The 223123-nt window shown below is 63.0% G+C and carries 224 protein-coding genes, 7 tRNA genes and 7 pseudogenes (2 of these 238 running past the window's edge); 87 read left to right on the forward strand and 151 right to left on the reverse strand.

The genetic code is table 11. From position 1 onward, the window contains the following. Positions 1-69: transfer RNA gene (locus ACD578_RS11865), tRNA-Met, on the forward strand; it begins 8 nt to the left of the window's first position. Positions 70-286: 217 nt separating this feature from the next. Here the strand turns inward: ACD578_RS11865 and ACD578_RS11870 are convergent. After that, complete coding sequence (locus ACD578_RS11870; RefSeq protein ID WP_404293265.1) at positions 287-703, reverse strand: hypothetical protein; 417 nt, start codon at positions 701-703, stop codon at positions 287-289. A 651-nt stretch (positions 704-1354) separates the two neighbouring features. On the opposite strand from ACD578_RS11870, the gene ACD578_RS11875 reads away from it, so the two are divergent. The 3 genes from ACD578_RS11875 to ACD578_RS11885 all read left to right on the forward strand — a co-directional run bounded on the left by ACD578_RS11875 (position 1355) and on the right by ACD578_RS11885 (position 5118). Then, the gene (locus ACD578_RS11875; RefSeq protein WP_404293267.1) at positions 1355-2728 is read left to right on the forward strand and encodes a hypothetical protein; all 1374 of its coding nucleotides are present in this window, start codon (positions 1355-1357) and stop codon (positions 2726-2728) included. A 217-nt stretch (positions 2729-2945) separates the two neighbouring features. After that, on the forward strand, positions 2946-3899 hold the full coding sequence (locus ACD578_RS11880; RefSeq protein WP_404293269.1) for an aldo/keto reductase: 954 nt from the start codon (positions 2946-2948) through the stop codon (positions 3897-3899). Positions 3900-4026: 127 nt separating this feature from the next. Further along, positions 4027-5118, forward strand: a complete 1092-nt coding sequence (locus ACD578_RS11885; protein WP_404293271.1) for an alkene reductase — start codon at positions 4027-4029, stop codon at positions 5116-5118. A 575-nt stretch (positions 5119-5693) separates the two neighbouring features. Here ACD578_RS11885 and ACD578_RS11890 read toward each other — a convergent pair. Both ACD578_RS11890 and ACD578_RS11895 read right to left on the reverse strand, forming a co-directional pair. After that, complete coding sequence (locus ACD578_RS11890) at positions 5694-6257, reverse strand: hypothetical protein (protein WP_404293272.1); 564 nt, start codon at positions 6255-6257, stop codon at positions 5694-5696. Then, positions 6244-6936, reverse strand: coding sequence for a ceramidase domain-containing protein (locus ACD578_RS11895; RefSeq protein ID WP_404293274.1), 693 nt, complete (start codon positions 6934-6936; stop codon positions 6244-6246). Before ACD578_RS11895 ends, ACD578_RS11890 begins: the two co-directional genes overlap by 14 nt. A gap of 329 nt (positions 6937-7265) precedes the next feature. Between ACD578_RS11895 and ACD578_RS11900 the strand changes: the two genes are divergently transcribed. Beyond that, a complete protein-coding gene (locus ACD578_RS11900; protein WP_404293275.1) occupies positions 7266-7796 on the forward strand; it encodes a hypothetical protein in 531 nt (176 codons plus the stop codon). Positions 7797-7810: 14 nt separating this feature from the next. Here ACD578_RS11900 and ACD578_RS11905 read toward each other — a convergent pair whose 3' ends face one another. Further along, on the reverse strand, positions 7811-8173 hold the full coding sequence (locus ACD578_RS11905; RefSeq protein ID WP_404293277.1) for a Gp49 family protein: 363 nt from the start codon (positions 8171-8173) through the stop codon (positions 7811-7813). Positions 8174-8438: 265 nt separating this feature from the next. Between ACD578_RS11905 and xth the strand changes: the two genes are divergently transcribed. Then, entirely contained in the window at positions 8439-9224 is a 786-nt protein-coding gene (xth, locus tag ACD578_RS11910; protein WP_404293278.1) for an exodeoxyribonuclease III, read from the forward strand. A gap of 32 nt (positions 9225-9256) precedes the next feature. Here the strand turns inward: xth and ACD578_RS11915 are convergent, their stop codons facing one another. From ACD578_RS11915 to lipB, 6 genes are all read right to left on the reverse strand, one after another. Next, complete coding sequence (locus tag ACD578_RS11915) at positions 9257-10099, reverse strand: tetratricopeptide repeat protein (RefSeq protein WP_404293279.1); 843 nt, start codon at positions 10097-10099, stop codon at positions 9257-9259. Next, positions 10086-11816 carry a dihydroxy-acid dehydratase gene (gene ilvD / locus ACD578_RS11920; protein WP_404293281.1) on the reverse strand — a complete coding sequence of 577 codons (1731 nt, stop codon included), beginning with the start codon at positions 11814-11816 and terminating at the stop codon, positions 10086-10088. Before ilvD ends, ACD578_RS11915 begins: the two co-directional genes overlap by 14 nt. Positions 11817-12173: 357 nt before the next feature. Next, positions 12174-13004, reverse strand: coding sequence for a protein-L-isoaspartate O-methyltransferase (locus ACD578_RS11925; protein ID WP_404293284.1), 831 nt, complete (start codon positions 13002-13004; stop codon positions 12174-12176). A 55-nt stretch (positions 13005-13059) separates the two neighbouring features. Beyond that, complete coding sequence (locus ACD578_RS11930; protein WP_404293287.1) at positions 13060-14667, reverse strand: carboxyl transferase domain-containing protein; 1608 nt, start codon at positions 14665-14667, stop codon at positions 13060-13062. 230 nt (positions 14668-14897) lie between these two features. Then, positions 14898-15275 carry a hypothetical protein gene (locus tag ACD578_RS11935; protein WP_152714028.1) on the reverse strand — a complete coding sequence of 126 codons (378 nt, stop codon included), beginning with the start codon at positions 15273-15275 and terminating at the stop codon, positions 14898-14900. An 89-nt stretch (positions 15276-15364) separates the two neighbouring features. Further along, on the reverse strand, positions 15365-16039 hold the full coding sequence (lipB, locus tag ACD578_RS11940; protein WP_404293815.1) for a lipoyl(octanoyl) transferase LipB: 675 nt from the start codon (positions 16037-16039) through the stop codon (positions 15365-15367). A gap of 313 nt (positions 16040-16352) precedes the next feature. Between lipB and ACD578_RS11945 the strand changes: the two genes are divergently transcribed. From ACD578_RS11945 to ACD578_RS11980, 8 genes and pseudogenes are all read left to right on the forward strand, one after another. Continuing rightward, positions 16353-16437, forward strand: a tRNA-Leu gene (locus ACD578_RS11945). A gap of 222 nt (positions 16438-16659) precedes the next feature. Next, positions 16660-18084, forward strand: coding sequence for a magnesium transporter (mgtE, locus tag ACD578_RS11950; protein WP_404293289.1), 1425 nt, complete (start codon positions 16660-16662; stop codon positions 18082-18084). 90 nt (positions 18085-18174) lie between these two features. Beyond that, a pseudogene (locus tag ACD578_RS11955) lies at positions 18175-19070 on the forward strand (GH25 family lysozyme). A 449-nt stretch (positions 19071-19519) separates the two neighbouring features. After that, positions 19520-20596: a calcium-binding protein gene (locus tag ACD578_RS11960; RefSeq protein WP_404293292.1), complete on the forward strand. Its 1077-nt coding sequence runs from the start codon at positions 19520-19522 to the stop codon at positions 20594-20596. A gap of 189 nt (positions 20597-20785) precedes the next feature. After that, on the forward strand, positions 20786-21958 hold the full coding sequence (locus tag ACD578_RS11965) for an isovaleryl-CoA dehydrogenase (protein ID WP_404293295.1): 1173 nt from the start codon (positions 20786-20788) through the stop codon (positions 21956-21958). 124 nt (positions 21959-22082) lie between these two features. Continuing rightward, positions 22083-22736: a glutathione S-transferase family protein gene (locus tag ACD578_RS11970; protein ID WP_404293297.1), complete on the forward strand. Its 654-nt coding sequence runs from the start codon at positions 22083-22085 to the stop codon at positions 22734-22736. Between the two features lie 94 nt (positions 22737-22830). Further along, positions 22831-23535: a ribonuclease activity regulator RraA gene (locus ACD578_RS11975; protein ID WP_152714033.1), complete on the forward strand. Its 705-nt coding sequence runs from the start codon at positions 22831-22833 to the stop codon at positions 23533-23535. Between the two features lie 180 nt (positions 23536-23715). Then, positions 23716-24546, forward strand: coding sequence for a YdcF family protein (locus ACD578_RS11980; protein WP_404293300.1), 831 nt, complete (start codon positions 23716-23718; stop codon positions 24544-24546). Here ACD578_RS11980 and ACD578_RS11985 read toward each other — a convergent pair. Continuing rightward, on the reverse strand, positions 24510-24788 hold the full coding sequence (locus ACD578_RS11985) for a DUF3253 domain-containing protein (RefSeq protein ID WP_404293302.1): 279 nt from the start codon (positions 24786-24788) through the stop codon (positions 24510-24512). The two genes, ACD578_RS11980 and ACD578_RS11985, sit on opposite strands and share 37 nt — an antisense overlap. Continuing rightward, positions 24781-25473 (reverse strand): DUF599 domain-containing protein, encoded by a 693-nt coding sequence (locus tag ACD578_RS11990; protein ID WP_404293305.1) that lies wholly within the window; start codon positions 25471-25473, stop codon positions 24781-24783. Before ACD578_RS11990 ends, ACD578_RS11985 begins: the two co-directional genes overlap by 8 nt. Before the next feature lie 72 nt (positions 25474-25545). Here ACD578_RS11990 and ACD578_RS11995 point away from each other — a divergent pair, with 72 nt between their 5' ends. Continuing rightward, positions 25546-25956 (forward strand): rhodanese-like domain-containing protein, encoded by a 411-nt coding sequence (locus ACD578_RS11995; protein WP_404293308.1) that lies wholly within the window; start codon positions 25546-25548, stop codon positions 25954-25956. Here ACD578_RS11995 and ACD578_RS12000 read toward each other — a convergent pair. From ACD578_RS12000 to ACD578_RS12015, 4 genes and pseudogenes are all read right to left on the reverse strand, one after another. Further along, a complete protein-coding gene (locus tag ACD578_RS12000; RefSeq protein ID WP_404293310.1) occupies positions 25953-26246 on the reverse strand; it encodes an acylphosphatase in 294 nt (97 codons plus the stop codon). The genes ACD578_RS11995 and ACD578_RS12000 overlap by 4 nt on opposite strands. Before the next feature lie 246 nt (positions 26247-26492). Next, positions 26493-26903, reverse strand: a pseudogene (locus ACD578_RS12005) (gamma-glutamylcyclotransferase family protein); the annotation flags it as partial. A 272-nt stretch (positions 26904-27175) separates the two neighbouring features. Then, on the reverse strand, positions 27176-29176 hold the full coding sequence (locus tag ACD578_RS12010) for an acetyl-CoA carboxylase biotin carboxylase subunit (RefSeq protein WP_404293312.1): 2001 nt from the start codon (positions 29174-29176) through the stop codon (positions 27176-27178). 113 nt (positions 29177-29289) lie between these two features. Then, complete coding sequence (locus ACD578_RS12015; protein WP_404293314.1) at positions 29290-29703, reverse strand: hypothetical protein; 414 nt, start codon at positions 29701-29703, stop codon at positions 29290-29292. A 319-nt stretch (positions 29704-30022) separates the two neighbouring features. Here ACD578_RS12015 and ACD578_RS12020 point away from each other — a divergent pair, with 319 nt between their 5' ends. Then, complete coding sequence (locus tag ACD578_RS12020; protein WP_404293316.1) at positions 30023-30952, forward strand: ring-cleaving dioxygenase; 930 nt, start codon at positions 30023-30025, stop codon at positions 30950-30952. Between the two features lie 289 nt (positions 30953-31241). Continuing rightward, entirely contained in the window at positions 31242-31850 is a 609-nt protein-coding gene (locus ACD578_RS12025) for an alpha/beta hydrolase (RefSeq protein ID WP_404293319.1), read from the forward strand. Between the two features lie 198 nt (positions 31851-32048). Here ACD578_RS12025 and ACD578_RS12030 read toward each other — a convergent pair whose 3' ends face one another. Next, positions 32049-33128 carry a PLP-dependent cysteine synthase family protein gene (locus tag ACD578_RS12030; RefSeq protein ID WP_404293322.1) on the reverse strand — a complete coding sequence of 360 codons (1080 nt, stop codon included), beginning with the start codon at positions 33126-33128 and terminating at the stop codon, positions 32049-32051. A gap of 157 nt (positions 33129-33285) precedes the next feature. Between ACD578_RS12030 and ACD578_RS12035 the strand changes: the two genes are divergently transcribed. Further along, positions 33286-34164 (forward strand): alpha/beta hydrolase, encoded by an 879-nt coding sequence (locus ACD578_RS12035; protein ID WP_404293325.1) that lies wholly within the window; start codon positions 33286-33288, stop codon positions 34162-34164. A gap of 60 nt (positions 34165-34224) precedes the next feature. On the opposite strand, the gene ACD578_RS12040 is transcribed toward ACD578_RS12035, so the two are convergent. The 4 genes from ACD578_RS12040 to ACD578_RS12055 form a co-directional block, all read right to left on the reverse strand. After that, positions 34225-35757 (reverse strand): acyl-CoA carboxylase subunit beta, encoded by a 1533-nt coding sequence (locus ACD578_RS12040; RefSeq protein WP_404293328.1) that lies wholly within the window; start codon positions 35755-35757, stop codon positions 34225-34227. Between the two features lie 138 nt (positions 35758-35895). Further along, positions 35896-36678 carry an ATP12 family chaperone protein gene (locus ACD578_RS12045; RefSeq protein WP_404293330.1) on the reverse strand — a complete coding sequence of 261 codons (783 nt, stop codon included), beginning with the start codon at positions 36676-36678 and terminating at the stop codon, positions 35896-35898. Between the two features lie 17 nt (positions 36679-36695). After that, complete coding sequence (locus ACD578_RS12050; protein ID WP_404293332.1) at positions 36696-37373, reverse strand: HAD-IA family hydrolase; 678 nt, start codon at positions 37371-37373, stop codon at positions 36696-36698. Positions 37374-37407: 34 nt separating this feature from the next. After that, the gene (locus tag ACD578_RS12055; protein WP_404293334.1) at positions 37408-37533 is read right to left on the reverse strand and encodes a hypothetical protein; all 126 of its coding nucleotides are present in this window, start codon (positions 37531-37533) and stop codon (positions 37408-37410) included. 170 nt (positions 37534-37703) lie between these two features. Here ACD578_RS12055 and ACD578_RS12060 point away from each other — a divergent pair, with 170 nt between their 5' ends. Then, entirely contained in the window at positions 37704-39209 is a 1506-nt protein-coding gene (locus tag ACD578_RS12060; protein ID WP_404293336.1) for a sensor histidine kinase, read from the forward strand. Between the two features lie 35 nt (positions 39210-39244). On the opposite strand, the gene ftsH is transcribed toward ACD578_RS12060, so the two are convergent. Both ftsH and ACD578_RS12070 read right to left on the reverse strand, forming a co-directional pair. Continuing rightward, positions 39245-40969: an ATP-dependent zinc metalloprotease FtsH gene (gene ftsH, locus ACD578_RS12065; protein ID WP_404293339.1), complete on the reverse strand. Its 1725-nt coding sequence runs from the start codon at positions 40967-40969 to the stop codon at positions 39245-39247. Positions 40970-41132: 163 nt separating this feature from the next. Continuing rightward, on the reverse strand, positions 41133-41408 hold the full coding sequence (locus ACD578_RS12070) for a GNAT family N-acetyltransferase (RefSeq protein ID WP_152712947.1): 276 nt from the start codon (positions 41406-41408) through the stop codon (positions 41133-41135). A gap of 143 nt (positions 41409-41551) precedes the next feature. On the opposite strand from ACD578_RS12070, the gene ACD578_RS12075 reads away from it, so the two are divergent. Next, a complete protein-coding gene (locus ACD578_RS12075; RefSeq protein ID WP_404293341.1) occupies positions 41552-42019 on the forward strand; it encodes a hypothetical protein in 468 nt (155 codons plus the stop codon). Between the two features lie 11 nt (positions 42020-42030). Here the strand turns inward: ACD578_RS12075 and ACD578_RS12080 are convergent, their stop codons facing one another. From ACD578_RS12080 to ACD578_RS12345, 54 genes and pseudogenes are all read right to left on the reverse strand, one after another. Next, a complete protein-coding gene (locus tag ACD578_RS12080; RefSeq protein ID WP_404293343.1) occupies positions 42031-42621 on the reverse strand; it encodes a GNAT family N-acetyltransferase in 591 nt (196 codons plus the stop codon). 121 nt (positions 42622-42742) lie between these two features. Next, positions 42743-43204 (reverse strand): hypothetical protein, encoded by a 462-nt coding sequence (locus ACD578_RS12085; RefSeq protein WP_152712950.1) that lies wholly within the window; start codon positions 43202-43204, stop codon positions 42743-42745. A 123-nt stretch (positions 43205-43327) separates the two neighbouring features. Further along, positions 43328-44620: an RluA family pseudouridine synthase gene (locus ACD578_RS12090; protein WP_404293346.1), complete on the reverse strand. Its 1293-nt coding sequence runs from the start codon at positions 44618-44620 to the stop codon at positions 43328-43330. A gap of 43 nt (positions 44621-44663) precedes the next feature. Then, a complete protein-coding gene (crcB, locus tag ACD578_RS12095) occupies positions 44664-45050 on the reverse strand; it encodes a fluoride efflux transporter CrcB (RefSeq protein ID WP_404293348.1) in 387 nt (128 codons plus the stop codon). A gap of 3 nt (positions 45051-45053) precedes the next feature. After that, complete coding sequence (locus ACD578_RS12100; protein WP_404293351.1) at positions 45054-46376, reverse strand: replication-associated recombination protein A; 1323 nt, start codon at positions 46374-46376, stop codon at positions 45054-45056. Further along, positions 46373-46819: a GNAT family N-acetyltransferase gene (locus ACD578_RS12105; RefSeq protein ID WP_404293354.1), complete on the reverse strand. Its 447-nt coding sequence runs from the start codon at positions 46817-46819 to the stop codon at positions 46373-46375. The genes ACD578_RS12100 and ACD578_RS12105 overlap by 4 nt, the downstream gene beginning before the upstream one ends. Then, positions 46816-48222 carry a Do family serine endopeptidase gene (locus ACD578_RS12110; RefSeq protein ID WP_404293356.1) on the reverse strand — a complete coding sequence of 469 codons (1407 nt, stop codon included), beginning with the start codon at positions 48220-48222 and terminating at the stop codon, positions 46816-46818. Before ACD578_RS12110 ends, ACD578_RS12105 begins: the two co-directional genes overlap by 4 nt. Before the next feature lie 208 nt (positions 48223-48430). Continuing rightward, positions 48431-48853, reverse strand: coding sequence for a 50S ribosomal protein L17 (rplQ, locus tag ACD578_RS12115; protein ID WP_404293359.1), 423 nt, complete (start codon positions 48851-48853; stop codon positions 48431-48433). A 123-nt stretch (positions 48854-48976) separates the two neighbouring features. Then, positions 48977-49999, reverse strand: coding sequence for a DNA-directed RNA polymerase subunit alpha (locus ACD578_RS12120; RefSeq protein ID WP_338105373.1), 1023 nt, complete (start codon positions 49997-49999; stop codon positions 48977-48979). Between the two features lie 88 nt (positions 50000-50087). Beyond that, positions 50088-50477, reverse strand: a complete 390-nt coding sequence (rpsK, locus tag ACD578_RS12125) for a 30S ribosomal protein S11 (protein WP_036353018.1) — start codon at positions 50475-50477, stop codon at positions 50088-50090. Positions 50478-50643: 166 nt separating this feature from the next. Continuing rightward, a complete protein-coding gene (rpsM, locus tag ACD578_RS12130; protein ID WP_036353015.1) occupies positions 50644-51012 on the reverse strand; it encodes a 30S ribosomal protein S13 in 369 nt (122 codons plus the stop codon). Positions 51013-51205: 193 nt separating this feature from the next. Further along, entirely contained in the window at positions 51206-51787 is a 582-nt protein-coding gene (locus ACD578_RS12135; protein WP_404293362.1) for an adenylate kinase, read from the reverse strand. A 55-nt stretch (positions 51788-51842) separates the two neighbouring features. Further along, positions 51843-53180: a preprotein translocase subunit SecY gene (gene secY / locus ACD578_RS12140; RefSeq protein ID WP_152712956.1), complete on the reverse strand. Its 1338-nt coding sequence runs from the start codon at positions 53178-53180 to the stop codon at positions 51843-51845. Positions 53181-53285: 105 nt separating this feature from the next. Continuing rightward, positions 53286-53759 (reverse strand): 50S ribosomal protein L15, encoded by a 474-nt coding sequence (rplO, locus tag ACD578_RS12145; RefSeq protein ID WP_152712957.1) that lies wholly within the window; start codon positions 53757-53759, stop codon positions 53286-53288. A 10-nt stretch (positions 53760-53769) separates the two neighbouring features. Then, entirely contained in the window at positions 53770-53976 is a 207-nt protein-coding gene (gene rpmD / locus ACD578_RS12150) for a 50S ribosomal protein L30 (protein ID WP_152712958.1), read from the reverse strand. A 14-nt stretch (positions 53977-53990) separates the two neighbouring features. Next, positions 53991-54560: a 30S ribosomal protein S5 gene (gene rpsE / locus ACD578_RS12155; protein ID WP_009764316.1), complete on the reverse strand. Its 570-nt coding sequence runs from the start codon at positions 54558-54560 to the stop codon at positions 53991-53993. Positions 54561-54623: 63 nt separating this feature from the next. Continuing rightward, positions 54624-54986, reverse strand: a complete 363-nt coding sequence (gene rplR / locus ACD578_RS12160) for a 50S ribosomal protein L18 (RefSeq protein WP_152712959.1) — start codon at positions 54984-54986, stop codon at positions 54624-54626. Positions 54987-54998: 12 nt separating this feature from the next. After that, positions 54999-55532, reverse strand: coding sequence for a 50S ribosomal protein L6 (gene rplF / locus ACD578_RS12165; RefSeq protein ID WP_404293364.1), 534 nt, complete (start codon positions 55530-55532; stop codon positions 54999-55001). 36 nt (positions 55533-55568) lie between these two features. Next, entirely contained in the window at positions 55569-55964 is a 396-nt protein-coding gene (gene rpsH / locus ACD578_RS12170; protein WP_152712961.1) for a 30S ribosomal protein S8, read from the reverse strand. A 15-nt stretch (positions 55965-55979) separates the two neighbouring features. Next, positions 55980-56285, reverse strand: coding sequence for a 30S ribosomal protein S14 (rpsN, locus tag ACD578_RS12175; protein ID WP_036358373.1), 306 nt, complete (start codon positions 56283-56285; stop codon positions 55980-55982). 39 nt (positions 56286-56324) lie between these two features. Further along, complete coding sequence (gene rplE, locus ACD578_RS12180) at positions 56325-56891, reverse strand: 50S ribosomal protein L5 (protein WP_152712963.1); 567 nt, start codon at positions 56889-56891, stop codon at positions 56325-56327. Continuing rightward, on the reverse strand, positions 56884-57201 hold the full coding sequence (rplX, locus tag ACD578_RS12185; protein WP_404293367.1) for a 50S ribosomal protein L24: 318 nt from the start codon (positions 57199-57201) through the stop codon (positions 56884-56886). Before rplX ends, rplE begins: the two co-directional genes overlap by 8 nt. Beyond that, positions 57201-57569: a 50S ribosomal protein L14 gene (rplN, locus tag ACD578_RS12190; RefSeq protein ID WP_009764309.1), complete on the reverse strand. Its 369-nt coding sequence runs from the start codon at positions 57567-57569 to the stop codon at positions 57201-57203. The genes rplX and rplN overlap by 1 nt, the downstream gene beginning before the upstream one ends. Positions 57570-57732: 163 nt before the next feature. Next, entirely contained in the window at positions 57733-57972 is a 240-nt protein-coding gene (gene rpsQ / locus ACD578_RS12195) for a 30S ribosomal protein S17 (RefSeq protein WP_099511396.1), read from the reverse strand. Between the two features lie 11 nt (positions 57973-57983). Beyond that, a complete protein-coding gene (gene rpmC / locus ACD578_RS12200; protein WP_404293370.1) occupies positions 57984-58196 on the reverse strand; it encodes a 50S ribosomal protein L29 in 213 nt (70 codons plus the stop codon). Between the two features lie 10 nt (positions 58197-58206). Then, positions 58207-58620: a 50S ribosomal protein L16 gene (gene rplP / locus ACD578_RS12205; protein WP_036352973.1), complete on the reverse strand. Its 414-nt coding sequence runs from the start codon at positions 58618-58620 to the stop codon at positions 58207-58209. Between the two features lie 24 nt (positions 58621-58644). After that, a complete protein-coding gene (gene rpsC / locus ACD578_RS12210) occupies positions 58645-59349 on the reverse strand; it encodes a 30S ribosomal protein S3 (RefSeq protein ID WP_152712966.1) in 705 nt (234 codons plus the stop codon). Between the two features lie 11 nt (positions 59350-59360). After that, on the reverse strand, positions 59361-59741 hold the full coding sequence (gene rplV / locus ACD578_RS12215) for a 50S ribosomal protein L22 (protein WP_152712967.1): 381 nt from the start codon (positions 59739-59741) through the stop codon (positions 59361-59363). Between the two features lies 1 nt (position 59742). Next, positions 59743-60021, reverse strand: coding sequence for a 30S ribosomal protein S19 (rpsS, locus tag ACD578_RS12220; protein ID WP_036352963.1), 279 nt, complete (start codon positions 60019-60021; stop codon positions 59743-59745). Between the two features lie 15 nt (positions 60022-60036). Then, on the reverse strand, positions 60037-60873 hold the full coding sequence (gene rplB, locus ACD578_RS12225) for a 50S ribosomal protein L2 (protein ID WP_404293372.1): 837 nt from the start codon (positions 60871-60873) through the stop codon (positions 60037-60039). A gap of 20 nt (positions 60874-60893) precedes the next feature. After that, a complete protein-coding gene (locus ACD578_RS12230; protein ID WP_036358344.1) occupies positions 60894-61190 on the reverse strand; it encodes a 50S ribosomal protein L23 in 297 nt (98 codons plus the stop codon). Next, positions 61187-61807: a 50S ribosomal protein L4 gene (gene rplD, locus ACD578_RS12235; RefSeq protein ID WP_152712969.1), complete on the reverse strand. Its 621-nt coding sequence runs from the start codon at positions 61805-61807 to the stop codon at positions 61187-61189. The genes ACD578_RS12230 and rplD overlap by 4 nt, the downstream gene beginning before the upstream one ends. Continuing rightward, positions 61807-62535, reverse strand: a complete 729-nt coding sequence (gene rplC, locus ACD578_RS12240; RefSeq protein ID WP_152712970.1) for a 50S ribosomal protein L3 — start codon at positions 62533-62535, stop codon at positions 61807-61809. The genes rplD and rplC overlap by 1 nt, the downstream gene beginning before the upstream one ends. Positions 62536-62583: 48 nt before the next feature. After that, entirely contained in the window at positions 62584-62892 is a 309-nt protein-coding gene (gene rpsJ, locus ACD578_RS12245; RefSeq protein ID WP_009764298.1) for a 30S ribosomal protein S10, read from the reverse strand. A gap of 68 nt (positions 62893-62960) precedes the next feature. After that, the gene (gene tuf, locus ACD578_RS12250; protein WP_152718694.1) at positions 62961-64151 is read right to left on the reverse strand and encodes an elongation factor Tu; all 1191 of its coding nucleotides are present in this window, start codon (positions 64149-64151) and stop codon (positions 62961-62963) included. A 45-nt stretch (positions 64152-64196) separates the two neighbouring features. After that, positions 64197-66272, reverse strand: coding sequence for an elongation factor G (gene fusA / locus ACD578_RS12255; protein WP_404293376.1), 2076 nt, complete (start codon positions 66270-66272; stop codon positions 64197-64199). 21 nt (positions 66273-66293) lie between these two features. Beyond that, positions 66294-66764 carry a 30S ribosomal protein S7 gene (rpsG, locus tag ACD578_RS12260; RefSeq protein WP_404293377.1) on the reverse strand — a complete coding sequence of 157 codons (471 nt, stop codon included), beginning with the start codon at positions 66762-66764 and terminating at the stop codon, positions 66294-66296. 33 nt (positions 66765-66797) lie between these two features. Continuing rightward, a complete protein-coding gene (rpsL, locus tag ACD578_RS12265; RefSeq protein ID WP_009764294.1) occupies positions 66798-67169 on the reverse strand; it encodes a 30S ribosomal protein S12 in 372 nt (123 codons plus the stop codon). Positions 67170-67749: 580 nt separating this feature from the next. After that, entirely contained in the window at positions 67750-71925 is a 4176-nt protein-coding gene (gene rpoC, locus ACD578_RS12270) for a DNA-directed RNA polymerase subunit beta' (RefSeq protein ID WP_404293381.1), read from the reverse strand. 109 nt (positions 71926-72034) lie between these two features. Next, on the reverse strand, positions 72035-76165 hold the full coding sequence (gene rpoB, locus ACD578_RS12275) for a DNA-directed RNA polymerase subunit beta (RefSeq protein WP_152714771.1): 4131 nt from the start codon (positions 76163-76165) through the stop codon (positions 72035-72037). Positions 76166-76421: 256 nt separating this feature from the next. Beyond that, the gene (gene rplL / locus ACD578_RS12280; protein ID WP_213566646.1) at positions 76422-76799 is read right to left on the reverse strand and encodes a 50S ribosomal protein L7/L12; all 378 of its coding nucleotides are present in this window, start codon (positions 76797-76799) and stop codon (positions 76422-76424) included. 52 nt (positions 76800-76851) lie between these two features. Next, positions 76852-77371: pseudogene (rplJ, locus tag ACD578_RS12285) on the reverse strand (50S ribosomal protein L10). Positions 77372-78180: 809 nt separating this feature from the next. Next, positions 78181-79455, reverse strand: a complete 1275-nt coding sequence (locus ACD578_RS12290; RefSeq protein ID WP_404293384.1) for an RNA polymerase sigma factor — start codon at positions 79453-79455, stop codon at positions 78181-78183. A gap of 49 nt (positions 79456-79504) precedes the next feature. Then, positions 79505-79927, reverse strand: coding sequence for a YciI family protein (locus ACD578_RS12295; RefSeq protein ID WP_404293385.1), 423 nt, complete (start codon positions 79925-79927; stop codon positions 79505-79507). A 207-nt stretch (positions 79928-80134) separates the two neighbouring features. Continuing rightward, positions 80135-80563: a group II intron maturase-specific domain-containing protein gene (locus tag ACD578_RS12300; protein ID WP_404293818.1), complete on the reverse strand. Its 429-nt coding sequence runs from the start codon at positions 80561-80563 to the stop codon at positions 80135-80137. Positions 80564-80626: 63 nt separating this feature from the next. Further along, positions 80627-81378 (reverse strand): annotated as a pseudogene (ltrA, locus tag ACD578_RS12305) (group II intron reverse transcriptase/maturase); the annotation flags it as partial. A 601-nt stretch (positions 81379-81979) separates the two neighbouring features. Then, a complete protein-coding gene (gene rplA, locus ACD578_RS12310; protein WP_404293820.1) occupies positions 81980-82681 on the reverse strand; it encodes a 50S ribosomal protein L1 in 702 nt (233 codons plus the stop codon). Between the two features lie 10 nt (positions 82682-82691). Next, positions 82692-83120 carry a 50S ribosomal protein L11 gene (gene rplK / locus ACD578_RS12315; protein ID WP_152718393.1) on the reverse strand — a complete coding sequence of 143 codons (429 nt, stop codon included), beginning with the start codon at positions 83118-83120 and terminating at the stop codon, positions 82692-82694. Positions 83121-83291: 171 nt separating this feature from the next. Further along, positions 83292-83825: a transcription termination/antitermination protein NusG gene (gene nusG / locus ACD578_RS12320; RefSeq protein WP_009764284.1), complete on the reverse strand. Its 534-nt coding sequence runs from the start codon at positions 83823-83825 to the stop codon at positions 83292-83294. A gap of 12 nt (positions 83826-83837) precedes the next feature. Further along, on the reverse strand, positions 83838-84038 hold the full coding sequence (secE, locus tag ACD578_RS12325; RefSeq protein ID WP_047192276.1) for a preprotein translocase subunit SecE: 201 nt from the start codon (positions 84036-84038) through the stop codon (positions 83838-83840). Between the two features lie 163 nt (positions 84039-84201). Next, positions 84202-84278: transfer RNA gene (locus tag ACD578_RS12330), tRNA-Trp, on the reverse strand. A 43-nt stretch (positions 84279-84321) separates the two neighbouring features. Next, positions 84322-85512 (reverse strand): elongation factor Tu, encoded by a 1191-nt coding sequence (gene tuf / locus ACD578_RS12335; RefSeq protein WP_152718694.1) that lies wholly within the window; start codon positions 85510-85512, stop codon positions 84322-84324. Between the two features lie 661 nt (positions 85513-86173). Beyond that, positions 86174-86247 (reverse strand) — tRNA-Gly (locus ACD578_RS12340). Positions 86248-86264: 17 nt separating this feature from the next. Further along, positions 86265-86349, reverse strand: a tRNA-Tyr gene (locus tag ACD578_RS12345). 191 nt (positions 86350-86540) lie between these two features. Between ACD578_RS12345 and ACD578_RS12350 the strand changes: the two genes are divergently transcribed. Together ACD578_RS12350 and ACD578_RS12355 are read left to right on the forward strand one after the other, a co-directional pair. Continuing rightward, positions 86541-87365, forward strand: a complete 825-nt coding sequence (locus ACD578_RS12350; RefSeq protein WP_404293386.1) for a TrmH family RNA methyltransferase — start codon at positions 86541-86543, stop codon at positions 87363-87365. Between the two features lie 236 nt (positions 87366-87601). After that, the gene (locus ACD578_RS12355) at positions 87602-89323 is read left to right on the forward strand and encodes an MFS transporter (RefSeq protein WP_404293387.1); all 1722 of its coding nucleotides are present in this window, start codon (positions 87602-87604) and stop codon (positions 89321-89323) included. 75 nt (positions 89324-89398) lie between these two features. Here the strand turns inward: ACD578_RS12355 and ACD578_RS12360 are convergent, their stop codons facing one another. Then, positions 89399-89710, reverse strand: coding sequence for a hypothetical protein (locus ACD578_RS12360; protein ID WP_404293388.1), 312 nt, complete (start codon positions 89708-89710; stop codon positions 89399-89401). A 139-nt stretch (positions 89711-89849) separates the two neighbouring features. Between ACD578_RS12360 and ACD578_RS12365 the strand changes: the two genes are divergently transcribed. Next, a tRNA-Thr gene (locus ACD578_RS12365) sits at positions 89850-89924 on the forward strand. Positions 89925-90010: 86 nt separating this feature from the next. Here the strand turns inward: ACD578_RS12365 and ACD578_RS12370 are convergent. From ACD578_RS12370 to ACD578_RS12380, 3 genes are all read right to left on the reverse strand, one after another. After that, positions 90011-90319: a hypothetical protein gene (locus tag ACD578_RS12370; RefSeq protein WP_404293389.1), complete on the reverse strand. Its 309-nt coding sequence runs from the start codon at positions 90317-90319 to the stop codon at positions 90011-90013. Positions 90320-90447: 128 nt separating this feature from the next. After that, positions 90448-90747, reverse strand: coding sequence for a hypothetical protein (locus ACD578_RS12375; protein ID WP_404293391.1), 300 nt, complete (start codon positions 90745-90747; stop codon positions 90448-90450). Positions 90748-90800: 53 nt separating this feature from the next. Next, positions 90801-90977: a hypothetical protein gene (locus ACD578_RS12380; protein WP_404293392.1), complete on the reverse strand. Its 177-nt coding sequence runs from the start codon at positions 90975-90977 to the stop codon at positions 90801-90803. Between the two features lie 164 nt (positions 90978-91141). Between ACD578_RS12380 and ACD578_RS12385 the strand changes: the two genes are divergently transcribed. Both ACD578_RS12385 and ACD578_RS12390 read left to right on the forward strand, forming a co-directional pair. After that, positions 91142-91939, forward strand: coding sequence for a TrmH family RNA methyltransferase (locus tag ACD578_RS12385; protein ID WP_404293393.1), 798 nt, complete (start codon positions 91142-91144; stop codon positions 91937-91939). A gap of 161 nt (positions 91940-92100) precedes the next feature. Further along, positions 92101-93018 (forward strand): MBL fold metallo-hydrolase, encoded by a 918-nt coding sequence (locus ACD578_RS12390; protein WP_404293394.1) that lies wholly within the window; start codon positions 92101-92103, stop codon positions 93016-93018. On the opposite strand, the gene cutA is transcribed toward ACD578_RS12390, so the two are convergent. Beyond that, on the reverse strand, positions 93015-93350 hold the full coding sequence (gene cutA, locus ACD578_RS12395) for a divalent-cation tolerance protein CutA (protein ID WP_404293395.1): 336 nt from the start codon (positions 93348-93350) through the stop codon (positions 93015-93017). The two genes, ACD578_RS12390 and cutA, sit on opposite strands and share 4 nt — an antisense overlap. Before the next feature lie 49 nt (positions 93351-93399). Between cutA and ACD578_RS12400 the strand changes: the two are divergent. From ACD578_RS12400 to ACD578_RS12410, 3 genes and pseudogenes are all read left to right on the forward strand, one after another. Continuing rightward, a pseudogene (locus ACD578_RS12400) lies at positions 93400-94172 on the forward strand (NAD kinase). Positions 94173-94225: 53 nt separating this feature from the next. Beyond that, positions 94226-94705 carry a MaoC family dehydratase gene (locus ACD578_RS12405; RefSeq protein ID WP_404293396.1) on the forward strand — a complete coding sequence of 160 codons (480 nt, stop codon included), beginning with the start codon at positions 94226-94228 and terminating at the stop codon, positions 94703-94705. Next, positions 94705-95577, forward strand: coding sequence for an HpcH/HpaI aldolase/citrate lyase family protein (locus ACD578_RS12410; protein ID WP_404293398.1), 873 nt, complete (start codon positions 94705-94707; stop codon positions 95575-95577). Before ACD578_RS12405 ends, ACD578_RS12410 begins: the two co-directional genes overlap by 1 nt. Positions 95578-95611: 34 nt before the next feature. Here the strand turns inward: ACD578_RS12410 and ACD578_RS12415 are convergent, their stop codons facing one another. Together ACD578_RS12415 and ACD578_RS12420 are read right to left on the reverse strand one after the other, a co-directional pair. Then, the gene (locus tag ACD578_RS12415) at positions 95612-96220 is read right to left on the reverse strand and encodes a flavin reductase family protein (RefSeq protein WP_404293399.1); all 609 of its coding nucleotides are present in this window, start codon (positions 96218-96220) and stop codon (positions 95612-95614) included. Between the two features lie 64 nt (positions 96221-96284). Then, a complete protein-coding gene (locus ACD578_RS12420; protein WP_404293400.1) occupies positions 96285-96848 on the reverse strand; it encodes a nitroreductase in 564 nt (187 codons plus the stop codon). 293 nt (positions 96849-97141) lie between these two features. Between ACD578_RS12420 and ACD578_RS12425 the strand changes: the two genes are divergently transcribed. The 3 genes from ACD578_RS12425 to ACD578_RS12435 all read left to right on the forward strand — a co-directional run bounded on the left by ACD578_RS12425 (position 97142) and on the right by ACD578_RS12435 (position 101966). Further along, a complete protein-coding gene (locus ACD578_RS12425) occupies positions 97142-99586 on the forward strand; it encodes a YfhO family protein (RefSeq protein ID WP_404293401.1) in 2445 nt (814 codons plus the stop codon). A 17-nt stretch (positions 99587-99603) separates the two neighbouring features. Further along, positions 99604-100485 (forward strand): hypothetical protein, encoded by an 882-nt coding sequence (locus ACD578_RS12430; RefSeq protein ID WP_404293404.1) that lies wholly within the window; start codon positions 99604-99606, stop codon positions 100483-100485. A gap of 107 nt (positions 100486-100592) precedes the next feature. Further along, on the forward strand, positions 100593-101966 hold the full coding sequence (locus ACD578_RS12435; RefSeq protein WP_404293407.1) for a CBS domain-containing protein: 1374 nt from the start codon (positions 100593-100595) through the stop codon (positions 101964-101966). 233 nt (positions 101967-102199) lie between these two features. Here ACD578_RS12435 and thrS read toward each other — a convergent pair whose 3' ends face one another. Beyond that, positions 102200-104212 (reverse strand): threonine--tRNA ligase, encoded by a 2013-nt coding sequence (thrS, locus tag ACD578_RS12440; protein ID WP_404293409.1) that lies wholly within the window; start codon positions 104210-104212, stop codon positions 102200-102202. Between the two features lie 77 nt (positions 104213-104289). Next, the gene (gene yidD, locus ACD578_RS12445) at positions 104290-104646 is read right to left on the reverse strand and encodes a membrane protein insertion efficiency factor YidD (protein WP_274597175.1); all 357 of its coding nucleotides are present in this window, start codon (positions 104644-104646) and stop codon (positions 104290-104292) included. A gap of 228 nt (positions 104647-104874) precedes the next feature. Between yidD and ACD578_RS12450 the strand changes: the two genes are divergently transcribed. Then, positions 104875-105885: a radical SAM protein gene (locus ACD578_RS12450; RefSeq protein ID WP_404293411.1), complete on the forward strand. Its 1011-nt coding sequence runs from the start codon at positions 104875-104877 to the stop codon at positions 105883-105885. A 128-nt stretch (positions 105886-106013) separates the two neighbouring features. Here the strand turns inward: ACD578_RS12450 and ACD578_RS12455 are convergent, their stop codons facing one another. Beyond that, positions 106014-106460, reverse strand: coding sequence for an iron-sulfur cluster assembly scaffold protein (locus tag ACD578_RS12455; protein ID WP_404293413.1), 447 nt, complete (start codon positions 106458-106460; stop codon positions 106014-106016). A gap of 159 nt (positions 106461-106619) precedes the next feature. On the opposite strand from ACD578_RS12455, the gene folE reads away from it, so the two are divergent. The 4 genes from folE (at position 106620) to ACD578_RS12475 (ending at position 110017) form a co-directional block, all read left to right on the forward strand. Further along, on the forward strand, positions 106620-107255 hold the full coding sequence (gene folE, locus ACD578_RS12460; protein ID WP_404293416.1) for a GTP cyclohydrolase I FolE: 636 nt from the start codon (positions 106620-106622) through the stop codon (positions 107253-107255). 8 nt (positions 107256-107263) lie between these two features. Next, positions 107264-107680 (forward strand): phosphoribosyl-AMP cyclohydrolase, encoded by a 417-nt coding sequence (gene hisI / locus ACD578_RS12465; protein ID WP_404293418.1) that lies wholly within the window; start codon positions 107264-107266, stop codon positions 107678-107680. Between the two features lie 83 nt (positions 107681-107763). Further along, on the forward strand, positions 107764-108918 hold the full coding sequence (locus ACD578_RS12470; RefSeq protein ID WP_404293421.1) for an MFS transporter: 1155 nt from the start codon (positions 107764-107766) through the stop codon (positions 108916-108918). A gap of 88 nt (positions 108919-109006) precedes the next feature. Continuing rightward, positions 109007-110017 (forward strand): patatin-like phospholipase family protein, encoded by a 1011-nt coding sequence (locus ACD578_RS12475; protein ID WP_404293423.1) that lies wholly within the window; start codon positions 109007-109009, stop codon positions 110015-110017. A 114-nt stretch (positions 110018-110131) separates the two neighbouring features. Here the strand turns inward: ACD578_RS12475 and ACD578_RS12480 are convergent, their stop codons facing one another. Both ACD578_RS12480 and ACD578_RS12485 read right to left on the reverse strand, forming a co-directional pair. Continuing rightward, positions 110132-110563 carry a CBS domain-containing protein gene (locus tag ACD578_RS12480; protein WP_404293426.1) on the reverse strand — a complete coding sequence of 144 codons (432 nt, stop codon included), beginning with the start codon at positions 110561-110563 and terminating at the stop codon, positions 110132-110134. Positions 110564-110702: 139 nt separating this feature from the next. Continuing rightward, positions 110703-111518, reverse strand: a complete 816-nt coding sequence (locus tag ACD578_RS12485; RefSeq protein WP_404293428.1) for a rhomboid family intramembrane serine protease — start codon at positions 111516-111518, stop codon at positions 110703-110705. Between the two features lie 291 nt (positions 111519-111809). On the opposite strand from ACD578_RS12485, the gene ACD578_RS12490 reads away from it, so the two are divergent. Then, complete coding sequence (locus tag ACD578_RS12490) at positions 111810-112493, forward strand: transglutaminase-like cysteine peptidase (protein WP_404293431.1); 684 nt, start codon at positions 111810-111812, stop codon at positions 112491-112493. A 113-nt stretch (positions 112494-112606) separates the two neighbouring features. On the opposite strand, the gene ACD578_RS12495 is transcribed toward ACD578_RS12490, so the two are convergent. The 3 genes from ACD578_RS12495 to cysE all read right to left on the reverse strand — a co-directional run bounded on the left by ACD578_RS12495 (position 112607) and on the right by cysE (position 114337). Next, positions 112607-113137 carry a gamma carbonic anhydrase family protein gene (locus ACD578_RS12495; RefSeq protein ID WP_152712652.1) on the reverse strand — a complete coding sequence of 177 codons (531 nt, stop codon included), beginning with the start codon at positions 113135-113137 and terminating at the stop codon, positions 112607-112609. 59 nt (positions 113138-113196) lie between these two features. Then, a complete protein-coding gene (locus ACD578_RS12500) occupies positions 113197-113394 on the reverse strand; it encodes a DUF3126 family protein (RefSeq protein WP_152712679.1) in 198 nt (65 codons plus the stop codon). A 106-nt stretch (positions 113395-113500) separates the two neighbouring features. Continuing rightward, entirely contained in the window at positions 113501-114337 is an 837-nt protein-coding gene (cysE, locus tag ACD578_RS12505; RefSeq protein WP_404293435.1) for a serine O-acetyltransferase, read from the reverse strand. A gap of 79 nt (positions 114338-114416) precedes the next feature. On the opposite strand from cysE, the gene ACD578_RS12510 reads away from it, so the two are divergent. Beyond that, positions 114417-115217, forward strand: coding sequence for an enoyl-CoA hydratase (locus ACD578_RS12510; RefSeq protein ID WP_404293437.1), 801 nt, complete (start codon positions 114417-114419; stop codon positions 115215-115217). Between the two features lie 163 nt (positions 115218-115380). Here ACD578_RS12510 and ACD578_RS12515 read toward each other — a convergent pair whose 3' ends face one another. The 3 genes from ACD578_RS12515 to ACD578_RS12525 form a co-directional block, all read right to left on the reverse strand. After that, positions 115381-115872, reverse strand: coding sequence for a class I SAM-dependent methyltransferase (locus ACD578_RS12515; protein WP_404293439.1), 492 nt, complete (start codon positions 115870-115872; stop codon positions 115381-115383). Between the two features lie 22 nt (positions 115873-115894). After that, the gene (locus ACD578_RS12520; RefSeq protein ID WP_404293441.1) at positions 115895-116659 is read right to left on the reverse strand and encodes an alpha/beta fold hydrolase; all 765 of its coding nucleotides are present in this window, start codon (positions 116657-116659) and stop codon (positions 115895-115897) included. A gap of 221 nt (positions 116660-116880) precedes the next feature. Next, positions 116881-117174, reverse strand: a complete 294-nt coding sequence (locus ACD578_RS12525; protein WP_404293444.1) for a hypothetical protein — start codon at positions 117172-117174, stop codon at positions 116881-116883. A 156-nt stretch (positions 117175-117330) separates the two neighbouring features. Between ACD578_RS12525 and ACD578_RS12530 the strand changes: the two genes are divergently transcribed. The 3 genes from ACD578_RS12530 to ACD578_RS12540 all read left to right on the forward strand — a co-directional run bounded on the left by ACD578_RS12530 (position 117331) and on the right by ACD578_RS12540 (position 119101). After that, positions 117331-117594, forward strand: a complete 264-nt coding sequence (locus ACD578_RS12530) for a zinc-finger domain-containing protein (RefSeq protein WP_009489367.1) — start codon at positions 117331-117333, stop codon at positions 117592-117594. A 114-nt stretch (positions 117595-117708) separates the two neighbouring features. After that, on the forward strand, positions 117709-118950 hold the full coding sequence (locus ACD578_RS12535; RefSeq protein WP_404293447.1) for an FAD-dependent oxidoreductase: 1242 nt from the start codon (positions 117709-117711) through the stop codon (positions 118948-118950). Positions 118951-119015: 65 nt separating this feature from the next. Next, positions 119016-119101, forward strand: a tRNA-Leu gene (locus tag ACD578_RS12540). Positions 119102-119291: 190 nt separating this feature from the next. Here the strand turns inward: ACD578_RS12540 and ACD578_RS12545 are convergent. Next, the gene (locus ACD578_RS12545; protein WP_404293450.1) at positions 119292-120068 is read right to left on the reverse strand and encodes a hypothetical protein; all 777 of its coding nucleotides are present in this window, start codon (positions 120066-120068) and stop codon (positions 119292-119294) included. Positions 120069-121206: 1138 nt separating this feature from the next. Between ACD578_RS12545 and ACD578_RS12550 the strand changes: the two genes are divergently transcribed. After that, positions 121207-121347, forward strand: coding sequence for a hypothetical protein (locus tag ACD578_RS12550; protein WP_153885385.1), 141 nt, complete (start codon positions 121207-121209; stop codon positions 121345-121347). A gap of 218 nt (positions 121348-121565) precedes the next feature. On the opposite strand, the gene ACD578_RS12555 is transcribed toward ACD578_RS12550, so the two are convergent. Further along, positions 121566-122243, reverse strand: a complete 678-nt coding sequence (locus ACD578_RS12555; protein ID WP_404293452.1) for a LuxR C-terminal-related transcriptional regulator — start codon at positions 122241-122243, stop codon at positions 121566-121568. A 471-nt stretch (positions 122244-122714) separates the two neighbouring features. On the opposite strand from ACD578_RS12555, the gene ACD578_RS12560 reads away from it, so the two are divergent. Beyond that, positions 122715-122978, forward strand: coding sequence for a hypothetical protein (locus ACD578_RS12560; RefSeq protein WP_404293455.1), 264 nt, complete (start codon positions 122715-122717; stop codon positions 122976-122978). A gap of 132 nt (positions 122979-123110) precedes the next feature. Here the strand turns inward: ACD578_RS12560 and ACD578_RS12565 are convergent, their stop codons facing one another. The 3 genes from ACD578_RS12565 to ACD578_RS12575 all read right to left on the reverse strand — a co-directional run bounded on the left by ACD578_RS12565 (position 123111) and on the right by ACD578_RS12575 (position 124545). Continuing rightward, entirely contained in the window at positions 123111-123431 is a 321-nt protein-coding gene (locus ACD578_RS12565) for a hypothetical protein (protein WP_404293457.1), read from the reverse strand. A 455-nt stretch (positions 123432-123886) separates the two neighbouring features. Further along, positions 123887-124282 (reverse strand): hypothetical protein, encoded by a 396-nt coding sequence (locus ACD578_RS12570; RefSeq protein ID WP_404293459.1) that lies wholly within the window; start codon positions 124280-124282, stop codon positions 123887-123889. A 95-nt stretch (positions 124283-124377) separates the two neighbouring features. After that, complete coding sequence (locus ACD578_RS12575; RefSeq protein ID WP_404293461.1) at positions 124378-124545, reverse strand: hypothetical protein; 168 nt, start codon at positions 124543-124545, stop codon at positions 124378-124380. Positions 124546-124796: 251 nt separating this feature from the next. On the opposite strand from ACD578_RS12575, the gene ACD578_RS12580 reads away from it, so the two are divergent. Continuing rightward, positions 124797-125021 (forward strand): NepR family anti-sigma factor, encoded by a 225-nt coding sequence (locus ACD578_RS12580; RefSeq protein ID WP_404293463.1) that lies wholly within the window; start codon positions 124797-124799, stop codon positions 125019-125021. Between the two features lie 48 nt (positions 125022-125069). Here ACD578_RS12580 and ACD578_RS12585 read toward each other — a convergent pair whose 3' ends face one another. Together ACD578_RS12585 and ACD578_RS12590 are read right to left on the reverse strand one after the other, a co-directional pair. Then, positions 125070-125429, reverse strand: a complete 360-nt coding sequence (locus ACD578_RS12585; RefSeq protein ID WP_404293465.1) for a hypothetical protein — start codon at positions 125427-125429, stop codon at positions 125070-125072. 111 nt (positions 125430-125540) lie between these two features. Then, the gene (locus ACD578_RS12590) at positions 125541-125936 is read right to left on the reverse strand and encodes a response regulator (protein WP_152712774.1); all 396 of its coding nucleotides are present in this window, start codon (positions 125934-125936) and stop codon (positions 125541-125543) included. A gap of 431 nt (positions 125937-126367) precedes the next feature. Between ACD578_RS12590 and ACD578_RS12595 the strand changes: the two genes are divergently transcribed. Both ACD578_RS12595 and ACD578_RS12600 read left to right on the forward strand, forming a co-directional pair. Next, positions 126368-126556 carry a hypothetical protein gene (locus ACD578_RS12595; RefSeq protein ID WP_404293468.1) on the forward strand — a complete coding sequence of 63 codons (189 nt, stop codon included), beginning with the start codon at positions 126368-126370 and terminating at the stop codon, positions 126554-126556. Between the two features lie 111 nt (positions 126557-126667). After that, positions 126668-126817: a hypothetical protein gene (locus ACD578_RS12600; RefSeq protein WP_404293471.1), complete on the forward strand. Its 150-nt coding sequence runs from the start codon at positions 126668-126670 to the stop codon at positions 126815-126817. Positions 126818-127076: 259 nt separating this feature from the next. Here ACD578_RS12600 and ACD578_RS12605 read toward each other — a convergent pair whose 3' ends face one another. The 6 genes from ACD578_RS12605 to ACD578_RS12630 all read right to left on the reverse strand — a co-directional run bounded on the left by ACD578_RS12605 (position 127077) and on the right by ACD578_RS12630 (position 132382). Continuing rightward, complete coding sequence (locus tag ACD578_RS12605; protein ID WP_404293474.1) at positions 127077-127337, reverse strand: hypothetical protein; 261 nt, start codon at positions 127335-127337, stop codon at positions 127077-127079. Positions 127338-127591: 254 nt separating this feature from the next. Then, positions 127592-128788 (reverse strand): porin, encoded by a 1197-nt coding sequence (locus ACD578_RS12610; protein ID WP_404293476.1) that lies wholly within the window; start codon positions 128786-128788, stop codon positions 127592-127594. Positions 128789-129102: 314 nt separating this feature from the next. Beyond that, positions 129103-129393, reverse strand: a complete 291-nt coding sequence (locus ACD578_RS12615; RefSeq protein WP_404293479.1) for a hypothetical protein — start codon at positions 129391-129393, stop codon at positions 129103-129105. 121 nt (positions 129394-129514) lie between these two features. Continuing rightward, positions 129515-131071, reverse strand: a complete 1557-nt coding sequence (locus ACD578_RS12620; RefSeq protein WP_404293482.1) for an AMP-binding protein — start codon at positions 131069-131071, stop codon at positions 129515-129517. Between the two features lie 18 nt (positions 131072-131089). Beyond that, on the reverse strand, positions 131090-131596 hold the full coding sequence (gene gpt, locus ACD578_RS12625; protein ID WP_099511328.1) for a xanthine phosphoribosyltransferase: 507 nt from the start codon (positions 131594-131596) through the stop codon (positions 131090-131092). A gap of 39 nt (positions 131597-131635) precedes the next feature. After that, the gene (locus tag ACD578_RS12630; protein ID WP_404293486.1) at positions 131636-132382 is read right to left on the reverse strand and encodes a competence/damage-inducible protein A; all 747 of its coding nucleotides are present in this window, start codon (positions 132380-132382) and stop codon (positions 131636-131638) included. A 120-nt stretch (positions 132383-132502) separates the two neighbouring features. Between ACD578_RS12630 and sfsA the strand changes: the two genes are divergently transcribed. Next, positions 132503-133222 (forward strand): DNA/RNA nuclease SfsA, encoded by a 720-nt coding sequence (gene sfsA / locus ACD578_RS12635; RefSeq protein WP_404293489.1) that lies wholly within the window; start codon positions 132503-132505, stop codon positions 133220-133222. Between the two features lie 200 nt (positions 133223-133422). Here sfsA and ACD578_RS12640 read toward each other — a convergent pair whose 3' ends face one another. Next, on the reverse strand, positions 133423-134250 hold the full coding sequence (locus ACD578_RS12640) for an FkbM family methyltransferase (protein WP_404293492.1): 828 nt from the start codon (positions 134248-134250) through the stop codon (positions 133423-133425). Between the two features lie 143 nt (positions 134251-134393). On the opposite strand from ACD578_RS12640, the gene map reads away from it, so the two are divergent. The 3 genes from map to ACD578_RS12655 all read left to right on the forward strand — a co-directional run bounded on the left by map (position 134394) and on the right by ACD578_RS12655 (position 136907). Further along, entirely contained in the window at positions 134394-135215 is an 822-nt protein-coding gene (gene map / locus ACD578_RS12645) for a type I methionyl aminopeptidase (protein WP_404293494.1), read from the forward strand. Between the two features lie 93 nt (positions 135216-135308). Next, the gene (gene radC, locus ACD578_RS12650; protein WP_404293497.1) at positions 135309-135995 is read left to right on the forward strand and encodes a DNA repair protein RadC; all 687 of its coding nucleotides are present in this window, start codon (positions 135309-135311) and stop codon (positions 135993-135995) included. Positions 135996-136445: 450 nt separating this feature from the next. Continuing rightward, positions 136446-136907 carry a PRC-barrel domain-containing protein gene (locus tag ACD578_RS12655; protein WP_404293500.1) on the forward strand — a complete coding sequence of 154 codons (462 nt, stop codon included), beginning with the start codon at positions 136446-136448 and terminating at the stop codon, positions 136905-136907. A gap of 79 nt (positions 136908-136986) precedes the next feature. On the opposite strand, the gene ACD578_RS12660 is transcribed toward ACD578_RS12655, so the two are convergent. Together ACD578_RS12660 and ACD578_RS12665 are read right to left on the reverse strand one after the other, a co-directional pair. Then, a complete protein-coding gene (locus tag ACD578_RS12660; RefSeq protein ID WP_404293502.1) occupies positions 136987-137583 on the reverse strand; it encodes an exopolysaccharide biosynthesis protein in 597 nt (198 codons plus the stop codon). 84 nt (positions 137584-137667) lie between these two features. Continuing rightward, positions 137668-137937, reverse strand: a complete 270-nt coding sequence (locus ACD578_RS12665) for an usg protein (protein ID WP_152712761.1) — start codon at positions 137935-137937, stop codon at positions 137668-137670. Between the two features lie 342 nt (positions 137938-138279). Here ACD578_RS12665 and ACD578_RS12670 point away from each other — a divergent pair, with 342 nt between their 5' ends. After that, positions 138280-139128, forward strand: coding sequence for a methionyl-tRNA formyltransferase (locus ACD578_RS12670; protein WP_404293505.1), 849 nt, complete (start codon positions 138280-138282; stop codon positions 139126-139128). 189 nt (positions 139129-139317) lie between these two features. On the opposite strand, the gene ACD578_RS12675 is transcribed toward ACD578_RS12670, so the two are convergent. Then, the gene (locus tag ACD578_RS12675) at positions 139318-141582 is read right to left on the reverse strand and encodes a PAS domain S-box protein (protein ID WP_404293508.1); all 2265 of its coding nucleotides are present in this window, start codon (positions 141580-141582) and stop codon (positions 139318-139320) included. Between the two features lie 824 nt (positions 141583-142406). Next, complete coding sequence (locus ACD578_RS12680) at positions 142407-142934, reverse strand: flavin reductase (RefSeq protein WP_404293510.1); 528 nt, start codon at positions 142932-142934, stop codon at positions 142407-142409. A 302-nt stretch (positions 142935-143236) separates the two neighbouring features. Between ACD578_RS12680 and ACD578_RS12685 the strand changes: the two genes are divergently transcribed. The 7 genes from ACD578_RS12685 to ACD578_RS12715 all read left to right on the forward strand — a co-directional run bounded on the left by ACD578_RS12685 (position 143237) and on the right by ACD578_RS12715 (position 149453). Continuing rightward, positions 143237-144157: a branched-chain amino acid ABC transporter permease gene (locus tag ACD578_RS12685; protein WP_404293513.1), complete on the forward strand. Its 921-nt coding sequence runs from the start codon at positions 143237-143239 to the stop codon at positions 144155-144157. 12 nt (positions 144158-144169) lie between these two features. Continuing rightward, positions 144170-145582, forward strand: coding sequence for a high-affinity branched-chain amino acid ABC transporter permease LivM (livM, locus tag ACD578_RS12690; RefSeq protein ID WP_274597177.1), 1413 nt, complete (start codon positions 144170-144172; stop codon positions 145580-145582). Next, positions 145582-146424, forward strand: coding sequence for an ABC transporter ATP-binding protein (locus ACD578_RS12695; RefSeq protein ID WP_404293517.1), 843 nt, complete (start codon positions 145582-145584; stop codon positions 146422-146424). Before livM ends, ACD578_RS12695 begins: the two co-directional genes overlap by 1 nt. Next, positions 146421-147197 carry an ABC transporter ATP-binding protein gene (locus tag ACD578_RS12700; protein ID WP_404293519.1) on the forward strand — a complete coding sequence of 259 codons (777 nt, stop codon included), beginning with the start codon at positions 146421-146423 and terminating at the stop codon, positions 147195-147197. The genes ACD578_RS12695 and ACD578_RS12700 overlap by 4 nt, the downstream gene beginning before the upstream one ends. Beyond that, on the forward strand, positions 147197-147559 hold the full coding sequence (locus tag ACD578_RS12705) for a DUF6867 family protein (RefSeq protein ID WP_152712754.1): 363 nt from the start codon (positions 147197-147199) through the stop codon (positions 147557-147559). The genes ACD578_RS12700 and ACD578_RS12705 overlap by 1 nt, the downstream gene beginning before the upstream one ends. A gap of 127 nt (positions 147560-147686) precedes the next feature. Further along, positions 147687-148814, forward strand: coding sequence for a branched-chain amino acid ABC transporter substrate-binding protein (locus tag ACD578_RS12710; RefSeq protein WP_162866282.1), 1128 nt, complete (start codon positions 147687-147689; stop codon positions 148812-148814). Between the two features lie 252 nt (positions 148815-149066). Then, positions 149067-149453 (forward strand): ACT domain-containing protein, encoded by a 387-nt coding sequence (locus ACD578_RS12715; RefSeq protein WP_404293523.1) that lies wholly within the window; start codon positions 149067-149069, stop codon positions 149451-149453. Here ACD578_RS12715 and ACD578_RS12720 read toward each other — a convergent pair whose 3' ends face one another. Next, on the reverse strand, positions 149454-149921 hold the full coding sequence (locus ACD578_RS12720; RefSeq protein ID WP_404293526.1) for a DUF1203 domain-containing protein: 468 nt from the start codon (positions 149919-149921) through the stop codon (positions 149454-149456). It lies immediately after the preceding gene. Positions 149922-149992: 71 nt separating this feature from the next. After that, positions 149993-150721, reverse strand: coding sequence for a cytochrome c biogenesis CcdA family protein (locus tag ACD578_RS12725; RefSeq protein ID WP_404293529.1), 729 nt, complete (start codon positions 150719-150721; stop codon positions 149993-149995). A 96-nt stretch (positions 150722-150817) separates the two neighbouring features. Between ACD578_RS12725 and ACD578_RS12730 the strand changes: the two genes are divergently transcribed. Continuing rightward, positions 150818-151819: a P1 family peptidase gene (locus ACD578_RS12730; protein ID WP_404293532.1), complete on the forward strand. Its 1002-nt coding sequence runs from the start codon at positions 150818-150820 to the stop codon at positions 151817-151819. Here ACD578_RS12730 and ACD578_RS12735 read toward each other — a convergent pair. Further along, positions 151816-153057, reverse strand: coding sequence for an NAD(P)/FAD-dependent oxidoreductase (locus ACD578_RS12735; protein ID WP_404293534.1), 1242 nt, complete (start codon positions 153055-153057; stop codon positions 151816-151818). The two genes, ACD578_RS12730 and ACD578_RS12735, sit on opposite strands and share 4 nt — an antisense overlap. Positions 153058-153275: 218 nt before the next feature. Here ACD578_RS12735 and rpe point away from each other — a divergent pair, with 218 nt between their 5' ends. Then, entirely contained in the window at positions 153276-153947 is a 672-nt protein-coding gene (gene rpe, locus ACD578_RS12740) for a ribulose-phosphate 3-epimerase (protein WP_404293823.1), read from the forward strand. A gap of 15 nt (positions 153948-153962) precedes the next feature. Here rpe and ACD578_RS12745 read toward each other — a convergent pair whose 3' ends face one another. From ACD578_RS12745 to ACD578_RS12755, 3 genes are read right to left on the reverse strand one after another with little or no spacing between them, the layout of a single operon-like run. Continuing rightward, positions 153963-154589, reverse strand: coding sequence for a TetR/AcrR family transcriptional regulator (locus ACD578_RS12745; RefSeq protein ID WP_404293536.1), 627 nt, complete (start codon positions 154587-154589; stop codon positions 153963-153965). Next, positions 154586-155209 carry a hypothetical protein gene (locus ACD578_RS12750; protein WP_404293539.1) on the reverse strand — a complete coding sequence of 208 codons (624 nt, stop codon included), beginning with the start codon at positions 155207-155209 and terminating at the stop codon, positions 154586-154588. Before ACD578_RS12750 ends, ACD578_RS12745 begins: the two co-directional genes overlap by 4 nt. Positions 155210-155247: 38 nt before the next feature. Then, complete coding sequence (locus ACD578_RS12755) at positions 155248-155427, reverse strand: hypothetical protein (protein WP_404293541.1); 180 nt, start codon at positions 155425-155427, stop codon at positions 155248-155250. Between the two features lie 53 nt (positions 155428-155480). On the opposite strand from ACD578_RS12755, the gene purB reads away from it, so the two are divergent. From purB to ACD578_RS12775, 4 genes are all read left to right on the forward strand, one after another. Continuing rightward, positions 155481-156794: an adenylosuccinate lyase gene (purB, locus tag ACD578_RS12760; RefSeq protein ID WP_404293544.1), complete on the forward strand. Its 1314-nt coding sequence runs from the start codon at positions 155481-155483 to the stop codon at positions 156792-156794. Positions 156795-156979: 185 nt separating this feature from the next. After that, positions 156980-158233: a class I SAM-dependent methyltransferase gene (locus ACD578_RS12765; RefSeq protein WP_404293826.1), complete on the forward strand. Its 1254-nt coding sequence runs from the start codon at positions 156980-156982 to the stop codon at positions 158231-158233. A gap of 31 nt (positions 158234-158264) precedes the next feature. After that, the gene (locus ACD578_RS12770) at positions 158265-158816 is read left to right on the forward strand and encodes an RBBP9/YdeN family alpha/beta hydrolase (protein ID WP_404293547.1); all 552 of its coding nucleotides are present in this window, start codon (positions 158265-158267) and stop codon (positions 158814-158816) included. Between the two features lie 188 nt (positions 158817-159004). Then, complete coding sequence (locus tag ACD578_RS12775; RefSeq protein ID WP_404293550.1) at positions 159005-159586, forward strand: Spy/CpxP family protein refolding chaperone; 582 nt, start codon at positions 159005-159007, stop codon at positions 159584-159586. Positions 159587-159655: 69 nt separating this feature from the next. On the opposite strand, the gene rpsD is transcribed toward ACD578_RS12775, so the two are convergent. From rpsD to ACD578_RS12800, 5 genes are all read right to left on the reverse strand, one after another. Next, the gene (rpsD, locus tag ACD578_RS12780; RefSeq protein ID WP_152717863.1) at positions 159656-160273 is read right to left on the reverse strand and encodes a 30S ribosomal protein S4; all 618 of its coding nucleotides are present in this window, start codon (positions 160271-160273) and stop codon (positions 159656-159658) included. A gap of 218 nt (positions 160274-160491) precedes the next feature. Then, on the reverse strand, positions 160492-161364 hold the full coding sequence (murI, locus tag ACD578_RS12785; protein WP_404293552.1) for a glutamate racemase: 873 nt from the start codon (positions 161362-161364) through the stop codon (positions 160492-160494). A 9-nt stretch (positions 161365-161373) separates the two neighbouring features. After that, positions 161374-162576, reverse strand: coding sequence for an alpha/beta hydrolase family protein (locus tag ACD578_RS12790; protein WP_404293555.1), 1203 nt, complete (start codon positions 162574-162576; stop codon positions 161374-161376). Positions 162577-162641: 65 nt separating this feature from the next. Further along, positions 162642-163376 (reverse strand): RNA methyltransferase, encoded by a 735-nt coding sequence (locus ACD578_RS12795; RefSeq protein ID WP_404293558.1) that lies wholly within the window; start codon positions 163374-163376, stop codon positions 162642-162644. A 166-nt stretch (positions 163377-163542) separates the two neighbouring features. After that, positions 163543-163827, reverse strand: coding sequence for a hypothetical protein (locus tag ACD578_RS12800; protein ID WP_152718677.1), 285 nt, complete (start codon positions 163825-163827; stop codon positions 163543-163545). Positions 163828-164170: 343 nt separating this feature from the next. Between ACD578_RS12800 and ACD578_RS12805 the strand changes: the two genes are divergently transcribed. Both ACD578_RS12805 and ACD578_RS12810 read left to right on the forward strand, forming a co-directional pair. Continuing rightward, a complete protein-coding gene (locus ACD578_RS12805; RefSeq protein WP_404293560.1) occupies positions 164171-164317 on the forward strand; it encodes a hypothetical protein in 147 nt (48 codons plus the stop codon). Between the two features lie 255 nt (positions 164318-164572). Further along, positions 164573-165787, forward strand: coding sequence for an NADP-dependent isocitrate dehydrogenase (locus ACD578_RS12810; RefSeq protein ID WP_404293563.1), 1215 nt, complete (start codon positions 164573-164575; stop codon positions 165785-165787). A gap of 67 nt (positions 165788-165854) precedes the next feature. Here the strand turns inward: ACD578_RS12810 and ACD578_RS12815 are convergent, their stop codons facing one another. Beyond that, positions 165855-166784, reverse strand: a complete 930-nt coding sequence (locus ACD578_RS12815; protein ID WP_404293566.1) for a diacylglycerol/lipid kinase family protein — start codon at positions 166782-166784, stop codon at positions 165855-165857. 168 nt (positions 166785-166952) lie between these two features. Between ACD578_RS12815 and ACD578_RS12820 the strand changes: the two genes are divergently transcribed. Beyond that, positions 166953-167393: a GFA family protein gene (locus ACD578_RS12820; RefSeq protein WP_404293569.1), complete on the forward strand. Its 441-nt coding sequence runs from the start codon at positions 166953-166955 to the stop codon at positions 167391-167393. Positions 167394-167616: 223 nt separating this feature from the next. Here ACD578_RS12820 and alaS read toward each other — a convergent pair whose 3' ends face one another. The 3 genes from alaS to cckA all read right to left on the reverse strand — a co-directional run bounded on the left by alaS (position 167617) and on the right by cckA (position 174376). Continuing rightward, complete coding sequence (gene alaS, locus ACD578_RS12825) at positions 167617-170265, reverse strand: alanine--tRNA ligase (protein WP_404293572.1); 2649 nt, start codon at positions 170263-170265, stop codon at positions 167617-167619. Between the two features lie 312 nt (positions 170266-170577). Continuing rightward, the gene (gene recA, locus ACD578_RS12830; protein ID WP_152713641.1) at positions 170578-171672 is read right to left on the reverse strand and encodes a recombinase RecA; all 1095 of its coding nucleotides are present in this window, start codon (positions 171670-171672) and stop codon (positions 170578-170580) included. Positions 171673-171844: 172 nt separating this feature from the next. After that, positions 171845-174376 carry a cell cycle histidine kinase CckA gene (gene cckA, locus ACD578_RS12835; RefSeq protein ID WP_404293576.1) on the reverse strand — a complete coding sequence of 844 codons (2532 nt, stop codon included), beginning with the start codon at positions 174374-174376 and terminating at the stop codon, positions 171845-171847. Between the two features lie 389 nt (positions 174377-174765). Between cckA and ACD578_RS12840 the strand changes: the two genes are divergently transcribed. Beyond that, complete coding sequence (locus tag ACD578_RS12840; protein WP_404293579.1) at positions 174766-176025, forward strand: hypothetical protein; 1260 nt, start codon at positions 174766-174768, stop codon at positions 176023-176025. Between the two features lie 78 nt (positions 176026-176103). Here ACD578_RS12840 and dksA read toward each other — a convergent pair whose 3' ends face one another. The 4 genes from dksA to ACD578_RS12860 all read right to left on the reverse strand — a co-directional run bounded on the left by dksA (position 176104) and on the right by ACD578_RS12860 (position 180249). Continuing rightward, positions 176104-176523 carry an RNA polymerase-binding protein DksA gene (gene dksA / locus ACD578_RS12845; protein WP_009489488.1) on the reverse strand — a complete coding sequence of 140 codons (420 nt, stop codon included), beginning with the start codon at positions 176521-176523 and terminating at the stop codon, positions 176104-176106. 151 nt (positions 176524-176674) lie between these two features. After that, positions 176675-177661, reverse strand: a complete 987-nt coding sequence (locus ACD578_RS12850) for a YcjF family protein (protein ID WP_404293582.1) — start codon at positions 177659-177661, stop codon at positions 176675-176677. Continuing rightward, a complete protein-coding gene (locus tag ACD578_RS12855) occupies positions 177658-179106 on the reverse strand; it encodes a YcjX family protein (protein ID WP_404293585.1) in 1449 nt (482 codons plus the stop codon). The genes ACD578_RS12850 and ACD578_RS12855 overlap by 4 nt, the downstream gene beginning before the upstream one ends. A gap of 69 nt (positions 179107-179175) precedes the next feature. Next, complete coding sequence (locus ACD578_RS12860) at positions 179176-180249, reverse strand: hypothetical protein (RefSeq protein WP_404293586.1); 1074 nt, start codon at positions 180247-180249, stop codon at positions 179176-179178. A 164-nt stretch (positions 180250-180413) separates the two neighbouring features. Here ACD578_RS12860 and ACD578_RS12865 point away from each other — a divergent pair, with 164 nt between their 5' ends. Continuing rightward, positions 180414-180938 (forward strand): GNAT family N-acetyltransferase, encoded by a 525-nt coding sequence (locus tag ACD578_RS12865; RefSeq protein ID WP_404293587.1) that lies wholly within the window; start codon positions 180414-180416, stop codon positions 180936-180938. Here the strand turns inward: ACD578_RS12865 and ACD578_RS12870 are convergent. Both ACD578_RS12870 and ACD578_RS12875 read right to left on the reverse strand, forming a co-directional pair. Continuing rightward, the gene (locus tag ACD578_RS12870) at positions 180935-181459 is read right to left on the reverse strand and encodes a SixA phosphatase family protein (protein ID WP_404293590.1); all 525 of its coding nucleotides are present in this window, start codon (positions 181457-181459) and stop codon (positions 180935-180937) included. The two genes, ACD578_RS12865 and ACD578_RS12870, sit on opposite strands and share 4 nt — an antisense overlap. Further along, entirely contained in the window at positions 181459-182307 is an 849-nt protein-coding gene (locus tag ACD578_RS12875) for an AAA family ATPase (RefSeq protein WP_404293592.1), read from the reverse strand. Before ACD578_RS12875 ends, ACD578_RS12870 begins: the two co-directional genes overlap by 1 nt. Before the next feature lie 165 nt (positions 182308-182472). Between ACD578_RS12875 and ACD578_RS12880 the strand changes: the two genes are divergently transcribed. The 4 genes and pseudogenes from ACD578_RS12880 (at position 182473) to ACD578_RS12895 (ending at position 187802) form a co-directional block, all read left to right on the forward strand. Continuing rightward, a complete protein-coding gene (locus ACD578_RS12880; RefSeq protein WP_404293594.1) occupies positions 182473-183759 on the forward strand; it encodes a cystathionine gamma-synthase family protein in 1287 nt (428 codons plus the stop codon). A 326-nt stretch (positions 183760-184085) separates the two neighbouring features. Then, positions 184086-185934 (forward strand): annotated as a pseudogene (locus tag ACD578_RS12885) (cation:proton antiporter). A gap of 63 nt (positions 185935-185997) precedes the next feature. Beyond that, complete coding sequence (locus ACD578_RS12890) at positions 185998-187173, forward strand: VWA domain-containing protein (protein WP_404293596.1); 1176 nt, start codon at positions 185998-186000, stop codon at positions 187171-187173. A 59-nt stretch (positions 187174-187232) separates the two neighbouring features. Further along, on the forward strand, positions 187233-187802 hold the full coding sequence (locus ACD578_RS12895; RefSeq protein WP_404293598.1) for a hypothetical protein: 570 nt from the start codon (positions 187233-187235) through the stop codon (positions 187800-187802). A 181-nt stretch (positions 187803-187983) separates the two neighbouring features. Here the strand turns inward: ACD578_RS12895 and ACD578_RS12900 are convergent, their stop codons facing one another. Continuing rightward, complete coding sequence (locus tag ACD578_RS12900; RefSeq protein WP_404293600.1) at positions 187984-188409, reverse strand: universal stress protein; 426 nt, start codon at positions 188407-188409, stop codon at positions 187984-187986. A 102-nt stretch (positions 188410-188511) separates the two neighbouring features. Continuing rightward, a complete protein-coding gene (locus tag ACD578_RS12905; RefSeq protein ID WP_262296430.1) occupies positions 188512-188832 on the reverse strand; it encodes a 2Fe-2S iron-sulfur cluster-binding protein in 321 nt (106 codons plus the stop codon). Between the two features lie 316 nt (positions 188833-189148). Between ACD578_RS12905 and ACD578_RS12910 the strand changes: the two genes are divergently transcribed. Then, the gene (locus tag ACD578_RS12910; RefSeq protein WP_404293601.1) at positions 189149-193798 is read left to right on the forward strand and encodes a hypothetical protein; all 4650 of its coding nucleotides are present in this window, start codon (positions 189149-189151) and stop codon (positions 193796-193798) included. Positions 193799-194100: 302 nt separating this feature from the next. Here ACD578_RS12910 and ACD578_RS12915 read toward each other — a convergent pair whose 3' ends face one another. The 5 genes from ACD578_RS12915 to ACD578_RS12935 all read right to left on the reverse strand — a co-directional run bounded on the left by ACD578_RS12915 (position 194101) and on the right by ACD578_RS12935 (position 200642). Next, positions 194101-194859 (reverse strand): outer membrane protein, encoded by a 759-nt coding sequence (locus tag ACD578_RS12915; protein ID WP_404293604.1) that lies wholly within the window; start codon positions 194857-194859, stop codon positions 194101-194103. 1544 nt (positions 194860-196403) lie between these two features. Then, complete coding sequence (locus ACD578_RS12920) at positions 196404-197078, reverse strand: ABC-type transport auxiliary lipoprotein family protein (protein WP_404293606.1); 675 nt, start codon at positions 197076-197078, stop codon at positions 196404-196406. A gap of 24 nt (positions 197079-197102) precedes the next feature. Beyond that, the gene (locus ACD578_RS12925; RefSeq protein WP_404293608.1) at positions 197103-198680 is read right to left on the reverse strand and encodes an MlaD family protein; all 1578 of its coding nucleotides are present in this window, start codon (positions 198678-198680) and stop codon (positions 197103-197105) included. 2 nt (positions 198681-198682) lie between these two features. Beyond that, positions 198683-199489 carry an ABC transporter ATP-binding protein gene (locus ACD578_RS12930; protein ID WP_404293828.1) on the reverse strand — a complete coding sequence of 269 codons (807 nt, stop codon included), beginning with the start codon at positions 199487-199489 and terminating at the stop codon, positions 198683-198685. Positions 199490-199493: 4 nt separating this feature from the next. Next, positions 199494-200642 carry an MlaE family lipid ABC transporter permease subunit gene (locus tag ACD578_RS12935; RefSeq protein WP_404293611.1) on the reverse strand — a complete coding sequence of 383 codons (1149 nt, stop codon included), beginning with the start codon at positions 200640-200642 and terminating at the stop codon, positions 199494-199496. Between the two features lie 81 nt (positions 200643-200723). On the opposite strand from ACD578_RS12935, the gene dgcA reads away from it, so the two are divergent. Further along, positions 200724-201707: an N-acetyl-D-Glu racemase DgcA gene (gene dgcA, locus ACD578_RS12940; RefSeq protein WP_404293613.1), complete on the forward strand. Its 984-nt coding sequence runs from the start codon at positions 200724-200726 to the stop codon at positions 201705-201707. Here dgcA and ACD578_RS12945 read toward each other — a convergent pair. Next, positions 201677-202858 carry an MFS transporter gene (locus tag ACD578_RS12945; protein ID WP_404293615.1) on the reverse strand — a complete coding sequence of 394 codons (1182 nt, stop codon included), beginning with the start codon at positions 202856-202858 and terminating at the stop codon, positions 201677-201679. The two genes, dgcA and ACD578_RS12945, sit on opposite strands and share 31 nt — an antisense overlap. Before the next feature lie 157 nt (positions 202859-203015). Between ACD578_RS12945 and ACD578_RS12950 the strand changes: the two genes are divergently transcribed. Continuing rightward, a complete protein-coding gene (locus ACD578_RS12950) occupies positions 203016-203516 on the forward strand; it encodes a hypothetical protein (protein ID WP_152714449.1) in 501 nt (166 codons plus the stop codon). Positions 203517-203523: 7 nt separating this feature from the next. On the opposite strand, the pseudogene ACD578_RS12955 reads toward ACD578_RS12950, so the two are convergent. Together ACD578_RS12955 and ACD578_RS12960 are read right to left on the reverse strand one after the other, a co-directional pair. Continuing rightward, positions 203524-204530, reverse strand: a pseudogene (locus tag ACD578_RS12955) (glycosyltransferase family 4 protein). After that, positions 204530-205342, reverse strand: coding sequence for a UDP-2,3-diacylglucosamine diphosphatase (locus ACD578_RS12960; protein WP_404293617.1), 813 nt, complete (start codon positions 205340-205342; stop codon positions 204530-204532). The pseudogene ACD578_RS12955 and the gene ACD578_RS12960 overlap by 1 nt, the downstream one beginning before the upstream one ends. Before the next feature lie 913 nt (positions 205343-206255). Here ACD578_RS12960 and ACD578_RS12965 point away from each other — a divergent pair. From ACD578_RS12965 to ACD578_RS12975, 3 genes are all read left to right on the forward strand, one after another. Then, entirely contained in the window at positions 206256-206513 is a 258-nt protein-coding gene (locus ACD578_RS12965) for a cyclic nucleotide-binding protein (protein WP_404293620.1), read from the forward strand. Positions 206514-206623: 110 nt separating this feature from the next. Then, positions 206624-207556, forward strand: a complete 933-nt coding sequence (locus ACD578_RS12970; RefSeq protein ID WP_404285516.1) for a DMT family transporter — start codon at positions 206624-206626, stop codon at positions 207554-207556. Positions 207557-207661: 105 nt separating this feature from the next. Then, complete coding sequence (locus ACD578_RS12975; RefSeq protein ID WP_404285518.1) at positions 207662-208279, forward strand: helix-turn-helix domain-containing protein; 618 nt, start codon at positions 207662-207664, stop codon at positions 208277-208279. A gap of 191 nt (positions 208280-208470) precedes the next feature. Here ACD578_RS12975 and ACD578_RS12980 read toward each other — a convergent pair whose 3' ends face one another. From ACD578_RS12980 to uraH, 6 genes are all read right to left on the reverse strand, one after another. Then, positions 208471-209418, reverse strand: a complete 948-nt coding sequence (locus ACD578_RS12980; RefSeq protein ID WP_404285520.1) for a c-type cytochrome — start codon at positions 209416-209418, stop codon at positions 208471-208473. 60 nt (positions 209419-209478) lie between these two features. Then, the gene (locus ACD578_RS12985) at positions 209479-209916 is read right to left on the reverse strand and encodes a c-type cytochrome (protein WP_404285522.1); all 438 of its coding nucleotides are present in this window, start codon (positions 209914-209916) and stop codon (positions 209479-209481) included. 136 nt (positions 209917-210052) lie between these two features. Beyond that, positions 210053-210370 (reverse strand): rhodanese-like domain-containing protein, encoded by a 318-nt coding sequence (locus ACD578_RS12990; protein ID WP_404285524.1) that lies wholly within the window; start codon positions 210368-210370, stop codon positions 210053-210055. A gap of 67 nt (positions 210371-210437) precedes the next feature. After that, positions 210438-210884, reverse strand: a complete 447-nt coding sequence (gene lysM, locus ACD578_RS12995) for a peptidoglycan-binding protein LysM (protein ID WP_152714440.1) — start codon at positions 210882-210884, stop codon at positions 210438-210440. A 72-nt stretch (positions 210885-210956) separates the two neighbouring features. Then, positions 210957-212399: an allantoinase PuuE gene (gene puuE / locus ACD578_RS13000; RefSeq protein WP_404285526.1), complete on the reverse strand. Its 1443-nt coding sequence runs from the start codon at positions 212397-212399 to the stop codon at positions 210957-210959. Positions 212400-212401: 2 nt separating this feature from the next. Next, entirely contained in the window at positions 212402-212755 is a 354-nt protein-coding gene (gene uraH, locus ACD578_RS13005) for a hydroxyisourate hydrolase (protein ID WP_404285528.1), read from the reverse strand. Between the two features lie 202 nt (positions 212756-212957). Here uraH and ACD578_RS13010 point away from each other — a divergent pair, with 202 nt between their 5' ends. The 7 genes from ACD578_RS13010 to ligD all read left to right on the forward strand — a co-directional run bounded on the left by ACD578_RS13010 (position 212958) and on the right by ligD (position 222022). Beyond that, on the forward strand, positions 212958-214184 hold the full coding sequence (locus ACD578_RS13010) for a urate hydroxylase PuuD (RefSeq protein WP_404285530.1): 1227 nt from the start codon (positions 212958-212960) through the stop codon (positions 214182-214184). 45 nt (positions 214185-214229) lie between these two features. Next, on the forward strand, positions 214230-214664 hold the full coding sequence (locus ACD578_RS13015) for a heme-binding protein (protein ID WP_404285532.1): 435 nt from the start codon (positions 214230-214232) through the stop codon (positions 214662-214664). A gap of 172 nt (positions 214665-214836) precedes the next feature. After that, positions 214837-216423 (forward strand): peptide ABC transporter substrate-binding protein, encoded by a 1587-nt coding sequence (locus ACD578_RS13020; RefSeq protein WP_404285534.1) that lies wholly within the window; start codon positions 214837-214839, stop codon positions 216421-216423. 85 nt (positions 216424-216508) lie between these two features. After that, on the forward strand, positions 216509-217429 hold the full coding sequence (locus ACD578_RS13025) for an ABC transporter permease subunit (RefSeq protein WP_404285536.1): 921 nt from the start codon (positions 216509-216511) through the stop codon (positions 217427-217429). Positions 217430-217437: 8 nt separating this feature from the next. Next, positions 217438-218580 carry an ABC transporter permease subunit gene (locus ACD578_RS13030; protein ID WP_404285538.1) on the forward strand — a complete coding sequence of 381 codons (1143 nt, stop codon included), beginning with the start codon at positions 217438-217440 and terminating at the stop codon, positions 218578-218580. Between the two features lies 1 nt (position 218581). Further along, positions 218582-220231, forward strand: coding sequence for an ABC transporter ATP-binding protein (locus ACD578_RS13035; protein ID WP_404285540.1), 1650 nt, complete (start codon positions 218582-218584; stop codon positions 220229-220231). Between the two features lie 210 nt (positions 220232-220441). Further along, positions 220442-222022: a non-homologous end-joining DNA ligase gene (gene ligD, locus ACD578_RS13040; RefSeq protein ID WP_404285542.1), complete on the forward strand. Its 1581-nt coding sequence runs from the start codon at positions 220442-220444 to the stop codon at positions 222020-222022. 2 nt (positions 222023-222024) lie between these two features. On the opposite strand, the gene ACD578_RS13045 is transcribed toward ligD, so the two are convergent. Next, on the reverse strand, positions 222025-222660 hold the full coding sequence (locus ACD578_RS13045; protein WP_404285544.1) for a glutathione S-transferase family protein: 636 nt from the start codon (positions 222658-222660) through the stop codon (positions 222025-222027). Between the two features lie 187 nt (positions 222661-222847). Between ACD578_RS13045 and ACD578_RS13050 the strand changes: the two genes are divergently transcribed. Next, positions 222848-223123, forward strand: the start of a protein-coding gene (locus ACD578_RS13050; protein WP_404285546.1) for a polyphosphate kinase 2 family protein. Its footprint extends 549 nt past the window's final position; the window shows 276 of its 825 coding nt (coding positions 1-276); it begins with the start codon at positions 222848-222850; its stop codon lies off the right edge, out of view.

The following is a 223123-nucleotide window of genomic DNA, read 5'->3' on the forward strand; positions in this document are numbered from 1 at the left end:
GGAGCAGCCCGGTAGCTCGTCAGGCTCATAACCTGAAGGTCACAGGTTCAAATCCTGTCCCCGCAACCACCGACACTGAAAACCCCTGACAGCGAATAGCGTCAGGGGTTTTTGCTTGTCCGGGAGCCGACGGCAGCTCCTTGCTCTCGAAATCACATGAGAGATCATCTCGGCATCCATGAGCGTGAGCCGATCAAACAGAAAAGCCCTCGATGCTGCATGCAAAGAGGGCCGTATCGACGGATGATATTGAACGGTTACGAGAAAGGCGCCTGCCTCGAGCGCGTCAAGCGACCTGACCGATCGGATCCAGATCGGCGTTCAGGGAGAACCGCTCGAGCTGCACGGCATAAGCCGCTTCCAATCCTTTGAGACGGACTTCGGGTTCGGGAACGATCCGGTCCACAGCCGTGGTGAGGCGGCTGCAGAAGCGGTCCGAGGCGGAGAGCAGGAGGCGGAGCGACCTTGCATTGGGAGGCGTGCCGGATGAAGCATCCTGCACGAGGGACGCGGCCGATGCATAAAGATCGTCCACCGCAGCCTCGATGCCCGGGTCGCGCTTGAGCAGACTCATGGTGTTGATCAGGAGGACCCGCAGATCATGCAGGTCGTCTTCCCTGCCCGCTTGAGCGATCAGATTCACGACCTTCTTTACGGCTTCGATTCTCTCATTGATCGTTTGCGTAATGGTGCTGTCGGCCATGAGCCTTCCCCTGTCAGGCATGCGTGAAATCCCCAGGGACTCACAGGATCGACAATGCACTTTCATGGTTAACCAATTGTTACACGCCTGTCGAAAAGATTGCTGGAAGCCTTGTTCCACAAGGCTCTCCGGCTTTGCGAGGAAACTTTCCGTTACGGACATCTCAAGCATTGAGATTTGATCGGAAGCCGACTACATCTCGCAGCGCATCGTGCGGAAAGGTGGATCCGGTTTTCCCGCCCGAACGACGCGCCAGTTAAGGGATTGAGCATCGGATCGATCCCGAAGGTGATGTCCACTTTCGGGTCCGGTGCTCTAGCATTCTTGATTTGAAATCTTCGTCATGCACCTGCAGCTCGATCTCAAGCGACCGCAATGGTCCTCGTCACGAAGCATACGCTTCGTGAGAGGCTGCTGCATCATGCGCGATCATGAGCTGCGACCCGATCCGGGGCCCGCCTTGCGGTCCCCAACGGCGAGTTCCGCCAGAACCGGCACCGCCGATCAGGTGCCTTTCCACTGCATGTCGGTCTAACGGTTATCCCGTCGCCGGCACGATCCGGCGAATTTACTTTCCTCAGCATCCGCTCTTCTTCTCGCGATGCAGGTTCGCCGGATCCCAGCCTTGCTGAGAAAAGGAGAAGCCCTGCAATGAACAGGGTCTGGACCGAAGAAGAACTTGAAATTCTGCGCCGCGACAGGGAAGCCAAGATCCCGGTTCCCGTCACCGCTGCGAAACTGGGAAGGCCCGTGCCGGCAACCTATGCCAGAGCGCGGCTGATCGGGACCCTTGTTCAACCCCATCAATCCTGGGATGAGGCCACCGTCGCGCGCTTGCGCGAACTCGTCTCGGCCGACCCGCCGATGACGGACAAGCGCATTGCCGCCGAGCTTGGAAGAACCGTGACCCAGATCCGATGGAAGATGCAGGATCTTGGCCTGATCGGCGTGCGCGATCTCTCCAAACTGGCGAAAATCACCGCCGCAGGAACGGCTCGCCCGAAAGTGGTGCAGGCGCAATCGTCAAAGCCCGCGGCGGCAAAGCCCGCAACTCAAAACCCACCTCGGCAATCTCCTCTGGAGCGCAGCGCATCTGTGGGCCGAGCCGAGATGTCTGCGCGATCTGCTGTGCCGGTACAGCGAATCGCGCTGCCGACCATCGACATCGAGGCGGCGCTCGCTCAAGCACTCAAGGCCCTCGAAACGGCCATGGCGGAGCAGCTGAAGACTTTCGTCGCGGGCACGGAAGCGGGGATGATCCGAGCCGCCAGGGCGGCCATCGCCGAGAAGGCGCGCATCGACCAACGCCTCCTGGTCCGTGTCAAGCGCTCGGCCGAGGCCGCTGCCCGTCGCGAAGCGGAGGCATGGAAAGCCGAGGAGAAAGCAAAGCGTCAGACTATGGAGGCGAGGAAAGTCGACGCTGAGGCCGAGCGGAAGGCGACAGATGCGGCACGCCAAGCGCAAGAGGAGAAGGCGCTTCAGGAGAAGGTTCGGCCTGCAGCTCCGAAGCCTGCGGCGAAACCCAAGGCGGACGTGAAAAAAGCTGTCCTTCCCGCAGTGCGGGGCGTCTCTCAGGTTGCGGCTCCCCGCCCTGCCCCGCAGGCCGTTGCTCCTTCCGTACCGAGGATCGTCGTCAGCGAGGCTCCCGCCGCCACTCGGGCGACAGAGCCGGACACCGCCAACGCCCAGACATCTGGGCGCGGCGGCTGGAAATCCGTTCGCCGGGATCCTGCCCGCGTTCTGGCTCAGGCCAAGGCAAAGGCCAAGCCGGCAAACCGTGCTGATGCGATCGATCTCGCTCAGGCCGCACAGGCCGCCATCGAGCGCTTCATTGCAGAGCGCGGCGTCACGAAAAACGAGTCGAGCGGCATTCAGGCGGTGGTCTCCCGGCTTCAGGCACGGGGCTACATCGTGGTGCGCGACGAGAGCGGCTGGACCATCGACCAGCGTCATCGCGTCGGCAGCGAATCTGAGCTTTTTGCATTTGCGGAAGCACGCGGCATTACATTGAGCGCTGCCGCCTGATCGGCAGCGGAAACGGCGTCCGATGACACGGGATCGGACGCCGCATCCTGAGCACTGGATCCAAAAGTGGATTTGCACTCTTGGGGTTCATCCGATGGTCCTTCTCGGATGATAGCATTGTCGGGTGCGAACCTCTGATTCCGCACGATGCGCTTGACCCGCCATCTTGCCAGTGCCCTTATCCGCCCCAAATCGGCAGCGGATCATGGAGATGAAGATGGAAAAGCGTCGGCTCGGCCGCTCGGACTTGATGGTTTCTCCCCTGTGCCTCGGCGGCAATGTCTTCGGCTGGACGGCTGACGAGGCAGCGTCGTTCAAGGTGCTCGACGCCTACGCAGATGCCGGCCTCAACTTCATCGACACGGCGGACGTCTATTCCACCTGGGTGCCTGGCCACAAAGGCGGCGAGTCGGAAGTCATCATCGGCAAGTGGATGAAGGCACGCGGCAATCGCGACAAGCTCGTGATCGCCACCAAGGTCGGCTCGGAGATGGGCCCAAACCAGAAGGGATTGTCGAAGAGCTATATCCGCTCTGCCGTGGAGGCCTCTCTCCAACGTCTCCAGACCGACTACATCGATCTCTATCAATCCCATCGGGACGATCTCGATACTCCACAGCAGGAGACGCTCGGCGCCTATGAAGAGTTGATCCGGGATGGAAAGGTGCGAGCTATCGGCGCATCGAACTTCACGGCGGCCCGGCTGAAGGAAGCATTGGACATCAGCGCCGAACTCGGGCTGCCGCGCTACGAAAGCCTGCAGCCCAAATACAATCTTTCCGACCGTGCGGAATACGAGGCCGAACTCGAGCCGCTCTGCCGTCGGGAAGAGATCGGGGTCATTCCTTATTACGGTCTCGCCAGCGGGTTCCTGACGGGCAAATACCGGTCGGACGCGGATTTCGGCAAAAGCGTGCGTGGCGGGCGCATGGCCGCTTATCTCGATGATCGCGGCCGGCGCATTCTAGCGGCGCTGGACGCGGTGGCTGCTCGGAAGAATGCGACGCCGGCCCAGATCGCGCTGGCGTGGCTCATGGCGCGTCCGGGGATCACGGCACCGATCGCCAGCGCCACGAGCGTGGAGCAGATCCGCGACCTCGTGCAGGCGACGAAGGTGCTCCTCGACAATGATGACATCGCGCAACTCGATCGAGCCAGCAATCCGGCCTGAACCGGCCGTTTCGAGCTGAGACATCGAATTTTTGCATGGCAGCCCTCCGTTGCATCGAACGGAGGGTCGATTATCTCGTATCGACCTGTGCTTCCAATAATTCCACAGGGCAAAACGAGGTTTTACGATGAGCGTTGATGCCAATGCGTTGTTCCAGCCCTTCAAACTAGGTGACTTGACCCTGCCCAACCGCTTGGTCATGGCTCCCCTCACCCGGAATCGGGCGGCAGAAGGAGATGTGGCCCGTGACATCACGGCGACCTATTACGCCCAGCGCGCCAGCGCCGGCCTCCTGATCTCGGAAGGTTCGCAGATCTCGCATCAGGGCCAGGGCTATCTGCGGACCCCCGGCATCTATTCGCCCGCGCAGATCGCGCATTGGCGCAAGGTGACCGATGCGGTCCACAAGGCCGGCGGGCGGATCTTCATCCAGCTCTGGCACGTGGGCCGTGTGTCCCACACCTCGCTTCAGCCGGGTGGCGGCGCGCCCGTTGGCCCCTCGGCTCTTCGCGCTCAAACGAAGACGTTCCTTGAGGAGGGTTTCGCCGACGTGTCCGAACCTCGTGCGCTCGACCTCTCGGAGATACCGGGCATTCTGCGCGACTACGAGCATGCCGCCCGCAACGCCAAGGAGGCCGGCTTCGATGGCGTCGAGATCCATGCTGCCAACGGCTATCTGCTCGACCAGTTCATGAAGGACGGCTCCAACCACCGCACGGACACTTATGGCGGCTCCATCGAGAACCGGGCCCGCCTGACCGTCGAAGCGACCGAGGCCGTGCTCAAGATCTGGGACAAGGGACGGGTCGGCATCCGCCTGTCGCCGGCCAAGGTCAACGACACCGCCGATTCCAACCCGCAGGCTTTGTTCAGCCATGTAGTGGAAAAGCTCGACGGACTGGGGCTCGGCTACATCCACATGATCGAAGGCGCCACCCAGGGCGACCGGAACGCCGTCGACGTGGATTACGAGGACCTGCGCCGCTCCTTCCGAGGAGCCTACATCGCCAATAACGGCTATAGCCGCGACATGGCCGCCGAGGCGTTGTCCAGCGGACGTACCGATCTCGTCGCGTTCGGCCGCCTCTTCATTGCCAATCCGGATCTCGTCGAGCGCTTCCGTCTCAATGCGCCTCTCAACGAGCCCGACCGTGCCACCTTCTATGGCGGCGGTGTCAAGGGCTACACGGACTATCCGGGTCTGGACGAAGCGGCCTAGGCCCTCAGCAACCCTGGCAGATCCCGCGCTTAACCCTCTTGTCGGCTTCTTCGAGGAGTTTCTCCTCTCGTGAGCTGGGGCTGACGGTGGAGCGCTCACCCGGTTGCAGGCGGCCGTCTCCGGATACCGTCCCCGTAGTGGCGGGACCGGTCTGGGTGGCGCCTCCTGCTCCGGCAGCGGTCCCTCCCGTACTGCCTTCAGTACCGGGAGGCGGGATCTGGCCAGTGGTGGTTTCCCGACTGCCCGTCCCCGTGTTTCCCGTGGTGCCGCCGACGCGGCTACCCCTATTTCCAGGATCGGCGCTTCCCTGAGCACCCTGTGCAGGCGGCCGCATGGTCGATCCCCTGGGCTGTGTCGCGCTGCTGGGAGAGGCGGTTGAACCGCTGGAGGGGGAAGCCGACGAGGACGAGCCGCCGCCGGCACCACCTGTGCCTCCTCCACCGGAGCCGCCCGAAGATCCCTGTGCCCAGGCCGATCCGGCGATCAGAACGCCCGCGAGCAGTGCGGTCGTTGTTGTAAAGTGGCGCATCGGCTCCTCCTCTCGGGTCGCTGTTGCACGTCAACTCCAAGCAAACTCACGAGTCTTGGTGACCGTTCCGCCAAATTGTCAGGCTCACCGGACCTTTCGGGTCCAGGATCTGGCGGGGCTCCGGTCTCAGTGCATGTTCAGACAGGATCGTTTCAGCCCTCTTATCGTCCTCGCAATCCGAGAACACAGGCACGCCGTGCGGGATGTACGTTTCTTCCGCCCGGGTCAGGTGGAAGGCGTCGTATCCGATCCCGAGAAAGAGGTCGAACACCTGACGCCCTCCGGGCACGGCCACACGTCCTCCATCCGGCAACACGGTCCGGATCGCCTCGATCCAGGGCTGTCTTTCCGGGTTCCACCACCAGCCATCCGCGCGCCGTTCCAACCCGGTCGAGGACGAGGACAGGATCATCCGCAGGCGGCCTTTTGGATTCGAATTGGCCTCGTGCCCCAAGCGGCCGAGCACCGTCACGGCCGACTTGTTGAGTTCGGCCTGGAAATAGGCCCAGTCGGAATCGTTGCGGAGCACATCGGGCGTCTGCCCGGAGGCATCGGCAATGCAGTCGTTGTCGGAGACGATGGCGTAACCGTGGATTTCAACCTTGGACATGAGTCGGGCTTTTCCGAGAGGAGTGAACGATGGCGGCCTTCATGAGAAGGCCGAGCACCAGCGCGTTGAGCACATGCCACAGAAAATGGGTGCCTGCAGGCATTCTCGCGCAGACCGTGTCGTCGATTGAGCGGAAAAGCAGGGATAAGGCAAACACGCATGCCGCCGTCAGAAGCGCCCTGCCCGCATCCCTCATACCCGACACCCCACAGACGATCCCGACTGCAAACAGCGCCAAGGCCGCCGGGACATACCCGACCGATCCGTTCAGGGTCATGCCCGGGAGAATGCCGAGCCAGAGACGGTCGAACGACATGTTGAAGGCGGCAAACAGCACCGTCACGGCAATGGCGGCGACCAGCCCAAGGCTGAGATAGCGGCGCATGGCGAGCAGGAAATAGCTGTAGATGAAGACGGCGATGGGCAGCACATCCGCCAGAAGCGACCATTGGTTGGCGAAGGTGTGAAACAGGAAGCTGCCCGTTCCGACCATGAAGGTCACGGCAATCAACCACAGAGCCGGCCAGTCCCTGGCTCCCGCCCGCCGCCAGAGCACCAGGGCATAGAGGGCGGCCGCGATGAAGGCGGCGTTGGTCACGGCATTCAGCGGCTCGGCCCAGAACCCGGGTCCCGGGCGTTCGCAATAGCTGTCGATGGGTGTGAGCCAGGATTCGGGCATGGGGCGCTACCGTGGGGATGGTGACCAGTTCCAGCTTGCCAGCCGAGGACGAACATCCGATGAAGCATGGAGGACGGAAAAGCGAGAGTGCCGGGATGCGAATTGCGACGTGAAGTATGCACTGTCATATTGTCCTATCATGACAGTTCATCCGACGTCATCCTAAGTCAATGTAAAAACAACGCTTTTCGGCGTTTTGCAGGTCAAAACCCTTACTGCACAAAGGCTTTGTACCAGCAGGTTTTGGGGGTATTCCTGGGGGTATCGAAACCATATGTGATACCCCTTCCCCAATGCCTAATCCGATAGACGATAACGACAAACTTGCGATGGCTGTTGGCCGCGCCGTCAGCCACTGGGCACATGCCGAGGTTCACTTAGCCAACGTGTTCGGGAATTTGACCGGCATGGACCACACGATGGCAGCTACTGTGTTCAGGATGTTCAGGTCAGTCCCGAACCAAAAGGAAGTTCTGCTGTCTGTGGCCAAGGTTTCCACGCGGTGCGATGAGAGCGACCTTGCCACGCTGTCCGCGATCCTGATTGAGTACAGCAGTCTGGCGGTAAAGCGCAACGATATTGCGCACAACCCACTTGGCTGGCAGCAAGGCGAGGAACAAAAGATATACCGCATGAAGCGGGAGAAGGTCAGCAAGCCAGGGATGTTTCCATATAGCCGCGATATGATCGAGGTGGAGGATATCGAGGCGCTAACGTCTGACATCAAGGCGCTGGTAACTCGCATTGGGCAGTTCGACCGCGACCTGTTCGAGAAGCGGATTAAGGAAATGCCGCTGCCAAGTTCTCTCCCTGAATTATTCGGGGAAAGCCCGCAGCCACGCGGGCTGCTGGATACTTAGATAAAAACCCCGATTCAGGCCGACTGCGAAAGTCGTTCACGCAACTGATAGCCCATCAGCGGCCAGACTTTGTTGATGGCGTTCTCGCGCGCGATCCTGCGGCCGATCTCGGAGTTGAAATTCTCCGGGCTGGCGCAGGCGCTTTCACCGGTCACGGTGAAGCCGTTCTGCAGGGTGAGCACGCAGAAGGTCAGCAGGTTCAGAGACACTTCGTTGGTGTACGGGGTGCCGCAGGCGGCGACTTCGCGGCCAAACACGCCGTCTCCAGCCGTGAAGTAGTGCTCGCTCTTGATGTTCGCCTCGATGTCAGCCGGGGTCACGCGCGGTGCGGTCAGGCCCTTGGCTTGGATTTCCTGCTCGATTTCTTTGTCGTTCATACGTCCCTTCCGTTATGCGCTTCACCCAATGCGACGCGCTGAAAGGAATACTATCACATCAGAGTTCCCAAATGGAACTTTGTTGCTTGGATGCACATTCCACTTTGCGATTCAGGAACTCGTGGGCATCGTGTCGGTAGGGCGCGCGCTAAGGCGCTGATATTGAAGGCGTAAAAGTTATCAACAGGAATGCTGGGGGTATTATTGGGGGTATCGACCAGCGAATGATAAATAAAATCAAATGGTTACAAGGAATTAGGAAAAGATGCTTATAGCGACGTGGAATGTGAACTCCATCAAGCAGAGGCTGGACCACCTCGCCACATTCGTGAAGAGCGCTGATCCGGACGTGGTCTGCCTTCAGGAATTGAAATGTGTGGACGAGGCCTTTCCTCGCGCGGAGGTCGAGGCGCTCGGCTACAACGTCGTCACCCATGGCCAGAAGGCCTATAACGGCGTCGCCATCCTGTCCAAGCGCCCGCTTGAGGATGTGCGCCGCGGGCTGCCAGGGGACGAGAGCGACGAGCAGGCGCGGTATCTGGAAGGAGTGATCTCAACCTCCACCGGCGCCGTGCGGGTGGCCTCCATCTATCTGCCGAACGGCAATCCCATCGGCACCCCGAAATTCGACTACAAGCTCGCCTGGATGGAACGCCTCCGCAACCATGCAAAGAGCCTTCTCGTGCTCGAGGAGCCTCTGGTCCTGTGCGGCGACTACAATGTCATCCCTGAGTCCGAGGATGCCTTCGACCCGGCCGCCTGGACCAATGACGCCCTGTTTCAGCCGGAGAGCCGGGCCAAGTTCCGGGAACTTCTCAATCTCGGCCTCCTGGACGCGGTGCGCGCCTGCAATGACCAGCCGGGACTCTACTCGTTCTGGGATTATCAGGCCGGCGCCTTCCAGCGGAACAATGGCATCCGCATCGACCACCTGCTGCTCTCGGCTCAGGCCCAGGACAGGCTCAGGACGACCTCGATCCGGAAGGAAGTGCGCGGCTGGGACAAGCCGTCCGATCATGTGCCGGTGATCGCCGATCTCGACATCGATTAGCTGGTGACCGGCGGTGCTGGATCGCCGGTCACTTATCGGCGCGACTGGATGTACTGCTCCAAGAGAGCAAGCGCGAGCTTGCGATCGCTTTCGTCTGCCGCTGCGAAGGCCTGATCATAGAGCGATACGATCCATTGATCCTTGGGTCCATCGGTCGAAGCTTCGCGCGCGAGGGTCAGCCACATGAGCCCCTTGGACCGCTGCCGCGGAACGCCCTGCCCCGTCATCAAGAGATGCCCCAGGAGCGCCTGCGAGGCGGTGTGCCCCTTCTCGGCGGCCAGGTTGAACCAGCGCGCAGCGTGACGGGCGTCCTTCTGGACTCCGGTTCCCTCGAGATAGAGGCGGGCGAGATTGTACTGCGCGTTGGAGTCGCTGAAATAGGACGCCGCGTAGCTGAACATCTCGACGGCGCGCTCCGGATTGGCGCCGACATAGGTGTCCTTGATGCCATCCAGAAAATAGCTCCCGAGCGCCACGAAGGCGCTGGAGACGACCGCCGCGTTCGGAGAATCGGGGCTTTCGTCCGCGTGCTGGTCGGCGAGCCGGGAGAAATACTCGAAGGCCTTCAGGTCGTCGTGCTGGACGCCGTCGCCATCGGCATACATGCGGCCGAGCTTCCAGAGGGCAAGCGAATGCCCCTGGCCTGCCGCATATTCGAGCGCATGCACGGCCCCGATCTTGTCGCCGGCATTGTAGTCGCGCATGCCGCTGCGCAGCGCATCGCGCACCGAGCCGTACTTGGTGGCAGGAGCCAGGACGGGAGCAAGGGCAGGCGTGAGCGGTTGCGGACGCGGCGCAGCATCGAGTGCAAAGGCTGCACCGGCGCCGAAAGTGGCCACCCACAACGTGGCTGCAACGAGTTTAAACGTCCGCATAGGTTTCTTTTTCTGCGGCTCCGCCCGGATGGGTGATAGCCCCATCCCGCGCAGGACCCACGGTTTGTGCGTATTTCCAGAGATAACCCGAGGTGGCGCTCGTCTCGCGCGGCTTCCACTCGGCGCGGCGCTTGGCCAGTTCCTCGCCTGAGAGCTCCACGTCGATGATGCCCTTGACGGCATCGATCGCGATGATGTCGCCGTCCTCGATCAGGCCGATGGGGCCGCCCACCGCCGCTTCCGGCCCCACATGGCCGATGCAGAAGCCGCGGGTCGCGCCCGAGAAGCGACCATCGGTGATGAGAGCGACCTTGTCGCCCATGCCCTGGCCGTAGAGCGCCGCCGTCGTAGAGAGCATCTCGCGCATACCGGGACCGCCACGCGGCCCCTCGTAGCGGATCACCAGGACCTCGCCTTCCTTGTACTGGCGCGTGGAGACAGCCTCGAAGCAGGCCTCCTCGCCGTCGAAGCAGCGGGCCGGACCCCGGAACACCTGCTTGTCGCTCGCCATGCCGGCCACCTTCACGATGGCGCCTTCGGGAGCGAGATTGCCCTTCAGCCCGACGACGCCGCCGGTGGGCGTGATCGGCTTGTTCGCCGGGTAGACCACGTCCTGATCGTCGTTCCACTTCACGGAAGCGAGGTTCTCAGCCATGGTGCGGCCGGTCACGGTCATGCAGTCGCCGTGCATGTAGCCGTGATCGAGAAGCGTCTTCATGAGCAGCGGAATGCCGCCGACCTCGAACAGGTCCTTGGCGACATATCGCCCACCGGGCTTCAGATCCGCGATGTAGGGCGTGCGCTTGAAGATCTCGGCGACATCGAACAGGTCAAACTTGATTCCCGCCTCGTGCGCGATAGCCGGAAGGTGCAAAGCCGCATTGGTCGAGCCGCCGGAGGCCGCGACCACGGTTGCGGCGTTCTCCAAGGCTCTGCGGGTCACGATATCGCGCGGACGGATGTTTTTGGCGATCAGATCCATGATCTGCTCACCGGCCGCGGCGCAGAACCGGTCGCGGATCTCGTAAGGCGCCGGAGCGCCCGCCGAATACGGCAAGGCGAGACCCATGGCCTCGGAGACGGTCGCCATGGTGTTGGCGGTGAACTGTGCGCCGCAGGCACCGGCCGAGGGACAGGCGACCTGTTCGAGTTCGGTCAAATCCTCGTCCGACATTTCGCCGACCGAGTACTTGCCGACCGCCTCGAAGAGATCTTGCACGGTTACCTGACGCCCGCGGAAGGAGCCTGGGAGAATCGAACCGCCATAGATGAAGATCGACGGCACGTTGAGGCGCACCATCGCCATCATCATGCCCGGAAGAGACTTGTCGCAACCGGCCATGCCCACGAGCGCATCGTAGGAATGGCCGCGCATGGTCAGCTCGACCGAATCCGCGATCACCTCACGGGATGGGAGCGATGCTTTCATGCCCTGGTGGCCCATGGCGATGCCGTCGGTCACCGTGATGGTGCAGAACTCGCGCGGGGTCCCGCGGGCGGCGGCCACGCCCTTCTTCACGGCCTGGGCCTGGCGCATGAGGGAGATGTTGCAGGGAGCGGCCTCGTTCCAGCAGGTAGCGACTCCGACGAGTGGCTGGGCGATCTGCTCCTTGGTCAGTCCCATGGCATAAAGATAGGAGCGATGCGGCGCGCGAGCGGGCCCCTCCGTCACGTGACGGCTCGGCAGCTTCGACTTGTCGATTAACCGCGCATCCATGGTCTACACTCTTTCCCACCCGGCCCTCACAAGGAGATCCAAGCCCTTTGGAACTCCCGTGATCTGCCATGTGCTACGCCACCGATGCAACGATCCTTACGAAGGATCACCCAACAGCCTTAATCCAGGTTTTGCCCCGGGTTTTGTGCCGTAAAGCTTTGGTTTTGAAGCACTTTAACCTGCCTCAGGAGTAGCGCTTCGTTTATGGCGGCATCGCGGCGGAGCTTGGGCCAAGAGGGGCAAGATGTTGAAGGTTTGAGGGTGTTGCTTCACCGCAACATTTTTGGGATAGGATTCCGCTCACTCGAGAACCCTCTGACCCTATCGATGGAATTTCCTGCGTCCGATCACGCTCTTTCAGTCGCCAATTTCTTCGGACGAGAACCAGACGTCGTCGTAGACCGCGACCGCACTGGAATCGGGAGACCGGTCGCTCCTGATCCAGATCGAACGAACAGCAGCAAGATCGGCTTCGGTCGGTAGGCGAGCCACCGAGATTCGCTCCGTTGTGCCGCTGCAGGAGATGAACCCGACGGTCATGAGCGATTGCGCGCTAAGCCCTCCTGCCCGCCGCGTCACCAGAAGTGCCGGTCCCCAGCCTTTGTACGGCTGCCAGGGGAAGATCAAACGTCCTCCCGGATCGAGCGCCCGCAGCCATTGCACATCCGGAGCGACGACCCCCGCATTGACGTAGATGACATCGGCGGTCGGCAAGACCCGCCCGAAGGCGGAGGCTGCATGAACCTTCACGTTGGAACAGGCGGTCAAGTTCTGCGCCGCCTGAGCAGCCAGATCCGCCTCGTACTCGAAGGCCTCGACACGCCCGTTCGGCTGAACGAGCAGCGCCAGGATGGCCGTGTAGTAGCCCGTGCCCGCACCCACATGGATCACGGTCTCGCCCGGCTGCGGGCCGACCTCATCGATCCAGGCGGCATGGAGCGCGGGCTCGCCATTGTTGATGCCACGCTCGGGATCGATGGCGACGAGGACGTTGTCGTAGATGTCGGCGAGTTCACGCGTCACCAGGGCCGCACCCATGCTGATGGCGGTCCAGGGCGGCGGCGGCAGAAAAGCTTCCCGCGGGACGGTCGCGAAGGCCCGCTCGATGCGTTCATCGCGAACATTCGCCAACCGGGCAATCTGCCCGGCATAGGCGCGACGATAACTGTCAGACCCTTTCTGGGACATGCCTTGAAAGCGCCTTCAGGCCGCTCTGGTTCCACAGCACGAGGAGCCGGTTTCACTACATCCTGAACACGCCGAACTTCGTCTCCGGAACGGGCGTGTTCAGGGCTGCCGAGAAGGCCAAAGCCAGCACACGCCGGGTCTCCGAGGGCAGGATGATGCCGTCGTCCCAGAGGCGTGCGGTGGCGTAGTAGGGTGAACCCTCCTGCTCGTACCTGTCGCGGATCGGCGCCTTGAAGGTCTCTTCCTCTTCTGCGGTCCAGGCCTTGCCCTCGGCTTCGATATTGTCGCGCCGCACGGTGGCGAGCACGCTCGCCGCCTGCTCGCCGCCCATCACCGAGATGCGGGAGTTCGGCCAAGTGAAGAGGAAACGCGGAGAATAGGCGCGGCCGCACATGCCGTAATTGCCGGCGCCGAACGAGCCGCCGACGAGGAGCGTGACCTTCGGCACCTGGGCGCAGGCGACCGCCGTCACGAGCTTCGCGCCATCCTTGGCGATGCCGCCCGCCTCGTACTGACGCCCGACCATGAAGCCGGAGATGTTCTGAAGGAAGAGGAGCGGAATGCGCCGCTGACAGCACAGTTCGATGAAATGCGCGCCCTTCTGCGCGCTCTCCGAGAACAGGATGCCGTTGTTGGCGATGATGCCGACCGGCATGCCCCAGATCCGGGCAAAGCCCGTGACCAGCGTCGTGCCGTAAAGCCGCTTGAACTCGTCGAACTCGGACCCGTCGACCAGGCGCGCGATCACCTCGCGGATGTCGTACTGCTTCTTGAGGTCTGTGGGCACGATCGCGTCGAGATCCTCGATCGCATATTTCGGCTCCACCGGCTCGGCGATGTCGATCTCGATGCTCTTACGCGTGTTCAGAGTGCCGACGATACGGCGCACGATGGCAAGCGCATGCACGTCGTCCGTGGCGTAATGATCCGCCACGCCGGATTGACGGGCATGGACATCCGCGCCGCCGAGGTCCTCGGCCGAAACCACTTCGCCGGTCGCCGCCTTCACCAGGGGCGGTCCGCCGAGGAAGATGGTGCCCTGACGGCGCACGATGATCGTCTCGTCCGACATGGCCGGCACATAGGCGCCGCCGGCCGTGCACGAGCCCATGACGCAGGCGATCTGTGGAATCCCCAACGAGGACAGGGTGGCCTGATTGTAGAAGATGCGTCCGAAATGCTCGCGGTCCGGGAACACCTCCGTCTGATGCGGCAGGTTCGCGCCTCCGGAATCGACGAGATAGATGCAGGGCAGACGGTTCTCGCGCGCCACTTCCTGGGCCCGCAAATGCTTCTTCACCGTCATCGGGTAATAGGTGCCGCCTTTGATCGTCGAGTCGTTGCAGACGATCATCACCTCGCGGCCTTCGACGCGTCCGATGCCGGTGATGATGCCGGCGCCGTGGATCGCGTCCTCATACATGCCGTGAGCGGCGAGCGAGCCGAGTTCCAGAAACGGAGTGCCCGGATCGAGGAGCCGCATCACCCGCTCGCGTGGCAGGAGCTTGCCGCGGGCAAGATGCCGTTCACGCGCCTTGGCAGGGCCACCCTCTGCCACGGCCTGCCGCTTGGCCTGGAGATCCTGGGCGAGTTCGGCCCAGGCGGCACGGTTCGCCCGCGCGGTGTCCGAGGTCAGATCGGCAGAGGTGGCGATGACGGGCACGGCGCATGACTCCCTGTATTCTTGGTTTTGGCCCCTGCGGCGGCGGTAAGCCGTGGGCCCAAACGTCAGTACTAGCGCATCGTGCGGAAAAGTGGGTCCGGTTTTCCGCTTTCTACGATGCGCCGATCAAGAAAAGGAGCATCGGATTGATCCCAAAAGTGCCGTCCACTTTTGGGGCCGATGCTCTGGAACCGGGGAGTCCGCGCAACTGGCTTCATCAGGCCGTCACGTCAGCCTTTCGCACGAATGACGGTTTCCTGGCGCACGACACCCGGTCCGCAGCGATAGGCGATGCCGCGCACGAGCGACCAGTCCTGGGAGACCTGCTGCAGGTAGAGATGCGTGCCGCCGAGCGCGACGGTCGCCTGGAGCATCTCCTCGGTGGCGTAGCCGAAGGTGGAACGGCCGAGGGTCACGCCGAAGCCCACATTGACGGGCGTGTGGGTTCCAGGCGTCGTCGGTGTCACGGGGCTCACCTCGCCGAGGCGCGTGCAGACCCGCACATCCGCCGGCGAATCGACGATCTTGACGAGCTCCGTCGGCTCGGGCCGGTAGGCACAGGCCGAGGCGGCCAGGGCGACGAGGGAAGCTAAGAGGACACGTTGCATGGAAGTTCCGCCAATGATCAGCCGTTTGCTCCAGCTTAGAGCATGAAGCGGCCTTGGGGAGAAGCCTTGCCGTATCCTGTGTGAAAATCCTAGACGCCGTGGCTCAAGAGCAACGGTATCTCCACCCGCACGGTCGGCCCGAAAATCTCCTCGAAGGCCTTCCGCATCGCTCCATCGACCTCCGGCATGGTGACGGGAATGCCGAGATCGACCAGACTCGTGACCCCATGCTCGGTGACGCCACACGGAACGATGCCGGAGAAGTGCGAAAGATCCGGCTCCACGTTCAGGCTGATGCCGTGGAAGGTGGCCCAGCGGCGGACGCGTATGCCGATGGCTGCGATCTTGTCCTCGACGATCTCGCCTTTGTCCGGTCGCCGCACCCACACGCCGACCCGGTCCTCCCGCCGCTCTCCACGGATATTGAAAGCATCCAGCGTCGCGATGAGCCAGGCCTCCAGGGCCGTCACGTAGCGGCGCAGATCGGGAGCGCGGCGCTTGAGGTCGAGCATCACGTAGGCCACCCGCTGGCCGGGACCGTGATAGGTGTACTGCCCTCCCCGTCCCGTCTGGTGAACCGGAAAACGGTCCGGCTCCACAAGGTCCGCCGTCTTGGCCGAGGTTCCCGCTGTATAGAGCGGCGGATGCTCCACCAGCCACACCAGCTCCCGCGCCTCGCCCGCTGCGATCGCCTCGGCCCGCGCCTCCATGAAGGCAACGGCCTCCTCGTAGCCGATAAGACCCTCCGTGATGGTCCACTCCACCGGAGCGGAGCCGCTTTCGGCATGGAACTGAACGGTCAAGCTGTCTCGCAGGTTCGACACCGATTCACCTTAAGTGTAGCGGAAACGGAGCAGGAATGCTCCGGTCCCTTGAAGGAGTACGGGTCAACCTCGCACTCTTCGAAAAACTCCCGCTTATATAGTCGTTACAGGCGCTTATCGCCTATACCGTCTTCGGCAAGCGAGGCATTCGCTCCGTTCAATCGCCGCAAGCTCCACGGAGGGGGTTGCGGCGGCCCAATCGATCTGCTAGAGCGGCGACCTCTTCAGGAAAACCAGTCCTGAAACCGAGTTCGCGGTCATGGCGGAATTGGTAGACGCACTACCTTGAGGTGGTAGCGGGGAGACCCGTGGAGGTTCGAGTCCTCTTGACCGCACCAACTTTCGGCACTCTCGTGCCGAAGACGAAAAAGGCCCCTTTCCGGGGCCTTTTTTGTTGGCCATATCTGCCCGCGCAGGCGACTTGAATCGCTCCCTCACGCATTTGCATCGATGTGGCAGAAACAGCCACCAACCGATTCTCCCAGAAAGTCTTTTGGGCGCATTGCGTGAGCCGGCGCACGCACCTAAAAGGCGGGCAACCCACCTTCAGAGGACGGCTGATGCTGGAAGTCGAAGACAAGACGCCGCTTCCGAAGCCCGATGGGCCTGAAACCGAATCCCTGGCCTTCAGGGATGAGGAGGGCGAGCTCAATCCGGAATTCCTGGCCGCCGCCGCCGATGCCATTGAGGCCTCGGAAGTCGAGCGCCTGCAGAAGCTCGTCGAAGACTTCCACGAGTCCGAACTCGGCGATCTCCTCGAAGCCCTTGAGCCGGATCAGCGCCCTCGCCTCATCGAACTTCTCGGCGCATCCTTCGACTTTGCCGCGCTGACCGAAGTGGACGAAGCGGTCCGCGAGGAGATCCTTGAGGAGCTCGAGACCGCGACCGTCGCCGAAGGTGTGCGCGAGCTCGATTCCGACGACGCCGTCACCATCCTCGAGAGCATGCGCGAGGAAGAGCAGGCGGAGGTTCTCGACCAGCTGCCGGCCATCGAGCGCGTAGCGCTCCAGCGCTCCCTCGACTATCCCGAGGACAGCGCCGGACGGCGCATGCAGTCCGAGTTCATTGCCGTGCCGCCGTTCTGGACGGTGGGGCAGACCATCGACTTCATGCGCGAGACGGCGGATCTGCCGGAAACCTTCTACGAGATCTTCGTGATCGATCCGGCAGGCCATCTGCTGGGAGCTGTTGCCCTGGACCGGCTCCTGCGCTCGAAACGTCCGGTCACCATCCAGGAGATCATGGACGACGAGCCCGACCGGGTGGAGGCGACCGAGCATCAGGAGGAGGTGGCGCGCCTGTTCGAGCGCTACAACCTCGTCTCCTCCGCCGTAGTGGACGACGCGGGCCGTCTCGTCGGCGTGATCCTCGTCGACGACATCGTGGATGTGCTCGAGGAAGAGGCCGATGCGGACATCAAGCAGCTCGGCGGCGTGAAATCGGACGAAGAGCTCTCGGACACGATCCTCTACATCCAGAGAAGCCGCTTCCCCTGGCTCTTCGCCAACATGTGCACCGCCTTCCTGGCCGCGGGCGTGATCCGGCTTTTCTCGGATTCCCTGGAACGGATGGTGGCGCTCGCCATCCTGATGCCCATCGTCGCCTCCATGGGCGGTAATGCCGGCACCCAGACCATGACGGTAGCCGTCCGTGCCCTCGCCACTCGCGAACTCGGCCGCGCCAACGCCTGGCGCATCATTCGCCGCGAGGCGGCGGTCGGACTGCTCAACGGGCTGGTCTTCGCCATCATCCTGGGCACCCTGGCGGGTCTGTGGTTCCAGTCTCCCCAGCTCGGCTTCGTGATCGGGCTTGCGCTCGTCACGGTGCTGGTCTTCGCGGCGCTCGGGGGAATTTTCGTACCCCTGACGCTCAACCGGCTCGGCGTCGACCCTGCCGTATCGTCAGGCCCCTTCGTCACGAGCATCACGGATATCGTCGGCTTCTTCGCCTTTTTAGGTATCGCAACCGCCTGGTTTCATCTGTAAGCTTGTTTCGCGCCGCGCTCGTAAGAGCCTGTTAACGCTCTTCGGGCATCTCTGGTGCGATCCCGTCCTGCGTACAATACAGTTGAACCGATGAAGACTCGCCGCCGCTCCTCCAGCCGCTCCAAGAGTTCCGGCCTGACGACGTTCGTTCGGGCTGTCCGGTTCAGCGCGCTCGCTGCAATCGCCCTTGGGCTCGCCTCCTGCGCCATTGCTCCTTCGAGCCGCTATCCGGCCAAGGGCGATGCCCGGCCCCATGAGGGTGTCGCGACGGCTCACCGGCTGCCGATCCATGGGGTCGACATCTCCAAGTGGCAGGGCGACGTCGACTGGGCGTCGCTGCGCCAGGCCGGCACCAAGTTCGCCTTCATCAAGGCGACCGAGGGCGGCGACCATATCGACAGCAAGTTCCATGAGAATTGGTGGGAGGCCAAGAAGGCGGGCGTGCCGCGCGGCGCCTACCACTTCGTGTACTGGTGCCGTCCGGCCCACGAGCAGGCGGCCTGGTTCAAGCGGAACGTGCCGCAGGATCCGGATGCCCTCCCCCGGTTCTCGACGTGGAGTGGAACGGGCAATCGGTGAACTGCCCGAAAAAGGTTCCGCGCGAGCAGGCTCTCGCCATGATCGACGTGATGCTGCGCGAGATGGAAGCCCATACGGGCAAGCGGCCGATCATCTATACCGACATCACCTTCCATAAGGAGATCCTGGAAGGCGAGTTCAACGATTACCCCTACTGGATCCGCAGCACGGCCGCCGAGCCCCATGTGCGCTACAACGACCGCCGCTGGACCTTCTGGCAGTTCACGACGACGGGCCGCGTGCCCGGCGTGAGGGGCGACGTGGACCGCAACACGTTCTACGGCACGGAAAACCAGTGGCGCATGTTCGTCCAGAGTGCCTGCGACCCCCGCGACCACAGCCGCCTCAGCCAGCAGGGTGTCTGCCGCGACATGGATGCGGTGCAGACGGCGAGCATCGGCGAATAAGTAGACTAGAGAATCGGTGGATAAGGACGGCTGGACCCTTTCAGTAACGTGAGGATTCGAGCGCACTATCTCAGCGAGACTGGCCTGCAACCGGCGCGAACCTAAACACTTGAGGCCCTTTTTCCAGCGGGAGAAGGGCTTTTATTTTCATGGAAACTGCGAATGGGACCAACAGGACCCTAGCACGCCATTGTGGATACCAACTCAGAGATTACCCGGCGTTTTCCATGTAAAATGGGCGGTTTGCTATCTAAATTAATAGAACCAATTGGCTCTCCACCGACAAACCAGCAGAGCTGAACCTAGAGCTGAAGCGGGCTCCTGTAACACTGCACAGCACGAAACCCTTTGGACACCAGGATCCAAGTTAGGATTGACAACCTAATAGTTCGTGTAACAATATATCATTCCTTAACCTATTTCGACGCAGACCACCGGAGGATAAGGGAGTGCCAATTGTAATTGTAGAGAGAGAGGGCCGTATCATCATCGGCACGGACGCCATAGGCACCGGCACCGATGGAAGCGACAGGATTCTCGAAGCAGGGGACATCGAATGGGATGAGGTGAACTCTCGGTGGATTACCTACTCTTCAGATGACTTCATTGATGGCCTCTCTGGCAACGACTTTATCTGGGGTAACTACGGAAACGATACCATCATCGGTGGTCTTGGCGACGATTATCTCGACGGCGGGATGGGCAATGACATCGTCCGCGGCGGCGCCGGAAATGATCGCCTCTTGGCGAACGGAAACGCAACGCTTGAAGGCGGCACCGGCAACGATCTCTACGAGTACATGATCGACGGGAACAAAGTCATTGACGACGCTAGTGGCGACGACACTGTAGGCGTCAACGTCTTTCGCTATCTGAGCGGTATCTTCCGGAACGGAAACGACCTCACCCTCACCCAAGTCACCGGTCTCTCCCTCGTCATAAAGAATTACTTCGTCACAGGAGAGAATGGAGGCCATGTCGAGAACATCGCGTTCATGGATGGTCCGGTATGGCACATGGCCGATGTCTTAGCCGTGCTTCAGCAAAGCTCGGAAACAACGACACCGCCGCAAGACACTCCCCCTCAATCCACAGATAGCAACGGTTCTCAAACGAACATACCTGAGGAACCTGAGATCGCCGGTCCCTGCCCGCCTGCACGGACTATCGTGGCAGGCAAGGCCGGAAAGGAGCTGTTCACTGGCAACACGGCAGCGGATGTGTTCCAGTTCGCTAGCGCCAAAATGGCAGGCCTTCGCAAGAGCGCAGATGTGATCCTGAACTTCGAGCATGGCGTCGACACCATCGACTTGAGCGGCATCGACGCCAATACAAAGGCCGCCGGCAACAACGCCTTCAATGCCCTCCTGACCGGCAGGAAGCCTTTCACGAAGGCCGGCCAGCTTCATTATGACAGCAAGACGGGTGTTCTCTCCGGCAACACGGACAAGGATGCGGCAGCAGAGTTCCAGATCCAGCTCAAGAACAAGCCGAACATGCTTGATCTGAGTGACTTCGTTCTCTGACCGAAATCTCAAAACAAGGCTTCCAAACTCCCCTGCCCCGCAGGGGGGTTTTTCGTTTGTGCTCCCTTCGACAAAATTTCTCCAGCCTCCCCGCTTGATAAGGGCAGCAATGCTGACCAAAATGATCGGAGAGAAAAAGCGATCCATCGCGTACTCTTTCGGGTCGATGAATGGAATTGGGAGGACACCATGCTGCCGAACGCCGCCAAGGGCTTCAATTTCGATCTCGGCGAGACCGCCGACGCGATCCGCGAAACCGTGCGCGATTTCTCGCAGGAGAAGATCGCCCCTCGGGCGGAGGAGATCGACCGCACTAACCAGTTCCCGCGCGATCTCTGGCCCCAAATGGGCGATCTCGGCCTGCATGGCATCACGGTCGAGGAGGAGTATGGCGGCGCGGGCCTCGGCTATCTCGAGCACGTGATCGCCATGGAGGAGATCTCCCGCGCCTCCGCGTCGGTCGGCCTGTCCTACGGGGCCCATTCGAACCTCTGCGTCAACCAGATCCGCCGCAACGGCAATAAGGATCAGAAGCGCCGCTACCTGCCTAAGCTGATCTCCGGCGAGCATCTCGGAGCGCTCGCCATGTCCGAGCCGGGTTCCGGCTCCGACGTGGTCTCCATGCGCACCCGGGCCGAGAAGCGCGGCGACCGCTACGTGCTCAACGGCAACAAGATGTGGATCACCAACGGTCCCACCGCCGACACCCTGGTCGTCTATGCCAAGACCGACCCGGAGGCAGGACCGCGCGGCATGACCGCCTTCCTGATCGAGAAGGATTTCAAGGGCTTCTCCACCCACCAGAAACTCGACAAGCTCGGCATGCGCGGCTCCGACACCTGCGAATTGTTGTTCGAGGATTGCGAGGTGCCGGAGGAGAACGTGCTCGGACAGGTGGGCCGGGGGGTGAACGTGCTCATGTCCGGTCTCGACTACGAGCGCGCCGTGCTGGCTGCGGGCTCAACGGGCATCATGCAGGCCTGCATGGACGTGGTGCTGCCCTACATCCACGAGCGCAAGCAGTTCGGGCAGGCCATCGGCGAGTTCCAGCTCGTGCAGGGCAAGGTCGCCGACATGTACGTGACCATGAATGCGGCCAAGGCCTATGTCTACGCGGTCGCCAAGGCCTGCGACCGGGGCGAGACGACCCGCGAGGACGCCGCCGGCGCCATCCTCTACGCGGCGGAGAACGCCACCAGGATGGCCCTCGACGCGATCCAGCTGCTCGGCGGCAACGGCTACATCAACGATTACCCGACCGGCCGCCTGCTGCGCGATGCGAAGCTCTACGAGATCGGCGCGGGCACCAGCGAGATCCGCCGCATGCTGATCGGGCGCGAGCTGTTCGCCAAGTCGGCGTGAAAACGCCCCGGCGGGAAGCGGTCGGGGATTGCCCTTGACCGCCTCGCCATGCCCCTACGGTGGTGATTTTCATTCCGGCAGAAGCGGTTACAGTGAGGAACTCATTGACAGTCGCGAGACCCGAATGACCCTAACGCTGTATGCCCATCCGTTCTCCTCGTACTGCCAGAAGGTCCTGATCGCGCTTTACGAGAACGGCACGCCGTTCGCGTATCGTGTGCTTGGCGATGAGCAAAGCGGCGCTGAATTGGAGGCGCTCTGGCCCATCAAGCGCTTCCCCGTGCTCGTGGACGATGGCCGCACCACCATGGAGGCGACGATCATCATCGAGCATCTCGGACTCCATCACCCCGGACCCGTGCGGCTGATCCCGGAAGACCCGCAGGAGGCGCTCGACGTGCGGCTGATGGACCGCTTCTTCGACAATTACGTCATGACCCCGATGCAGAAGATCGTGTTCGATAGAATCCGCTCGGAAACAGATCGTGACCCCTACGGCGTCGCCGAGGCGAGGACCATGCTCGACAGAGCCTATGGCTGGCTCGACAAGACACTCGCCGGGCGCGAATGGGCCGCCGGCAGCACGTTCAGCCTCGCCGATTGTGCGGCAGCGCCATCGCTGTTCTATGCCGATTGGGCCCATCCCATCCCCGGGGCCTTCGCGCGTGTCCGGGATTATCGCCGTAGGCTCCTCGCCCGGCTATCCTTTGCCCGTGCCGTCGATGAGGCCCGACCCTACCGCCGGTTCTTTCCGCTCGGCGCCCCGGACCGCGACTGATGCACGACAGGATTGCGTTCGAAGGGTCTTCGCTGCGGTAGCGTGCAAGGACGTGGCCCGCTATGAAAGCCTACCTCAACGTCAGGAAACAGCCATGACCCTCGACAAGACCATCGCCGATGCCCTGCGCGCCGCCTCCACGGCCACAATCACCACCGTGCTGCTGAAGAAGGGCGTCCGCCGCTGCTGGATGAAGGGGCCGATGCCGGCCTTCAATGCCACGGAAAAGATGGTCGGGCGCGCGTTCACCCTGCGCTTCGTGCCCGCCCGCGAGGACCTGGCGACGCCGGAATCCTGGGCTTCCCCCACGTCCACCCGCGCCGCCATCGAGGACATGCCGGAAGGCTGCATCGCGGTGGTCGATTCCATGGGCGTCGTCGATGCCGGCATCTTCGGCGACATCCTCACCGCTCGCATGAAGAAGCGTGGCGTGGCCGCGCTGATCACGGATGGCGTGGTGCGCGATGCGGTCGGCGTCGAGGGCACGAACCTGCCGGTCTGGTGCGCGGGCGTCGCCGCTCCGCCCTCGGTGGCGGGCCTCACCTTCGTCGGCTGGCAGGAGCCCATCGGCTGCGGCGGCGTCGCCATCTTCCCGGATGACGTGATCGTCGCCGACCGCGACGGCGTCGTGGTGATCCCCGCCGCCATGGTGGAAGAGGTTGCCAAAGCCGCAGTGGCTCAGGAGCATTATGAGCTCTGGGTCATGCGCGAGGTCGAGAAGGGTGTCCCCCTCCCCGGTCTGTATCCGCCCAACGCCGAGACCAAGGCCCGCTACGAGGCCGAGTTGAACAAGTCTTGAATTAACAACGCTTGTTGATAGCCCTCATCCTGAGGGCCGCCGAAGGCGGTGTCTCGAAGGATCAGGGTGCCTCCAGCGCACACTGGATCCTCCTTAGAGACGCCTGCTGCGCAGGCTCCTCAGGATGAGGGTGATGGGTTGTAAGATGTTGCGTTGAAGCGCCAAGAATAAGGATGGCGGGTGTTCTACACCATCTCGAAAGTCGCGTGGTTCTTCGCCACTCCGTCCAATCTCCTGATCAGCCTCATTCTGCTGGGGCTGATTCTCGCTCTGTTCAAGCGGCTGAGATCCTTCGGGATTGGGATGAGCCTCGTCGTCACGCTGGCGACCATCGCACTCGGCCTCCTGCCCATCGCCAGCTACATCCTGCTGCCGCTGGAAGAGCGGTTTTTACCCTTCCGCGACGATGGCAAGCCGGTGGACGGGGTCGTCCTTCTCGGCGGCTCCGTGGAGGCAGCGGATTCTGCTTCGCGCGGCATGATCGTCTCCAATGAATCGGCGGAGCGTGTGCTCGACACGATTGAGCTCGCCCACCGCTATCCGAAGGCCCTCATCCTGATTTCGGGCGGAGGCGGCACGGTCTTCGGTGACGGCGCGGCCGAGGCTCCCATCATCGCCGCTTATCTCGGAAGTGTCGGCATCGATCCGAGCCGCATCCTCGTGGAGGAGCGCTCGCGCACCACATCCGAGAACGCGGTCTTTTCGCGTGATCTCGCCAAGCCTCGGGAAGGCGAGCGCTGGCTCCTCGTGACATCGGCCTGGCACATGCCGCGTGCGGTCGGCGTTTTCGAGAAGGCGGGCTTCCCCGTCACACCCTATCCGGTGGATTTCCGGACCGGCGGCGGGGGCAACAATCACCGCCCCTTCGCCTTCGTCTCGGAAGGCTTGCGTCGCCTTGATCTGGGCGCGAAGGAATGGGCGGGCCTAATCGGTTATTATGCGACGAACCGCACGCCGAGGCTCTTCCCCGGCCCTCAGGCTTCCGCTTCCGGCGGCAGCGCCAACCGATAGGTCCCCCGAAAATCGTCTGGATCGACCGGACGGCCCTTGCGCAGGATGACGATGCGCCCGTCCTTCATGAGGCGCACGGCCACTTTCCGGACCGGCTGCATCAAAGGACCCCACCCATCCGGCTGATTGCCGCCGATGGCCTGGGCCACATCGGCCGGGCCGATTGTTTTGCCAGGGCCACGCTCTTTGAGGAGAGCCAGCACGGCAGCTTCCAGTTCCTCGGGACTCGCGCTTTTAGACATCGGTTTGCCTCAAGACTGCATCGTGGGCATCTGACAGGAACTGGCGCCGCCACATCACGAGCAACACGCCGGCCGTCGCCCCGATGAAGAGATAGGCGCTGACGAACCAGCCGAGATAGGCAAGCGAGAAGAAGAACGCCCGCTGTCCCCGGTTAAAATGCTTGCCGGCCACCGCGTTCATCGCGCCGGCCTGACGGGCGACGGCCAGCGCCTCCTCGCGGCTGCTCTCCTTCAGCACGGGTACCGCTCCGACGAGGATCGCCATGTAGTTGAACAGCCGGTAGGACCAGGCGAACTTGAAGAAGGCATAGACGAAGATGACCGCCAGCCCCACCACCTTCACATCCCAGGCCAGTCGTGTCGGAGGCTCCCCGAAGGGCAGATCGGCGAAGACAGGAAGCACCGAGTCGGTGGATTGCAGAAGGGCCAGCACACCGCCGATGGCGATCAGCGAGGTCGAGGCGAAGAACGCGGTGCCGTTCATGAGCGAGGCCATGATCGTGGTGTCGACGATCCGGTTCTCGCGCACCACCATCTGCTCCATCCAGCGATAGCGGTACTGGTTCATGAGCTTGTTCAAGCTCTTCTGCCCGGCAGGCGAGAGTTCGACCGCCGCGTGATAGCCGAACCAGGCGATGATGAAGAATGCCAGCGCCACATAATCGAGATCGGTGAAACCCAGCACCCGTCGCCTCCGGTTGACTCCGCCGCTATCTTGCCCAGTTTGTTGAAGAGCTCATAGGGAAGAATGGCCTTCATGCCTCAATCCATCACACGCGGCTACAAGACATTGCTCGACGAGGCCAATGCAAAGATCAGGACGCTGCCCGTCGCCGAGGCTTTGGCTCTGCATGGCCGCGAGAATGTCGTCTTCGTGGATCTGCGCGACCCAAGAGAGCTCGAGCGTGAGGGCCGCGTTCCCGGCGCCGTCCACTGTCCGCGCGGCATGCTGGAATTCTGGATCGATCCGGAAAGCCCCTATCACAAGCCGGTCTTTGCTCAGGACAGGACCTACGTGTTCTTCTGCGCCGCCGGCTGGCGCTCCGCCCTTTCGACCGCGACGGCACAGGACATGGGGTTGAAGCCCGTTGCTCATGTGGAGGGCGGCTTTACCGCCTGGAAGAATGCGGGCGGTCCTGTCGAGACCGCCGAGCCGTCGAAGGGCTAAGCCGTTCTCCGAATCTCGAAGCGGCCGGAAGCATCGAAGTCGGGTTCGCCATGAGCCAGGATTTCGACCTTTTCCACCCGCGAGCCGGTGGGTCCCGCATGGCAGGCCTTCAGCATCACGTCGACGAGGTTTTCGGGACCCGAGAACACCGCTTCGACCGTACCGTCGCGCCGGTTGCGCACCCAGCCCTTGAGCCCATGCAATTCAGCCTGATGCTGCGTCCAGGCGCGAAAGCTCACGCCCTGGACGCGTCCATGGATCAGAACGTGTGAAGTTCGGTTCTCGGCCATCGTACCTTACCGGTGTGCATGGCGGGCATCGGTGTGACGCCCGGCGTAATCCTCATCGAGCGTCTGGATAATGCGTTCTCCCTTCTCAGGGTCCGGCTTACCCGAAAATCCGATCGATCTTGGCTTTCATGCCGGGAACCTCTCCTTCGTTCAGCGACCCCGGCGAACCGTTCCGGAAGGGGCATTCCAGAGCGGTCGAACCTTGGGGCTCTGCTGAATCGGGGCCGAACTCTGCGCCTTGGGCAGCCAGATTCCGAGGCTTCGGATGTAGTCCTCCGGCAGGCCCGCATGCCCGGCCGCCTCTACCACCCCTTCCATGTAACCCGGAAGCGGCGTGCCCGCCTTGGCGCTCCGCCCGATATAGACGACGGCCCGACGCGGCCCTTTCTCGGTCACGACAGGCTGGACCACCTTGGTATAGAGGCCCGTCGAGAGGCTCTCATATCGATCGAGGGCGGGCACGTCGGCCAGGGCCAGGTCCCAGACCATGCCCCAGACCGCGCGCTGCGGATCGCGCACCACGGAGGCATAGCCTTCGTCGAAAATGATGAAGCGGTGCCGCATGAGCCGCCCGATGCCGACCGGCTTCGAAGCCGGGCAGCGCTGAAGCATGGCGGCTTGGTCCATGTTGGACCCATAGGCGAAATAGAGGGGCATGATCTAAGCGCTTCCTCGAGTGCTGATGCGTCTCATGCTGAGAGGCTGGCCGGACACGTCCCTCCCTCGTCATCACCGGCCTTGTGCCGGTGATCCCGATTGTCTGAAGCGCGGCGCTCTTCGTATCGGGATGGCTGGGACAAGCCCGGCCATGACGTCCAGTCTCTGCCTTACAGAAGGCTAGCCGACCTTTTCCGATTCCTGGCCGGTTTTTCAGGATGAGGACGGCGGTTATGAACCGGTCTTCAGGACAACGACCGAATATGACCGCCTTACGCGAATTCCATGATCACGGCATCGACCGCCAGGCTGTCGCCTTCCTTGGCGTGGATCTTGGAAATGGTGGCGTCCCGCTCGGCACGCAACACGTTTTCCATCTTCATCGCCTCGACAATGCACAAAGGCTCCCCTGCCTTGATCTCCTGGCCCACGCTCACGCTGATCGCCTTCACCAGCCCTGGCATCGGACAGAGCAATTGCTTGCCCGTGTCGGCCTCCAGCCGCTCCGGCATGAGGGCCGTCAGCTCCGCCTCGCGCTTGGTGTAAACCCTCACCTCGGCCGCCGCCCCTGCATGGGAAAGTACAACGCCGTTAAGGATCGGCCGCACCTGGACGGCAATGGACTCGCCGCCCACCGTGCCGGTCCAGACCGGCTGGCCGGGCACCCAGCCCGAGACGATGGGCCAGGCTTGGTCGTTGATCACGACCGCAAAACCGTCCTCGATGTCCTCGATCACCACCTCATGCCGCTCTCTGCCCAGCAGCACCACCCGCTCGCGGTCGAACTGCACGCTGGAGGCCTGGCGCATCTGGCCCGAGATGTGGCGCTTGCGCTCGTTGAGCAGGTGATCGATGGCAGCGCCCACCGCCGCCATGCGCAAAGCCACGTCGCCCTCCGGCGCCGGAGCCTTGAACCCCTGCGGGAACTCCTCGGCGATGAAACCCGTGGAGAGCTTGCCTGAGCGCCAGCGCGGATGCTGCATCAGGGCCGAGAGGAACGGGATGTTGTGGCGGATGCCGTCGATGGCGAAGGCGTCGAGCGCCGTCGCCTGGGCCTCGATGGCCTGGAGGCGCGTCGGAGCATGGGTGACCAGCTTGGCGATCATGGGATCATAGTAGATCGAGATCTCGCCGCCCTCGTACACGCCGGTATCGTTGCGCACCGTGACGCCGTGGCGTTCGCCCTCCTGCGGCGGGCGGTAGGTGACGAGGCGACCGGTCGAGGGCAGGAAGTTGCGCACCGGGTCTTCCGCATAGATGCGGCTTTCCACCGACCAGCCCTTGAGCTTCACATCGCTCTGGCCCAGCCTTAAGCGCTCGCCGGCGGCGACGCGGATCATCTCTTCCACCAGATCGATGCCGGTGATCATCTCGGTCACCGGATGCTCCACCTGCAGGCGGGTGTTCATCTCGAGGAAGTAGAACGACTTGTCCTGACCGGCGACGAACTCCACCGTTCCGGCCGAGTCGTAGCCGACGGCCTTGGCCAGCGCGACCGCCTGCTCGCCCATGAGGCGGCGGGTGGCCTCGTCGAGGAGCGGCGACGGCGCCTCCTCGATGACCTTCTGGTTACGGCGTTGGATCGAGCACTCGCGCTCGCCGAGATAGATCACGTTGCCATGCTTGTCGCCGAGCACCTGGATCTCGATGTGGCGCGGATCGGTGATGAACTTCTCGACGAAAACACGGTCATCGCCGAAGGACGAAGCCGCCTCGGACTTGGCGCGCGCGAACCCCTCGGCCACCTCGTCGGCGGAAAAGGCGATGCGCATGCCCTTGCCTCCTCCGCCGGCGGAGGCCTTGATCATGACCGGATAGCCGATCTCGTTGGCGATGGTCACTGCCTGCTCCGGCCCCTCGATCACGCCGAGATAGCCTGGAACCGTGGATACCTTCGCGGCGGCTGCCGCCTTCTTCGACTCGATCTTGTCGCCCATGGCGGCGATGGCGCCGGGGTTGGGGCCGATGAAGACGATGCCGGCCTCAGCCAAAGCCTTTGCGAAGGCCTCGCGCTCGGAGAGGAAGCCGTAGCCGGGATGCACGGCCTGGGCGCCAGTCTGCTTGCAGGCCTCGATGATTCTCTCGATCACGAGGTAGGATTGGGCGGCCGCGGCCGGTCCGATATGGACGGCCTCGTCGGCCATCTCCACGTGGAGGGCGTCCCGGTCGGCATCGGAATAGACGGCAACGGTCTTGATGCCCATGCGCCGGGCGGTCTTGATGACCCGGCACGCGATCTCGCCCCGGTTCGCAATCAGGATCTTGTCGAACATGAACCCTCGAACGCTCCACCCAAACAAAACTAAACCCCACCTCCGTTACTGCACATCCGTGCCTTGGGGAAGCGGGGCTTCGTCAGCATTTAGCGTTAGATAGAGCGCTCTCCTCAGGCGGCCATCTGGGAGAGCCTCGCCTGCTGGCGGCCGCGCATGATGAAATCGAGAAGCGCCACATCGACGTAGCCGGCCTCGTCGAGGATGGCGTAGGCGATACTCATGGCATTCGGAGACGGACCGCTGATCTCGAGCAGGGTTGCGAGCCAGAAGGCGTCGTCATTGCTGACCACGCCGTGGGGCGCCCGGTTCCAGACGACGAAATCGACCACGAGCTTGGTCAGGACCGGGCCCCAGCTCTCCGCGGCATCGACGACGCGGTCGAGCGCCAGCAGGGATTCGACCTCGAGACGGCTCGTGATGCCAGTGTCCAGGATCTCGCCCTGAAGCATCTTCACGTCATCATCCGAAACATGGTTCGCCTCGGTGATCCTGTCGATGAAATCGCGAAGTTGATCCTTCATCATCCGTTTGACTCCCGCCGGCTTTTCATTGGCTGGCTGCCGGTTGATCGCTTGTCCGAGGATGACTCTCACACGGATGGCAGGCTCAAACCGTTAACACGACATACTGAATCGCCGTTGAGGTTAAGCGTTGTTGAGAGACTTTGGTTGCTGGAATCTTGCCGAACCGAATTCTCCAGGAATCACGCGCAGTTGCATGCCGGGGACCTGTAGCTTTGCAATGCCGCAAGGTCACCCTTTCCGCACTTCAGCGGTCTTCGATGATACCTATGTTCTCGACAACGCAGCGCAAATCCGCGCTCGCCCGTTAAGGAATAGTCCCATGCGGCACCACGGTATTCATCACGTCACTGCCATTGCCGGTCCCGCCCGTCGCAACCTCGACTTCTACACCCGCGTGCTCGGCCTGCGCCTCGTCAAGAAGACCGTCAACTTCGACGATCCCGGCACCTATCATCTCTATTTCGGTGACGGCCTTGGGCAGCCGGGCTCGATTCTGACATTCTTCCCGTGGGAGCATGTCGCACCCGGACGCAACGGGATCGGCTCGACCCAGGAGACTTCGTTCCGGGTGCCTGAGGCGTCTCTCGGCTACTGGGCGCATCGCTTCATCGAGCAGGGCGTCGAGCACGGCACCGTGGAGAAGCGCTTCGGTCAGAGCGTGCTGACCTTCAAGGATCCGCACGGCACCAGCCTCGCGCTCGTCGGCACTCCCAACGCGGAGAGCGAGCCCGCCTGGACGGTCGAAGGCATCCCAGCGGAGCATGCCGTTCGTGGCCTCGAGGGTGTCACGCTCCTCGTCGAAAACGGCGAGCGGACGGGTGCGATCCTCACCGATGTGTTCGGCTTCCGCGAGACTGCTCGCGACGGCTCCCTCGTGCGCTACAAGACCGACGCCCTGATGGGCAGCACGGTTGACATCCGCAGCGCCGGCGGCTTCCTGCCGGGCCGGATGGGCGGCGGCTCCGTCCATCACGTAGCGTTCCGTGCCAAGGACGATGCCGAGGAGGCCGAGATGGTACGCAAGCTCGCCGAGATCCACGGCCTGCAGCCTACGGAGCAGAAGGACCGCAACTACTTCCGGTCCGTCTATTTCCGCGAGCCGGGCGGCATTCTGTTCGAGATCGCCACCGAGGAGCCCGGTTTTGCAGTGGACGAGCCGCAGGACAGCTTGGGCGCCGAGCTGAAGCTGCCGGCGTTCCTGGAGCCTCGGCGCAGCGAGATCGAGTCTCGCCTGCCTGAGCTGGCTTGAACTGACGCCAACCTTCTTCCCCTCCCCTTGCGGGGAGGGATTGAGGGCGGGGGTCGGAAAGCCGGAGCTCATACGTGATCGACAGGCCCCAAGCCTCTTCCTCCCTCGTCATCACCGGTCTTGTGCCGGTGATCCCGATACGGAAAAGCGCCGCGCCCCACCGATCGAGATGGCCGGGACAGGCCCGGCCATGACGTGTGGAAGGTGGCGCACTCAGCCTGACTCCCTGCCCTCCCCGCAAGGGGAGGGAACAAGCGCACACGTGTCTGCCTGACAGAAAGACAAAACCATGACCGAGCTGTCCTTCATCCACCGCTATGAACCCGCCACGGATCCGAAACGTCCGCCGCTCCTGCTGCTCCACGGCACCGGCGGCGACGAGAACGATCTTCAGGACCTCGGCCGCATGATCTCTCCCGGCTCGGCCCTGCTCTCCCCGCGCGGCAAGATCCTCGAGAACGGCATGCCGCGTTTCTTCCGTCGTCTCGCGGAAGGCGTGTTCGACGAGGAGGATGTGAGATTCCGCGCGAACGAGTTGGCGGATTTCGTCGCCGAGGCCCGCAAGGCCTATGGGCTCGAGGCACCCGTTGCCGTGGGCTTCTCCAACGGCGCCAACATCGCCGCCGCCATGCTGATGCTTCGGCCTGAGGCGCTTGCCGGCGCAGCGCTGCTGCGGGCCATGGTGCCGCTGTCGAGCGCACCGCAGGTGGACCTTGCGGGCAAGCGCGTGCTGATGATTTCCGGCGCCATGGATCCGATCATTCCGGCGGATAACTCCAACCGGCTCGCCGCATCGTTATCGGGATCCGGTGCAGAGGTTCAGCACCAGATGCTGCCCACGGGCCACAACCTGTCGCAGTCGGACTTGAGCCTGCTGGTGAAGTGGTTTGCCGAATAGGTGTTTTCAAAGCCTCTGATGGATCCCCGCGAAGGCGGGGATCCATCAACATCCACGGTTCAGGAAGAGGCTCTCGGCGTCACACACTTCCCTGCGCCGTTGCGGTTATGGATTCCGGGCTCCGCTGCGCGGCCCCGGAATGACAGAGAGAGTATGACTTGACCCGCCAGGGCCGGGCTCGTCCCGGCCATCCGCGTCTTACTTAGTGCCAAGAACCCCGGTCTCGAAGAATCGCTCCATGGCATCCTTGGCCGGCCCGATATCGATGCTCCGGCTCGCAAGCCACGCATCGTCGAAATGCGTGCTGCGGTAGCGCTCGCCGGAATCGCAGAGCAGCGTCACGACGGAGCCCTGCTCGCCGTTCTGCACCATCTCGCCGACGATCCGAGCGACCGCCCACAGGTTCGTTCCGGTGGAGCCGCCGCAGGACCGGCCGATGCGGCGCGACAGCACCCGCGCGGCGGCGATGCTCGCGGCATCCGGCACCGCGAATGCGCGGTCGATGAGGTCCGGCACGAAGGACGGCTCGCAGCGCGGGCGGCCGATACCTTCGATCACCGATGGCGGCCCGGAGACACTGCACACGGACCGGTCCGCGAGGTGTCGGTGAAATACGGACGCCTCCGGATCGGCAAGGCACAGCCGCGTCGGCAGGCGGCGGTAACGGATATAGCGACCGAGTGTCGCCGAGGTGCCGCCGGTCCCTGCCCCCACGACGATCCAGCTTGGAACCGGGTGCTCCTCGTGGGACATCTGGCTGAAGATGGATTCAGCGATGTTGTTGTTGCCGCGCCAGTCCGTGGCCCGCTCGGCATAGGTGAACTGGTCCATGTAATGACCGCCGAGTTCCTCGGCGAGACGCGCGCTCTCCGCATACATCTCGGCGGGGCTGTCCACGAAATGGCTCTCGCCGCCATAGAAGGCGATCTGCGCGATCTTTTCGGCCGACGTGGAACGGGGCATCACCGCGATGAAGTGCAGGCCGAGCATCCGGGCAAAATAGGCCTCCGACACGGCCGTGGACCCGCTCGATGCCTCGATGATCGTGGTCTCAGGCCCGATCCAGCCGTTGCAGAGCCCATAGAGAAATAGCGATCGTGCCAGCCGATGCTTCAGGCTTCCCGAGGGATGGGTCGACTCGTCTTTGAGGTACAACTCGATGCCCGGCGCCGCCGGCAGCGGCACTCGCAGCAGATGCGTGTCCGACGAGCGGTTGAAATCCGCCTCGATGATCTGGATGGCGGTGGAGACCCAGGAGCGGGGACAGGGCGTGTTCATAGGACATCTTGGTAAGTGCGCATGGGACGGGACGCAAGGTGCCCATGCCCGAACGGGGTCCCGCTTCTCGGGACATGGTCCCTTCGAACGAAGGCGATTGCCGTAAGGGCATCAAATGCTAGGCTTCCCCCTCAATCAGATGAATCGGGAGGAAGCCATGAGATTTACACGAGCCCTGAGCAGGATTGTCGCCGCACTGGCCGTCACGATGGCGGCCTGGTCCGCCGACGCGGGCACGGTCGTGTCGCAGAAGTTCCAGTCACCGACGTTGAAGCGGGACTGGGTCTACAACGTCTATCTTCCCGACGGCTATGACACGGGCAAGCTGCGATATCCCGTGATGTATCTGCTGCACGGCAATGGCGGCGACGAGAATGAATGGGTCGCCAAGGGCGAGGCCCAGAAGACCATTGACAAGCTCATCGCCGATGGCCTGATGCCTCCTGCTGTCATCGTCCTCCCCTCCGCAACCACCACGTGGTACGTGGATCGCAAGGAGCCGATGGAAACGGCCTTCCTCAAGGATCTGATGCCGGAGGTCGAAGGCAAGTTCCGCATCATGAACGACCGCATGGGACGGGTGATCGGCGGCGTCTCGATGGGTGGCTATGGCTCTCTGCGCTTCGCCCTCAAGAACCCTGAGATGTTTGCGGCCGTGGCTCTTGTCAGCCCCGCGATCTATGTCCCCGAGCCGCCGGAAACCTCATCGGCCCGCCGTGTCGGTGTCTTTGGCGCTGAGCAATACGATCCTGAGGTCTGGAAGTCGCTGAACTATCCGACCCTGCTCGATGCCTTCCTGGCGAAGAAGATCAGCATGCCGGTCCATTTCAGCTCTGGGGACCACGACGATTTCCAGATCGAATACCACGCCACCAACCTGTACAAGGTTTGGCGCGACAACAAGATTCCGGCGGAACTGCGCATCATCGACGGCGCCCACAATTGGGATGCGTTCAAGCAGCTGCTGCCGGATGCCATGCGCTACGTGTTCCAGACGGTTCGGCGGCCGGAGCTCGTAAACGGAGCGTCGCAGTAAGTACCTGTTTTTCCAGCAGCAAGGAAAAGCCCCGGCTGCCTGACCGGGGCTTTTTGATGCCTATAGAGGAATGTTGTCGTGTTTCTTCCAGGGCCGCTCGCTCTCCTTGTGGCGCAGCATGGCGAGCGCCCGGGCGATCCGCCGTCTTGTCGAATGCGGCATGATCACCTCGTCGATGTAGCCGCGCTCGGCCGCCACGAAGGGCGACATGAAGCGGTCCTCGTATTCCTTGGTGCGCGCCGCGATCTTGTCCACGTCGCCGATGTCCTGGCGGAAGATGATCTCCACCGCGCCCTTGGCGCCCATCACGGCGATTTGGGCGGTGGGCCAGGCGTAGTTGATGTCGCCGCCGATATGCTTGGACGCCATCACGTCGTAGGCGCCGCCGAAGGCCTTTCGCGTGATGACGGTGACGAGCGGCACGGTCGCTTCCGAATAGGCGAACAGCAACTTGGCGCCGTGTTTGATCAAGCCGCCATATTCCTGCGCCGTGCCCGGCAGGAAGCCCGGCACGTCCTCGAAGGTGACGATCGGGATGTTGAAGGCATCACAGAAGCGCACGAAGCGCGCGGCCTTACGCGAGGCGTCCGAGTCGAGCACGCCGGCCAGCACCATCGGCTGGTTGGCGACGAACCCCACCGTGCGGCCCTCGACCCGCCCGAACCCGGTGATGATGTTTTTCGCGTAGGATTCCTGGATCTCGAAGAAGTCACCCTCGTCCACGACCTTCAGGATCAGTTCCTTCATGTCATAGGGCTTGTTCGGGTTGTCCGGGATCAGGGTGTCGAGGCTGTCGTCCGTGCGGTTCGGATCGTCGAAGCTCGGGATTTCCGGTACGCCGTCCTGGTTGTTGGCGGGCAGGAAATCGATGAGACGGCGCACCTGCAGCAGCGCCTCGACGTCGTTGTCATAGGCGCCGTCGGCCACCGACGACTTGCTGGTATGGACCTTGGCGCCGCCGAGTTCCTCCGAGGTCACGGACTCGTTGGTGACGGTCTTCACCACGTCGGGGCCGGTGACGAACATGTAGGAGCGGTCGCGCACCATGAAGATGAAGTCGGTCATGGCGGGCGAATAGACGTCGCCGCCGGCGCACGGGCCCATGATCACTGAGATCTGCGGGATCACGCCGGAGGCGATCACGTTGCGCTTGAACACCTCGCCATAGCCGCCGAGCGCCGCTACGCCCTCCTGGATGCGGGCGCCGCCCGCATCGAACAGACCGACGATGGGCGCGCGCATCTTGAGCGCCATGTCCTGGATCTTGATGATCTTCTGGGCATGCGCCTCGGAGAGCGAGCCGCCGAAGACGGTGAAATCCTTGGCGAAGACGAAGATTGTGCGGCCGTTGACCGTGCCCCAGCCGGTGACGACGCCGTCGCCGGGGATCTTGACCTTCTCCATGCCGAAATCGGTGGAGCGGTGCTCGACGAACATGTCGAACTCCTCGAAGGAGCCTTTGTCGAGCAGGAGCTCGATGCGCTCGCGGGCGGTGAGCTTGCCCCGGCCGTGCTGCGCCTCGATGCGCTTTTCGCCACCGCCCAGGCGAGCCTGTGCACGCCGCTCCTCAAGCCGTTCAAGCATGTCTTTCATTGGGAATCCCTGGATGCCGGGGGAATGTTTCCCCTCGCTTAGCACAGCCGTGCGAGGCTCAAAATCCCACTATCGGCTTGGGCCCGGCGTCATTTCACAGGATTGCCCGAAAAAGGCGGAGCCGGGGCTCACGTCGACTTATTGCTGAGCCAAGCGATAAACGGCCGAGGCCGCCTTGAAATCGGCCTCGCGCCGGCGGCGGCGCTCCATGGCCTCGTGATCCTGGCCCCAGACGCTCTCCTGGTAGAGTTCGTCCACATGGGCGGCGGCCCAGGCCTGGTCTACGTCCATCTGCTGCGCCGCGTGGGCGAGCGCGATCAGGACCGAGCCGGAGAGCGTAGTCATCACGTGCAGGGCGGCGAGAGCGACGGGAGACCTGACCTTCTCGATGGCGCCGCGAATGGCCGCGACGGCCTCGTCGGGCTGGGTCACATGCATGACGCCCTCGCCCAGAGTGAAGCGGGCGCCGTGGGCATCCTTCGCCCAGTCGAGAACCGGGCTCCAGGCATCCTCCTGGGACTTGGCCAGGCGCTCGGGCTCGCCGGCGCGGTAATAGACCAGATCGGACCCGGCATAGCGGACGAGATCGTCCACGACCTCCGCCTTCCGGGGCGCGACGCCGTCGATGGCGGAATTGACGATGCGGGTAATCGGCATGGTCGAAGGATCGATCTCGGCCCCCTGCCCCTGCCACTCCTCGGCCAGCGCCTCGGCCAGGACTCGCGTAGGCACGGCCAAGGCTTGCTTGCTCGGCGTCTTGGCGGTGCGCCCGTCCAGGGTCAGAAAGAACAGGCCGTCCCGCTCCTCGACGCCGGCTTCCTTGTAGAAGCGCTTGGGCAACGTGGGCTTCATGCCGGCCTGGGCCGCGCGCATGGGGTTCGCTTCCTCTTCCGACGGAAACCAGTCGCGTGAATCTGTCATGGGCGTGACATAGGAGTTCAAGCGGAAATCTTCGAGGGTGGGTCCAGGAATTCCTGCAGCACAGCCTCGAGCTCCGCATAGGAATGCACGATAGGGCCCGCTCCCGCCTCGGTCAGAGCGGCTACGGGCTGGAACCCCCAGGAGACGCCCACCGGCAGCACCCCGGCCGCACGGGCCATGGCCATGTCGAAACTCGAATCGCCCACCATGACGGTGCCATGGGGGCCGGCCCCGGTCTCCCGCATCGCCTGCAGGATCATGCCGGGATGGGGTTTGGAGGGCGCATCGTCGGCGGTCTGGATCACGGAAAAGACGTCATGCCAGCCGTGCCGGTCAAGCAGGTGGGCAACGCCGCGCCGGGATTTGCCGGTCGCAATCCCGAGCAGCACATCCTCGCGGCCATCAAGCCATTCGAGGCAACGCTCGACACCAGGAAAAAGAGGCTCCGCATTCGTCGGATCCTGGCGCAGGGTGAGGAACGCGTCCTTGTAGGCCTCGACCAAACTGTCGATAGGGCCTTTCGGCCCCACCAGAACCGTAAAAGCCTCCGCCAGGGACAGACCGACGATGGAAAGCGAACGCTCCCGACTCGGCGGCTCCAGCCCATGGGCAGCGAACGCCATCTGCTGCGCGGCGACGATGATGTTCTGGCTGTCGACCAGCGTGCCGTCGACATCGAAGAGAACGAGCTTCAAGGGTCTTTCCCAGTCGGATGGAGATGCCAGCGGCTTAGCTCTGCGGCTTGTCGGCGTGGCAGAACTGCGGCGTGTTCATATTCCAATTGCCGCACTTGTCGCAGGCCGTTGCGAGCAGGCCGAGACCGATGACGGCGGTGACACGAATGATGCGCTTCATGTGGGAGCCCCCTTATGGGCGGGCACCTTATTCAATATTTCATGCCGCTGCCAGAAGGCGTCTCCAGGAAACAATCCTCTGCACCCGGTTTTTTCCTGCTGGCGTTCTATATCCATGCCTAGACCAAGAGCGGGATAGGGTTTGTCCGGAAAATGGGCCAAGAAGAATAAATGATGACGACCGAGCCCATGGACAGGGACGCTCTGCTGCACAGACTTGCGGACTTGGAACGCGAGAACCGAGAGCTGCGAGCACGGCTCCATGAGCAAGGCTCCGACCGCATCGCCGGCCGTTCATCCGATTACGCCAGCGAGTTACAGCTCAAACAAATCGCCGATCATCTGCCGGCTCTCATTGCCTATGTGGATGCAGATCAGCGCTACCGCTTCAACAACATGGCCTATGAGCACTGGATCGGGCAGACGCCGGAAAGCCTGTACGGGGTTCATCTGAGGGATGCCGTCGGCGCACCGACTTATGAACGGGTAAGGCCCTATATCGAGGCCGCCCTGGCCGGCGAACGTACAGGCCATGAATGGTGGGCGCCCTTTCCCTCGGGCATTCGCTACGTGAAATCGGAGTACATTCCAGACCGCAGGAGCGATGGCCGCGTCGCGGGATTCTACGTGCTGGCAGCCGATCTCACCGAAACCAAGCGGTCGCAGGCGGCCTTGTCCGAAAGTGAGGCTCGTCTGCGCCTCGCCATCGATGCCGGGCGCATGGCCGTCTGGGAGGTCGGAACGGCCACGGACACATTGACGGTTTCACCGGAGTTGAAACGGCTGCTCGGTCTTCCCCCGGATGCAACCCTGTCTACGGAGGACATCAGGGCTCGCTACTATCCCGGCGAACGTGAGCGCCTTCGAGCCACTGTCGCGGAGGCCCTCTCTCGCGGGGATCGACATGTGGAGACCGAGTTGCGGGTGGTCTGGCCTGACGGCTCCCAGCACTGGCTCCTGCTTCGGGCGGAGATGCAGGACGTCAAGGACGGCATACCGACCAGAACCTTGGGCGTGGCGCTCGACATTACGGAGATGAAGAGGGCCGAGGAGCACCAGCAGCTTCTCATCAACGAGCTCAATCATCGTGTGAAGAACACCCTTGCGACCGTTCAATCCATTGCCTCCCAGAGCCTGCGCAACGCAGGGACAGCGAGCGAGGCCCGCGATGCAGTCGAGGGCCGTCTGTTTGCCCTCTCCCGCGCTCACGACGTGCTGACCCGCGAGAACTGGGACGGGGCCTATCTGCGCGAAGTCATCCAGGAAGCCATCGCACCCTTCCAAGGCCATGGGCACAGCCGTTTCGATCTTCACGGTCAGGATGTGCGCCTGCCGCCTCGCATCGCCCTTGCCGTCGCCATGGCGCTCCAGGAACTCGGCACCAATGCGGTCAAATACGGTGCCCTGTCCAACCAGACGGGACGCATCGCGATCAGCTGGTCGATGACGAAGCAAGCCGGCGGGATGAGGCTGGAACTGGCCTGGAAGGAGAAGGGTGGTCCTCCTGTCGCCGAACCGAGCCGCAGGGGATTCGGCACGCGCCTGATCGAGCGCAGCCTTGCTCAGGAGCTCAACGGAGATGTCACCATCACCTTCGCGCCGACCGGCGTCGTCTGTACGATCCATGCGCCGCTCAACGACGATGATGACATGAACCGGGAAGCTGCCAGCATCTGAAGGTCGAAGCGAATATCTGACGTCTTGCCGCCGGTTCAGGCAGCCAGTCTCGTCTCCTGCTTCGCGACGATCTGGCGGACTTCATCGCCTTCGATGGTCTCATGCTCCAGAAGCGCCTTGGTCAAGGCATCGAGCGCATCGCGGTTGTCCTCGATGCAGGTCTTGGCCGCCGCATACATCTCGTCGATGATGCGGCGGATTTCCTGCTCGACCTCACGCGGGAGGCTATCGCCCGAGCGCGCCACGCGGACCATGCCGATGGCCGGACTCATGCCCCATTCAGTGACCATCTTGGTGACGATGTTGGTGGCGTGAGCGATGTCGCTGGCGGCCCCGGTCGTGACCTTCTTGGGGCCGAACACGACCTCCTCGGCCGCGCGGCCGCCCATGGCGACGATCAGGTCCGCCTCGAGCTTCTCCACCGGAATGCAGAACCGGTCGTGATCGGGCAGCCGCATCACGAGGCCGAGCGCCTGGCCATGGGGGATGATGGTGGCGCTGTGCACCTTGTCGGAGGCCGGCAGCAGGCAGGCGCAGAGCGCGTGGCCCGCCTCGTGGACGGCCACCAGCCTGCGCTCCTCGTCCGAGATCACGAGGGAGCGCCGCTCGAGACCCATGATGATCTTGTTGCGGGCTGCCTCGAGATGGTCACGCGTGACCGCTTCGCCACCCTCGCGAGCCGCAAAGATCGCAGCCTCGTTCAGGAGATTGCCGAGATCGGCTCCCGAGAAGCCGGGCGTGCCCTTGGCGATGGAAGCGAGACTCACACCTTCCGCGAGCTTAACGTTGCGGGCATGAACGTTGAGGATCGCCTCACGGCCGCCGATATCGGGCAACCCGATATGGACCTGACGGTCGAAGCGGCCGGGGCGCAGGAGAGCCGGATCGAGCACGTCGACGCGGTTCGTGGCGCCGATGACGATCACGCCGGCGGTGGTGTTGAAGCCATCCATCTCGACCAGGAGCTGGTTCAGCGTCGACTCGAACTCACGATCGGCTGCCGATCCGCCGCCCCCGCGTTTGCGACCGATGGCGTCGATCTCGTCGATGAAGATCAGGCAAGGCGCCTTCTTCCGGGCCTGCTCGAAGAGCTTGGACACACGACCCTTGGCAATGCCAATCAGAGGCGCCGAGAAGTCGCTGCCTGACACGGCCATGAAGGAGACCCCCGCCTCACCGGCCAGCGCCTTGGCGATGAGCGTCTTGCCCGTTCCGGGTGGTCCGACCATCAGGAGGCCGCGGGGGATGCGGGCTCCCACCTTCTTGAAGGCATCGGAATCGCGCAGGAATGCGATGACCTCCTGCAGCTCGGCCTTGGCCTCTTCCTGGCCGGCGACATCGTCGAAGCGGTTGGGAATGCTCCGGATCACACGAGGCCAGCGCGAGGTCGGCTTGAAATCGGTCTGGATCGCCAGCATCACGAGCACGGCCCCCACGAGGACGAGCGGCACCAGAATGCTGGCCAGATGGGCTGCATCGAAGCCGGGCTTCTTGAAATCGACCTCTGCCCCGGATGCCGTGATCCGCTCGATGTAATCGGCACTCACGAGACCATTGGGCATGCGCACTAGAACGTTCCTGTCCGCCATCGAGACGGAGAGGCCGCCGCTCTCGATCAGGACCTTCTGGACCTTTTTTTCAGCCAATTGCCGGGTGAACTCGGAATAGGTGATCTCGACAGCAGGCTCTGCGAGCAGGCGGGGACCGATGAACACGGCGGCCGCAATGACTAGGGCAAGGATGGCGGCTGAAACAGCCACGCTCTTCTTGGTCAGAACCCTTCTAGCTTTTTCGAGAACGTTGGTCACAGGCGGCGCCCCCATAGCGCAGTATGAAGTTTTTTGGAGGAGCCGCTGTTTAGTCTATTTTGACGCAGATCGCAGTACGGCGAATGGGCACACCCACCGAACGGGGAGGTTCCGCTCAGTTCAGAAGATCGCTGTATTCCTTGTGACGGCGGATCCAGGCCCAGGCATAACCGCAAAGTGGCGTGATCGACCGCCCTTCCGATCGTGCGATCTCGGCCACGCCGCGCATCAGGTCGCCTGCGGCGCCAGTGCCGCGCAGGGGGATGGCAGCCTCCACATGCCGGATCACGAGATCGGACCCGCGCCGTTCATAATTGGCGAAAGCGATCTGCCCGTCTCGTTCCAGTTCGAATCGATGGCGGGCGACGTTGTCGCGAACAGTGCTGCTCATGCTTCAACTCACCTTATGGAACCTGTCAGAGACCAACGTGATTCGGCCGACGGCGTTCCGGGAGCGGCGAAGCTTGGGGTACAGGCAGGAACAATGCCGAACGATGGCTGGTTTCGGACTGGGATGATCGAGAGAGGTTGGGCATGCCGGCTGTGTTCCTGGACTGCGACGGTGTCCTGGCCGACTTCGACAAAGGCGCGGCCCAAATCTTCGGCATGCCTCCGGCCGTATACGAACGCCGGTTCGGCCTGAAACGCTTCTGGTCGGAGATTGCTGCCACCCCGGACTTCTTCAACACCCTTGAGCCGCTCCCCGATGCCATGGATTTGTTCGAGGCCGTTCGCCACCTCAACCCTGTCATTCTGACGGGTCTGCCCCGCGGGAATTGGGCTGAGCCGCAGAAGCGACGCTGGGCCGAGCGGCATTTTCCCGGCGTCGAGGTGATCACCACCACGGCCGCCCTGAAGCGCGAACATTGCCGTCCCGGAGATGCCTTGGTCGACGATCGCGAGAAGTATCGCCATCTCTGGGAAGGAGCAGGCGGCATCTTCATCCACCATCGCAATGCAGCCGCCTCGATCGAGCGGCTGCGGGAACACGGCTTTATCTGAGCCTCACATCCTCAAGCCGAAGCCAGCCGGGGCTCGAGTCTCGCCTTCATCGCAGGCCATTCCTCCCGGACAATGCTGTAGACCGCTGTGTCGCGGATATGCCCGTCGGGCATGATCATGTGCTGACGCAGGATGCCGTCGAGCTTGGCGCCCAGGCGCTCGATGGCGGCACGGGATTGGTCGTTGCGGGCATGCGTGCGGATTTCGACGGCAAGGCAGCCCAGAACCTCGAAGGCATGCCGCAGCATGAGGAACTTCGCGTGCGTGTTGACGAAAGTCCGCTGCCAGGACGTTGCGATCCAGGTGGTGCCGATCTCGACCCGGCGATTGGCGACATCGATATTCATGTAGCGTGTCGAGCCGACAACCCGATTGCCGTCGTTGACCACCGTTGCGAAAGGGAGAGCGAGACCTGCAGCCTGAAGCTCCAGGGCCTTCTGCACGTAAGCCTCGAACTCTTCGGGCCGGGGCACCGTCGTGGTCTTCTTCTCCCACAACTCGCCATCGCTGGCGGCGACGCCCAGAGCCGGCACATCGGCGAGGCTCAACGGACGCAAGGTCAATCGGTCGGTGGAGAGGGTGACGGGCTCGATGTGCAGCATGGAGAAAGTGCCTTTTGCGGTCTGCCGCTTTGTCCCCGATTCAGGGACGGCCTGCAATGGCCAAGGCACCGTCAGGAGGCTTCGAAGCCTCCTGACGTGGTTGTTTTTCGTTCGATAGCGCTCAGCTCAGCAGGTAGACGAGGCCCGGCAGACTCACGGCCAGTGCCGCCAGAACCCAGGCGCCGACGGCCGATTGCCAGGCGACGTTGCCTGTCGCGTTCCGCAATCTCTGAGCACAGGTCACGGCTTCCATCGTGCGTCCGCTCAGGCATGAGCAGAGGGCATAATGGGCCTGACCGTCCGACAGCGCGAAGTACCGCATGGCATCACCGAGCCGGTCGCTCGCCAGTCCGTCCGCACGCAGGACGGGGTCGTCATACGCGACCGTGAGCGGCGAGTTGTCCTCGCGGACCAGGGCGCGCTCTGCCGGCGGCTTGTACTCGATTTCACCAAGGGAGTTCAGGCGGCGTTTGGGATCCCGTTCGAGCAGGTCGATCCAACGCTGAAGTCGTTCCTCGCGAGACAGGGGTCTCGGCTGAACGTCGGCTACGCTACGGAGCTGATCAAGAGGCTTGTGTTCCATCGATCTCCTCCTTGCCTGGAGCATCGGACCCAAAAGTGGACATCACTTCTGAGATCCGTCCGATGCTGCTCGCCATGCGCGGCGAAAGTGCGACAGGGAGAAGGATCGAAGGAGGTATGAAAGCTACTCTTCAGGGGCCTCCACAATGGGATCGTAGCGGCTTGTATCGAGCCCGAGCAGATTGAAGCTCTGCTGCATGTGAGGCGGCAGCGGCGCGGTGACGTCGATGGGCTTCCCAGTCCGCGGATGGGCGATGACGATGCGGCGCGCCAGGAGATGCAGCTTGTTTTGGATGCCGCCGGGCAGCTCCCAGTTCTCGATGTCGAAATATTTCGGATCGCCGACGATGGGATGACCGATATGGGCCGCGTGGGCGCGCAGCTGGTGCGTCCGTCCGGTGACGGGTTTCAGCGACAGCCAGGCAAGCTTCTGCGCCGCCGTATCGACGACCGCGTAATAGGTCAGCGCATGGCTTGCACCCTCGTCGCCATGCTGGGCGACGCGCATGCGGGAATCGCCTTCGTCGCCTTCCTTGGCGAGGTAAGTCGACACCCTGCCCTGCCGGACACGCGGCACGCCGGCGACGAGCGCCCAATAGATCTTGCGCGTGGTGCGCGCGCGGAAGGATTTCGCCATGGTGGACGCGGCAAAGCGCGTCTTGGCGATGACGAGGCAGCCCGCCGTGTCCTTGTCGAGGCGGTGCACGAGGCGCGGCTTCTGTCCCTCGTCGTCCTTGAGCGCCTCGAGCAATCCGTCGACATGCCGCTTGGTGCCCGATCCGCCCTGGACGGCGAGCCCCATCGGCTTGTTGATGATGAGAACGTCCTTGTCTTCATAGAGCGTGATCGACTTCAGGAACTCGCGGTCGTCCTGGTCCTTGGCCGCATTGCGGGAAATCGGCCGCTGCTGATCGAGCTTCAAGGGCGGAATGCGAACCTTCTGGCCGGCCGCCAGCCGGTCATTCGGCTGCGCCCGCTTGCCATCGATGCGCAGCTCGCCTTTACGGACGATGCGCTGAATGTGGGTGAAGGCGAGCTGCGGGAAACGGGCGACCAGGAAACGGTCGACGCGCATGTCGGCCTCGTCGGGCTCGACCACGAGGGTCTGCACGCCCGTTGCCAGGACTTCCTGGGCGGCCGCCTTGGCCTGAGCCCGTGTCGGCTGGCGTGGAGCCTCCGCAGTCGCGGGCTTTGCCTGGTTCGGCCGCGCAGCCGGCTTCTCGCGCAAAGCCGACGCCGCGCGCGTTTTGCCCGCAGCCGATTTCAACCCGCCCTGCTTCGCCGACGGAGCCTTGGTCGACGGAGCCTTGGTCGATGAAGCCTTGCGTGCCGGCTTGTCCTCGCGCGAGCGAAAACCCTGCCGGGCACCCGAGCGCCCGCCGCGGGCACCATTCTGTCCTGAACCGCTTTTTCTCATGAATCTGTGGGTACCAGAGCGCCGCGCAGGCGGCAATCGAGGTTTAGGCCGTGATCGTCCGGACAAGGCCGAGACCGGCGACCAATCCGACGATGGAGAGAAGGACCGAAGCGGCCACATAGGTCGCGGCAAGCCCGTTCTGCCCTCGCTCCCAGATCAGCACTGCATCGAGGGAAAAGGCCGAGAAGGTGGTGAACCCGCCGAGAATTCCGGTGGTGAGGAAGAGCCGTAAGGGCTGGCTCCATCCCTCGTTCGCCTTGAAGGCAAGCCATCCGGCAAGAGCTCCAATGAGGAAGGAGCCGAGGACATTCACCGTGAGCGTCCCCCACGGAAACGCCATTCCGCACACCCGGGCGCAGCCGACATTCACCCCATGCCGGAGCGCGCCGCCGATTCCGGCGCCCAGGAAGACGAGGAGATAGGATTTCATGGATTATTCCTGCTCGTCCTCGCCCTGCCGATCACGCCGTAGTCTCTCCCACCAGTCGAGCCGCTTCTTGATCTCCCGCTCGAAGCCGCGATCCACCGGATCGTAGAATTCCCGCCGCCCCAGCTTCTCGGGCCAGTAATCCTGACCGGAAAAGGCGTCCGGTTCGTCGTGGTCGTAGCGATAGCTCTCGCCGTAGCCGATCTGCTTCATGAGCTTGGTCGGGGCGTTCAGGATGGTCTTGGGCGGCATGAGGGAGCCGTGCTCCTTCGCCACCCGCGTGGCGGCCTTGTAGGCGGTGTAGAGCGCGTTGGATTTCGGCGCGGTGGCGAGATAGACCGCGGCCTGCGCCAGCGCCAGTTCCCCTTCCGGCGACCCGAGAAAATCGAAGGCGTCCTTCGCCGCATTGGCGATGACCAGCGCCTGCGGATCGGCCATGCCGATATCCTCCACCGCCGCCCGCACCAGCCGGCGGGCGATGAAGAGCCGGTCCTCGCCCGCGTCGAGCATGCGGGCGAGGTAATAGAGCGCCGCATCCGGATCGGACCCGCGGATGGTTTTATGCAGGGCGGAGATGAGGTTGTAATGCCCCTCTTGCCCCTTGTCGTAGATCGGCGCGCGGCGCTGGATGATCTCCTGCAGCTGCTCCGCGTCAAAAACCTCACCGGGCTTCGCTGAGCGCCAGACCTCTTCGGCGAGCGTCAGCACCGCACGTCCATCGCCGTCCGCCATGCGCACGAGGGACGCCCTCGCCTCCTCGTCGAGCGGCAGGCTTTTTCCCGTGACCTCCTCGGCGCGAGCCAGGATCTGCCCGATGGCCGGCTCGTCGAGTGACTTGAAGAGCAGCACGCGGGCACGTGAGAGAAGCGCAGCGTTCAACTCGAAGGACGGATTCTCTGTGGTCGCGCCTACGAGAGTGATGGTGCCGTCTTCCATGACCGGCAGGAAGGCGTCGAGCTGGGCGCGATTGAAGCGATGGATCTCGTCGACGAAAAGCAGCGTGCCCTTGCCGATCGAGCGGCGTTGGCGGGCCGCCTCGAAGACCTTCTTGAGATCCGCCACGCCTGAGAAGATCGCCGAGATCTGCTCGAAGTGAAGATCCGTCTCATGGGCGAGCAGGCGCGCGACCGTGGTCTTGCCGGTGCCGGGCGGCCCCCAGAAGATCAGGGACCCTAAGGTCTTGGATGCGATGAGCCGGCTCAGGATGCCATCCGTCCCGACGAGGTGATCCTGGCCGACCACTTCCGGCAGTTTGGTCGGCCGCATCCTGTCCGCCAGCGGACGAGGCGCATTCTGGTCGAGGCCGGCGGATGAAAACAGGTCGCTCATCGTCCTTCAGAGCTTAAGCGGGCATAGACGTCAGGGTCCAGCCGAACCATCAATCTCTCAGGATTTTCCAGGGCTTTGAAGCCGAACGGTTCATAAAGGCTGTGGGCATCCCGGGTCATCAGCATCCAGCGCCGGAGGAGCTGGAGGTCCGGATGCTCCACGACCGCCTGGATCAGGGCTTTTCCGGCCCCTTGCCCCCTCACTGACGGGCAGACGAAGACATCGCACAGGTACGCGAAGGTCGCACGGTCGGTCACGGCCCGGGCAAAGCCGCGGAGATCACCGGCGGCATCGCGCAGGCCGAAACACAGAGAATTCCCGACGGATCGTTCGAAAATGTCCCGCGGCAACCCCTTCGCCCAGTAGCTCTCAGCGGAAATCCAGCGATAGGCGGTCTCGATATCCCTCGGTGACAGCTCGTTCGAGATGGTCCAGGCACTCACCGGCCGAGCACCGTTGTGAAGACCCGTCCGCCCCGGCTAACGGTGATCTCCCAATAGCCGCTGTTCCGGTCGATGACGCGTTCCGCGTCCTTGGTGGACGCCAGGCGCTCGCCATTGATGGCCACGATCTGATCGCCCTTCTCGAAGCCGACATTGGCCGCAACGCTGCGCTCGTCGAGGTCCGCAACCACCACCCCGTCATCCGCAATCTCGATCTGCAGCTCGTCGGCGACGGCAGGCGACATGTTCACGAGCGTCGCGCCGGCGAACGGCGTCCGGGTCCGGCCCCGCACCGGCTCTCGCGAGGGATTCTCCGGCGGGGGCATCAGCTTGACCTGGATGGTCGTCTGCTTGCCGCCCCGGAGCACGGTGAGAGGAGCCTGTCCCTGCGTTCCCTTCAGGGTAAAGCGATAGCCGAAGGAATCCGGATTATCGACCGACTGTCCGTCGACCGACAGGATCGCATCGCCCCGCTTGAGTCCGGCTTCTGCGGCCGGTCCCTTGTCGTAGACGGAGGTCACCAGAACGCCGGTCGGGCGCTCCAGGCCCAGGCCGTTGGCGATATCGCCATCCACGGGCTGGAGGCGCGCGCCAAGCCAGGGCCGGACCACATTCTTTGCACCGCCCCTGGCCGAGTTCAGCACCACCCGGACCATGCTCGAGGGAACGGCAAAGCCGATGCCGATGCTGCCTCCGGAGCGTGAATAGATCGCCGTGTTGATGCCGATCACGCGGCCGTTCATGTCGATGAGCGCGCCGCCCGAATTGCCCGGATTGATGGCGGCATCGGTCTGGATGAAGAACTGATAGTCGGAGATGCCCACCTGGGTGCGGGCCAGGGCCGAAACGATGCCTTGGGTCACCGTCTGCCCGACACCGAAGGGATTGCCGATGGCAAGCACGAGGTCGCCGACCTGCAGAGCCTCGGAATCGCCCAGTTCGACGGCCTGAAGGTTCGTGGCGTCCTTGAGCTTCAGCACGGCGATGTCGGTGCGTGGATCGCGCAGCAGGATGTCAGCCGCGAACTCGCGCCGATCGGCGAGTGCGACCTTCACCTCGTTCATGTTCTCGATGACGTGGTTGTTCGTGATCACGAGGCCGGACGGGTCGACGATGACGCCGGAGCCGAGGGAGCTCTGGGAACGTCCCCGGGGAACGCCCGGCGCATTGTCGCCGAAGAAGCGCCGGAAATACTCTTCCATGCCGGTGTTCTGCCGACGCTCCGAGCGGGTGGCATAGACGTTCACGACGGATCCCGCCGTCTGGCGCACGACGGGCGCGAAGGAGAGCTGGACCTGCGCCTTGCTGTCTGGGACGACGCGCTGGGTCTGAGCCTGCCCCCCCGCCACTCCGAGAGCCAACAGGACAGCGGACAATGACAGGCGAAACGGCGAAAAGCGCATAGCGGGCGAATCCTTTGTTCAGCGACGTCTTTCGATAAAACGCAGAACCCGAAATACCAAGTTCCGCAGCGTTAGCGCGTCGCTCGGAAATGTGGATCCGGTTTTCCGCGAAGGACGATGCGTCCCACAGGAAAAGGAGCATCGGACCGTTGCAAACAAAAAGGGCGGCCCGAAGACCGCCCTGAATGACATTCCTGGAGCCGAGAGCTTACTCGGCTGCCTCGACGAGCTCGTCCTTCATGGTCGGGCCCGAATCCCGGCCGCGCGCATCCACGTCGCGATCCACGAATTCGATCACGGCCAGCGGGGCGTTGTCGCCATAGCGGAAGCCGGCCTTGAGGACGCGGGTATAGCCACCCTGGCGGTCCTGGTAGCGGGCACCGAGCACCTCGAAGAGCTTCTTGACCATGGCTTCGTCGCGAAGCTTGGACATGGCCTGGCGGCGGGCATGCAGGTCACCGCGCTTGCCGAGGGTGATCAGCTTCTCGACGACGGGACGCAGGTCCTTCGCCTTCGGCAGAGTCGTGACGATCTGCTCGTGCTTGATCAGCGCAGCCGCCATGTTGGCGAACATTGCTTTGCGGTGCTCGGTCGTGCGGTTGAAGCGACGACCACTGAATCCGTGACGCATTGGCTTTCTCCTTGATTTTACGGCCGCCGTGCCAAGGTACGGCCGTCTCTCTTATGATCCCCGCCCTGTTGACGGGGGGCAGAATAGAAGCCGCCTTCCGAATGAAAGGCGGCTTCTACAAACTCAGTAGTGCTCTTCGAAGCGCTTCGCGAGGTCCTCGATGTTCTCCGGCGGCCAGCCCGGCACGTCCATGCCGAGATGCAGGCCCATGCCGGCGAGAACTTCCTTGATCTCGTTGAGCGACTTGCGGCCGAAGTTCGGGGTGCGGAGCATTTCCGCCTCGGACTTCTGGATGAGGTCGCCGATATAGACGATGTTGTCGTTCTTCAGGCAGTTGGCCGAGCGGACCGACAGCTCGAGCTCGTCCACCTTCTTGAGGAGCGCCGGATTGAACGGCAGCTGCGGTGCGGCAGCGGCAGCCTCTTCCTTGCGCGGCTCTTCGAAGTTCACGAAGACCTGGAGCTGATCCTGCAGAATGCGGGCGGCATAAGCCACGGCATCCTCAGGCGTCACGGCGCCGTTGGTCTCGACCGTCATGATCAGCTTGTCGTAGTCGAGAATCTGGCCCTCACGGGTGTTCTCGATGCGATAGGAGACCTTCTTCACCGGGCTGTAGAGCGAGTCGACCGGGATGAGGCCGATCGGGGCGTCCTCGGTACGGTTGCGCTCGGCGGGAACGTAGCCCTTGCCGGTGTCGACCGTGAACTCCATGCGGATCTCGGCGCCCTCGTCCAGGGTGCAGAGCACGAGCTCGGGGTTCAGGATCTGCACGTCGCCGACCGTGTTGATGTCGCCGGCAGTCACGGCGCCGGGGCCTGTCTTGCGGAGCGTCATGCGCTTCGCGCCCTCGCCCTGCATCTTGATGGCGATCGTCTTCACGTTGAGGACGATGTCGGTCACGTCCTCGCGGACGCCCGGGATGGACGAGAACTCGTGCAGCACGCCGTCGATATGGACCGCCGTCACTGCCGCGCCCTGGAGCGACGACAGGAGGACCCGGCGCAGCGAGTTGCCGAGCGTCGTACCGAAGCCACGCTCAAGCGGCTCCGCAACGACCGTCGCAATGCGCTTCGGATCGTCGCCGGGGGCGACTTCAAGCTTGTTCGGCTTAATCAGCTCTTGCCAGTTCTTTTGGATCACAACCACACCTCATGAGGTACGGCTTGAAGGGAGGTTTTGGGCCAGCCCTTTAAACCGGAACGCGCGTGGGTGGAGACCCACGCGCAGGATAACCTTAGACGCGGCGACGCTTGCGCGGGCGGCAGCCATTGTGCGGGATCGGCGTCACGTCACGGATCGAGGTGACGGTGAAGCCGGCCGACTGGAGGGCGCGCAGAGCCGACTCACGACCGGAGCCGGGACCGGACACCTCGACCTCGAGGGTACGCATGCCGTGCTCGGAAGCCTTGCGGGCCGCATCTTCAGCGGCGATCTGCGCCGCATACGGGGTCGACTTACGCGAACCCTTGAAACCCATGGCGCCGGCCGAGGACCAGGAGATCGTGTTGCCCTGGGCGTCGGTGATGGTGATCATGGTGTTATTGAACGAGGCGTTCACATGCGCCACGCCGGAAACGATGTTCTTGCGTTCGCGGCGGCGGACGCGGGTAGCTTCTTTAGCCATTCCAAAGATCCTTCAAGCGCGCCCGTCGTTCCAGGCGCTCGGGAGTTTCAACTTTCGTCATGGCCGGGTTTGACCCGGCCATCGCATTCAAATTCTGGCGCCTGACTCGGCACGAGATTCCCGGGTCAGGCCCGGGAATGATCCTGGGCGGCAGGCCGCCCTACGATCACTTCTTCTTGCCGGCAATCGGCTTCGACTTGCCCTTGCGGGTGCGGGCGTTCGTGTGGGTGCGCTGGCCCCGGACCGGGAGGCTGCGGCGGTGGCGCAGGCCACGGTAAGCGGCGAGATCCATGAGGCGCTTGATGTTCATGGACACTTCGCGGCGCAGATCGCCTTCCACGATGTAGTCGCGGTCGATCGTCTCGCGGATGGCCAGAACCTCGGCGTCGGTCAGCTGGTTCACGCGGCGCTCGGCCGGGATGTTGACCTTCTCGACGATCTCCTGAGCCTTCTTGGGCCCAATGCCGTGAATATACTGAAGCGCGATCACAACGCGCTTGGCAGTCGGAATGTTGACGCCTGCAATACGGGCCATCGTCCATCTCCATGTAGGAAGCAAATGCTTCGGGTTTTGGTTATCGCGCGTCCGGTGGAGGCCGGCCCCTGCGCGGGCTTATGCGAAACACAACAATCCAGAGCGGCCCCTCACGAAGCCCTCTGGATATGCAGGTTCTTGTGCAAGAGCTTGCCCCTAACGGAAATTAACCCCTTAGTCAAGCCCTTCTCCTTCAGCGACCCAGGATTCCCTTGACCGCGTCAGTCACCTCGTCGATGGGCTTCATGCCATCGACGGTCCTCAACATGCCCTTGCTGTCGTAATAGGCCGAAAGCGGGGCCGTCTGCTTCCTGTAGGCCTCGAGCCGGGTCTTGAACACGTCGGGATTGTCGTCCTTACGGACCGGCTCTCCGCGGGCCTCGGTGTCCTTGGCCCGCTTGACGATCCGGTCGACCAGCTCGGCCTCGTTCACCTTGAACTCGATGACGGCATCGAGCTTGAGGCCCTTGGCGGCCAGCATGGCGTCGAAGGCTTCGGCCTGGGCCACCGTCCGCGGAAAACCGTCGAGGATGAAGCCGCTCCTGGCGTCCGGCTCCTCGATTCGGTCGGCGATGATGCCGACGACGATATCGTCGGACACCAAGTCGCCCCGGTCCATGACAGCCTTGGCCTTGAGGCCGACCGGCGTGCCGGCAGCCACGGCTGCGCGGAGCATGTCGCCTGTTGAAAGCTGGGGAATCCCCAGCCGCTCGACCAGACGAACAGCCTGAGTGCCTTTTCCGGCTCCCGGCGGCCCCAGCAGAATGATCCTCATCGACGCCCCCCTGACTTCGTCGAGTGTGCCCGCCTTTTGGCGAGATGCTTCAATCTTAGCGTCTGCGTGCGCCCTTGAGCTTCGCCTTCTTGACGAGGCCCTCATACTGGTGAGCCAAGAGATGGCCGTGCACCTGGGCGACCGTGTCCATGGTAACAGACACCACGATCAGAAGCGAAGTGCCGCCAAAGTAGAATGGCAAAGCCGCATAAGACACCAGCAGTTCGGGAATCAGGCAGATGATCACCAGGTAAGCGGCACCCAGCACCGTGATGCGGGTCAGAACCTGATCGATGAAATCCGCCGTGCGCTCGCCGGGGCGAATGCCCGGGATGAAACCGCCCTGCTTCTTCAGGTTGTCCGCCGTCTCCGTCGGATTGAAAACGATTGCCGTGTAGAAGAAGGCGAAGAACACGATCAGAGCGGCATACATGAACATGTAGGCCGGACGCCCATGGCCCAGATAAGTCGTGAGCATGGAGATGATGCCGGTGCCGTCCGTGCTGGTCTGGAAGCTGGCGATGGTCGCCGGCAGCAGCAGCAGCGAGGACGCGAAGATCGGCGGAATCACGCCCGAGGTGTTCAGCTTGAGCGGCAGGAAGGACGTCTGGCCCTCATACATCCGGTTGCCGACCTGGCGCTTCGGATAATTGATGAGCAGACGGCGCTGGGCGCGCTCCATGAACACCACGAAGTAGATGATGGCGACGGCCATCACGATCACGCCGATGATCAGACCCGTCGAGATCGCGCCCTGGCGGCCGAGCTCGAGCGTGCCGGCGATGGCGGTCGGGAGATTGGCCACGATGCCCGCGAAGATGATCAGCGAGGTGCCGTTGCCGATGCCGCGCGACGTGATCTGCTCGCCGAGCCACATGAGGAACATGGTCCCGCCCGTGAGCGTGATCACGGTCGAGATGAGGAAGAACGGTCCGGGCGCCTGCACGATGGTGCCGGAGCTCTGTAGGCCGACCGCGATACCCCAGGACTGGAACAGGGCGAGGAGCACTGTGAGATAGCGGGTGTATTGGTTCAGGATCTTGCGGCCGGCCTCGCCTTCCTTCTTGAGCGCCTCGAGGGACGGCAGAACGGAGGTGAGGAGCTGGACGATGATCGACGCCGAGATGTACGGCATGATGTTCAGGGCGAAGATCGCCATGCGCTCCACGGCACCGCCCGAGAACATGTTGAAGAGGCCGAGCACGCCGCCGCTGGCGCCCTGGAAGCTCTGCCGGAGAGCCTCCGGATCGATGCCGGGCAGCGGAATGTAGGTTCCGAGACGGTAGATGATGAGTGCGCCCAGAGTGAACCAGATGCGCTTTTTCAGCTCATCGGCCTTGGCGATGGCGCCGAAATTGATGTTTGCCGCAAGTTGTTCGGCTGCTGAGGCCATAGTGGTGTCCCCGAAATACCTGATACGTGATGGTCATCACGCAAACGGCGGCCACGCGATCAGACGCGGGCCGCCGCTTGGATCTTAGTCAATGTGGGCGCGGGCTCACGCCTGCGCAACGGCACCCAGCAGGGTGACCGAGCCACCAGCCTTCTCGATCGCGTCGACGGCCGACTTGGACGCGCCATGGACCTGGAAGGAAAGCTTCGCCTTGAGCTCGCCGACACCGAGGATCTTCACGCCGTCGCGCGGCTTGGAGACCACACCGGCAGCGACCAGCGTCTCGACCGTGACGGCAGCGCCCGTGTCGAGCTTGCCGGCTTCCACGGCCTGCTGAATGCGGCCGACATTGACCTCGTTCAGCACGATCGCGTTCGGCTTGTTGAAGCCGCGCTTCGGCAGACGACGGTGCAGAGGCATCTGACCGCCTTCGAAGCCCTTGATCGACACGCCGGTACGGGCCTTCTGACCCTTCACGCCGCGACCACCGGTCTTGCCCTTGCCGGAGCCGATACCACGGCCCACGCGCATGCGGTTCTTGGTGGAACCTTCGTTGTCACGAATTTCGTTGAGTTTCATGACGCTCTCCTCACTGCCCGTCGACAACGCGCACGAGGTGCTTGACCTTTTCGATCATGCCGCGAACTGCCGGCGTGTCTTCCAAGGTCGAAGTACGGTGAAGCTTGTTGAGCTTGAGACCGATCAGCGTCTGGCGCTGCTTGGCCTCGCGGCGGATCGGCGAGCCGATCTGCTCAACGGTGACGGTGCTGCCAGAAGCGGCTGGATTCTTTGCCATTGTCAAAGCCTCCCTTAAGCTTCTGCGCCAGCGGCTTCGCTGACATCCGCATCGCGGCGGCGAGCCTGCAGCGTCGAGACCTTCAGGCCACGGCGAGCAGCGACCGAACGCGGGCTGTCCTCGTTCTTGAGCGCGTCGAAAGTCGCGCGGACGAGGTTGTACGGGTTCGACGACCCGAGCGACTTGGCGACCACGTCCTGCATGCCCACCACTTCGAAGACGGCGCGCATCGGGCCGCCGGCGATGATGCCGGTACCCTGGGGAGCGGCACGCAGCACGACCTTGCCGGCGCCGTGGCGGCCATTCACGTCGTGGTGGAGCGTGCGGCCCTCGCGGAGGGCAACGCGGATCATCGAACGCTTGGCAGCGTCGGTCGCCTTGCGGATCGCCTCCGGCACCTCACGGGCCTTGCCGTGGCCGAAGCCGACGCGGCCCTTCTGGTCGCCGACGACGACGAGAGCAGCGAAGCCGAAGCGACGGCCGCCCTTCACGACTTTCGCGACGCGGTTGATGTGGACCAAGCGGTCCACGAATTCGCTGTCGCGCTCTTCGCGATCAGCACGTTCTCTTGGTTCTCTAGCCATGAGACCTCTCACTTGCGCGGGCGGCGGGCCCGCTCGCTAAGGGTTGTTTGGATAAACCCGCCGTTAGAAATCCAGACCGCCTTCACGGGCAGCGTCGGCCAGAGCCTTGACGCGACCGTGATAGAGGTAGCCCGAGCGGTCGAAGATGACCTGCTTCACGCCGGCCTGAACCGCGCGCTCGGCCACGAGCTTGCCCACTTCCTTCGCCGCATCGACAGTGGCGCCGGTCTTGAGCTTGCCCTTCAGGTCAACCTCGAGGGTCGAAGCCGAAGCGACCGTGTGGCCGCGCACGTCATCGATGACCTGGGCATAGATCTGCTTGGACGAACGGAAGACCGACAAACGCGGACGGCCATTCGATGCCTTCTTGATCGCACGGCGCACACGAGCCTTGCGGCGATCTTCAGCGCCTTTCTTCTCAGCCATGATACGTCGTCCTTACTTCTTCTTGCCTTCCTTGCGGAAGATGAATTCGTCGGAGTACTTCACGCCCTTGCCTTTGTAAGGCTCCGGACCGCGATAGCCGCGGATCTCGGCGGCGGTCTGGCCGACGACCTGCTTGTCGATGCCGACAACGACGACTTCGGTCGGCCTCGGCGTCGTGATCGTGACACCAGCCGGGATCGCGTAGTCGATGTCGTGGCTGTAGCCCAGCGACAGCTTCAGCACCTTGCCGGCAACGGCGGCCTTGTAGCCGACGCCGTTGATTTCGAGGCGCTTCTCGAAGCCCTTGGACACGCCCTCGACCAGGTTCGACACCTGAGCGCGGGACATGCCCCACTTCGCACGGGCCGTCTTGGACTCGTCGCGCGGGTTCACCGACACGGCGCCGTCTTCAAGAGCAACCGACACTTCTTCGGGAACGACGAACGAAAGCTCGCCCTTCGCGCCCTTAACCCTTACCATCTGACCGTCAACGGTGGCCGTCACACCTGACGGAACCGGAACGGGTTTCTTGCCTACTCGGGACATTTTCGAATCTCCGTGGTTCTGTGCGGGTGCTTGGCCTTAGAAGACCTTGCAGAGCACTTCGCCGCCCACGTTCTTCTCGCGAGCCTCGTGATCAGACATCACGCCCTGGGGCGTCGAGAGAATGGTGACGCCGAGGCCGTCAGCCACGCGAGGCATGGTGTCGACAGAGGCATACACGCGGCGGCCGGGCTTGGAGACACGCTCGATGGAGCGGATCACCGGCTGACCGTCATAGTACTTCAGCTCGATCGAGAACTCGGTCCGGCCGTTGCCGAACTCGGTCTGCGAGTAGTCGCGGATGTAGCCCTCGGACTTGAGAACCTCGAGGACGCGAGCGCGGAGCTTCGAGCCAGGGGTGGAAACGGACCCGCGACGGCGCATCTGCGCGTTGCGGATACGGGTGAGCATATCGCCCAACGGATCGTTGATCATATGATGCCCTCCCCCTTACCAGCTGGACTTCACGAGGCCTGGAATCAGGCCCTTGTTGCCGAGCTCGCGCAGAGCGATACGCGACATGCCGAGCTTGCGGTAGTAAGCGCGCGGGCGGCCCGTGATCTCGCAGCGGTTGCGGATGCGGGTCTTGCTCGCGTTGCGCGGCAGCTCAGCCAGTTTGAGGCGCGCCTCGAAGCGCTCCTCCATGGACTTCGACTCGTCGTTGGCGACCGCCAGGAGGCGCTCGCGGCGGCCGGCGAACTTCTTCACCAGCTCACGACGATGCTTGTTCTTCTCAATAGCGCTTTTCTTAGCCATGCTTTTATCTCCAGTGTCCGCGTTTGAGGACAGCTATCCTCACTGCCGGAACGGGAAGTTGAAGTGACGAAGCAGGGCGCGGGCTTCTTCGTCGGTCTTCGCCGTGGTGGCGATGATGACGTCCATACCCCAAACCTGCTCGACCCTGTCGTAATTGATCTCAGGGAACACCAGGTGCTCCTTGATACCCATTGCGTAGTTGCCGCGGCCGTCGAACGACTTGGGGTTCAGACCCCGGAAGTCGCGGACGCGCGGGAGAGCGATGGTCACGAGGCGATCAAGGAACTCGTACATACGAGCCTTGCGCAGCGTAACCTTGGCACCGATCGGCATGTTCTCGCGGACCTTGAACTGCGAGATAGCCTTGCGGGCTTTCGTGATCACCGGCTTCTGGCCGGCGATGAGTGCGAGATCGCCAGCAGCGACCGTAGCCTTCTTCGAGTCCGCGGTCGATTCGCCAACGCCCATGTTGAGGACGATCTTCTCGATCGTCGGCACTTCCATGGGGTTCTTGTAGCCGAATTCTTCAATGAGCTTCGGACGCACCACTTCCTCGTAGTGCTTCTTCATCCGCGGCGTATAGCCGTCCACCTGAGCCTTAGCCATCGATCAGGTCTCCCGAACGCTTCGCGAAACGGACCTTGCGACCGTCTTCGAGAACTTTGAAACCAACCCGGGTCGGCTTGCCGTCCTTCGGGTCCGCGTAGGCCAGGTTCGACAGATGGATGGCCGCCTCTTTCGAGATGATGCCGCCCTCTGAGTTTGCCGACTGGCGCTGGTGGCGCTTCACGAGGTTCACGCCACGGACGACCGCGCGCTCTTCCTTCGGGAGCACCTGCACGACTTCACCGGTCTTGCCCTTGTCGCGACCGGTCAGGACGACGACCTTATCGCCCTTCTTGATCTTCGCGGCCATTAGAGCACCTCCGGCGCAAGCGAAATAATCTTCATGTGGTTCTTGGCACGCAGTTCACGCGGAACGGGGCCGAAGATACGGGTGCCGACCGGCTCTTTCTGATTGTTGATCAGAACGGCGGCATTGCGGTCGAATCGGATGACCGAGCCGTCAGCGCGGCGGATGTCCTTCGCGGTGCGAACGACGACTGCCTTCATGACATCGCCCTTCTTCACGCGACCGCGCGGAATAGCCTCTTTTACGGATACGACGATGATATCGCCCACGGAAGCGTACTTACGCTTCGAACCGCCGAGAACCTTGATGCACATCACGCGACGGGCGCCGGAATTATCGGCGACGTCAAGATTCGTCTGCATCTGGATCATGGCTTTGATCCTTTCCTTTGTTTCAGACAGGTTTCCGGGCCAAGGCAGGATTGCCCCCCGGACTACGCCTGACGGGGATCTCACGTCCCCTGCCCTTCAAATGTCGAGAGAGGCGGCCGTATACACGAACCGCCCCCGTTAGACAACCCCTAGGGAAAGCTTTTTAGGCCTTCGCTTGGTCGACGAGCACCCAGGTCTTGAGTTTGGAGAGCGGCTTGGTCTCTTCGATGAAGACCGTGTCGCCCACCTTGGCTGTGTTGTTTTCGTCATGAGCATGGTAGTTCTTCGTCTTACGCACGGTCTTCTTCATGACCGGGTGCGTGAAACGGCGTTCCACCTTCACAACGACCGTCTTGTCCTGCTTGTCGCTGACAACGACGCCCTGCAAAACGCGCTTCGGCATCTTGATCCCCTTTAAGCCTTCGCCGCAGCCGACTTCTGGCGCTGCAGCGTCTTGACGCGGGCGATGTCCCTGCGGACCTCACGGACGCGTCCGGTGTTCTCGAGTTGGCCGGTAGCGCGCTGGAAGCGGAGGTTGAACTGCTCCTTCTTCAGGTTCAGCAGCTCATCCGACAGCTGGTCCTTCGACATCGCGTTGAGGTCGGAGGCTCTCTGGTTAGACTTCATGATCCCCTCCTTACTCGGCAATGCGCTGGATGAAGCGCGTCTTGATCGGGAGCTTCGCGGCGCCGAGGCGCAGAGCCTCGCGAGCGATGTCCTCCGGCACGCCGTCGATCTCGAACATGATACGGCCAGGCTTTACCTTGGCCGCCCAGAATTCGGGAGCGCCCTTACCCTTACCCATACGCACTTCGGTCGGCTTCGACGACACCGGCACGTCCGGGAAGATGCGGATCCACACCCGGCCCGCGCGCTTCATGGCGCGGGTGATGGCGCGGCGAGCCGCTTCGATCTGACGAGCGTTGACACGCTCGGGTTCCATCGCCTTCAGGCCGAACTGGCCGAAGTTGAGGTCCGTGCCGCCCTTCGCGGTGCCGGAGATGCGGCCCTTGAACTGCTTACGGAACTTGGTTTTCTTCGGTTGCAACATGGCAAACCTCTCCTGACCTCTCGGTTACGCCGCCTGCTCGCGGCGGCCACCGGAGCGGCCTCCTTCGTCGTTCATCCGCCTGTCCTGGGCCATCGGATCGTGCTCAAGGATTTCGCCCTTGAAGATCCAGACCTTGATGCCGCAGGTGCCATAGGTCGTGAAGGCCGTGGACGTGCCGTAATCCACATCCGCACGCAGGGTGTGCAGCGGAACGCGGCCCTCGCGGTACCATTCGAGGCGGGCGATTTCAGCGCCACCCAGACGGCCCGAGCAGTTGATACGGATGCCCTCGGCGCCCAGACGCATCGCCGACTGAACGGCGCGCTTCATGGCGCGGCGGAAGGCGACACGGCGCTCGAGCTGCTGAGCGATCGAGTCGGCCACCAGCGTTGCGTCGACTTCCGGCTTGCGGACTTCGACGATGTTGATCGTCACATCCGCGTCCGTCATCTTGGCGACGAGCTTGCGCAGCTTCTCGATGTCGGCACCCTTCTTGCCGATCACCACGCCCGGGCGACCCGAGTGAATGGTGACGCGGCACTTCTTGTGCGGACGTTCAATGACGATCTTCGAGACGGCGGCCTGCTTCAGCTGCTTCATGAGAGCTTCGCGGATCGCCATGTCCTCGTGCATCAGCTTGGCGTACTCGCCCTTGCCGGCGAACCAGCGCGAGTCCCAGGTCCGGTTGATGCCGAGCCGAAGACCGATCGGGTTAACTTTCTGACCCATCTGGTTCTCCTTTATGCCTGTTCGGCAACTTCCCGAACCACAATGGTGAGGTTCGAGAACGGCTTCATGATACGAGCACCCCGGCCACGGGCCCGGGCGTGGAAGCGCTTCATGACGAGCGCCTTGCCGACGAAAGCCTGGCTGACGACGAGATCGTCCACATCGAGATTGTGGTTGTTCTCGGCGTTGGCAATGGCGCTCTCGAGGCACTTCTTCACGTCGCGAGCGATGCGCTTGCGGGAGAACTCGAGATCGGCGAGAGCCGCAGAAACCTTCTTGCCGCGGATAAGGGCCGCAACAAGGTTGAGCTTCTGGGGGCTGACGCGCAGCATGCGAGCGACGGCTTGAGCCTCTGTGTCGCTCAGTGCGCGAGGAGTCGCGGCCTTACCCATCTTACTTCCTCTTCGCCTTCTTGTCCGCCGCGTGGCCGTGGAAAGTGCGGGTCGGCGAGAACTCGCCGAACTTGTGACCCACCATTTCCTCGCTCACGTTGACGGGAATGTGCTTCTGACCGTTGTAGACCCCGAAAGTGAGGCCCACGAACTGCGGGAGGATCGTGGAGCGGCGGCTCCAGATCTTGATAACCTCGTTGCGGCCCGAGGAACGGGCAGCCTCGGCCTTCTTGAGGAGGTAGCCGTCGACGAACGGACCCTTCCAAAGCGAACGTGCCATGACGTGCCTCTATCCTTACTTCTTCCGAGCGTGACGGCTCGACACGATAAACTTGTCGGTCCGCTTGTTCGAACGGGTTTTCTTGCCCTTGGTCGGTACGCCCCACGGGGACACCGGATGGCGACCACCGGAGGTGCGGCCCTCACCACCACCGTGCGGGTGGTCGATCGGGTTCATGGAAACGCCGCGGTTATGCGGACGCTTGCCGAGCCAGCGGTTACGACCAGCCTTACCGATCGAGGTGTTCATGTGGTCCGGGTTCGACACCGCGCCGACGCTGGCGAAGCACTGGCCATGGACCAGGCGCTGCTCACCGGAGTTCAGACGGATCGTCACGTAGCCCTGGTCACGACCCACGATCTGAGCGTAGGTGCCGGCGGAGCGGGCGAGAGCGCCGCCCTTGCCGATCTTCAGCTCGACGTTGTGGATGATCGTTCCCACCGGCATGTTGCCGACCGGCATCGCGTTGCCCGGCTTGATGTCGACCTGCTCGCCAGCCGACACCTGGTCGCCGACAGCCATACGCTGCGGAGCCAGGATGTAGGACTGCTCGCCGTCGGCGTAGCGGATCAGAGCGATGAAGGCGGTGCGGTTCGGATCGTACTCGATCCGCTCCACGGCGGCCACATCGCCCAGACGGGCGCGACGCTTGAAGTCGACCAGGCGCAGGGTGCGCTTGTGACCACCGCCACGGAAGCGGACGGTCACGCGACCCATGTTGTTACGGCCGCCGGAGGAGCTCTTGCCCTCCGTCAGCTTCTTGACCGGCTTGCCCTTGTAGAGCTCGCTGCGGTCGACGATCACCAGCTGGCGCAGGCCGGGGGTGATTGGTTTGAAGGTTTTCAAAGCCATCGGATCACTCTCTCAACCGATCAGAGGCCCGTCGTGACGTCGATGGTCTGGCCCTCAGCGAGGGTTACAACCGCCTTCTTCACGTCCGACCGCTGGCCGCGGGTGCCGCGGAACATCTTCACTTTGCCCTTGGTGACGAGCGTGTTGACGCTCTTCACCTTGACATCGAACAGCTTCTCAACCGCTTCCTTGATCTGCGGCTTCGTCGCATCCAGCCGCACCTTGAAGACGACCTTGTTCTGTTCGGACAGGGTCGTGGCCTTCTCGGTGATGACCGGGCTTACGATCACATCGTAATGGCGCGGGTCCAGGCTCATTTGAAGCGCGCCTCCAGCGCATCGACAGCCGACTTCGTGAGAACGAGCTTCTCTCGACGCAGGATGTCATAGACGTTGATGCCCTGCACCGGCAGGACGTCGATGTTCGGGATGTTGCGAGCAGCCCGCTGGAAGTTCGTCTCGATCTCAGCGCCGCCGATGATCAGGGCGTTGCCGAGGCCGAGCTTGCCGAAGCGCTCGACGAGAGCCTTTGTCTTGGGCTCGGAGAGCTTCACGTCGTCGATCACGACGAGCGAGGCATCCTTGGCCTTGGACGAGAGCGCGTGCTTCAGAGCAAGGACGCGAACCTTCTTGGGCAGATCGTGAGCATGGCTGCGGACCTGCGGGCCGAAGGCACGACCGCCACCCCGGAACTGGGGAGCGCTCGCGGCGCCGTGACGGGCGCTGCCGGTGCCCTTCTGCTTGTAGACCTTCTTCGTCGTCCGGTCGATGGCCGAACGATTCTTGACGGCGTGCGTGCCGGCTTGGCGCTTCGCGAGCTGCCAGCGGACGCAACGGGCGAGCAGGTCGGCGCGCGGCTCGAGACCGAAAATGGCCTCGTTCAGGTCGACCGAACCAGCGGTGTTGCCCTCGAGCGTGGTGACATCAAGTTTCATCACGCATTCTCCTCTTGGGCCTGCTCAGCCTGGGCGGCCGGCGCAGCGTCGTTGGCCGTACGGAACGAGCCGGGCATCGGCACTTCCTTCGGCAGCTTGCGCTTCACCGCATCGCGGACGAAGATCCAGCCGCCAGCCACGCCGGGGACGGCGCCTTCGACGAGGATCAGACCGCGCTCGACGTCGGTCGACACGACACGCAGGTTCTGCGTGGTGACGCGCTCGACACCCAGGTGACCCGGCATCTTCTTGTTCTTGAACGTCTTGCCTGGATCCTGGCGGCCGCCGGTCGAACCGATCGAGCGGTGGGAGACCGACACGCCGTGCGTGGCGCGCAGTCCGCCGAAGTTCCAGCGCTTCATGCCGCCAGCGAAGCCCTTGCCGGTCGTGATGCCCGTGACATCCACGAACTGACCAGCAATGAAGTGATCAGCGGTGATCTCGGCGCCGACCGGGATGACAGCATCCTCGGAGACGCGGAATTCCGCGAGCTTGCGCTTCGGCTCAACCTGCGCAACGGCGAACCGTCCGCGCTCGGCCTTCGAAACGTTCTTTACCTTGGCCTTGCCGACGCCGACCTGCAGCGCGGTGTAGCCGTTCTTTTCCATGGTCCGGTGGGCGACGACCTGACAGCTGTCGACCTTTAGAACCGTGACCGGGATATGTTCGCCGGCATCCGTGAAGATGCGGGTCATCCCGACTTTCTGTGCAATGACGCCTGAGCGCATGTGCGTATCCTCTCGGCGTGTCTACCGAAAGCTCCGAGCCCGGCGGGCTTAGAGCTTGATTTCCACGTCCACACCAGCAGCGAGATCGAGCTTCATCAGAGCATCAACCGTCTGCGGGGTGGGGTCCACGATATCGAGAACACGCTTGTGAGTGCGCATCTCGAACTGCTCGCGCGACTTCTTGTCGATGTGCGGCGAGCGAAGCACCGTAAAGCGCTCGATGCGCGTCGGCAGCGGGATGGGCCCGCGCACCTGAGCGCCGGTCCGCTTCGCAGTCGACACGATTTCGCGTGTCGAAGCGTCGAGGATCCTGTGGTCGAACGCCTTAAGGCGAATACGAATGTTTTGACCGTTCATGGCTTATCCATTCAACAAGGGAAGCGACCGAGCCGAAACCCGGCCGCTGTCCTTTGATCCTCTAAAAATTAGTCCATCACGGCGGCGACGACGCCGGCGCCGACGGTGCGGCCGCCTTCGCGGATGGCGAAGCGCAGCTTCTCTTCCATGGCGATCGGCGCAATCAGCGTCACCTCCATGGTGATGTTGTCGCCCGGCATCACCATCTCGGTGCCCTCAGGCAGCGTCACCACGCCGGTCACGTCCGTCGTGCGGAAGTAGAACTGCGGGCGGTAGTTGCCGAAGAACGGCGTATGACGCCCGCCCTCTTCCTTGGTCAGGATGTAGGCCTCGGCCTTGAACTTCGTGTGCGGCTTGATCGAGCCCGGCTTGCACAGCACCTGGCCGCGCTCCACGTCCTCGCGCTTCGTGCCGCGCAGCAGCACGCCCACGTTGTCGCCCGCCTGGCCCTGATCGAGCAGCTTGCGGAACATCTCGACGCCGGTCACCGTGGTCTTCTGCGTGTCGCGCAGACCCACGATCTCCACTTCCTCGCCGACCTTCACGATGCCGCGCTCGACGCGACCCGTCACCACCGTGCCGCGGCCCGAGATCGAGAACACGTCCTCGATCGGCATCAGGAACGGCAGGTCCACCGGACGCTCCGGCTGCGGGATGTAGCGGTCAACCTCGGCCATCAGCTCGAGCACGCGCTCGCGCCCGATCTCCGGCGACCGGTCCTCCAGAGCGCACAGGGCCGAGCCCTTCACGATCGGAATGTCGTCGCCCGGGAAGTCGTACTTCGACAGAAGCTCGCGCACCTCCAGCTCAACCAGGTCGAGCAGCTCGGCGTCGTCGACCATGTCGACCTTGTTCATGAACACCACCAGGGCCGGAACGCCCACCTGACGCGCCAGCAGGATGTGCTCGCGGGTCTGCGGCATCGGGCCGTCGGCCGACGACACCACCAGGATCGCGCCGTCCATCTGCGCCGCACCCGTGATCATGTTCTTCACGTAGTCGGCGTGGCCCGGGCAGTCCACGTGGGCGTAGTGCCGGTTCGAGGTCTCGTATTCCACGTGCGCGGTCGAGATCGTGATGCCGCGCGCCTTCTCTTCCGGCGCCTTGTCGATCTGGTCGTACGCCGTGAACGTCGCGCCCCCGGACTCCGCCAGAACCTTCGTGATCGCCGCCGTCAGAGACGTCTTGCCATGGTCCACGTGACCAATCGTCCCAATGTTGCAGTGCGGCTTATTGCGCTGAAACTTTTCCTTCGCCATCGTGGCACCCGTTCCTTTGATCGTTCAAATATTCGCTTAGTGGGTTCAGGCGTATTTCGCCTGAACCTCGGCAGCCACGTTCGACGGCACTTGCTCGTAGTGGTCGAACTGCATGGTGTAGTTGGCCCGGCCCTGGCTCATGGAGCGCAGGGTGTTCACGTAGCCGAACATGTTGGCGAGCGGGACCATCGCGTTGATGACCACAGCGTTGCCGCGCATGTCCTGACCCTGGATCTGGCCACGACGGGAGTTCAGGTCACCGATGACCGAACCCGTGTAGTCTTCAGGGGTCACGACCTCGACCTTCATCACCGGCTCGAGCAGAACCGATCCGCCCTTCTGGAGGGCTTCACGGAGAGCGGCGCGAGAAGCGATTTCGAAGGCCAGGGCCGACGAGTCGACTTCGTGGAAGGCACCGTCGATGAGTTCGACCTTGAGATCGACCACCGGGAAGCCGGCAACGACGCCAGCGCCCACGACCGACTGGAGGCCCTTTTCGACGCCGGGGATGTATTCCTTCGGAACCGAACCGCCGACGATCTTCGAGTCGAAGGAGAAGCCTGCACCCTGCTCGTTCGGCTGGACGACCAGCTTCACGCGAGCGAACTGGCCGGTACCGCCGGTCTGCTTCTTGTGGGTGTAGTCGATCTCGGCCTTCTTCGTGATCGTCTCGCGATAGGCGACCTGCGGGGCGCCGACATTCGCATCGACCTTGTAGGTACGACGGAGAATGTCGACCTTGATGTCGAGGTGAAGCTCGCCCATGCCCTTCAGGATCGTCTGTCCCGACTCCTGGTCGGTCGAGACGCGGAAGGACGGGTCCTCAGCAGCCAGCTTCGAGAGAGCCAGACCGAGCTTTTCCTGGTCGGCCTTCGACTTCGGCTCGATCGCGATCTCGATGACCGGCTCCGGGAATTCCATGCGCTCGAGGATCACGGCCTTGATCGGATCGCAGAGCGTGTCGCCGGTGCGGACGTCCTTGAGACCAGCCAGGGCAACGATGTCGCCGGCAAAAGCCTCCTTGATGTCCTCGCGGTTGTTCGAATGCATGAGAAGCATGCGACCGACACGCTCTTTCTTGTCGCGGGTCGAGTTCAGGATCGATGAACCTGCATCGACCTTGCCCGAATAGACGCGGCAGAACGTGATGGTGCCGACGAAGGGATCGTCCATGATCTTAAAGGCGAGCATGGCGAAGGGCTCTTCGTCCAACGGACGGCGAACGGTCTCTTCTTCGGTCTTGTAGTCGATGCCCTTGATCTCGCCGCGATCCACGGGAGACGGCAGGAAGTCGACGACTGCGTCGAGAAGGGGCTGAACGCCCTTGTTCTTGAAGGCCGAGCCGCAGAAAACCGGATGGAAGGCGCGACGCTGCACGGCCGTGCGGACGAGACGGCGCAACGTCGCGTCGTCGGGCTCCTGGCCGTCGAGGTAGGCGCCCATGGCGTCGTCGTCCATTTCGACGGCAGCCTCGACGAGCTTCGTGCGGTATTCCTTGGCCTGGTCGAGAAGATCGGCCGGAATGTCGGTTTCCTCGAAATTCGCGCCGAGCGCTTCGCCGGACCAGACGATCGCCTTCATCTTGACGAGGTCGATCACGCCCTGGAAGTTGCTCTCAGCGCCGATCGGCAGCTGAAGGCAGACGGGCTTGCCGGCCACGCGGTCGATGATGTCGGCGACGCACTTGAAGAAGTCGGCGCCAGTCTTGTCCATCTTATTGACGAACACGATACGCGGAACGTCGTACTTGTCGGCCTGACGCCACACGGTCTCGGTCTGGGGCTCAACACCCTGGTTACCGTCGAGAACGCAGACGGCGCCGTCGAGCACACGCAGCGAACGCTCGACTTCGATGGTGAAGTCGACGTGGCCGGGAGTGTCGATGATATTCAGGCGCTTGTCGTTCCAGAAGCAGGTAGTGGCAGCGGAAGTGATCGTGATGCCACGCTCCTGCTCCTGCTCCATCCAGTCCATTGTCGCGGCGCCGTCGTGCACTTCACCGATCTTGTGGGACTTACCGGTGTAGTACAGGATGCGCTCAGTCGTCGTGGTCTTGCCGGCATCGATGTGGGCCATGATGCCGAAATTGCGGTAGTCCTCAATCGCGTGCGTGCGGGGCATCGCTAAGCTCCTTAAGGGCCGTTACCAGCGGTAATGCGAGAACGCACGGTTGGCTTCCGCCATACGGTGGGTGTCTTCGCGCTTCTTGACGGCATTGCCGCGGTTGTTCGAGGCATCGAGCAGCTCAGCTGAGAGACGCTCGACCATCGTCTTGTCATTGCGGCCGCGAGCAGCCTGGATGATCCAACGGATGGCGAGGGCCTGACGGCGCTCGGTGCGAACCTCGACCGGGACCTGGTAGGTCGCACCGCCGACGCGGCGGGAACGAACCTCGATCGCCGGAGCGACGTTGTCGAGGGCCTGCTTGAAGACCTCGAGCGGGTTCGCCTTGGCGCGGTTCTCGATGCTGTCGAAGGCACCGTAGACGATGCTCTCTGCAGCGGACTTCTTGCCGTCGTACATGATGGAATTCATGAACTTCGTGACGATGATATCCCCGAACTTCGGATCCGGGATGATCTCACGCTTTTCGGCGCTATGGCGGCGGGACATGAGCTAGCTCCGACCTGAATTGATGTTAACGGCTTACTTCGGCCGCTTCGCGCCGTACTTCGAACGACGCTGCTTACGGTTCTTCACGCCCTGGGTGTCGAGGACACCGCGGAGGATGTGGTAACGGACACCCGGAAGGTCCTTCACGCGACCGCCGCGGATCATGACCACGGAGTGCTCCTGAAGGTTGTGACCCTCACCCGGGATGTACCCGATGACTTCAAACCCGTTCGTCAGACGAACCTTGGCGACCTTACGCAGAGCCGAGTTCGGCTTCTTCGGGGTCGTCGTGTAAACGCGCGTGCACACGCCGCGCTTCTGCGGGCAGGCCTCAAGCGCGGGAACCTTATTCCGGCTCTTTTGCGCCGTCCGCGGCTTGCGGATCAGCTGAGAGATCGTTGGCATCCTGTGCCCTCTTTCACCAGCCACCGACCCGGTGGCCTTTGAGTGTCTTCAACGGTTGAACGCTGCGCTTCGCCTCTGCGGACCTTTTTAGGTTGCACAAAACGAAGCCACGCCATTGACTTGGATAAGCCCCTGGCGCGGTGCGGTTGCAGAGGACCACGATATCGAGACCGCGGTCGTGCCCTAAATCTGACATGTGTCAGTCAAGGTTGAGTTCGGCAGCGTTTAGGTGGCATCGGTCGAAGCTAGGCGCTTCGACTGGCGAAAACCTACGGCCAGCCGGAAAGTCCGGTTTCTCTAGCCTCCGAGTCGCGGAAAGTCAACAGGTTTCCGCTAACCAATCGGAAAGGTTCCGACTTTGAGGACCTCGGCGCCGGGCTCGGGTCTTATTTGGGATGGCTTATGGCCCGTGCAAGAGGACGATGAGCGCTTTCCCTGCCCTTTGCTGCCCACGGGGTCCGACGCTCTCCAAGGTAAGGCAAAGCGAGCCCAGGCTGCGGTCAAGCGCCCTACCCCACGCCATGAAAACGAAAAGGCCGCCCAGAGGCGGCCTTTCCAATCTCAATAGAGCCCAGCCAGGTTATTCTGCCGCCGGAGGCAGCTCGCTGACCTGAGCCTTGGACTCGGAACGCTTCTGCTGCAGGATCAGCTCGTCGCGATGCGTAGCGACGGCCTTGACCTGAGCGGTCAGCGCACCCGTACCGGCCGGGATGAGGCTGCCGACGATGACGTTCTCCTTGAGGCCCTCGAGGGTGTCGACCTTGCCGTTGACCGCCGCCTCGGTGAGGACGCGGGTGGTCTCCTGGAAGGACGCCGCCGAGATGAAGGAGCGGGTCTGCAGCGAGGCCTTGGTGATACCGAGCAGAACCGGCACGCCTTCGGCGGGCTTCTTCTTCTCGGCCACGAGACGCTCGTTGATCTCCTCGAGTTCGAGACGATCGACCTGCTCGCCGTTGAGAAGCTCGGAATCGCCGCCATCGGTGATCTCGACCTTCTGCAGCATCTGGCGAACGATCACCTCGATGTGCTTGTCGTTGATGAGCACGCCCTGGAGGCGGTAGACCTCCTGGATCTCGTTCACGAGGTAGGCGGCAAGCTCCTCGACGCCCTTGATCGCAAGGATGTCGTGCGGAGCCGGGTTGCCGTCGACGATGAAGTCGCCGACTTCGACCACGTCGTTATCCTGCAGGTGGATGTGCTTGCCCTTCGGGATCAGGTACTCCACCGGCTCGGAGCCGTCGTGCGGGTTCAACGTCAGGCGACGCTTGCTCTTGTAGTCACGGCCGAACTGGATCGTGCCGGACTTCTCCGCAATGATCGCCGCGTCCTTCGGACGACGGGCCTCGAACAGCTCCGCCACGCGCGGCAGACCGCCCGTGATGTCGCGGGTCTTGGCGCTCTCGGTCGAGACGCGGGCGAGGATGTCGCCGGCCTTGACCTTCGAGCCTGGATCGGCCGCGAGGATCGCATCCACCGGCAGCAGGTAGCGGGCATCGCCACCACGGGCGACCTTGGCAACCTTGCCGCCGGCGCCCTGGATGACCACCGCCGGACGCAGATCGGCCGTACGCGGAGAACCGCGCCAGTCGATGACCACGCGCTTGGCGATGCCGGTCGACTCGTCCATCGACTCGATCATCGATGCACCGTCGACCAGGTCCTCGTAGCCCACCGTACCGTCGATCTCCGTGAGGATCGGACGGGAGTACGGATCCCACTCGGCGATACGCTGGCCGCGCTTGATCGTGTCACCCTCGTCCACCTTCAGACGGGAGCCGTATTGCAGGCGGTGGACCGCCCGCTCGGTGCCGTCGGAGCCGATGACCACAACAGCCACGTTGCGGCCCATGACGACGAGGTCGCCGTCGGAGTTGCGCGCAATGTTCTTGTTGCGGAACCCGATCGTGCCTTCGAAGCTCGACTCGATGAAGGACGAGTCCGCGATCTGGGCCGCGCCGCCGATGTGGAAGGTACGCATGGTCAGCTGCGTGCCCGGCTCGCCGATGGACTGCGCTGCGATGACGCCCACTGCCTCGCCGTGGTTGACCGGGGTACCCCGGGCCAGGTCGCGGCCGTAGCAGGTGGCGCAGACGCCGTTCTTCGACTCGCAGACGAGCACGGAGCGGATCTTCACCTCTTGGATACCGGCAGCGCCGATGGCCTCGAGATGATGCTCCTCGATCATCGTGCCCGTTGGGACAATGACGGTGCCGTCCTGGGCCAGCAGGTCCTCCGCCGTCGAGCGGCCGAGGATGCGGGAAGCCAGCGACGCGACCACTTGGCCGGCGTCGATGATGGCCCGCATCTTGATGCCCCTCTCGGTGCCGCAATCCGGCTCACGGATAACCGCGTCCTGCGCCACGTCGACGAGGCGGCGGGTCAGGTAACCTGAGTTCGCCGTCTTGAGCGCGGTGTCGGCCAGGCCCTTACGGGCGCCGTGGGTCGAGTTGAAGTACTCGAGAACGTCGAGGCCTTCCTTGAAGTTCGAGATGATCGGCGTCTCGATGATCTCGCCGGACGGCTTGGCCATGAGGCCGCGCATCGCCGCGAGCTGCTTCATCTGGGCCGGCGAACCACGGGCGCCCGAGTGGGACATCATGTAGATCGAGTTGACCGGCTTGTCGCGGCCGTGCTCGTCCTTCTGCACCGTGGAGATGCGGTTCATCATCTCGGCAGCGAGACGGTCGGAGCACTTCGCCCAGGCGTCGACAACCTTGTTGTACTTCTCGCCCTGGGTGATGAGGCCGTCCTGGTACTGCTGCTCGTAGTCCTTCGCGAGGGCACGGGTCTCCTCGACGATCTCCCACTTGTTCTCCGGGATCACCATGTCGTCCTTGCCGAACGAGATGCCGGCGCGGAACGCATTGTAGAACCCGAGGCCCATGATGCGATCGCAGAAGATGACCGATTCCTTCTGACCGCAATGCCGGTAGACGGCATCGATCATGTTGGAGATCTCCTTCTTCGTCATGAGCTTGTTCACGACTTCGAAGGGGAGCATCGGGTGCTTCGGCAGGAGGCGCGAGAGCATCACGCGGCCGGCCGTGGTGTCGACGATCTTCGAGACCGGCTTGCCGTCCTCGTCGAGGCCTTCCCAGCGGTAGCGGATCTTCGTGTGGAGCGTGATAACCTTCTCGTTCAGGGCATGCTCGATCTCGCCCATGTCGGCGAAGGCCTTGCCCTGGCCGGGCTGACCGTCGGAGACGATGGACAGATAGTAGAGGCCGAGAACGATGTCCTGCGACGGCACGATGATCGGCTGACCGTTGGCCGGGTGCAGGATGTTGTTCGTCGACATCATCAGCACGCGGGCTTCAAGCTGAGCCTCGAGCGAGAGCGGCACGTGGACGGCCATCTGGTCACCGTCGAAGTCCGCGTTGAACGCGGCGCAGACGAGCGGGTGCAGCTGGATCGCCTTGCCCTCGATGAGGGTGGGCTCGAAGGCCTGGATGCCGAGGCGGTGGAGCGTCGGGGCGCGGTTGAGCAGCACCGGATGCTCGCGGATGACCTCGTCCAGGATGTCCCAGACCTCGGGCTTTTCCTTCTCGACTAGCTTCTTCGCCTGCTTGACGGTGGCGGACAGGCCGCGGGCGTCGAGCTTGGCGTAGATGAACGGCTTGAACAGCTCGAGCGCCATCTTCTTCGGCAGGCCGCACTGGTGCAGCTTGAGCTCCGGACCGACCACGATGACCGAACGGCCCGAGTAGTCGACGCGCTTGCCGAGCAGGTTCTGACGGAAGCGGCCCTGCTTGCCCTTCAGCATGTCGGCGAGCGACTTCAGCGGACGCTTGTTGGCGCCGGTGATGACGCGTCCGCGGCGGCCGTTGTCGAACAGGGCGTCGACAGCCTCCTGGAGCATGCGCTTCTCGTTGCGGACGATGATGTCCGGCGCACGCAGCTCCATCAGGCGCTTCAGGCGGTTGTTGCGGTTGATGACGCGGCGGTAGAGATCGTTCAGGTCCGAGGTCGCGAAGCGGCCGCCGTCGAGCGGCACGAGCGGGCGCAGATCCGGCGGGATCACCGGAACGACCGTCATGATCATCCATTCGGGCTTGTTGCCCGACTGGACGAAGGCCTCGATGATCTTGAGCCGCTTCATGAGCTTCTTGGGCTTCAGCTCGGACGTGGTGACCGCAATCTCCTCGCGGATCTCCTGCGCGGTCTTCTCGAGGTCGAGTTCCTGCAGGATCCGGCGGATGGCCTCCGCGCCGATCATGGCCGTGAAGGAATCCTCACCGTACTCGTCCTGAGCACGGATGTACTCCTCCTCGGTGAGAAGCTGACGATCCTTGAGGGGCGTCAGGCCTCCATCGACGACGATGTAGGATTCGAAATAGAGGATGCGCTCCAGATCCTTCAGGGTCATGTCGAGCAGCAGACCGATGCGGCTCGGCAGGGACTTCAGGAACCAGATGTGAGCGACGGGCGCGGCGAGCTCGATATGGCCCATGCGGTCGCGACGGACGCGGGCCAGCGTCACCTCGACGCCGCACTTCTCGCAGATCACGCCCTTGTACTTCATGCGCTTGTACTTACCGCACAGGCACTCGTAGTCCTTGATGGGACCGAAGATGCGCGCGCAGAACAAGCCGTCGCGCTCGGGCTTGAACGTACGGTAGTTGATGGTCTCAGGCTTCTTGATCTCGCCGTAGGACCAGGACAGAATCTTCTCAGGGCTCGCGATCGAGATCTTGATCTGATCGAAGCTCTGCGGCTGGGCCGTCTGGTTGAAGAGATTCATGACCTCTTGATTCATCGCCGTCTCCTGGGCTGAAGGGCGCTAGATAAGCACCCGCACCGGCAATTGCATGGGGCCGCGGCTTCGAAGCCGCGGCCAAACGTCGAACTTGAAGCGCTCAGGGCGCTTACTCGGCCGCCTCGGACGGAGGCAGCTGCCCCGGCTCGTTGGCGGCCTTCTTGGAGTTGGTCAGCTCCACGTTGAGGCCGAGCGAACGCATTTCCTTCACGAGAACGTTGAAGCTCTCCGGAATGCCCGACTCGAAGGTGTCGTCGCCGCGAACGATGGCCTCGTAGACCTTCGTACGGCCGGCCACGTCGTCCGACTTGACCGTGAGCATTTCCTGCAGGGTGTAGGCTGCGCCGTAAGCTTCCAGAGCCCAGACCTCCATTTCGCCGAAGCGCTGGCCGCCGAACTGGGCCTTGCCGCCCAGCGGCTGCTGGGTGACGAGGCTGTAGGGGCCGATGGAACGGGCGTGGATCTTGTCGTCCACGAGGTGGTGGAGCTTCAGCATGTAGATGTAGCCCACTGTCACCTTGCGGTCGAAAGCTTCGCCCGTGCGTCCGTCATAGAGCGTCACCTGGCCCGAAGGGTTCAGACCGGCCTTCTCGAGCATGGCCTCGATGTCCGCCTCCTTCGCACCGTCGAAGACGGGCGTGGCGAACGGAACGCCGCGACGCAGCTTGTTGCCGAGCTCGACGAGTTCCTCGTCCGAAGCCTCCTCGATCTCGGGCATATTGCCGTAGATCGAGACGAGCTGATCGCGCAGCGCGTTGGACTTGCCCGACTTCATGTAGGCATCGACCGCCTGAGCGACCTGCTTACCGAGACCGGCAGCAGCCCAGCCGAGGTGCGTCTCGAGGATCTGACCCACGTTCATGCGGCTCGGCACGCCGAGCGGGTTGAGCACGATATCCGCGTGGGTTCCGTCCTCGAGGAACGGCATGTCCTCGATCGGCACGATGCGCGACACGACACCCTTGTTGCCGTGACGGCCGGCCATCTTGTCGCCCGGCTGGATCTTGCGCTTCACGGCCACGAAGACCTTGACCATCTTCATGACGCCCGGAGGAAGCTCGTCGCCGCGCTGCAGCTTCTCGACCTTGTCGAGGAAGCGCTGCTCGAGACGCTTCTTCGACTCGTCGTACTGCTTCTGCATGGCCTCGATCTCGGTCATCAGAGCATCGTCTTCGACCGCGAACTGCCACCACTGCGACCGCGGATACTCGTTGAGGAGCTCGCGGGTGATCGTTGCGTCCTTCTTGTAGCCCTTCGGGCCCGCAACGCCGCTCCTGCCGGACAGGATCTCGGCAAGGCGCGCATAGGTGTTGCGATCGAGGATCGCCTGCTCGTCGTCGCGGTCCTTCGCGAGACGCTCGATCTCCTCGCGCTCGATGGCCTGGGCGCGTTCGTCCTTGTCGACGCCGTGACGGTTGAAGACACGGACTTCGACGATGGTGCCGGTCACGCCCGGGGGCACGCGCAGCGAGGTATCGCGAACGTCGGAGGCCTTCTCGCCGAAGATGGCGCGCAGAAGCTTCTCTTCCGGCGTCATCGGGCTTTCGCCCTTCGGCGTGATCTTGCCGACGAGAATGTCGCCCGCATGGACCTCGGCGCCGATATAGACGATGCCGGCCTCGTCGAGGTTCTTCAGCGCCTCTTCCGACACGTTCGGAATGTCGCGCGTGATTTCCTCGGGACCCAGCTTCGTGTCGCGGGCCATCACTTCGAATTCCTCGATGTGGATCGAGGTGAAGACGTCTTCCTTCACGATCCGCTCGGAGAGCAGGATCGAGTCTTCGAAGTTGTAGCCGTTCCACGGCATGAACGCGACGAGCACGTTCCGGCCGAGGGCCAGCTCGCCGTATTCGGTCGAGGGACCGTCGGCGATGATGTCACCCTTGCGCACCATGTCGCCGGCGCGCACCAGCGGCTTCTGCGTGATGCAGGTCGACTGGTTGGAGCGCTGGAACTTCTGGAGGCGATAGATGTCGACGCCGGGACGGGTCGGATCCGTGTTCTCCGTGGCGCGGATGACGATACGGGTCGCATCCACCTGGTCGACCACGCCGGTGCGGCGGGCCGCGATGGCGGCACCCGAGTCGCGGGCCACGACCGCTTCCATGCCGGTGCCGACGAACGGAGCGTCCGCCTGGACCAGGGGAACGGCCTGACGCTGCATGTTCGAGCCCATGAGGGCGCGGTTCGCGTCGTCGTTCTCGAGGAACGGAATGAGCGCGGCCGCGACCGACACGAGCTGCTTCGGCGACACTTCCATCAGGTCGACGCGATCGGGAGCCACGACGATGTTTTCACCGGCGCGGCGGCAGATCACGAGATCTTCCGTGAGGGTGCCGTTGGCATCGAGCGTCGAGTTGGCCTGGGCGATGTTGTACTTCGCCTCCTCCATGGCGGAGAGGTAGATCACCTCGTCCGTCACCCGGCTCTCACGCACGCGGCGGAACGGCGTCTCGATGAAGCCGTACTTGTTGACACGGGCGAAAGTCGCCAGAGAGTTGATCAGACCGATGTTCGGGCCTTCCGGCGTTTCGATCGGGCAGATGCGGCCGTAATGGGTCGGGTGCACGTCGCGCACCTCGAAGCCGGCGCGCTCGCGGGTCAGACCGCCCGGGCCGAGGGCCGAGAGGCGACGCTTGTGCGTGACTTCCGAGAGCGGGTTCGTCTGGTCCATGAACTGCGACAGCTGCGAGGAGCCGAAGAACTCGCGCACGGCGGCAGCGGCAGGCTTCGCGTTGATCAGGTCCTGCGGCATGACGGTGTCGATATCGACCGACGACATACGCTCCTTGATCGCGCGCTCCATGCGCAGGAGGCCCAGACGGTACTGGTTCTCCATGAGTTCGCCGACCGAACGCACACGGCGGTTGCCGAGGTGGTCGATGTCGTCGATCTCGCCCTTGCCGTCGCGCAGGTCCACGAGCGCCTTCGTCACCGCGAGGATGTCCTCGCGGCGAAGGGTGCGCACGGTGTCCTCGGCGTCGAGGTCGAGGCGCATGTTCATCTTCACGCGGCCCACGGCCGAGAGGTCGTAGCGCTCGGCGTCGAAGAACAGCGAGTTGAACATGGCCTCCGCCGTCTCGAGGATCGGCGGCTCGCCCGGACGCATGACGCGGTAGATGTCGAACAGGGCGTCCTCGCGGGACGAAGCCTTATCGACGGCCAGCGTGTTGCGGATATACGGGCCGACCGTGACGTGGTCGATGTCGAGAACCGGGATCTCGGCGAAGCCGGAATCGAGCAGCCCCTTCAGCAGCTTCTCGGTGATCTCGTCACCCGCTTCGGCGTAGACTTCGCCGGTGGACGGATTCACGAGGTCTTCCGCGATGTACTGGCCGTAGAGGTCTTCATCGGTCGCGCGCAGGTTCTTGAGGCCCTTCTCGGCGAGCTGGCGGGACGTGCGGGCGGTCAGCTTCTTGCCCGACTCGAGCACGACCTCGCCGGACTTGGCGTCGATCAGGTCTACGGCGGCCTTGAAGCCCTTCATGCGCTCCGCGTCGAACGGCACGGACCAGGCATCGCCGTCACGCGTGTAGATGATGTGGTTGTAGAAGGTGTTGAGGATCTCTTCCCCGTCGAGGCCCAAAGCGTAAAGCAGCGACGTCGCCGGAAGCTTACGCTTACGGTCGATACGCGCATACACGATGTCCTTGGCGTCGAACTCGATGTCGAGCCAGGAGCCGCGATACGGGATGATGCGGGCCGCGAACAGCAGCTTGCCCGACGAGTGCGTCTTGCCCTTGTCGTGGTCGAAGAACACGCCCGGCGAACGGTGCATCTGGGAGACGATGACGCGCTCGGTACCGTTCACGATGAAGGTGCCGTTGTCCGTCATGAGCGGCATGTCGCCCATGTAGACGTCCTGCTCCTTGATGTCCTTCACCGAGCGGGCGCCGGTATCCGGATCCACATCGAACACGATGAGGCGCAGCGTGACCTTGAGCGGCGCAGCGAAGGTCATGCCCCGCTGACGGCACTCGTCGACGTCGTATTTCGGCGGCTCGAACGTGTACTTCACGAACTCGAGCAGGGCAGTATTAGAAAAGTCCGAAATCGGGAAAACCGATTTGAAAACGGCTTGCAAGCCCTCTTCCGGCCGGCCACCCTTTGGCTCTTCGACCATCAGGAACTGGTCGTAGGATGCCTTTTGAACCTCGATCAGGTTCGGCATCTCCGCCACTTCCTTGATTTTCCCGAAGAACTTGCGAATGCGCTTCCGGCCGATCAGTGTGTTGGCCATCTGGACCTCGTTCCTCATACACGGCTAATCGAGAACCCCGAGAGACTAGGCTCCTCGATTAGCCGCCCGGCGGCTCAATCCGCCCGCTAACCGCAAGAATTCAGGTCCGCTTTCGGACCTCCTGACGTGCCGCCAAGGCGACTGCAGGAAGCCGGACCTCTTTGACGACACAACGGCCCCAGGCAAAAACGCCCGGGACCGTGTGTTTTTGAACCCGATCGCTCGGGGGTAACCCTGCAGCCTTACGGCCGCAAAATTACTTAAGCTCGACCTTGGCGCCGACCTTCTCGAGGGTCGCCTTGATCTTCTCGGCTTCGTCCTTGGAAACGCCTTCCTTAACCGGCTTCGGCGCGCCTTCGACGAGGTCCTTAGCTTCCTTCAGGCCCAGGCCCGTGATGGCACGGACTTCCTTGATGACCTCGATCTTCTTGTCGCCGGCACCAGCCAGGACGACCGTGAACTCGGTCTGCTCTTCAGCGGCAGGAGCGCCAGCGCCGGCGCCAGGAGCAGCGGCAACGGCAACGGCCGCAGCAGCGGAAACGCCCCACTTTTCTTCGAGCATCTTCGAGAGCTCAGCAGCCTCGAGAACGGTCAGCGACGAAAGATCGTCAACGAGCTTGGCAAGATCAGCCATTTTTTAGATCCTTAAGTTCAGTTCGAACAGTTTGATGGTTGAGGTTACGGCCTCACGCCGCTTCGCCTGTCTTGGCATAGGCCCCGAATACGCGGGCGAGCTTCGCCGCCGGCGCAGTGCTGAGCTGAGCGATCTTGGTAGCCGGGGCCTGGATGAGGCCGACCAGCTTGCCGCGCAGTTCATCGAGGGACGGCAGAGTGGCAAGCGCCCTCACTCCGTCCACGTTCAGGGCGGTCGTGCCCATTGCGCCGCCGAGGATCACGAGCTTGTCGTTACCCTTGGCGAAATCGACAGCGACCTTGGGCGCCGCGACCGGATCGCTCGAATAAGCGATCAGGGTCGGACCTTTCATAAGGTCCGAGATGGACGCGACGTCCTTGCCTTCGAGAGCGATTTTGGCGAGGCTGTTTTTTGCGACCTTCACGGTGGCGCCGGCCTGCTTCATCTGCGCGCGCAGCTTTCTGCATATCGGCGACCGTGAGACCAGCATAGTGGGCAACGACGACAACGCTCGTGGTGTTAAACACGTCGTTGAGAGTCGAGACGAGCTCGCGCTTTGCTGCTCTTTCCACAGGGCTCTCTCCGGTTGGCGGGAATATCCGCCGGTTGCATTTGCCGCTCAAGGCCCGGACTTGCATCCGAGGCATCTTGAACGACGCTCTCGCAAGCCCTGTCCCCCAAATGACGCCTGGCGGCGCACCGGGTGAGATGGTTCGAACCGATCCTTGTCGCCTGCGTTAACAGGCGTAAAACTCGGCTTCCCCGTCTATGCAGGATCTTTCGAATTAAACTGGCAAGCCAGCACCTGCAGTCTCGGACAGGACATAGCCGGAACGCGCCAAAGGTTGCCCTTTGGCTCGCCGGCTTGTCACCGCCCCGTCTCCGGGACGGATTCGCAGCCAAAAGCCCACGCACGAGCGGAGCCTCGGCCTATATTGAAACTCAACGCGTTCTATTAAGCCTTTCTGAAGCATTTGCCAAGAGGCTTTTCGGCGGCCTATCGCGTTAATTTACGATACGTAATTTCATATGCGGGCGATCCGGCTCTATTCGCTCAGCTCTCTGCGGAATGCTGGAGCCGGCTCTTCTTCTTTCTCGGGTCGCGGATCGTCAGGTCGCCCGGACGGATCAAACCGACAGCGATACAAGCGCCCGATCAAACGGCCGACCTCGCCACCTGATCCGACCGCTTTGAGAATGCTACAGATTTCCGAAAGTGCCCTCTTGCAACAATGTGATGGCTGGAAGCTTCACATTCAAGAGGCACCAGAACGAAAAGCCCGGCACGAATGCCGCGCCTCGACGCGAAACTCGACGGCGCCGCGGACGTCCATGATGACCGTTCCGGCCTTCGGGTCCGGCCTCAGGTCGTTTGTCTGCGCTACACCATGTCAGTTCGAGCGGCGCAGGCTGCTGCCCTTCCGAGAAGAAAGACTTTCTCAGGCCCATTGCGGCTAAGCTTGGCCGCATGCTCGAACTGGACCTTGGCTTCAGGCAGCCGGCCCGCCCGGAACAGGAAATCTCCCCTCGCCGCCGGCAGCGGAGCATAGTGGCGCAAGGTGGCCTGGTCGATGTCGTCGAGGAGCGTCAAGCCGGCTTCCGGGCCGAAGGCCCAGCTGTGGGCAACGGCTCGGTTGAGATCGACCACGGGGGAAGGCATGACCAAGCGGAGGATGTCGTAAAGGCCAGAGATCCTGCGCCAATCCGTCTCCTCGGTCCGGTGGGCCCGTGCATGGCAGGCGGCGAGCGCAGCCTGGAGGGCGTAGGGCCCGGCGGCACCGCCCAGGGCCTCGGCGCGCTTCAGGGCCGCGAGGCCCCGGCGGATCAGAAGCTGGTCCCAGCGAGCCCGGTTCTGCTCGGTCAAGGGAATCGGCACTCCATCCGGGCCGACGCGGGCCGCCAGGCGGGAGGCCTGGAGTTCCATCAACGCGAGGAGGCCGAAGACCTCGGAATCGTCGGGCGCCAGACCGGCAAGGATGCGGCCCAGCCGCTGAGCCTCGGCACACAGAGCCGGGCGGATCAGATCCTGGCCGGCGGTGGCCGAGTAGCCCTCGTTGAAGATGAGATAGATCACCTCCAGCACCGAGGAGAGGCGTTCCTGCCGCTCCTGTCCGCGCGGCACCTCAAAGGACAGACCTGCCCTCCCGAGCGTCTTCTTGGCCCGGACGATGCGTTGGGCGACGGTCGGCTCGCTGGAGAGGTAGGCACGAGCGATCTCCTCCGTCGTCAGCCCGCCGATCAGCCGCAGGGTCAGGGCGACCCTCGCCTCGGGGGAAAGAATCGGGTGGCAGGCCGCGAAGATCAGGCCCAGCAACTCGTCGCCCAGATCGTCGTCCATCGCCGCCTCGATCACTTCGATGCCGGTGTCGTCCCTATCCGTGAGGTCGCGACCGATCTCGGCGTGCTTGCGCGCAAGCATCCGGTCGCGCCTCAGGAGGTCGATGGCCCGGCGCTTGGCGGTGGCGGTCAGCCAGGCGCCGGGATTGGCCGGAACGCCGGCTCTCGGCCATTCGGACAGGGCCGTGACGAAGGCGTCCTGCGCCAGCTCTTCGGCCAAGCCTACATCCCGCACCATCCGGGCCAGGCGTGCAATGAGCCTGGCCCGCTCGATCCGAAAGATCGCCTCGATCGCCCGGTGAGGTTCGGTTGCGGCCACGATCTCGCTCAAGGGGGCGCCGGACGCCCGGGCCCCCGACAGGCGAGGCTCATTGGCCTGAGGTCCTCTCGCGGCGCTGCCTTTCCCGCTCGGCGATTTCCGGTGTCACGACATCGCCGAAATCGGACATCTCGTAAAACGGCCGGATCTCGATCTCGCTCGGGCCGAACATCGGGTTGGGGCAACGCTTCACCCATTCGACCGCCTCGTCCATGTCCTTGACTTCCCAGAGCCAGAAGCCGGCGACGAGTTCGCGGGTCTCGGCGAAAGGCCCGTCGATGACGGTGCGGCTGGGGCCGTCGAAGGCGACCCGTTTGCCCTGTGAGGACGGCTTGAGCCCGTCCGCAGTCAGGAGGACGCCGGCCTTGATCAGCTCGTCGTTAAACCGGCCCATGGCCTCGAAAAGCTCGGCCGTGGGCATGACACCCGCTTCGCTGTCCTCGGTCGCCTTGACCATCACCATCACACGCATCGTCTCATCTCCTCTGAACCACGGAGGCTCTCCAGGCTCTCCTGTCTGTATGACGAACGAGCCTCGGCGGGATCGACATCCCGTCGAAAGATTTTTGCACCAGGACGGTTCGAAAAGGGACTCGGAAAATCGGGATAGGGGGAACCTCGCGGTTCCTCCCCTCCCACACCACCGTACATACGGGTCCGTATACGGCGGTTCGTCGGATTACTCGACCGGCTTGACGTAGACAGAGGCGAGGCCGAGGCGTTTGAAGAAGGCATTCGGGAAAGCCGTAGCCAGTGCTGGGCTGATACTGATCCGCCAAGGGCCGTGAGGGCTCCCGGCGGTTTGCGCCGCCAGATCCTTTCCGATACCAAGACGGCGCAGTTCCGCGAAGCGGTGACGCCCATACTTCCACTGCTTCCAGACGATGGCACGGAGCCGTCGCCTGACCCATTTGTCCAGCCCACGCAAGATCCCTGGTGTCTCGCAGAAGCCGAAGTACCCGCGCCACCCAATCAGGTAGCGTGATAGCGCCAGAGCAATCTGCGCGAGGCTGCGCCCACCTGTCCGTGGCGTGAGTTCTCGGACTCGCTTCTTGAATCGGGCGAGCGCCTGCGGCGCGATGCTCCGCCTGAGCCGGCCCTGGTTCATGAAGCTAAAACCGAGGAACTTCCGTTCGGTCGGAGAGGCCACAGCGCTCTTGGCCGTGTTCACCCTCAGCTTGAGACGCCGTTCGAGGAACCGGGTGACGCTGGCCATGACCCGTTCGCCTGCGCGAGGACTGCGAACATAAATGTTGCAATCATCGGCGTATCTTGCGAATCGGTGGCCGCGCCGTTCCAGTTCCTTGTCGAGCACATCGAGCATGAGGTTTGACAACAGCGGCGAGAGCGGCCCCCTTGCGGGACTCCCTCATCCATCGGATCGACCATCCCACCCACGAGCACACCGGCCGTCAGATAACGGCGGATGAGCCGGAGCAGGTGTCGGTCCTGCACCCGTTTGGCCACCAGACCCATCAGGATGTCGTGGTTCACTCGATCGAAGAATTTCTCCAAATCGAGATCGACGACGGTGTGGCAACCGTCAGCGATGAACTGCTGAGCGGCGGCCACCGCCTGATGCGCCGAGCGTCCGGGCCGGAACCCATAGCTCGACGGCGAGAAGGTCGGGTCCCAATCCTCTTGCAGCACCTGCATCACTGCCTGCTGGAGGAAGCGGTCGAGCACCGACGGAATGCCGAGGCCGCGAGTGCCTCCCGATGCCTTCGGAATGTCGACGCGCCGCACCGGCTGCGGCTGGTAGGTGCCGTTGAGAAGTTGAGCCCTGATCTCGGGCCAGTGGTCTTTCAGGTGGGCGGCCAGATCGTCGACGGTCATGCCGTCAACGCCGGGCGCGCCTTTGTTGCGTCTGACCTGGGCCAGCGCCTTCTTCAGATTGTCGCGGGCGACAATCCTCTCCATCATTGATCCCACCGGGATCGCTGGGCTTTCGGGGGCAGGTGCCGCCGACAGGACTTCGGCTCCTCCGGCGAGTGGGCTCGGGGTTTCACCCTCTGCCCCACCACCGAAAGCCAACTCAAGTTGGTGTTTCTGCCGCTTGGTCCGTCGAGACACCCGTTCTACTCGCCCTCTCTGACGTTCGGGCCTTCGATCTTGCGACCTACTATGCCGTCTGCTGACTTCTCCGCCACGATCACGGGCCTTGCAGCCCGCTCAGTCCGGAAGACCGGACATGGTGGAGATCTCCCGAGGTAAGTTCGACCGCCTTCCCCGCACACCTGCCGGATTTACCGCCCCGGTCTTTGATGACTCTGGACTTCGCAGTCATCTGCCTGCTCGTCCGGCCGCGGCGGCCTCATATCCGGTTCTTGTCCATCAGGTCGCGGTTTTGCTCCACGCTTCCTTCAGACCCCACCTCACGATGACGCCCTTGCGCTTTGCTAACCCTTCGCCATCATCAGGCTGGGTAGAGGACTTACACCTCCGAGCTGTCGAACATGCTCGGCACACAGAAAAAGCCCGGCACGAGGGCCGGGCTTTTCCGATTTTCTGGCAATGGGCTTGATCAGCCGCCGATCACCGAGGCGGGATCGACCTTCACACCCGGGCCCATCGTCGAGGAAACGGCGACGCGCTGAATGTAGGTGCCCTTGGCGCCGCTGGGCTTCGCCCTGGAGACGGCGTCGGCGAAAGCCTTGATGTTCTCCACCAGCTTGCCCTCGTCGAAGGAAGCCTTGCCGATGCCGGCGTGGACGATACCGGCCTTCTCGACGCGGAACTCGACGGAGCCGCCTTTGGCGCCTTCCACGGCACCCTTCACGTCCATGGTGACCGTTCCGACCTTCGGGTTCGGCATCAGGCCGCGCGGGCCGAGAACCTTACCGAGACGGCCGACGAGCGGCATCATGTCAGGAGTGGCGATGCAGCGATCGAACTCGATCGTGCCGCCGTTGACGACCTCGAACAGCTCCTCGGCGCCGACGATGTCGGCACCGGCAGCCTTGGCCTCGTCGGCCTTGGCGCCGCGGGCGAACACGGCAACGCGGACCGTACGGCCGGAGCCGTTCGGCAGGTTGCAGACGCCGCGGACCATCTGGTCGGCGTGGCGGGGATCGACGCCGAGATTCATCGAGATCTCGATGGTCTCGTCGAACTTCGCCTTGGCGCGTTCCCTGATCAGCTTCACCGCGTCCTGGATCGGGTAGAGCTTGGTGACTTCGATGCCCTCGCGGGCGGCGCGGATGCGCTTACCTTCCTTAACAGCCATCATGCCCTCCTTACGCCACTTCCATGCCCATCGAGCGCGCGGAGCCCTCGATCATGGCCATGGCGGATTCAACGGTGTCGCAGTTGAGATCGACCATCTTCTTCTCGGCGATCTCGCGGATCTGGTCGCGGGTCACGCGGCCGACATTGCCGCCCTTGCCGGGAGTCTGCGACCCCTTGTCGATCTTCGCGGCCTTCTTGAGCCAGTACGAGACCGGAGGCTGCTTCATCTCGAAGGTGAAGGAACGATCCTGATACGCGGTGATGATCACCGGGATCGGGGTGCCCTTCTCCATCTGCGAGGTCTTCGCATTGAAGGCCTTGCAGAATTCCATGATGTTCAGGCCGCGCTGACCGAGCGCCGGACCGATCGGCGGCGACGGGTTGGCTGCGCCTGCGGGCACTTGAAGCTTAACGTAGCCCGAGATTTTCTTTGCCATAGGACTGCTCCCAATGGACCAACCGCCCGGCGCCAACCGAGCGGAATGGCAGTTGCAGATCGCGGTGCAGTCTGAGGACCCCGGCTGGCGACCGGGCAGACCTCCCGCGGATGAAGGCCCCTATCAAGGGACCTGGAAAGTGTTACCGGAAAGGTACCACTTCCCTTCCGGTCAGATTTTTTCGACCTGACCGTATTCGAGTTCGACCGGCGTCGCGCGGCCGAAGATGGAAACCGCCACCTTGAGGCGGGCCCGGGCGTCGTCGACTTCCTCGACGACACCGTTGAACGAGGCGAACGGACCGTCGGAAACGCGGACCTGCTCGCCGACCTCGAAGCTGACGGACGGCTTCGGATGATCGACACCCTCGGCCACCTGGCCCTTGATCCGCTCGGCTTCCCGATCCGGGATCGGAACCGGCTTGGACTTGTCGGCCCCGAGGAAGCCCGTCACCTTGGGCGTATTCTTGATGAGGTGATAGACCTCGTCGGTCAGGTCGCACTTCACCAGGACATAGCCCGGGAAGAACTTGCGCTCGGTGTCGACCTTACGGCCGCGGCGCACCTCGACGACCTTCTCGGTCGGGACCATCACTTCGTCGAACTTGTCTTCCAGGCCGCGCTGCGCCGCCTGATCCTTGATCGACTGAGCGACCTTGTTCTCGAAATTCGAATAGGCGTGGACGATGTACCAACGCTTCGTCATTGCATCCACCCCTTAACCGCCAAGCCCAAGGATCACTGAGCGAACGCCCCAGCCGATCGCCTGATCGACGACCAGGAAGAATACGCTAGCGACCACCACCATCACGAACACCATGGCGGTCGTGATCATGGTCTCCTTGCGCGTCGGCCAGGTCACCTTCGCGGCTTCCGAGCGGACCTGCTGTATGAAATCGAACGGGTTCGTCTTCGCCATTTCCTTACGTCCACATCACCTTGAGAGCGGCTGCGAACGTCCTCTGAGGGCACGCTTGAGCCCAAATTGAAGGGGCGCGAGGCTGCTTTCCAAGCCTCGCGCCACCTGTTCAAACCATCTATGGGGCGCTTCTCTAACGCAAAACGCCCGCTTTGTCGACCGCTGGCAGGAGTGGAGGGACTCGAACCCCCAACCCCCGGTTTTGGAGACCGGTGCTCTAGCCGATTGAGCTACACTCCTCCGGCGGTCAACAGGTGGCGGAAACCCGCCACCTGGATCGGTATTAGTCCATCACGGCGGCGACGACGCCGGCGCCGACGGTGCGGCCGCCTTCGCGGATGGCGAAGCGCAGCTTCTCTTCCATGGCGATCGGCGCAATCAGCGTCACCTCCATGGTGATGTTGTCGCCCGGCATCACCATCTCGGTGCCCTCAGGCAGCGTCACCACGCCGGTCACGTCCGTCGTGCGGAAGTAGAACTGCGGGCGGTAGTTGCCGAAGAACGGCGTATGACGCCCGCCCTCTTCCTTGGTCAGGATGTAGGCCTCGGCCTTGAACTTCGTGTGCGGCTTGATCGAGCCCGGCTTGCACAGCACCTGGCCGCGCTCCACGTCCTCGCGCTTCGTGCCGCGCAGCAGCACGCCCACGTTGTCGCCCGCCTGGCCCTGATCGAGCAGCTTGCGGAACATCTCGACGCCGGTCACCGTGGTCTTCTGCGTGTCGCGCAGACCCACGATCTCCACTTCCTCGCCGACCTTCACGATGCCGCGCTCGACGCGACCCGTCACCACCGTGCCGCGGCCCGAGATCGAGAACACGTCCTCGATCGGCATCAGGAACGGCAGGTCCACCGGACGCTCCGGCTGCGGGATGTAGCGGTCAACCTCGGCCATCAGCTCGAGCACGCGCTCGCGCCCGATCTCCGGCGACCGGTCCTCCAGAGCGCACAGGGCCGAGCCCTTCACGATCGGAATGTCGTCGCCCGGGAAGTCGTACTTCGACAGAAGCTCGCGCACCTCCAGCTCAACCAGGTCGAGCAGCTCGGCGTCGTCGACCATGTCGACCTTGTTCATGAACACCACCAGGGCCGGAACGCCCACCTGACGCGCCAGCAGGATGTGCTCGCGGGTCTGCGGCATCGGGCCGTCGGCCGACGACACCACCAGGATCGCGCCGTCCATCTGCGCCGCACCCGTGATCATGTTCTTCACGTAGTCGGCGTGGCCCGGGCAGTCCACGTGGGCGTAGTGCCGGTTCGAGGTCTCGTATTCCACGTGCGCGGTCGAGATCGTGATGCCGCGCGCCTTCTCTTCCGGCGCCTTGTCGATCTGGTCGTACGCCGTGAACGTCGCGCCCCCGGACTCCGCCAGAACCTTCGTGATCGCCGCCGTCAGAGACGTCTTGCCATGGTCCACGTGACCAATCGTCCCAATGTTGCAGTGCGGCTTATTGCGCTGAAACTTTTCCTTCGCCATGTCCTTAGATCCTCGACACGCTTTGATACCTGAACGGCAAACTCGTGCCGCCCAATAGGGCTCTTTGCTCAGTTACGCAAGAGCCAGTTTCGATAGGCGGACAGATAATCTGTGATCATCGAATTACCAGGATCCCGCCTTTCGAAAGCCAGCACGATCCCGGTCGCCACGCCACGATCACCAGTTTCGCCTCCAAGCGTCCATTCTGACCCCAGAATAAGTTAACCCGTCGCCTTGTCGACGAGGACCCAACGGGACATCGAACGTTTTCAGACGAACTGCGGCCGAGGCCGGCTGATTTCCAGCGCGATCAAGCTGACGAATTCATCCGTCGCCCGGGCCGTCAGAACTTGCACGAAATGCGCCATCAGCTGCGAAAATTCGCGGCAGGCTCGATCCTGATCCGGTCGGCGGTTGCGGTATCGGCAGCCCTGGGCTGAATGAGCCCTTCCTCCTCCATCGACCAGGACCGAATGATCTCGACCCCTTCCACGGCAACCTCGACGATCCTGTACCGACTGAGATCTTGAACAGCCAAGTCATGGAGCGGAAAAGGCATCCGCTCAGAAACGCACACAAGAGTGCTACAACGACGCTTCTCAGAACGAAAAAACCGGCGGCGGCGGCAAAGAATTACAGGAGATTTATCGGATTGAAGGGTTGGAGCGGGTGAAGGGAATCGAACCCTCGTATTCAGCTTGGAAGGCTGCTGCTCTACCATTGAGCTACACCCGCATGCCCTTCTGATTGGGTGGTGGGGGAAGTAGGACTCGAACCTACGAAGGCATAGCCAGCGGATTTACAGTCCGCCCCCTTTGCCGCTCGGGACATTCCCCCATAGAGCCCAACCCGAACGCAAAACGCCGAGGCTGTTCTGCAGAGCGCTCGCCGTGGCTGAGCGTTCCGTGGCGCTCTTATGGTGACCTGCATGGCCGGTGTCAACCTCAAAGCGCAACGAAATCGGCGGGTCGTGAATGGACTCACTCTGTGCTATGGCCCCTTCCGTCAACACACGAGATCCAACGATCATGAGCGACCGTCCTTTCCAGTCCCGCAAGCCGAGATTCCAGCGCCCACACGGGAAACCCGGTCGCCGCGACCCTCAGGCGAGACGGCCGAATTTCGAGATCGACACCACCATTCTCTATGGCTGGCATCCCGTTGCGGAAGCCTTGCGCAATGGCAAAAGAACGATTCGTCGGCTCCTGGCCACGGAGAACTCTGCCAGACGCCTGAGCGAAGAGTTGGATGCTCCCTTGCCTATCGAACCTGAGATCGTCCGCCCGGATGAGATCAACCGCCTCCTGGAGCCGGATGCGGTGCATCAAGGCCTCTATGCCGAGGCCGATCCCCTGCCCTCCCCGTCCGTCGACACCCTGAGCGGCAAGCGTGTGGTCCTGGCCCTCGACCAGATCACCGATCCCCACAATGTCGGCGCCATCGTCCGCACGGCCGCCGCCTTCGATGTCGAGGCCATCATCACCACCGCCCGGCACAGCCCGGCCGCCACGGGCGTTCTCGCCAAATCGGCGTCCGGCGGCCTCGAGCATGTACCCTTCATGATCGTGCGCAACCTCGGCGATACGCTGACCGCGCTCGGCAAGCTCGGCTTCCAGCGGATCGGGCTCGACTCCTCGGGCGAGGTCAGTCTGGACGAGATCGAGATCAGTCTGCCGGTGGTTCTCGTGCTGGGATCGGAGGGCAAGGGCCTGAGACAGCGGACCCGGGACTGCTGCGACGTCATCGGCCGCCTCGACATGCCCGGAGCCATCAAGAGCCTGAATGTCTCCAACGCCGCCGCGGTCTGCCTTTATGCTGTGGTCAAGGGGGCTTCCAGAAGCGCTCGGAAGTAAAGCCGGAATGACGGCTAACCATCTGCCGCTATTCAGTAATTTATTTGGTTGTACGGCTTCTTAGACGGAAGTCGCAAATACCAATTGTGAATTGTGGAAAGGAAGCCCGGAGGTAGCCTCCCATTCGTTGGATTCTTGGCTGCCATGCGCAGTCACGATGCCGCGGCCCAGGCCTGCACTGCATGGCTTGCGGCTCAGAACCCGGATCACCGGGCATACGAATGGAAGGGAACCCTATGGCAACAGCAGCTACCACGCCTCATTCGGCTGCCGCAACGCGGCGGCCGATGACGCGGGAGGAAAAGAAGGTCATTCTGGCCTCCTCTCTCGGTACCGTCTTCGAATGGTACGATTTCTATCTCTACGGCTCTCTCGCCACGATCATCGGCGCGCAGTTCTTCTCCGCCTTCGACGTGACAACCCGTAACGTCTTCGCGCTGCTCGCCTTCGCGGCGGGCTTCCTCGTCCGCCCCTTCGGCGCAATTTTCTTCGGCCGCATCGGCGATCTCGTCGGCCGGAAATATACCTTCCTGGTCACGATCCTGATCATGGGCTTTTCGACCTTCCTCGTGGGTCTGCTGCCCAGCTATGCTCAGATCGGCTGGGTCGCTCCCGTCGTCCTGATCGCCCTGCGCATGCTCCAGGGTCTCGCGCTCGGCGGCGAATACGGCGGCGCTGCGGTCTATGTGGCGGAACATGCACCAGTGGGACGTCGCGGCTTCTACACCAGCTTCATCCAGATCACGGCAACTGTCGGTCTCCTGCTCTCCCTCGTCGTCATCCTCGTGCTTCGCACCTGGATGGGCGAGCAGGGCTTCCAGACCGGCGAGGGCTGGCCGATCGCCGGCTGGCGTATTCCGTTCCTGCTTTCCGTCGTGCTTCTCGGCGTCTCGGTCTGGATTCGTCTCCAGATGCAGGAATCGCCGGCGTTCAAGAAGATGAAGGAAGAGGGCACGCAGTCGAAGGCTCCGCTGAAGGAGGCATTCGGCCAGTGGAGCAACCTCAAGATGGTGCTCATCGCCCTGATCGGTCTCGCGATCGGCCAAGCCGTGGTGTGGTACACGGGCCAGTTCTATGCCCTGTTCTTCATCCAGAGCATTCTGAAGGTCGATCTGCTCACGTCGAACGTGTTGATCGCCTGGTCGCTGATCCTTGGAACCGGTGGCTTTGTCTTCTTTGGTGCGCTGTCGGACAAGATTGGCCGCAAGCCGGTGATCCTCGGTGGCTGCCTGATCGCGGCGATCACCTACTTCCCGCTCTTCGGCGCCCTCACGAGCGTGGTCAGCCCTCGCCTCAACCAAGCTCTTGAGACCGCGAAGGTCCAGGTCGTAGCCGATCCCGCCACCTGTGGCTCGGTGTTCGATCCGGTCGGCATCCGCACCTTCACTGCGAAGTGCGACATCGCCCGCGTGGCCCTGGCTCGCTCTGCGGTCAAGTACGAGCTCGTTCCGGCTGCTGCCGGCAGCGCCCCGAAGGTGACCTTCAACGGCAAGGAAACTCCGATTGCCGATGCCATTCCGGCCAACATCACGGCCTTCACGGCAGCAGCTGCAGAAGCGGGTTACCCAAAGGCAGGCGATCCGACCATCCTGAAGGTCGGCGGCTTCTTTGACGCCCTTGGCAACACGCAAGCCCTTAAGGCTATCGGCATCCTGACGATCCTCGTGATCTACGTCACGATGGTCTACGGCCCGATCGCGGCGGCTCTGGTGGAATTCTTCCCCACCCGTATCCGCTACACTGCGATGTCCCTGCCCTACCACATCGCCAACGGCTGGTTCGGCGGCCTCCTGCCTCCGACAGCTTTCGCGATGGTGGCAGCCACCGGCGACATCTACTACGGCCTCTGGTACCCGATCGTGATCGCCCTCGTGACCTTCGTGGTCGGTCTCCTCTTCGTACCGGAGACCAAGGACCGGGATATCCTGACCTTCGATGGCCTCGGCGCGAAGCGCTAAGCTTTCGAAAGGCCCTGACAGGAAAGCCCCGCCTCACGGCGGGGCTTTTCATTTCGCGTCAGGCGAAGTCGCCGCTCAGTAGCAGGTCGTCACACGGCGGACGATCCAACCCTCGCCCTCCACGAAGAGGCGCTTGCGAGAAATGTCGCAAGGAACGTCGTTCACGGATTTTGTCTCGATCGAGGACGTGGTCTCCACATCCTTCGCCGCGACGGATGTCGCCGTCTGCTTGTCAGGCTTGGCCTCCACGGCGTGGCCCGCATAAGCGGCATCCGTACGCTCCGCGGCAAGACCGAAGCCGATGGCAACCGCCAGAACGGCCATAACTTTGAGGCCGCCGCTGAGCGGCGAGATCCTTTTCCGAGCAGAAGCCCCTAAAGCCTTCATAACACCAACTCCATGATCAGGTTTTCCTGACAATTCCAGAAATCAGGGTTGGTTTCGGTGTGCTGGGACACTTAATATTTACGTTTGTGTGGAACTTGCGTCCCGCCTCGCGGACTGCTACCTGAGCACCGTGACGTCAGCCGGTGTAGCACAGCGGTAGTGCAGCGGTTTTGTAAACCGAAGGTCGGGAGTTCGATCCTCTCCACCGGCACCATTCCTCCGCTGGGAGGAACCTCCTCCCGCCGGACCATTCGTGAAAACTCCATTGGTACCCGCTTCATGCCCCCGTGTGGGAAGCGTTCACTGACCGTCGCCAGTGCCTCCGCTCCCGCTGGATCCGCCGTTGCCCTGCCCTCCGGAACCGCCCGAATTCTGTCCGCCCTGCGAGCTGCCGCCACTGGTGCTGCCAGTGCTGCCGGGATTTCCTGAATCCATACCACTGCTGCTCGACCGACCGGGCGATCTGGTCAGCGGCTGGCAGGTTCCTCCGATTTCCTGCTCGCCCTGCATGCAGGCTCGCGTCGCGGGATCCCCCTGAGCCATCGCGGCACCCTGCGAGGCCGCCAGGAACAGCACGGTGAGCAATGGCGCCGTAATCGCTTTCATCATTCTGTCCTCGTTTCTCCAGGTTTCCTGTCGACGGATGAGCCGCTCGAATGTTTCCGCGCCGCCGCCTGCCCAGGGGCACATTCGACGAAAGACGGGTCACATCATCGAGAGCGAACAGGATCGGCGCCCTACCCAATCGTCGACGGCAGATTGCCCGCCGAGGTAGTCCCGCTGCCCATGCAGAGTTTCCAGGCACGAGGCTTAGGCTGCACGCTCCATGTCGTGGTGGAGGCACATGTGGATGTTCTCTTATTGAATGTGATGGGTTCAGCCGCCATAGCCTCCGCCGTCGTGGCCGCGGTCATGGCGACCCGGCTGTCGAGAGAGCTTGCCGGATTGTCGCGTGACGAGCCGGCCTCCGGCTCATGGCCCGGCCATTGAGCCTTCATCACCGACAGGCGTAGGGCCTGCTTATCGTGAACCGACATTCAAGCGGTTCTCATCTCCGCTGCGGCGCCATCCGCGTCAGATCCGCGTCTTCCTAACGAATGCGCTCCTTGCCCCAGTTTTCGTGAGCGGCCTGATCGGACAGCTTCTGCTCGGTTCGCGTCAATCTGCGGCGCCGGCTGCTGTAAACGGCCATGAAGATGCCGATCAGCAAAGGCCCGCCGATAATCACGAGGGCCCAAACCCAACCGTCGGCTATATCCCAATCCATCGATCGTCTCCCTGCGAAGGACCGCACCCGGCGATCCCAGCGTTCTCAAGGGGCTAACCGGAATGCCAAGTCGTTGTTCCCGGCGATGCGATGCATAGGCAAAGGCGCTTTCCGGCATTAGACAGACGAGAATATCCAGGCCGCCTCCAGCTCGTAGAGACCCTATGCCCGTCGCCATCTCAGACCCCGACGACCCTCGGATTGAGCCGTACCGTGCCGTCCGGGAGCGCGATCTCGTTGGGCGACAGCATCGCTTCGTCGCGGAAGGCGAAGTGGTCCTGAGGCTTCTCCTGAAGCAGTCCCGCTTCAGGATCGAATCTCTCTTGCTGGCGGAAAGCCGGCTGGGGACCTTGGGCGATGCACTGGATCTGCTGTCTCCCGAGGTTCCGGTCTACACGGCGAACCGGACAGTGATGGATGCCATCGTCGGCTTTCCGATCCACAGGGGCATCCTGGCCATCGCCCATCGGGCTCCCCTGCAGCCGGTCGAGGAATTGCTCTCGCAGATGCCCGGGAATGCGCTGGTGGTCGGCCTGATTGGCTTGGCAAACCATGACAATGTCGGTGGGATTTTCCGCAATGCGGCGGCCTTCGGCGTTGGGACGGTTCTGCTTGACCAGGAGACCTGCGACCCGCTCTACCGCAAGGCCGTCCGTGTGTCGGTCGGAGGGGCTCTGGTAGTGCCTTTCACCAGGGTCGCCTCGGCGGAGGCCATGGTGCAGGCCCTGCAGGCGGCGTCCTTCGACGTGATTGCCTTGTCCCCGTCTGGCAAAGAGATCCTCTCGCGAGTCAAACCTTTCCCGCGAACTGCTCTGCTCCTCGGAGCCGAAGGACCCGGGCTGCCTCCGGAACTGCTGGCACGAACCAGAACCGTATCCATCCCGATGAGCGGCGGCTTCGATTCCCTGAATGTTGCAACCACGAGCGGAATTGCCTTGCATCATCTCTCCCGAGATGACTGACATGGCAATTCCGCTCGCTGACTTGTGAAAAGCGGCTCTCTTGTCTCCAAGCGTAGCCGTTCTAGGCTTCTGCTCCCACGCCTGGAGACTCTCATGACAATCACACGCCGCACCGTTCTTGCCAGCACCGCCCTCGCTGCCGCACCCTCGGAGGTCCCGCCTTGGCCCAATCCGCCACCTCGAATCCGGCTCCGACGCAGGGATCCGGCACCCGCCAAGCGCCCGGCTTCTATCGCTACAGGGTCGGCGATATCGAGGTGACGGCCATCAATGACGGCTCTGCGCCGCGTGCTCTCGAGGGCTTCATCCGCAACGCGGAACTCTCGGCCGTCCAGCAGGCAGCCCGCGAGGCATTTATGCCCCAGGACACCATTCAAAACTCCTTCACCACGCTCGTTCTCAATCAAGGTGGCCGAGTGACATTGATCGACACGGGAAATGGAGATTCGGGCGCTCCCACGACGGGCCGTTGGCTCGACAACTTCCGCGCGGCCGGCTTCGACCCGTCACAGGTCAATACCGTGGTCATCAGCCACTTCCATGGCGACCACATCAACGGCCTTCGCCGCAAGGATGGCACGGCCGTGTTTCCGAATGCCGAGGTCCTGGTGCCGGCGGCCGAATGGGCCTTCTGGATGGACGACGCCCGCATGAACCAAGCTCCGGAAGGCGCCAGGGGCGGTTTTCAGGGCGCCCGCCGCGTGTTCGGCCCCATCGCGAAGGATGTGAAGCACTACGAGATGGACAAGGAGGTCGTGCCGGGTCTGACGAGCATCGCCGCGCCGGGCCATACGCCAGGACACACGGCCTACATGCTCTCGTCGGGCTCGGGCCGGCTGCTGATTCTCTCGGATACGGCGAACCATCCTGCCCTTTTCGTCCGCAATCCTGACTGGTCGGCCGTTTTCGACATGGATGCCGACCAGGCCCGGGCCACCCGCTACAAGATGCTGGACATGGCCGCCTCCGAGCGGGCACAGGTCGCCTTCTATCATGCGCCCTTCCCGGCGACCGGCCATATTGCGAAGGACGGCAGCGGGTTCCGCTTCGTGCCGGTGCAGTGGAGCCCGGCTGTCTAGGGTGTCGGCTGGCTTCCAGCCGTTTCCGTGAGAAGCCACTCCAGGGTGGCCGCATCTGCGCCGGTCGGCTCGATGAAGAGAATGACCGGCGTCTCATAAGGATGCCTCTCCTTGAGCGCCCGGTGCACCTGATCCTGAAGGCCCGTGCGGGTCTTCAGGATGGCAACCGCCTCCTGCCCCTGCTCGATGCTGCCCTTCCAGGCATAGACGGACCGCATGCCCGGCAGCACGTTGATGCAGGCGATCAGCTGGTCCCGGACAAGTCCCTCCCCGAGCGACAGGGCGATGTCCACATCGGGAAAGGTCGTATAGACGAGAAGCGGGCGATCCATGCTATGCCTTTCCTCCGCATCCGGTCGGACGCAACGAGGGTAACTGGGCATGGCCCGCCGTTTCAACAATGTCGCATTCGTCGCCAGCGCCGCGCCCGACGCCCAGGGCGCCCTGAAGACCTTGCAGAGCCGCTATCCCCACGTTGTTCCCGAGGAGGCCGATGCCATCGTGGCGCTCGGCGGCGACGGTCTGATGCTGCAGAGCCTCCACAGGTTCATGGGCACGGCCAAGCCCATTTACGGCATGAACAAGGGCACGGTCGGCTTCCTGATGAACGATTACCGGGAAGAAGACCTGTTCGAGCGGCTGGAAGCGGCCGAGCGCGGCGTCGTTCACCCCCTGCTGATGGTGGCCTGGGACGTGCACGGCGTGGCCCATACGGCGCGGGCGATCAATGAAGTCTCCATGCTGCGGCAGACTTACCAGGCCGGAAAGCTGCGCGTGAGCGTCGATTCACACGTGCGAATCCCCGAGCTCATCGCCGACGGCATCCTGGTTTCGACGCCGGCCGGATCGACCGCCTACAATCTCTCCGTCGGCGGGACGATCCTGCCGCTCAATGCGCCCCTGCTCGCCCTGACGCCGATCTCCGCCTTCCGCCCCCGGCGCTGGCGCGGGGCGCTTCTGCCGGATTACGCCAAGATCCAGATCGAGGTCTTGAAGCCGAGAACCGCCCGGTCAGCGCGGTGGCCGACCACACGGAATTCCGCAACGTCTCCCACGTGCATGTCTCCATGGATCGCAGCGTCGATCTCGTGATGCTGCACGATCCCGGCCACAGCCTGGACGAACGAATCTTACGGGAACAATTCGGCTATTGATGGCAGCAAAGGCATGGGCTCCAACATGCCGGTCCAAACGATGAGGCAACGTCATGAACGATGAGAACAGGCACCCGAGGGGCGGCCTCTATTTCGAGGATTTCGTCGTCGGCACGACCATCGAGCACCGCCTGACCCGGACGGTGACGCAGATGGACAACATGCTGTTCTCCAACATGACGCTGAACCCGCAGCCGCTCCACATCGATGCGCATTTCTGCGCCACCGAAACGGAATGGGGCAAGCCGCTCATGAATTCCCTGTTCACGCTCGGCCTCATGATCGGCATCTCCGTCAACGACACCACGGTGGGCACGACCATCGCGAATCTCGGCATGACGGACGTGAAGTTTCCCGCGCCGCTCTTCGAAGGCGACACGATCAATGCGACGACGGAGATCGTCGCCAAGCGCGAGTCCAAGTCCCGACCCGATGCCGGCATCGTCGACTTCATCCACCGCGCCTACAAGCAGGACGGCACGCTCGTGGCCGAATGCCGTCGGCAGGCCTTCATGCGCAAGAGGAGCGCCTGATGCGGTCATTGCTTTTCGTGCCGGGCGACAGCCCGAAGAAGCTCGAGAAAGGCATGAAATCGGGAGCCGACGTGCTCCTCATTGATCTCGAGGACTCGGTCGCACTCGACGCCAAGGAAGAGGCCCGACGCATCACGGCCGCGTTTCTCTCCGAGCAGAGCAAGGACGCTGAACGTCCCCGTCTCTTCGTTCGCATCAACGGACTGACGACAGGCCTCATCGATGCGGATCTCGACGTCGTGATGCGATCCGCTCCGGACGGGATCGTGCTGCCCAAGACCGTCGGCGGAGCGGACGTGGCCCATCTTGGCGCCAAGCTGGCGGTGCGCGAGGCGGAATTCGGCTTGGCGGATGGCGCTACCCGGATCCTCGCCATCGGAACGGAGAATGCCGCCGGCGTATTCGCGCTGGGTACGTTCGCAGGCGCGAGCCACCGTCTCATGGGCCTGACCTGGGGTGGCGAGGACCTGTCCGCCGATCTCGGCGCCGAGGCCAATCGTGGAGAGGACGGCGCCTATACGGATCCGTACCGGCTCGCCCGCTCCCTCGCCCTTCTGGGTGCCGCGGCGGCGAGCGTCGATGCAATCGATTCCGTCTTCACGAACTTCCGCGACATGGCCGGCCTCGAAGCCGAGTGCCGGGCGGCGCGGCGCGATGGTTTCGTCGCCAAGATGGCGATCCATCCGGCTCAGGTGCCGGTGATCAACGAGGCCTTCACCCCGTCCCCCGAGGCCGTCGAGCGGGCACAGGCCGTGATCGAGGCGTTCAAGGCCAATCCGGGAGCAGGCGTCGTCGGCGTCAACGGCGAAATGCTTGATCGCCCTCACCTTCTGCGGGCCGAGCGACTCCTGAGGCGCGCTGGCCGGCTCTAGAGCGGCAAATTCCTCGCGCCATACCGGAAGTGCCTCAGCCGCCAGGACGTGTGATCGAGAACTTGGTCTCGGGCGTCGCCACGAAGTAATCCCGGTAGCCTGAGCGAGCGATGGGGCGCATGGCGGCGGTGTCGACGAGGCCGTTCACGATGTAGCGGTCGTCGATGTGGATGCCGACCACCTGTCCGATCACGAGGTAATAGGACGGATCGCCTCCGCCCAAAGAGTTGAGCGGCACGGTCTGCAGCCATTTGCATTCGAGCGCGGCGAGGGCATCCGCTACCCGGGGCGGCTTCACGAGGCGAGAGGGCGCGGGTGTCAGCCCAGCATGCGCCATCTCGTTCTCGCCGCGCGGCAGAACGGCCGATGTGGCGTTCATCTGCTCGCGCAAGTCATAGGTCGCCAGGTTGCAGACGAACTCCCCCGTCTCCTCGATGAAGGTCACCGCATCCTTCTTGCCCGCCGAGGAAAACGCCACCATGGGCGGACGCTCGGAGATGGCGTTGAAGAAGGAATAAGGGGAAAGGTTCACCTCCCCTTTCGCACTCATGGCGGTGATCCAGCCGATGGGCCGAGGCGTGACGATGGCCTTGAACGGGTCGTGCGGGAGGCCGTGGGCGTTGGTCGAGGTTTCGTAGAACATGATGGGGCAATTATCCGGCGAAGGGGTACCGGTTCGCCGCGAGACAATGCGACGAACGAACGTATCAGAACCGCGTCACGATATCTGCGAAATCAGGCCTGTCCCGATCGGCAGGCACTTCCTTGGCCGTACCGATATGTACGAAGCCGGCCACTCTTTCCTCGGGCTTCAGCCCCAGAGCATCGAGCACCCGACGGTCGAAAGCGGCCCAGCCCGAGAGCCAGGACGCTCCGTAGCCGAGAGCGGTCGCCCCGGTGAGAAGGTTCATGCAGACCGCGCCTGCCGAGAGAACCTGCTCCCAGTCCGGGATCTTCACATGAGGGACCACACGGGACACCACCGCGATCACGAGAGGCGCCTGCGTGAAGCGCTCCCGCTCGACGGCGACCTTCTCCGCATCGGCGCCAGGGTTGTCTGCCTGGAAAGCAGCAGCCAGCACATCGCCGAGGCGGCGGCGTCCCTCGCCCTGGATCAGGATGAAACGCCAGGGAACCAGCTTGCCATGATCCGGCACCCGGGACGCGATCTTCAGGAGATTTTCGACCTCCTGGTCGCTCGGGCCCGGCTCGCCCAGCCAGCGCGGAGGAACGGAGCGGCGCTGCAGAAGGCGGGAGAGGCACTCATTCATGGGATCTTCATCCGGCTCGAATAATGTGAAACAATATAGATGGATGCTCTCGAAGGCTGCGAGCCAAGCAAGCCCCGGCTTGCCATTGTCTCGCCGTCTTGCTGCGCTTGAGGGAGCACGGGCATCCCAAAGACGCGCCGCTGCACAAAAGAAACAGCAGCGGATGTATAGGGGGAGTGCGGTCAGACGCCAAGCAGGTTTCAACCCGTGGCAGACCCGGCGGCATGCTTAAGGCAGGCCGAACGGTGGTCCCGTGGGAAGAGGTTAAGTTGGCGAGACGCCGCTTGAGAGCAATGCAGACATCGATTTCCGGACTGGACAGTCCCCCTTCCCTGACAGCCTGGCCTCAGCGCCAGGCGCTGATGGCCTTTGCCCTCATCCTTGCGGCCTGGGCTTTGGCCGTTTCCATATGGCCCCTGACCGGAACCGTCGTTCCCTGGGACTCGAAGAACCAGTTCTATCCGACCCTGCGCTACCTGGGCAGCGCCCTCGCCCATGGCGAGCTCCCCCTATGGAACCCCTACCATTTCGGCGGACACCCTTCGGCGGCAGATCCCCAGTCCCTGCTGTTCACGCCCACCATGCTGCTGTTCGGTTGGCTCGTCCCCGAGCCGTCCATGCAGCTCTTCGACGGGGTCGTGTTCGCCCATTTTCTCCCCGGAGCGCTCGCTTTCGTGCCCCTGTTCCGCCGGAGAGGATGGCATCCGGCGGGCGCCGTGGTGGCCGCGCTCATCTTCATGCTCGGCGGCTCGGCCACGGCCCGGCTCCAGCACACGGGCATGATCCTCAGCTACGGCTTCTTCCCGCTCGCCTTCTGGCTTCTGGAGGAGGCTCTGGACCGCCGCTCGTACCTTTACGGACTGCTGTTCGCCGTCAGCGCCGCCATGATGGTCGTCGGGCGGGATCAGGTCGCCTTTCTCTGCGCCCTGACGCTCATCGCGCTGGCCGTGCAGCGGATCTGGATGGCACCCCAGTCCTTCGCCTATCTCAAGTCCCGCCTCGGGCTCCTGGTCTTCATGGGGCTGGTCGGCGGCGCACTTCTCGCCGTGCCGATCGTGCTGACGATGCAGTTCCTCGCCACCTCGACGCGCCCCTCCTTCGGCTTCGGAGTGGCCGCCATGGGGTCCCTGCCCCCGGAGAGCCTGGCGACGATCCTGTTCGGCAATGTCTTCGGCTCCCTGCGCTGGACATACGATTACTGGGGACCTGACTGGCACAGCCTGTCCGAGGGAACATGGACCGACCGGGCGACCAACTACCTGTTCATCGGCACGATCCCGGCTGTCCTCCTCCTGTGGCACGGCATCGCAGGCGGGCGCCTGTTCGCGCGCGAGTTCCGGTTCTTCCTCGTCGTCGGCATAGTCGCCCTGCTTTATGCCCTTGGGCGCTATACGCCCGGCTTCGAAGTCATCTTCGATCATATCCCGGGCGTGAATCTCTACCGCAGGCCGGCCGACGCGACCTTCCTCATCAACATCGCCCTGGCCTTTGCCGCAGGCTACCTTGTCCATCGCTATGCGACGGAAGGGCTGCCAAAGTGGAACAGGGCCTCGCTCGGGCGGCTCTGGGCCGCTCTGCCCCTGCTGGCGCTGGGCCTCTTGGTCGCGGCCATTGCCAGCGCCCTCGCCTTCGCCATCAAGGGAGGGCATGTCACCCCCGCCCTGATTGAGATCGGCATAAGCCTCGCCGTGGCAACCCTGGCCATCGCCGTGATCACCAGGACGAGCGGCGCATCGCGCTGGCGCGAGGCTATGGCCCTCGTGCTCGTGACCCTGACAGGTGCGGAGCTGATCGGTCGCCATGCGGCTTCCGCGTTGAATGCGGAACCTGCCGAGCGTTACACCGTCTTCACGAAACTGCCGCCCGAGCAGCTGCAGGGCCTGCAGATCCTGAAGAGGGAGCTCGCCGAACGCAATGCGCGCGGCGAGTATCCCCGCGTCGAGATCCTTGGCCTGAAGGGCGCCTGGCAGAATGCGTCGATGGTCCTCGGGATCGAGGACATCATCGGCTACAACCCCCTGCGTCTGGCCGATTACGAACGTGCCATCGGCCCCGGCGAGAACGCGGAAGATCCCAATCTGCGCCGGTTCCCGACGAGTTTCCGGGGCTATAAGTGCGAGCTCGCGAGCCTGCTCGGGCTCGACTACATCGTGCTCGACCGTCCGGTAGAGAAGCTGCCGCGCCATTTCCCGCGCCTGACCGATGCCGAGATCGTCTATGGGACCGGGCGGATGTGGATCTACCGCCTGAATACCTCCGTCCCGCGCGCCTACGTGGCGCATCATGTGACGCCCGTGGATTCCGAAGCCGTGCTGGGTCTCGAGGAATTGCCGGAGTTCAACCGTGAGACGGAAGCTCTCATCGATGATGAAAGCATGTCGCAGCTCAAGGCTTCCTACACGCCGGCGGGCTCCGCCCGCGACAAGGCCAAGGGAGAAGCGCGCATCGTCAGCTATCAGCGGAACTCGGTCACGCTGGAGGTCGAGAACAGCGAGAACGGGGTGCTGGTGCTGCACGACATCCATTATCCCGGCTGGGAGGCATGGGTCGACGGCGAGCGCCGGCCGATCCTGCGCGCCAATCTCCTGTTCCGCGGCGTCGAAATCGGCCCCGGACGCCACCGGGTCGAGTTCCATTTCCGCCCGATGTCGCTCGAGAATCTGGTTGCGGCCGCCTCCGATCTCGTGAAAAGCGAGGAGAGGCCGATTCAGACCGCGATTGCCTCCCCGCTCCAATGAGAGCCGATTTTCAATCGATGACCTTATTTGTGAAACATCCCTTTCCCATTCTCTGCCTGCTCGGCCTCGTCGCAGCCAGCCCCGCCTCGGCTCAGTCGCCGGCCATGCCGTCCTTGTCGCAGAGCCCTCCCCCGATCTCGATCGGGCAGGTGACGCTGAATGCCGGTGCGAACTTTGCCGGAAGCAACGAGCCGATCCGCTCGGGGCTGGTCTGGCGGATCTATGAGGATCGGGGCGACGCATCCCAGCCCAATATCGTGGCCCGCTCCACGAGCCCCATGCCGAGCTTCACCCTCTCCCCGGGCAACTACATCATCCACGTGGCTTATGGCTTTGCGAGCGCCTCGAAACGCATCAGCATGCAGCGGGGCAATCTCAACGAGCGGCTCGCCATCAATGCCGGTGCCCTCCAGCTCAAGGGTGCCGTGGGCGGAACCCCGATCGCCGTCAACCGCCTTTCCTTTTCCGTCTACGTGCCGGAGGCGCAGAATTCCGAAGGCCGGCTCGTGATCGCCGATGCTAAGGCGAACGATATGATCCGCCTGCCCGAGGGCACCTATCACGTGGTCTCCACCTATGGCGACGCCAACGCCATCATGCGCAGCGACCTGAAGGTGGAATCGGGGCGCGTCACCGAAGCGACCCTCAATCACCGCGCGGCAACCGTGACCCTCAAGCTGGTCGGTTCGGCCGGCGGCGAGGCCTTTGCCGGCACGGCCTTCAGCGTGCTCACCCCTGGCGGCGACGTGATCCGCGAAGCCATCGGGGCCTTTCCGTCCGTCACGTTGGCCGAGGGTGAATACGTCCTGATCGCGCGCCACGAGGGCAAGGTCTATACCCGCGAGTTCAAGATCGAGAGCGGACTCGACCGGGACATCGAGATCATCGCCACCCCGTAAAACCGCTGAACCTTTCCGTCTCGGCGGCATTGACCGATGGCCAATCACCGGTCGCGCCGCGCATGAGCCTGAACTCCCAAGGCGTGACCTTGCTGGAGAGGAAGCTCATGAAAATCGCAGAGATCATGACCCGCAACGTGCGCGTGGTGAGTCCGGACCGGACCATCCAGGAAGCGGCGCGTCTCATGGACGAAATGAATGTCGGCGTCCTGCCCGTCTGCGACGGACGCCGCCTGCGCGGCATGGTGACCGACCGGGACATTACCGTCCGGGCGACGGCGGCAGGCCTCCCTCCCGATACGACCCGCGTGCGTGATATCATGTCCGACAATGTGTGGTGGTGCTTCGATGACGACGACGTCGGCCACATTGTCGAGTTGATGAGCGATCATCAGATCCGGCGCCTGCCGGTGGTCGATCACGACAAGCACCTGGTCGGCATCGTGGCGCTCGGCGATCTCGCAACCGACAGCGAGGGTGAAGCGTCCCGCGCGCTGCACCGCATCTCCACGCCTTCGGAACCCGACCGCACGGGTACGCCGACGTCATCTCGGGCCGACCAGACCCGGGGCGGTGGACAAGCCCGCCTGACCGGTGACGAGCGCCGTGAGCTCGATCGGCGATTGAGGAGCGACGATGACGACTGGCGCCATCGCCCGCACGACTATCACGACGATCGGCGCGGCCAGGACGACCGCTCGCGCAATCATGGCCGCGAGCAATTCCGTTTCCGCGATGAGGATGACGTGCGCGCGGCCTTCGGCAGCTTCGGCTATCCCGGCGAGGAGGGAGCGCGCAATGCGCGCATGCGCGGCGGCTTCGGCGGCGACGGCTACCAGAGCTACGGAGACGAATATGCCGGCCGCGGCTCCGCAGGCAGAGGCTATCATCCGAAGCGCTATGGCGCCTCCACCATCACCGGTGAGCGCGCGCGTCCCGGCGATGACAGCAACGAGAACGATCGCCGCATGCAGGATCGCGAGCGCACCTGGAGCCTCGTGAACGAGCGCCGGGACCACAGCAATTACGGCATGGGTCCCGGGAACACCCGCTTCGGCAACGACGCGACCGCCAGCCGCGGCGAGGTGCGCCGGAGCGAGCATCAGGGGCGCGGGCCGAAGGGCTACCAGCGCTCGGACGACCGCATCCGCGAGGACATCAACGAGCGGCTGACCGACGATGCCATGATCGACGCATCGGAGATCGAGGTCCAGGTCCAGAATCGGGAAGTGACCCTCACGGGCACGGTTCGCGACCGCAACGAGAAGCGGCGCGCAGAGGATGTGGCGGAATCCGTGTCAGGCGTAAGTCACGTGCAGAACAATCTGCGCGTCGGGCAGAGCCAGGGAACTCATGCGACCGGCACGGAGGCGGGCGACGCAGGTGCTGCCACAGGCAATCCCGGAGTCGGCACTGCTGGAACGACTGCCGGCACTGCCCCCGGTGGCCGCACCACAGGTCGCCAGCGGCAGACGACCTGAGCCAGCTTGTCGATCTGACTTGCAAACCTGCGACGTCGTCACCGGCCTCGTGCCGGTGATCTCGATTGCGAAAAGCGCCGCGCTTCACACAATCGAGATGGCCGGGACAAACCCGGCCATGGCGTGGGTGATTAACATCTGCCGGGCCGGCCCCTCAGGACGAGGTCGAGCGACCGCAACAAAAAGGCGGCGCTTCATTTCGTAAGCGCCGCCTTCATTCGTGCAGACAGGTATTACGCGATCGTCCGCTCGACCACGTGATGTCCGTCGAGCGTCACGTGCCCTTCCGGCTCCGACACCGCCTTCGCCGCGCGCCTGCGGTCAGGGGTGACGGCCTCGGCGGCAAGAACTTTCAGGGCCTCATCGAGGGTCATGCTCTGCTGGTTCGGGCTTCCCAGGCGGCGGATGGACACGGTCCGCTCGGCGGCCTCCTTCCGACCCACCACGAGAAGCACCGGCACCTTCACGAGCGAGTGCTCGCGGACCTTGTAGTTGATCTTCTCGTTTCGCAGGTCCGCCTCGACGCGAAGCCCAGCGGCTTCGGCGGCGCGCACCACCTCCATGGCGTATTCATCGCCTTCGGACGTGATGGTGGCGACCACCGCCTGCACCGGCGCGAGCCAGAGCGGGAAGTGCCCGGCGAAGTGCTCAATCAGAATGCCGGTGAAGCGCTCCATGGAGCCGCAGATGGCGCGGTGCACCATGACGGGTGTCTTCTTCTGGCCGTCCTGGTCGACATAGAACGCGCCGAAACGCTCCGGCAGATTGAAGTCCACCTGCGTGGTGCCGCATTGCCAGTCACGGCCGATGGCATCGCGCAGCACGTATTCGAACTTCGGCCCGTAGAACGCGCCCTCGCCCGGGTTGATCGCCGTCTTGATGCGCCCGCCGGACTGATCCTCGATCTGCTTCAAGACGCGGGTCATCACGTCTTCCGCATGATCCCACATCTCGTCCGTGCCGACGCGCTTCTCGGGACGGGTGGAGAGCTTCACGACGATCTCGTCGAAGCCGAAATCGGCGTAGGTCGAGAGGATCAGATCGTTGATCTTCAGGCACTCGGCCGCCAGCTGATCTTCCGTGCAGAAGATGTGCGCGTCGTCCTGCGTAAAGCCGCGCACGCGCATGAGGCCATGCAGCGCGCCCGAGGGCTCGTAGCGATGCACATTGCCGAATTCGGCAAGACGCAGCGGCAGATCGCGGTAGGACTTCAGACCGTGCTTGAAGATCTGCACATGGCCTGGGCAGTTCATCGGCTTGATGGCGAAGATGCGATCGTCCTCGGTCTGCGTCGCGAACATGTTCTCGCGATACCAGCCCCAGTGGCCGGAGGTCTCCCACAGGGCCTTGTCGAGGATCTGCGGCGCGTTGACCTCCTGATAGGTGCCCTTCAGGCGCCGGCGCATGTAGGAGATCAGTTCCTGGAACACCGTCCAGCCCTTCGGATGCCAGAAGACGACGCCCGGCCCTTCCTCCTGGAAGTGGAACAGGTCCATCTCGCGGCCCAGGCGGCGGTGATCGCGCTTCTCGGCTTCCTCGAGCAGGCGGATGTAGTTGTCGAGGTCTTCCTGGTTCGCCCAGGCGGTAGCGTAGATGCGGGTGAGCATCGCGTTCTTCGAGTCGCCGCGCCAATAAGCCCCCGCCACCTTCATGAGCTTGAAGGCGTTGCCGATCTTGCCCGTCGAGGTCATGTGCGGGCCGCGGCAGAGGTCGAACCAGTCGCCCTGCGAGTAGATCTTGAGATCCTGTCCTTCCGGGATCGCGTCCACGAGCTCGACCTTGTAGGCCTCGCCCTTCTCCTTGAAGACCTGCTTGGCCTTGTCGCGGCTCCAGACCTCCTTGGTGAAGGGTTTGTCCCGCGCGACGATCTCGCGCATCTTCGCCTCGATGGCCGGGAAGTCTTCGGGCGTGAAGGGCTCGTTGCGGGCGAAGTCGTAGTAGAAGCCGTTCTCGATGACCGGACCGATGGTGACCTGCGTTCCGGGGAACAGCTCCTGGACCGCTTCCGCGAGCACGTGCGCGGCATCGTGCCGGATCAATTCCAGTGCGCGCGGATCCTCGCGGTTCAGGAATTCGATCTTGGCGTCCTTGGTGATCGGATCGGCGAGATCGGCGACCGTGCCGTCGAGAGCCATGGCGACGGTGCGCTTGGCCAGCGACTTGGCAATGCCTTCCACGATCTCGCGGCCGGTGATGCCGGATTCGTACTGGCGCTGGGCGCCATCGGGGAATGTCAGGGTAATCATCAAATGTTTCTCCTGGCTCACTCCTGCCAACGGAGCAGGTAAGCGGGGGCCGACGGTTCGTTGAGATGTGAGCGAACTCAGTCGCCGTCAGGTTCGACTGCCTCGCAGGTGATCGGGGGAGCGTTGACGCCCCGCCAGCGACCATAGGCCCAGGGCTTATACCAGGCCGAGCCGTCGGGCAATGTTTCAGGCACCCAATCGATGCCGTGAGTGCCGAAGGGGCCGCAGCGGCAGATGCGGGCGAGCCCCATCCACCCTCCTGGCCAGAAGCCGTGCCGCTGGATCGCCTCGTCCGTGTATTCGGAGCAGGACGGCAGATGGCGGCACTGGCGACCGACTAGGCCGGAGAGGCTCAGCTGGTAGCCGCGGATCGCCATGTGGGCGATCCGACGGGGGAAATGCCTCGTTGTTGTCCCCTGGGGTCTGTTTCTCAGTTTCAATCCTCGATCGATCGGCGTGTCACGTAAGGTTGCGACAGGATGAAAGCACCCACGACTCTACGGCATTCCCCTGGTGACACAACCTGAGATGTATTCGTTATATCGTATATAACTGTGCAAGACTCAACCACCACATAGTGGCGCGCTTAGATTTTTACACGATACTTCATTTCATTGTTGTTTCGCCCGCCGAGTCGCGAAGCGGCATTTGGAGCAAGAATAATGACCGTAAAAATCAGCAAATTCATCTGGGATATTACCTACTCCTGTCCTTTGAGGTGCGGGCATTGCTATTCGGAATCGGGACGCCGGTCCGCTCGCACGTTGGACCGGGCCACAGCGATGCGTGTCGTCGACGTGATGCTCGCGGCGCAGGCGAAAAACGTGATGTTCAGCGGTGGCGAACCGATGTCGGTCCGTTGGGCCGTCGAGGCCATGAAGCGTCTGCATGACGCAGGCATCGAGGTCACGGTGTTCACGACCGGCTGGTCGATCCAGGACAGGATGGCCGCCGCCCTCGCGGATGCGGTCTCGGGCGTGGCTGTCAGCATCGATGGCGCCGACGCGGATATCCACGATGCCGTCCGCGGGCGCGCCGGCGCATTCGAGCGCGGGATGAGAGCGTTGGACGCCCTGCACCGGGTGAAAGACGAGCGCCGGGCCGCCGGACAGACATGCTTCACGTTGGGGATCGATTACACGCTGACTCGTCCGGGTGCGAAGGAAGCGGACTTGGAGCGATTCGTGGAGGCCGCCATCGAACGGTTCCCGAGGCTCGATTTCATCCGCTTCGGCGCAGTCGTTCCGTCCGGCCTCGGGGCCGAGCGGGAGTTCGAGACAACCGGACTTCTCACGATCGAGGAATTGGTCGATCTGATCGATGTCGGTCGGCGCATTGCCTCTCGCCACGAAAACGGTCCCAAGATCACCGTGACCGATGTCCGGTATTTCCTGCCTCGACCAGGGGCGAGCCTGGTCGATCTCGATATCCTGCAGATCGAGCCCGATGGAGCGCTTCGCGCGTTTCCGATCTACGAAGCGAAGGTTGGGAATGTTCTCCATGAGCCGCTGGACGTTCTGTGGCCACGGGCGCAGGCTTGGCGCTCCGATCCCTTCGTCGCCGAGCAGATGGAAACAGTTCGGACCATGTCCGACTGGGCGAACACGACCCGCATCCTGGACCGGCGCTACGGCTCCCCTGACGATCAAGAGCGATCGCGCGTCGCGGCCTAGGGGTGCAGGTTCCTGCCTGAAGAGCGGCCCGCGCGGAACGCCAGGGCTTCATGCCTCGCAAGCCCTGACAGGCTCAGCTGATTGCCCCGGATGGCCCATTGGGCCATCCGCTGGACTGGGCTAGGCATTTATCCAACGCTCTCGATCCGGCGAGCCTCGACCTGGTCGAGTGCATCCACGACGGCATCGAAGGTGAGAAGGATCGAGGCATGGCGCGCCTTGTAATCCCTTAATGGTTCCAAGACCTTAAGGTCTCCCCATTTCCCCTGAGGGGGCTCTCCATCGGCTCTGAGCAGACGACTTGCCGCATCGCGGACCTCGCGAAGCTCAGCTATGGTCGCGCCGATTATATTCCGCCCCATGATCGACGATGAGGCTTGTCCCAGAGCGCACGCCTTCACCTCATGAGCAAATGCCGTCACGACGTTGCCTTCGAGCTTCACATAGACTGTAACGGTCGAGCCGCAGAGCTTGGACCGAGCCGTCGCGGACGCATCGGGTTCGGACAGCTGTCCTAAGTGCGGAATGTCGGCGGCAAGCTCGAGAATGCGCCGGCTATAGATGTCGTTCAGCATATCGGCCTATGACATGACGGTTGGGAATGTGCTCATATACCTATATAAGCGCTGTGACAGAGTTCCGCGACAGCAGTCTTCGGAACTCTGTCCGGAAAGAAAATGAAACTGCCGGGCGGCCAAGCTTCCACGGTTCAAAAGTTGAGAAAGAGGCTCCACGTGAGTGATGTGGTTAAGTCCCTGTCCACGCGTCTGACTACAGCCGCCGACAAGCCAGTTGCATCCCCCACCCGGGAAGAGGCCGAGGCGGCAGTTCGCACCCTGATCCGATGGGCAGGCGACGATCCGACCCGCGAAGGTCTGCTGGACACGCCCAAGCGTGTCGCCAAGGCCTTCAGGGAGTTCTACTCCGGCTATGGCGAGGATCCATCGGAAATCCTCGACAAGATCTTCGCAGAGGTCGAAGGCTACGACGACATCGTGCTCGTGCGCGATATTCCCTTCCACTCCCATTGCGAACATCACATGGTGCCGTTCTTTGGCGTGGCGCATGTGGCTTATTACCCCACCAGGGGCGTCGTCGGCCTGTCCAAGCTCGCTCGCCTCGTAGATGCCTATGCCCGCCGATTGCAGACGCAGGAGTCCATGACTTCTCAGATTGCCAGAGCCATGGTCAAAGCGCTCGATCCACGCGGCGTGGCGGTCATGATCGAGGCCGAGCATATGTGCATGTCCATGCGCGGCATCCAGAAGGCAGGCGCCCTGACGCTGACCACCCAGTTCACCGGCATCTTCAAGGAAGAGCCGGCCGAGCAGGTGCGCTTTCTTACGCTCGTGCGGAACAGCAGAGGCTGAGGCCGTCCATGAGCGCGACAAGCTTCAATTCTTTTCCCGCGCCCGGCTCCAAGGCCGAGCTCGAGGAGGGAACCGTCCTGTCGCCTCGCTTCGGGGCAGACGGGCTGATCACCTGCATCACGACGGATTTCGCGACCGGCGAGATCCTCATGGTCGCACACATGAATGCCGAATCTTTGGCCAGGACGATCGAAACCGGCGAAGCCTGGTACTGGTCCCGCTCGCGCGGCGAACTCTGGCACAAGGGTGCGACGAGCGGGCAGATCCAGACCGTCAAGGAGATGCGGGTCGATTGCGATCAGGACGCCCTGCTGCTGAAGGTCCAGGTGGCAGGCGATGGCGGCTGCTGCCACACCGGGCGCCGCTCCTGCTTCTACCGGAAGGTCGAGACCTCCGGCAGCGAACCTCGCCTCGTGATCGATTGAGACCGGCAGCCCTCTCGGAATGCAGGGCTGCCATCGTCCAGGAAACGGGTGCAGTTTTCGGAGGTCCGGGTTAGGAAGACCCGATGACACGACGTGACCTTCTCCCCGCGCGGGTGGCCGCCAGCGCCATCTTCTTCGGCAACGGCTTCGGCATCGGCACCTGGGCAGCCCAGCTTCCCCGGTTCAAGGAGTCGCTCGGCCTGTCCGACGGTCAGCTCAGCCTCGGTCTTCTGGCCTTCTCTCTCGGCGCGGTGGCGCTGATGCCGATCATCGGCTGGGCCGTGGCGGTGGTCGGCAGCCGCACCATGACCCTGATCGCCGCCTTCTCCTTCGCGCCGACCCTGCTTCTCCCGGGCCTCGCGCCGAACCTCAGCCTTTTCGTCGTGGCCGCCCTCCTGGCGGGGGCCTGCAACGGCACCATGGACATCGCCATGAACACCAACGCCACGGTGGTCGAGAAGGCCTGGGGCTCGGCCATCATGTCGTCCTTCCACGCCTTCTTCAGCTTGGGTGGCTTGGCGGGAGCCGGAGCCTCCGGCCTCCTCATCGCCCTCGACGTGGGAATTGTCGCGACGCTGCTGATCTCCTGCCTCGGGATGGGCCTTCTCTTCCTGCTGGCAGCCTTCTGGATGCTCGGAGAAAAGGAGCGGGCAATCGACGGACATGGCTTCGCCTGGCCGCGGGGGAGCGTCATTATCCTGGCCGTGCTTGCCATGTTCTGCTTCATCGTCGAGGGGGCCATTGTCGACTGGTCGGCGATCTATCTCCAGACCGTCGCCGGGGCGAGCCTCGAGGCTGCCGTGACGGGCTTTGCCGCCTTTTCCCTCACCATGACGGTCTGCCGCTTCATGGGCGACTTCGTCGTCCGGCATCTCGGCCGCGTGCGCACCCTGCAGCTCGGAGGGCTGCTCTCGGCCTTCGGCCTTGCCCTGGCGATGCTCCTCCCACACCCCCTGCCCGCCTCCATCGGCTTCGCCCTCGTTGGGATCGGCCTAGCCAATACGGTGCCGGTCCTGTTCAGCACGGCGGGGCAGATGAAGGATTTTCCGCCGAGCATGGGCGTCGCCATGGTGGCAACTTTGGGCTATGGCGGCTTGCTTCTCGGTCCCCCGCTGATCGGATTCGGCGGAGAAATCTTCAGCCTTCGCGCGATGCTGGGCCTGCTCATCGTCTTCGCCTTCGTCATCATCATTTTGTCGCAGCGGGCTCTGCAGCGCTCCACTGTTCAGTTTTCCTGAACCAGTCCTAATTGAAACTTGAGGGCATCGTTCACGCGGCTTTCACGGAACGCCGGCATGAATGGGACAGGATGCCTTGGAGTTCGCCATGTTGTGGGACAATATCGCCCGGCGCAACGCCGGATCGGGGGGCGGTGGGGGAGTGACGGAGATCAAGGCACCTGTCGAGCGTACACCTCGCACGAGGGCGCGCATCGGCTTGGCATTGGGCGGCGGCGCTGCCCGCGGCTGGTCCCATATCGGCGTGCTCCGCGTCCTCACGGAAGCCGGCATCGTTCCGGATGTGATTGCCGGCTCCTCCATCGGCGCCGTGGTCGGCGGCTGCTACGCGGCCGGCAAGCTCGACGCACTGGAGGCCTTCGCCCTGTCCCTGACCAAGCGGCGCGTCATGGGGCTTCTCGATTTCCATTTCAGCGGCGCGGGCCTCATCGCCGGCGGGCGCCTGCAGCGCCTGCTCGATCAGGACCTGACTGACCAACGGGTAGAAACGCTCCCCGTCAAATTCTGCACCATCGCGACCGAACTCGTGAGCGGCCATGAGATCTGGCTCACGCGCGGCCCCCTCGTCCAGGCCATGCGAGCGTCCTACGCCCTTCCTGGCGTGTTCGATCCCGTCATGATCGGTGGGCGCTGGCTCATGGACGGCGCTCTCGTCAATCCGATCCCGATCACCGCCGCCCGGGCGCTCGGCGCCGACATCGTCATCTGCGTGAACCTCAACGGCGAGGTCCGGGTGCGCGGCACCGTCATCCAATCCTACGATGCCGGGACGAGCGACGAGCAGGAGATCGAAGAGGCCATCGACGATGCCCCCCGGCGTTGGGGCATCTTCCCAGGCTCCCGAGCGGACAAGCCGCGCAAGCCGAATGCGCCAGGGCTTGCCACGGTGATGGTGGATGCCTTCAACATCACCCAGGATCGCATCGCCCGCTCGAGGCTTGCCGGAGACCCGCCCGACATCATGGTGGCGCCAAAGCTCGCCAAGATGGGCCTGTTCGAGTTCCACAGGGCTCAGGAATGCATCACCTTGGGCCGGCAGGCCACAGAACGCGCCCTGCCGGATATTCTCGAATTGCTGCAGGAAACGCAGACGAATTGACGAGCGCATCGTGCGAAAAGTGGACCCAGTTTTGCGCTCCGGACGATGCGCCAGCCAAAAGAAGGAGCATCGGATGGATCCTAAAACGTGGTTTCCACTTTGGGGGCCGATGTTCTAGGCCGTCGCGATATATTCCTTGATCGCCTGAGTTTCCGCCTCGACCTCCTCGAGGCGCAGCTTCACCACGTCTCCGATGGAGACGATGCCGGACAGACGCCCGCTTTCGACGACGGGGATGTGGCGGAATTTCTGCTGGGTCATGAGCTCCATCACATCGTTGATGGATGTCTCGCCCGTGCAGGTGACCACTTTCTCTGTCATGAAACGGGAGACCGGCTCATCCAGCGCTTTGGCACCGTGCATGGCAACGGCGCGCACGATGTCGCGCTCCGAGATGATCCCGGTGACCGGCCGGTCACCGTCCACGATGAGAAGGGCACCTATTCTGCGCTCTGCGAGAAACCTGGCGGCTTCGCTCAAAGATCGGCCCGGCTCGATGGTGGCGACCTCGCGGCCTTTGAGCGAAAGGATTCGATTGACGATCATTTATTCCCTCCCGTTGTGCGAACGGCGAGGACCGTCAGTGCCTCCCGCCCGCAAGGCCGAAGCTGGGTATCGCTCCCCATGACATTGGGGTGAGAACCCTACGTCAGCCTAAGGATGATTGAGGCAAACCGTGTCGGTTTCAAGCCGAGATGCGGCTTGGCCTTGCGGGAAGCGGGTCCAGCAGCGGGAAAATGACAAGACCGGCCAGGAAGCCGCCGATATGGGCCTCCCAGGCGATGCTCGCATCCATGAGCCCCAGGGGCTGGATGAAGGCGAACACGTAGTTTGCGGCAAACCAGATCCCGAGGAAGATCAGAACCTGCCGGTTGCGCACCATGTGTCCCAGGGTTTCACGAGGCCTCTCGTGCGGCTGGGTCAGGCGCCCTTCCCAATGCCACGAGGCCGGAGCGAACATGAACCAGGAGGCTGCCGCCATCAGGCCAGAGACGGCCCCGGACGCGCCGATCATGGGGAGGATCTGGAAGGGGTTCATGAATGCGTATAAAACGGCTCCGCACACGGCGGAGGTCGCCGACAGGATGACGAATCGCCCGGCGCCGCAGCGCCTGACGATGGGCGTGCCGAAAGCGGCCAGCCAGACGCTGTTGATCAGCACATGCGCCCAGGAGCCATGGAGAAAGGCATAGGTCAGCACGGTCCAGGGCCGCCCCTCCTCGGGGGCCAGCACGTATTGCGCCAACGCCATCATCGGCGTGATCGTGTCCTCCGGCACGCCCTCTCGCAGGGACCTCATGATCTCATCGACCTGAACGCCCCCGAAGGCCACGGCCCAACGCGCGGGAATCACGGCCCAGTCGATGATCAGCGTAAAATCCGTTTCATCGGACAGGAACATCCGAAAGGCGTGGATGCCGATCAGCACGGCCAGGCACACACTGATGGCCGCCGGCAGGTTGAGAATCGGCTCTCGAAGGCGGGGTGCTTGTGGAGACATGAATAACTTTTTGTCTGGAAGCCGGCTTAAATCGTTACGCCGGCTGCGTTTGGTTCATTCTCTCAGCTAGCCTCAATCAGGGCCCGCAGTCGAGAAAAACCAACAGGTTAGCAACGGCCAAGCTTGCCCTGGAGGAAAACTTTCCATTCTCCTTTTGGGCGCCCGAACTTTTTGTTAACCATAATGGAACCGGTCGAGGCGCGACGCGTTAACTCACCTTTTACTTTCCTCTTGAGCCTAAAATGCAACCATGTCAGTTTGGTTAAAAGAACGTTAACCGGCTGGTGGGGCATGCGGCAGGATTATTTCAAGAACGGCCTTTTCTGTGGCGCAAATGAGAAGCCTGCCATTTTCGGCAAGTTCATCAAAACAGCTCTTCTCGGCCTGTCTCTCCTGTTTTTCGGCACAGCCGCTCAGGCTCAAACCCTGGCCGCCCTGCCCGTTTCCACCGCTCCGATCACGAGCGTCGGCACGGCCAAGCCGCTTCAGGGCTGGTCGCAGTTCTGCGAGAACTATCGGTCCGAATGCACCGTGAATGTGGCGGAGCCCGATACGATCGACCTGACCGCCCAGGTCTGGAAGACGATCGTCTCGGTGAATCAGCGCGTGAATTCCAACATCAAGGCCGTGACGGATGCCGATCACTGGGGCGTCGTCGATGTCTGGGGCTTCCCCGAGGACGGCCGCGGCGATTGCGAGGATTTTCAGCTCCTGAAGCGCAAGCTCCTTGCCGAAGCTGGCCTGCCCCGCCGCGCCATGCGCATGACGGTCGTGATCGACGAGCTTGGCGAAGGTCACGCCGTCCTGATGGTCCGCACCAACCGGGGCGATTTCGTCCTCGACAACAAGACCTCTTCGGTTCTCCCCTGGCACCGCACCGGCTACGTCTACATCAAGCGCGAGAGCCAGGACACGGTCGGCTGGGTGTCGCTCGGCGGCATCGTCTCGTCGCCGACCACTACCGCGAACCGCTAGAAACCAAACCGGCGCCGGCGCATCGGGCGGAACCGGAGGTTCGCGTCAGCGAAAAGTGGCCCCGGTTTTCTGCTCTCGACGATGCGCTGATTCAGGAATGAGCATCGGGCGGATCAGTCGATCCGCCTCATTCCTTTTGCGAAACGCTGCCAATTGTCCACATAGTTCCTGGCAGACCAGCGAAGCCGCTCGATCGTATCCTCATCGAGCACGCGGATGGCCTTGGCCGGCGCGCCGACGATCAGCGAATTGTCCGGAAATGCCTTGCCCTCGGTGACCAGCGCGTTGGCCCCCACCAAGCAGTTCGCACCGATGCGCGCATAGTTGAGGACGGTGGCTCCCATGCCGATCAGGGAGTTCTCGCCGATCGTGCAGCCATGCAGGATAGCCTTGTGCCCGATGGTGCACCCTGCTCCGACGGTGAGCGGCGCGCCCATATCCGTGTGGAGCAAAGCCCCTTCCTGGATATTGGTGGCCTCACCGATATCGATCAGTTCGTTGTCGCCGCGCAACACGGCCCCGAACCAGATTCCCACATCCAGCCCCAAGCGCACCCTGCCGATCACATGGGCGTCCGGAGCGATCCAGAAGCGGCCGGGTTCGGGAAGGATCGGAGCGGTGTCGTCGAGGCGGTAGATCGGCATCGATGATCCCAAAGGAAAAAGCAGCAGAACCCGGGACAGGTCCTGCTGCGAAAAACCGCCTAATCCTCGAGATCCGTATCGAGGATGGCCATGGTGAAGTTGAACGAGCGGTCACCGTCCTCATCATCGAGGAACAGGACGCCGACGAATTCCTCACCGATGTAAACTTCCGCCGAATCAGCCTTTTTCGGGCGACCGACGACGCGGATCGAGTGGTTCGCAAAGGTCTGGCGCAGGTAGCGCTCGACTTTAGCCATCTCGGGTTTGTCCACTACAGGTCCTTTCTTGATTTCACGGATGCTGCACTTGCCATGCCCGGCAAACGCGAGCAAGCGGGGTTAGGTCCCGAAGGGAGCCCTCCCCTCAGATTCCGTCCATCTCCGAGAAGCAATGGTCCATGGAGCGGGCAGGCTCCTCGCATCCGGCCGTGCCGATGACCTTCGCCGGGACGCCGGCCACCGTGGCATTATGGGGCACGGGCTTGAGAACCACGGATCCGGCGGCGATCCTGGCGCAATGGCCGACCTCGATATTGCCGAGAATCTTGGCGCCGGCTCCGATGAGAACGCCGTGACGGATCTTGGGATGCCGATCTCCGCGCTCCTTGCCGGTCCCGCCGAGGGTCACGTCCTGAAGCATGGAGACGTTGTCCTCGATGACGGCGGTCGCGCCCACAACGAGGCCCGTGGCATGATCGAGGAAGATGCCCCGGCCGATGCGGGCAGCCGGGTGGATGTCGGTCTGGAAAGTGTCGGAGGAGCGGCTCTGAAGATAGAGCGCGAAATCCTGCCGTCCCCTCTTCCAGAGCCAGTGGGCCAGGCGGTGGGTCTGAATGGCGTGGAAGCCCTTGAAGTAGAGCACGGGTTCGATGGCCCGGGTCACGACCGGGTCCCGGTCGATCACGGCGCTGATATCCGCCCGCATGGCTGCCCCGATGGCGGGATCGTGCTCCACTGCTTCGAGGAAGATCTGTTCGATGATGTCGGCCGGAACCGCCGCATGGCCGAGGCGGGAGGCGACCCGATGGATGACCGCGGCTTCCAGGCTCGGCTGATGCAGGACCGCGCTGAGCACGAAGCCGGCGATAGACGGTTCCGCCTGAACGATGGCTTCGGCCTCCGAGCGCAGGCGGTTCCAGACCGGATCGACCTTTCCGGCCACGGCATCTGGGGCTCCCGCCTTCAGGCGCGTCTGTGTCATGATAGTCTCCTTGCCGGCTTCACTATCGCCTCAGCATAGATAAGAAGCGCGAGCCCCTTACCATAGATCCAAGCGACCCATGACCTACTCTTTTTCACCGTCGACGTCCAAGCTTGTCGTTTCGCTTTCCGACGGCGTTGCGACGCTGGCGATCGACAATCCATCCAAGCACAACGCGCTCGACCTGGAGATGTGGCAAGCCTTTCCCGACATCATGGCGGCCCTCGATCGGGACCCGCAGGTGCGCGTGATTGTCCTAAGGGGTGCCGGGCGGGAATCCTTCGCCTCCGGGGCCGATATCGGCGAGTTCGCGACGTTGCGCGCCGATGCCGAAGGCGGGAGGCTGTATGAGGCCACCAACGAGGCCGCCTTCTGGGCGGTCGCCCATTGCTCCAAGCCGGTGATCGCCATGATCCGCGGCTTCTGCCTGGGAGGCGGATTCGGCCTGGCTCTCTCCTGCGACCTGCGCGTGGCCTCCGAGAGCGCCGTCTTCGGCATTCCGGCGGCGCGGCTCGGGATCGGTTATCCCCCCGGAGCCATGAAGCTCGTGACGGCAGCCGTCGGTGCCCCGGCCGCGAAGGATTTGTTCTTCACCGCAAGGCGGATCGACGCGCAGGAAGCCGCACGCCTGGGCGTCGTGCGGCAGGTGGTGGCCGAGGAGCAGCTGGAACCGGCCGTCCTGGCTCTGGCCGAGACGATCGCACAGAACGCGCCCCTGACGATCAAGGCCGCCAAGGCGGCCATCGACGAAGCGGCCGGCGTCATGCATCCCGATGTCGATCCGGTCACCCTCGCCGACCGGTGCTTCGACAGCGCCGATGCCATCGAGGGACGCAATGCCTTCCTGGAGAAGCGCAATCCGGTCTTCGCCGGCCGTTAGGCCAGATCCGACCTTTCCGTCATGGCCGGCCTCGTGCCGGCCATCCCGATTGTTTGAGGCGCGGCGCTTTTGATCATCGGGATCACCGGCACGAGGCCGGTGATGACGTGTGAGGGCGCGATTTATCGCATGATCGACCGCGCCATGTCGACTTTGCGCCCCTTCACCCCTCCCGGCGGTACACGAAATAGCGCCCTTCCGGCACCTTCGTCTCGGCCGAAATATCCCGGCTCGACGGCATGTCGAAGGCGCGGTCCCCCAGCAGGATTCCGCCCGGCTGGAGCAGGGCTTCGAGCAAGGGGGACAGGTGCCGGGCGAGGCTGCGGTTCGCCTCCTCGTCGCCCGATCCGATATCGATATGGATCAGGGCGGCCGAGCCCCGTCCGTGCCGTTCGATGAACGGCGGCAGGGTGTCGAAGAGGTCGCCGACGATCAGGTAGCCTTGCGGCGGATAGCAATCGGGATGGGCGGCGGGCGAGCGCTCGAACACATGGATCTCGCGTCCCGGCAGCTTGGCGCGCAGGTGATCGTAGGTCCGACCGTTGCCGAGGCCGATTTCCAGCACGAGTCCGGCGGGGCCGACGTTCTGCGCGGCCCAGTCGAGAAGATCGCGCTGGGCCGTCAGCCGGCGGATGGCACTGTCGAGCCGGGTCATGCGCGTCTCCTGCTCGGATCCGTCATCGCCGTCCGGCCAGGAAGTCCAGCACGCCCTGCTTGTGCACCTTGTCGCCGACCGCAAGGTTGTGGTCGCGCCCGGGAATGTCGAGCGCGGTCGCATGGGGCATCAGAGCGGCCAGTTCGGGACCCGAGCCCGACACGTCGTCGGCGGTGCCGACGGAGATCAGGGTGGGAAGCGTGATGGACGCGACCTCGGCCCGCGACAGCACCTGCCGCGAGCCGCGGATGCAGGCGGCGAGCGCTTTCAGATCGCTCCCGTTCTGCTCCGCAAAGGCGCGGAACATGCGCTGCATGGGATCGGTCAGCTCGTCGAGCGAGCGCACCTCCATGGCATCGGCGATGCCGAGCGGCAGGCCGACGCCCTCGACGAGATGGATGCCCAAGCCCCCGAGCAGCATGGAGCGCATGCGGTCCGGCGTGGCGAGCGCCATATGGGCGGCAATCCGCGCCCCCATGGAATAGCCCATCACGTCGGCGCGCTCGATGCCGAGATGATCGAGGAGCCGGCGCCCGTCCTCGGCCATGCGGTAGGAATCGTAAGCCACGGGGTCATAGAGCTTCTCGCTCTGCCCGTGGCCGCGATTGTCGAACGCGATCACCCGGTATCCGGCCCGCGTCAGGGTCTTGACCCACAGCGTGTTGACCCAGTTCACCGCGTGGGTCGACGCGAAGCCGTGGATGAGGAGGATCGGGTCGCCCTGACCCTCGTGGGGCGGGACATCGATATAGGCGATGCTCACGCCGTCGGAATTGAAATAGCGCATGGGACCAAACGGAGGTTGCCGGATGCGGCGCACCCTAGCGCATCGTGCGGAAAAGGGGACCCGGTTTTTCCGCGCCCCACGATGCGTTGCGTGCGGAACCGGGCATTTTTCGGCGAAGGGGACCCCGGTTCGTCGTCAGAAATGCGGCGAACCGGAAAGAGAGCTGTTTCTGCAAGTGGGGGCCCTGCTCAACGCACCATCGGTCATGACACCATCTCCCGTCATGGCCGGGCCTGTGCCGGCCATCCCGATGCTGAGAGGCGCTGCGCTTGACGGATCGGGATCACCGGCAAAGGGCCGGTGATGAGCCGGAGGGTGCAGTCGGAGGGTACAAGGGCCGAACGGCGCAAGCCGTCCGGGATCGTGAGAACCGGTCCGGCACCGTCGTCCCGGCGAAGCCCGAGATCATGGCCGCTGACGGCGCAGACGGAGGCGTCACGCGGCTCGCCCTTTCCCGAGACGTCGCGATTCTGGATCCCGCCTGCGCGGGGATGACAGCGTCGCGGATCCCGCATCCCGTTCTGCCGCCGATCCGGGATCGGTTGCTTCGTCCAGGATGACGAGCGGAGATGGCGGACCGGGTCCCTTCCCCGTCGCCGAAAAAGGCTCTAGGCGCATGGCCGATCGGCCATTATGGTGCGCGCAAATTTCATCGCTCAAGAGCAACGGCCATGGCTGACAAAGGCACACCCCACTTCCACAACGATCCGGGCGTTCCCGTCATTCACGTGGGCTCGAAGGAGTTCATGTGCATCGGAGCGACTCCGCCCTTCGATCACCCCCACATCTTCATCGACATGGGCTATGACAGCGAGACCGTCTGCTCCTATTGCTCGACCCTGTTCAAGTACGATCCGTCCCTGAAGGCCGACGAGGCCCGCCCGGCCGAGTGCGTCTGGGAGCCCGATTTCGCGACCGATCCCGCCTCGCGCTAACGCACCATGCGGACAGACGGCCCCGGTTATTCCGATCCAGCGATGCGCTCCTCGAGAAAGCGGGCGCCCGATGGATCCCGGAAACGGGCTCCGCTTTTGGCCCCGAGGCTCTGAGTGACCGGCCTCTCGATTGCGGTCGTCGGCGCCGGCATCGGCGGCCTGACGGCGGCCCTGGCGCTGGCGCGGCAGGGCCATGCGGTCACCCTCGTCGAGCGCCGAACCGGCTTCAGCGAGGTCGGCGCCGGTCTCCAGCTTTCGCCCAATGCCAGCCGGATCCTGATCGGGCTCGGGCTCGGCCCTGCCCTGCGCCGGGTCGTGACGGAGCCGCAGCGGGTCGTCGTGCGCGCCATTAGCTCGGGCAAGCCCATCGGACAGGTGGCCCTCGGGCCCTTCATGCGCGAGCGCTTCGAAGCGCCCTATTGGGTCGTGCATAGGGCCGATCTCCAGACGATTCTCCTCGACGCCGTCCGCTCCGAACCGGCGATCCGACTCGTCATGGGCCGGTCCGTCGAGGAGGTGGAGAACGGGCCTCAGAAAGCCAGACTCACCTGGATATCCGCCGGCGGCGCACGGGAGACGATCGAGGCCGACATGATCGTCGGAGCCGACGGAATCTGGTCGAAGGTCCGGCAGGCCCTCGGCAGCGGGAAGCCGCCTGCCTTTCGCGGCACCATCGCTTGGCGCTCCACCTTCGAGCGGAACGCGGCGCCTCCGGAACTTGCAGGCAATGAGACCGGCCTGTGGCTCGGCTCGCAGGGGCACGTGGTGCATTATCCGATCGCCGGCGGCAGGCTCGTCAATGTGGTGGCGATCGAGAGAAGCCCGACGCCCGTCGAAGGCTGGGCCGCACCGGGCAACCGGGACGAGCTGCTCGCCCGTTATGCCTCGGCCGCCCCTGCCCTGCGCACGCTCCTGTCGCAACCGCGGGAATGGCTGCGCTGGTCGCTGTTCGACCACCCGGCCGAGCGCCTCGCCAAGGGTCGTGTCGCCCTTCTCGGTGACGCCGCCCATCCCATTCTGCCCTTCCTGGCGCAAGGTGCGGCTCTTGCCATCGAGGATGCGGCGACGCTTGCGTTTCTCCTGGGCCAAGAGCGCCTCCTGGGCCAAGAGCGCCTCCTGGACCAAGTGCGCCTCCTGGACCAAGTGCGGCAGGACATTCCTCAAACTCTTTCGGCCTATGAGAAGCTGCGTCTCGGGCGCGCAAGCCGCGTGCAGAATGAAGCCCGCAAGAACGGGCGCATCTATCATGCTGGGGGCCTGGTGGGCTTCGGGCGCAATCAGGTCATGCGCCATCTCGGACCCGAGGGCATGACCCGGCGTTACGACTGGCTCTACGGTTTCCGCACCCCTGAGTGACGGCGGGAGAGAATAACTCTTGGCCCTTGCACACTTGGCCTTGGCCCGATAACCCTCATTCCAACGCGGACGTGGCGAAACTGGTAGACGCAAGGGACTTAAAATCCCTCGGGCTTTGCCCGTGCGGGTTCGACCCCCGCCGTCCGCACCACTGCGACCGAAAACGCGCGGCTCCCCGAAGGTTGGCTTGGAAAAGCAGGGAGCGCTCAGAAGCCCAAACAAGAGTCCGGGCCGCATCCTACGCCAAAGGGAACCGCACGCTCTCGCTGTCCCAAAGCCAGCGACCCGATCCGGAAGCCCTCGCGAGCAACCGGAAGGGTCACCATCGTCAATCCTTCTCGCTAGACCGACGCGAAGTCGAGGTCACGGGTCACCACGTTGAAGGTGAGTTGATATTCACTCACTCCGCTCATGGGAAAACCCGTATCGAGGGGAACATCGTCCGCCTCACCAAAATCAATGGCGTCGTTCAACGCATTCAATGCGACGAACTCGATGAACTCCTGTTTGAGAGACGTGGTCGTAACCTCGAAGTCGAACGCGAACTCGCCTTGTTGGGAGGTTGGCTCGAACAGGATACCGAGTGCTGTCACGAGTTCCTGCTGAGGCAGGTTCTCGAGGGCATATTCGAGGTCGCCAACAGCATCCTGCGTTGCAGCGACCAATGCCTCCGGGGGAAGGGCGTCAAGTTGGTCGTTAAGAGCAAGCCGGCCGATCATCCCGAAGGTTGCGCCAGCAGCATATAAACTGGCTTCAGGGTCATAGCTCGCGTCCAGGTCGATCAACTGATCGATCAGGGCCGCGTCAGCTTTCGCCTGTTCCGAGTCATAGGCCTCGCCGACATCGTTCGATGCTAGGTCATGTAAGTAGAAGAGATAGTCCAGATCATCCACCGGGTTTTCGGAGTCGATCTTCGACTGCGTGAGTTGCTCTTGACTGAGTGGCTCGCCTGACAGCGCCGTGGGCAATTCCCCTCCGAACTTGCCGGCAGAATAACCTCCTCCGCCGTAGTTTCCGTAGGTTGGCACTGCGACGGCCCCCTCCGTGCCGGCAAGGACGACTTCACCCGTCGAGGGGTCCACGAAAAACGGTTTATCCCATTGAATGAAAGCCATCATTCCCTCTTTTTGAAAATGGTCACGTGAACGACTACGACAGCACAACGGACCAATATGGCTCGACCGTGTCAGCTTGAGTGGAGGACCAGCGCCGCTTTGATAGACCCTTGAGGCTGAGGACTCAGGACGCGGCTTGAAGTCTGACGTGCGGGAACGCACCGCCGACAGGACGGCTCAGGCGCATCCTCTTCAGATCGTTATCGCCTGATCTCTGCTTTGGAGGAGACGGACAGTGACCAGGAGAGGCACCCAGCTTTCTATCAAGGCCTTACCCTACGCTGAAAACAACTCAGACCTGGAGCGGCACCGCCTGTCTGTGTCCCTGGGTCTGGCAGCAACCGCAGTGGCGATGAATGTCCTCGCAGCCGTCCTCTCGCTGATGGCTCTGTCCGTCTCCTGACAGCGAATTGTGGCTCGGTCTGCTCGTCAATGGAGATGGTTATGAAACACATGGAACGGATGTGTGCTGCCATCGGCTTCATTGGCATCGGCTCTGGTGCAATGGCCCAAAGCCATCCGCTGACCACCGCGATGGCTTGTCATCAGGCACAAGGCCTTGTCGCTGCCCAAGGCGCTGTTGTTCTCAACACGAGCGCCACAACCTACGACCGATATGTGGCATCCGGCGCTTATTGTGGGCTGGGTGAAGTGCCGGGACCCGGGTGGGCTCGAACAAAGGATGTTTTCCAGTGTCTGGTTGGTTCCCGATGTGTGTCCGTCAGCCGCGGCAGTGGGCCTTGAGGCTGGAAAGGCTTCCGTATCATCCAACTGAAGCCGACCCTGTCTCGACAGGTCTTGAGATGACCTAGAGCATCGGACCCGATAGTGGACTTGCACTTTGGGATCGATGCTCCTTCTTGGATGAGCGTATCGGTCGATCCGGAAAACCGGGTCCACTCTTCGCTGACGCTGACCTGCGGCTCCGCACGATCCGCCAAGCAACAATCGCCACCATCCCTCATGCGACGATGCGAGTTCCATAGACACCGATGATATCCTGCGTGTCTTGCGGTTGCCTCTGCGTTCCGATGTCCCGGCAAGCTTCTTAAGAAGGCGCGTGATGCTGTGAAGCACTTCACAGCGTCATTGGCCGAATTGCGTCACCTTGCATGCTGTCTGAGGCCGAGAGGAGGACGCTATGAAGACGACGAACTATCTCCAGAAGGAACGCGAACCAGCAGCGCGGCCCTTCCCCGTGTCGGTTGCCCTGCTTTTTATCATCGTGGGCATGAATGTCACGGCCACCATCTTATCGTTGCTTGCTGCGCTTCCGGGATGACGATGCACTCAAGCGGGCAAGGGCACTGAAATCCGAAGAAGCGTTATTGCCCCGACCCAATGACGAACGACAAGAGAGATCGTTGGTGTCCCTTTAAAGATCTCGTCCTTCAAGATGATCGCCCGGCAACGTGGGATCCCCGCCGGCCGCACCGACTTCGCAAGCCCGGATCACGCAAGCCGTGAGTGGACTTCGAAGGGCAGTCCCAAGCCGATATTTCAGCTCAACCGCCGCACCTCATGGAACTCTCCGGCCGATGGACCGGTCTCCCTGAGGTTTCCCGTTGCCCACATGGCAGCCTGAGTGCGATTGGCGACGCCGATCTTGCGCAGGATCGCCTTGACGTGGACCTTGATCGTCGCCTCGGTGATTTCGAGCTTTCTCGCGATGACCTTGTTCGCATCGCCGCCCATCAGCGACTGCAGGATCACGGTCTCACGGGGTGACAATTTCTGAGCTTTCAGATCGGGAGGCCGGCGTTCTGCCAACGGGATGATCTCAGCCGTGCTGGAATGCGCCAGTTCCTGGTTGAGGAGTGTCCGAACGAAGGATCCGGGAAGGATCCTTTCGCCCAGCATCGTGAGCTCGAGAATCCTGATCAGAACCTCGCGGGCACTTGTGGCGAGGCAGAAACTGTCGACGCCGGCAGAGACTGCCGATTGCACGGCCTGACAATCGAACTGATTGGCGATCGCCATGACCCGCGCAGCAGGATGCTGTCTCTTGGCGTGTCGGATGAACTCGATCGCTTGCTCGGAGGAACCGGTGGCATCCACGATGTAGAGGGCAGGCTCCGATTGAGTGGACTGCTGCGAGGTCGCAAGCCCATTCGAAGTCGGCGTGAGCACATCGAAGCATGTGCCCGACAAGAGCTGTGTGAGACCGGCCTGCAGCAATGCGTTCCCGCAAAGCAACTTTGTTGCAACAAGTTGAGTAGAATCGTTCTCAAAACTATTTGCCGGCAAACCAGACGTCACGGCATGTCTAAGATGATCTTTGATCATTGCTTGCCCCTTGGATAAACTCTACGCAATAAGCCCGTCATATCTATCAGGACGCAAAGAGCTAACTTGATCAAGAGCTAGACCCACCGGTCTAGCCATTAAGGGGTACGCGCTACTCCCTAAGGGCATCGCCGGCGAAAGCTTGCGTTAAGGTTTTTTAAGCTCGGGCAGCACCGACCTTTAGAGCGATTTGATCGGGGCCGCGAAGTCTCGATATGAAAATGAGCGCAATGGCGCCCTACTCCTTGGGATTACCGACTTGGAGCCTGGTCTTTAATCCGCAAGCTTAGGCTGCGCTCGTTGCCGATCAACGTGCCGGAGCGATATTATTCCCTCATAGACTCAGAAGGCTGGAGGGGGACCATGCCAGTCGCCAAAGACGCTTCGACGCGACAGTGCACCATGAATGACGCTCATGGAAGCATGATAACGGAAAACGACTTAAAGATACTTTGGGTGGCACGAACGCTCACCAACATAGACTTTCAATACGGAGAAGACATACTCAGTCTCGACCGGAGCGATATCGATGTCGAGCAAAGGCGACATATCGAAATGCAGTTGCTCTTGAAGTATCGGGAGCGCCGCGAGCCCTATCAGAAGCTTCTGGAGAGCCTCAGGACCTGACGTCCTCGCCGAGAAACCGAGCCAACAAAAGAGGCCCCGAAAGGGGCCTCAGTTTCTCAGAGGGAGCAACCAATGCTGTCGGCCACGCAATCAGTGTCCCCCCGTCAGGCATGATGGTCAATTCACGTATCCTTACGGATCGTGACGATCGTGATCGTGAACGATAGCGCATAACACAAAGATGCAGATGCGCTTTCCCGTGCCGGATAAAGAGCGCAGGCCATTCATTGAGCAGCGAAGAATGCAGCGGACCACGTCATCTACGATCGCGATGATGGCATTCCCTACTACGACTCTGACGGCACGGGCGCAGCCGAACAGGTCGCCTTTGCGAAACTCGCCACAGGATTGAAAGTGACCTACGCCGATTTTCGGATCGTGTCGTTCCTGCCCGAGCTCGCGCGAATGATCGCCCGCGCAGGAGCCAGATGCAGGTTCGGCCAATGAATCCATGCGATGCGCGGACTCGCATCGCATTCGAGCCAACCTCCGCATAGATTGCGAGAGCGGTTTGAGATCGCCTTCTCCGGGAGATGAACGATGACGCCCGGTTCGATCGTCCTTTGCCAGATCGCCTTGCCTGCGTGGCACTCATCGGGTTGAGCGCAGATGCTCTGGCGCAAAGCCATCCTCTCACATCGAGAATATCATGCGCTCAGGCACGAGGTCTCGTTGCCGCGCAAGGATCCATCGTCCTCAATACAAGCTCTCTCACTTATGAAAGATATCCGAGAGGCAATTGCGATTGCGTCTTAGGCGAGACGACCGACCCTGCGTGGGTCCCGACGGTGGACACGGCTCAATGTCCGATCGCATCTCGCTGTGCGACCCGCAAGGTACCTTCCCGCAATCAGAGCGATAGCATGCTGAGCAAGCGCTCAACCGCTCCCTTCCCTGTTCGAGTGGCTTCAGCGATTGGCGACCGGCTGCTCAGCCGGCGTCCCGGGCCGTTGAATTTTGTTTTCGTGAAAGCGACGGGCCATGTCGGTGCCGGTGCTCGCTTTCGGATTGCTCGCAAGCTGATCACGGCTCGCCGCATAGCAATCCTGCATGGCAAAATTCTCATTGGCCTTGGGATTGTAGAACGTCTTCTCCGTGCGGTTATACGTCCACGGCTCATCGCTGCAGTTTCGTCCATATGCCCCGATCGTATTCTCGACCGCTGTCCATTTGAGGCTGGAGTTGGGGCATTGGCCCTCATACTGGCCGCTATAGGCGCCTATGCGGGGATAGCAGCTCGTCTGGGCTTGGACTGCGCCGAGCCCAGCCAAGTAGATTGCAGCGGTCAGGATCGCTCTGGCCATAGGTTCATCCAAAAACGTCAAGGTTCAGGTTAGCAACAAAGATGACGCAGGGAAATGCGCGCCAGCCATGGCGGGACCGAGAGAAGGAGCGTCTCTCAGCGGCTGGTCCAGGCTCGCAAGGCCAGGATCGGCGTTAGGATCGGCCAACCGAAGCCGGCGATCAGAATGTGGTCGAGGCCTATCCCCTCCTCGCCTTCGATCATGGTTGACACCGCCAACAGCAGGATCACACCGCACAAATAGACCATGAGAATTTCACGCATGAACCCAGCCGCCTTCGTCGTTAAGGTCGAGCTTTGGCGCAGTGTTCGGATGAATCCAATGCGACCGGCGGTCGCCTCATTCCTCGGAGTGGAACTTCCAAACTACGACTAAAAGCAAGGGAAGCTCATCCCATTGCCGGCAGTGAATGGCCCATCCATCAAAAAATTCTTCTTTTTCAGAAACTTAGCTGCAACTCAATCCGACTTCACCCGTTCTCAGGCTCAAGGATAGCAACAGAAGGAGGATATGGATGCCAAAGCGGCACCATTCTTATGTCGCAGAGGGCCATAGAGGTTGGAGCGTCGGCGCCAACAGTTTGACCGCCTCTGGACAGTCCGAACTCCTGAAGGATCTCGGCCGGCAGCTGCAACAGAACTATCAGAACGTCCTGAAAGAACCTGCTCCCGATCGCATAAAGCAGTTGCTGGAGCGATTGGAGCGAACCCGCCACCACGATGAGGACGGCGAATTCTAGGATCTGGCTCACTCTCCGAGATCCGTCCTCGCTCCAGCAACGATGGCTTCAGCGCCTACGACGGTTTCTCCGGTCGGATACGGCTTCGCGTGGGATGAGGTTGTAGATCAGGAACCCGGCTAGAATCCCCGCCCCGAGCAGAACCAGTGGATAGGCCCCGGCTGTGTGGGCCACCTGGGACGCTTTCTCCCTGACGACGTATAGAGGCGCGGAATCGTGGATCAGGCGCTCCGCGCGCCTGAGGTTTTCGCGCCGGGTATGAATCTCCAGATCGTATCCCTCATCGTCGTCGTGCTGGTGGACGGAAATGCTGTTACGGGCGAATCCACCAGACACCAGACGCTGAACGGCCTGATTGGCCTCCTTGCGGGACGAGAACCTGCCTGTGGCAACGGACGTATGCGGCATCAGTCAATCCTTTCAAACTGCTGACGCCAATTCCTGGCAAGCGCCAAGGTTCCACGTCTCCGCCGGATAGGATGCAAGGAGCGAACCCCGAATTGCCTGCGCGGTCCTGCTTCAGTTCCGCCGATAAGCTTGAGCCGCTTTTTCAGCTTCCATCAGGACTTCGAGCGCTCTCCAGGGCTTCTGCATGAACCGGACGTCACGGGGAACATCGCCTTCTTGCTGGTCGAGCGGTCTGCCTGAGGTCAGCACTGTCCTGACCCATGGCCATTTCAGGCGCACGGTGCGAACCAGGTCCAGGCCATCCATCAGGCAGGGAAGACGGACATCGGCGAACAGAAAGGCCACATCGTCGGAATGCAGCCGCAGATAATCCAGAGCCTCTTCCGCGCTGGAGGCTTCTACGACCTTGAGGTCGGTCTCCTCAAGCAGAGCTGCCGCTAAGCCCCTGACTTCGAAATCGTCTTCGACGATCAAGGCTACACGATAAGGCTCTATCGCCTGTCCCATCCGGCCATCTCCTCTATTATCCGGCTGCTGTTCTTGGAGTCCATTGCGGGCGCAACGACCCTTGAGGCTCTATGATCATTGGAAAGACCGGCCCGGAAACTCAAAGCGGGTGGTCGGCGTGACGAAGCCAAACGCGATACAAAGCTGCCTCCTGTCACGCAGCTACTGGAAACGCTTCTTTTTGAGGCTGTTTACAAATTCTGAATTCCCGGTGGTGTGACCATCGGGTGAAAGCCCTCATCACAGAACGGTGAACGCTGTCCTCCGTTTCACCTTGGCCTTTAAGAAATTTGCCGCGACCTCTTTTTTCGCCTGGAGGAACACGCCTTCGCGCTGTAGCTTAAGCTTAGAACCGACCGTTCTCACGTGAGATCCCTGCCGTGTTCAAGCAGACCCAGCTTCACCAAGAATTCTTGGATCTGGAGCACCACATGCGGCTTCTGGATCGCCAACTCGCGGACGCCCTTCAGCGCATTCGCCACGGTTCCTCCCCGGATCTCATCGAGAAGGCCAAACAGGACGAGAGGCATCTTTTAACAGAACTCGATCGCCTGATGACCCGGATGCGCGCCATCGAAGGCCAGCTTCTCCAAATTCAGAAGAGCGCCACACGGCACTAAACAAAGACGAATGCAGGCTGCACCATGTGTGGAAGCACACCTCGCATGATGCGCTCAAGGTCCATGGTGGCACCCGTCTAACGCAAGGTCAGGTCACGAAGAGGATGAGGCATGGCCATCAAGGATTCCCATCTCGAAGCTCACACCGAAGTGGCCTGTGATCGAGCAGCGTGGCGGCTTGGGATTCCTTTGATTCCGACATTGCTCGGCGTATTGGCCATCCTGAACGTCGCGTCAGTCGTCTTGGTTCTGATGGAATAGGTCCCTTGGCCGACAATCCTGCCGCCGCAGGTCTTCCGGGGAGACATGAGGAACTGCAGGGCGCTTTAGACGATAAGCTGCCCTGCAGGTTCATAGAATGGACTAGCGCAACCCGAGGAACGACAAGATCGCGAGGACGACCACGATCGCTCCGATGAGCCAGATGATGTTGTTCATGATGATGCTCTCCTGACGGTGGAATTGACTCCATGCCAACGGTCAAGGTGAGCCTTCGTTCCTTCGGTCAAGGTGCATCGGGCTAATTGGAAGCACAGGCAGTCACATCTCCGCCTGCCCCGCCCCCTGACGGGCCGATCTGCCTTCTCGACACGGTTGTGCAGGCCTCGCGCGTGAAGCCTTGGCTCGTATCCGCCTGGATGCGGCCGTCATAGACGCGCTCAGTTTCATAGCCCTGCCCGGATTGGTATTCCCAGGTGGAAACGCCAGCGGCTCCTACGCATCCGGTCAACCCAAGCGCGAGGATCGCAGCGAAAGCCAGATTTCTGAAGGCTTTGAACATCGTTGACCCCGATCTTTTTGAAACTGGACGATCACTCGTGGGCTTATAGGCAGTATTTCCGCTACGGCAATCCGCCGCTCTGGCGCATCGTGCGGAACCGAAGGTCCGCGTCAGCGGAGAACGATGCGATCTTCAAGAATGGAAGCATCGAATGGATCCCAAAAAGTGGGTCCGCTATCGGGTCCGATGCTCAACACCAAAAGAAAAGCCCCGGTGTCACCACCGGGGCTTTCCAGTCCAAAAAGATAAGTCGATCAGAAGTCGCGCTGAACGCGCAGACGGCCTTCCCAAGCGTCATCGTCGTCATTGCCGACAATGCCGCGCGGGTCGAGGTTGGAGTAGAGAACCTCAACACCGATATCGAGACCGGAGACCGGAGACCAGATCACGTTCGAACCGGCGCGCCACTCGTTGAAGTCATTGGCCAGTGCAGGAGCATTGGCGCTGTACTCGACACGAGCGTAAGAACCGAAGATGTTCTGACGGATGGTCGGAGTCCAGTAGTGGTTCAGACCACCGGCGATGGACCAGCCACGGCCGGTATCGATGTCGCCGTCAGCGCCGATGTAAGCGTCGACGACCGTGCTGGAAGCATTACCAACTCCGACATCCGGATCGAAGCCGAGATAGCCGAGAGCACCGTCAGCATAGGTTGCTGCGATCCAGAGGGCATCGCCTTCCGCAAGCATCGGCAGGTTGACGGAGCCCTGAGCCGTGACAGCCCAGCCAAGCGTGGAATCGGGGTACTCAGTGCCGAACAGGGTATCGCTGCGCAACTGGTGCAGAGCGCCGCCGAGCTGAGCCGAACCCCAGGTGCCGGCGTATTTCAGGTTAGCGACGAGGTCAGGCATCGTCTGGCCAGCCTCGGTGAAGAGGCTCGTGGCATAGGTACCCTCTTCAGCCGCGATCGTGGCCGAGAAGCCGTTGCCGAAGGAGAAGGTGTAGGCGAACACGTTCACCGTCGGAGCGTCGTAGAAGCGGAGTGTGCCCCAGTTATCGTTCGGAAGGTCGCTGTTCATGAAGAACGACACCGTACGACCGGCGGTGAGGCCGCCGAACTGAATGAAGGCCTGGTCAACGTTGGCCGAGGTGGAGCTGAAGCCGTACACGCCGGTGTCGCGGGTCATCTCGAAGCGCACGAAGGTGCGGAGCAGACCGTAGGCGGTGGCGGTGCGGGCGTCGATGTTCAGACGACCACGAGCGCGGAAGCCGATGGCATCATCTTCGCGATCGGTCGGCTCGAGATACTGGAACTCGGCGCGAACACGGCCGCCGACGCGGAGGCAGGTTTCGGTGCCGGGGATGTAGAAGAAGCCTGCGCCGTAGGTGGAGCAGACGCGAACGTATTCGACAGCAGCGGCCTTCTTCGCGGGGAGATCGGCGGCCTGTGCCCCTGCAACAGCCGCGAGACCTGCGACCGATCCAAGGAAGAGGCTCTTAGCGAGCTTCATGGTTTTCTCCAAAAATTCCTGAGTCCATGACCCATGTACAAACGTGACCATAATCATGCCGCAGTCTGACGCAACCGAGGTAAACGCCATGTTCGCTCATTAGTCGCGCAATCTGCTGAAAAGATAAGCAAATTTGGAAGACACCCGTGATTATCCTGAACAGTGTGTCATTATTTCAACAGCGCGGACGCCCACTCGGGAAGGCCCTGAATGGCGATGCCTGATTAATCCTCAATCCAACCGTCGCGCTCCGGAAATCCGGAGGATACGAGACAGCGCAAAGCGCTCACGGAATCAAGGCGACGGTCGCGACCTTAGTCGTCGAAGAAATAATCCGTATCCCGGCAGAGATATCCGACAGGGCATTGCGGGGTATCCCTCGTTGGCACGAAACCGGGCTCGATCGTCTCGTTAAACTCGCAAAAGGTGCGGTCCCGGACGTAACGGTCGTAGGTGTAGGTGCCTGTGCCAAGGACAATGGCGCCGCGCGAGAACACGATCCCGCGCGCCTGATTGCAGGTCATACCAGGTGTGGAGGGCCGGGACTGAGCCAATGTGCTCGATGTATAGGCCAATGCGACCAGAACAAGAGCAATTCTTTTCATCTCAGAACCCTTCATCCAGACATGCCCATAGGGAATAGCTGTCCCGAATGACAACGTGGAAAGCCGAGCTTGGTTACCGGCAACGTTGAAGGTTGTTCTTCAAAGAAACGAGAGCTCTAGCCTAGAGCATCGGTTGCAGCCGCCGCGCCAGCTCAACGGCGGCGGCGTAATCGGTCTTGCCGGAACCCAGCACCGGAATTCCCGATACGAGAATGGAGCGGGGCATCCAAAGCTCGGGAAAACCTTGGGCTTTGGCATGAGCCAGCAGCAGGTCCCGGTCCGCATCCGCCTTATCAGTGATGAGGATGATCTGCTCGCCCTTGCGCGGGTCCGGAATTGCCACAACCACATGGCTGTTGTCGGGCCACAGGCCTTGAACGGTCGCCTCGATGGCGGCCAGCGACACCATCTCGCCCCCGACCTTCGCGAAGCGCTTCGCCCGCCCCCGGATGGTGACGATCCCGTCATCGACGGTGACGATGTCGCCGGTGTCGTGCCATCCATCGACGGGAGGATGAATGCCGCCCGGAGCCGTCGAATCGAGGTATCCCTTCATCACGTTCGGGCCGCGCACATGCAGGCGCCCACCTTCATGGATTCCTTCGACCGGATCGAGGCGCCATTCGATTCCCGGCAGGATCGGCCCGACCGATCCGGACCTGTTCCGATCCGGCAAACTGACGGCGATGACCGGCGAGCATTCGGTGGCGCCGTAGCCTTCCAGGATCACAGTGCCGTGCTTGGCCCAGAGCCTGCGCGTCTCGTCCTTCACCCGCTCGGCGCCGGCGATGACGTAACGGACGCTCGCCAGATCGGTCTCGCCCGCGGCGCGGGCATAGCCCTGCAGAAAGGTGTCCGTCGCGAGCATGATCGTGGCGCGCGTGCCGGCGACGAGCTTCGGGATCTGCCGGTAATGAAGCGGGCTCGGATAAAGCACCGACTTCATGCCGTTGAGAACCGCCGTCAGGAGCCCTGCGGTCAGGCCGAAGGAATGAAAGATCGGCAGGGGGTTGAAGAACACGTCGTCCGATTGCAACACGTCGCCGGCAAGCGCTTTGACCTGATAGGCATTGGCGATCAGGTTGGCGTTCGAGAGCGCCACGCCTTTCGGTATGCCTTCCGACCCTGACGTGAAGAGCACGACGGCGGGATCGTCGGGTTCGACCTTGGCTCCGGCGTGAACGCGCCGCGCCATCCAGGAATCGATCAGCCCACGCAGCTTGTCGAAGCTCGTCAGCTTTGCACGAACGTCCTCGAGCCACAGGATCCGCCGCCCCTCCCCCAACGCTGCGACGATGTCGTCGAGTTTGCCTTGCTCGACGAAGCGGCGAGAGGTGACGATGGTTTTGATCCCGGCCAGTTCGCAGGCCGCCTTCAGGTTCTTTTGCCCGGCCGTGAAGTTCAGGAAGGCTGGAACGCGCCCGAACGCATTGAGCCCGAACAGAGTGACGGCGATGGCCTGAACGTTCGGCAGCAGCACGCCGATAGGTTCGCGCTCATCCGTCAGGCTCGCCAGCCTGCGGCCGAGAACGAGCGAACCCAGGACGAGGCGGCCGAAGGTGATCGGCTGACGTTCGAGGTCCTCGAGGGCGACCTTGTTCCGACCGAACCGATCCCTCGCTTCGAGGAGAGCGCCGAAGAGGCTGTTGCGCGTCCGCGCGATATCGAACTCCGCCACGGGCGCTCCTTGACTCTGTTAGCCCGCCGAGCCTTCGCGGATCGGGGCCTGATAGGCCAGGCCCATATCCCAGGGGAAGTAGATCCAGGTATCCTGGCTCACTTCCGTCACGAAGGTGTCGATCAGGGGCCGTCCTGCGGGCTTCGCATAGACGGCGGCGAAATGCGCGTTGGGAAGCATGTCGCGCACGATCTTGGCGGTCTTGCCCGTATCGGTGAGGTCGTCGATCACGAGAACGCCCTTGCCTGTCCCATCGCCCAAGGCCTTGATCGCAGGGGCGATGTCCTTCAGCACCTGCAGCTCGCCCTGGTTCTTGTAGTCGTGGTAGCTCGCGATGCAGACGCTCTCGATGAGCCGGACATCGAGCTCGCGCGCCACGATGGCAGCCGGCACGAGGCCGCCGCGGGTGATGCAGACGATGGCCTCGAAGGGACCGGCTGAAGCCAGGCGCCAGGCCAGAGCCCGGCAATCGCGGTGGAACTGATCCCAGGAGACGGGGAAGGCTTTCGGAGAGGTCGGGGACATCGATGTGCTCTTCGGCTTTTGTGGTGACGACAATAACTCTTACAGGGGCGCCCGGTCACCCTTGAGGCGACCGAGAAGCTCGCGAATGGCGGCGGCAGCGCTTGCGACCGCCTCCGGGTCCTTGCCCCGCACGACGATCTGGTTGCGGAAGCCGCTTGTCGAGAACGATGGATAGGATCCGATCGACACGCCCTCGTTCGACGAGGCGATCTGGCCCAAGCCCTCGGCATAGATGCCCTCGGCCAACCCCTCGGCTTCGATGGTCTCGATGATCATGCGGGCGCCCGTCTGGAGCGACGGCGCGATGATGTCGAGCATGGCCTGCATGATGGAGGGCACGCCCGCCATGACGAAGACGTTGCCGATCCGGAAGCCCGGAGCCTTGGAGATCGGGTTCTCGATGAGATCGGCGCCCTCGGGAATCCGGGCCATGCGCAAGCGCGCCTCGTTCAGTTCGTGCGGCTGGTAGCGCTCCTGCAGCAGGGCGACGGCCCGCGGATCGACGCCGATACCGACGCCGAAGGCCTTGGCGATGGAATCCGCCGTGATGTCGTCGTGAGTGGGACCGATCCCGCCGGTGGTGAAGAGATAGGTGTAGCGGCCGCGCAGGGCATTCACCGCCGCCACGATCTCCTCCTCCACGTCGGGCACGACGCGAACCTCTCGCAGGTCGATGCCGATCCCGGTCAGGTACTCGGCGATATAGCCGATATTCTTGTCCTTGGTGCGCCCGGTGAGGATCTCATCACCGATGATGAGAAGAGCGGCTGTGACGGAGATGGCCATGCGCAGCGATCCTTTTAGGGGCCTTTAGCGTCAGAAACGGCAATTCTCAAGCGAGGGTTCAGTTGAACCCCCGCCTTCTCCTCTGATACGACGATTTTTTCGTTCAGGCGTTGGAATTTGATGCGTTTTCAGGAAACCCTGCTCGAGGGCCGTCTCATCGAGCGTTACAAGCGATTTCTGGCGGATGTCGAGCTCGATACGGGCGAGGTGGTCACGGCCCATTGCGCCAATCCCGGAGCCATGATGGGCCTGAAGGAACCCGGCAGCCGGGTCTTTCTCTCCCGGGCGACGAATCCGAACCGCAAGCTCAAATACAATTGGGAATTCGTGGAGGTCGCGGCCGGCGGCGGTCCCCGGCAGCTCATCGGCATCAACACCTCCCGTCCTAATCTCCTGGTCGCCGAAGCCCTGCGGGAGGGGCGTCTCGCTCCTTTCGCGGATTACGAGCGCGTCAGGCCGGAAGTGAAGTACGGCAGGAACAGCCGGGTCGATTTCCTGCTCGAAAAAGACGGCGAGCCGCCCTGCTACCTGGAGGTGAAGAACTGTCACATGATGCGCGAGGCGGGCTTTGCCGAGTTCCCGGATTGCGTCGCGGCCCGCAGCGCCAAGCACCTCTACGAGCTGGCCGACATGGTGGCCGTGGGTGCGAGAGCCGCCCTCGTCTATGTCATCCAGATGGATGCGAACCGTTTCGACGTAGCCCGCGACATCGACCCCGCCTACGACAAGGCCTTCCGACACGCTTTGGCGGCCGGTGTCGAATCCTATGCCTATGTCTGCCGCATTACGACGGAGGAAGTGGCGATCGACCGCCCGGTCGAGATCGTGACCCCGCGATAGAACGACTCAACAGCTGGCTCAAAACCACCACCCTCACCCTGAGAGGCTGGCTCGTCATGCACTTCCCCCGTCATGGCCGGCCTCGTGCCGGCCATCTCGACTAAGAAAAGCGCTGCGCTTCAAGCCATTGGGATCACCGGCACAAGGCCGGTGATGACGACAGGATGAGAACCCGGCGAGTGCCGATTTGGGTCGGACTTTCAGCCCCGCTCGAAGGCCAGATTCATCTTGGTCTCGAGGATCTGCCGGTAGCCCTTGCTCTTCAGGAGTTTCACCACGTCGATCTGCCAGCGTTCCGGGACGTTGGCGACGACGAAGAGCGAGGGGTAGAGCGAGGCAGGCGCATCCCGGAAGAACGGGTCGAGCACCAGGTCTTCGGCCCCTTCCACGTCGAGCTTGATCGCGTCGACGCGGGTCAGGCCCTCTCGGCTCAGGAGTTCCAGCATGGTCACGGCCGGGACGCGGATCGCGTCCGTCTGGCTCGAATTCACGATCTTCAGGCTCGCCTCGCCCCGGTTGAGGGGATCGAGGAACAGAGTGAGTTCGCCGGTCTTGTCCGCCACCGCGCAGTCCACGGCCTTGATGGTGCAGGAGGGGTTCTGGCGGATGTTGTAGATCAGGCGGTCGAAGATCTCCGGCTGCGGCTCCACGGCCAGGATCCGCGTCGGAACGGCTCCCGCTTCCCGCGCGACCGAGAGGGCATACCAGCCGACATTCGAGCCGACATCGATGAAGGTGAAGCCGTCCGCGATCCGTGAGCTCAGGATCCTGATCTCATCGGTGTCGAAATACTGGGGCGTGAACAGGATGCGCCGCTCGCAGACGTTCTTATAGGGGTAGAGCCGCATGCGGACGCCGAAGGTCTCCAGGTCGAGCGGCAGCCCCTTCAGGCTCTTCATCGCCAGGCGGCGCAGCATTAGGGCCAGCCGGCGGCCCGCCCATCCCTCGGGCAGCCCGCGCGTGCGGTCGATCACCCAGCGGGCGAGTCCTGAAGGCGCAAAATCGCCGAAAGGGCGAGAATCGTTCATTAAGCGGGAATCCACAGCCGTCGAATGGATGAACAGGGTTGCTCATGACACCCTCGGACGCCAATCGCAAGCGGGGCATAAGGTCTTTGCTTGCGTCGCGCGCAGCGATCCTTACATTCCGGGCATCAGATCAAGGATCGAAAATGACTGAAACCGAGATTGTCGAGCGCAAGCGTGCCGCCGAGATCCCGCTCCACGGGCCGGAGGCCTTCGAGGCCATGCGCCGGGTGTGCCGCCTGACGGCCGAGTGCCTCGACATGCTGACCGATTACGTGAAGCCCGGCGTCACGACCGAATTCCTGGACAGGCTCGCCTTCGATTTCATCCGCGACCATGGCGCCTACCCGGCCTGCCTGCACTATCGCGGCTACACGAAGACGATCTGCACCTCGATCAACCACGTGGTCTGCCACGGGATCCCCAACGACAAGCCCCTGCGTGACGGGGACATCATGAATATCGACGTGACCCTGATCCTCGACGGGTGGCACGGGGATTCGAGCCGGATGTACTATGTGGGCGAGGTGTCGCGCCGGGCGCAGCGGCTCTGCGAGATCACCTATGAGTGCCTCCTGCGCGGCATCGCGGCGGTCAAGCCTGGCGCGACCACCAACGATATCGGGGCAGCCATCCAATCCTATGCCGAGGCCGAGCGGTGCTCGGTGGTGCGGGATTTCTGCGGCCATGGCCTGGGCCGTGTGTTCCACGATTCGCCGACGATCCTCCACTATGTGGAGCCGGCGTATAACGTGGAGTTGAAGCCCGGCATGCTTTTCACCATCGAGCCGATGATCAATCTGGGCCGGCCTCAGGTGAAAGTGCTCTCCGACGGCTGGACCGCCGTGACCCGCGACCGCTCCCTCTCGGCTCAGTTCGAGCACACGGTCGGCGTGACGGAGAGCGGTGTCGAGGTCCTTACCTTCTCGCCGAAGGGTCTGGACAAGCCCCCTTACGCTGCAGCTTGACACTAGCCTGCTGCATCGCTTCAAGCCTACAAAGTAACATCGATGCTCCAGGGGCTGTCCCGGAGCATCGCTTGGCAACAGCGACGGGCGGGCATGAGCGGCGACGAGACTCCCCATTATCACGGCCATCGCGACCGGCTGCGCGCCCGCTTCATGGAGGTGGGCGGCGATGCGCTGCCGGATTACGAACTGCTGGAACTCGTCCTCTTCCGCTCCATCCCGCGCCGGGACGTGAAGCCCATCGCCAAGGAACTCATGAAGCGTTTCGGCACCTTCGCCGAGGTGCTGGCGGCCTCCCCCGCCCGGCTCATGGAGGTAGAGGGCATCGGCGAGAGCGTGGTCACCGATCTGAAGATCATGGAAGCCTCCGCCCGCCGGCTTGCCAGGGGCGAAGTGGCGAAACGGCCGGTTCTGTCCTCCTGGACCTCCGTGATCGACTATTGCCGGGCCGCCATGGCCTTCATGGACAAGGAGCAGTTTCGGCTGCTCTTCCTCGACAAACGCAACGCGCTCATCGCCGACGAGGTGCAGCAATCGGGGACGGTCGATCACACGCCGGTCTATCCGCGCGAGGTGATCAAGCGGGCCCTCGAGCTCTCGGCGTCAGCGCTGATCCTGGTCCACAACCACCCCTCCGGCGACCCGACGCCATCCTCCGCCGACGTCAAGATGACCCGCGAGATCATCGACATCGCGAAGCCCCTGGGGATCACCGTCCACGACCACATCATCGTCGGTCGCGAAGGCCACGCCAGCCTGAAGGGCCTGAGGCTGATCTGAAGCCAATTGAGGGACGGCAGCCGCATCAGTGCCTACCGGCTGCCCGGTCTTGAAGAAGCGTCTCTCCAGAGGAGAGACGCTGGATTCACCGAAAGCAGTTCGGGACTAGCCTTGCGATCTTATCGGCAGCAGCCCGCACCTTGCTGGGTAGAGCCCCAGGAGAAGGCAAAGGCGCCCTCAGACAAGGCAACCGACGCTGCAGCAAGCGCGACAGTCAATCCAGCAATCCGCAGAAAATTGCTCATCCGGACTTTCCTCTAAGAGACCAGCACAAGCTGGCTTACTTGTTATATAGTTACTTTGAAGCATTGCAAGTGCGCCTCATACATCGTTGGCCGTGAGGGCCACGCGAGCCTAAAAAGCCTGCGGTCCATCTGAGCTTGGCTTGAGAACCAAGCCATCTCGGTTGCGTTACGCTTCTACCGAAAACGCAATTGGGAGATTGAACCTATGAGGAAGACTTTGATCACGGCCGGCCTGCTCGGCTCCGCTCTGCTGACCTCTGCCGCCATGGCCCAGACCTCGCCCGCTCCTCAGCCGAGCGCCCCAGCCTCGGGTTCATCCGAGTTCATCACCCGGCTGAGCCCCGGCTCCATGCTCGTTTCCGACCTGATGGATCAGGACATTCTCGGGGCGGACAACAAGGACATCGGCGATGTCGAGGATGTCGTGCTCGACCGCAACGGCCGCGTTGTGGCCCTGGTCGTCGAGATCGATGAAGGCCTCGGTGACCGCACGGTGGCCCTGCCGCTGAGCGCCTTCCAGATGAATGCCGCCGATGCTTCGACCACCGGGTCCGTCCAGACCGGAACCCCATCGGCCGCCCGGAACGACGACGACATGCGCATCGTCCTGACCACACCCCTGGACCAACTCAAGTCTGCGCCCGAGTTCGACGACGACAACGATTGAGACTTCGTCGGGAAACGTCCCACCACTGTCATTCCGGGGCGCGCCTCTGGCGCGAGCCCGGGATGACGGTCGCGGCTTTTTAGATCAGCGTCTCGATCCCGGTGAAAATCGCGTAGACGAAGCCGAGGCTCAAGGTGAGGCCGATGGAGCCCAGGATCAGGCCCCCGACGACCACCAGGCCATCGCGCTCGACAAGGCCCAAGCCGACGAGACACACGGCGAGGCCTAAAGGAATCTGCCCCACGAAAGGCGGCGCGAAGAGGAGCCCCAGAGACAGAACCAGGATGACCGCGCCCATGAGACGCATGGTCAGCGGCGTGTCGAGAAAGGTCATGCGCGGGCGGGAAAAGCGCTCCAGCCGGCGGAAGACCGGGATCGCGCGTCCGACAGCCCGCTCCACATCGGTACGGGCGACCGAGCGGTTCAGGAGTTGACGCGGCAACCAAGGCGCGTCCCGGCCGAAGATGATCTGGATGGCGACGAGCGCCAGGAGCAGACCGCAGACCAGCGGGATCGGCGGCGGCATGGGAAGACAATTCGGCAGGCCCAGGAGGACGATCAGGAGGGCGAAGGCCCGATCCTGGAGCACCGCCATGATCTCACGCACGGTCAGGCGCTCGCCTGGCTGGGAGGCAAGAGCGAGCAGAATTTGAGAAGTGCGCGCGTTGGAAAACAAGGAGCCCTGGCAGGTTCGGGGATGCTCAGGGCGCCTCTCTACCTGACTTAAGGTCCGGGGCCAAGGCTCCGGGGTCAAAGCGCCTCAGTGAATGTTGATTTCTCCCTCGATGGCCCGGAACTCCGCGGGCTTGATCAGTTGCGCATGGGTGATCGTAACCGAGTGCAAGGGGCCGGCGAGCTCGCGTTTCCAGAAATCGAGAAAGTCTATGAGGACGGGAAAGCGGGGAGCCAGATCGTATTCCTGCCAGATATAGGTCTGCAGGAAGGTTGGGTGGTCCGGCATGCGGTACAGAATCTTGGCGGTCGTCAGCCCGTAGCCTTCCATCTGGCGGATGAAGTCCTTGGATACCATGCGAACTCCTTCTCTCAAGCTCCAGCGAGCCCTTCCGACAGGTGTCCGCCCCAAGGGCACAGGCGGTTTCCTGCCCTATGCTCAAGGCTAAATCTTGAGTGCATACTGAAGTTCCTGCAAGTCGACGGACTTGCACATCCACGCGATCTTGCGTTGATTGCAGAGCATCGGACCTGAAAGTGGATTTGCACTTTCAGGATCGATCCGACGCTCCTCCTCTTGGCTGGTGCATCGTTGATGCGGGAAACCGGGTCCACTTTTCGCTGACGCGGCCCCCTGGGTCCGCACGATGCGCTAGAAGCGAGCCTGAACGCAAATACCGGACGAGGGAGATCACCGGGAATGCGCTTTGCCTTCGCCGGAATCGATTTTCTCGGAGATGTTTTCGAGACGCTGATCGCCAAGGGCTGGGAGCCGGTCAAACTCTTCAGCCGCCCTTGCGACAGTGTCTACGATTTCAACGACATGACGGTCGCCCGCGCCCGCGCCTTGAGGCTGCCGATCCAGATGTCGCGGATCCTTCCCGCCGATCTGGCCGGCCTGAAAGCCATGGGTTGCGAGGCCCTGGTGGTGGCAGGCTATCCCTGGCTGATCACTCGCTGGGAGCGGCATTTGCCCTATGCCATCAACTTCCACCCATCCCCGCTCCCGATAGGACGGGGGCCCTACCCGCTCTTCCAGGCCATCCTGGACCGCTTTCCCGAATGGGGCATGACGGCCCATGTGCTCGAGCCCGCCTTCGACACGGGCGCCATTGTGGCCCAGAAGCGGTTCTCCCTAAGCGGCGCGGAGACGCACGATACTCTGCTCGCCAAGTGCCAGATCGCTGCCAAGGAGATTTCTCTGCAGCTGGCCGATGATCTTCCCCGGCTCTGGGCCGAAGCGAGACCCCAGGGTCTCGGAACCTACTGGCCCCGGATCACGCAGGCGCAGCGGACCGTCGACTGGACGGGAGGCATCCGGGACGTCCTGGGCACCGTCCGCGCCTTCGGCTCCATCGAAGCCTTCGCCCAAATCGATTCCCGTTATGTCTACGTGTGGGAAGCCACCGGCTGGGAGGAGCAGCACCGCTACCGACCGGGGACCCTCGTCCACAAGCACCGCAAGCACATGGTCGTCGCCGTGCGCGACGGCTTCATCCAGGTCACGGGCTGGAGTCCCTATGCACCGGGACCGGCGAGAGGAAAGTAGCGTCCTCACTCGAGGGGAAGCTGCTCCGGAGTTAACGTCGACGTTTCACGATCCTCCAGGCCTGCCGAAGGATGAGGAGATTTCTGATAAGCTTGAACATTGAGATGTCCTTGAAGAATGGTTCTTGTCTTTCAAGGACGGTGCCACCTCGAAGGTTCCAGGCCTGTCCGTATCGAGCTCTCCTCCATTTTATGCCAGCGGAGCATCCACGGTGCAGACGATGCCGGTGGGGCGAAACTCGATGCGCGCGATCCCATTGAGGTCCTGGGACAGGCTCCGTTCGATCAGCCGGGAGCCGAAGCCCCGGCGGTTTGGGGCCCGAACGGGCGGGCCCCCGCTCTCCTCCCACCGCAAGTGAATGCGGGGCTTGGGCAGGGCCGGCTCGACATCCCAGGTGATCCTGATCTCCCCTGTGGCATTCGCCAATGCGCCGTACTTCACAGCGTTGGTAGCGAGCTCCTGAAGTGCCATGGCCAAGGCCAGAGCCATGCGGGGTGACAAGCGGATCTCGGGTCCGCTCACATGAAAGCGGTTCTCATCTCGACTCGTGTATGGGGCGATGGCTTGGCCGACGATATCCTTGAGCTCGGCTCCCTCCCAGCTTTCTCTCGTCAGCACATCATGAGCGCGGGCAAGGGCGATCAGGCGCCCCTCGAGAGCCTCCTTCGCATCCCGCATGGTCGGAGCATTGCGTAAGGTCTGCGAGGCGATGGACTGGACGGTGGCCAGGGTGTTCTTCACCCGATGATTCAGCTCGTGGATCAGAAGGGTGCGCTGCTCTTCCGCCTGCTTCCGGTCGGTGATGTCGCGCTGGATCCCCCAGAGCCGCTTCAGCTGACCGTCCTCGACGATGCCGGCCATGCTGTTGTCGAAGTGCTTGCGGTTTCCCGAGGCGTCCTGCTCGACCGACTCGACGCCGGCCACGCTGTAGCTGGAGAGGATGACCTCGGCAAGGTATGCCCTCGCCTCAGGATTCGACGAAGGCAATGAAAATTCCAACGTCTTGCCGATCAGGTCCTCGGCCCGCGCGAGACCGTACATTTCGGCCATGGCATCATTGCATTCCACGAAGCGCCCGTTGCGGTAGGCAAGCTCGACCTGCTCCTCGACCGGCAGGGACGTGTCGAGGGGAGGATCGAACTCCAAAAGCCAAATGCCTTCGGTGCTGTGCGCGATGAACGAACGATAGCGCTGTTCACTCTCCCGTAAGGCCGCTTGGGCGTCCTTTTCGGCGGTTATGTCCCATTGAGCGCCGAGCGAACGCACGAAGCGTCCTCCGGAATCGCGGATGAGCTTGGTCCGCGCGGTGATCCAACGCATCTCACCGGTATCGGCGCGAAAGATTCGAAATTCATAATCGAGCTGACGACGAGTTGGATCGGCGACGGCGGCCCGCGTTTCCGCCTCGATCCACGGCCGGTCCTCCGGATGAACGAGAGCAATCCAGTCCTCGTAGGAGAAGAAGCCGGAGAGGTTTTCGGGGAGCCCGTATAATTCCAGGTACTCCGGCGATGCGACGGCCTTCCTGGTTCTTCGGTCGAATTCGAAGCTGCCGATCCTTGCAGCCTCCTGCACCTGCCTGAGCCGCTCCTCGCTTTCACGGCGGGCGTCCTCGGCCAACTTTCGCTCGGTGATGTCATCGAACAGGATCGCGACGCACCGCCGCTCTGGGTCGCCGATCCGGTAAGCGACGACGTCGTACCAGCGTCCCAGCGAAGAAGCCTTATGGTCGAAACGAGCCGACTCGCCGGTCAGCGCGACCCGGCCGTAGATGTCGAACCAGTGACGCTCGTGCTCGGGATGGAGGGAGCGCATGCTTTTGCCAGCCGCATCCCGCAGCCCTGTCTGCTCCTCGAAGACCGGATTGACCTCGACGAACACATAATCGACCGGGCGGTTCTGTTCGTCGAAGACCAGTTCAATAATGCAGAAACCCTGATCGAGCGCCTCGAAGAGGGCGCGATAGCGTGTTCCGGTCTCGTGAAGCGCAGCATCCCTGCTCTCTCGCAGGGCATCTTGGGTAAGTATTTTGTCCGTTGATTCAGTCGCAGCGCAATAAAAGCCGGCAATGCTGCCAGCTTCATCCCGGACCGGCGTCCAGGAGAAGCTGAACCAACTCATGGGCCGGCCCGAACGGCCCGCCAGGGCCACCAGGCGGTCGATGAAATATTGCGCCTCTCCTGCCATCGTCGCTGCGACGATGGGACGGTACTCGTCCCAGATTTCCGGCCACACCTCCAGATAGGGCTTTCCAAGCGCCTCCGGGTGTTTGGTTCCAAGGATCGGAACATAGCTGTCGTTGTAAAGCGACGTCAGCTCAGGCCCCCAGGCAATGTAGACCGGCTGCTGCGAGGCCAGCATGAGATCGACCATGGTCCTCAGGCTCTGCGGCCAGGTCTGGATCGGCCCCAGCGATGTCGCGGCCCAGTCATGGGAACGAATGCGCTCTCCCATCTCGCCGCCGATCGAAGGCCAATGGGATGCTCCTCGAGCCTGCGAGGCCTTATCTTCCTTAAGTCCCGAAGTCCGAGGGGATGTCCCTTTCAAGGCGATGTCGTTCATCGGACGAGCGCTCGACGACAAGTGCCTGCAGCTTCGATGGCTTGGCAGAAGCAAGTTCCTTGGCAGGAGCAAGTCCGATGACGGGTATTTGATGCCAGGACAGGGATGGATCTGTTCGGGCTTGCGGACATCTCCTGCCTCTTGGCTCGACGGACTGCGTCAGGTGTAACCTGAAGACATAAGGCCAATGGACAAGCGATCAAGAGATCGCCGGATTACCCGCAAACGGGACTCGTTCCCGCCCAAGCTTGTATGCTGATACAAGGTTTCGAGCGTGCTTTCAGGCCAAGTGTTCGCCGCATGATTGGGAACCAAATTTTCGTTGCGGCATTACTTCCTTACGAAGGCCAATGCCCCCAGGTCTTCGAGACCCTCAAAGCCCTTCACTGTCCCCTGTGAAGGGCTTTTTCTTTATCCAGCCCGGAAATCCGCGGCCGCGCTGAAACTTCCCTAACCCTTTCGGGTTAGCCCAATGGAGGTATTGTTCACCTACAGTCCTTCGAAAAACTTTGGGCCCCTTCGCTATCCCTCGGCAAGGCTGGGCCCTTACTTTTGGCCGAACATGTCCGACGGACATGTTCGGCCAAGCTGAAACCCTACCCCGCCTCGATCATTGCCCCCCTGAAGGCTATCCTGTTGGCCTTCGGGACCGGGAGGCCTCCTCATTTGTCGGCAACGGCGGGTGAGGAGGCCTTTCAGCTTTCTGTCCACAGATTTCAGAGCTTGTGGTAGTGCCGTCCTTGATAGATCAGGGTCGGCTTCATCTCGCCGAGCCGGATGCGAACGATCTCGCCGATGATGACATGGTGGGTTGCGACGACCCGGGCATCGCTGATGCGGCAATCGAAGGCGACGAGGCTCGTCGTCAGGGCGGGCGAGCCCGTCTCCAGCTTTTCCCATTGACCGATGGTAAAGCGCTCCTGCCCCTGGAGGCTGGAACGTCCCGCGAAGACGTCCGCAAGAGCCAGATCCGCGGCACTCAACGTATTCACGCAGAAAACCCGGTTGGCCAGAAGCGCCTGCGCCGACCGTGAGGCCGTGTTGATGCAGACCAGGAGCGAGGCCGGGCTGTCCGTCACGGGCGTAACCGCCGTGGCCGTAAAGCCTGCGCGTCCGGCCGATCCATCGGTTGTGACCACATGAACGGCTGCCGCCGCGCGGCTCATGCCCTCCCGAAAGAGAACGGCATCGGGGCCGGTGGCGCCTGTGGCGGCTGAATTGGGAGTGGCTTGAGACTTCAACATCGTGATCCGGGACAAGCCTCTTCCACTCTTTCAGGCAGAGCACAAGGCTGTTCAAACCCATATGGTCCCTGGCCTTATCCTTTGGAAGCGGTAGGCAGAACCGGCCTTGCACAGTATTGCATCAGCCCTTGCCGCTTATTCCATCATAAGAGGTAATAGGAAACTTAACAGAAAGTTGTCGAACGGAAATCCGTTTGCTAGAGACACCAGCATCTTACGTCAGGCTTGGCGTTGCTCAGGCATCGTGCTTTCCTGCAGTGTTTCCCAAGAATGACCCCGTTCCAGAGGGGCAAGGGTAGGACATGGAAATCTTTGTGCAGCAGCTCATCAATGGGCTGACTCTAGGGTCGATCTACGGCCTCATCGCCATCGGCTATACGATGGTCTTCGGCATCATCGGCATGGTGAACTTCGCCCACGGCGACGTCTTCATGCTCTCCGCCTTCATCTCGCTCATCTTCTTCCTGATCCTGACCACATGGCTCGGGATCTCGTCCGTCGCGGTGGCGCTGCTGATCGTGCTCGTCATTGCGATGGTGCTCACCTCCCTGTGGGGCTGGGCCATCGAGCGCATCGCCTACCGGCCCCTGCGTGGCTCGTTCCGCCTGGCGCCGCTGATCTCGGCCATCGGCGTCTCGATCTTCCTGTCCAACTTCGTCCAGGTGGCGCAAGGAGCGCGCAACAAGCCGACCCCGCCGATGGTCCAGGACGTGATCGTCCTGTTCCAGGGCGAAAGCGGCTACAACGTCGCCCTCTCCTACAAGCAGGTCATCATCATGGTCGTCACCGCGGTGCTGCTGACGATCTTCTGGTATCTCGTCCAGAAGACCTCCCTTGGCCGCGCCCAGCGCGCCTGCGAGCAGGACCGCAAGATGGCAGCCCTCCTCGGCATCAACGTGGACCGGACGATCTCGCTGACCTTCGTCATCGGCGCCGCCCTCGCGTCGGTCGCCGGCACCATGTATCTGCTGTATTATGGCGTGGTGAGCTTCAACGACGGCTTCGTGCCGGGCGTGAAAGCCTTCACGGCAGCGGTTCTGGGCGGCATCGGCTCGCTCCCGGGCGCCGTCCTGGGCGGGCTGATCATCGGCCTGATCGAGGTCTTCTGGTCGGCCTACTTCTCGATTGAGTACAAGGATGTGGCCGCGTTCTCGATCCTCGCCATCGTCCTGATCTTCATGCCCTCCGGTATCCTCGGACGGCCTGAGGTCGAGAAGGTTTAAGGAGCCACGAACATGAATGCTCCTTCCATCACCACCGCGGGCCAGACCCAGGCCGTGACGCGGAACTTCGACCTGGGCGCCGCCCTCAAGGACGCCTTCAAGACGGCCCTGATCATGCTGGGTCTGTCCATCCCGATCCTGGCCTACAAAACGGATCAGTCCGGCGCCGATCTCTTCCTCACGCCTCGCTGGGGTCTGGTGGCGATCATCTGCGCGATCGTCTTCGGCCTGCGCCTCGTGCTTCATGCCTTTACGGCATCGCGGGCCTACCGCCAGGCGACGCCCAGCGCCCATCAGGCGACGGAGCCGGTCCATGGGGAGCCGAGCGCCTTCCAGCACGTGTCGCGTTTCGCCATTCCCTTCTTCCTCGGCGTGGCGCTCGCCTTCCCGTTCCTGATCTATCTGATCCAGGGCGGACTGAACGAGTCGCGCTACTGGGTCGATCTGGGCATCCTGATCCTCACCTATGTGATGCTCGGATGGGGCCTCAACATCGTGGTCGGCCTCGCCGGCCTGCTCGATCTGGGCTACGTGGCCTTCTACGCGGTCGGGGCCTATTCGTACGCCCTGCTGTCGACCACCTTCGGCCTGTCGTTCTGGATCTGCTTGCCCCTCGCCGGCATCCTCGCAGCCTTCTGGGGCATGATCCTGGGCTTCCCCGTGCTGCGCCTGCGCGGCGACTATCTCGCCATCGTGACCCTCGCCTTCGGCGAGATCGTCCGCCTCGTTCTCATCAACTGGGTGGACCTGACCAACGGCGGCGCCGGCATTTCCTCGATCCCGCGCGCGACCTTCTTCGGCATCCCGTTCACGGCGGGCGAAGGCGGTTTCGCGGCGACCTTCGGGCTCGAGTTCAATGGCATGCACAGGATGATTTTCCTGTACTATCTCATTTTGTTCCTGGCGCTCCTGACCAACTTCGTCACCATGCGGCTGCGCAAGCTGCCCGTGGGCCGTGCCTGGGAAGCCCTGCGCGAGGACGAGATCGCCTGCCGCTCGCTCGGGATCAACACCACGAACACCAAGCTGACGGCCTTCGCCATCGGCGCCATGTTCGGCGGCTTTGCCGGCTCCTTCTTCGCGGTCCGCCAGGGCTTCGTCTCGCCGGAGAGCTTCAACTTCCTGGAATCGGCGATCATCCTGGCCATCGTGGTGCTCGGCGGCATGGGCTCGCAGATCGGCGTTGCCATTGCGGCCATCGTGCTGGTCGGCGGCCCCGAGGTCCTGCGCAACCTGACCTTCCTGCAGGCCGTCTTCGGATCCGGCTTCGATCCGAACGAGTATCGCCTGCTGCTCTTCGGCGCCGGCATGGTGGCGATGATGGTGTGGCGTCCACGCGGCCTGATCTCGGAACGTGAACCCTCGGTGATCTTGAAAGAGCGCAAGGCCATCTCCGGCTCGCTCGTGAAGGAAGGACACGGCTAATGCGCTGGCTGCAGGATCCCATCCTCGACGTACAGCATCTCACGATGCGCTTCGGCGGCCTCGTCGCCGTCAACGACCTCTCCTTCCAGGCCGGGCGCGGCGACATCACCGCCCTCATCGGCCCGAACGGTGCGGGCAAGACCACGGTCTTCAACTGCATCACCGGCTTCTACAAGCCGACCGAGGGCATGGTCGCCCTTCGCAAGCCCGACGGCTCGCACCTGCTCCTGGAGCGGCTGCCGGGATACGACATCAACTGGAAGGGCAAGGTCGCCCGCACCTTCCAGAACATCCGTCTGTTCTCCGGCATGACGGTGCTCGAGAACCTGCTGGTGGCCCAGCACAACCCGCTGATGATCGCCTCCGGCTTCACCTTCCTCGGCGTTCTCGGCATCGGTGGCTACCGCAAGGCTGAGAAGGAGGCCATCGAGAAGGCCAAGTTCTGGCTGGAGAAAGCCCGGCTGATCCACCGGGCCGACGACCCGGCCGGCGACCTGCCCTACGGCGACCAGCGCCGCCTGGAGATCGCCCGCGCCATGTGCACGGACCCGCTGCTGCTCTGCCTCGACGAGCCGGCGGCGGGCCTCAACCCACGCGAGTCGCACGAGCTCAACGAACTCCTCCTGTCGATCCGCCGGGATCAGGGGACCTCGATCCTGCTGATCGAGCACGACATGTCGGTCGTGATGCAGATCTCGGATCACGTGGTGGTGCTCGACTACGGCATCAAGATCTCGGACGGCTCGCCCTCCGATGTCAGGAACGACCCCAAGGTCATCGCCGCCTATCTCGGCGTGGCCGACGATGAGATCGAAAAGGTCGAAGCGGAGATTGGCGCATGAGCACCGCTGGAGCAAATATCGCGATGCAGAGCCCTCAAGCCTCCACCGCCCGCCAGCCGCTTCTCAGCGTGCGCGGCGTGAAGACCTATTACGGCAACATCATCGCCCTGAAAGGGGTGGACATGGATGTCAATGAAGGCGAGATCGTCACGTTGATCGGCGCCAACGGGGCCGGCAAGTCCACGCTGATGATGACGATCTTTGGCAGCCCGCGCGCTCGCGAGGGCACGATCACCTACGCCGGGAAGGACATCACCAAGATGCCGACCCACGAGATCGCCCGCCTGTCGATCGCCCAGTCTCCCGAAGGCCGACGCATCTTCCCGCGCATGACGGTGTTCGAGAACCTGCAGATGGGCGCGTCCATGAATGGACTGGCCCATTTCGACCAGGATCTCGAGCGGGTCTGCACCCTGTTCCCGCGCCTGAAGGAGCGCCTGCAGCAGCGCGGTGGCACCCTCTCGGGCGGCGAACAGCAGATGCTGGCCATCGCCCGCGCGCTCATGAGCCGCCCGAAGCTCCTCCTTCTGGACGAGCCATCCCTCGGTCTCGCGCCCCTGATCGTGAAGCAGATCTTCCAGATCATCAAAGAGCTGAACGAGCAGGACGGCATGACCGTCTTCCTGGTGGAGCAGAACGCCTACCATGCCCTCAGGCTGGCCCATCGCGGCTACGTGATGGTGACGGGCAACATCACCATGAGCGGCTCCGGCAAGGAACTGCTCGAAGATCCTCAGGTCCGAGCGGCCTATCTCGAAGGGGGGCATCACTGATGCAGGGCATCCTCTACGAAGAGCCGTCGGTCTGGCTCTTTCTCCTCATCACCGTGTTCATGGGCGGCTGGGCCGCCTGGATGACAGGTCGGGCCATCGCCCTCACCTGGCGCCCCTTCTGGACCCTGATCCTCTACCTGTTCATCCTGGGCGCAGCGGTACGCTTCATCCACTTCGCTCTGTTCGGGGGAACGCTGGTGTCGATCCATTATTATGCCGTCGACACCATCGTGCTGCTGATCATCGGGGCGCTCGGTTTCCAGTACCGCCGCGCCCGCATGATGACCGCCCAATATCGCTGGCTCTACGAGCGGACCGGACCGTTTTCCTGGCGGGAAAAGGCGTCTGCTACCAAGGGCTAAGCCAAAAAGATTCCCAGGTGACATCCGCTTAAAAACAAGCATGATGTTCCGCGGAAGGCGGGGTCCCCCCGCCAAACCGGCCCCACAAGGAAGAGGGGCCTATAAAACCACCCAGAGGAGTGACCTCATGAAAAAAATGCTGTTGACCGGCGTGGCGCTTGGTCTTGGCCTCGCCTTCTCCAGCGCTGCCAGCGCCCAGATCAAAATCGGCGTTGCTGGCCCCGTTACCGGCCCGAACGCGGCTTTCGGCGCCCAGCTGAAGAACGGCGTCGAGCAGGCCGTCGAAGACATCAACGCAGCTGGCGGCATCAATGGCCAGAAGCTGCAGATCGTCGTCGGCGACGATGTATCCGACCCCAAGCAGGGCGTGTCGGTGGCGAACAAGTTCGCCGCTGAAGGCGTGAAGTTCGTCGTCGGCCACTTCAACTCCGGCGTCTCGATCCCGGCCTCGCAGGTCTATGAAGAAGCTGGCATCGTCCAGGTCACCCCGGCCTCGACCAACCCGCAATTTACCGAGCGCGGCATGTGGAACACGTTCCGCACCTGCGGTCGCGACGACCAGCAGGGCCTTGTTGCCGGCGGCTATCTCGCCGACAAGTTCAAGGGCAAGAAGGTTGCCGTCGTTCACGACAAGACCCCTTACGGAAAGGGCCTTGCCGACGAGACCCAGAAGGCCATGAACGCAAAGGGCCTGAAGGAAGTCGTCTATGAAGGCGTGAACCCGGGCGAGAAGGATTATTCCGCTCTCGTCTCGAAGCTGAAGCAGGCCGGCGTCGATGTCGTCTACTTCGGCGGCCTCCACACGGAAGCCGGCCTCATCATCCGCCAGATGCGCGACCAGGGCCTCAACGCCCCGCTCATGTCGGGTGACGGCATCGTGTCGGCCGAGTTCGTCTCGATCGCCGGCCCGGGCGCCGAAGGCACCCTCATGACCTTCTCGCCGGATCCGCGCAAGAACCCGAACGCGAAGGACGCCGTGGCCAAGTTCAAGGCCAAGAACTACGAGCCGGAAGCCTACACGCTCTACTCCTATGCTGCGACGCAGATCCTGGCCGAGGCAGCAAAGCAGGCCGGCAGCACGGACGGCAAGAAGGTTTCCGACGCCATGAAGTCGGGCAAGCCCTTCAAGACCGTCATCGGCGACATCTCCTTCGACAAGAAGGGCGACATCACCCGTCCGGACTACATCATGTACGTCTGGAAGAAGGGCGCCGACGGCAAGATCGATTACTCCGGCAACGAACTCGCCATGTAATCGACGGCCACAGGCCAACGATCCGAAACCCGCCCTGGCAACAGGGCGGGTTTTCTCATGGTGTATCGCTCGAGATCCGGCCAAGAATAGGAAACCGGGGGCTTCCCGGCCCAACTCGGACGTCATGGCCGGGCCTGTCCCGGCCATCCCGATTCGGAAACGCGCTGTGCTTTCCTTAAGCGAGATCACCGGCACAAGGCCGGTGATGACAAAGGATGTGAGTTTCCAGCCAGCCTCAGGAATGTCTTGACCATGCCCGCTCTCAGTTTGTCCCTGCTCGAAGCATCCTATGCGGTCTGCCGCTTCCCGGCAGGCACATCCGTCGCGGCTCCGCCGCCGTCCCCCTTCGCGCTTCTGGTCCAGGCGGCCGAGGAAACGACCCTCGTCTGTCCGCTCGATCAGGCCCCGCCCGAGGCCGAGATCGATGCAGGCTGGCGCTGCTTTCGGATCGAGCAGAGCTTCGATTTCAGCGTTCCAGGCATCCTGGCCTCCGTCCTCGCTCCTCTGGCCGGAGCCGGCATCGGCATCTTCGCCACCTCGACCTTCAGCACCGATTACGTGCTGGTGAAGACGGCAGATACGGAGAAGGCTGTCGCGGCTCTTGAGGACGCGGGACATTCGTTCCGAAACGAGAATTGATCAGGCCCGCTCGATCCGGGCCGCGAAGCAGCCGCGCCGGGCGAAATGGGCATCGATATGCGCCACCTGGGGATTGACGAAGAACCGCTCGATCATCTGCAGAACGTCCCCACCCTCGGCCACCTCGGCATCGACGATGAAGGCATTGGCATCGTAGGCGCGCAGGGATAGAAGCCGGTCCCGCAGCATCGGCGGCAATTCCCCCCGATACGCCCCCGTCTTCGCGGACCGGCTGACGAAGATCGGCCCCGTTGCGCGATAGGGTGAGGTCGAGGTCGTCTGATGGGCGTGGTTGAGCAGCAGAAGCTCCTCCCCGACTGAGACCCGCGTCAGCGACACCCGGCAGGGATAGGCATCGGCCTCATCGGCATAGACCCGGTGGGCGCCGATGGCCGCAAGGTCGGCATCGTTCAGTTGGAACAGCGGTGCAAACGGCTCGGCCTCGAGGCCGCGGACTTGGAAGGGCATGAGCGATCTCCGTGTGAGACCAACAGGATGACCGACAACGCGCCTTCGAGCGACCCGATTCCTGTGCCGACTTATCCAAGCAGGCCGAGCGCCGGAAACGTCTCGAGCAGCCAGAACGACATGTTGGTGATCCAGCCGGTGAGAAACGCGATGCCGGTGAGGACAAGAAGGACGCCCATGACCTTCTCGACCATGGCGAAGCGCGAGCGCATGCGCTTCAGGAGCGCCACGAAGGGCTTCATGGCGAAGGCCGCCACCAGGAAGGGAATGCCGAGGCCAGCCGAATAGGCGGCGAGCAGCAAGGCTCCGTGGGAGACGCTGTCCTCGGAGCCCGCCACGGTCAGGATCGCCGCCAGGACCGGACCGATGCAGGGCGTCCAGCCGAAGGCGAAGGCGAGGCCCATGACATAAGCGCCCCAGAGACCCACCGGCCTGGCGACATTGAAACGGGCCTCGCGGTAGAACAGCCCGATGCGGAACAGCCCGAGGAAATGCAGGCCCATCACGATGATGGCGATGCCCGCCACCGTGCTCAGCACATCGAGATATTGCCGGATGACTTGGCCCAGAGCCGAGGCGGTCGCGCCCAGCAGCACGAAGACGGTCGAGAAGCCCGCCACGAACAGCAGCGCCGCCAGGACAGCGCGCTGGCGGACGGCGCGGTCATCGCCCGCGCTCAGGCGGTCGAAGGTGGTGCCAGCCAGGAAGGACAGGTAAGGCGGCACCAGCGGCAGGACGCAGGGACTTAGGAAGCTGATGAGGCCGCCGAGCGCCGCGGCCGGATAAGAAACATTGAGCATGAAAGCCTTCTATCCTTTCACGTCCGCTTGAGAAAGGCGGTGAAAGGCCGGTTCTCCAGCTTGTGAAGACCACGAATTTTCGGTTTGCTTCACCCCATGACACAGCGCCGCAATCTCATCACCGACGTCGCCGGCCTTCGCGTCGGCAATGCCCACGATACCGCTCTCGGCTCCGGCGTCACCGTCGCTCTCTTCGACGAGCCGGCGGTCACCTCCGTCTTTGCCATGGGCGGGGCGCCGGCCACCCGCGAGACCGACCTGCTCGACCCGGACAAGATGGTGCCCTCCATTCATGGCGTCGTCCTCTCCGGCGGCTCCGCCTTCGGCCTCGATGCGTCGAGCGGCGTCCAGGCCTATCTGCGGGAACAGGGGATCGGCTTTGCCGTCAGGGAGGCGCTCGTCCCTCTGGTCTCGCAGGCGTCCATCTTCGATCTCATCAACGGCGGCAACAAGGATTGGGGCCGCTATCCGCCTTACCGGGAGCTCGGGTACGAGGCCGCTCAGCGAGCTGGCTTGGACTTCGACCTCGGATCGGTCGGCGGCGGATACGGCGCCACGACGGCGAACCTGAAGGGCGGCCTGGGCTCGACCAGTGCCGTGACCTCCTCCGGTCACGCGGTCGGCGCGCTCGTCGTGGTGAACAGCGTGGCCCCGGCAATTATCGGGGATGGCCCGCATTTCCTGGCGGGTGGCCTTGAGGAAGGTGACGAGTTCGGCGGCCACGGGCTTCCCGCCCGGATCACGCCCGAAATGCGCAAGCTCGTCTGGAAGGGCGGCCCCCAGCCCGCCACCACCATCGCGCTCATCGCGACCGATGCCGTTCTGACGAAGGCTCAGGCGAAGCGCCTTGCCATCGCGGCCCATGCAGGTCTCGCGCGGGCCTTGCGCTTCTCCCACGCGCTCTTCGACGGCGACACGATCTTCGCCGCCGCCACGGGCTGCAAGCCACTCCGGGACGAAGCGGCGGAGTTCACGGAACTCACCGCATTGGCAGCCGACTGCCTCACCCGCGCCATTGCGCGCGGCGTCTACGAGGCAACGGCCCTGCCCTATCCGGGCGCGCAGCCGGCCTGGGGGGACCGGTTCCCGCGCGCTTAAAACCGCTCTGCCCGATAGGGCTTCGGATCGACGACCGGCGTCTCGCCCGTGATCATTTCGGCCAAAAGCCGTCCGGTTACCGGGCCGAGGGTCAGGCCGTGATGGGCGTGGCCGAAGCCGAACCAGAGGTTCTTGTGCCGGGGGGCCTTGCCGATGATCGGCATCATGTCCGGCGTGCAGGGACGCATGCCCATCCACGGCTCCGGATCGACCCGCTCGCCGAGCGGGAAGAACTCCCGCGCGATCGGCTCGGCACGCTGCAGCTGGACCGGGGTCTTCGGCGCGTCGCGGTTGGCGAATTCCGCGCCGGTCGTGAGGCGGATGCCCTTCGACATGGGCGCCAGGAAATAGCCCCGGTCGAAATCCAGCGTCGGCCGGTTGAGCACCGCATTGCCCGCCGACTTGTAGTGCATGTGGTAGCCGCGCTTGACGGCAAGTGGCAGGTCATATCCGAGTTTTGTCGTGATCACATCTGCCCAGGCACCCAGAGCGATGACGACGGCTCCGGCCTCGACCGGTCCCTTCTCCGTCTGGACGCGCCAGCCGGTTGCCGTTTCCTCGAGCGTCCTGGCATCGCCGGATGCCAGTTCGCCGCCAAGGCGCTCGAACAGGCCGACATAACCCATGGTCAGCATGTGAGGATCGGAGACCGAGGCAGGATCGGTCCAATGGATACCGCCCTTCGTCTCCACCTTGAGGTGCGGCTCGCGCTCGGCGACGGCCCTGGTATCGAGCGCATCGAAGTTGACGCCGAAATCGCGCTTCACATCTTCCGCGTCCTTGAACTGCTCATCGCGGCTCTTCTCGTCGCGGAACACCTTCATCCAGCCGGTCGGGCGGATCAGGTGCGTGGAGCCGGATTCCTCCGCCAGCGCCATATGCTCGGTGACGCTGCGCTCGATGAGAGGCGCATACATCCGCGCGATCGCCTTGTGCTGGGCGGGACGCGAGTGCATCCAGTACTGCCACAGGAAGGGGGCGAGCTTCGGAATCGCCGCCCAATGATAATGAGCATCGATGGTGTTGTTCAGGGCGTAGCGCAGCAGGGCGCCGAAATCGTGCGGGAAGCCGTAAGGATAGACGCCTTCGCGCTGGATCAGGCCCGCATTGCCGAAGGAGGTCTCCTCGCCGGGCTTGCGCTTGTCGACCAGCAGGACCGACCGTCCACGTTTCTGCAGATGCACGGCAATCGACACGCCGACGATGCCGGCCCCAAGAACAACCACATCCTTACGCATGAAAGCTCAGCCCCGTTCAAAGTCGCTTCCGATCAAGGATAGCGAGCTCGTATCCTTTGTGACGAGGCCATCTTTACTCCCGTTGGATCGAGGCCGTCCATGGATTTCCTGTCACGGAACGGCCTCTCCCCAGCCAAGTGGTCTTAGATTGGTTGATGACAGCCGTCGTGGCGCAATGCCCCGTTGCGGCCGGAAAAGGCTCGTGCTACCGGCGCGGCATGACACGCCCCCTTCTCATCGCCCCCTCCATCCTCGCCTCCGACTTCTCCAAGCTCGGTGAGGAAATCCGCGCCATCGACGCTGCCGGTGCGGACTGGATTCATATCGACGTGATGGACGGGCATTTCGTGCCGAACATCACCATCGGCCCCGATGTGGTGAAGGCGCTGCGTCCTCATACGTCCAAGCCCTTTGACGTTCACCTGATGATCGCGCCGGTCGATCCCTATCTCGAGGCTTTCGCCAAGGCGGGCGCGGACATCATCAGCATCCACGCCGAGGCGGGACCGCACCTGCATCGCTCGCTTCAGACCATCCGAAAGCTCGGCAAGAAGGCCGGCATCGTCCTCAATCCCGGAACTCATGAAGGCTCGATCGAGCCTGTGATCGACGACGTCGACCTGATCCTTTTGATGACGGTCAACCCCGGTTTCGGCGGGCAGGCTTTCATCCCCTCCGTCTGCACCAAGCTGCGCCGGATCAAGGAGATGGTCGGCGACCGGAACATCGATATCGAGATCGACGGCGGCGTGACCGCCGAGACCGCTCCGCTGGTGGCCGAAGCCGGGGCCAATGTGCTCGTCGCCGGTTCCGCCACATTCAAGGGCGGCCCCTCGGCCTATGCGGCCAACATGGCGGCCGTTCGCGAGGCGGCGGCAAAGGCGCGTTGAGACCGACTGGCGTTTTCAGGACCTCACTCCGGCCAGACCGGATGCGAGAAGGCGGGTGAGGAAATCGGCCAGACGTTCGACGAAGCTGTCGTCGACCTTCAGGTTATGCGGTGGACGGGTGAGATATTCGTAATCCCGAACGAAAATAAAGCCCTGGTGGAGGAGCCACAGGCTCGCCACCGCCACTTCTTCGGCACTGGCGCTCTCCCCCAGGAACCGACGCACGAGCCGCTCCGCAGACGTGACCAGCGACGCGTTCTCCGCCATGGCCAAGTCCTGGAAGATGTCCGTCCGCTGCAGGATCTCCCAGTTCAGGATCTTGATGTAGCGGGCCAGGACGCTGCGTTTCAGGAGCGGCAGAAGCATCTGCCGCACGAAGAGCCGCAACGCCTCCGTAGGCTCTAGCGAATCCAGCCTTTCGGCGTCCAAGACGTCGGATTCCTTCAAGGCCGCAAAGGCCATGCGCAGCACTTCCCGGTAAAGGCCTTCCTTGCCGCCGAAATGGTAGTTGATCGCGGCCTGGTTCGCGTGGGCCCTGCGGGTGATATCGCGGACCGAGCCGCCCTCGTATCCCTTCTCGGCGAACACGACGGCGGCGGCCTCGACCAGAGCCTCCCTGGTTCGCTCGGAGGCGCGGCTCATTTCAGTACGAGATCGGCCAGGGTTCCGCCCCAGGACGTCACTGTCGTAAGGATCCGCCCAGGCGATGGGACAAGGTTCGGCAGCGAGACGCCCAGAAGCTGTAACGACTGCTGCTCGGGGACTTCCGCTAAGGGCACGGTGGCCTGCGCGACTTCGACGGCTTGATCGACGGCAGGGCGAACCGGAGGAAGGATACCGGTGACCGGAAGACGGCTGCACTCGTCGGCGCACGCGGAGGCAACGACCTGCCGCGACTTCGGCTGAGCCGGCGTGTCGGATTTCAGATCGGCCGTCGCAACGGACCACTCGCGTGCGATCGGCGGCGAGAAGGCGAGGGTCTCGTTCGGCCCGAAGACGGCTGCGAATTCGTCGACGCTCGCGACCCGGGAGCGGAAGCCATCGGCAACGAAATTCGCCTGCAGGAGGTTCGCCACGAGGTGCGGCTCGGCGTGTGACAGTTCCTGAGGTGCAACGGCCACTTCATCCGTTCTGTTGCCCAGATAGGTGTTCGTGATCGCCGCGACACAGACCGTCGCGGCTATGGAGACCGTGATCTGCAGGACGAGCTTTTCGCCGATCTCGGCAACCTTGCCAATGACTCTCTTGAAGGCGGCACGCATGCGGGTTCCTCATCAGAAATAAAACGCACGTATGATTTTCAAACAGGCGTTTGAGGCAAAATCAAGACAAGTTCAAGCTTGATCTTCGGCCCGAAGACGCGCAGGGCTTGGACGCTTTCGATGTGGGAATGCGCTTGAATTCGAGACGTGCATCCAATAGCGATCAGGCCAAGATCGTCAGCCTCGATCCGACCGTTCAGGCCAACCCGGTTGCTCATGCCTCTCCAAGGCAAGTTGGAAGAGTGCGGCGCCCGCAGGCAGGAGAAGACTTGTGATCCCCCGTTACAGCCGTCCCGAGATGGTGGCCATCTGGTCGCCGGAAACCAAGTTCCGCATCTGGTTCGAGATCGAAGCCCATGCCACCACGGCACTCGCCAATCTCGGCGTCGTGCCCAAGGAGGCAGCGGAGACGGTCTGGGAGAAGGGCTCCAAGGCCACCTTCGACGTGGAGCGGATCGACGCCATCGAGCGCGAGGTGAAGCATGACGTCATCGCCTTCCTCACCCATCTGGCCGAGATCGTTGGTCCCGAGGCGCGCTTCGTCCATCAGGGCATGACCTCCTCGGACGTGCTCGACACCACCTTCAACGTGCAGCTCGCCCGCGCCTCCGACCTTCTGCTGCGTGATCTCGACGAGCTCCTCGCCGCCATCAAGCGCCGCGCCTTCGAGCACAAGATGACGCCGACCATCGGCCGCTCCCACGGGATTCACGCCGAGCCCACCACCTTCGGCCTCAAGCTTGCCCAAGCCTATGCGGAGTTCGAGCGCTGCAAGGTCCGGCTGATCGAGGCGCAGCGGGAGATCTCCACCTGCGCCATCTCCGGCGCCGTCGGAACCTTCGCCAATATCGACCCGAGCGTCGAAGAATATGTGGCCGAGCAGATGGGCCTGTCCGTCGAGCCGGTCTCGACCCAGGTCATTCCCCGCGACCGGCACGCAATGTATTTCGCAACGCTCGGCGTCATCGCTTCCTCCATCGAGCGGCTGGCCACGGAAGTGCGCCATCTGCAGCGCAGCGAAGTTCTGGAGGCGGAAGAGTTCTTCTCGGCGGGCCAGAAGGGCTCGTCCGCCATGCCGCACAAGCGCAATCCGGTGCTCACCGAAAACCTGACGGGACTTGCCCGCATGGTCCGGGCCTATGCCATGCCGGCAATGGAGAACGTGGCGCTCTGGCACGAGCGGGACATCTCCCATTCCTCCGTCGAGCGCATGATCGGTCCCGACGCGACCGTAACCCTGGACTTCGCGCTCGCCCGCCTCACCAACGTCATCGACAAGCTCGTGGTCTATCCAGAGAACATGCAGAAGAACCTGGACCGCCTCGGCGGTCTCGTTCACTCGCAGCGGGTTCTTCTGGCGCTGACCCAAAAGGGCGCCTCCCGCGAGGACGCCTATCGGCTCGTCCAGCGCAATGCCATGCCTGTCTGGCGCGGCGAAGGCGACTTCCTCACCCTTCTGAAGAACGATGCCGACGTGACGAAGTACCTGCCGGCGGACGAGATCGCGGCCTGCTTCGACCTCGGCTACCACTACAAGCATGTGGATACGATCTTCGCGCGGGTCTTCGGCGCGAGCGGCGCATAGCTGGGGGGCTGGAAATTTTTCCACAATGAGCAAGAATCCCTGGCAGGGCATCGGACCCAAAAGTGGAATCCACTTTTGGGATCGGCTCCGATGCCTCTCTTGAAGAGCGCATCGTCCAATGCGGAAAACCGGGGCCACTTTTCCGTCCGATGCGCTGGGAGATCAACGGCGCGGGGATTGTTGCCATGCTGTCGGAGAAGCTTCTCGATCTTGCATTCACGCGGGCCGTGAAACACGGCTCCCTGGAGATGACGACGGCCGGTGGCCGGCGTTTCACCTTCGGAGACGGGACTGAACCCCAGGTATCGATCCGCTTCACGGACGCCCCGGCCCAGATGGCGCTCTGCCTTCATCCGGAACTGAAGCTCGGTGAATTGTTCGTGGAGGGTCGCCTCGTCATCGAGAACGGCACCATCCTCGACCTGCTCCAGCTCCTTCTCCAGGATACCCATGGGGAACTCGACGAGCTCCCTCTCCATCGCCTGCGCAAGATCCGCGCCAGGATGATGCGCCGTGCCGAGAACAATGCGGCCCGGTCCAAGCGCAACGTCGCCCACCATTACGACCTCGACGGTCGGCTTTATTCCCTCTTCCTCGACAGCGACCGACAGTATTCCTGCGCCTATTTCGACGATCCGGATGTGAGCCTCGAAGAGGCCCAGATGGCCAAGAAGCGGCACATCGCGGCCAAATTGATGGTTGATCCAGGCCAGAGCATCCTGGACATCGGCTCGGGCTGGGGCGGTATGGGGCTCTATCTCGCTCAGGTTGCCGGAGCAGGCTCGGTCAAGGGCGTCACGCTCTCGGAGGAACAGTTGGAGGTTTCGCGCAAGCGATCCGCCACGGCCTGCCTTCAGGATCGGGTGCAGTTCGAGCTTCAGGACTATCGCCTCACGAAGGGCTCGTTCGACCGGATCGTCTCGGTCGGCATGTTCGAGCATGTGGGCGTATCTTCCTATGACGCTTATTTCCAGACCTGCCGGAATCTCCTGAAGGCGGACGGCGTCATGCTCCTCCACACCATCGGGCGATCGGGCACGCCCTATCCGACCAATCCCTGGATCACCAAGTACATCTTCCCCGGCGGGCACCTGCCCGTTCTGTCGGAGATAATGCCCGCCATCGAGCACGCAGGACTGGCGGTAACGGATGTCGAGATCCTGCGTCTGCACTATGCCTTCACGTTGAAGGCTTGGCGCGAGCGCTTCATAGCTCATCGCGAGGAGGTGCTGCGCCTCTACGACGAGCGTTTCTGCCGGATGTGGGAATGCTACCTCGCCATGTCCGAATCCGCCTTCCGCTGGCAGGATGCGGTGGTGTTCCAGTTCCAGCTCGCCCGGCGCAACGACGTTGTGCCCCTGACCCGCGATTATATCGCAGAGCGGGAGACCGCCCTGAAGGAGGCGGAGCAGAATATGGAGTTGAAGCGGAGCGCTTGAACCGGTCGGGATGGGTCTTTATCTCCGAGGCATGAAAACTTCCGATTGCGACATCCTCATCGTTCCAGGCCACACGAATTCCGGCGAAGACCATTGGCAGAGCCGATGGGAGCGCCAGCTCTCGACTGCTTGGCGCGTCGAGCAGGAGAACTGGGACGCTCCCGATAAGGACGCCTGGGTCAAGCGCATCGTGCGCGACGTGGAACGGGCCAAGAAGCCCGTCGTGCTCGTCGGCCACAGCCTCGGCGTGCTGGCCATCGCCCATGCGGCGCCGCAGCTCGCAGGCGGCAAGGTCCGGGGCGCCTTCCTGGTCAGCATGCCGGACGTGGAGAGGCCGGACTTCATCCCGGCCATCGACCGGGCCTTTGCGCCGATCCCGCGCGAGCCTTTCCACTTCCCTTCCATTCTCATCGCCAGCCGGACCGATCCTCATTGCGACTATGCCAAGGCGGAAGACATCGCCTATGCCTGGGGCTCGGCCATCGTGGATGCGGGCGATGCGGGCCACCTCAACACGGAAAGCGGCCATGGTCCCTGGCCTGAGGGGCTGATGCGCTTCGCAGGGTTCCTGAAGCGGCTCTGAGGCGCCGCCGCTTCCTCTCCACTGTCATTCTTGGCCTCGCCGACGCTCGCCCCGAAATGACAGTGTCAGCGGGCCGGAAGGGTTCTTCGAATACCTTTTCCACATGACGAAAAGTTCATGCGCCAGTCACCTGAGTGAGAGCAGGATCGGAGCAATCTAATCCTATCGCCACCACGGAGGATATTCGCATGAAGACCTTTGCCACCATCGCCCTTGCCGCTCTGCTGGCAGGCACGGGCACCTATGCCCTCGCTCAGCAGACACCTGCTCCGGATGCGACGGCAGCCTCCCAGGATCAAGGGCGCCAGGACCCCCGTCCCCGCATGAGCCAGGACGATTTCAACCGGCTCGTCGATGCCCGCATCGCCTCGATCAAGGCCGGCCTGAAGCTTTCCGCCGATCAGGAGCGTCTCTGGACACCCGTGGAAACCGCCATCCGCACCTCCGCCTCCGAGCGCTTCTCCCGCTTCGAGCAGCGCCCGACCCGCGAACAGCGCCAGTCCGTGGACTTCATGCAGCGCCTCGAGCAGCGTAGCACCATGAGGACCGAGGGCGCGCAGCGCTCGGCCGCCGTCACCACCGCCCTGCGCCCGCTCTGGAACACCTTCAGCGAAGACCAGAAGCGGATTGCGCCGCGTCTCCTGCGCGAGGCTGTCGATGTCGACGGCCCACGCTGGAATGACCGCGGCGGGCGCCGCGGCCACGGCCGCGACCATCATCGCATGGGGATGCATCAGGGCGGACCCCGCGGCCCCGTGCGGCAGCAGTAACGTCCGACAGCAAGCAAAAAGGCCGCCCACTGGGCGGCCTTTCCGTATTCGAAACCGGCTGTTCGCGAATTAGCGCGAATAGAACTCGATCACGAGATTCGGTTCCATCTGGACCGGGTACGGCACTTCCGACAGGGTCGGGATGCGCGTCACGCGGGCCGTCATCTTGGAATGATCGACCTCGATGTAGTCCGGAACGTCGCGCTCGGCGAGCTGGCTCGCCACGAGGACGACCTCGAGCTGCTTCGACTTGTCCTTCACCTCGATCACGTCGCCGGCCTTCACCTGATAGCTCGGGATGTTCACGCGGCGGCCGTTGACCTTCACGTGACCGTGGTTGACGAACTGACGGGCGGCGAACGGCGTCGCGACGAACTTCGAGCGGTACACGACCGCGTCGAGACGGCGCTCGAGCAGGCCGACCAGGTTCTCACCGGAGTCGCCCTTCAGGCGGATCGCCTCCGCGTAGTAGCGGCGGAACTGCTTCTCGGTGATGTTCGCGTAGTAGCCCTTGAGCTTCTGCTTGGCGCGCAGCTGCGTGCCGAAGTCGGACATCTTGCCCTTGCGGCGCTGACCATGCTGGCCAGGACCATATTCGCGGCGGTTCACAGGGCTCTTCGGGCGGCCCCAGATATTCTGACCCATGCGGCGGTCAAGCTTGTGCTTGGCCTGAATGCGCTTCGACATCGCTGTTCCTCTTTGTTGTCGAATTTGCGAGGAACGCGCCCTCCTCTTCCCATCATGCCCGAGGAGGCCCAAAGGGCCGTCTCGAGGGACGGGACGACAGGCCGACTTAGAGCCGGGCCACGGGAGCGTAAAAAGTTACGCGGCCCGTGAGGACCGCGTGAACGGGAGGCATTTAGGCGGAAAAGGCGGGAAAGTCAATCAGAGATAAACCCATTCCCTCAGCCCACGAGCAGCGGCATGTCCTCGACGGCCACGAGCGGCAGCCCTTTCTCCTGCAAGGCTCCGCGAAGGGCAAGGCTGATCCCGGCTCCGCTAGTGAACATGGCGATGGCCTCGTTCTCATCGGCCTCATGGCCGGGAACGGGTTGGCCGATCAGCTGCATCACACGGCGGGCGATGGCCGGGGCCGGGTCGATCCAGGTCACGGTCCAGGGCGCCAAGGCCTGAAAGCGCGAGAGCAGCAGCGGGTAATGGGTGCAGCTGAGGGCCACCACGTCTGTCCTGCCGCCCGTATCCTCGACGAAGCAGGGACGAAGCTCATTCAGCAGTTCTTCGTCCCGGACAGGATTGCCCGCAAGCTCCGCCTCCGCAAAGCCGGCGAGGCGGCGCGAGCCGACGAGATTGACCCTGCAGCCCGCCGCATAGGTCTCGATGAGATCGCGGGTATAGTCCCGCGCCACGGTGGCCGGGGTAGCGAGAACGGAGATGTAGCCGGTCCGCGTCGTCTGGGCCGCTGGCTTGATCGCCGGAACGGTGCCGACGAACGGAATGGAGAATCGTTCACGCAGATAGGGAAGCACAAGGGTCGATGCCGTGTTGCAGGCCACCACGATGATATTCGGATCATGAAGCCTGATCAGCCGCTCCATCACGGCCACGACCCGCTCCGCCAGAACCGCCTCGCTCAGGCGCCCGTAAGGAAATCCCGCATCGTCCGCTGCATAGACATAGCGCGCATCCGGGCGAACCTTCAGGATCTCGGAGAAGACCGTGAGGCCGCCGAGACCGGAATCGAAGACGAGGATCGTGGGGACGGGAGACGGCATGATGGCAGGATTATAGGTTGCCCCTGCCAGAAGATCGACACGCATGACTAACCCTTACGAACGCGACTTGGTGAGAAAGTCCGACAATCCTTGCCTGGTTTCCGGGGGCGCCATGTTCAGCCTGCGGCGCGGGCCCCGCTCCTCCTTGCTCTCCGGCCCCTCTCCTTTCGGCATTTGTGCCGAGAGGCGCTTGACGGGCCAGCCGTCGCTCCAGGTACTCATGTCGACGAATTTGGGATCGCGGAGGAGTGCGGTGGCATCCTTGCCGGCGAAGGCCACCTCGGAGGCGATATCGAAGGTTTTCCAGAAAGCGAGGAAATCGAGCGTATCGGTACCGTTGTTGCCGAGCTGCTGGGTCAGGATGGTCTGCGGCCCGCTGAGCGCCATGTCGGCGCTCCAGCGCCAGGTGTTCCTCTGCTTGGGATCGCGCGGCGGATCGGATGGCAGCTTGATGGCGGAGGCATCGTAATCGGCCTTCGGTGATCCAGGGGATGCGAGCGTCGCCGTCAGAGCCGGGAAGCCGTGATCGTCGGACGCTGCCCGCATGAACAGCTTGCGGGTCGAGGGAACGGCGCTGGCCTGCTGGAGGAGCAAACGGGAGGCCCTATCGCTCGGCAGATAATCCCTGTCGCCGCTCATGGCGATGATCAGGGTTGCCGGATCGACAGCCGAGAGATCCCGCAGGAGGATGCCGCGCTCCTTCTCGTTGGAGGCGATGCCGCCCGGCATCAGGCCGAAGATCAGCTTCGGAGCGGGAACCTTGCCCGAGCTCACCCCGGCCGCAAGATTGAGCGCGATCGGCACCCCGGCGGAATGGCCTACGAACGCGACCCGCTCCATATCAGGCTTGGCATTCGGATCGTCCGCTAGCGCTGCAAGAGCGCTCTGGATCAGGTCCTCGGCGAGGTTCGAGGCGTCGGCAGGACGGGAACGGTTCACGTCCTGGAAACGGGGAAAGAGCACGAGAAGGCCCTTGCGGGCGAGATGATCGATCCAGCCGCCATAGAGGCCCGGATTCACGGCGCCCCATGAATGAAGGAACACCACGACGGGGCGCGGCTTCGAGGGGGTATCGGCTCCATGGAACACGAACGTCCCGGCGCTCGCCGTGCCGATGGCCCGCTTCACCACCTCGGTCGACTTGTAGTCGCGTCCGCCAGGCCCCTGCTCGGGCTGCTGCGGCGGCGTTGCCGCGTGAGCCCATGGGGCGGCGAGAGAGACGCCAAGGAGCAGAACTGGCAGCAGGGAGCGGCGCATCGTCGTCTCGAACTCCAGGGTCAATCGGGCAGATAGGGCCCAATTGTTATAAAGCCACGATTTGATTAAGGCTTTCTCAACCTGCGCCCTTCGGCAAGGGCGCGAATCGCTCCGCGCAAAGTCCGGACTTCCTGCTCCGACATTTCGAGGCGGTGGAAGATATCCCGCATGTTGCGGGTCATGGTCGGCTTCTTGTCCTCAGGGTAAAAATTCACCGCATCGAGTTCGGTCTCGATGTAGTCGAAGAACGACGTCACCATCTCGCGCGGCGCCGGTGGAGAGGTCCTGCCGCCCTCGAAGGGCAGCGCGCCTCCCGTGGCGAGCTTGTACCATTCATAGGATACGAGAAGGACGGCCTGGGCGAGATTGAGCGAGGAGAATTTCGGGTCGACCGGGAAGGTGACGATGGCATCGGCGAGCGACACCTCGTCGTTCTCGAGCCCTGTGCGTTCGCGTCCGAACAGGATGCCGACGCCTTGCCCTGCCCCGACGCGCCGGTGCGCCTCCGTCATGGCCGCATCCGGCGCGAAGACCCGCTTCATCTGTCCCCGCTCGCGGGCCGTGGTGGCGAAGACGAAATTCAGATCCGCAATGGCCTCGCGGGCCGTGTCATAGAGCTTCGCCCCTTCCAGTACATGGGTCGCACCGGAGGCGGCTGAATGCGCGCCCTTCTTGGGCCAGCCATTGCGCGGCGACACAAGGCGCAATTCCGACAGGCCGAAATTGGCCATGGCCCGAGCCACCATGCCGATATTCTCGGCCAGTTGGGGTTCCACGAGGATGATGATCGGACGGGTCATTGAGGTTCGGTCAGATTGGATGAGCGCTGCTCTCCCATAGCGTCAAAACCGATGTCACGACTAGCTCTGTCGATGCACGACGGCTCCTGACGGCATCTCATGAAAAACCTCTCCGAGCATGCCCGGAGAGGCCTTGAGACACCGAACCGATATTTCGGCCGGCCTATTACCAGCAGCCCCAGCCGCAGTAGTAATGCGGACGGGCCGCCGCGCCGATGGCCGCGCCGCCGACGACGCCGACGGCGGTGCCGACGGCCACTTGGCTGGCGGCCGCGTTCGATTGCGCGACGTTGTTGCGGTAGTTGGCATTGCGGCAACGCTCGTAGTTCTTCGTGCCGGGCTTCAGGCCCGATTCCATACAGACGGAATCGGCATTGGCCATGGACTGTTCGGCCGTCTGGCAGCCTGCCAGAACCAGTGCTGCCGTTCCGAGAATAATAGCAAGACGCATGTCAGCTCCCTTTTGTGTTCAACAAAGTCCCTCCGGCGACGTCCTCGATCCGAAAAATCGGATCCGATGCCTCTGAGGCAACCGCCGGAATGAAGGGATCTGAACTACGGATAAGCCTGGCTTTCCGTGCGACAGCACACGTGGCGTGGTGAATTTTCCCAAAGAGGAACCTAGACCCGTGGCTATCCCTTATTTCCTGCAGTTATAACATCATAATATCACGACCGTCCCCCAACGTCACGTAGTATCGTGTGACCCTGTTGCGTGCTCTCGCTCTGAGTATTTGCCTGTCCCGGGGCTCACATTTCCTGCTTCGACCGCACCTTCGATAAGGATCTCGGTCGTGGCGGTGCCTCCGCTCTTCCATGGCAACTGGTGCGGCGTGGGCGACGCGAACCGAGCCTCGCCGATCGATGTCTTGGACGTCGCCTGCCGGGACCACGATCTCTGCTACGAGCGACACGTCCGCGGCTCCTGCATCTGCGATTGAGCCATCCTCAGGGCGACAGCCTCTATCGTCAGAAGCTCTCAAACCCCGGAGCCGGTCCGGAGCAAGGCAGCGACCGTCAATTCGCTGTTCAGCGCAACTTTGTGCACCAAGAACTCCAAAATACCTTAGCAGGCGGGAAAGCGCTGAATTCCTGCCCTGCCCCCACCTTCCCCATCGGCCTTAACCGCGCTATAGCCCCCGCAACCATCCTGCCGCAGGCAGGACTGTTCCAGCCCTTAAGCGCAAGGTGAGATCATGGCGAAGATCAAGGTTGCCAACCCGGTTGTCGAGCTCGACGGCGACGAGATGACCCGCATTATCTGGCACTTCATCAAAGAGAAGCTGATCCACCCCTATCTCGACCTCGACCTGAAGTACTACGACCTCGGCGTCGAGCATCGCGACGCGACCAACGACCGCGTCACGGTCGAGGCCGCCGAGGCGATCAAGAAGTATGGCGTCGGCGTGAAGTGCGCCACCATCACGCCGGACGAGGGCCGCGTGCAGGAATTCGGCCTCAAGGAGATGTGGAAGTCGCCCAACGGCACGATCCGCAACATCCTCGGCGGCGTGATCTTCCGCGAGCCCATCATCTGCAAGAACGTGCCCCGCCTCGTGCCCGGCTGGACCCAGCCGATCATCGTCGGCCGCCACGCCTTCGGCGACCAGTACAAGGCCACGGACTTCAAGGTACCCGGCAAGGGCCGCCTGACGATCAAGTTCGAGGGCGAGGACGGCACGGTCATCGAGAAGGAAGTGTTCAAGTTCCCGGATGCCGGCGTCGCCATGGCGATGTACAACCTGGACGAGTCGATCCGCGACTTCGCCCGCGCCTCGCTCAACTACGGCCTGAACCGCAAGTACCCGGTCTATCTCTCGACGAAGAACACCATCCTCAAGGCCTATGACGGGCGCTTCAAGGACATCTTCGAAGAGGTCTACCAGAACGAGTTCAAGGCGAAGTTCGATGCCGCGGGCATTATCTACGAGCACCGCCTGATCGACGACATGGTGGCCTCGGCGCTCAAGTGGTCGGGCGGCTATGTCTGGGCGTGCAAGAACTACGACGGCGACGTGCAGTCCGACACGGTGGCGCAGGGCTTCGGCTCGCTCGGCCTGATGACCTCGGTGCTGATGACGCCGGACGGCCAGACGGTGGAGGCGGAAGCCGCCCACGGCACGGTGACGCGCCACTACCGCGAGCACCAGAAGGGCAAGGAGACCTCGACGAACTCGATCGCGTCGATCTTCGCCTGGACCCGCGGCCTCGCGCACCGGGCAAAGCTCGACGACAATGCCGAGCTCGCCCGCTTTGCCGCGACCCTGGAGAAGGTGTGCGTCGACACGGTCGAGGCCGGCTTCATGACCAAGGACCTAGCGCTCCTGGTCGGCGCCGAGCAGAAGTGGCTCTCCACCACCGGATTCCTCGACAAGATCGACGAAAACCTCAAAAAGGCCATGGCCGCGTAAGATCTCCACCGCGAGATTAGATGATGGTGACGGCCGGGCGAGCCCGGCCGTTTTCTTTTGCGGTTCGTTACGGCGCGACCACCGGGAGCGGACGCTCACCCAAGCCTATCTCGAGCGGGACGCAACCTCTGGAATCACCATCCAACTGGACCGGGTCGCCATCATGGCCGGTGATCAGCACACGAGAGGCTGCGACAACGCGGTACCCGGGCATACGGTCGAGATGCCCCGTCCCCATGCCGGCGACGTAGATGAGCGTGCTCAACCGCCCGCCACGCAGGAAGAGACAGACCTGGAGCTCGGGCCTGCCGATGGCGGCGTGTGGAGCAAGCTGAAACTCGCCGCCGTAGAACCGGCTCTTCGCCACGATGACGGAGCTTGCTTCCACCACCTCCGATCCATCGATCTCGACACGGTAGCGACGCGGCACCCCGGCCACGAGTTCGCGCAGACCCTGCACGACGTAGGCCAGCTTGCCGATATTTTTCTTCAAACGAAGACTGGTGCGACTGACGATATGCGCATCCATCCCGACACCGCACATGAGCGAGAAGTATCGCCCGTTCGCGCAGCCGACATGAATATCCCGAGTTTGCCCATGGGCAAGGAGGCGCGCCAGGACATCGGCTTGTCTTGGAATTTGCAGGTCCCGCGACAGCACGTTGGTGGTGCCGATCGGGATGATTCCCAGCGCCGGCAACGGGAACTGCTCCCTCGCCATCAGTCCGTTGATCGCCTCGTTGATCGTGCCGTCGCCGCCTGCCACCACCACCACGTCAATATCGGAGCCGCAATCCCGCGCCACCCGTTCGGCATCGCCAGCACTTGCCGTTTCCTGCAGCCTGAACTGAGCCCCGTGCTTCTCGATTTCGCTCAAAATGGCTGCGAGATGCCGACGCTGTCTTCGTCCAGCCGTCGGGTTGTGGATCACGAGCAGCCGGCGCGCCGGTGAAAGGTGGCTTTCGGAAGCTGCAGCATAACCATCCGCCCGGGTCACTTCGGCAATTCCGAAAGGGTTGAGAAGTCGTCGAAATACTGGATCATTTCCATAAACTGCCAGTTCCAGCCCAGCCGATTCGGCGGATCACGTTGACACCGGAGTCATTGGATCGAACTGATCGATCAAGTCAGAGGACATACCATGACCAACGCCAGGAAGTCAGTCATGACCGGGGGCTGCCAGTGCGGCGCGGTCCGCTACGCGCTGATGTCCGAGCCGACCCATGCCAGCATCTGCCATTGCCGCATGTGCCAGAAGGCCTTCGGCAATTACTTCGCGCCGCTCACGGGCGTGCCGCGAAAGGATCTGGTCTGGACGACGGGGAAGCCGGGCATCTTCAAGAGTTCGGAGGCTGTGGAGCGTGGTTTCTGCCGGGATTGCGGTACGCCTTTGACCTTTGGTTACGTCGATCGGGATCGCATCACCGTCTCGATCGGCAGCCTCGACGATCCGGGCCGGATCACGCCCGAGATCCAGTATGGGATCGAGAGCAAGATCCCGGTGTTCGAAATGCTGCATACCCTGCCCGGCGAACGGACGGAGGATGGCGCCTCTCCGGATGAGATGAAGCGCATGACCTCGCGCCAGCATCCGGATCACGATTGAGGCGTGAGTCTCCCGCTGTCATCCTGGGGTCGCGAAAGCAGAGCCCGGGATCCATAGACGCCGACAGGACAGGACGACGCGCGACGCCGCTCGCCAATCCTTGAAACATTACGGTTATGGATCCCCGCCTGCGCGGGGATGACGGTGTCGCGTTTCAGGCGCCGGGTCCTGAGCGAGATCCCGGATTGGCCTTCGCCGTCCGGGATCGTTTTCAATTAACCGATCAGGCTGCCGCCAGGGCCGCCTCAATGGCGGCGAGCGCGGCTTCCGCCTGCCCCCCGTCGGGGCCGCCGGCCTGGGCCATGTCGCGGCGTCCGCCGCCGCCCTTGCCGCCGAGCTTTTCCGAGCCGACGCGCACGAGGGCGACCGCATCGACTTTCGCCGTCAGGTCCTCGGTGACGCCAACGACAATTCCCGCCTTGCCGTCCTCGGCGACGCCGACGATGGCGACGACACCGGAGCCGAGGCGCTTCTTGCCCTCGTCAGCGAGGCTCTTGAGATCCTTCATCTCGACGCCGGTGACCGCGCGGGCCATAAGCTTGATGCCGGCGACATCCTTGACCGGATCGCCCTCGCCTCCACCGCCGCCCATGGCAAGCTTGCGGCGCGCTTCGGCCAGATCGCGCTCCAGCTTGCGGCGCTCTTCCAAAAGGGCCGTGAGGCGTGAGGAGACCTCGTCCACCGGAGTCTTGAGGATGTTTGCGACCTCGCGCAGTTTGCGGCTTTCATCAGCGAGGTAGCGGCGCGCGGCATCGCCCGTCATGGCCTCGACGCGGCGGACGCCTGCCGCAACCGCGTTCTCGCCCACGATGGTGATGACGCCGATATCGCCTGTGCGGTTCACATGCGTGCCGCCGCAGAGCTCCACCGAGAACGTCTTGTTGGTCTCGCCCTTACCCATGGAAACGACGCGAACCTCGTCGCCGTACTTCTCACCGAACAGGGCGCGGGCGCCGGATTCGATGGCCTCGTCCACCGCCATGAGCTTGGTGATGACCGGCTCGTTCTGGAGCAGCACCTTGTTGGCGATCTCCTCGACTTGGTTGAGTTCCGCATCCTCGATGGGCTTCGGATGGCTGAAGTCGAAGCGCAGGCGGTCGGGTGCCACAAGCGAGCCCTTCTGGGCCACGTGATCGCCGAGCACTTGGCGCAGGGCCTCGTGCAGAAGATGGGTCGCCGAATGGTTGGAGCGCACCGCGAAGCGGCGCTCGTGATCGACGATCAGCTCCAGCGACTGATTGAGCTTCAGGGAGCCGTGCTCCACGGTGACATGGTGCACGAACAGGTCGCCCAGCTTCTTCTCGGTGCCGGTCACGAACACGCGGGCGCCCTCGCCCTGCATCACGCCGGTATCGCCGACCTGACCGCCGGATTCGCCATAGAACGGGGTCTGGTTGAGGACCACGAGGCCGGTCTCACCGGCCTTGAGCTCCGTCACCTCCTGGCCGTCCTTGAGGAGAGCCAGCACGATGCCTTCGGCGGTTTCGGTGTCGTATCCCAGAAACTCGGTCGCGCCTGCACGTTCCTTGACGGAGAACCACACGGTCTCCGTCGCCGCCTCGCCCGAACCGGACCAGGCCGCGCGCGCCTTCTCGCGCTGGCGCCCCATGGCGGCGTTGAAGGCGTCCGTATCGACGCCGATGCCGCGGGGCTTCAACGCGTCCTGCGTGAGATCGAGCGGGAAGCCATAAGTATCGTAGAGGGTAAAGGCCGTATCGCCGGAGAGGTTCTGTCCCTTCGTCAGAGCTCGGGTCTCCTCGTCGAGGATCGAGAGGCCACGCTCCAGGGTCTTGCGGAAGCGGGTCTCTTCCAGCTTCAGCGTTTCGGTAATCAGCGCCTCGGCGCGGATCAGCTCTGGATAGGCCTGCCCCATCTCGCGCACGAGGGCTGGCACGAGGCGGTACATCAGCGGGTCCTTGGCGCCGAGGAGCTGCGCATGGCGCATGGCGCGGCGCATGATGCGGCGGAGCACGTAGCCGCGGCCCTCGTTCGAGGGCAGCACCCCATCGGCCACGAGGAAGCAGGAGGTCCGCAGGTGATCGGCGATCACCCGATGCGAAGCCTTGCGGTCGCCTTCGGGCGCCACGCCAGTGGCATGCGCTACCGCCTCGATGAGCGTGCGGAAGAGATCCGTGTCGTAGTTCGAGTGCACACCCTGCATGATCGCGGCGATGCGCTCCAGGCCCATGCCGGTGTCGATGGAGGGCCTCGGCAGGCCGATGCGGTTGCCGGGCTCGATCTGCTCGTATTGCATGAACACGAGGTTCCAGAACTCGAGGAACCGGTCGCCGTCCTCCTCCGGGCTGCCGGGAGGGCCGCCCCAGAGGCTCTCACCCTGGTCGATGAAGATCTCCGAGCACGGGCCGCAGGGGCCGGTATCGCCCATCTGCCAGAAATTATCCGAGGTCGGGATGCGGATGATCTTGGAATCCGAGAAGCCGGCGATCTTCTTCCACAGGTTCGCGGCCTCGTCGTCGTCGTGATAGACGGTCACGAGGAGCTTGTCCTTCGGCAGGTCGAATTCCTTGGTGATCAGACCCCACGCAAGCTCGATAGCACGCTCCTTGAAGTAGTCGCCGAACGAGAAGTTGCCGAGCATCTCGAAGAAGGTGTGGTGGCGCGCGGTGTAGCCCACATTGTCGAGATCGTTGTGCTTGCCGCCGGCGCGCACGCATTTCTGCGACGTCGTGGCCGTGCTGTAGGGCCGCTTCTCGACGCCCGTGAAGACGTTCTTGAACTGCACCATGCCGGCATTCGTGAACATCAGGGTCGGGTCGTTGCGCGGCACGAGGGGGCTCGAGGCCACGACCTCATGGCCGTTCTTGGCAAAGTAATCGAGGAAGGCCGACCGGATTTCGTTGACGCCGCTCATGGGTTCTCAAACTCAGGGATAGGGGCCCAAAGGCCCGTCAAGGTCTTGGTGGTGGCCGGTTTTAGCCGCCCGCGCCCGCGCTGTCGAGGCGGCGTGTCGTCTAATACCTCTCGTCATCCCGGACCCGGACAGGCGATCCGGGGTTCTGCTGCGCCGCCGGGAGGACAGCGTCCCGGTGAGGAGAACAACGAAAAGACCGCCGCGATCTCTCGCGACGGCCTCTCTTTGCCCTTGAAGGAGAGCAAACCTCTTTTGTGCATGGCCTTATCGAATGACCGGATTACCCTTATCCGGGCCATGCATTATTCGGCATTACTCGGCGGAGCCTTCGTCCAGATCGTCGGCGGTCGGAGTTGCCTGCTCCAGGATACGGTCGGCCAGGAGGCCTGCATTCTGGCGGATGAGACCTTCGATCTTGTCCGCAACCTCGGGGTTGTCGCGTAGGAACTGCTTCGAGTTCTCGCGGCCCTGGCCGAGGCGCTGGCTGTCGTAGGAGAACCAGGCGCCGGACTTCTCGACGATGCCGGCCTTGACGCCGAGATCGATGAGTTCGCCCACCTTGGAGACGCCCTCGCCGAACATGATGTCGAATTCGACCTGCTTGAAGGGCGGAGCAACCTTGTTCTTGACGACCTTGACGCGGACCGAGTTTCCGATCGGATCGTCACGATCCTTTAGGGTCGAGACACGGCGAATGTCGAGACGGACGGACGCATAGAACTTCAGAGCGTTGCCGCCCGTGGTGGTCTCCGGCGAGCCATACATGACGCCGATCTTCATCCGGATCTGGTTGATGAAGACCACCATGGTCTTCGATCGGGAGATCGAGCCGGTGAGCTTGCGCAGGGCCTGGCTCATGAGCCGGGCCTGGAGACCCGGCTGCACGTCGCCCATCTCGCCGTCGAGCTCGGCCTTAGGGGTCAGCGCCGCCACCGAGTCGATGACGAGCACGTCGATGGCGCCGGAGCGCACCAGGGTGTCGCAGATCTCGAGTGCCTGCTCGCCCGTGTCGGGCTGAGAGATGAGAAGATCGTCCAGGTTCACACCGAGCTTGCGCGCATAGACCGGATCGAGCGCATGCTCCGCGTCGACGAAGGCGCAGACGCCGCCCTTCTTCTGGGCCTCGGCGATGGTGTGCAGGGCCAGCGTCGTCTTACCCGAGGATTCCGGCCCGTAGATCTCGACGATGCGGCCGCGCGGCAGGCCGCCGACGCCAAGCGCGATATCGAGCCCGAGGGAACCCGTCGAGATAGTTTCGATCTCTACGGGCTGCTGGCCTTTGCCGAGCCGCATGATCGAACCCTTGCCGAAGGCGCGCTCGATCTGGGAGAGCGCCGCGTCGAGAGCTTTCGTTTTTTCTTTATCCATTGATGAGCTTTCCACCAGTCTCAATGAGGACTGTGACATGACTTAACATCCTTATGGCATGGAGGAGGAGTGAATCTCAACGCGGTGTTGAGAGAATATATGTACTCACTTTGTTCCCCCTTACAAGTTCTTTTTTCGTTCTCGTTCGGGAATTCACAGATCTCGTGCAGGTCACGATGCCGCAGGGTTAAAATACAGTTAATTCAGAGACTTACTGCCCGATCACCTGCTTCACGGTCTCGACCAGCTGGCGCAGACTGAAGGGCTTGGGCAGGAAGTTGAAATCCTCCCCTTCCGGCAGGTTCTTGCGGAAGGCTTCTTCCGCGTAACCGGAGACGAAGATCACCTTGAGGTCGGGGTAGAGCTTGCGCAGTTCGCCGAGCAGCGTCGGGCCGTCCATCTCCGGCATGACCACGTCGGAGACCACGAGATCGACGGGTGCGCCGCGTTGCTGGATGATTTCCAGTGCCGCGATGCCGGATTCGGCCTCCAGCACCGTATAGCCACGGGCGGAGAGCGCCCGGGCATTGACGGCGCGGACCGGATCCTCGTCCTCCACGAGGAGGATGGTGCCCTGACCGGTCATGTCGGCGGCGGGCTTCTTGGGCACATCCGCCTTCGTTTCCTCGGGGACCTCCTGAACGTCCGGGATATGGCGCGGCAGGTAGATGCTGAAGGTCGTGCCCTCGCCGGGCTTCGAATTCACGTCGATATAGCCGCCCGATTGCTTGACGATGCCGAAGACGGTGGAAAGGCCCAAGCCCGTGCCCTTGCCCACTTCCTTGGTGGTGAAGAACGGCTCGAAGATCTTTTCCAGAACCTCCGCCGTCATGCCAGAGCCCGTATCGGACACCTCGACCACCACGTAATCGGCCGGCGGCATCGCGCTCACGTTGAGGCGAGCAGCCTCCGTTGCCGAAACATTCGCGGTGCGGATCGCGAGCTTGCCGCCATTGGGCATGGCATCGCGCGCGTTGACGGCGAGGTTTACGACCACCTGCTCGAACTGGTTCACGTCCGCCTTCACGAACCAGAGATCGCGGCCATGGCTCAGATCCAGTTCCACGCGCTCGCCGAGCAGACGCTTCAGCAGCATGGAGAGATCGTAGAGCCGGTCGTTGAGGTTCAGAACCTCCGGCCGCAAGGTCTGACGGCGGGAGAACGCGAGCAGCTGGCGCACCAGGCTCGCGGCCCGGTTCGCGTTCTGCTTGATCTGCATGATGTCCTGGAAGGACGGATCGGTCGGCCGGTGGTTGGCAAGAAGCAGATCGCTGTAGCCGATGATCGCCTGCAGCACGTTGTTGAAGTCGTGCGCGACGCCGCCGGCGAGCTGCCCCACCGCATTCATCTTCTGCGATTGGGCGAGCTGCTCCTCCACCTTACGGAAATCGGTGGTGTCGAGAGCGTAAAGAATCGCCGTCTCGCCTTCCGCTCCCGTGTCCCCGACCGGCGTCACCCAGACGCGGACGGAGCCGCCGTTTTCTCCCGCAGTCTGAAGCTCCAGGGGCGGAATGTCCCCCTTGTTCTCCGCCGCCGCCTTGAGGGCGGCCTCGATGGGTCCGCGCTCGCGGAACGTGTCGAGGATGGATGCCCCGTTGGCACCGCCCTCACCCGTGCGCGCAAGCGTGCCGAACAGCTTGGAGAAGGGTGCATTGGCATGGACGATCCGACCGGCCTGATTGACCGTCGCGATGGCAATGGGAGTGTTGTTGAAGAACCGGGCAAAGCGCACTTCGGCGGCACGCTGTCCCTCGTCGACCTCTCCTCCCGCAGAGCGGTTGAGAACGAGCGTCCGGGAAGCGCCCATCCGGCCGTCCTGCCCGAAAGCGATGCGGTGATAGAGGCGCACCGGGAGGAACTGGCCGTTGCGGCGACGCAGGTCGAGATCGAACATCTCCGTGCGCACGCTGCCCGGCTCGCCGGAGAACGACGCCATCAATGACACCACATCGCGAGGCACGATGTCGGTGAGGCTCAATCCTCCCGAGCCGACCTGGGCGAGATCGTAATCGAGCCACGAGGCGAGGGTCGCATTCAGGTAGATGATCGAGCCCTCGGGATCGACCGACAGGAATCCCGCCGGGGCGTGATCGAGATAGTCTATGGCGTGCTGGAGTTCCTGGAAGACGTTTTCCTGGCGCTCGCGCTCGTGCGTGACTTCGCAGATGGTCCAGAGTGCCGCCTGCCGTCCGTTAGGACGCGGAACCGGGCGCACGCGCACGCGATACCAGCCGAATTCCTGAGCGCCGTTCAATGAGGGCGAAAGGCGGATTTCCTCGGAGCCAGTGCGATGTTCGCGCGTGGCCTGAGCCAAGCGATAGATCGCCTCCGAAACCTCGGGCGCGCCCATGAACAGGCGCTCCACGGGACGTACCTCCCCGCCCTGCAATCCTGCGAAGGAAAGGTAGGACTCGTTGGCATAGGTGATGCGCCCGTCATCCTCGATCACCACGAGACCGTCGCCCGATGTATCAGCCATGAGCTTGGTGATATCGTTGCGCGCCGTCTGCCCTGAAAATTGGACGACGCCGATGGCCATGGCGAAAAGGAAGAAGACGCCAGCCATGGCGAAGAAGGCAAGAAGTCCGAGGATCAGAGGCTGAGTCTGCTCCATGCCGAGGAAACGCAGGCTCAAGGTCGCGCCGACCAGAACTCCGGCCAGAAGCAGGACCCATCCGATGTGGCCGTGGCGGTCAGAACGGTCGATGGCCGAGCCCTTTGGCGTGTCGCCCTCGTAAGCCATGAAATGTCAACATCCTCAACGGAGGCGGATGTGCCTTACGGCACCGACTGCAATGTTGCAGCCAGCCGCTCGATCTTTGTCGCTCATCTTACACGCTAATTATTGATCGACCTCTAAGGCGGAGCCATGAGCGGATGCAAGGGCTCAACTGGTCAAGTGAAGCCGTTGCAGGACGATTTCGCCATAGTAAATCCCTATTTTCCTTGATGAAGTCGCGAACAGACCCATTTTGGTGCCATCGTTGAGGACCTATCCTCATCCACATGCCCGTTCTCTGAAGCCAGCATGCGTTAACCATCTGTTAACCTTGCCGCTGGCTTTGACGGTCAATGTGGTACAACCACCACAGAACTGGCCTGTATAGGCCTGCAAACACTTGAGAGTACATCGTGTCATCTCTTTTCGGTATCGAAGCGTCACGAGCAGTCCAATTCGCGATTGCATTCGCGATCATTCTGATCCTGCTCGTGCTCTTCGGTGTAGTCTTCCGCAAGCTGACAGGCGCCCGCCTGATGATGCCGGGCAGCGATCGCGGCCGCGGCAGCCGTCAGCCGCGGCTCGGCATCGTCGACGTCTACGATCTCGACCGGCAGAGACAGCTTCTTCTTCTGCGTCGCGACAACGTCGAGCACCTTCTTCTCATCGGTGGCCCCAATGATGTGGTGATCGAGACCAACATCATTCGCGTCGCCGGCGCCCGCATTCCCGCTCCGTCCAACGACACGGGTGTGGAACGCTTCGAGCCGACATTGGATCAGGCTCCCCGTCCCCCGCAGGTCGAGCCCAACGGCCGCCCCTCCATCGAGAGCCAGCTCGCGGCCCAGCTCGGCGCCTTCGTGCGGCGTCCCTCGGAAGAGTCCGACATCGATCAGGAACTCGCACCGGTCGCCACAGTGAGCGCCCCAATTCCGGCCTATCCGGAGCCCGTGCTGAAGCCCGACGCCGTTGCCGTCTCGGCCGCCCCCGCAATCCAGGGCCTGCGCGCCGAGGCGAGGACGCCCTCCTTCCAGGATACCTCCCGGAACATTCCATCCGCTCCCACGCCCGTGGTGGAGCGTCCTGAGCCGCGCCCGGCCTTCACGCCTCCGCCGTTCCAGTCCCGGCCGACTCCCGTTCCCCCCGCCCCTCCGGTGCAGTCGGAACCGGTCCGGGAGCCTGAGCCGACACCTGTGGACAGACCGGTCGCCTCGGAGCGGCCGGCACCCGATGCGGGTCTCCTGTCGGATATGGCAAAGCAGCTCGAAGAGGCGCTGAAGCGCCCGGCGATCCCTGTTCCCCCTCCCCCGGTTTCCCCGATAGCTCCGGCACCTGTTGCAGCCCCGGCGGAACCTGAGGATCTCAGGGACGAGGAGGAGATTCTCGAGCCGACCCCAGCCGATGCGGAACATATTGCCGCTTTTGACACAAGGCGGGACGAGGAGGATCTCGCGCAGGTACCGGAAGCCACCCCGCCGGCCAAGCCCGCTCCGGCTCCGGAGCCCGTCCTCCATGTGCCGCCTTCCCCTCTCGTGACGGCTCCGCTGCCGCCTCAGGCCAAGGAAGCGCCTGCGGCAGATCAGAAGCCGACCGACCCGTTCTCGGTCGAGGATATCGAGGCGGAGTTCGCCCGGCTTCTCGGACGTCCGCTCGATCCGAGCAAGAAGGGCTGAGGCGCCTCGGCCATCTTGAGGCGAAAAGAAAAAGGGCTCCGCTTGCGGAGCCCTTTCGATTTGATGGCGGTGAGAGCTTCAGTCGTCCCGGTAGACCCGCTCGTTTCGCTCGTGGCGCTCCTGCGCCTCCAACGAAAGCGTTGCGATGGGACGGGCCTCTAGGCGCTTGAGGGAGATCGGATCCCCCGTCTCCTCGCAATAGCCGTAGCTGCCGTCCTCGATCCGCGCGAGGGCGGCGTCGATCTTGGCGATGAGCTTACGCTGGCGATCCCTGGCGCGGAGTTCGATGGCGCGATCCGTTTCCGAGGAGGCGCGATCCGCAAGGTCAGGATGATTCTCGTTCTCGCTCTGCAAGGTGGCGAGGGTTTCCTGAGCCTCTTTGAGGATGTCGTGCTTCCAACGGATCAGCTTGCGCCTGAAATACTCCCTTTGCCGTTCATTCATGAAGGGCTCGTCTTCTGTCGGACGATAGCCCTCATCAATCACGATATCTGTCATGTTCAGCCGTTCTTCCCCGATGAACCGTGGCGCCCCTATATAGGCAAGCAGGGTCCGCGACAACGAGATTAAGTGTCATCGATTTGTCTAAGAGACCAAGGTCCCTCTTTTGCACCTTGGAAAGATCGGGCCAGAACGATTTGCCGCACCTTTACGAGGCTGCCGCCTCGGCCCGGCTGATCAGCTCGCCGGCCACGTCGCCGATCTTGGGCGTCTCCTCACGGATGAAGGGAAGCGGACGGCAGACTGAGAGGGCCGCGAGGCCGAAGCGGGCAGTCATCAACCCGTTCAGAACCCCCTCCCCGAGCTTGGCCGAGATCCGGGCAGCCAGACCCAAGCCAAGGACCTGCTGCATGAGGCTGTCGCCCACGGCCATGCCTCCCGTCACCGCGAGGTGGTTGAAGGCGGCCTTGGCCAGCCGCAGAAATCCGAACAGGCCCGGCCTGCCGCCATAGATCCGGGCGAGCGTCCGCAGGAGCCTGACCGCCACGAAGATCACGAAGGCTACGTCGACGATGGCGCGCGGGCTCACCGCCGTGACGAGGGAGACCTGCTTCGCCGCACCGGCGATCGCTCGCTTGGCCTGGAGGTCGAGGGGAGCCAGCAACTCGCGCTCGGCGATCGCAAGACGGTCATCCGCATCGATGATCTCCTCGGTCAGGCCGCGCAGGCGAGCGCTGCCCTGGGCCGCCGAGGCCCGGCTGCCGTAAAGGCTCAGCAGATCGGACACGATGCCCTTTGCCGCCCTGTGGTCCTTGACCGCGAGGGCGTCGATGGCAGCCTCGCGCAGACTTTCGATCTTCTGCTCGCGCCAGATCCCCGCCACCTCGCGACCGATGATGGCGAGAAAAGCCAGGACGGCCAGGACAGCGAGCCCCAGCGCCACCCAGCCGAGCCAGGGCGCGATGGCATAGAGATCGATGATCAGGTTCTCGACCGCGAGCCCGAACCCCAGCAAAAGGAGGCCGGACAGCGCGGAGATCAGGATGCCGAGCCAGGGCGCGCGGCGTTTCTCGCCCATGGGCACCACGATGCCGTCGGCGGCCTCGATGGCGTCGAAGGGCTCATCGGTCACCTGCACGGCGCCGGCCGTGACGTTCGGGTCGTCGAGACGATAGGCGCGAGGTTGGCGGCTCATGCGAAGCGATCCCCCAGCAGGAATTCAAGGGCCCGGTCGAGGCGGATATGGGGCATCTTGGCCGTGCGGCCCGCCGCATCGATCGGCAGTTTCGGCGGGCGGAAGCGCGGGAACCGGAAGGAGCCCGGCGGAATGGCTCCCTGGAACACGCCTTCCGGCGTCTCCGGCAACTCGCCCGGAAAGATCGCCGCCTCCGTCTCGCCGTCGAAGATGTCGTCCCCGACCCGCTCTCCAGCCTCGGGAATGCCTGCCACGGCGCGCAAGGTCTCGCGGCCCTCGCGGATGCTCGTCTCCCGCGTGGCGCGCACGGAGGCGAGCGCCACTGTCCCGACCCTGGCGCCGGCAGCCTCGGTCCGGCGCGAGGCGCGGTTCACGAGAAGGCGCAGGATCGCATCCAGCCGGTCGTGATCCGTATGGTGGATGTGATCGGCCTTGGTGGCCGCGAACAGGACCCGGTCGGCCCGCGGCGAGAACAGGCGGGACAGGAGCGTGTTGCGCCCGATGCGGAAGGCCATGAGCACCTGGTCGAGAGCGTCTTCCAGTTCGGCGAGGGCCACCGGCCCGGCATCGATGGCAGCCAGCACGTCGACGAGCACGATCTGTCGGTCGATGCGCTGGAAATGGTCGCGGAAGAACGGCCGCACCACGTGGGTCTTGTAGGCCTCGAAGCGCCTCTCCATGAGAGCCGCGAAACTGCCCGGAGCAATCGGCTGGCCTTGGGGAAAATCGAGCGGCGCGAAGGTGAGCGCGGGCGAGCCTGCGAGATCGCCTGGCATGAGGAAGCGGCCCGGCGGCGTAGTCGCGACAGCCTCGGAGCCTGCGCGCAGGGCGGTGAGATAATCCTTGAAGGCTTCGCTCGCCTGCGATGCGAGCATCTCGTCGGAAGACCCTGCAGGATCGAGGACTTTCAGCGTCTCATGCCAGGATCCTGCCGTGGCCGCCCGGTCGCGCTTGCGGCTCGCTTCGATGGTCTGGCGGGACCATTCCGCATAGCCGGCATCGAGCAGCGCGAGGTCGAGCAGCCATTCGCCGGGATAATCCACGATATCGAGGGCCAGCGAGGCCGGCCCCGTGCGCCAGCCGGATTTGCGCTCGTATTCAACATCCACCCGCAACTCGCTGATCCGGTTGGTGGATTGCGGCCAGCGGCGGCTCTCGGTGAGCGCCGCCATGTGCTCCTCGTATGGGAAGCGCGGCACCGCATCGTCCGGCTGGTGCGCCAGATGCGCCCGCCGGATCCGGCCCTCGGCAGAGGCCCGGAACGCCGGCAGGTTCGTGCCGCGTGTGAGATGATGCACGAGGGCAGTGGTGAACACGGTTTTGCCGGAGCGCGCGAGACCCGTGACGCCGAGGCGGAGGGAGGGCTGGATCAGCTGGCCGGAGGCCTCCCAGAGCGATTGCGCGGCAGAACCCGCGCGGGAGGCGAGATCGGTGATAACGGACACGAAGATGAACCTAATGCTCTCAAGCCAAGCTTGAAGGTGGGGCTTGAAGTCCTAACGTGCAAGTCGGCTTCAACGCTCCACACGCGGTGCCGACACCTGCGAGAGGTCCGCTTTCCTCTCTTCGTCCTTCACACCATCCCTCAATCTGGCGGCGGCCCGCTCGATGGCCTCCTCCACCAGATCGGGGCTGGCACGCAGAGCCCCGAGCTCGAAGGACGACATCGCCAGCATCACATGGGTCAGGTTGGGCTGAGGCGTGCCATCGTCGGCGAACAGCTTGAGATCGTCGGTCGGGCTTAGGCCGAGGCCCTCGACCATCCGGCTCGCATAATTGCGGTGGCGCTGCAGTTCCGACGGACAGGCGGCGGCGACCTGGACCTTCGGGGCGGGCCTGGAAGGCGCCGAGGCGGTCACCGCCGGCTCCTTCATGGGTTTGCGACGGGCGACGGTCTGCGGCTGGGATGGCTTCGGTCTCTCGCCCATGCCCTCGGCGATGCTCGGCACCCGGAATTGCGGCGTCCTCGGTGTCATCGGGATCACGATGGAGACCCGCCCCGGCTTACCGCCAGGACCGGCCTTTGCCGTATACCGCACCGCCCCGCCATTCTTCCTGCGGGAGGCGAGATACTGCGCCCGGACGGTGCCGCCGATGCCTCTCACCGCCAGCATCGCCATGCCGCCGATCCCCGTCGCGACATTGCATTCGGCCGGCGCCCAGCGGCGGACGATGTCGAGGGCGGACTTGCGGTTGAACTCGAGATAGTAGCGCCGCAGCAGGGTGGCGGCCGCATCGGCCCCGTGCTCGGCGGAAGCGAAACCCACATGGCCCTCGCTGTCGGTCGCAAGTTCGCCGTTCCAGCGGGCGCTCTTGATGCACCAGTAATTGTTGAGCTTCACGCAGCGGGTCACGAATGGGCGCTCGGCCTTGAACAGAGCTGCCATCGCGACGACCGGCTTCGGCTCCAGGGCATCCATGGCCTCCCGGCGCCAGTTGCTGACCTCGCGGCTTTCCGGCTCGTAACGGGCCTGCAGGGCCTGGGCTTCCTGAGCGGGCTGCGATGGAGCTTCACCGGCCTCGTGAGCATCGCCCGGCAGGAGCGCGCGCACCGCGAGGGCGAGCATCAAAATCGTCTGAGGCATCATGTTGGAGATCAGCCCCCGCTTCGGCCGACAACAATGGAAAAGCTTTCAGGCAGAACGATGGTAGGGCCGATAGGTTCAGTCGCAATGCCGGATACGCCGGCGCTCTTTCACGATTCGAAGTCTTTTGCTTTGATCGCTCACACGCACTCGACCCGCGGGAACCCATGTCCGCCACCATCCCGATCCGACTTCTGCAGCCGTCGGACGCGCAGGCCTATCAGGACCTGAGGCTGGAGGCGCTGAGAACCAGCCCGGAAGCCTTCGGTTCCAGCTACGAGGAAGAGGCGCCGCTTGCGCTTGAGACGGTTAGGGCCCGCATGCCCTCAACCGATCCGAATGCGATCTTCGGCGCCTTCGCCGGCAAGGATCTCGTCGGCATGGCGGGCTTCGCCGTCTATGAGCGGTTGAAGGCTCGCCACAAGGGTGTGATGTGGGGCGTCTTCGTGAAGCCGGAATGGCGGAAGCAGCGCGTCGGGAAAGCTCTGGTCCAGCGTGTAATCGACCATGCCTCCCGGCATGTGATCATGCTCGAGGCGGCCGTGGGCCTCGCGAACGCGAGCGCGCGGCGCACCTATCACGGCCTCGGCTTCAAGCCTTACGGCATCGAGCGCAAGGCGATCAGGGTCGGCGACGTCTTCCACGACGAGGAGTTGCTGTATCTGGATCTTCCGCATTCCCGAGGCGCTTAATCGTCCTCGCCATTCCCCAGCGACTTCGGCGTCACGAAGCGTTCGAGCCGTCCGGACTTGTGAGCGACATCGGCCCAGTCCTCCAGGGAGAAATCGATCACGGCGAGACCGGCGGTCGGATATTTCTGGCCGAGCCGCAGGATCCCCTCCATGTCGCCCTCGCCGATGAGGAGCTTTGCGAGTTCCTCGAAGCCGGGATTGTGGCCGATCACCAGGAGGGTGCGGGTCTCAGGCTCGATCCCGCGCAGAACCTCCAGGAGCCGGCCGACGGGAGCCTCGTAAATCCGCCCGTCCCGGCGCGTCTCGATCTCGCCGAGGAAGGGCTGGACCCGTTCCCAGGTCTCCTGCGCCCGGCGCGCGGGCGAGATGACGACGAGATCGGGCTCAAGCCGCTCGCTCTTCAGGTAATCGCCCATCACGAGGGCCGCTTCCTGTCCCCGCTTGGCGAGGGGACGGTCGAGATCCAGAGTGCCTGAGGGCCAGGCAGCCTTGGCGTGGCGCAGCAGAAGAAGACGAAGCATCAGCGCCCTTCCCGTCTGGCGATGAAGGCCAGCTTCTCGAAGAGGCTCACGTCCTGCTCGTTCTTCAACAGCGCCCCATGGAGCGGCGGGATGAGCTTGCGCGTGTCGCGCTCGCGCAAGTTTTCGGGGCCGATATCCTCGGAGAGCAGGAGCTTGAGCCAGTCGAGCAGCTCCGAGGTGGACGGCTTCTTGCGCAAACCGGGTACGTCGCGCACGTCGAAGAAGATCTTGAGCGCCTCCTCCACGAGCCGGTGCTTGATGCCGGGATAATGCACCTCGACGATCCGGGCCATGGTGTCGGCGTCGGGGAACTTGATGTAGTGGAAGAAGCAGCGGCGCAGGAATGCGTCCGGCAGTTCCTTCTCGTTGTTGGACGTGATGATGACGATGGGGCGCTGGGCCGCTTTCACCGTCTCGCCCGTCTCGTAGACGAAGAACTCCATGCGGTCGAGTTCGAGCAGCAGGTCGTTGGGGAACTCGATGTCGGCCTTGTCAATCTCGTCGATCAGCAGCACGGGCCGGGTCTCGGAGGCAAAGGCCTCCCACAGCTTACCGCGCTTGATGTAATGGCCGATGTCGGACACGCGGCTGTCGCCGAGCTGGCTGTCGCGCAGGCGCGAGACCGCATCGTATTCATAAAGCCCCTGCTGGGCCTTGGTGGTCGACTTGATGTGCCAGGTCAGGAGCGGGGCGTTCAAGGAACGGGCGATCTCCTCGGCCAGGACGGACTTGCCCGTGCCGGGCTCGCCCTTCACCAGGAGTGGGCGCTCCAGGGTGATGGCGGCGTTGACGGCCACCGTCAGGTCCTCGGTCGCCACATAGGTTTCAGTTCCGGCAAAACGCGCCATTCCCACCATTCCTCGATTTCATCCAGACCCTAGCGCATCGCGCGGAAAAGTGGACCCGGTTTTCCCCACTGAGCAATACGCCCGGCAAGAAAACCCGCCCCCGCCTTTCGGCAATCGCCTTCATAGGATAAGCCCATGACAAATAAACCGGGAGGACAATGACCTATGGCTTACAACCGCTACCACAAGGACCGAATCGGCAATCACAAGCTGAAGCCTGAAACTCTCATGCTGGGCTACGGCTACGACCCGACCCTGTCGGAGGGTGCGGTGAAGCCTCCGGTCTTCCTGACCTCGACCTTCGTGTTCAACAGCGCCGAGCACGGCAAGGAATTCTTCGATTACGTGGCCGGCCGCCGGGAACCGCCTCAGGGCGAGACGGCGGGTCTCGTCTATTCCCGCTTCAACCACCCTAATTCCGAGATCGTCGAGGATCGGCTCGCCATCTTCGAGGAGGCGGAGGCAGGGCTCCTCTTCTCGTCAGGCATGTCGGCCATCGCGACGACGATCCTGGCCTTCGCCCGGCCCGGCGACGTGATTCTCCACTCGCAACCGCTCTACGGCGGCACCGAGACCCTGATCGCCAAGACGCTGGCCAACATGAACATCGGCGCGGTCGGCTTCGGCGACGGTGTGGACGAAACCGGCATTCGGGCGGCGGCAAAAGAGGCTCAAGGAAAGGGCCGCGTCTCGGTCATCATGGTCGAGACGCCCTCGAACCCGCTCAACACCCTGGTGGATATCGCTCTCATGCGGACCATCGCGGACGAGATCGGCGAGGCGCAGGGGCACCGCCCGGTGATCGTCTGCGACAACACCCTTCTCGGCCCCCTCTTCCAGAAGCCGCTCAAGGACGGGGCGGACGTCTCGGTCTATTCGCTGACGAAGTATGTGGGCGGCCACTCGGATCTGATCGCCGGCGCGGCGCTGGGCTCCAAGGAGTTGATGAAGACGGTGCGCCTGCTGCGCTCGGCCATCGGCACCCAGCTCGATCCTCATTCCTGCTGGATGCTCGGACGCTCGCTCGAGACTCTGGCCCTGCGCATGAGCGCGGCGAACCGCAATGCGGAGATCGTGGCGCAGTTCCTGCACGAGCATCCGAGCATCGTGAAGGTGCACCACCTCGCCTATCTGCCGGAAGGCTCCCGGGCGAAGGAAGTTTACCAAGCTCAGTCGGACGCTCCCGGGTCCACCTTTTCCTTCGACGTGAAGGGCGGCGAACCGGAGGCCTTCCGCGTGCTCAACGCGCTCCAGGTCTTCAAGCTCGCGGTGAGCCTGGGCGGCACGGAATCGCTGATCTCGCACCCGGCCTCCACCACCCATTCCGGCGTGCCCAAGGCCACCCGCGATCGCCTCGGCGTCTCCGACGCGACGATCCGCGTCTCCATCGGCATCGAGCATCCGGACGATCTGGTGGCCGATCTGGCCCAGGCGCTGGCGACGTTGGATTAAAAACATCGAGCCCTGTGTCATTCCCGACCGAAGCGGAGGGGAAGGAAAGCCATCAGTGGAGCATGCGGGTAACTGGCTCTCTCGTCATCACCGGCCTTGTGCCGGTGATCCCGCTTCGGTGAGGTGCGGCATTCTTCCAATCGGGATGGCCGGGACCGATCCCCGGATCAAATCCGGGGACGGCCATGACGGTGAAGGAACACCACGGACGATCTCCGTCCTCGGCCATGCGCTCATGTCGCGCCCACCATTGCTCCGTGAGCAGCATTAACCCCTTGCGCACCAGTTGCACCTAGAAGGACAATACCTCTGACCGGAAGGAAGCAATGGCCGCTGCGATAGACCTGCACGCCTATCAGGAACCCATTCTTTTTCTGGCAACGGCAGGCATCGTCGTCCCCCTGTTTCACCGGCTCAGGATCAGCCCGGTGCTGGGGTTTCTGGCGGCAGGCGCGTTGCTGGGACCCTATGGCCTTGGGCGTCTCATCCCGAACCATCCCTGGGTCGACTGGCTGACCTTCACCAACCCGGAGGGAACCTCCCGACTAGCCGAGTTCGGCGTGGTCTTCCTTCTGTTCACCATCGGCATCGAGCTGTCCTGGCAGCGCCTCCGCACTCTGCGGCGGCTCGTCTTCGGGTTCGGCTCGCTTCAGGTCCTTCTGGGAGCCCTCGTCCTCGGCCTGGCGTTCTACGCCTTCAAGACCGTCGAGACGATCACGGCGGCGACCGTGGTCGGTCTGGCGCTGGCCCTGTCGTCGACGGCCATCGTGATTCCGGTCCTGGCGGAGCAGAAGCGTCTCAATACGGCGGCCGGGCGCGCCAGCTTCTCGGCCCTGCTGTTCCAGGATCTCCTCGTGGCGCCGATCCTGTTCACCATCGCGGTGCTCGACACGAGCAAGCCCGATGTGACGCTGTCGTCCTTCGCCGTCCTGCTCCTGCAGGCGGGCATTGCGCTGGTTCTGATCATCGGCCTCGGCCGCATCATCCTGCGGCCCTTCTTTCAACTCGTCTCGACGACGAAAAGCCCCGAGCTCTTCATGGCGGCGTGCCTGCTCGTCGTGATGGTGACCAGCCTGATCGCGGCCGTCAGCGGCCTTTCGATGGCGCTCGGCGCCTTCATCGCCGGCATCCTCCTGTCCGAGACCGAATACCGCCGCGCGGTCGATGTGACGATCCAGCCCTTCAAGGGACTGCTTCTCGGGGTATTCTTCGTATCGGTCGGCATGAGCCTCGACCTGTTCCGCTTTCTCGAAGCGCCGCTGCTGATCCTTTCGCTCGCGGCCACGGTCGTGATCATCAAGGGCATGACCATCGTGGCTCTCGGACGCCATTTCGGCCTCAACACGGCGGAGGCGACGGAGACGGGGCTTCTCCTGGGGCCCAGTGGCGAGTTCGCCCTCGTGATCCTGGGCGCGGCGATGATCGCCGGCCTCGTGCCGAGCGGCATCGGTCAGAACCTCCTCCTCGTGACGACCCTCACCATGGTCGCGATCCCCCTCCTGGCCCGTCTGGGGCAGCGTCTGGGGCGCAAGCTCGAGATTCTGCAAGCCGCTCGATCCCCTCGCCACCATCGCTCCGCCCAGCGACGAGGTCGGACGGGTTATCATCGCCGGATATGGACGAGTCGGGCAGCTCGTCGGCGAGATGCTCGACCGCCACAAGGTGCCCTATCTCGCCATCGACCTGGACCCTGCCCGCGTTGCGGCGGAGCGGCGGGCCGGCAAGCCGGTCTATTACGGCGATGGCTCCTACCCTGAATTCCTGCGGGCCTGCGGCATCGACCGGGCGGTGGCACTGGTCATCACCCTCGACACCCTCAGCTCCATCGAGGCAGTCGTGTCTGCTGCGCGGCAGGAATGCACCGAGATCACCATCGTGGCCCGCGCCCGCGACGCTCGCCACGCCACCCAGCTCTACGAACTCGGCGTGGATGACGCCGTCCCGGAAACCATCGAAGCCTCCCTTCAGCTGAGCGAAGCAGTCTTAAGCGATATCGGCGTCCCAATGGGGCTGGTGATCGCCTCGATCCATGAACGGCGCGACGAGTTCCGGGAGATCCTCAAGAAGAGCAATCCGAACCGCGATCCGGATCGAGCCGTGTTTCAGGCACGCCGACGTGTCGGCAAGGCGCACTCCCCCGCGATGACCGGGCAGGCAACACAGGTGGACTCATGACGTTCGAGGCCCGAACCCGGCTCTCCCTATTGACCTTCTCAGCCGTTGCCGGACACTGGCCCGATGTTCCTCACCTTCTTCACAGAGCTGCGCGCGGCCAAGGTGCCGGTCTCCTTCCGGGAATACCTGTCCCTGCTGGAGGCGCTCGCTCAGGATCTGGCCGATAAGAGCGTCGAGGAATTCTACTATCTCTCCCGCACCTGCCTGGTGAAGGACGAGCGGCATTTCGACCGATTCGACCAGGTCTTCGCCCATGTGTTCAAGGGCATCGAGAGCATGGGCCACGCGGTCGGCGAGGCCGGCATTCCGGAGGAATGGCTGCGCAAGCTCGCCGAGCGCTACCTCACGGACGAGGAGAAGAACCAGATCAAGGCCATGGGCTGGGAGAAGCTCTGGGAAAACCTGAAGGAGCGCCTCAAGGAGCAGAAGGGCCGCCACCAGGGCGGCAACAAGTGGATCGGCACCGCCGGCACCTCGCCCTACGGCGCCTATGGCTACAACCCGGAAGGCATCCGCATCGGCCAGGACAAGAACCGCAATTTCCGCGCCGTGAAGGTGTGGGACAAGCGCGAGTTCAAGGATTTCGACGACAGCGTCGAACTCGGCGTACGCAACATGCGCATAGCCCTACGCCGCCTGCGCCGTTTCGCCCGCTCCGGCTCGGCGGAAGAACTCGACCTCGACGAGACGATCCACGAGACCGCCCACAAGGGCTATCTCGACGTGCGCCTGCGGCCCGAGCGCCGCAACGCCGTGAAGGTGCTGCTCTTTCTCGATGTCGGCGGCTCCATGGATTGGCACATCGAGATCGCCGAGGAGCTGTTCTCGGCCGCTCGTCTCGAATTCAAGCATTTCGAGCACTTCTACTTCCACAACTGCGTCTACGAGAATCTGTGGAAGCAGAACCGCCGCCGCTTCGACGAGGTGATCCCGACCCTTGACGTGATCCGCACCTACCCGTCCGACTACCGGGTCGTCTTCGTGGGCGATGCCTCCATGAGTCCCTACGAGATCACCACGCCGGGCGGTTCGGTGGAGCACTGGAACGAGGAACCCGGCCAGGCCTGGCTCCGGCGCATCCTCGACCATTTCCCGAAAGCCGTATGGCTGAACCCGGTCCCGCAGCCGCACTGGGGCTACACCCACTCCATTTCCCTGATCCGGCAGCTCTTCGGCGAGCGGATGTATCCGCTCAATCTCGAAGGCATCGACCACGCGATGCGTGAATTGGTGCGATAAACCTCGTCCGACAAAGTGGGACCGTTTGCCGAACCGATGATGCGCGGATAAGAAGCCGCATGACCCAGACCTACACCCACAGCCCCAAGCCCTTCGGCGGACCGATTTCCTTTATCCTCAAGGGCGAGAAGCTCACGGTGGATTCCGGCCGCAAGGTGCACAAGGTCCAGCTCGGCGCCGTCGACAAGGTGCGCATGACCTACGAGCCCGGTCGGCTGGCACAGAAGGCCTTCCGCACGAAGGTGATCATGAAGGATGGCAAGTCCTTCACCTTCAGCTCGCTCAATTGGAAGAGCCTGGTCGAGGCTCAGGAACTGACCCAGGAATACCGCGCCTTCACCCATGCCCTCTGCGAGGCCATCGCCCGCGCCAATCCGCAGGCGAGATTCGTGGCCGGAAAGCCCATGGGGCTCTGGCTGCCCACCTCGGCGCTCGCCGTCGCATCGCTGCTGGCCATGGCCTACCTGATTTGGCAGGCCCTCCAGATGGGAGCGACCGGCGTTGCCCTGCTTGGAGCGCTTCTCGCCATCGTGGGCGCATGGCAGATCGAACCGATGATCAGGCTCAACAAGCCGCGCCCCTTCCGCGCAGGGGAATTGCCGGCGGAGCTTCTGCCGAAGGCGAGTTGAAAATCAACCAACACCATAAGAGTTCGCAGATAGACCTCCACTGTCATCCCCGCGCAGGCGGGGATCCATCACCACGACATCTCAAAAAGAGGCTAACAGCGTTGCGCCCTATCCTGCACCGTCAGCGTTTATGGATCCCGGAATCCGCTGCGCGGCCCCGGGATGACAGCGGAACGACAGGCTAAGCCCGCACCACCAGCACCGAGCACTTGGCATGGCGCACGATGGTGGAGGCGTTGGAGCCAAGCAGATAGGTTGCCATGGTCGGCCGGTGCGAACCGATGACGACGAGATCGGTGCCGGTCTTTTCAGCCTCGTCCAGCACCTCATTGTAGACCGAACCAAGCCGGACCACGGCGGAAACGCGCTCTGCCGGGAGCGTCACCTTGGCGGCGATCGCCGCCAGCCTCTTGTCCGCCTCGCCCTGCTGCTCCTCGTCGAAGGTCGGCGGCATGAACTCCATGTAGGTGACCGGCACGATGGCGCGCACATAGATCAGCCGCAGGGAGCCGCCTGCAATGCTGGCGAGCTCGACGGCCTTGTCGATGGCGGGTTGCGCCGCCTCCACCTCACCGAGATCGACGGGCACCAGGATCGTCTTGAACATGAGCGTATCTCCAGACAGAGCGTTTTCCGGCGAAGTGGATCCGGTTCGCCGTCAAAAATGAGGCATGACGACGAAAGCTTCCTCCCCTGCACGGAGGAAGCTTTAACCTTGACGGGTAGGAGTGTGAACGACGAGCCCGTCGAGTTCGGGCCTGACGCGGATCTGGCACGAGAGCCGCGAATTCGGGCGCACATCATAAGCGAAGTCGAGCATGTCCTCCTCCATAGGCTGAGGCTGGCCCGTCGCGGCTTCCCATTCTTCTGCGACATAGACGTGACAGGTAGCACAGGAGCAGGCTCCACCGCATTCGGCCTCGATGCCCGGAATGCCATTGCGGATGGCAGTTTCCATGACGGTTGCGCCCTCCTCCGCCTCGACGGTGCGGGCCGTGCCTTCGGCATCGATGAACGTAATATTGATCATTGCGGACCTCTGCTTGTCGGCGCATACTTATGACAGACTGCGCCGGAAGACGAGAGACGCATACAAAACCTGCCGTCTTTTCGCCGCATTTTTTCCCGGTAGAGCAGGTTACTAAGCCGTTAACGACGTTCATAAATGACAGGGGACATCGGGTTTCCTTGTTTCAGATCGGCCGCTAGACTTGCTTGGTAAATAACAGATTACCGTGCGGAAACCCTTGAACGGGGCTCCGTACCGGTTGAAGCCATGCATTCACCTCGTTTTTCAGAGAATGAGGCGGCTTCAACCATCATCAGTTGCGTCACGAGGGCGGATCATGGCGACCGAGAACAAGAAGATGAAGGACCCGGCTCAGGCAGCCTTGTCGGCTGTCGAGCAGGCGCTCAACCTTGACGAGACATTCGTGATCCACACCCCGGAGCGCTCGGGCGGCAAGCCTTACGAAGAGCCCAAGCTGCCGGATATCGACGATCACGACTTCACCAAGGGTCCTTTCGGTCTTGGCTCCGACTCCCTGTCCGCCCAGGCAGACGACCATGACCCTCGGTTCGACGACATGGCCCGCTCCGGCTTCGTCGCCCCCGACCGGAATGCCGTTGCCAACGACGACCGCCAGAACGTGGGCGTGATGCTGCAAGCCCTTCAGGTCCGCCCCTCTCCCCGCGCCTATGTGATCGCGACTCTCGCGTCCCTGCTCTGGCTGGGCGGCGTCGGGGCCCTTGTCTATACGCAGGGCATCACGACCCCCGAACAATTGCTCACCACCTTCTCGCCCTCGCAGCTGGCACTCGGCGCCGTCGGGCTTGTGGCCCCGGTCTTCCTGTTCTTCATCGCCGCGATGCTCACAATCCGCTCGCAGGAGATGAAGATGGTGGCCCGCGCGGTCGGCGAAGTCGCCATGCGTCTGGCTCAGCCGGAAAACTTCTCCACCGATGCCGTCCTCTCCGTCTCGCAGGCCGTGCGTCGTGAAGTGGCCGCTGTCGGCGATGGCGTCGAGCGGGCGCTGGCCCGCGCCGGAGAGCTCGAAACCCTCGTACGCAGTGAGATCTCGACGCTGGAGCGCGCCTATTCCGACAACGAAATCCGCATCCGCTCGCTCATCGACGAATTGGTGGCGCAGCGCGAGGCCATCGTGTCGAACGCGGAGCGCGTGCGTGGCTCGATCACAGGCGCGCACCAGACTCTGATCCAGGATCTCGACGGCGCCAGCGAGCGCGTCATCGCCGCCGTCAGCGGCGCAGGCGACAAGGTCACGGCATCGCTTGAGCAGCAGGGCGATCACATCACCCAGGCCCTCGGCCGCGCCGGCGAGCGCGTTGTCGAGGAAATGGCAGGCCGCGGCGTCGAGTTGGTGGAGCGTCTCTCGGGCTCCAGCGATGAGATCAAGAACGGCATCGCGGAGGTGGCCACCGTCATCACGGGCGCGCTCGAGAGCAAGGCGCAGGACATCACCGGCGCCTTCGAGCGCACCGGCGATCTGCTGACCCGCCACCTGCAGGAAGGCGCGAGCCAGGTCACCCGCACCCTTGCGGAAACCGGTCGCGGCGTGATCGACGCCCTCGCCCAGCAGGGCAACGACGTACGCGAGGCGTTCGAGCAGACGGCCCGCACCCTGGAAGACAGCTTCACGCAGCGCGGCAGCGAGATCACCGAGAAGCTGGCAGCCACGGGCGGCGTGATTGCCGACGACATCTCGGCCCGTACTGCGGAGATGCGCGACCAGATCGCCGCCGCAGGCTCCGCCGTGGGTGAGGAGATCGTGAGCCGCGGCACCCAGATGCGCGATCAGCTCGCCGCCACGGGAACCGGCGTCGTCGACGAGATCGTTCTGCGCGGCAACGAGTTCCGCGAACGCTTGGCAACGACGGCTGCCGACGTCGCCCACGAGATCGACCAGCGCGGCGTCCAAGTGCGTGAGCAGCTAGAGAGCGCCGTGCGCCTCGCCGACGAATCCATCGGCACCCGTGTCGAGGATCTGGCGACCCGCCTGGAGACGGCCAGCCAGCGCGTCAGCGAATCCGTCACCGTCCAGGGCCAGGCGCTGGAGACCAGCCTCGCTCAGGCCGGCGAGCGAGTCTCGACGCTCATGGGCAATCAGGTCGAGGAGTTCCGCACAGCCTTCGAAACGCGCGGTCAAGAATTCTCGGAGACCCTCTCCAATCATACCGACGAAGCGCACACCCGTCTGGCAACCACCGCCAAGGACATCGTTCTCGCCATCGCGTCCCAAGGATCGCGCGTCAACGAAGTGCTCAACCGGACCGCGGAGACCCTTTCCACCACGGTCGATACCCGCACCCGCGAGATGGAAGAGACCCTCAGCTCGCGCCTCACGGCATTCGAGGGTGTCATGACCCGCGGCGGCGAGATGGCCGAGCGCATGTCCCGCGACGTGGGCAGCCTGACCGAGACGATCAGCGGCCGCTTCGAGGAGATGGACCGTCTCATCACCGTGCAGGGACGCACCGTGGCCGAGACCTTCGCCGAGCGTGCCCGCGAGGCGACCACCGCGATCGAGACCCAACTCGCCGCTCTCGAGGAGCACGCCTCACGCCGCACCTCGGAGATCGCCGTCAACTTCGACACCATTGTCGAGCGGGTCGACAGCGTTCTCGGCGCCCGGTCCACCGCCCTCAACGAGGCCCTCGTCATCCGCACCGGCGAAATGGCCCGCGTCATGGCCGAAGGCGGACGAGACGTGGCGACCGCACTTCAGACTCGCGTCGACGAGATCAGCCAGGTGATCGCCGCCAAGACCAATGCGATCGCCGACACCCTGTCCTCCAGGGCCGGGCAGATCGGCGAATCCCTGGACGGCCGCATTGCCTCGATCAACGAGGTGCTCGGCAGTCGCGCCGACGAGATCACGGAAATGCTGGGCACCCGCGCTTTCGAGATCAACCAGACCTTGGGAAGCCGTGCGGAAGAGATTGCCAACGCTCTCAACCAGAGCGTGACGATGCTCGAAGAGCGTGTCGTCAACCGTCTCAGCGGCGTTGCCGAAACCATCGACGAGCGCGGGCAGGCCGTTCTCGGCTCGCTCACCAGCCGCATCGGCGAGATCCGCTCGATCTTCGACTCCCAGGGCGCGTCCCTCGTCGAGAGCCTGGGCGACCGTGGTGAAGTCATCGGTCGCGAAGTCGCTGCCATCAGCGACACGACGCTTCGCAATCTCGAAGAGCGCAGCACCACCCTGCTCTCCTCTCTCCAGGAGCGCACGACGGAGCTCACCGCCTCCTACATGCAGTCGACGGAAGCGATGCGCAGCGCCATCGACGAAGGCACGCAGCAGACCGTTGAAACCCTCACCGGCGCCAACGAGCGTCTGCGGGGCGAACTCACCGAGGTTCTCGGCCGCTTGCAGGAGGGCAACCGTCTGCTGCAGCAGGTCGCGGCCTCCGCCAGCAGCAATCTCGGCGCGGTCGAGGATGGACTGGCCGGTCGGGTCCAGCACATCGAGTCGCTCCTCTCGGAAATCGCTACTCAGACGGGCCGCGCCTCCGATCAGGTGGCCGATCAGGTCGATGCGCTGCGCAGCGTGTCCTCCGGTGCCATCCAGCAGGCGCTGGAACTGGCCCAGAGCCTCGAGGAGCGCGGCCACGCGCTCACCGACACGACCAGCGAGCAGATGCGCACCCTCACGGAGGCCACCTCTGCCCTGGAGCGTGTCGAAGCTCGCATGAGCGAGGCCCTGTCCAACCGCCAGCAGGCGCTGGACGAGCTTCTCAGCCGGATCAGCGATCGTTCGAAGGATCTGGAATCCGTCACCCGTTCCTTCACCACTCTGTTGGAGGGCTCGCTCGAAAACGCCGATGCCAAGGCGCGCCAGCTCGGCGCGGTCCTCGCCGCGGCCGCGGAGACCACCACGAACGCCATCGGCGAGCAGTTCGAGCGCATCCGCGCCACCACAGGCCAGGAAAGCGCCCGCACGGCAGCCGCCCTGCGCACCAGCTACGAGCAGGCCGCCGCCGAGATGGCGGATGCGCTGAGCAATGCCACCACGAAGTTCCGCGACACCATGGGCGACCTGCGCGGCATGACCGGGCAGATCCAGCGCGAGTTGGAGGCCACCCGGGCGGAACTCCGCCGCGGTGTCGTGGAGCTGCCGCAAGAGACCCAGGAGGCGAGCGCCAACATGCGCCGCGTCGTCGCCGACCAGATCAAGGCTCTCAACGAGCTGTCCGCTCTGGTGTCCCGCTCAAACCGTCTGGTCGATGCCGCTCCGGCCGCCCAGCCGCGCAAGGCTGCGGTCAACGAAACGCCGGTTGCCGCCACCATGGCGGCCGTCGCGGCCGCGGTCGAGCAGAGGATCGCCCAGGCTCCGGCTCCGACGCCTGCCCCCGCTCCGGCGCCCGCCCCCGCTCCGACGGTCGCCCGTCAGGCAGAGCCCAAGCCCGCTCCAGCTCCGGCTCCGACCCCCGCACCGGCACCGGCACCGGCTCCTGCACCGGTTCGTCAGGCTCCGCCCGCTGCCGAACGTCCGGCTCCGCGCCGGGAGGAGGCTCCGCCCCGGGATGCCGGCGCTCGTGGCGGCTGGCTGTCGGATCTCCTGAACCGGGCCTCGCGCGACGAGGATGTGGAACCGGCCCGCGCTGCGGCCCGCACCGATCGCGCCCGCACCAACAGCCTCGAATCCCTGGATTCGATCTCGGTCGATATCGCGCGGATGATCGACCATGAAGCGGCCGTCGAGCTGTGGGACCGCTACCGCCGCGGCGAGAGCAACGTGTTCACCCGTCGCCTGTACACGCTGCAGGGTCAGCAGACCTTCGACGAGATCCGCCGCAAGTACCGCCGCGACGACGAGTTCCGGCAGACGGTGGACCGTTATGTGGAAGAGTTCGAGCGCCTGCTTGCGGAGGTCTCCCGCGACGACCGCGACTCCATGCTCACGAAGACCTATCTCACGTCGGAAACCGGCAAGGTCTACACCATGCTGGCTCACGCGAGCGGCCGATTCGACTGAGCCGGATAAAAGCTTCAAGTGAAACGTGAAAAGCGCGGCCTCCGAGCCGCGTTTTTGCTTTTGGGCTCAGCATCTCTTTCCTCCTCGATGTGGGGAAGGATTGAGCGTGGAGGTTGGCAAATCAGAACGCTTTGTGTTCCGATTATATGAAGGCAGATGGTTTAATCAGCCTACATATTCCTCCCCTACCTCTGTCCCAGCACAGCGGTCGATTGATCCTGGGCCAATCGCATACCTCCCTGAAGCTCGGGAGATGAGAGAAGGACCGTATTTATTGTTAAGCTCGCAAGCTTGTACGGTTCTCAATTGAAGCTATAACGGACGCCCAGCCGCACTTCGTGAGCGCCGATCGATTCCACATCCACTCCGGTGCCGTTGTCGTAGGTGCGCGTTTTTACGTCACCAAGGCTGACATAGCGGTATCCGAGATCCAGTGTGAAGTTCGACGAGAGCTGGTACCCTACGCCAGCCATAAGCGCCCAAGCGAGACTGAAGGTCTCGCCCCCAGCAAAATGCTCGGAGGTTTCTTCCCCTGTCGCTGGGTTATAGGTCGTCAGCACATGATGAGAGAGAACGTTATGCGCCACGCCGATACCGGCGCCGACATAAGGCGTAAGGCCCATCATTGACCTGAAGTCCAGATAGCCGTTCACCATGAACGTCGAGGATTGGAACTGACCACTGTCCGTTACGGATGCCGTGGTGGGAATGAGAGCCGGCGCGACACCTCTGAAGCGGGCATCGAAGGTGTGATCCAGCGTCACGTCTGCGCGGACATTGGCATTGAAGCGGTAGCCAAGGCCAGCACCAATAGCAGCTGTGTTGTTCAGGTTCTCGCGATTGAGATCGCTTGTGGAGGGTTGAGTGGCCAAGTCCGCCTCAGGGCGTTTGTATCCGACATAGCCGACTTCACCTCGCAGGTACCAGCCACGGGGGCTCTCTCTATTGGTCCGCATCACAGGAGACGAGGGTACAAAGACTTGAGAAAGGTCCGCGGCCATGGCAGCCGAACTTGTTGCTGCAAAAAGGCCGATCAGAGCCGCCAACTTAATCGCTTTCATCGGAGTTCTTCTTTACTCAACGAGTCACATGGCCTGCTGCAAGATTTCAGCAGTAAGGTTATGATGTGTCATGCGTGTAAAGAAAGCGTTAAGCTTAAATTTTCTCACGGTCAGATCATCGGACGTGGATTATAATCCAATCCGCAGAGATGGCATTTCTGCAAGTTCTCCCGAGAGTGACATCGCACGATTCCATTCCATTGAGGTCGTCCAACGCCGGAATTTGGTGTCTTTCGAGATTACGGACGCACTCAGTTCCAATGCTTCCTGCGCTGATGAATGTCCCCGCCTGTTCAATAGCGTCTACCAGGGAGCCTACCATCCACCGCACTCATCAGTTCTGACAATGATTACAACCTGCTTGCAGAGTGCATCACACTTTATACGAGAGAACCATTCGACATTCTCAAGCACAGATTGACTCGCCTGCCCTCGCGCCGAAACTTTATTGCGCCCTGGCAATACCTGCGATGCAATATTGCAAAGGTTTGTACAAAAACGAGATATTCTCTCGCTACGTAAGCAATATATACGCCTCATGCTGACTCAACAAGAATATTTGCCTAGTTTCGCACCTAAGTAATTGACATATATTGCTCTTTTTTTCTGCCCCGTCTGTAATAGATCTCAATGCCCTACGAATATAAGTTACAATTGAAACACTTATTACGGCATCCTTTTCGGATCATTGTAACGGCGTCGTAATTTCTGCTTGTCTGCCGTCATAATCGTGCGGTTGTCTTTCCCAGCCTCAATGATAACAGTATATCATTATCTCAAAGTGCAGACCGAGTCATGGAACCTTGAGTACAGTGTGGTTCCTGATGACCGAGTCCGCTCTCCATAGATGAATCGCGCCTGCAACGGTGCACAAGCATTGGAGAAGGCCATGCGTATAGGTCACACCACATCTGGTCCGCCCCGCGAAGCCGGGGCAGCTCTTACGTACGCCGCTCGATAACGCGAAACCCAGCAACGATGCGGAGTTCTTCCTGCTCGGTAATTTGGAAGTCAGCAGCGACATGCAGCGCCGCTTCATCGAGGGAACGGGTGTTGTCGGCCCCTACGGACACATCGTCAATCTGAAACCGGAGCAGACCCATGTCCGCAAGAAAATCGTCAAACCTTAAGTTCTCCCTCATCGCCTGTGCGGGATTTCTGCCAATGCTCGCTCTCGGCGCATGTGCGGATTACGTGAAGCACAGCGATACGATCACAGCATCGGCCGGAGACGCGATAGCGCACAACAAAGTCGTGCACATCGACGATCCGTGGCCACGCGTCGCCTCGGACACCCGCATCACCAGAAACGGCCAACGGGTCGATAAGGTGACAAAGACTTACCTCAATGGGAGCGCCGCCTCGTCTCCGACATCGCTGTCCATTACGCTCCCGACATCGAATTCGCCCTCCTCGGACGGTTCGCCTCCGGCACAGTGAGATGGGCTGATAAGATCAACTTCAGCGGAATGTCCGAACGGCTAACAAACAGGCTCCGGGCAACTCGGAGCCTTAACGGTTTTCCGATTGACGCCTGAAGCCGTCTAGGTCGGAGCCTGTTCCTTGCTGGTATCCTGCGACTGGCTTCCGGCATCGCCTGGCTCCTCGCGCCGCGGCAGCGGGCTGCCGCTCACCCAGCGCACGATGTCGAGCATGACTACGGTCAGGGCCTCGTCGAGGGCGCGGGCGGCATTTGGTGCATCGACAGCGCTGGCGGGGATGCTGGCGCGGAAGATGCGGCCGTTCACGATGCGGCCGTTCTGATCGCTGACGATCTTCACGGAGATCTCGGCAACCGCCTGATTGTCCGGCGTCGCGATCTCGAACCGGCGCAGCTCGGAGATGAGTTGGACGTCGGCCACGGCGCCGCTGCTCGGCCTTGAGACGCCCCGGAGCTGCGAGGCGTTCTCGAATGTGTTGATCAGGCGGGTCTGGATCAGCCGCGGCAGGTTGTCGGCCCACTGTCCTCCTCCGATGAACGACACGGAGCCGCTGGCATCCTTGACCAGGATCTGCTGGGTCGAGAGCTGCTGCAGGGCCGCAGGCTCGTTGACCAGAACCTGAACTCCGGACGCACCCCGGATCCGGGACGTCGGCGCCGAGAGGTCATAGGTTGCCGGCGCCGGCCCCGACGAGCAGGCGCCGGTCAGGGCAGCCAGAACCAGCACCGGGGCAACGCGCCGGAGCAGGCAGGCTCGAGCTATCAGGGGGGACGACACGGAGGATCCACGCATACTGGTTACTTAGCGGCGTCCACTATACTCGGGGAGGTTTGAACGACCACCGAAAAGAAACTGCTGTGGATTACGTTCGATGCTGCGGACCGCGCGACTGATGTCCCCGAGCGTTCTGCGACCTTCGACGGCCAGGGCCTCGTATTCCCGCAGGCCCGATTCCGTGAACCGGTTGACACCGCCGAGTATGCCCTGGATGCCCTCGGTCCGCTGGTTGAGGTCGTCCGCAAGCTCCCGGACGGAAACGGCGGCGGCCCGGATTTCGTCGAAGGCTCCCTTGCCGGCTTCACCGGAGGCCGAGCCCAGGAACTTCTCGGCGCCGGCCAGAACGCTGTCGATTCGGTCAGCCGACTTGTTCAGCTTCTCCGTGATGGAGCGTGCCTCCTGGATAGCCTTGTCCACATCCGGGCTTCGCTGGCTCAGGGTCTGGGTAAAAGTATCGATATTGTCGACCGTGCGGCCGACCTTGGCAGGATCGATGGCGCGGGCGAGTTCGGCGATCTCACCGACGGCGTTGTCGAGCTTGGGTGCGGTCTCGTTGAGGCGACCGATGAGACTGGCGGCGTCCCGAAGGGCATTGTTGATCGCCTCACGGTTCTCCCCGAGCGCTCTCGTGAAATTGTCCGTATTCTCGACGATCCGGGCGACACGCTGGCCGTCGACGGAGTTTGCCACCTCCTCGACCTTGTCGACAGTGCGCCCGACCTTCGCCGGATCGATGGCCTTTGCGATATTCGAAATGTCTCCCACGGCGCTGTCCAGCTTGGGAGCGGTCTCGTTGAGACGGGCGACGAGGCTGTCCGCATTGCGCAGGGTATCGGTGATGGCCTGTCGGCTCTCGCCGAGGGACTGGGAGAAGCCCTCGACGTTCTCGATGATTCGGGTCACGCGCTGCGGATCGACTGCGCGGACCACCGTGTCGACGTTGGTTGCGAGCGTCTCAAGCTTTTCAGCCAAAGGGCCAACCTTCTCGGCGGCCTGTCCGATTTGGGCCAGGAAGCGGTCGATGCCCTCCGCGTTCTCACCCAGGGCCTGGGAGAAGCGCTCCACGTTCTGGATCGTCCGGCTGATGGCGCCCTCGTTGTCGGAAACCACTCGTCCGACCCGTTCCAGCACGTCATCGGCCCGGCGGGCGATGTTGCGCGCCGTCTCGATGAGATCCTGGAAGTCGGAGCGGTCGGCGAAGATCGTCGGCATGGGCTGGCCCGGACCGGCCACGAGCGGCGGGGCGCTGGGCTCGCCGCCCGAGAGACCGATGTTCGCAACGCCGGTGAGACCCTGGTACTCCAAACGGGCGCGGGTATCGGAGCGGATCGGCGTGCGGGCGTCGACCTGGACGATGCCGACGACCCGGCGCGGGTCCTCGGGCAGCAGGCTGATATCGGTCACTTCGCCGACGCGCAGGCCGTTGAAGGACACGCTGGACCCTTGCGAGAGCCCCGAGACCGAACCGGAAAACACGATGCGGATGCTCTGGCGGGCCTGTCCCCGCTCGCCGCCGGAGAACCAGTAGACGAAGCCGAAGGCAGCCGCGATCACCGCCAGGGTGAAGAGGCCGATCAAGGCATAGTTTGCACGCGTTTCCATCGTTACCCTTGCGCGCCGCCGGCCATGACCGCGCGTGCCCGTTTCCCATGAAAATAAGAGCGAAGCCACGGGTGATCTGATTCCAGCATCACCTCGATGGGACCCTCCGCGAGAATTTTTCCCTCGCCCAGAGCCGCTATGCGGTCGCAGACCGAATATAGGCTGTCCAGGTCATGGGTTACCATGAATACGGTCAGGCCTAAAGTCCGCTGTAACGTCGCAATAAGGTCGTCGAACTCGCCAGCGCCGATAGGATCGAGACCCGACGTCGGCTCGTCAAGGAAAACAATCTCAGGATCGAGAGCAAGCGCCCGCGCCAGGGCCGCGCGCTTGATCATGCCGCCCGACAGCTCGGAGGGAAGTTTGTCGGCAGCATCCGGATTCAAGCCCACCATCTCGATCTTGAGCATGGCCAATTCGTCGAGCAGCCGGTCCGACAGGCGCAGGTATTCCCGCATCGGAACCTGGATGTTCTGCTTCACCGTCAGCGCTGAAAACAGCGCCCCCTGCTGGAACAGCACGCCCCAGTGCCGCTCCAACTGGCGACGCTCCTCGGCCGACAGCTCATCCAGGTTCTGGCCCAGCACCTCGATGGTGCCTGCCCGCTTGGGCACGAGCCCGAGGATGGCCCGGGTCAGCACCGACTTGCCCTGACCGGAGCCGCCGACGAAGCCCAGGATCTCGCCGCGATAGACGTCGAGATCGAGGCCTTTCAGGATCGTCCTGTCTCCGAAGCCGACCTCGACGCCGCGAGCGCTGATGATCACGTCGCGGTCATTGGGAGATTCGGTGGGGCGCCGTTCGAGCATCATGTCAGTAATTAATCGCTGCAAAGAACATGGCGAAGAGGCCATCGAGCACGATGACCATGAAGATTGCCTTTACCACCGAAGACGTCACGTGCTGGCCCAGGGACTCGGCGGAACCCGCAACGGCCAGCCCCTCCAGGGTCGCAATGATGCCGATGACAAGCGCCATGAAGGGAGCCTTGATGATGCCGACCATGAAGGTGTTCAGACTGACGGCGGCCCTGAGGCGCGTCAGGAAGATGTCCGGGCTGATATCGCCGTAGACCCAGGTCGTCAGGGCACCGCCCACGAGCGCTGCGATGGAGGCGATGAAGGTCAGGAGCGGCAGACCGATCACCAGCGCCATGATGCGCGGGACGATGAGAACCTCGATGGGATCGAGACCCATGACCCGCAGGGCGTCGATCTCCTCCCGCATCTTCATGGAGCCGATCTCGGCGGTGAAGGCCGAGCCCGAGCGGCCCGCGACCATGATGGAGGTCAGCAACACACCCAGCTCACGCAGGACCAGGATGCCGATGAGGTCGATGACGAAGGGCGTGGCCCCGAACTTCACGAGCTGGAAGATACCCTGCTGCGAGACGATGCAACCGACGAGAAACGAGATCAGGACGATGATCGGAACGCCGCGATAGGCGATCTGCTCGAGCTGGTTGACCACGGCCGTGATGCGGAAGCGCCGGGGATGGACGATCACGCGCAGCAAAGCGGAGATGAGTTCGCCCAAAAAGCCGACGCCGCCGACCATGTCCCTGCCGGCCCCGGCCACGCTCTGACCGACATCGACGAGAAAATCGACCAAGCGGGAATGCCGCGGCTTCGGTGCGCCCTGAAAGTCGCGATAAGCCGCCTCCTCCAGAAGGATCTTCTGCTCCGGCGTCGCATTGGCGAAATCCACCTGTCCCTTGGCGGAGAGCTCGTGCCGTGTGCGGTTGAGCGTCCAGGCACCGAGAGTATCGAGACGCCCGACGCCGCCCAGATCGAGGGTCAGGGGAAAGGTGCCGGCTTCCGTCGCAATCTCATCCGTCAGGGCCTCGACCTTCTGGGCATGCGGCGCCGTCCAGGGACCGGCCAGCCGGACTGTCGTCTGCCCCCCGGCACGGTCGATTGCGACTTCCGGCTCGCGAGCCAAGGTGCTCTGCGCCACGATCATCCCTTCGGCGTTGATTCCGCTTGGTGATAGCGTGTCATTGCGCCACAAGTCGAGACGAAGTTAAGAAGAGAAGCCAAGAGAATGCGCAAGCTCACCGTTTCCATCGACCGTTTCCCCATTGCCGGAAAGTTCACGATCGCCCGCGGCTCCCGCACGGAGGCGGTTGTGGTCACGGCGACGATCTCGGAGAACGGGGCGACCGGGCATGGGGAATGCGTGCCCTATCCCCGCTACGGGGAGACGGTCGAAGGAGTGGCAGCGGCTATCGAAGCCATCCGGCCTCGGATCGAGGCCGGGCTGAGCCGTGAGGCGCTTCAGGATCTCATGCCGGCAGGAGCGGCCCGGAATGCCGTCGACTGCGCCCTCTGGGACCTGGACGCCAAGCGCTCCGGCATCCGCGCCCACCTGACCGCAGGGCTGACCCGCTGGCCGCCCGCGACCACGGCCTATACGATCAGCCTCGACAGTCCTGATGGCATGGCCGAGGCTGCTGCCAGGGCGGCTGAACGCCCGATTCTCAAGGTGAAATTCGGTGCCCCCGATGGCGATATTGAGCGGATCAGGGCCGTCCGCCGGGCCGCGCCTCAGGCGACCTTGATTGCCGACGCCAATGAAGGCTGGACCGAGGAGAACCTGGAGCAGCACCTCGCGGCCTGCGCCGATGAGGGCTACGCGCTGGTGGAACAGCCCCTCCCCGCCAAGGCCGACCGGTTCTTGAGCCGCATCTCCCGCCCCGTTCCGATCCTGGCCGACGAGAGCGTGCATGACCGGGCGAGCCTCGACCGGCTGGTCGGCCTCTACGAGATCATCAATATCAAGCTCGACAAGACCGGTGGGATGACGGAGGCCCTGGCTCTGGCCGATGCGGCGGAAGCCAAGGGCTTTTCGCTCATGATCGGCTGCATGGTCGGCACCTCGCTCGCCATGGCGCCGGCCCTGGTGCTCGCGCCCCGCGCCCGCTTCGTCGATCTCGACGGCCCGCTCCTCCTGGCCAAAGACCGGGAGCCCGGCCTGCGTTACGAGGGAAGCATCGTCTACCCGCCGGAACCCGCCCTCTGGGGTTGATCCTTCTGAAGGCGGACCACCGCCAGCATCAGCACGAATCCGATGGCTCCCAAGGGTGCCATCGCGGCGAAGACGCCGGCACCTGCTTCGCTGTAGATCACGCCGCTGACGATGGTGGAGGCCGCCGTCGTCAGGGCGGCCAGCGAACCGTAGATCCCTTGCGCCCGTCCCCGTGCCTTCATGGGTGCGAGGGCCGCCAGGGCCGCCATGGTGCCGATGTGGGTGGCGGCGAAGGACAGGCTGTGCATGGTCTGCAGCACGAACATGACCTCCGTCCCTGGCTGCAGGGACATGATCGTGAAGCGGATGACCGCCGCGGCCGACCCGAGCAGGATCAGGCCGACGCCCGAACTCCGGCCGACCTGGCGGCCGAGATAGACGAAGACCAGGATCTCGGCGATGACGCCGGCCGCCCAGAAATAGCCGATAACCTCGTCGGAGAAGCCGATGGAGCGCCAGTAGATGCTGGCGAAGGCATTCAGGGCGCCGTGGCTACCCTGAGTCACCGCTCCCGCAATCAGCACGAGCCACAGGATCCTGGACAGCTTTGGGGAAGCTCCTTCCGTCTGAGCCTCGCTTGGGCTCGCAGGCTCGGGGACCTCGTGTGGGACGGCGATCAGCGTTGCCGTGAGGCCCAGGAGGGGAATGAGGGTCAGGGCGACGATCACGATGTCCGGCCCGAAGGCGCCGACCAGATACCCGCCCACGATGTTGGTGATGAAGAACGCCACCGAGCCGGCGCCCCGGATCCGACCGTAGTTCAGGCCCGGATGGCGCTGGACCGCGTTGGTCGAGACGAGATCGTTGCCCGGGATGATGCAGGACTGCGCGATGGCGACAAGGGCCACCAGGGCCATGATCGTGACGCTGTTGTCGGTCAGCAGGAAGAGCGGAAAGCCGATCAGCTGCCCCAGATGGCTCGCCAGAAGCAGCCGGCGTGCCCCGAACGACCGGTCCGCCAGGCTCAGGAGCGGTGCGGTCGCCAGGATCCGGACGATGATGGGGATCGCGACCACGAACCCGATCACGGTCGGCGACAGCGCCTTGCTCTGCAGCCAGAGCGGGAAGAACGGCAGATACATCCCGTGGCTGGTGAAGCTGGCAGCCTGCAACGCACCCAGACGGAATTCGAGAGCTTTGAGCGGATGCATTGGGACTATGGTCTTCTGGAATCGGAATCGGGGCCAAACGAGCAAGAACGCGGTGCAAGACTACCCCTGAAGGCCTTGCAGGGGTTGAGCTTGCAGGCACTTTGCACACATCTGTTGGAGACAGGAATCAAACCCGGCAGAGATGGATTGCGCCACCATGCCCGATGAAGAGACCAACGTCACGTTCGGCGATCTGGATTTCGACACTATCGAAGCGGCCGTCATGGAGACGGCGCGCGGCCGCTGGTTCCTGAAGGAATATGCGAGGCGTAACCGCAATGCGGACACCCAGGCCGTTCTCGAGGCCGTGGACCGCCTGAAGGAACTGCCCCTGGATGCCAGGACGGTCGAGCCCTTCAGAACTTGCCTGGAAAAATTGGTCGCCTCGATCCGGCAGACCAAGGCGGAGGTCCGCTCCTTTCCGGTTCTGGAAGCTGACGATCCCTTGAACACCCTCTCCGAGGCGGAGCTCCAGGAGGCGGCCGAGCAGCGCATCCGGCGCATGGCGTCGACGCTTCAGAGCCTGGAGAACGAAATCCAGGGCATGATCGATCTCAGCAGAGTGGAGATCGACCGGACCGAAGTCTCTGTGGAAACCGGCCCTTTCGAGGGTGAGAAGGCTCAGCATCTCCACCCGCATTCCGCCTTCCTGATGTAGGGGCAGGCTATCTCCCGGAATGGGCTTTCTCGATATTGGAGAAGAATTGCCGGGCGCTTTCGTGCCAGGTGAAGGTCTCGCCATAGGCCCGGCATCGATCCCTCGGGAGGTCGAGAGCCGCAAGCGCGGCGACCCGCAGGTCGGCGTCGAGGACGCCGCAGCCTGAAGCGCCGATCACATCCAGCGGGCCGGTGACCGGAAAGGCCGCAATCGGCAAGCCGGAGGCCAGCGCCTCGATCAGCACGATTCGAAGGTATCGGTGAGGCTCGGGAAGACGAAGACGTCCGACGAGGCATAGACCCGCGCCAGATCCTCGCCGGTGAGAGCGCCGAGAAAGCGGGCTTCCGGGTATCGTCGCCCGAGTGCCAGGCGTGAGGGCCCGTCGCCCACCACGACCTTGGTGCCGGGCAGATCGAGGCTCAGGAAGGCGTCCAGGTTCTTCTCGACGGCGACCCGCCCGACATAGAGGAAGACGGGTGCGGCTACGTCCAGGATCCGTTCGTGTCGTGGTCGGAACAGAGCGGTGTCGACGCCCCGCGTCCAGCGCATGATGTTCTCGAAGCCGCGCTCCGTCAGTTCCCGCTCCAGGGAAGGCGTGCTGACCATCATGGCGCGGGCCACCCGATGGAAGCGCTTGAGCGCCCCGTAGGTCCACGCCTCGGGGATTTTGGTTCGCGCAGCCACGTATTCCGGAAAGCGCGTATGATAGCTCGTAGTGAACGCTCGCTCCTGGCGCGCGCAGGTCAACCGCGTGGCAAGCCCGATGGGCCCTTCCGTTGCGATGTGGACATGCGTCGGCCGGATCTCCTCAAGGATTGCAGCGAGAGACCCAGGCCCGATCAGGGACAGACGGATTTCCGGATAGGTCGGCATCGGGATGGAACGGAAGCGCTCGGGCGTGAGGAACACGACCTCCGCACCGAAGCGCGGCGCCTCGGCCGCCATGTATTCCAGCGAACGGACCACCCCGTTGATCTGGGGGCGCCATGCGTCGGTTGCGATCAGAAGGCGCATCAGGCGGCCCTCTCGCTGATCTTCACGTCGACGAGACCTTGATCGCGGGCCGGCTCGCGCTGACGGTCCGTCCACCGGATCAACTCGAAGGAGCCGTCGTAGTGCTCGACCACCGCCGTGCAGGACTCGACCCAGTCGCCGGTATTCACGTAAACCACGCCGAACTGATCGTGCATGATCGCGTGGTGGATGTGCCCGCAGATCACGCCATCGGCCTCCTGGCGCCGGGCTTCCGCGGCGAGAAGCTCCTCGAACCTGCTGATGTAGTTCACCGCGTTCTTGACCTTCAGCTTGGCCCAGGACGAGAGCGACCAATAGGTCAGGCCGATCCGCCGCCGCACGATGTTGAGATAGGTGTTGATGAACAGAGCTGTCGAATAGGCTCCATCTCCGAGAAGCGCGAGCCAGCGGGCATGCCGGACCACCAGGTCGAACTGATCGCCATGGATCACGAGATAGCGCTTGCCGTCGGCGGTTTCGTGAACCGCATAATCCGCAAGCTCGATGCCGCCCAGATTGACCCCGATATAATCGCGCAGGAACTCGTCGTGATTGCCGGGAAGGTAGACGAGGCGGGCCCCCTTCCGGACCTTGCGCATGAGCTTCTGCACGACATCGTTGTGGGCCTGGGGCCAGTACCAGCCCGATTTCAGGCGCCAGCCATCGACGATGTCGCCGACGAGATAGATGGTGTCCGCATCGTAGGTCTTGAGGAAGTCGAGCAGGGCACCGGCCTGGCACCCCTTCGTGCCTAGATGGAGGTCCGACAGGAACAACGTCCGTACGCGCACAGCATTCTCATCCTGAGCCATGGGCTCCTCCGGCGGGCTTGCTGAACGATAGCCAAACCGGATTCGCATCTCGTCCCCATGACGGTTTTCCTGCAGATTTGTGACGGGGCCCTCGAAGCATCGCGCCTCAAGGGCTGGCCGATCATCGACCGGCTGCGTCATCACCGGCCCTGGGCCGGTGATTCCGATTGAATGAAGCCCTGCGCCTCACAGCATCGGGATGGCCGGGACTGCTCCCCGGATCACGTCCGGGGGACGGCCATGACGGCGAGGGAAGCCGACTATTGAACCAGCCTATCAAGAGCGAAGCGTCACGCAGGACGGTGCGCCTCCGGTGCTCTCTGGAGCCCCCTTCGAGACGCCGCTTGCAGCGGCTCCTCAGGATGAGGGTTGTGTGTCCGACAGCGTGGATCGGCGGATACGTTCGGCCCTCGCACCCTCCGACGTCATCACCGGCCTTGTGCCGGTGATCCCGGTGGTCTGAAGCGCTGCGCCTCACCGTATCGAGATGGCCGGGACAGGCCCGGCCATGACGGGAGAGGGTGTCCAGGGCGGTGATCGCGATCGTCTCGCTCGCCCTCATCCTGAGGAGCCGCGGCAAGCGGCGTCTCGAAGGAGGAGTTCAGGGCTCTCCCGGACCCTCCTTCGAGACGCAGCCTCACGGCTGCTCCTCAGGATGAGGGCCACGGGTCTGAAAGCGGGATGGCCGGGACGGATCCCCGGATCGAGTCCGGGGACAGCCATGACGGGGAGCAGGACAAAGGAGAGCGTGACGAAGGCGGGCGCGGAACGGGGAGAGGATGTCAGCCCCGGAAGGCTCGTCCGCCCTTTTATCCTGTTCCCGGCTTCCTTCTCGGGTCAGCCAAAAAGTCGGATTCCAAGACGGATCGATTTGCCCTAGAGCCTTCGCTTCGGATCGGGGCGGAGATCGTCGATGAACGGACCTGACGTTATCGGGCTGATTGGTGTTGCTGCCTATTTATCGGCCTACGGGCTATTGCAACTGGGCGCGCTGAAAGTAGAGGACAATCGTTACGCGCTTCTCAATGCGTTGGGCGCAATACTGATCCTTTACTCATTGTTCTTCGACTTCAATTTGGCATCCTTCGTCACGCAATCTGCATGGCTCATGCTGACGGCGCTGGGCTACATACGTTCCCACATCAAGCGCTCACGAACAGCCCGATCCTAGCCCCATGCGTCGGACGCAGGGGCTTTCGCTCCGATTGGGGGTTCACGACGCGGCTCGTCCGTGGTTGGCTGCAGCATCAAAGCGACGCCATCCGTGAAAACCCGCCACCTGTGAAACCTCTTCTGGGGATCTCCCTCAAAGTCATCTCCGCCGTCGTCTTCACGATGATGTCGGCGACCCTCAAGACGCTCGCCGCCCGCTATCCTGTCGGAGAGATCGTCTTCTTCCGCTCGGCCTTTGCGCTGTTGCCGCTGCTGCTGTGGCTGAAATGGGAGGGCGACCTCATCAATGCCGTGCGGACGAAGAATGTCGTCGGACACTTCAAGCGGGGGTTCATCGGCACGGGCGCAATGTATCTCGGCTTTGCCGCCCTCTCCTATCTTCCCCTCCACGACGCCATCGCCATCGGCTACGCCTCGCCCCTGATCGCCGTGATCCTGGCGGCGCTCCTCCTCAAGGAGACGGTGCGCGCCTATCGGTGGACGGCGGTCGGCATCGGCTTCGTCGGTGTCCTGATCATGCTGTCACCCTACCTGAAGGTCGGCACCTTCGGCGGAGACCTGACCGCTGGACCGACGCTTGGCGCGATGCTGGCCTTCGCCGGAGCCTTCTGCTCGGCCGGCGCCATGATCCAGGTTCGGCGCCTGACCCAGACCGAGAAGACCGGCGCCATCGTGTTCTACTTCTTCATCATGGCATCCGGCCTGTCGCTCTGCACCATCGCCCTGGGTTGGCGCATGCCGGATTCGATGGACTTCGCCCTGTTCATTCTCATCGGCATCCTGGGCGGTGTCGGGCAGATTCTGGTCACGCAATCCTACCGCTTCGCAGACACCTCGGTGATCGCGCCGTTCGAGTACACCACCATGATCTGGGCGCTTCTGTTCGGCTGGTTCATGTTCGACGACTTGCCTACGGTCACCGTGCTGATCGGTGCGATCATTGTCGCCGCGACGGGTCTTTTCATCGTCTGGCGCGAGCATAAACTCGGGCTCCTGCGGACCAAAGAGCTTCAGGCTACCCCGCAAAGACCCGGTGTCTGAACCGAAAAGAACCGCCGCGACCGCTCCGGTGCTTGACCCGTTCCGTCGATTACCCCACAACCGTTTTGAGGAACGAACGTTCTCTTTTTCAGAACAGAGGCAGTCATGGGTGTCGAGGGCAAAGAGCGGAGCCGGGACCTGGAGTCGGGCGCACAGGTTCTCTCCGGCAACATGGGCAAGACGATCCAGCGGCTGCGCAAGGCCTACAACCTGTCCCTGTCCGAGCTGGCTGAGCAGTCCGGCGTCGCGAAGTCCATCATCAGCCAGATCGAACGCAACGAAACCAACCCGACGCTTGCCACCATCTGGCGGCTGAGCCAGGCCCTCGACGTCTCGATCGAGCGGGTTCTCGCCTCCGGGGACGAGGAACCCTTCATCGAGAAGTCCTCCAAGGCCGATACCCCGATCCTCGTCTCCGAGGACGGGAAGATGCGCCTGGCCATCATCGGCTGGCTCAAGACCATCGAGTGGCTGCAATGGTACGACGTGCAGTCCGAGCCCGGCGGCGTGCTCGACTCCGACAGCCATCAGCGTGGCTCCGTGGAGTGCCTGTCCGTCCTGGAGGGAGAGTTCGAGGTCGAGGTCGGCGGCGTGACCCAGCAGGCGAAGGCCGGGGAAAGCCTGCGCTACCGCTGCGACCGTCCCCATTCGGTGCGCTGCATCGGCAGTGCACCCGGTCGCGCCACCATGGTCTGCATCCTGAAGGCCGCTGTGATGGATTGAGATCCACCGGCCAGGATCTCGCACATAGCGCTCATCACCACACACCCGTCATGGCCGGCCCTGTGCCGACTGGACGAGCGCCGCGCTCCAGATCATCGGGATCACCGAGACAAGCCCGGTGATGACGAAGGAGGGAGCAATTTACGAGTCAATCTCCAGGGAGATTGAGCGCTCCAAAGCTCGGGCCTCCTTTATTCAGGCTTCTTGAAGCCCTGCCTCGGCGGCAGGGACAGCAGGTATTCCGCCATGGCCCGACGGTCCGCATCGGGGAGCTGGGCCGTATTGGCCACCACGGCTCCCATCGGCCCGCCGACCGTGTCGAAATTCGGCGTCTCGCCGGTCTTCAGCAGGGTCGTGAGATCATCCGCCGTCCAGCCCCCGATGCCGCTCGGATGAGGAGTGATGTTGGGAACTGTGCCCCGGCCCTCCGGATCGGGTCCGCCGGCGAAGCGCCGATCCCCGATGATGGCACCCGCAGCGTTGCGCTCGCTGTGGCACTCCGCGCAGTGCCCTGGCCCGTTCACCAGATAGGCTCCCCGGTTCCAACTCGTCGATTTGGTCGCATCCGGTCGGAAGACCTGCCCGTCCAGGAAGGCAAGCTTCCACAGACCGAGGCCGCGGCGGACGTTATAGGGGAAAGGCAGCTCGTGATCGGGAGCGCGCCCTTCGACGGGCGCAAGCGTCATGATGAAGGCGAAGAGATCTGCGAGATCCTCCGGGTTCATCCGCTGATAGCTCGTATAGGGAAAGGCAGGATAATAGTGGCGTCCATCGGGCGAGACACCTTCGCGCATGGCGCGAACGAAATCCGCCGTGCTCCAGGAGCCGATGCCGTCCTGCTTGTGGGGCGAGATGTTCGGAATGTGGAAAGTGCCGAAGGGCGATTTCAGCGCATACCCGCCGCCGAGCCGCAGCTTGTCGGTCTGACTGGGCACGGCGTGGCAGGAGGTGCAGCCTCCGGCGAAGAACAGGGTGCGGCCGTTCTCCAGGTTGGGCTGACGCGTCGAACCGGCAGGCAGTGTCGGAGAGACCGGATCATTGCTGCGGATGAGGGCATAGGTCGCTGGCGAGGTCAGCCCCCAGAAGCCCAGCGCTCCAACAAGTGCCAGAACCAGAAGACCCACGATTGCCTTGCGCATCCCGCTCTCCAAAACGAAACGAGCGGCCGGAAGGGCCGCTCGCGATGAACCTGAGAAGACTTATGAACTCTTCTTCCGGAACTCGTTGTGGCAGACGCCGCAGTTCTGGAGCACCTTCGGCATTTCCGACTTGAACGACGCTTCGTCCTTGATCGTGGTCATGGCCGTCTGGGCGTCCTGGCTCATCTTCGTTCCATAGGAATCGAACTTGGCCTTGTTCTCCCAAATCGTCGGCAAGGCCTCGGTCTTCGGCGCGTCCTTGGAATTTTCCGGGAAGAGAGCCACGAACTTCGTGGGATTCTCTGCAAACACCTTCAATCCAGCCTGGACCTTGGCGAGATCAAAAGGCTCCTGGCCACGCATCATGGCGCCGATCGGCCGTGTCTGGGCAGCCATCTCCTTCATGAGGCCTTGACGCTGCTCGACGACATTGCTCTGGGCGATGGCCGCCGTCACTCCAATCGCCAAAAGGCTGGCGACGAAAATAGTACGCTTCATATGTTCTTTCCCTCATGGGCGCGACCGAGGGTCTTCCAACGAACCAGGGTCAGCGGGCCGGCATTAGCGCATATCTCTTCAAGCTTGAGCACTGCACTTTAGAACACATCTATGTGAGGTGCCCGATGGATCCGCCTTATTCCACAGGCTCGCCCGATGCGGCCCAATCCTTGAAGCCGCCCTTGTAGTGCTCGCGGATGTCGCGGCCAGCAGCTTGCGCGAATTCGATGGCCCGGACCGACCGGACGCCCGCCGCACAGGAAAAGACGATTCGCTTGTCCTCGGGCAGAGCGGTCGGATCGAAGGACGAGAGCGGATGCGAGACGGCTCCCGGGATATGTCCGGCGGCGAATTCATGCGGTTCGCGGACATCGACCAGCACGAAGGAGCCTTCACGAAGCCCCTGCTTGATGGCCTCGCGGTCGAGATCGATAACTCTTGGCGCTTCACTCATGAAAATTCCTCCCTGAGACGGGTCACTCATACCGGCTTACCAGGGAGGAGTGCAATCTTGTCGCGGTTCAGGCGAGAGGCGGAATCCGCAGTACCCAGCCCGGCTGGATCATGTCAGGATCCTTGACCGGTGGGGAATTGGCTTTGACGATTTCCGTGTACTTCGCGCCTTTGCCCTTCCCATAATGCTTCTCGGCAATCTCCCAGAGGGTGTCACCCTTCTGGACCGTATACATGGTCGAGACGGCGGAGGGCTGCTGAACCTGCAGCTCGCTCGTATCGACCTCGGCGACGCCATAGGTATTGCCGAGGGAAAGGATGATCTTCTCGGCCTCTTCCTGGTTGGTGGCTTGCCCCGACAGCTTCACCTTGTCGCCTTCCACCTGGATTCCGAGTTTGGTGGCATCGAACCCGTGGCCCTGAACCTCCTGCTGCAGCTTCTCCGGAGTCGCGGCGGCGGCGCTGCCGCCGAAGATCTTGGCGCCGGCTTCCTTGATGAACTTGAACAGACCCATGTCGTCCTCCTCCTGCCCGGCTCACGACGGCCAAGCTGGGAGGAAGACGCGTGGGCATCTCAAGGGTTCCGATCAGGCCAAACTCGAAAAGACGTCGGCCAGGGAGGGCAGCCGATCCTTGAGCCTGAGCAGGGCGATCAGCTCGATCTGTACGACGGCGGTTTCGAATTCCTCGTCCGGTTCATGCTCCAGCCGCTCCTCGAACGCGGCGAGGATCTCGTCCTTCGAACGGCCCTTCACCGCCATGATGAAGGGGAAGCCGAATTTCTGCTTGTAGGCGTCGTTCAACGCCAGGAAGCGGCTGCGCTCCGCCTCCGTCAGGCTGTCGAGCCCGGCGGAGGATTGCTCGCCGCGGGAATCGACTGTCAGATCGGCAAGCTTCAGGCGTCCGGCGAGATCGGGATGGGCGTTGATCAGCGCCAGCTTCTGCTCGCGGGTCGCTTCCGAGAGCGCATTGACCATGGCGGCATGAAGCCCCTCCGTCGTATCCTGCCCCGTGGTCAGCCCGGCGTCATATGTGCGCTCCGCGATCCAGGGCGAATGCTCGAAGATGTCGCCAAAGAGTTCGACGAATATCATCCGATCCATGCGGCTGGGCTTCAAATCCGCCGGATGATGATGGCGAATCCAATGGTGGGCGATGTCGATGCGCCGTGCCACCCAGACATTCTCATGGGAACCGATGTAATCCAGAAACCGGGCCAGAGCAGCGGCGCGTCCGGGACGGCCGGCGAGGCGGCAATGGAGGCCGACCGACATCATCTTCGGCGAAGTTTCGCCTTCTGCATAGAGCGTGTCGAAGCTGTCCTTGAGATAGGCGAAGAACTGGTCGCCCGAATTGAAGCCCTGCGGGGTCGCAAAGCGCATGTCGTTGGTATCCAGCGTGTAGGGCACGATCAGCTGCTGCCGGTCGCCATGCTGTTCCCAATACGGCAGTTCGTCCGCGTAGGAATCGGCGCTGTAGAGGAAACCGCCCTCCTCCGCCACGAGGCGGTTCGTGTGCTCCGAGGTGCGGCCCGTATACCAGCCGAGGGGCCGCTCGCCCGTCACCTCGGTATGGATGCGGATCGCCTCCTTCATGTGCGCCCGCTCTTCTTCCGCCGAGAAGTCCCGGTAGTCGATCCACTTGAGCCCGTGGCTCGCGATCTCCCAATGCGCCTCCTTCATGGCGGCCACCGCCTCCGGGTTGCGCCTGAGGGCCGTGGCGACCCCATAGACGGTCACAGGCAGATCGCGCTGGGTGAACATCCGCCACAGGCGCCAGAAGCCGGCGCGGGAGCCATATTCGTAGATCGACTCCATGCTCATGTGCCGCTGGCCGAGCCAGGGCTGCGCCCCCACGATCTCCGACAGGAACGCCTCGGATGCCCGGTCGCCGTGGAGGATGTTGTTCTCGCCCCCCTCTTCGTAGTTGATCACGAACTGGACGCAGATCCGGGCCCCGTTCGGCCAGCGCGGATGAGGCGGGTTGCGGCCATAGCCGACGAGGTCGCGGGGATAGGAGGTCTCAGGCAAGGTCAGCTTCCTCGATAGGTGGAGTAGCTCCAGGGCGAGACGAGGAGCGGAACGTGATAATGACCGTCGGGATCTGCGATGGTGAAGCGGACCGGTACGACATCCAGAAATGGCGGATCGGCCGTCGCGGTGCCGAGCGATTTGAAATAGCCCCCGACCGCGAAGACGAGCTCATAGGTTCCTGTGCGGAACGCATCGCCGATCATCAGAGGCGCATCCGTGCGACCATCGGCATTGGTTGTCGTCCGCACGACAGAACGGCGCTGCTCGCCCTCGATGGCGAAAAGCTCGATGGCGACCCCGTGTGCGGGCTTGCCGTTCACGGTATCCAGAACGTGGGTGGACAGGCGTCCCATAAGGCCTCGCAGTCGGTGTCGCGTCCTTCGGCGGTTGGAATCTTTCGGGACCGAGTTCCGCCGTCAAGCGCATCCATAAGTCTAGTTGCACAAGTCTTGGGCTTACGCGACAGGGATCCTGTTGAAAAATCGGCAGAATGGGCCTTCCGCCAAGGGGAGCCGGGCCCTAGGCTGTGATGTCCCTATCTGACCAAGTGGCTGCATGCTCGACCCGCAAATTTCCGAATGGATCAGCCAGATCATCCGCTGGATCCATGTGATTACCGCGATCGCCTGGATCGGCTCGTCCTTCTATTTCATCCATCTGGATCTCAGCCTGAAGAAGCGGGAGGGGCTGCCCGAAGGCGTCGGCGGCGAGGCGTGGCAGGTTCACGGCGGCGGGTTCTACAACATGCGCAAGTATCTCGTCGCGCCGCCCGAACTGCCCAAGGAACTGACCTGGTTCAAGTGGGAGAGCTATTCCACCTGGATCAGCGGCTTCTTCCTCATCGTCTGGGTCTATTATCTTCACGCCGACCTCTACACCATCGATCCGGCTGTCCGCGCCCTGGAGTTCTGGCAAGCGCCTGCCATCGGCATCGGCGGCATCGTGGTGAGCTGGTTCGCGTATGAAGGGCTCTGTCGCTCGCCGCTGGGCAAGAACGGGATCGTCCTCGGCGTCGTGCTCTTCGTCTATATCCTGCTGGCTGCTTTCGCCTTTACCCAGGTCTTCAACGGCCGCGCCGCCTTCCTCCATACGGGCGCGATGATTGCCACCTGGATGTCGGCGAGCGTCTTCTTCATCATCATCCCGAACCAGAAGAAGGTGGTCGCCGAACTCCTGGCGGGCCGCTCGCCCGACCCGAAGCTCGGCAAGGAAGCCAAGCTGCGCTCGACGCACAACAACTATCTCACCCTGCCCGTCATCTTCCTGATGCTGTCGAACCATTACCCGCTGGCGTGGTCGTCGCGCTATGCGGTCGCCATCATCGGGCTGATCGTCATCGCTGGCGCTGTGGTCCGGCACTTCTTCAATTCGCAGCACGCGGGCAAGGGATCGCCCTGGTGGACCTGGGGCGTCGCCGCAGCCTCCGTCGCGCTCGCGATCTGGCTTTCAATCCTTGGCAAGCCCGGGAACGCCAACTTGGCCACGGTTCCTGCGGACGGGGCGCCTGCCGCCGTTACGGCATCATTCGACGAGGCCGTGCTCGCGATCCAGTCCCGCTGCTCCATGTGCCATGCGGGCGAGCCGGTCTGGGAGGGCATTACCACCGCCCCGAAGGGCGTTCGCCTCGACACGCCGGACGAGATCGCCCGCCATGCGGAGATCATCCGTATCCAGAGCGTGCTGACCCACGCCATGCCGCCCAACAACATCACCGAGATGACCCTGGACGAGCGCAAGGCCGTGGCAACCTGGCTGGCGGCCAAAGAAACGGCCACTCGCTGACCCTGTGCACGCGCCACCGACAACCACAACCAATGGAGTAACCGAGTGACCGAACTCACCCTGGAAACGGCCCAGAAAATCGCCACCGCCACCCTCAAGACCGCACGGGAAAAGTCCTTCAAGCCGCTTGCCGTCGTCGTCTACGATGCAAGGGGCGCCCTCAAGGCACTCCTGTCGGAGGATGGCACCAGCCTGAAGCGGGCCGAGATCGCCATGGGCAAAGCCTATGGCGCTCTGGCCCTCGGAGTCGGCTCGCGGGCTCTTCACAAGATGGCGGTGGATCGGCCGTATTTCGTGGCCTCGGCCACTCATGCGGTCGGCGGGCAGCTCGTGCCGGTTCCGGGCGGCGTCCTGATCAAGGATGGACAGGGCGCAATCCTGGGGTCGGTGGGCGTCTCAGGCGATACATCCGACAACGACGAAATCGCCGCAGCCAGCGGGATCGAGGCCGCCGGACTGGTGTTCGACGCCGGAGCCTGAACCGTCCTTACGACCTTAAGCCTTTGTTTTCGGATGGTTTCCGCCGTCTTAAGGGATAGTACTGGACATAAACAGTTGATTGATCAACAAATAGGGCAAGGTCACTGCCCTACCGGCTCTGATCGAGATAATTCCAAGACTTTCATATAAAATCAGAAAGGGAACGCGTCCGATGTCATCATGGATCAAACGCACGGCTCTTGCCGCCGTCGCCACGGCCGCCCTCATGGACGCCGCGTCGGCTGAAGTCGTCTACAACCGCGCCAATTCAGGCGAGCCCGAAACGCTCGACACTCACAAGACCTCGACCGTCCAGGAATCCCACATCCTGCGCGACATGCTCGAAGGCCTCGTGACCTACAGCGCCAAGGGCGAAGCCGTTCCCGGCCAGGCCGAAAAGTGGGAAGTCAGCGACGATGGCAAGACCTACCGCTTTACGCTTCGTAACGGCCTGAAGTGGTCGAACGGCGATCCGGTCACGACGGAAGATTTCGTCTATTCCTATCGCCGCATCATGGATCCGGCGACCGGCGCGAAATACGCCAACATCCTGTATCCCATCAAGAATGCCGAGAAGATCAACAAGGGCCAGGGCAAGCCCGAGGAACTCGGTGTGAAGGCGCTCGACGCCAAGACAGTCGAGATCACCCTCGAGTCGCCGACCCCCTACTTCATCGAGCTGCTGACCCACCAGACCAGCCTGCCCGTGCATAAGGCCTCGGTCGAGAAGTTCGGCAAAGACTTCGTGAAGCCGGGCAACATGGTGACGAACGGCGCCTACAAGCTGGTCGAGTTCGTACCGAACTCCCACATCAAGCTTGCCAAGAACGAGAACTACTACGACGCCAAGAACGTCCAGATCGAAACGGTCAACTACTTCCCGACCCCGGACTTCGCCGCCATGGTCCGCCGCTACGAGGCCGGCGAACTCGACACCACCGACGACGTGCCGGCTGACCAGATGAAGTCGCTCAAGGAGCGCTTCAAGGATCAGGTCCGCCTTGGCCCGTATCTCGGCACCTGGTACATGGTCGTGAACTCCTCCAAGGCTCCGTTCAACGATGTGCGCGTGCGTCAGGCTCTGTCCATGCTGGTCGACCGCGAGTTCATCGCGGAGCAGATCTGGGGTCAGACCATGCAGCCGGGCTATTCGTTCATGCCTCCGGGCGTGGGCAATTACGGCGACCCGGCCTACATGACCTACAAGGACCAGTCGCCGATCGACCGTGAGGACGCCGCCAAGAAGCTCCTTACGGAAGCAGGCTTCGGCGCCGGCAAGCCGCTGAAGGTCGAGATCCGTTACAACACCACGGACAACAACCGGAACACGGTGATCGCCATCTCCGAGCAGTGGAAGCAGGCGGGTATCGAGACCTCCTTCATCAACACGGACGGCAAGACCCACTTTGCCCACCTGCGTGATGGCGGCGACTTCGACATCGCCCGCTACGGCTGGATCGCCGACTACTCGGATCCGAACAACTTCCTGTTCCTGCTCAAGAGCGACAACAAGGGCTTCAACTACGGCAAGTACAACAATCCGGAGTTCGACAAGCTGCTCGATAACGCAGCCAAGGAACTCGATCTGAAGAAGCGCGCCGACATGCTCAAGCAGGCCGAGGCGATCCTCATGAAGGACATGCCCTGGATCCCGATCATGTACTACGGCAAGAGCAACCTGATCTCGCCGAAGATCAAGGGCTTCGTGCAGAACACTCGGGGCGTCTATCCGACGCGGTACCTGTCGAAGACACAGTAAAAATAAATCTGATAAAGGGGGCGGTCTGCTTGCCAGGCCGCCCTATTCTTTTACTGTTATGCTGTAGCAGCAGGAGGAGCTTTCCGTGCTCTCCTTCATCTTTCGCCGTTTCTTGTCGGCCATCCCTACCCTTTTCATCATCGTCACCATCTCGTTCTTCCTGATCCGGCTCGCCCCCGGCGGGCCGTTCGATCTGGAGCGGCCCCTCGAGGCCAAGGTGATGGAAAACCTCAACCGGATCTATCAGCTCGATAAGCCCTTGATCGAGCAATACTGGCTCTATCTCGGCGCCGTCGTGCGGGGCGACTTCGGTCCGTCCTTCATCCTGCGCGACTTCTCCGTGGCCGAGCTCTTCGCCCGCGGCCTCCCCATCTCGATAACGCTGGGCGCCCTGGCCCTCTCCTTCGCCATCATCGTCGGCGGCACCCTCGGCTCCATCGCGGCTTTGCGCCAGAACAGCACCATCGATTACCTAGTCACCGGTATGGGCGCGCTGGGCCTGACGATCCCGAACTTCGTCGTGGCGCCGATCTTCCAGATCGTGTTCGGCCTGGCCCTTGCCTGGCTGCCGGTGGCAGGCTGGGCCAACGGAAACTTACGCAATCTGATCTTGCCCGTGCTCGTGTTGGCTCTGCCGCAGATCGCGGTGGTTTCGCGCATGACCCGCGCCGCCATGATCGAGAACCTGCGCTCCAACCACATCCGCACCCTGCGTTCGCTGGGCCTGCCCACGCGGGTGATCGTCGCCCACGCCCTGCGCGGCGCGGCCCTGCCCGTGGTTTCCTATCTCGGACCGGCGGCAGCCGCTCTGCTCACAGGTTCCGTGGTGGTGGAGACCATCTTCGGCCTGCCGGGCATCGGACGCTACTTCGTCGAAGGCGCGCTCAACCGTGACTACACCCTCGTCATGGGAACCGTCGTGGTGGTCGCCATCTTCGTTCTGCTCTTCAACCTCGTGGTCGATATCCTCTACGCCCTTATCGATCCGCGCATTCGCTACGAGTGAGATCTCCCATGGCTGAAGGCGCCGTTCTTCCTATCGAAACCGTGACAGGCCCGATCACCGGACGCTCCCTCTGGGCCGAGGCCCGTGGCCGTCTCGTCCGCAACCGCGCTGCGCTCACCTCCATCATCGTGCTGGGACTGATCGCGCTCGCCTGCATCTTCGGTCCGTTCTTCACGGGCCACCCCTTCGACCGGGTCTACCCGGATTACGTGAAGGTGCCCGCGAGCATCGAGGCCTACCCTAAGGCCGACCAGGTCGAGCCGAGTATCGAGCGCATCGGCGCTCGCGTTCGCGCGAAGGCCGAAAACATCACGATCGACAACGATGTCGTTCACATGACGCTCGTGAGCTCCAGTGCCCGCCCGATCGACGAGCGGTTGCTCGCCTATTTCGAGCGTTCGGACCTGTTCGGACCGGCCCGCGTCGTCGAGAAGCAGCAGGAAGGCCAGCGGCTTGTCGTCGACGTCCCCATGAAGCGGCAGCATTTCCTCTTCGGCACGGACACGAATGGACGCGATCTTCTCACCCGCACCATGAAGGCAGGCCAGGTCTCGCTTGCGATCGGCCTGCTCGCCACTTTCGTCGCGATCCTCATCGGCGTGATCTATGGCGCGACGTCCGGCTATCTCGGCGGGCGCGTCGACCTCGTCATGATGCGTGTCGTCGACATCCTCTACTCGCTGCCCTTCATCTTCTTCGTGATCATGCTGGTCGTGTTCTTCGGCCGCAATTTCGTGCTGATGTTCATCGCGGTCGGCGCCGTCGAGTGGCTCGACATGGCCCGGATCGTCCGCGGGCAGACGCTCTCCATCAAGCGCCAAGAATACGTGCAGGCCGCCGAGGCATTGGGCGTCGAAACCAAAGGGATCATCCGCCGCCACGTGATCCCCAATACACTGGGACCCGTCGTCGTCTACATGACTCTTCTTGTGCCGAAGGTAATCCTTCTGGAGAGCTTCCTCTCCTTCCTCGGCCTCGGCGTTCAGGAGCCGAATACCAGCCTCGGCGTGCTGATCTCGGAAGGCGCCAAGAACATCCAGGGCGCCACCTGGATGTTGACCTATCCCTCCATCACGCTTGTCGCGATCCTCTTCTGCCTGAACTTCATCGGCGACGGCTTGCGCGATGCTCTCGACCCGAAGGATCGCTGACATGAAGGACGCCACTATGGCCGAACCCGTTCTTTCCGTCCGCAACCTTCACGTCCGATTCCGCACCGGTGACGGCATTCTCCATGCGGTGAAGGGCATCGACCTCGACATCAATCCGGGCGAGACCGTCGCCATCGTCGGCGAGTCCGGATCGGGCAAGAGCCAGACCATGATGTCCGTCATGGGTCTCCTCGCGTCGAATGGCTGGGCCGAAGGCTCAGTCAAGTATCGCGGCGACGAACTGGTGGGCCTCTCTCCCGGCAGGCTCAACCACTACCGCGGCTCCAAGCTCACCATGATCTTCCAGGAGCCGATGACCTCCCTCGATCCGCTCTACAAGATCGGGGATCAGCTGGCCTTGCCGCTCACGACCCATGGCGGCCTGAGCAAGGCTGCGGCCCGAAAGCGCGCCATCGAGCTTCTGGAGCTCGTTCGCATTCCGGACCCGGCCCGGCGCATCGACGCCTATCCGCACGAGATGTCCGGCGGCCAGCGTCAGCGCGTGATGATCGCCATGGCGCTCGCCAACAACCCGGACGTGCTGATCGCCGACGAGCCGACAACCGCGCTCGACGTGACCGTCCAAGCCCGCATTCTGGAGCTTCTGGCGGATCTGCAGAAGCGGCTCGGCATGTCGATCGTGTTCATCACCCACGATCTCGGCGTCGTGCGCCGCTTCGCCGACCGCACCTATGTGATGAAGCGCGGCGAGGTGGTCGAAAGCGGCCTCACCGACGACATCTTCGCGACGCCGAAGCACCCCTATACGCGGATGCTGATCGATGCCGAGCCCACCGGCCGCAAGGAGCCGGTCGCATCCACGGCCCCGATGGTGCTCGATGCGAGAAACGTTGCGGTTCAGTTCACGCTCGAAAAGAGCTTCTTCGGCAGGGCTACTCACGTGCTTCGGGCGGTCGACGACGTGAGCCTGAGGGTTCGAACTGGTGAGACGATAGGCGTCGTGGGCGAATCCGGCTCGGGCAAATCGACCCTCGGCCGCGCCATCCTGCGCCTGCAGCCCGCGTCGGGCACGGTGCGGTTCGAGGACCGCAACCTCATGCCTCTCGACCGGGGTGGGATGCGTCCCATACGGCGACACCTGCAACTCGTATTCCAGGATCCTTTCGGCTCTCTCTCGCCACGCATGACGGCGGGCGAAATCGTGACCGAGGGTCTTCTCGTTCATGAGCCCAGCATCTCGCGCAAGGAGCGCGACCGGCGCGCGGCCCAGGCCTTCGAGGAGGTTCAGCTCGATCCAGCCTGGCGCAACCGGTTCCCGCACGAGTTCTCCGGCGGCCAGCGTCAGCGCATCGCTATCGCCCGCGCCATGATCCTCCATCCGAAGCTCGTGGTTCTCGATGAGCCGACCTCGGCTCTGGACCGCTCGGTCCAGAAGGAAATCGTCGAACTGCTGCGCAACCTGCAGAAGGCCCACGGCCTCGCCTACATCTTCATCAGCCACGATCTCGCCGTCGTGCGCGCGCTCTCGGACGAGATCATGGTGATGAAGAGTGGCAAGGTGGTAGAGCGCGGCACGGCCGAAGAGATCTTCGACAGGCCGCAGGAGGAATATACCCGCGACCTGATCGCGGCCGCCTTCCTGACCGAGCGCGGCACGGCCGAGGCGGCAACCCAGCCCCTGGCCTCCTGAGAGTCCGGCTCATAATCCTCTCGACCTCATCCTGAGGAGGTGCGAAGCACCGTCTCGAAGGAGGATTCAGTAGTCTCTGGGGACGCCCTCGTCCTTCGAGACGGATTGCTCGCGCAATCCCCTCAGGATGAGGGCTCAGGGAAGAGCTGATCGATGAGCCAGCCTCGGACGCTGGAACCAGATTGCAGTGCGAGGATTTGACTCCGCGCCATGGCAAAGCTCGCAGCCTATCGCGCCAAGCGCGACTTCACCAAAACCTCCGAGCCGGCGGGCAAGACCTCCCGGCGCCGAGGGGCCTCCTTCGTCGTCCAGAAGCACGACGCCTCCCGCCTGCACTATGATTTCCGCCTGGAGCTCGACGGAGTCCTGAAGAGCTGGGCGGTCGCGAAGGGGCCGAGTCTCGTCAAGGGCGAGAAGCGCCTTGCGGTCCATGTCGAGGATCACCCGCTCGATTATGGCAGCTTCGAAGGCACCATTCCGGCAGGCCAATATGGCGGCGGCACCGTTATGCTGTGGGATCGCGGGACGTGGGAGCCCGAAGGCGATCCTCACGAAGGTTACGAGAAAGGCCGCCTCACCTTTCGCCTCGAGGGCGAAAAGCTGAATGGGACATGGCATCTCGTCCGCATGGCCAAGCGCCCGCGCGAACGACAGGAATCCTGGCTCCTGATCAAGGCCGACGATGCCGATGCACGAAGTGAAGACGATCCGGACATTCTCGATGAGGCGCCTCTGTCGGTGAAAACAGGCCGCTCGCTGGAGGAGATTGCTCCGGGTCACACAGCGAAGAGCCCCGCGAAGCGGAAAGCTCCCGCAAAGAAAGCCGCACCTGGGAAGACGGAAAAGCCGGCCAAGCGAGCCTCCTCGACCGGCAAATCCACAAAAGCCGGCGAGACCGAGGTCGCCGGTGTGCCCCTCACCCATCCCGAACGCGTGCTATGGGAAGATCAGGGCGTCACCAAGCAGGAACTCGCGGAGTTCTATAGCGGCATCGCGGATTGGCTTCTGCCACATCTGGTCAACCGTCCCCTCACGCTCATCCGCTGCCCTGGAGGCGCGGAGAAGAAGTGCTTTGTTCAGCGTCACTCCTGGGCGGGCATGAGTTCCTTCATTCATGCGGACATGGTGAGTGATGGAACAAGCAAGCACGAGGTCCTGACGGTCACCGATATCCAGGGCGTCGTTGCGCTCGTCCAATCGGGCGTGCTGGAAATGCATGTCTGGGGCGCGACATTGGCCGACCTGGAACAGCCCGATCGCCTCATCTTCGACTTCGATCCCGGCGAAGGGGTGGAATGGCCGCGCGTGATCGAAGGAGCGGTTGCTGTCCGCGAACGTCTGAAGGAACTTGGGCTGGAAAGCTTCGTGAAGACGACCGGCGGCAAGGGTCTGCACGTGGTCGTGCCGATCAAGCCGAAGGCACCATGGAAGGACGCGCTCGCCTTTACGCGGGAGTTGGCCGAAGCCATGGCGGCCGATGAGCCGGATCGCTATACGACCACCTCCGTCAAGCAGGAGCGTGAGGGCCGCATCTTCATCGATTACCTGCGCAACAACCGCGAGGCATCGGCGGTTGCGCCCTACTCCACCCGCTCGCGGCCCGGCGCTCCCGTGGCCACGCCGGTCGCCTGGGAGGAGTTGTCGCCAACTCTCAAACCCAACGGCTTCACGCTCGAGAATTTAGGGAAGCGCTTTGCCTCGCTGAAGCGAGATCCCTGGGCGGAGATGAGCAAAGTCGATCAGGTGCTGCCTGAGCGCCAGACGTCGAAGCGGTCCTCGCGAAAGAAATAGCGTCAGAAGATCGGAGCCTTGATCCCTTCTGCTTCAAGCGCTTTCTGAACGGCGGGTCGCGCCACCACACGCTCGGCAAGCGCGTTCAGGTTCGGGATGCTGCGCGGCGGGCGCGGCATGCCTCGGCCCCAGCGGATCAGCATGAACAGGAAGAGATCGGCGGCGGAGAAACGCTCGCCGAGCAGCCATGTCCTGTCGCCGAGTTGCTCGGAGATCACGTCGAACATGCGGTTGAGACGCTCGTTGGCCGCCTGCTTGACGGTCGGTGCCGCGGCCTCGTCGGTCACGTGCTCGTGCGGATAGAACCAGGCGCGATACTCCACCTGCGGCGTGTTCGTGAGGTGGATGATCCATTTGTAGAATTCGGCCCGCTCCGCCGTTCCAACGGCGGGAGCAAGGTCCGCTTCCGGGAATTTGTCGGCAAGATGCAGCGCGACGGCTGCGGTCTCGAACAGAATCAGGTCGCCATCGATCAAGACTGGGATGCGTCCGCTCGGATTGAGCTTGAGATACTCGCGACTTTTCTGGGCATTCTGCCCCCGATCGACGAGGCGCAGCTCGAACTCGGCGCCGATCTCCCGCAGCATCATATGCGGCAGCAGGCTGGCATTGCCCGGGTAGTAGTAGAGTGAAAGCATCGTGGCAGCCTCTTCCATCCTGAGTGGCAGAACTCCGGTAAGTCCTGCTAGAGCATCGAACCCGAAAGTGGAATGCACTTTTGGGACTAATCCGATGCTTAACTCTTTGAAAAGCGCATCGGCGACGATCCCAATCTTCCTTTCCCGCCGGCATGCCCTATCGTCCTGGAGTGGTGGAGGATCGGGAATGGCGGATCAGGAACAGGCCGTGTTGAAAAAGCTCCGGGTCGAACCCGGCGAGAAGATCCGGCTGCGGGACCGCAATCCGCGGGACAAGTCCCTCTTCGGCGACGAGCAGGAAACCAAGGCCGCCACGGCCGCCCTCGCGAAGGACATCGATACCCTGCAGGACCGGCTCTATGCGGAGGGCTCCCGCGCCCTGCTCGTGATCCTCCAGGGCACGGATACGTCGGGCAAGGACGGAACGATCCGCAGCGTCTTCAATGCGACCGGCCCCCTGGGC

The organism is Microvirga sp. RSM25 (assembly GCF_044784385.1).
Classification (GTDB): Bacteria; Pseudomonadota; Alphaproteobacteria; order Rhizobiales; family Beijerinckiaceae; genus Microvirga; species Microvirga tunisiensis.

What these genes read in the sequence shown, in the direction of transcription:
- ACD578_RS11870 (WP_404293265.1), bottom strand. Translation starts at nt 703, where the DNA reads ATGGCCGACAGCACCATTACGCAAACGATCAATGAGAGAATCGAAGCC.
- ACD578_RS11875 (WP_404293267.1), top strand. Translation starts at nt 1,355, where the DNA reads ATGAACAGGGTCTGGACCGAAGAAGAACTTGAAATTCTGCGCCGCGAC.
- ACD578_RS11880 (WP_404293269.1), top strand. Translation starts at nt 2,946, where the DNA reads ATGGAAAAGCGTCGGCTCGGCCGCTCGGACTTGATGGTTTCTCCCCTG.
- ACD578_RS11885 (WP_404293271.1), top strand. Translation starts at nt 4,027, where the DNA reads ATGAGCGTTGATGCCAATGCGTTGTTCCAGCCCTTCAAACTAGGTGAC.
- ACD578_RS11890 (WP_404293272.1), bottom strand. Translation starts at nt 6,257, where the DNA reads ATGTCCAAGGTTGAAATCCACGGTTACGCCATCGTCTCCGACAACGAC.
- ACD578_RS11895 (WP_404293274.1), bottom strand. Translation starts at nt 6,936, where the DNA reads ATGCCCGAATCCTGGCTCACACCCATCGACAGCTATTGCGAACGCCCG.
- ACD578_RS11900 (WP_404293275.1), top strand. Translation starts at nt 7,266, where the DNA reads ATGGCTGTTGGCCGCGCCGTCAGCCACTGGGCACATGCCGAGGTTCAC.
- ACD578_RS11905 (WP_404293277.1), bottom strand. Translation starts at nt 8,173, where the DNA reads ATGAACGACAAAGAAATCGAGCAGGAAATCCAAGCCAAGGGCCTGACC.
- xth (WP_404293278.1), top strand. Translation starts at nt 8,439, where the DNA reads ATGCTTATAGCGACGTGGAATGTGAACTCCATCAAGCAGAGGCTGGAC.
- ACD578_RS11915 (WP_404293279.1), bottom strand. Translation starts at nt 10,099, where the DNA reads ATGCGGACGTTTAAACTCGTTGCAGCCACGTTGTGGGTGGCCACTTTC.
- ilvD (WP_404293281.1), bottom strand. Translation starts at nt 11,816, where the DNA reads ATGGATGCGCGGTTAATCGACAAGTCGAAGCTGCCGAGCCGTCACGTG.
- ACD578_RS11925 (WP_404293284.1), bottom strand. Translation starts at nt 13,004, where the DNA reads ATGTCCCAGAAAGGGTCTGACAGTTATCGTCGCGCCTATGCCGGGCAG.
- ACD578_RS11935 (WP_152714028.1), bottom strand. Translation starts at nt 15,275, where the DNA reads ATGCAACGTGTCCTCTTAGCTTCCCTCGTCGCCCTGGCCGCCTCGGCC.
- mgtE (WP_404293289.1), top strand. Translation starts at nt 16,660, where the DNA reads ATGCTGGAAGTCGAAGACAAGACGCCGCTTCCGAAGCCCGATGGGCCT.
- ACD578_RS11965 (WP_404293295.1), top strand. Translation starts at nt 20,786, where the DNA reads ATGCTGCCGAACGCCGCCAAGGGCTTCAATTTCGATCTCGGCGAGACC.
- ACD578_RS11970 (WP_404293297.1), top strand. Translation starts at nt 22,083, where the DNA reads ATGACCCTAACGCTGTATGCCCATCCGTTCTCCTCGTACTGCCAGAAG.
- ACD578_RS11975 (WP_152714033.1), top strand. Translation starts at nt 22,831, where the DNA reads ATGACCCTCGACAAGACCATCGCCGATGCCCTGCGCGCCGCCTCCACG.
- ACD578_RS11985 (WP_404293302.1), bottom strand. Translation starts at nt 24,788, where the DNA reads ATGTCTAAAAGCGCGAGTCCCGAGGAACTGGAAGCTGCCGTGCTGGCT.
- ACD578_RS11995 (WP_404293308.1), top strand. Translation starts at nt 25,546, where the DNA reads ATGCCTCAATCCATCACACGCGGCTACAAGACATTGCTCGACGAGGCC.
- ACD578_RS12000 (WP_404293310.1), bottom strand. Translation starts at nt 26,246, where the DNA reads ATGGCCGAGAACCGAACTTCACACGTTCTGATCCATGGACGCGTCCAG.
- ACD578_RS12010 (WP_404293312.1), bottom strand. Translation starts at nt 29,176, where the DNA reads ATGTTCGACAAGATCCTGATTGCGAACCGGGGCGAGATCGCGTGCCGG.
- ACD578_RS12015 (WP_404293314.1), bottom strand. Translation starts at nt 29,703, where the DNA reads ATGATGAAGGATCAACTTCGCGATTTCATCGACAGGATCACCGAGGCG.
- ACD578_RS12020 (WP_404293316.1), top strand. Translation starts at nt 30,023, where the DNA reads ATGCGGCACCACGGTATTCATCACGTCACTGCCATTGCCGGTCCCGCC.
- ACD578_RS12025 (WP_404293319.1), top strand. Translation starts at nt 31,242, where the DNA reads ATGACCGAGCTGTCCTTCATCCACCGCTATGAACCCGCCACGGATCCG.
- ACD578_RS12030 (WP_404293322.1), bottom strand. Translation starts at nt 33,128, where the DNA reads ATGAACACGCCCTGTCCCCGCTCCTGGGTCTCCACCGCCATCCAGATC.
- ACD578_RS12035 (WP_404293325.1), top strand. Translation starts at nt 33,286, where the DNA reads ATGAGATTTACACGAGCCCTGAGCAGGATTGTCGCCGCACTGGCCGTC.
- ACD578_RS12040 (WP_404293328.1), bottom strand. Translation starts at nt 35,757, where the DNA reads ATGAAAGACATGCTTGAACGGCTTGAGGAGCGGCGTGCACAGGCTCGC.
- ACD578_RS12045 (WP_404293330.1), bottom strand. Translation starts at nt 36,678, where the DNA reads ATGACAGATTCACGCGACTGGTTTCCGTCGGAAGAGGAAGCGAACCCC.
- ACD578_RS12055 (WP_404293334.1), bottom strand. Translation starts at nt 37,533, where the DNA reads ATGAAGCGCATCATTCGTGTCACCGCCGTCATCGGTCTCGGCCTGCTC.
- ACD578_RS12060 (WP_404293336.1), top strand. Translation starts at nt 37,704, where the DNA reads ATGATGACGACCGAGCCCATGGACAGGGACGCTCTGCTGCACAGACTT.
- ACD578_RS12070 (WP_152712947.1), bottom strand. Translation starts at nt 41,408, where the DNA reads ATGAGCAGCACTGTTCGCGACAACGTCGCCCGCCATCGATTCGAACTG.
- ACD578_RS12075 (WP_404293341.1), top strand. Translation starts at nt 41,552, where the DNA reads ATGCCGGCTGTGTTCCTGGACTGCGACGGTGTCCTGGCCGACTTCGAC.
- ACD578_RS12080 (WP_404293343.1), bottom strand. Translation starts at nt 42,621, where the DNA reads ATGCTGCACATCGAGCCCGTCACCCTCTCCACCGACCGATTGACCTTG.
- ACD578_RS12085 (WP_152712950.1), bottom strand. Translation starts at nt 43,204, where the DNA reads ATGGAACACAAGCCTCTTGATCAGCTCCGTAGCGTAGCCGACGTTCAG.
- ACD578_RS12090 (WP_404293346.1), bottom strand. Translation starts at nt 44,620, where the DNA reads ATGAGAAAAAGCGGTTCAGGACAGAATGGTGCCCGCGGCGGGCGCTCG.
- crcB (WP_404293348.1), bottom strand. Translation starts at nt 45,050, where the DNA reads ATGAAATCCTATCTCCTCGTCTTCCTGGGCGCCGGAATCGGCGGCGCG.
- ACD578_RS12100 (WP_404293351.1), bottom strand. Translation starts at nt 46,376, where the DNA reads ATGAGCGACCTGTTTTCATCCGCCGGCCTCGACCAGAATGCGCCTCGT.
- ACD578_RS12110 (WP_404293356.1), bottom strand. Translation starts at nt 48,222, where the DNA reads ATGCGCTTTTCGCCGTTTCGCCTGTCATTGTCCGCTGTCCTGTTGGCT.
- rplQ (WP_404293359.1), bottom strand. Translation starts at nt 48,853, where the DNA reads ATGCGTCACGGATTCAGTGGTCGTCGCTTCAACCGCACGACCGAGCAC.
- rpsK (WP_036353018.1), bottom strand. Translation starts at nt 50,477, where the DNA reads ATGGCTAAAGAAGCTACCCGCGTCCGCCGCCGCGAACGCAAGAACATC.
- rpsM (WP_036353015.1), bottom strand. Translation starts at nt 51,012, where the DNA reads ATGGCCCGTATTGCAGGCGTCAACATTCCGACTGCCAAGCGCGTTGTG.
- ACD578_RS12135 (WP_404293362.1), bottom strand. Translation starts at nt 51,787, where the DNA reads ATGAGGATCATTCTGCTGGGGCCGCCGGGAGCCGGAAAAGGCACTCAG.
- secY (WP_152712956.1), bottom strand. Translation starts at nt 53,180, where the DNA reads ATGGCCTCAGCAGCCGAACAACTTGCGGCAAACATCAATTTCGGCGCC.
- rplO (WP_152712957.1), bottom strand. Translation starts at nt 53,759, where the DNA reads ATGAAACTCAACGAAATTCGTGACAACGAAGGTTCCACCAAGAACCGC.
- rpmD (WP_152712958.1), bottom strand. Translation starts at nt 53,976, where the DNA reads ATGGCAAAGAATCCAGCCGCTTCTGGCAGCACCGTCACCGTTGAGCAG.
- rpsE (WP_009764316.1), bottom strand. Translation starts at nt 54,560, where the DNA reads ATGGCTAGAGAACCAAGAGAACGTGCTGATCGCGAAGAGCGCGACAGC.
- rplR (WP_152712959.1), bottom strand. Translation starts at nt 54,986, where the DNA reads ATGGCTGAGAAGAAAGGCGCTGAAGATCGCCGCAAGGCTCGTGTGCGC.
- rplF (WP_404293364.1), bottom strand. Translation starts at nt 55,532, where the DNA reads ATGTCCCGAGTAGGCAAGAAACCCGTTCCGGTTCCGTCAGGTGTGACG.
- rpsH (WP_152712961.1), bottom strand. Translation starts at nt 55,964, where the DNA reads ATGATCAACGATCCGTTGGGCGATATGCTCACCCGTATCCGCAACGCG.
- rpsN (WP_036358373.1), bottom strand. Translation starts at nt 56,285, where the DNA reads ATGGCTAAGAAAAGCGCTATTGAGAAGAACAAGCATCGTCGTGAGCTG.
- rplE (WP_152712963.1), bottom strand. Translation starts at nt 56,891, where the DNA reads ATGGCTAAGGCTCAGGTGGACGGCTATACGCCGCGGATGAAGAAGCAC.
- rplX (WP_404293367.1), bottom strand. Translation starts at nt 57,201, where the DNA reads ATGGCCGCGAAGATCAAGAAGGGCGATAAGGTCGTCGTCCTGACCGGT.
- rplN (WP_009764309.1), bottom strand. Translation starts at nt 57,569, where the DNA reads ATGATCCAGATGCAGACGAATCTTGACGTCGCCGATAATTCCGGCGCC.
- rpsQ (WP_099511396.1), bottom strand. Translation starts at nt 57,972, where the DNA reads ATGCCGAAGCGCGTTTTGCAGGGCGTCGTTGTCAGCGACAAGCAGGAC.
- rpmC (WP_404293370.1), bottom strand. Translation starts at nt 58,196, where the DNA reads ATGAAGTCTAACCAGAGAGCCTCCGACCTCAACGCGATGTCGAAGGAC.
- rplP (WP_036352973.1), bottom strand. Translation starts at nt 58,620, where the DNA reads ATGTTGCAACCGAAGAAAACCAAGTTCCGTAAGCAGTTCAAGGGCCGC.
- rpsC (WP_152712966.1), bottom strand. Translation starts at nt 59,349, where the DNA reads ATGGGTCAGAAAGTTAACCCGATCGGTCTTCGGCTCGGCATCAACCGG.
- rplV (WP_152712967.1), bottom strand. Translation starts at nt 59,741, where the DNA reads ATGGGTAAGGCCGCGACTCCTCGCGCACTGAGCGACACAGAGGCTCAA.
- rpsS (WP_036352963.1), bottom strand. Translation starts at nt 60,021, where the DNA reads ATGGCACGTTCGCTTTGGAAGGGTCCGTTCGTCGACGGCTACCTCCTC.
- rplB (WP_404293372.1), bottom strand. Translation starts at nt 60,873, where the DNA reads ATGGCTTTGAAAACCTTCAAACCAATCACCCCCGGCCTGCGCCAGCTG.
- ACD578_RS12230 (WP_036358344.1), bottom strand. Translation starts at nt 61,190, where the DNA reads ATGAGCCTGGACCCGCGCCATTACGATGTGATCGTAAGCCCGGTCATC.
- rplD (WP_152712969.1), bottom strand. Translation starts at nt 61,807, where the DNA reads ATGAAACTTGATGTCACCACGCTCGAGGGCAACACCGCTGGTTCGGTC.
- rplC (WP_152712970.1), bottom strand. Translation starts at nt 62,535, where the DNA reads ATGCGCTCAGGCGTCATTGCACAGAAAGTCGGGATGACCCGCATCTTC.
- rpsJ (WP_009764298.1), bottom strand. Translation starts at nt 62,892, where the DNA reads ATGAACGGTCAAAACATTCGTATTCGCCTTAAGGCGTTCGACCACAGG.
- tuf (WP_152718694.1), bottom strand. Translation starts at nt 64,151, where the DNA reads ATGGCGAAGGAAAAGTTTCAGCGCAATAAGCCGCACTGCAACATTGGG.
- fusA (WP_404293376.1), bottom strand. Translation starts at nt 66,272, where the DNA reads ATGCCCCGCACGCACGCGATTGAGGACTACCGCAATTTCGGCATCATG.
- rpsG (WP_404293377.1), bottom strand. Translation starts at nt 66,764, where the DNA reads ATGTCCCGCCGCCATAGCGCCGAAAAGCGTGAGATCATCCCGGATCCG.
- rpsL (WP_009764294.1), bottom strand. Translation starts at nt 67,169, where the DNA reads ATGCCAACGATCTCTCAGCTGATCCGCAAGCCGCGGACGGCGCAAAAG.
- rpoC (WP_404293381.1), bottom strand. Translation starts at nt 71,925, where the DNA reads ATGAATCAAGAGGTCATGAATCTCTTCAACCAGACGGCCCAGCCGCAG.
- rpoB (WP_152714771.1), bottom strand. Translation starts at nt 76,165, where the DNA reads ATGGCCAACACACTGATCGGCCGGAAGCGCATTCGCAAGTTCTTCGGG.
- rplL (WP_213566646.1), bottom strand. Translation starts at nt 76,799, where the DNA reads ATGGCTGATCTTGCCAAGCTCGTTGACGATCTTTCGTCGCTGACCGTT.
- ACD578_RS12295 (WP_404293385.1), bottom strand. Translation starts at nt 79,927, where the DNA reads ATGCGTGTGATGGTGATGGTCAAGGCGACCGAGGACAGCGAAGCGGGT.
- ACD578_RS12300 (WP_404293818.1), bottom strand. Translation starts at nt 80,563, where the DNA reads ATGAACCAGGGCCGGCTCAGGCGGAGCATCGCGCCGCAGGCGCTCGCC.
- rplA (WP_404293820.1), bottom strand. Translation starts at nt 82,681, where the DNA reads ATGGCTGTTAAGGAAGGTAAGCGCATCCGCGCCGCCCGCGAGGGCATC.
- rplK (WP_152718393.1), bottom strand. Translation starts at nt 83,120, where the DNA reads ATGGCAAAGAAAATCTCGGGCTACGTTAAGCTTCAAGTGCCCGCAGGC.
- nusG (WP_009764284.1), bottom strand. Translation starts at nt 83,825, where the DNA reads ATGACGAAGCGTTGGTACATCGTCCACGCCTATTCGAATTTCGAGAAC.
- secE (WP_047192276.1), bottom strand. Translation starts at nt 84,038, where the DNA reads ATGGCGAAGACGAACCCGTTCGATTTCATACAGCAGGTCCGCTCGGAA.
- tuf (WP_152718694.1), bottom strand. Translation starts at nt 85,512, where the DNA reads ATGGCGAAGGAAAAGTTTCAGCGCAATAAGCCGCACTGCAACATTGGG.
- ACD578_RS12350 (WP_404293386.1), top strand. Translation starts at nt 86,541, where the DNA reads ATGAGCGACCGTCCTTTCCAGTCCCGCAAGCCGAGATTCCAGCGCCCA.
- ACD578_RS12355 (WP_404293387.1), top strand. Translation starts at nt 87,602, where the DNA reads ATGGCAACAGCAGCTACCACGCCTCATTCGGCTGCCGCAACGCGGCGG.
- ACD578_RS12360 (WP_404293388.1), bottom strand. Translation starts at nt 89,710, where the DNA reads ATGAAGGCTTTAGGGGCTTCTGCTCGGAAAAGGATCTCGCCGCTCAGC.
- ACD578_RS12370 (WP_404293389.1), bottom strand. Translation starts at nt 90,319, where the DNA reads ATGATGAAAGCGATTACGGCGCCATTGCTCACCGTGCTGTTCCTGGCG.
- ACD578_RS12375 (WP_404293391.1), bottom strand. Translation starts at nt 90,747, where the DNA reads ATGTCGGTTCACGATAAGCAGGCCCTACGCCTGTCGGTGATGAAGGCT.
- ACD578_RS12380 (WP_404293392.1), bottom strand. Translation starts at nt 90,977, where the DNA reads ATGGATTGGGATATAGCCGACGGTTGGGTTTGGGCCCTCGTGATTATC.
- ACD578_RS12385 (WP_404293393.1), top strand. Translation starts at nt 91,142, where the DNA reads ATGCCCGTCGCCATCTCAGACCCCGACGACCCTCGGATTGAGCCGTAC.
- cutA (WP_404293395.1), bottom strand. Translation starts at nt 93,350, where the DNA reads ATGGATCGCCCGCTTCTCGTCTATACGACCTTTCCCGATGTGGACATC.
- ACD578_RS12405 (WP_404293396.1), top strand. Translation starts at nt 94,226, where the DNA reads ATGAACGATGAGAACAGGCACCCGAGGGGCGGCCTCTATTTCGAGGAT.
- ACD578_RS12410 (WP_404293398.1), top strand. Translation starts at nt 94,705, where the DNA reads ATGCGGTCATTGCTTTTCGTGCCGGGCGACAGCCCGAAGAAGCTCGAG.
- ACD578_RS12415 (WP_404293399.1), bottom strand. Translation starts at nt 96,220, where the DNA reads ATGTTCTACGAAACCTCGACCAACGCCCACGGCCTCCCGCACGACCCG.
- ACD578_RS12420 (WP_404293400.1), bottom strand. Translation starts at nt 96,848, where the DNA reads ATGAATGAGTGCCTCTCCCGCCTTCTGCAGCGCCGCTCCGTTCCTCCG.
- ACD578_RS12425 (WP_404293401.1), top strand. Translation starts at nt 97,142, where the DNA reads ATGCAGACATCGATTTCCGGACTGGACAGTCCCCCTTCCCTGACAGCC.
- ACD578_RS12430 (WP_404293404.1), top strand. Translation starts at nt 99,604, where the DNA reads ATGACCTTATTTGTGAAACATCCCTTTCCCATTCTCTGCCTGCTCGGC.
- ACD578_RS12435 (WP_404293407.1), top strand. Translation starts at nt 100,593, where the DNA reads ATGAAAATCGCAGAGATCATGACCCGCAACGTGCGCGTGGTGAGTCCG.
- thrS (WP_404293409.1), bottom strand. Translation starts at nt 104,212, where the DNA reads ATGATTACCCTGACATTCCCCGATGGCGCCCAGCGCCAGTACGAATCC.
- ACD578_RS12450 (WP_404293411.1), top strand. Translation starts at nt 104,875, where the DNA reads ATGACCGTAAAAATCAGCAAATTCATCTGGGATATTACCTACTCCTGT.
- ACD578_RS12455 (WP_404293413.1), bottom strand. Translation starts at nt 106,460, where the DNA reads ATGCTGAACGACATCTATAGCCGGCGCATTCTCGAGCTTGCCGCCGAC.
- hisI (WP_404293418.1), top strand. Translation starts at nt 107,264, where the DNA reads ATGAGCGCGACAAGCTTCAATTCTTTTCCCGCGCCCGGCTCCAAGGCC.
- ACD578_RS12470 (WP_404293421.1), top strand. Translation starts at nt 107,764, where the DNA reads ATGACACGACGTGACCTTCTCCCCGCGCGGGTGGCCGCCAGCGCCATC.
- ACD578_RS12475 (WP_404293423.1), top strand. Translation starts at nt 109,007, where the DNA reads ATGTTGTGGGACAATATCGCCCGGCGCAACGCCGGATCGGGGGGCGGT.
- ACD578_RS12480 (WP_404293426.1), bottom strand. Translation starts at nt 110,563, where the DNA reads ATGATCGTCAATCGAATCCTTTCGCTCAAAGGCCGCGAGGTCGCCACC.
- ACD578_RS12485 (WP_404293428.1), bottom strand. Translation starts at nt 111,518, where the DNA reads ATGTCTCCACAAGCACCCCGCCTTCGAGAGCCGATTCTCAACCTGCCG.
- ACD578_RS12490 (WP_404293431.1), top strand. Translation starts at nt 111,810, where the DNA reads ATGCGGCAGGATTATTTCAAGAACGGCCTTTTCTGTGGCGCAAATGAG.
- ACD578_RS12495 (WP_152712652.1), bottom strand. Translation starts at nt 113,137, where the DNA reads ATGCCGATCTACCGCCTCGACGACACCGCTCCGATCCTTCCCGAACCC.
- ACD578_RS12500 (WP_152712679.1), bottom strand. Translation starts at nt 113,394, where the DNA reads ATGGCTAAAGTCGAGCGCTACCTGCGCCAGACCTTTGCGAACCACTCG.
- cysE (WP_404293435.1), bottom strand. Translation starts at nt 114,337, where the DNA reads ATGACACAGACGCGCCTGAAGGCGGGAGCCCCAGATGCCGTGGCCGGA.
- ACD578_RS12510 (WP_404293437.1), top strand. Translation starts at nt 114,417, where the DNA reads ATGACCTACTCTTTTTCACCGTCGACGTCCAAGCTTGTCGTTTCGCTT.
- ACD578_RS12515 (WP_404293439.1), bottom strand. Translation starts at nt 115,872, where the DNA reads ATGACCCGGCTCGACAGTGCCATCCGCCGGCTGACGGCCCAGCGCGAT.
- ACD578_RS12520 (WP_404293441.1), bottom strand. Translation starts at nt 116,659, where the DNA reads ATGCGCTATTTCAATTCCGACGGCGTGAGCATCGCCTATATCGATGTC.
- ACD578_RS12525 (WP_404293444.1), bottom strand. Translation starts at nt 117,174, where the DNA reads ATGCGGGATCCGCGACGCTGTCATCCCCGCGCAGGCGGGATCCAGAAT.
- ACD578_RS12530 (WP_009489367.1), top strand. Translation starts at nt 117,331, where the DNA reads ATGGCTGACAAAGGCACACCCCACTTCCACAACGATCCGGGCGTTCCC.
- ACD578_RS12545 (WP_404293450.1), bottom strand. Translation starts at nt 120,068, where the DNA reads ATGATGGCTTTCATTCAATGGGATAAACCGTTTTTCGTGGACCCCTCG.
- ACD578_RS12550 (WP_153885385.1), top strand. Translation starts at nt 121,207, where the DNA reads ATGAAGACGACGAACTATCTCCAGAAGGAACGCGAACCAGCAGCGCGG.
- ACD578_RS12560 (WP_404293455.1), top strand. Translation starts at nt 122,715, where the DNA reads ATGCCAGTCGCCAAAGACGCTTCGACGCGACAGTGCACCATGAATGAC.
- ACD578_RS12565 (WP_404293457.1), bottom strand. Translation starts at nt 123,431, where the DNA reads ATGGATTCATTGGCCGAACCTGCATCTGGCTCCTGCGCGGGCGATCAT.
- ACD578_RS12570 (WP_404293459.1), bottom strand. Translation starts at nt 124,282, where the DNA reads ATGGCCAGAGCGATCCTGACCGCTGCAATCTACTTGGCTGGGCTCGGC.
- ACD578_RS12575 (WP_404293461.1), bottom strand. Translation starts at nt 124,545, where the DNA reads ATGCGTGAAATTCTCATGGTCTATTTGTGCGGTGTGATCCTGCTGTTG.
- ACD578_RS12580 (WP_404293463.1), top strand. Translation starts at nt 124,797, where the DNA reads ATGCCAAAGCGGCACCATTCTTATGTCGCAGAGGGCCATAGAGGTTGG.
- ACD578_RS12585 (WP_404293465.1), bottom strand. Translation starts at nt 125,429, where the DNA reads ATGCCGCATACGTCCGTTGCCACAGGCAGGTTCTCGTCCCGCAAGGAG.
- ACD578_RS12590 (WP_152712774.1), bottom strand. Translation starts at nt 125,936, where the DNA reads ATGGGACAGGCGATAGAGCCTTATCGTGTAGCCTTGATCGTCGAAGAC.
- ACD578_RS12595 (WP_404293468.1), top strand. Translation starts at nt 126,368, where the DNA reads ATGCGGCTTCTGGATCGCCAACTCGCGGACGCCCTTCAGCGCATTCGC.
- ACD578_RS12600 (WP_404293471.1), top strand. Translation starts at nt 126,668, where the DNA reads ATGGCCATCAAGGATTCCCATCTCGAAGCTCACACCGAAGTGGCCTGT.
- ACD578_RS12605 (WP_404293474.1), bottom strand. Translation starts at nt 127,337, where the DNA reads ATGTTCAAAGCCTTCAGAAATCTGGCTTTCGCTGCGATCCTCGCGCTT.
- ACD578_RS12610 (WP_404293476.1), bottom strand. Translation starts at nt 128,788, where the DNA reads ATGAAGCTCGCTAAGAGCCTCTTCCTTGGATCGGTCGCAGGTCTCGCG.
- ACD578_RS12615 (WP_404293479.1), bottom strand. Translation starts at nt 129,393, where the DNA reads ATGAAAAGAATTGCTCTTGTTCTGGTCGCATTGGCCTATACATCGAGC.
- gpt (WP_099511328.1), bottom strand. Translation starts at nt 131,596, where the DNA reads ATGTCCCCGACCTCTCCGAAAGCCTTCCCCGTCTCCTGGGATCAGTTC.
- ACD578_RS12630 (WP_404293486.1), bottom strand. Translation starts at nt 132,382, where the DNA reads ATGGCCATCTCCGTCACAGCCGCTCTTCTCATCATCGGTGATGAGATC.
- sfsA (WP_404293489.1), top strand. Translation starts at nt 132,503, where the DNA reads ATGCGTTTTCAGGAAACCCTGCTCGAGGGCCGTCTCATCGAGCGTTAC.
- ACD578_RS12640 (WP_404293492.1), bottom strand. Translation starts at nt 134,250, where the DNA reads ATGAACGATTCTCGCCCTTTCGGCGATTTTGCGCCTTCAGGACTCGCC.
- map (WP_404293494.1), top strand. Translation starts at nt 134,394, where the DNA reads ATGACTGAAACCGAGATTGTCGAGCGCAAGCGTGCCGCCGAGATCCCG.
- radC (WP_404293497.1), top strand. Translation starts at nt 135,309, where the DNA reads ATGAGCGGCGACGAGACTCCCCATTATCACGGCCATCGCGACCGGCTG.
- ACD578_RS12655 (WP_404293500.1), top strand. Translation starts at nt 136,446, where the DNA reads ATGAGGAAGACTTTGATCACGGCCGGCCTGCTCGGCTCCGCTCTGCTG.
- ACD578_RS12665 (WP_152712761.1), bottom strand. Translation starts at nt 137,937, where the DNA reads ATGGTATCCAAGGACTTCATCCGCCAGATGGAAGGCTACGGGCTGACG.
- ACD578_RS12670 (WP_404293505.1), top strand. Translation starts at nt 138,280, where the DNA reads ATGCGCTTTGCCTTCGCCGGAATCGATTTTCTCGGAGATGTTTTCGAG.
- ACD578_RS12675 (WP_404293508.1), bottom strand. Translation starts at nt 141,582, where the DNA reads ATGGGAGAGCGCATTCGTTCCCATGACTGGGCCGCGACATCGCTGGGG.
- ACD578_RS12680 (WP_404293510.1), bottom strand. Translation starts at nt 142,934, where the DNA reads ATGTTGAAGTCTCAAGCCACTCCCAATTCAGCCGCCACAGGCGCCACC.
- ACD578_RS12685 (WP_404293513.1), top strand. Translation starts at nt 143,237, where the DNA reads ATGGAAATCTTTGTGCAGCAGCTCATCAATGGGCTGACTCTAGGGTCG.
- livM (WP_274597177.1), top strand. Translation starts at nt 144,170, where the DNA reads ATGAATGCTCCTTCCATCACCACCGCGGGCCAGACCCAGGCCGTGACG.
- ACD578_RS12695 (WP_404293517.1), top strand. Translation starts at nt 145,582, where the DNA reads ATGCGCTGGCTGCAGGATCCCATCCTCGACGTACAGCATCTCACGATG.
- ACD578_RS12700 (WP_404293519.1), top strand. Translation starts at nt 146,421, where the DNA reads ATGAGCACCGCTGGAGCAAATATCGCGATGCAGAGCCCTCAAGCCTCC.
- ACD578_RS12705 (WP_152712754.1), top strand. Translation starts at nt 147,197, where the DNA reads ATGCAGGGCATCCTCTACGAAGAGCCGTCGGTCTGGCTCTTTCTCCTC.
- ACD578_RS12710 (WP_162866282.1), top strand. Translation starts at nt 147,687, where the DNA reads ATGAAAAAAATGCTGTTGACCGGCGTGGCGCTTGGTCTTGGCCTCGCC.
- ACD578_RS12715 (WP_404293523.1), top strand. Translation starts at nt 149,067, where the DNA reads ATGCCCGCTCTCAGTTTGTCCCTGCTCGAAGCATCCTATGCGGTCTGC.
- ACD578_RS12720 (WP_404293526.1), bottom strand. Translation starts at nt 149,921, where the DNA reads ATGCCCTTCCAAGTCCGCGGCCTCGAGGCCGAGCCGTTTGCACCGCTG.
- ACD578_RS12725 (WP_404293529.1), bottom strand. Translation starts at nt 150,721, where the DNA reads ATGCTCAATGTTTCTTATCCGGCCGCGGCGCTCGGCGGCCTCATCAGC.
- ACD578_RS12730 (WP_404293532.1), top strand. Translation starts at nt 150,818, where the DNA reads ATGACACAGCGCCGCAATCTCATCACCGACGTCGCCGGCCTTCGCGTC.
- ACD578_RS12735 (WP_404293534.1), bottom strand. Translation starts at nt 153,057, where the DNA reads ATGCGTAAGGATGTGGTTGTTCTTGGGGCCGGCATCGTCGGCGTGTCG.
- rpe (WP_404293823.1), top strand. Translation starts at nt 153,276, where the DNA reads ATGACACGCCCCCTTCTCATCGCCCCCTCCATCCTCGCCTCCGACTTC.
- ACD578_RS12745 (WP_404293536.1), bottom strand. Translation starts at nt 154,589, where the DNA reads ATGAGCCGCGCCTCCGAGCGAACCAGGGAGGCTCTGGTCGAGGCCGCC.
- ACD578_RS12750 (WP_404293539.1), bottom strand. Translation starts at nt 155,209, where the DNA reads ATGCGTGCCGCCTTCAAGAGAGTCATTGGCAAGGTTGCCGAGATCGGC.
- ACD578_RS12755 (WP_404293541.1), bottom strand. Translation starts at nt 155,427, where the DNA reads ATGAGCAACCGGGTTGGCCTGAACGGTCGGATCGAGGCTGACGATCTT.
- ACD578_RS12765 (WP_404293826.1), top strand. Translation starts at nt 156,980, where the DNA reads ATGCTGTCGGAGAAGCTTCTCGATCTTGCATTCACGCGGGCCGTGAAA.
- ACD578_RS12770 (WP_404293547.1), top strand. Translation starts at nt 158,265, where the DNA reads ATGAAAACTTCCGATTGCGACATCCTCATCGTTCCAGGCCACACGAAT.
- ACD578_RS12775 (WP_404293550.1), top strand. Translation starts at nt 159,005, where the DNA reads ATGAAGACCTTTGCCACCATCGCCCTTGCCGCTCTGCTGGCAGGCACG.
- rpsD (WP_152717863.1), bottom strand. Translation starts at nt 160,273, where the DNA reads ATGTCGAAGCGCATTCAGGCCAAGCACAAGCTTGACCGCCGCATGGGT.
- murI (WP_404293552.1), bottom strand. Translation starts at nt 161,364, where the DNA reads ATGCGTGTCGATCTTCTGGCAGGGGCAACCTATAATCCTGCCATCATG.
- ACD578_RS12790 (WP_404293555.1), bottom strand. Translation starts at nt 162,576, where the DNA reads ATGCGCCGCTCCCTGCTGCCAGTTCTGCTCCTTGGCGTCTCTCTCGCC.
- ACD578_RS12795 (WP_404293558.1), bottom strand. Translation starts at nt 163,376, where the DNA reads ATGACCCGTCCGATCATCATCCTCGTGGAACCCCAACTGGCCGAGAAT.
- ACD578_RS12800 (WP_152718677.1), bottom strand. Translation starts at nt 163,827, where the DNA reads ATGCGTCTTGCTATTATTCTCGGAACGGCAGCACTGGTTCTGGCAGGC.
- ACD578_RS12810 (WP_404293563.1), top strand. Translation starts at nt 164,573, where the DNA reads ATGGCGAAGATCAAGGTTGCCAACCCGGTTGTCGAGCTCGACGGCGAC.
- ACD578_RS12820 (WP_404293569.1), top strand. Translation starts at nt 166,953, where the DNA reads ATGACCGGGGGCTGCCAGTGCGGCGCGGTCCGCTACGCGCTGATGTCC.
- alaS (WP_404293572.1), bottom strand. Translation starts at nt 170,265, where the DNA reads ATGAGCGGCGTCAACGAAATCCGGTCGGCCTTCCTCGATTACTTTGCC.
- recA (WP_152713641.1), bottom strand. Translation starts at nt 171,672, where the DNA reads ATGTCACAGTCCTCATTGAGACTGGTGGAAAGCTCATCAATGGATAAA.
- cckA (WP_404293576.1), bottom strand. Translation starts at nt 174,376, where the DNA reads ATGGCTTACGAGGGCGACACGCCAAAGGGCTCGGCCATCGACCGTTCT.
- dksA (WP_009489488.1), bottom strand. Translation starts at nt 176,523, where the DNA reads ATGACAGATATCGTGATTGATGAGGGCTATCGTCCGACAGAAGACGAG.
- ACD578_RS12850 (WP_404293582.1), bottom strand. Translation starts at nt 177,661, where the DNA reads ATGAGCCGCCAACCTCGCGCCTATCGTCTCGACGACCCGAACGTCACG.
- ACD578_RS12860 (WP_404293586.1), bottom strand. Translation starts at nt 180,249, where the DNA reads ATGATGCCTCAGACGATTTTGATGCTCGCCCTCGCGGTGCGCGCGCTC.
- ACD578_RS12865 (WP_404293587.1), top strand. Translation starts at nt 180,414, where the DNA reads ATGTCCGCCACCATCCCGATCCGACTTCTGCAGCCGTCGGACGCGCAG.
- ACD578_RS12870 (WP_404293590.1), bottom strand. Translation starts at nt 181,459, where the DNA reads ATGCTTCGTCTTCTTCTGCTGCGCCACGCCAAGGCTGCCTGGCCCTCA.
- ACD578_RS12875 (WP_404293592.1), bottom strand. Translation starts at nt 182,307, where the DNA reads ATGGCGCGTTTTGCCGGAACTGAAACCTATGTGGCGACCGAGGACCTG.
- ACD578_RS12880 (WP_404293594.1), top strand. Translation starts at nt 182,473, where the DNA reads ATGGCTTACAACCGCTACCACAAGGACCGAATCGGCAATCACAAGCTG.
- ACD578_RS12890 (WP_404293596.1), top strand. Translation starts at nt 185,998, where the DNA reads ATGTTCCTCACCTTCTTCACAGAGCTGCGCGCGGCCAAGGTGCCGGTC.
- ACD578_RS12895 (WP_404293598.1), top strand. Translation starts at nt 187,233, where the DNA reads ATGACCCAGACCTACACCCACAGCCCCAAGCCCTTCGGCGGACCGATT.
- ACD578_RS12900 (WP_404293600.1), bottom strand. Translation starts at nt 188,409, where the DNA reads ATGTTCAAGACGATCCTGGTGCCCGTCGATCTCGGTGAGGTGGAGGCG.
- ACD578_RS12905 (WP_262296430.1), bottom strand. Translation starts at nt 188,832, where the DNA reads ATGATCAATATTACGTTCATCGATGCCGAAGGCACGGCCCGCACCGTC.
- ACD578_RS12910 (WP_404293601.1), top strand. Translation starts at nt 189,149, where the DNA reads ATGGCGACCGAGAACAAGAAGATGAAGGACCCGGCTCAGGCAGCCTTG.
- ACD578_RS12915 (WP_404293604.1), bottom strand. Translation starts at nt 194,859, where the DNA reads ATGAAAGCGATTAAGTTGGCGGCTCTGATCGGCCTTTTTGCAGCAACA.
- ACD578_RS12925 (WP_404293608.1), bottom strand. Translation starts at nt 198,680, where the DNA reads ATGGAAACGCGTGCAAACTATGCCTTGATCGGCCTCTTCACCCTGGCG.
- ACD578_RS12930 (WP_404293828.1), bottom strand. Translation starts at nt 199,489, where the DNA reads ATGCTCGAACGGCGCCCCACCGAATCTCCCAATGACCGCGACGTGATC.
- ACD578_RS12935 (WP_404293611.1), bottom strand. Translation starts at nt 200,642, where the DNA reads ATGATCGTGGCGCAGAGCACCTTGGCTCGCGAGCCGGAAGTCGCAATC.
- dgcA (WP_404293613.1), top strand. Translation starts at nt 200,724, where the DNA reads ATGCGCAAGCTCACCGTTTCCATCGACCGTTTCCCCATTGCCGGAAAG.
- ACD578_RS12945 (WP_404293615.1), bottom strand. Translation starts at nt 202,858, where the DNA reads ATGCATCCGCTCAAAGCTCTCGAATTCCGTCTGGGTGCGTTGCAGGCT.
- ACD578_RS12950 (WP_152714449.1), top strand. Translation starts at nt 203,016, where the DNA reads ATGCCCGATGAAGAGACCAACGTCACGTTCGGCGATCTGGATTTCGAC.
- ACD578_RS12960 (WP_404293617.1), bottom strand. Translation starts at nt 205,342, where the DNA reads ATGGCTCAGGATGAGAATGCTGTGCGCGTACGGACGTTGTTCCTGTCG.
- ACD578_RS12965 (WP_404293620.1), top strand. Translation starts at nt 206,256, where the DNA reads ATGAACGGACCTGACGTTATCGGGCTGATTGGTGTTGCTGCCTATTTA.
- ACD578_RS12975 (WP_404285518.1), top strand. Translation starts at nt 207,662, where the DNA reads ATGGGTGTCGAGGGCAAAGAGCGGAGCCGGGACCTGGAGTCGGGCGCA.
- ACD578_RS12980 (WP_404285520.1), bottom strand. Translation starts at nt 209,418, where the DNA reads ATGCGCAAGGCAATCGTGGGTCTTCTGGTTCTGGCACTTGTTGGAGCG.
- ACD578_RS12985 (WP_404285522.1), bottom strand. Translation starts at nt 209,916, where the DNA reads ATGAAGCGTACTATTTTCGTCGCCAGCCTTTTGGCGATTGGAGTGACG.
- ACD578_RS12990 (WP_404285524.1), bottom strand. Translation starts at nt 210,370, where the DNA reads ATGAGTGAAGCGCCAAGAGTTATCGATCTCGACCGCGAGGCCATCAAG.
- lysM (WP_152714440.1), bottom strand. Translation starts at nt 210,884, where the DNA reads ATGGGTCTGTTCAAGTTCATCAAGGAAGCCGGCGCCAAGATCTTCGGC.
- uraH (WP_404285528.1), bottom strand. Translation starts at nt 212,755, where the DNA reads ATGGGACGCCTGTCCACCCACGTTCTGGATACCGTGAACGGCAAGCCC.
- ACD578_RS13010 (WP_404285530.1), top strand. Translation starts at nt 212,958, where the DNA reads ATGCTCGACCCGCAAATTTCCGAATGGATCAGCCAGATCATCCGCTGG.
- ACD578_RS13020 (WP_404285534.1), top strand. Translation starts at nt 214,837, where the DNA reads ATGTCATCATGGATCAAACGCACGGCTCTTGCCGCCGTCGCCACGGCC.
- ACD578_RS13030 (WP_404285538.1), top strand. Translation starts at nt 217,438, where the DNA reads ATGGCTGAAGGCGCCGTTCTTCCTATCGAAACCGTGACAGGCCCGATC.
- ACD578_RS13035 (WP_404285540.1), top strand. Translation starts at nt 218,582, where the DNA reads ATGAAGGACGCCACTATGGCCGAACCCGTTCTTTCCGTCCGCAACCTT.
- ligD (WP_404285542.1), top strand. Translation starts at nt 220,442, where the DNA reads ATGGCAAAGCTCGCAGCCTATCGCGCCAAGCGCGACTTCACCAAAACC.
- ACD578_RS13045 (WP_404285544.1), bottom strand. Translation starts at nt 222,660, where the DNA reads ATGCTTTCACTCTACTACTACCCGGGCAATGCCAGCCTGCTGCCGCAT.